Genomic DNA, 220901 nt, shown 5'->3' with positions numbered 1-220901 from the left:
AGAACCGACGTCTGCGTGTTGAGTTTCGTCATCTATCTCACCTCAGTTCTCCGCGACCCCGGTACCGTACTCGTCGGGATCTTCCTCGCTGTTGTCCTCGGCGTCGCCCGTCGCCGGCGAAGCGGATGCCGTGATGCCAGCCGCTCCGGGCAGTCCCATGCCGCCGTTGCCGGCGACGCGATCGTGCTCTCGATCGACGAGCGCGTCCGCCGAGGCCATGAGGTCCTCGCGGTCGTCCTCGTCGTACTGGTTGGAGTGGGCGATGATCTCGTCGACCTTCTGCCCCTTCGTGGCTTCTTCCTGGGCCTGGGCGACGAGATCGCCGGCGTTGTCCTCGGTGACGAAGCCCTGCTCCTCAAGGGCGACCTTCGCCTCGGCAGGCGTCATCTCTCCGAGCGTCTTGCCGTCGCCGCCGTTGTCCGGGTCGTCGTTGCTACCGCCGTCGCTGCCACCGTCACCGGCGGCGTTCTCGGCGGCGAGTTCGTACGTCTGTTCGAGTACGTTGTCGTCCATCGCCTCGAGGGACTCCTTGTCGAAGTCCGCGTTGGCGGTCAGGAACGTGATGTACTGCTCTCGGGTGTTGTCGTCCATGTCTGTCGTAGGAGAGTCGTCCACAGGGGATTCCGCCCCCATCGTTTGCGTACCAGTCTGCTGTCCACCGTCGGTGCCGGCCGTGACGTCCGCTTCTGCTGGGGCCACACCGACGAACGCCGAGTCGTAGAAGTAGCCACCGTCAGCGCTCGTGATGAGGTCCAGCATCTCGCCGTCCTCGCTCGCGTAGTGAAGCGCGACGTAGACGTCGGCATCCTCCTCGAGCGGCTCGTCCAGATCGATCGCCTGATCGGTGAGGAGTTCGCCGGCCGAGACTGCGTCGGCCTCGCCAATCGAAGAGCTAAGTCCTGGACCGATGTCCGGGTACTCGGTACCCTCGAGGTGAGCGCACGCCATCCAGTGAGCGTCTTCGAAGCCGGCTTCGGCGACGCGGATCGCTTCGCCGTCGCTGGTCTGCGGCTCGACGTGGATGAAGCCACGCCGGTCACCGCGATCGCCGATAATCCCGAACTTCCGAGCCAGTCGTTCGACCAGGCTCTCGGTGTCGTCCGCGGCACCGTCATCGTAGGCAGCGGTCAGCTGGTCGCCGAAGTCTGTGGAATGCGTGAACGACGCCAGCGCCTCGTTCGGGCCCCACTCCGCGGTGTTCGATGGACTGTCGCCCTTCGAGACCACGGAGAGGTCGAGGAACTTGATGTTCGACGCCTTGACGTCGGCCTCGGGATCATCATACGGTTCGACCTGGAATCGAGGGTGGACAGAGACTTCGTACGTCCCGCCACGAACGCCGTCGGCGATATCCCGATCATGGGTCGTCGCTTCGTAGCCGACTGCATCCGCTTCCTCGATCCAACCCGCCTTCGGGACCTTTCCGACTGTTTCCTCGGTCGGCGGCGGGTATACCGGACGGCCGTCGTCGTCTTCGGGATGGTCGGTCGTGAGCGGTTCACCGGCCTGAGACTCGGCTGCTTTCTGGAGCTCCTCCGCAGTCATCAGGACCCGCGTCCCGTCGTCCATGTGGAGGATGTCCCCAGCAGCGACCGCGATGCCGCTGAAGCGCCATGGCGGCTCGTCATCGTCGTCTTGACCTGCGGTTAGCCGAGCCGTTCGGGCCGACACCCGCAGGTCATGCGTATCGTTGTTTTTCATGGTTGCATCGGCCCAGGACCTCGCCCCTCACCGCTCGCGCGGTGGGTGTCGTACGGGGGTCATCGGGCCTGGGATCAAGCTGCTGCCTGGGTTGGTGAGAAGTGAGCGACCAGTTCCTGGGCGCCGTCGACGTCCGTCGCTGCGAGCGCCTCGTAGCGCTCACGCGACTCGTCGACGAACGCACCAGTACGGTACATCGCGACGAACTCGTGGGGGTGCGCCTCGAGCGCCGCTGCGGCGGCCTCGTTCACGATCGGGATCACCGCGCAGCGACACTGCGGATGGATCGGCGGCTGGTTCTCCGAGCCCTCGAACTCGTCGAGCGTCCAGGGGCTGCGCTGGGCGACCGAGGCACACTGATCGCAGACGCGCTGGTCGCCGGCGGTCTGGACCTGAACCTCGGGCTCGAGGCCGACCGAGTTGATGCCCTGCTGCCGGTAGCGCTCGATCGTCGACTGCGTGTGGGCGTTGATGGTCTCCGTTCGAGCGAGGACCGTCGAGCGCGTCTTTCCGATCTTGTTGACGCGGTCGGTGATCCGGCGCGCCATCTTCGTCGGGTTCTCGCCGGCCGCGATCCCGTCGGCGAGCTCGCGAGTGATCTGTCGGGAAACCTCGTTCGTGATCCCCTCGAGTTCAGCATAGTTCCGGCTGAACAGGACCTGCAGTTTCCGCTCGTGAACCGGCATCTCGACCAACTCCCGGGCCGCCTTGGAATCGGTTGGCTCGATGTCGAGGCCAGCCTGGCGAAGATTCGTGTCGGCATCCTCGAGGCCACGCTCGTACGCCCGGCGGACCCAGACGTTCTCGTCGCGATCGATGACCTCGAGGGCCTCGTTCTCCTGCGCGGTCTGGAGCCACTCCCGGAAGCGCTCGATACGCTGGTCCGGCGGGACCGTGCTGAGATCCGGCGGCTCGTCAACAGCCGTGATCTCGGCCTCGAACGCGGCAGTGAGTGACGCTTGGAGTTGGTCGGTCCGACTGTGGTCGTGGTAGTCTCGATAGTCCGCGAACGTGTCCAGAAGCTCTTGGGCTTCGTCATCCGCAAGACTATCGTCGCCGCGCAGACCGAGGATGTCGTCGGAGATGACCGACTCAGTGATTGCGGCGTTGATCCGACCGAACGCCCCGCGAAGGCGCTGGGCGTACGTCTGTCGGATCGTCTTCGTCTTGGTTGGATCCTGCTGCTGGGCATGGAGGTGGTGCCGGTCGCCGGATGGGGAAGCAGCGCTGCTCATGTCTCAGTCATCAGCCTCCGCAGGACCGAACGCGGACTCGAACTGTGCCGCGACCTCCGGATCGGCTTCGTCCAGTTCCGGGAGGTCGGCGTCCTCGAGCTCGGACGGGAGATCGCCGTCCTCGATGAACTCCAGTTGCTGCTTGGGGGTGAGGACACCAGGCGCGACCTGCAGCCACGTCTCGAGGACCTCGGCCCGCGTCTTGCGGATCTCTGCCTGGTCCGACTCGGACATCTCGGCCAGGGGCTGCCAGTCGACCTCGTAGCCTTCGCCTCGAGGCTCGGCGATCGTGCCGATGTCCTGCAGCCGGTCGATGGTTGCACGGACGATCTGCGGCTCGACGAACTCGTTGCGCCGTTCGGCGATCTTCCCGTACCACTCCTTGAGGTCCTGCGTGGTGGCCCGCTCGCCGCTCTCGTTGCCCTTCAGGACGGACTGCGGGAGCCCTGTCTGGGCGCTGACCGCCTCGATGTTCGGGTCGATGACCGGCTGCGGGTCGATGTCCTCGCCGCCGAGGCTCTTGACGTCGTCGGCGCCATGGGTCCGAAGGACGTTCTCGAGGCCGTGCTGCCAGCGCTGGAGGTGTTCGCGGAGTTGGTCACCGTCGTCCTCGAGGTTGAAGTCCTCGGAGATGTTGATGTGGATACCCCACGCAGCGGCTCGGTAGACGAGTTGGCCGGCGGCGCCGAGCGTCTTCTCGATGTCGATCAAGTTGTTGTAGACCGGCTTCTGTCGCGGGATGCCTCGAAGCTCATCGTCCAGAAGCTCGTCCGACGGGATGTGGATGACCCGCTGCCAGTGGACGTCGACCGTCTCGTCGCCGTGGTGCTGGATCACGGTCTCGTACTCGTTCTCGTCCGAGAGGTCGAGCGTGTACTCGACCGGATCTCCCCAGCGCCCAGAGCCAGGCCCGCCGACTGCGACATCTGTGACCGACGCCCTTGAGAACGGCCGGAGTCCCGTGAGTTCGGCGCCGGCCTCGACCGGACTCGAGAAGCCGTCGGGATCGTCGACGTCGTCGAACTCGAGGACGAGTACGCCGAACTTCCCGACGCCGGCGAGCTTGTCGGCCCGCTTCGCGTAGTGCCACAGTTGGTGATCGTCGACGAGCTCCTGGACGTCGCTCTCGAACTGCGTCTGGTCGACGCCCTCTGGGGGCTCGGCCCTATCGTCGATCTGCGGCGGGTTGCGCCAGGTCGTCGACGGCGGGAGGAACGTGACGGCATAGGCGTAGGGGTTCCGCAGCGCGAGGGCGAAGAAGTCCTCGACGGTCGGGTTCTTGTCCCAGCTGAAGACCTCGTAGTAGTCCTCGTCGCCGGGGATGTTCTCACCCAACGCCTGGGCGAGTGCGAACCGCATCTGAAACTCCTGCCGGGCGGAGAGCCCATCGTCTTGTGCGACCAGTTCGGCCTCCCGACCACCGCCGGCGGCGTCGTCCGTCTCGTCTGCTGTAGAAGTATCAGTCATGGATTACCACGTCCCCGACCCGCTTGGGTCGTTATCGTCGCTATGTTCGTGAGTGAAGACCGCGTAGCGGAGGGCGTCCATGATGTGGTCGTTCTCCTTCTTCGGCTTCTCCGACTCCCGGCCGTCCTTGTACTGGTAGGCGTGGAACTCGTTGATCGTCTCCTGGCAGAGATCGTGGACGCGGAGTTCGTCACGCTTCGCAGCGACGGCCTTGATCCCCTCCTCGACCGACTTGTCGGACTTCCGGGCGTCGAAGCCGTGCTCGTTCAGCGCTTCGATCGACTTCGGCTCGGCGCTGTCACAGTAGACCGGGCCCGAACCGTGATCGTCCTCCATCTGCTCGAGTTCGGCGGCGATGTCGTCGTTGCCCATCCGGCGGGACTTGCGCTCCTCGGCGACGTACCAGCGGTCGCCGTGGATCCGGATGGCGATGATCGCCGCGTGGTTCGAGAAGCCCCAGTCGACGCCGTAGATCGTCTCGTCCCAGCTGTCCGGGAGGTCCTCCGACTCGACGATGTGCTCGTCGCGGTCGAACCACGGGTAGACGAGGCCGTCGAACTGGGTGAACGCGCCCTCGACCTCCTGCTGGTAGTACGACCCGGAGTACTCGTCCTCGAGGCGCTCGATGTAGTCGTCCGGATTGTGGGGGTTGAGCCACGATGGGACACCGAAGACGCCCCGGACCCGGTCGGACTCGCGGACCTCGTAGACGTCGTCGTGGACGATCTCGGCGTCGTCCTCGTAGAAGCGATCGTAGACCCAGTTGAAGCCTCGAGGCGTCCCGGTCAGGAACGCGTTCCGGTAGTTGCCGACCCGGAGACGGCCGGAGAGGACTTCCCAGGCACGCTCGGCGACTGACGCCGGCTCGTCAATCCCGACCCACGCGAGGTTCGGGCCACGGAGACGGCGGATTTTGCGCTCGTTAGACGCCGTCTGCAGGATGATGCGCGAGCCACTGGGTGTGTGGACACCGGGCTCTTCGCCACCGGGCCCGACGTAGTCGCAGACCTCGAGGAGGCCGAACTCTCGCATCGTCGGGAGGATGGCGTTCTTGATGGTCGGCCAGTCCGGGGCGATGAGCGCGCCCAGTTCGCCGCGGTTCCAGCGCTCGGCGTTCGCCCAGGCGCGCATGATGAGTGTCGCCGTCTTGCCGGCGCCGAGTCCCGAGATGATGACGTGGTTCGAGGCGTCCGACGAGATCGCGGCGTCGCCCTCGGGCCCAGCGAGGAAGTCCTCCTGGGGAGCGAGGCCGGTGTCCGGATGGACGTACGGCCGGACCTCTCGAGAGTCCCGTTGCCGATCGAAGATCGTGTAGCTCGGCTCGGGGAACTCCTCGGCGTACGACGTCGTGGATCGAGTTGTGCTCATGCGTCCACCTCGAGCCACTCCTTGCAGCGCTGGATGTAGTGGCTGTTCCGCCCGTTCTCCTCGCGGTACTCGAGTGCCCGCTGGCAGATCTCGGGCCACTCTGCCTTCGGGACGGTCGGCGTCCCGAGGTAGGAGATGTCCTCCCGGTTGTCGTGCTCCAGGTAGCGCACGGGCATCCGGGAGACGGCGACGATCGAACAGTACTCCTCACTCGAGAGCGGGACGTCCTCACCCTGTTCGTGCTGGACGAAGATGGCGAGGTGTGCGAGCTCGTGGTAGACGGTCTGAAGTGATGCGAAGCGGTCAGTGTGGTAGGCCGTCAGCAGGTTGTAGAAAAAGGCCTGAGCGTTCGCATCTTCGTCCGGATCGATCCGGCCGATCGTGACCGTCTTGCCCGCGAGTTCGGGGTAGTCCTTGAGCGCCACCTCAGTCTTCTCTCGGATGTCCTCCCGGACGTCCTCGTCGGCACGGCCATCGAACGTCTCGAGGACTCGGTAGCTTCCGATGCCGACGACATCGTCGCCGTCGCGCTGGTACGGGATCTGGGTTGTTTCGAGGCTCATGGATCAGTCTTTCTCCGATGTGAGGTAGACTTCGACGCTGCCCGAGCCGGCGTCGTCGTCATCGTGTTCTCCCCACGACTCGGGGTAGCGGTTTTTCAGCACCGAGAGGATCGTCCGGGCGTCTCCGTTCTCGCGGGCCATCTCGAGGAGATCGTCGACGAGCTTCGCCTCGCCAGCCCCTCGCGCGCTCGCGACCCTGTCCGCGAAATCCGCGTAGATGCCTTCCTCCTGGTCGTCGGCTTTCTCGAGCCACTCGTAGAACGTCGTCTGGCCGATGCCGTTGCACCGGCAGGCTGCAGCGACCGAGTGGCCGTCCTCGAGCATCGACGCGATCGCCTCCTGGCGCTGCTTCGTGAGCTTCGGATCGCGACCGCGGTGGGTGCCCTCGCCCTCGTGGATCCCCTTCGCCGACTTCTCGCCGATCATATGGACGTCGGCGAGTTCGTCGACGCTCGCTGCGAGGACGTCGTCGACGGTCTTGAAGCCAGCCTCCTCGAGCGCCTCGGCTATCGCTGGCCCGACGCCGTCGATCTCGGTGAGGTCCTCAGTCATGAGTCAGTCCTTGCGGTCGTGGTCTCGAGGCGGCTCGTTCGCGATCGTGTACTCGAGGATCTCCGGCCCGACGAGGATCGCGCCGATGATCGTCAGCGATGTCATCGGGTCGGCGCCCTGTTGCATCGCGAGGATGCCACCGACGACGCCGATCAGCTGCGTTGTCGCCTTGATTGTCTTGTAAACGGCGAGCGTCACGTGGAATCGCCTCGAAACGGCTTCGTTGCACTCCCGGATCGATTCGCGGGTCGTTGATTTGTGTTGTCTCGTCGCCATGGCATCTATCAGTCCTCTGGACTTCCGCTCTCGTCACCGTCGGATTGCAGATCGTCGACGGCCTGGACGCCCTCGCCCATCGCGTCGTCCCAAAGGTAGTAGCCCGCGCCGACGGCGATCGCGACCGCGCCGAGTAGGATCAGCGAGTCGGGCTGTCGGCCAGTCCACTCCATCGCCAGCCACGTCCCGAAGAACGCGAGTAGGATGGCGCCGGCAATAGCGGTCTTGGCCGTCGTCTTGTAGCCTGTACTGCTACCTGAGTCGGTGTCGGGTGTCATGTGTATCAGGAAATGATGCCGTGAACGTAGGCCTCGAACAGCCAGTCCAGCGGCGTCCAGATGCTGAGGGCGTGCGAGGCCCAGTCGTCCCACATCGCGTAGACGCCGAACGCGGCCACCCAGAAGGACGGCCTCGAGGCGTACCGGCGAAAGCGGACGAGGCCGGCGGTCGTGATCACCGTCCCGACGAGCGTACCGATGGCGCCGGCGACGGCGTAGTACCGCCAGAGCATCACGAACGAAAAGAGGCCGGCAACGACGCCCAGCGAGAGCATGAGCGGCTCTCGGTCGGTGAAACGGTCCCAGGCGTACGTCGCGGCCCAGGCCGTGAGGAGCGCACCCCACGTGAAGTGGTGTGGTGCGAGCGTCGCTCCGTCTGGTTGTGTCTCGAGCATGGTCAGTCAGCGTATGGAAAAGCGCCGGGTCTCGGGTGTGTCAGCGAGAGGCCTTCCCGGCCTGATCCCGGCGCGGGTCGGGACGGCCCGTGGACGTCTGGTAGTCGCGGGTGCTTCCGTCCCGAAGCGGGCGGGAGCGAGTGGGGAGCCCTCGGTCCGACGGGGTGGGGGCGACGTCGGACGTCATCGGGGAACTTCGTTAGACGCCGGCCTCGGGGATATCCTCCGGAACGACGAGCCAGTGGTCATCGTCGGCCTTCGACTCGTCCGATGTCACCCACGGCCCGGCCCACTCGATGAGATCCTCGTCGGTACCGTTGATCGATAGCTCGCGCCACTCGAGGACCAGGCCGTTCAGCTCGTCGACCAGCTCGAGGACGTCGTCGTAGTCCTCGGGATCAATCGTATCGACCGAGCCGGCGTGGCCGTCCGGTTGGACGGTGACACTGGGCCCGCTCGAGATGAGGTGGGGGCCCTCGTACTCGGTCGACTTGCCGGCGGGGAGGTCGCCGTTGATGACGTCGTAGAGGTCGTACTCGCTATACGGGTCGATCGGTGCGTCGGGATCTTTCGGTTCCATGGGTGGATCAGTTGGTGAGTGGTTGGATCGATGCCCGCCCCGTCGTGATCGTCGTGCCGTCGGCGTCGACGACGATCTCCGAGCGCGGGTTGTTCCAGGTCGGCGTCCAGCGGACTTCGTCGACGACGCCCTCGAGGCGGCGACCGGCGAAGCGGACCTCGACGGGCAGCCCCGGTTCGATCGGGTGGACGGTCATCGTCGACCGCGGGCCTCGCGAACAGCGATCGTGGTCGCGGCCTCGAAACACTCCGTGTCGTAGCTCGAGAGATCCTCTTGAGACTTGAGGTAGCCAACGAGGTGCTTCAGGAGGTTCAGTTGGACCGGCTCGCCGACCTCCGCGAGTCGATCAGCGAGTGTTTCAGCACGAGCGAGCGCTTTTCGTCGGCTCAGCGGATCCGAGTCAGCTCGGCCGGCGATCGATCCGCAGTCCTCGCAGACCGTGCGGACGGGGTACTTCGCGATCGCCGTGTTGTCGACCTGCCGAGTGCCCTCGAGTGGGCCTTCGGGGCCGATCTCGCCCGGACCGGTCTTGTGGGCCCGGACCGACACGGCCCGAGTGGCCTTCGGCTCGAGGTCGTGTCCAGTAATCCCTGAGTACGCCCGAACGTGGCTCTCGTTGGCTTTCAGCCGTCGAAAGCAACACGAACAGATCGAGGGGTTGTTGAAGACGTAGCGCCGGAAGACACGGTCGGGTTCGTCGCGGCCCTGGACCTCGTCGATGGTGTGGGCTGTGGTGGACATGGGTGCAGGAGAAGCCGATGGCTGTCGGCCACCCCCCGATGTCGTCGTTGCCTCGATCGGGGAGCGATAGGAGACAGCCGTTGCTATCAGTTATGGTGACTGTCGGGCTTAAAAGCGAATCAAATAGTGCTACCTTTCCGATATCGTGAACGCCCGATGGGCCCCCACGACGTTGTCGTACTCCTCGCGAAGGTAGTAGATCCGTCGGCGTTGATCCGATGGGTGGTTGTAGCTACTGACGAGGCCCGCGTCCTCGAGTGTGGGGACGGCCTCGCGGATCGTCCGCCGTGTGAGTGCCGTTGCGTCGACGATATCGCGCTGGGAGAGTGGCGCGTCTTCGGCCTCGAGCGTCTTGTAGACGAGTCGGACCGCGGCCGATTCGTCGGCGATCTCCTTGGGGAGTTGCTTAGGCATCGGTTGTGTCACCTCGGTCGAAGTCGATCGCGACGACCCCGTCGGCCTCGAGGACGGTCATGTCCAGGCGGACCGCGTCCGAGCGGCAGATGAACGCGACCTCGCCGCCGACGCGATCGGTGACCGTGACCATCCGTTCGAACGGGCGGAACTCCTCGTGACCGTCGGGGACCGCGGGCCCATCAATCTCGACCCAACCCCGCGGGATCTCCCGGGCCATGTCGATCGAGATGACGAGGCAGCCGTCGCGAGGCTCGTTGCCCAGCTGCTCGAAGCGGTCGCGGGCCTCCAGGAGGGTCTCGATCGAGGCGGGACCCTCGACCGTCGCGACGTCGTCGTCCTCGAGAGCGTTCTGCCAGAGTTCGACGGTGTCCTCGAAGACACTCACGCCGTCTCACCTCGAGCTCGGCGGGAAGGCATCTCGGCATCGTCATCGACCTGGTTGGCCACCGACTTCGACAGTGCGTCCGGTGCGTGACGCTCGAGCCACTCCTCGATCGCGTCGTCCTCGAGGCCAGCGGAGAACGGCGTCTCGTCGACGTCAAGCAGCCGGCAGTCTGCGGGCGGCGCGTTCGTGATCCCGATCCCGCCGGCGCGCCGCGTCGCCGATGTCCAGGTCGACGTAACGATCTTCCGGCGGCCGGAGTCCGGCCGGTATCGGACCATGTGGAGCTCGCCGTCGACGGCGACATACCACCAGTAGGCCATCTCGGTGATGTCCCTCGCGTAGATGCGATAGACGAGATCGCCGTCAGCTTCGCGGACCGGCTCGAGCCACTCGTGGTAGGCGTCGCGAGTCTGGTACCAGGGCTTGTCGGCGTACTTCGACGTCGGCTCGGCGCCGAACGTCGCGAGCGTCGCATCGCCCCAGACCTCTCGAGGCCCGATCTCGTCTTCGTAGTCCGGGTGAACGATGTACCGTGTGTTCGCCGGCTTCGGCGGCTCGGGGTAGTGGTTGATGCTGCCCCGACGCTTGTCGTCGGTCGCCTTCTGCTCGAGGCCCTCGAAGCGATCGTGGATGTACTCGATGGCCTCGTCGCGCGACTCCACCGATCGGCCGCCTTCGCCCCACGTACCACCGTCGAACTGGATGAGACAGTAGACGTCGTTGCCGTTCATCGGCGGCCGGACACCGATCGCGTAGTGGTCGTTCTCGCCAGGGTGGATCCCGCCCGTGCTGACCTCCTTGCGGTACTTCGTTCGGCGGCTCACGCTGTTTCACCTCGAACTGCACCGCGGATCTTCCGCGAGTCCGCCTTCGAGCAGTCGTAGCAGAGGTAATTGTGCGGGTGGTCCTCGCCGCGATCGATCGCGTAGAGCTCGCGATCGACGGCCGCCGGGTCAAACGTTTCACCGCAGTAGGTGACGCCGACGAGGCTCTCGACGCAGTAGCCGTTGTGTCCGTTGTCGAGATCGACCACGTAGCCGGTCGTCACGAGTCGTCACCCCCTCCGGTTCGCGTAGAGTTCTCAGACTGTGAGATAGGCTGATCAGTGCCCGTCTGTAGTGTTCGGCCAGAATTTGACGAATCGAACGCTGACCCTCGAGGGGGAGAGTCAGAATCATCCAGTTTTGGCCGTCCATCGCAGTCGTGGTTAAGGATCTCGTGAGCCGTTTCGAACCCGGTCTCGCAGAGTTCGCAGTAATGGCTTTGCTCAGTACCGCTGCTGCAGTTACCGGAGTCAGTCATCGTTCTCACCTCGAAGTCGGAGTTTTTCGACCTGTGCGTTCGCCAGCCCGATCACATCGTCTCGCGGTTCCTCGACGCACGAGAGGTTCGATTCGATCTTCTCGCGGAGCTTCCACCGGTCGTTGATCCCAAGCCGGACGTCGCCGTTGCCGTCCTCGGCTCGGAAGAGATCGCCGTTGCGACAGGCGGCCGTGATCGCCTTGTCGAGTTCCTCGAGGCCGAAGCGGCCGTAGCCGGCGCCGTGGAGCGTGCCGATGACCGACGTCTTCTTCGCGAGCGGCGGCTGTTTGCGACCCGAGTTGTAGTCGACGGCACGGACGAGCGCTTCGTAGACCTCCTTCGAACGCTTGCGCCGCTCTGCTTCCGTCTGGGTGGTAGAGGAGCGGGCCATCTACGTCACCCGCACCTCCTTGTTCGTCTTCGGCTCGTAGGCGTCGCCTTTCCGTTTGAGCTTCTCGATCTCGTGTTTCGCCTTCTCCTGGGAGATGCCCATCTCCTCGAGTTTCTCGAAGACGTCTTCGTAGGGGACGCCACCGGCTTTGCCGGCTTGCAGCTCTCGGATGACGGCCTTGACGTTCTTGACTCGGTCGCGCTGGGGCTTCGAGGAGTTCGCCTCGACGATATCGGCGTCGAACTCGCCGTCCTCGTTCATCCCGTAGTCCTGGAGGGACTCGCCGACCAGCCGCTTCGCACGCATGATGTCCTCCTCTTCGATCCACTGCGAGAGCCGGGCCCGGGCGCTCGCCTCGGCGATCCGGTGCATGTCCTGAAGCTTTCGCAGCGTGATCGGCACCGGCGCGTCCTCGTCGTAGCCGTTGACGCCCCGCATCCGGACGTAGGCGTCCCGGAGTTTGTTCCGCATCTCCTCGGTCCGGAAGCGCGGGTCGGGGAGCTGTCGCACATAGGCGACGTACTTTCGCAGGAGGTCGTGGTCGATCACGCGATCGTCGTCATCGGTGCCGTCCGCCTCGCCGGCGCGTTTGGCTTTCGCCGCCTCTTTCGTCTCGAGGACGTGTTCGGCCTTCTCTCGGTCCGTCTCTTCATCGGGCTTGTCCTGCAGCTTGAAGATGAGCGCGAACCGGGAGAGGAGCGTCTCGCTCAGGTCGATCTGCTCGCTGTCGGCGACGTAGTCGTCCCATCGGTCGTGTTTCGGGTTCCCGCCGGCGAACACCGACGTCTCCGACGGGAGCGTCGTGTTGATCCCCGCCTTGTTGACGTCGACCTTCATGTCGGCCATCGCGCCGTGCATCGAGTCCTGGACATCTTCGCGGACCTTGTCGATCTCGTCGATGCACGCGAGGCCGTTGTTCGCCTGGACGAGTGCGCCGGCGTCGAGCGTCCACTCGCCGTCCGCCCAGTCGTCCTGCTTCGCGGTGGCGGTCATCCCGGCCTCGGTCGCGCCCTTGCCGTTCGCGAAGACCGACCGCGGCGCGATCTGTTTCGCCTCGCGGAGCAGCGTCGACTTCCCGGTTGAGGCGTCGCCGATCAGGAGCATGTGGAAGACGCCCCGGACCTCGCGGCCGTTATCGAGTTCGACGGTGGCGCCGCCGATCAGCATCAGGAAGATGCCCTCCTTGATGAGTTCGTATTTCTCCCCGGTGAGGTCGGGTGCGATACTGGCGAGGACGACCTCGAACAGAGGGCCGTACTCGCCGTTCGCGATCGCCTCTATCTCTTGCTTGTCCTCCTCGGTGATCTCGAGGTCCTCGAAGTCGGTGTCGGAGATCTCGATGTGGTGACCCTCGAGGTAGGGCTTGAACCGGGCGCTCTTCTTGCTGTTTGACCCCTCCTGCTGCAGCCGGAGGCGGCCGGTGACGCTGACGCGGTCGCCAGGTTCGGCCTGATCGCAGAGATCGTCTTCGACGGCGATGTCGATCTTAGTCCCGTCGCCACCGCCGATCACTTCCGGAGGCTCGGCGAGTCGGAGCAGTTGCGCGTCGACGAACTCCGACTGGTCGAAGTTGATGCGGAACGGCCCCTGTCGCTCGCAGCCTTGGCACTCGTGGGGTTCCTGGAAGTCGTCGCTCGTCCCGGACTGCGGGACTCGGGTGAGCGATCCACAGAGCTGGCACTCGAAGGCGGCTTCCTCGATCTTCGGGTCGACGTCGGTGGCCTTCTCGACCTGCCCTTCGACCGTGAGGAAGGGAGTCTTCTTGTGGCGCTTCGTCGGGGAGAACCACCCCGGGTAGAACGAGTCAGTCCCGTTCAGATTGTACACGCGGACGTGTGCGTTCCCGAGCGAGACGTCGATCGGGAGGTCGTACAGCCGAAGCGCCTCTTCGGCGTACCGCTGGAGCTGTTCTGGCTGGCCGAGGTAGTCGTCCGCGAGATCGGGATCGTACCGGAAGAGGTCCTCCCAGTCGACCTCGAGCGAACGTTGCTCGTTCGGGTAGTGCTGGGCAAGCGTCCGGATCTCGTCGTCGTAGTAGTCGCGGAAGAACTCCTGGAACGAATCCACGAGTTCCGCGTTTGCAGCGTCTGACTGGGCCGACATTACTCGGTCCACCTCCGTTCGACCGGTGTTGCGGAGGTGTGTAGTCTACACAACACCGAACGAGCGGTGTTGCGTCGTTCGAATGCGAGCGATGCGAGCGATGTGCGAGCGTACCGTTGACTAATCGACATTTGCTTTCTTGAATTACTTCAGGGGATTTTCTCCCAATTCAACCGTCCTTGTACTCAGAACGGTCCTGGGGGCGGGGGCCCCCTCATGAGGTGTTGTGTAACCGCAACACCTCCGCAACAGGTGTTCACCCCGACAACACCCCCTCGTGGATCCGGACGCCGGCAACCGTCTCCGGGAGTTCGGTCGGCGACTTGACGATCAGACGCGTGTTCTGTGAACTCGAGCGAGACTCTTTCTGGAACCGGCAGATGCTCTTGTCACCGACCAACTCCTCGGCCTTCTCCATGACGTCGTAGGTGTTCGTCCGGTGGATATCGACATCGGCAGCCTCGAGGACATCCTGAATGCGACCGCCGTCGTACTCTTCGCGACCAGTCGCTCCGCCAGTGACTCTCGCCGCGTGCTTCAGCACGATCGCGGCCTGCTGGTCGCGCTTCGCGGCGCTCTTCCGGGCAACCGACTGGTACAGATCGGCCGCCTGGTTCATCTTGTTGACCTGGTCGCGAAGTTCGACCACGCGCTGGCGGAGCTGCTCGTTCTCTTCCTCGAGACCCTCGACGCGATCGACGGCGCGCTGGGCGGCCTCGACAGGTCCGCACTCGGTCGGGTCGATCTCGTCACCGGCGAGGCCGTAGATGAGTTTCCGGAAGGCGACGTCGTTGGCCGCGTCCTCGTCGAGCGACTCGTCGGCGTGCCGGGCGTCGGCGTAGTCGTTGGTCACCGCTGCTCACCTCCATCGGGATCGTAGAGGATCTCGCCGGCACGCGCGATCCGGAAGTCCGGACCCGCGACGAGACCGCGGACCCGTTTCTTGAGCGTATCGTCAGCCCGAATATCGGTGTGACGACGGTACAGCTTGTGGAGTCGGGTGACCTTGACCGGCTCCCCTGGCTCGAGGTGTTCGATCACGGCCGCGTCGCGATCGTCGTAGTCGGCGGCCTCGTCGATGGAGTCCTCGTGCAACGCTTCGAGTTTCGCGACGCACTCCTCGAGGTCCTGAACTTTTGCGAGGGCGCGTTGGGCAACCTCGAGGGCGTCCTCCGGGCTGACAGCGGGCTCGTCAGACAAGGCGGATCACCTCGTAGTCTCCGACGCAGCCGGAACAGACCGTCAGCTCACCGTGCTTCGGGTGATCGATGACGTACTCGGCGTCGTCCGTGCAGCCGAGCGCTCCGCAGAACGGGCCGAACCCGTCGTCGGTATCGACGCTCATGCCCCGACACCTCCAGATCCTGATACACTGTATGCACAGTGTACCAAGAAAGGTGTACTACCGAAACGCCCGAAATCATCGATATAGGGGGCCGTACCCGGTGGAATAGTGAATTTATCTCCATCTCTATCACCCACTCTGGCCGATCTATCCCCCTATGAATTCAGATCAGGCATTCTGATAGGCCTAGAATTCAATATCATCGGTCAGTGAGAATGGTGATAGAAATTGAGATAAATAGTAGGATGGATACTCGAGCGGTCGTGACGCCGACCGTCCTAAAGCAGCAGTTGGGTGATGCGTCGCACCGGCCACGGTTCGGAGACACGACTCGAGCGGGATCGATCGGCTCGGACTTCGTTTCGCTCGCTCGAGTCACGGCCGCGGCTCGAGGACCCGTGTCACTCGGGACGATCCTGTAACGATCATCGCGAAGTCAGCACCGATCGTTCGGTCGTCTCGAGGATGGGCGAGGTGAACCCGATCGAAAGTCGCTCGTCGTCACGCGGTGGTCGTTCACTCCTTCGCCGTTTGCGGTGGTTTCGGCCCACACTGTCTCGGGCGGTTCTCACCGCGGGTCGATATCGCTCATTGCTCGACTGGTACTGACGGGACTCACTGCCGTCCCCGCAGTCGGGGACATGGCTGACGACGAGTACTCTTCCTGAAGACCTCTCATCGGTGTTGAGTTGCGCTACGACAGTCGATTTACGGCCTGAATCGTCGTTTTCCTCACCAGCTATCCCGTCCTCTATCTTCTTTCTCTCGCTCCGCTTAGAACGGTCCTGAGCCGTTTCACGTCGTTCCGGAGTCCGCCGTCGACTCTCGGTTTCTATCGCCCTCGTGGTCGAGTGCCCTTGGAGAAGGGGTCCGTCTCGGGCGGGCGGACGCTCGTGTTGTGTGGTGGGCCGGACGATGCGTGCCGCCAGGTGATAAACAATATATCGCTATATCCATTCTGGTTGCTGAAGCCGGGCATGCCAAGACTGATCCCTTGGATTGAACAGCGGGAGCTGTCTCCTCGTCGCGGCATACGGGGAACGCAGTGGAACACAAACCCTATTTGACAGTAGAAATATATTATTTGTATGCCATCACCGATTCATCCCCCGCCCGCACAACCGGGAGATACGGTTGCGATACTCGCGCCCTCGTCGATGGTCGCCAGCCAAGACTGTATCGATATTGCAGTAGAGCGTCTCCGCTCCCGATTTGACCTCGAGCCGGTTCTCTACGAAACTGCACAGCAGAACGGGGAATACCTCCGCGAGCATCCACGAGAACGAGCCGCCGACGTTATGCGCGCCTTCGAAGATCCGGACATAAGCGCGGCGATTGCCGTCTTCGGTGGAGATGACCAACTTCGGATCCTGAAACACCTCGACCCGGACATTCTCCGAGAAAATCCAACTCGGTTTTTCGGATACAGTGACAACTGCAACCTCTCGTTGTATCTGTGGAATCTAGGAATCGTCTCCTATTCGGGTGGGCAAGTGATGCCCGACCTTGCCTGTGACCCGGAACTGCATTCGTACACTGCGGAGTATCTTCGCCGTGCGTTCTTCGAGGAGCGACTGGGAGAACTCCACCCGGCATCCGAATGGAGTGACCGTTTCTATGACTTTGACACGGGCGAGCCGCGTGAGTGGTTCGACAACCATGGCTGGGAATGGTATGGCCCGAGTACGACAGTCGAAGGGCGACTATGGGGCGGCTGTTTCGAAATCATCAGTTGGCACCTTCAGACGGAACGATACGTACCGGATACGAGTGATCTAGAGGGTGCTGTTCTCGTACTGGAAACTGCCGACGATGCACCGGATGCCGAGCGGATCGGATGGACGCTCATGTGCATGGGTGAGCGCGGATTGCTCCAGCAGTTCGATGCGGTCCTAGTTGGACGGCCTGCAACGTTTGCCGCCGACGTGAATCGGGAAGAATACTGTGCGGCACAGCGAGAGGCGATACTCGAACAAATCGAACGATATAATCCGGGTATTCCGCTTGTCTTCGGTCTCGATTACGGTCACACGGACCCGTGTATTCCGCTTCCGCTTGGAGCAGACGTGACCGTTGATGCAACGAAGGAGCAGATCTCCGTTTGATTATGAGCGTGCTACCGATCGTCGTTGGACTCCGGTGACGGGTCCTCGTCGCTCGAGTCCCCGTCGTCGGCCTCCCGGAACCACTGTCCGACCGTCCGCTGGCGCTTGCGTTCCCGCAGTCGTTCCTGCAGTCGCTCCTCGAGGTCGGCCTGTAGCTCGAGGCCCCGTTGGTCGTCGATGTCGTGGGCGGTCGCGGCCCGGCCGAGCAGCGAGGCCGAACTCGCGGTGTCGGCGGTGACGCTGGCGAGGTTCCGCCGGCGCTGGAAGATCGTCGCCTGGTGGAGGACGGCCTGCACCCGGTAGTAGGGGACGACTTTCGTGGTTCGCCGCCAGAAGCCGGTCCGCGTGAGGAAGTACCGGTCGCCGACCTGGTAGCCCCGGCTAGTCCATTTCAGGTGGGCGGCGAGCGGGACGAGGACGGCGAGGGCGGCCAGCAGGTACCACCGGCCGAGGAATCCCGTGTACCGCGCCACCAGCGCCGCAATCGCGACGACGGCGGCGACGACGAGCAGGTACCGGATCGCGTACCGCTCGCGCGCACGGCGGGGCGGCGACTCGAGGTCGACCGGGCCGAACGGTTCGATCGCGCGTGCGAGTTCGTTCACCCGGTCGGCGTCGGCAAGCGGGATCGCGGACTCGGTGCCCCTGGAGTCGGACTGTCCGGGCGCGTAGCCGGCCGTCTCGACGCTGAGGGCGGCGTACCCGAACCAGCGGAACGGAACCGACTTCGAGATCGTCAGCGCCTGAACCTTCTCGAGCGGGATCGTCCCGCTGTAGCGCTGCAGGAGTCCGCGCTCGTAGTAGAGTTCGTCGTCGGCGCGGGTGAGCCGGAACCCGTAGTATCGGGTGAACGTAAGCACCGCGCTGACGACCCAGGCGGCGAGCAGGAACAGGAGGAGGCCCCACACGAGGACGAGCGGACCCGTTTCGGGGCCCGGAAGCCAGCCGATACGATCCCCGGGCAGCAGCGTCGCGGGATCGAAGCCGCTGGCAAAGGACAGCGCGATACCGCCGAGGAGGCTTGCCCCGGGGTCGATGGTGAAGACGCTCAGGATCACGAGTTCTCGCGGGCGAATCTCGAACAGGAGCGTTTCGTCGGGGCCAGCGTCGGACGCCGTAGTGTGGTCGTCCGCCTCGAGGGCGTCGTCGGCCGGTTTGCCCCCGCTCGCGCCACGCCGGAGCTGTCGCCTGAGCCGATGGGCCTCGTCCTCCGAGACGTACTCGAGGCTGACTTCGGTCTGACCGCCGCCGGCGGTCTCGATATGGACGGCGGCGATGCCGAGGACGCGACCGAGGACGTTCTGTCTGATGTCGACGTTCTGGATCCGACCGAGCGGGAGTTCGCGGTCCCGACGCGCGAGGACGCCGGAGGTGACGTCGAACGTATCGTCGGTCAGGTCGTACCGGAACCGCTGGTAGTAGGCGAACTCGTAGACGATGCCGACGACGATTCCGACCGCGACGAGACCGAACACCGACAGGAGATCGATCCCGTTCCCGCCGGGCGAGACGACGACGCCGACGACGAAAAACAGGAAGCCGGTATTGAGACTCCGTGACAGCGAACGGACGGCGACCGACGCGGGATGCAGCGATCTCATACGGCGTCTTCACCCTCGCTCTCGATCGCGAGCCCCCGAAGCGACTCCTGAAGCGATTCCGCACGGGCCGGCGTCAGCCCGGGGATCGCGACGTCCGAACTCCGGGAGCCGGCCGTGTAGACCACGACCGTCGCGAGCCCGGTCGTCCGCTCGAGCGGCGAGCGCCGGGAGTCGACGTGCTGGACCCGGACGTAGGGGACGACGGTTCTGACTCGTGTAAAGACGCCGCGCTCGATGTAGAGGTCGTCGTCCCGGAGTTCGAACCGCCAGACACCGTAGCGAAGCCAGGCGACGACGACCCGGAGGACGGCGAGGACGACGGCGATCGCGACGGCGGCCGGCACGAGGATGTCCGGCGCGCCCGCCCAGAGATCGGTCCGGGTGACCCCGATCGCGGCACCGACGACGATCCCACCGAAGATCGCGGCCCGAACCAGCGCAAGGGCCAGCCAGACGACCCGCACTCGCGGCGTGAGCCGTTCCATACCTATCCTGAGGGGACGACCCGATTAAAACATGGGAAAGCGGCGGTGAGTTTGCAACGACCGAGAGCGTCGGCGAGGGAACGACGCTGTCGCTGCCCGAAGTGCAGTTCGGCATCGCCGCGACGCGTACGTTCCCTTCCTCGAGGCCGTGGTCGGGACCAGAACTGCAACGGAGATCGTCCTCACGGGCGAGGAGATCGGGCCCGGGGAACGGGGCTCACGAGGGATAAGTATATGACTGACGTTAACATAGATTACATCGAACGATGGGAGGCGACCGTGCCGAACTCGATCCGTTTGCGCTCAGTTCGGCGGTCGACGACCGACCGGTCGATGACGTGTTCCGGCTGCTTGCGTCGCCGACCGCTCGAGCGACGATCGTCTACTGCCACCAGCAGCCATCGCCAGCGGTCGAGGAACTCGCGGACGTGATCGCCGGCGTGGCCGCCAGCGCCGACGGGACGATCGCGTCGCCGGCCGATCGCGACCGGATCAGGATCCAGTTGTACCACGAGACGCTACCGCGGCTCGAGGACATGGGCCTGCTCGCGTTCGACAGGGAGTCCGGCGACGTCACCGAGACGTCGATCCCGGAGTCGATCCTCGACTGTCTCCGGGCCGTCGAGTGATGACGATGCGGTCGCTCCGAGACGCCTTCGAGGCGGTGGATCAACGGTACAAGACCCTCGACATATACACCGACGACGAGTCGGTCGTGACGGCGCTCCGTCGAGGGTTCGAGACGCGAACCGCCGAGGTGACACATCGTCCGCTGGGGCTACTCGACGGGACCGGCTTCGTGATCGTCCGGGACGCCGAGGGCGCGTTTCGGGGCGCGCTGGGGCTCGAGGGGTTCGAGGCGATCCTCTCGCCGACGGACCATCCGCCGTGGGAGTTGGCCGACGCCGGGCCCGATCCCGCTCACTTGTTCGACTTCCTCGAGAACACGCTGTTTGCGTCCGCGACCCGCGAGCAGTTGCTCGCGACCTCCCGCGAGATCGAAGAGCGGGCGTGGCGGGTCGGTGCCGGCCGGCTGTACGCTGGCTTCCAGCGACCGGCGGCGTTGCGGGCCCAGACGGGGGTCTACGAGCGGTTCGGTGCCCGCGACTCGATCGACGTGACGGTGTTTCTGGCGGGGGAGTGGCCGACCCCGCTCGAGGGCGTCTCGGTCGTCACCGGCTCCGGGGAACTCGGCGCGTTCTGGTTCGTCGTCTTCGACGGCGGCGAGGACGGCAGGCACTGCGGTGCCCTGGTCGCCGAAGAACGAGACCCCGGCGAGTACGCCGGCTTCTGGACGTTCGAACCGTCGATCGTTCGCGAACTGATCGACTACCTCGAGACGAGCTACGACGCGTAGGGGCGAGAGGGGAGAGCAACTGCGAAGAACAAGGGTGACGTATCGGGGGCAGAGACCGTGGTCGCCCCCGCCGTCAGTAGACGAGACGTGAGTCGGTGTCAGTGGGTCGCGGCTCGGACGTCGTCGACGCGATAGAGGTCCTCCTGTAGTCCGTCGCCGTCACAGTCCTCGTTGGGGCACTCGTAGTGCCAGCCGTCCTGGGTCGCCGACCCCTCCTGGAATCGCTCCCCGCATACCTCACAGAGGAGCTGTCCGTCTTCGCACGTATCCCGGTGTAACTCGAGGGCAAGCTCGGTCTGAAACGACTGGTTGCAGTTGCGACAGGTGTGCATATTTCGTCTGACGCGAGCCTTCGCCAAAACTGCTTGGGTTCTTTTATTCCGGCGCAGACACCACTGATTCGGCGTCACTGTCCCGATTTGGGGTCGACGAGTCGGGAAGAAAGAACGGTCAGAAGTCGTGTTTACTCGGCGTCGAGTGTTCCGGTCGCTGGTAGCTCGACGCGGGGGACAGTGCGGCCGACGGCTCGCTCGGGTCACCGTCCGGCGACCGACCGCGAGGGGCAGGACTACCTTTTAGCGCGCCGCGGGGCGGCGACGGTGAGTCGATTCCCCGACAGATTTGTGTTCGGCGATGCAACACTGCAGTGATGAACTCGTTCGTCATCGGTGGGCGACTGTTCGCAGGGGTGTTGCTGATCCTGGCCAACGCCTTCTTCGTCGCCATCGAGTTTGCGCTGACTCGCGCGAGACAGTTCACGGAGGAGGAGTTCGTCGGCGATAACCCGAAACTCGAGCGGGCGTGGGCAATGACCGACGACCTCGAACTCTATCTGACCACGTGTCAGGTGGGGATTACTGCCTCGAGTATCGCGGTCGGGATCGTCGCCGAACCCGCGCTGGCGGCGATCTTCGAGCCGGTGTTCGAGAACACGGCGCTGGCCACGATCGGTAGCGGGGCGATCCTCGCCTTCCTCATCATCAACCTCGTCCACCTGACCCATGGGGAGCAGACGCCGACGTATCTCGGCGTCGAGCGCTCGCGGCTGGTCTGTCGCTACGGTGCCACGCCGTTGTACTGGTTCTACCGGATCATCTCGCCGGTCATCACGCTCGGGGACGGGATCGCGAAACTGACGCTCAAGTTCTTCGGGATCGAGATGACCGGCGCGTGGCTCGAGACCGAGGAGGACGTCATCGAGTCCCGGGCCGACCTGCGAAACCGGCTGGGCTCGATCCTGCAAGAGGGCGATCTCTCCGAGGAACGTCGCGAAGAGGTGATGAACGCGTTCCAGATCGGCGAGCAGTCGATCAGCGAGCTACTGGTCCCGCCCGAGGAGATCGTCGCGCTCTCGACCGACGCCGACCCCGAGGAGAACTTCCGGAAGATGGAGGAGCGGCCCCAGACCCGCTATCCGCTGGTCGGCGACGAACTGACCGACTTCCGCGGTATCCTCTACACGCCGATCCTCGTCAGACACCGCGAGGAACTGGCCGACGGCACCGTCGACTACGAGGAGCTGGCGGCGCCGCCGATGACGCTCTCGCCCGACGCGGACGTCAGCGACGCGGTCGACCAGTTCCAGGCCGAGAACCAGGAACTCGCCCTGGTCATCGAAGACGGCGAGGTCGTCGGCCTCGTCACCGTGACCGACCTGCTCGAGGCGGTAATGGGCGACATCGAGGACCCGCTCGACCAGGCTCAGCTCGAGCCGGTCGATCGCTGATCGATCGCGGGCGCAGTCGGGACGACGGGCCCCGCGAGTGCGCGCGTTCGCTTTTTGTCCGCCGGCGTCGAGGCGATTACCGTGTACGACGACGTTCTGGTTCCGACCGACGGGAGCGCGACGAGCGAGGCGGCGGTCGAGCAGGCCGTTTCGATCGCCGAGGGTGCGGGAGCGACGGTTCACTTCCTCCACGTCGTGGACGTGGGGACGGAGATGTCCGCCGGCGCGTCGGGGAACATCGCCCCGCAGCTCACCGAGACGCTCGAGGAAGCAGCCGAGTCGGCCCTCGACGAGGCCGCGAACCGGGCCGAAGCGGCCGGCGTGAACTACGAACGGCTCACCCGCGAGGGCGACCCCCACGAGGTGATCGAAGCGTACTGCGCCGAGCGCGACGTCGGCCTCGTCGCCATGGGGGCCAGCGGCCAATCGGGCGTGAAAGAACGGCTGCTCGGCAGTACGACCGATCGCGTCGTCCGGAGCGTCGACGCGTCGGTTCTCGTCGCACGACCCTGAGAGGGTCGAGACCACCGATCGAAAACGGGATCCGCGCCGTCTCAGTCGTCCTGTCCGAGGATACCGCGCTGGGCCATCTTCCGGGGATCGAGGACCTCGTCGGCCTCCTCCTCGTCGAGATAGCCCTTCTCGAGGACGACCTCGCGGACGGTCTTGTCCTCCTTGAGCGCGGTCTTGGCGACCTCGCTCGCCTTGTCGTAGCCGATGTGGACGTTCAGCGAGGTGGCCATCGCCATCGACTGCTCGACGCGGTCCTCGCAGTAGGCCTCGTTGGCCTCGAGCTTTCGCACGAAGCGCTCGCCGAAGACCTGGCTCGCGTTCGAGATGAGTTCGGCCGACTCGAGGAAGTTGTGTGCCAGCACGGGCTTGTAGAGGTTGAGGTCGATCTGACCCTCGGCCGCGCCGGCCGAAACTGCGGCGTCGTTGCCGACGACCTGCTTGTGGACCTGGTTGACGGCCTCGGCGACGACCGGGTTGATCTTGCCGGGCATGATCGAGGAGCCGGGCTGGTTCTCCGGCTGTTCGATCTCGCCGAGTCCGTTCCGGGGGCCCGAGGCGAGCAGGCGCAGGTCGTTGGCGATCTTGTTCAGCGAGCCCGCAACCGTCCGGAGCGCGCCGTGGGCCTCGCTCATCGCGTCGTGGGCCGCCTGGGCCTCGAAGTGGTTGTCGGCCTCGCGGAACTGGACGCCGGTCTCCTTCGTGATGTACTCGGCGGCGCGGCCGGGGAACTCCTCGTGCGTGTTGAGGCCGGTCCCGGTCGCGGTCCCGCCCAGCGCGAGTTCGCCGAGGTGGTCACGGACCTGGTCGACGCGGGCCAGCCCCTTCTCGACCTGGGTGCGGTAGCCCGAGAACTCCTGGCCGAGCGTGACCGGCGTCGCGTCCTGCAGGTGCGTGCGGCCGGTCTTGATCACGTCGTCGAACTCCTCTTCTTTCTCCTCGAGCGCTTCGCGGAGCGTGTCGAGCGCCGGAATGACGTCTTTCTCCACCGCCTCGAGGGAGGCGACGTGCATCGCGGTCGGGATGACGTCGTTGCTCGACTGGCCGTAGTTGACGTGGTCGTTGGGGTGAACGACGCGGTCGCCGATCTCCGAGCCCATGATCTCGGCGGCGCGGTTGGCGATGACCTCGTTGGCGTTCATGTTCGAGGACGTGCCCGAGCCGGTCTGGAAGACGTCGACCGGGAACTGGTCGTCGTGTTCGCCGGCGATGACCTCGTCGGCGGCCTCGATGATCGCCCCGGCGACGTCGTCGTCGACGAGTCCGAGGTCGCGGTTGGCCTGCGCGGCGGCCTTCTTGACGACGCCGAGCCCGCGGATGAACCGCCGACTGAACGTGATCCCCGAGATGGGGAAGTTCTGGATCGCGCGCTGGGTCTGTGCCCCCCAGTAGGCGTCCGCGGGCACCTGCATCTCGCCGAGGCTGTCCTCCTCGAGTCGGTAATCGTCTCCGTCTGCCATACGCGGAGCGTCGGAGCGAGTCACGTAAAATCCACCGAAAGGCCGAGATCGTCCGTCCGGGCGCGCTCGCGGAGCGCCGACTGGAGCCGTTCCCGGCCGGTGTCGTGGATCTCGCGGGCCGTCTCGAGGTCGATGTCGTAGATCGTCGGGGACCCCCACGCAAAGGTGCGCGAGCTGGCGGTGTCGACGGCCAGCGAGGCGAGCCCGAGCCGACGCTGGAAGACCGAGCGCCGGGTCGAGACCGTCTGGATCCGGTAGTAGGGGATCACGGTCGTCCGGCGCTTCCAGAACCCGCTGCGGATCACGAGGTGGTCGTCGCCGACGAAGTAGCCGAGGTTGGCGTACTTGAGGTAGGCGGCGGGCGGTACGGCGAGGAAAACGACGGCCGTGAGATACCAGCGGTCGAACGTCGAGACCCGTGCGAGGCCGAACGCGACGGCGACGATCACGGCCGCGACGATGGCGTACCGGCCGAGATACCGGCGGCGAGCCAGCGTCGGCGGACCGCGGAAGTCGGGCGACTCGGCACCGGTGAGGTTCTCGGCGAACCGGTAGACGCGGTCCCGTTTCGCCATCGGGACCGCCGACTGGCTGCCGCCGCCGCTGTCGGGGCCGTAGCCCGCCGTCTCGACCCAGAGGCCGGCGTAGCCGACCAGCCGCTGGAGCGGGTTCTCGGTGACCGTGACCGACTGGACCTTCTCCGCGGGGATCGAGCCGCTGTAGCGCTGGACCAGCCCGCGCTCGTAGACGAAGTCCTCGCCCGCGCGGCCGAGGCGGAACCCGTGGTAGTTCGCGACGGTGTAGATCACGCTCGAGACGTAGGTGAGAAGCGACCACTGGACGGCGGTGACCGCGACCAACACCAGCAGTGGGCCGACCGCCGCGCCCTCGAGCGTCTCCGGCCCGCCGAAGGGCCGAGCGGCGTCGATGACGAACGCGGGCACGAGCCCCGATCCGGAGTCGGCACCGCCGAGGAAGACGAGTATCGCGATCGGAAAGACCGCCGCGCCCCACCGGAACGAGGTCACCGCGTAGAGCAGGAGTTCCCGGGTCTCGAGGTCGAACAGCAGCGTCGGCGCGGCATCGCCTCGGGAGCGGTCCTTGCGCGTGCGCTCGGCGGTGGACGGGACCGATTCGTCGGACGCCGGCCGATCGGACTCGGGGTCGGCGGTCCTCTCTCCGGTGGCGGCCGTCAATCGGCGAATTTCCGACCGGAGCCGCTCCGCCTCGTCCTCGCTGACGAACCGGAGCGTCGCTTCGGTGTCGCCGCCGCCGGCGGTCTCGATCGAGACGACCGCGAGGCCGACCACCCGCTGGAAGAGCCCCTGTGAGATATCGACGTTCTGGATCCGCCGGTAGGGGATCTCGCGGGACCGGCGCGAGAACACCCCCGAGGAGACGTCGAACGTACTCGCGGTGACTTCGTACGTGAACCGGTAGTAGTACGCGATGCCGTAGCCGACGCCGGCGACGAGACCGATCGGGACCAACGCCAGTAGCGGTCCAATATCGATATCGAGAACGCTGGGGCCCAGCCCCACGAGCAGGACCGGGACCGAGAAGCCGGTTGCTCCGTGCTGGAGCGCCAGCATCACGGCACTGAGGGGATGTAGTCGGTTCGTCTCAGACGGCATCGTCGCCCTCGCTCTCGACGGCCAGTTCGCGGAGGGTCTCCTGCAGGCTGCGGGCCCGGTCCGGCGTCAGGCCCGGAATCCGAACGTCGGCGTTCCGAGAACCGGCAGTATAGACCACGACGCTCGAGAGGCCGAGTGCCCGCTCGATCGGGCCGAACTGGGTGTCGACGTGCTGGACGCGGACGAACGGAACGGCGGTCTCGACGAACGTGACGACGCCGCGCTCGAGGTAGAGGGCATCGTCCTGCAGTTCGAACCGCCAGACCTGATAGAGGCGGACGGCGTAGCCGACGGCGAGAACCAGTGCGACGGCGACGGCGGCCGCGATCGCGAGCGGCGGGACGGTAACTCGCCACTGATCGAGGGCGACGAGGGCGACGGCGAGGACGACCGCCGCGATCGCGCCGCGGGCGATCCAGATGAGCCTGATGCGGGGATGAAGCGTCTCCATGTCCGACTCGTGTCAACCCTGGTGGATAAAGCTACGGTTCCGACGGGGCGGAAAGACGAGCGCCGTCGGGGCCAGCGACGGACGAACGGACGGGGGCGTCGTACGGATCGCCGGCAGTCAGTTCCGGCGCGACCGCGAGCCGTCCTGCGATCGGTCCGGTAACCAGTGACAGCGGACCGGATCAGTCGTCGGCGGGGACCGTCAGGACCGGCACCGACGACGCCCGGCGGACGCGGCCGGTGACGCTGGTCGGCGAGAGGTACCGGCGGAGACCGGTCCGAGTCGGTTCGCCGATCACGACGAGATCGACGTCGTTGTGGTCGGCATAGCTGGCGATCTCCGCGGCCGGATCGCCATAGCGGAGCCGTTTCGACACCGAGACGTCGGTCCCGACGGCCGCGTCGTCGACCGCCTCGAGCGCCGTCTCGGCGCTGTCTTCCCGCCGCTCGACGATCACGTCCCAGCCGTCGACGGACGCGGTCATGCGGACGATCGACAGCGCGTCGACTCGAGCGCCGTGTCGGGCGGCTTCCGCGACCGCGACCCGCCCGACCGCAGCGGGCGTCTCACCGTCGACCGCGACGAGAACGCGATCGAATCCGGTCTCGTCGGTCGTCGCTACGTCCGTCGGGATCGATTCGTCCGTCCCGCCCAGTGCCGATGCCATACCTCACGGTATCGGCCACATAATGATATAATTGTCCAGAAAAAGCTGCATGCACGTTCGTATTTTCATTCACCGAGCCCATGTCGGCCCGTGCAGCCGTTTCACGGCGTGAAATCGGCGCCTGTCGACCGCGGTCGCTCGAGGCGGACGGGGCGCTCCCGGAAATCAGTGGGAGAAATGCAGGGGTTCGACGGACGCGAATAGACCGCGAGCGACCGATCGATCTATTCGGCCTCGAGGTCGTCGTACTCCTCGGGGGTGTACGTCGACAGCTCGAGGGCGTGGATGTCGGTGGTCATGTGATCACCCAGCGCGTCGTAGACTTCCTGGTGTTGCTGGACGAGCGGGAGCCCGTCGAAGACCGGGGAGACGACCGTCGCGGCGAGGTGGTCCTCGTCGCCTTCGTCCCGCGCGTGTGTGACCGTGGCGTCGGCGTCCTCGAGGTTCGATTCGATGACCTCCTCGACGGCTGCTGGCTTCATAGGGGAGGGTTGGTCGCTCGCGGCAAAAGCGCCGCGGTCGCGATCGGTGGCGCGACCGGTTCAGAACGGCACGTCGTCGGGCACGTCGCGTCCCGACGATCCGCCGGCCATCCCGTCGAACCCCGTGCTGACGTCGACGTAGTCGATCGCGTCGACCTCGGCCGGCAGTCGCTGCTGGATCGCCTGGGTCGTCATCGAACTGACGCCGCAGCCGCTACAGGCCCCGGTCAGGGCGATCGAGACGCGCCCCGCCTCGAGGTCGACCTCGGTGATCGCGGACTCGCCGCCGTGGGCCTCGATCTGGGGGAAGTTCCGGCGGAGGAACAGCGCCACGTCTTCGCGGACTGCGTCGGCCGGGGACTGGGCCGATTCGGACTCGCTCATGGATGAGCCAAGGGACCGGAACGGTATATACTGTCGGCCGAATCGATTCTCCCCGAGATCGGGGTCGAACGATCGCGACTCGTCCCCGGGACCGCGAGCCGTCCGAGCGACGATGACGGCGACTTTATGATCGCTCGCGACGCCGTCCCCGCTATGTCACTGGCAGCCGAGACGCGACGGGCGGTCGACCGCCGTCCGTTCCTCCGGACCGCCCTGCGGGCCGGCGTCGTCAACTACACCGCCGCGGCTCGCTCGCTTCCGATCGAGGGCGATCCCGACGCGATCGCGACGGCGCTGCGCCGGTACGCCGACGAGTTGCCCGCCCGCGAGACCGACTCCCGCGACGTTCGCGTGCGGATGGAAAGCGGCGTTGGGCGACTCGAGGACGGAGCCGACCGCGACGACGCGCTCGTGACCGTCGGCGGCGCGGCCTTCGGCCCCTGCGGCGGCGATTCGACGGCCATCGTCGCGGCGGGCGAGGTCGACGCGGCCGCCACAGGGGCCGCCCTCGAGCGGCTCGGCGTCGAGGGGATCGCGCCGGACGCCGCGGCCGTCGCCGACGGAACGATGGTCCTCGTCGTCGATCGACGCGCGGGGGCGACGGCGCTGCGGACGGTCGAAAACGCGCTCGAGAACGCCGTCGTCCGCGACGGCGACGACCCGGACTGACGGACGGGGAACGGAATTCAGTCCGCGCTGCTGTCGTAGGCGTCGCCGAAGTCCCACTCGCGGCGGAGGAGTTCTTCGACCCCGTGTTCGAGGATGACCTCGCCGAGGATCGTCGCCCTGTAGTAGGTGTAGAGGCCGTCGCTGTCCCGCTCCGAACGCGCTCGTTTCTCGACGAGCCCGACCTCGCGGAGCTTGCCGAGGTGGTAGTGGAGCGTACTGTCGTCGACGTCGATCATCGAATCCAGCTCCGTGGGCGTCAGCTCGTCCGTGTGAGAGAGTCGATAGAGGATCTCGAACCGGGTTCGGTTCCCGACCGCGGCCTGCATCTCGAGGTACTCCTCGAGGGAGAGGACGCTTCGCTCCGGGAGGAGATCGTTCGGATCGTCCGGGGCGTCGTCGGCCCGAGTGTGTTTCGTCCCCATCGTACCGATGCCTACTCGCTCTCCGTTTTTAGTCTTTGTCAAGCCAACGTTCGCTGAAAACACCCCTATTTATATACTAACCGCGAGTCGCTCGAGGTATGACTCGGGAGATCACCCGGGATTTCATCGCCGATCGGCTCGGAACCGTCGGGTACGACCGGTTTTTGCTCTATCTGATGGGGCCGTACAAATCGTTCAACCTGAACTACGTGTTGACCGACGAGGAACTGCAAGACGTGGCGGTCGAAGACCTGCCCAGCCCCTTCGAACGGTTCTTCCAGAACGAGGACGAGATCGACGAGGCGAAGGCGCTCCTGCGTCGAGTCCAGGGATCGCTCCGGGCGGATCCGGGGGTGAACGCGTTCCTCGCGGTCGACGCCGATATCGATACGGACGAGGTCGATGCGGTGACCCAGAGCATCGAGTACACGCGGTGTGCGAACGCGACCGCGTTCGTCCTGCCGTTTCTCGGCCACAATTTCGGCGTCGGCGAGGAGGCGGGGAGCATTCTCGAGGCCGTCGCGGAGACGGGAAGCGACCGGATCGTCTTCGTTCGCGAGGCGAACGTGACCAGCGAGATGATCCGATCGGCGCGGACTCGGTGGGACCTCCGCATCGAGACCTACGAGACGGAAGCGGAACTGATCGAGACGCTGCGGCGGTTCGTCGTCACGACGATGAACCGCGAGCGGTTCGGTGACCTCGAGTACCTCGATTGATTCCGAGCCGAATCGACCGTTCGGTCCCGGGTAATCGCCGCGTTCGCGGTGCATCACACCGTTTAACTGTCGTCCGGGGGAAGTGAGCCCAATGACCCTGCACGTGACGAACACGTTGACGGGCGAAAAAGAGCCGTTCGAGCCACAGGACCCGGAAAACGTCTTGCTCTACTACTGTGGCCTGACGGTCTCGGACCCGCCACATCTGGGCCACGCCCGCTCGTGGGTCCACGTCGACGTCATGCACCGCTGGCTCGAGCAACTCGGCTACGACGTGCGTCACGTCGAGAACTTCACCGACGTCAACGAGAAGATCGTCGCCCGCGTCGGCGAGGACGACCTCGGCGCGGACGAACGCGAGGTCGCCGAGAGCTACGTTCGGCGGACGATCGAGGACATGCGCTCGCTGAACCTCCTGCGCGCCGAGGTCTACCCGCGCGTCTCCGAACACGTCCCCGAGATCGTCGACCTCGTCGAGACGCTGATCGAGAAGGGCTACGCCTACGAGTCCAACGGGTCGGTCTACTTCGACGTGACGAGCTTCGAGGAGTACGGCAAGCTCTCGAACCAGGAGCTGACCGAGATCGAGTCACAGGGCGACCCGGACGAGCGCTCGGAGAAGCGCCACCCCGCGGACTTCGCGCTCTGGAAGGCCGGCGGCGTCGATCCCGACGCCGTCGCGGAACACCGCCACGAGGGCGTCGACCACGGCGGCGACCCGCCCGAGGGCCTGACCTGGGACTCCCCGTGGGGCGAGGGCCGGCCCGGCTGGCACATCGAGTGTTCGGCGATGAGCATGACCCACCTTGGCGAGACGCTGGACATCCACGTCGGCGGCCGCGATCTGGTCTTTCCCCACCACGAGAACGAGATCGCCCAGTCCGAGGCCGCGACGGAGCAGCAGTTCGCGAACTACTGGCTCCACTGCGAACTGTTCCAGATGGACGAGGAGAAGATGTCCTCGAGTCTGGGCAACTTCGTCACGGTCGCGGAGGCGATCGACCGCTGGGGGGCAAACGTCATGCGGACCTTCCTGACCGCCGGCTCCTACAACAGCCAACAGCTCTACTCCGACGAGACGATCGCCGAGGCCGAAGAGCGGTGGGAACAGCTCGAGCGGGCCTACGAGGCCGCCGCCGAGACGCTCGACTCACCCGCGGCGAGTTCGAAGGCCGAAGACCTGACGCTGCGTGAGGCGGTCGCCGACGCCCGCGAGGCCTTCAGGACCGCGATGAACGACGACTTCAACACGCGGGAAGCACAGTCGGCGCTGCTGTCGGTCGCGACGGCGATCAACCGCCACCTCGAGGCGGTCGGCGACGAGGGAGCTGACTACCGCGGGCTCCGCCGGGCCGTCGAGGCGCTCGACGAACTGGGCGGGATCCTCGGGCTCTCCTTCGACGGGTCGACGACCGGCTCGGCCGAACTCGCCGGCGACGTCGTCGAACTCGTCCTCGAGGTCCGCGAACGGGAACGCGAGGCGGGCAACTACGAGCGCGCCGACGAACTCCGCGACGAACTCGCGGCGCTGGGAATCGAGGTACAGGATTCGGACGACGGCCCGACGTATCGGCTCCCCGACGGCGAGTGAGGGCGGGCCCGGATGGATCGACCGGTTCTCGATAGTCGGTCGGTAGCACACCCCTCAAGTAGATCCCGCTCCAAGAGTGGGTAATGAGTAGTTCAGGCGAGGACTCGTTGGTCGCCGCCGGCTTCGATGCGTTGGCCGCCCGCGTCGCGATTCTCGATACGGGCGGTACGATCGTCTACACGAACGAATCCTGGGAGTCGTTCGGCGACGAACAGGGACTGGCACGGAGCGCGGGCGGCGTCGGGAGTAACTATCTCGCGGTCTGTGAGGCGAGCGACGATCCCGATGCGGTCGAAACCGCACGCGGGATCCGCGCGATCGCCGCCGGCGACAGCGAGTCGTTCCGCCTCGAGTACCCCTGCCACACGCCGGGCGAGGACGGCTGGTACCTGCTGGATGCCAGACCGTACGACCACGGCGGCGAGCGGTTCGTCCTCGTCATGCACGTGGACATCACCGAACGCAAACTCCTCGAGCGGCGGACGCAGGAACAGGCCGACCGGATGGAGTCGTTCGCCACACTGCTCTCTCACGACCTCCGGAACCCGCTGTCCGTTGCGCTGGCGCACACGGAGATGCTCGAACTGGACGACGGCGTCGACCTCGGCGACGACAGCGACGAGAACCCGTTGCGCGCCTCGCTCGAGCGTATGGAGTCGATCATTGACGAGGCGCTGCACCTCACGACGATCGACGCGGTCGAGGAGACCGAACTTCTGGCGCTCTCGCGGGCCGTCGAGACTGCCTGGACCACCGTCCGCACGGACGGCGCGAGCGTCGACGTCGTCGACGACATCGCGATCCGTGCCGATCCGTCGCTGCTGACACACCTCTTCGAGAACCTGTTTCGAAACGCTGTCGAACACGGTTCGACAAGCCCTGACTCCCGAACTCGTCAGGACGCCGTCGAACACGGGGGAGACGGCCCCCGTATCGAGGTCGGGGCCCTCGAATCGACGGCCGCCGACGGGGACCGCGACGACGAGGCGGCGAAAGCGGTCGAGGGCGGAACGCGGCCCACGGACTGGTCGGGCGAAGCGGCCGACTACGACGGGTTCTACGTGGAAGACGACGGTCCCGGAATCCCGCCCGACGAGCGGGCGGCGGTGTTCGAATCGGGGTACTCCAGCGCCGGTGGGTCGGGCTTCGGGCTGGCGATCGTCAGCGACGTCGTCGACGCCCACGGCTGGTCGATCTCGATCGCGTCGGGACGGAACGGCGGCGCTCGGTTCGAGGTTCGCGGCGTCACCGTGGTCGAGCGATAAGCACCTGCGGTCAGAAGCCGATCGCGGTCGCGATCGAGACGCCGCTGGCGAGCGCGCCGAGCAGATAGCCCCCGATCGCCCCGCCGTTCAACAGCGGGAGGCCCGCGTGGGCCCGCCCCTCGATCACCATGTACATCAGGACGAGCAAGCCGGCGATCGTCCCCAGCGACGCGCCAAGCGCCGCCAGATTCAGCGCGAGCCCCGGAACCGCGATCGCCCCGGCCTCGAGGAACGACGCCGCACTGGCGACCAGTACCGTCGGGATGACGGCGTCGCCCAGCCCGATGAAGAAGGCGTCGCGCTCGAGGACGTCATCCTCGACTGCTTCGTCGTCGGTCGTGGCTGTCCCATCGTCGTCTTCGGCCGCTTCGCCGTCGCTCCCGTCCGCGGCCGTCCCGTCGTCGCCCGCGTCCTCGTGTTCGGCGACCGGCTGGCCGCCGTCGGCGGCACTTTCGTCCTCGAGGGCGTCCTCGGCGCTGCCGGCCGCGAGATAGGAGTACGACAGCGTCGTCGGCACGACGAGGACGACCGGGATCTTGAGGTCCATCACGCCCTCGGCGAGATCGAGCATGTGTTCGGTGCCGTAGACGCTGATGGCGTCGTAGACGGCCAGCACCGAGAGTAACAATAGGGCCGGCAGGAGCCCGAAACTGATCCCGAAGAGGGCGGCGGCACCGGCTCCCATCACGATCCCCGCGCCGTCGATGACGTACCACTCGGGATACCACAGCAGGGCGGCACCGACGGCCAGCGAGGCGAGGACGGCGAGTCCGTCGGCAACGCTGGCCGGGGCGATCGGCTCGACGAGGGCGGGCACGAGTTCGGCGAAGACGTACCACGAGATCATCACGCTGACACCGACCAGTAGGAGTCTGATCAGCCCCTCGAGGTCGTACCGGAAGGCGGCGAGCATCAGCGCGGTCGCGACGAGCATGATACCGACGTAAAAGATGCTGTTGGTCGGATCCTGCGGGTTCTCGACGGCTTGTCGTCCCGACTGGTCGAACGGTTCGACCAGCGCGAGGGCACCGATCTGGACGGCGACGAACAGCAGGACCGTCGCGCCGACGGCCGCGAGGATCCGGCTCCGATCGTTCATGCGGCGGGGTTCGAACCCCGCTTATATCGGCTTTTTCACTCGAGGGCCGGGCGGTGACGAGGAGTGTCCGAGAGAAGCGACCGCTACCGCGCGTACAGCGTCGATCCGACCAGTGCGGGCAAGTGGACGCCGTCGTCAGGCGTTACCGCCAGATACGGCCGCGAGACCGGTCCGAAGACGTCGACCACGCGGCCGATCGCCTCGAGGTCGTCGTCGAGGACCGTCGTCCCGATCTCGTCGCGGTGGGCGTCGCCGTCCGTTTCGTCCGCCCGGAGGACCGCGAGGCCCTGTGCGGTGCGGACGACGCTTCCAACCCGGCGCATCTCACTCGCGCATCGCGACGACGTACGCCGCGACGGCTTGGACGAGGTCGTTCTTCGTCGAGTCGTCGGCCCCGCGGACGACGACCCGGCCCCGGTCGGCCCAGTGTTCCCGCGAGTAGGCCTTGTCCCGCTCGATCGTGGCGTCGTACCCGATCTGCTGGACGGCCTTCGCGATCTCGTCGACCGTCGGTTCCTCGACCGCCAGGTCCTCGGCCACGCGCCGTCCCTCGGCCCGTGAGAGGGCCGCATCGAGATAGGCGGGCCAGATGACGTTCTCGACCATGCGCGTTCCTGTGCGGTCCGGCGAGTAAACCCTTTTCAAAACGATACGTCAGTGCGGGGGTACGGCGAACCGAACGGGAGACAGAAAGAACCGCGGACGCTATCGTCGCCGGGCAACGAAGCCGGCGGCGGCCAACAGGGCGATCAGTGCGGCGGCAGTGCCGAACCCGGGGATAGCGCTCTCGTTATCCCCGTCGCTCTCCGATCCGCCGTCCGACTCGTTTCCGTCGTCGCGGTACTCCTCGTCGACCGCCTCGAGGTCGCCTTCGATCTCGCTGTACACGTCGGGATGGACGGTCTCGATGATCGTCTCGATCGCGTAGACGACGTTGGGACCGGGCTGGCTCATCGCGTTATCGTCGACGGCGACGATGTTGTCCTCCTGGATGGCGGTCACTCCATCGAGGTCAGCCGTCGACGGCGGCGCATCCCAGCGGTCGCTGTCGGGGTAGACGATCCACTCGGGGTTCGCATCGACGACGACCTCCGAGTTCATCTGTCCCCATTCTACCTGGCCCTCCTCGGCCGCCAGGTTGGTCAGGCCGGCCGTCGTCATCACGTCGTGCTGGAACGTCTCCGTGCCGTGGGTGTCGCCGCTCTCGCCGCCGTCGTAGTACGCGAGCGGTGCGGACTCGTTTTCGAGCGCGTTCTCGTAGATCTCGAGTCGCTCGTTCATCCACTGGAGCGTCTCCTCGGCACCGTCACACTCGCCGGTCACCTGCCCGGTCACGCGGACGTTCTCGCGAACGTCCTCGAGCGAGGTCGCTCGGTCGAGGACGACGACCGTGATCCCGGCGTCCTCGAGTTGCTCGAGGAGATCCTGATTGTAGAGAGCGACGTTCGCGGCGAGGACGACGTCGGGATTCAGGCTGATGATCTCCTCGGCGACGGGAGTCACGCCGTCGTCTTTGGTGATGTCGGTCCTGTCGCCGGCCTCGAGCGACTCGGTGTACTGGCCGACGGGCATGCCGACGACCGTGTCCTCGGCACCGATCGAGTAGGCGAGTTGTGCGTCGCCCGGATAGAGCGTGACGACCGACTCGGGTTCGTCCTCGATCGTCACGTCCTCGCCGGTCGCGTCGGTCATCGTGAGCGGATAGTCACACTGTACCTCGGCGTCTTGTACGGCTGCTCCGGTCCCAGTTCCGGCGCCGGCCACGGCGGGCCCGATCGCCGAAACTGTAAGGAGAACTGTCAGAATAACGGCTAGCTGTCGTTGCATCGGGAGTACATCTACCCCACTTCAACAAATATTTGCCTACTGCAAGCGAGGTTGAGACGAATGCAGCGACGGCACCGAACGGCAGTGTGGTCAGCAGGACTGAGCGTCCTGCTCGTGGCCGTCGTCATCGGCAGCGCCGCCCTCGGACCGGTCCGGATCGAGCCGGCGACCGTTGCGATGGCGATCCTCAACGGCGTCGCCGTCCCGTCCGGGATCGAAGTTGGGACCGCGACGCTGCCCCTGTTCGGATGGCCCGTGCCGGTTCCGGGCCTCGAGTTTTCGTCCGCGTTCTCGTTTCCCGTCGAGAAGACCCACGAGTACATCGTCGTGCAACTGCGACTGCCGCGGATCGTCCTCGCCGCGACGGTCGGGTTCGCGCTCGCCGCCGCGGGGACGGTGATGCAGGGGTTCTTCCGGAACCCGCTCGCCGATCCGTCGATCATCGGCGTCTCCTCGGGCGGTGCGGCCGGCGCGGTCGCGGCCATCGCCTTTCCCGCGCTCGTTCCGTTCGGCAGCCTCCATCTGGCCGCGTTCGTCGGCGCGCTCGCGACGGCGTTTCTCGTCTACGCGATCGCGACCGAGGGCGGACAGACGCCGGTCGCGACGCTGTTGCTCGCCGGCGTCGCCGTGCAGGCCTTTCTCGGCGCGATGATCTCGTACATGCTCATCCACAGCGGCGACGGCCTCAGGGAAGCCGTCGTCTGGTTGATGGGGAGCCTGGCAAACCGGGGCTGGAACGACGTCACGTTCGCGCTCCCGGTGTCGCTCGCCGGCGCGCTCGTGCTGGCAACGTACGCGCGGGAACTGAACGTCCTCCTGCTTGGCGAGGAGGACGCCCACCACCTCGGGGTCGAGGTCGAGCGGACCAAACTCGTCCTGCTCGCGCTCGCGAGCGTCGTCACCGCGGCGGGGGTCGCCGTCACGGGCGTCATCGGGTTCGTCGGGTTGGTCGTCCCCCACATCATGCGGCTGCTCGTCGGCCCGGACCACCGGATCCTGTTCCCGACGAGCGCGCTCGCCGGCGCGTCGTTTCTGGTCGTCACGGACACGATCGCGCGGTGGCCGGCCGGCCCGACCGAGGTCCCGGTCGGCATCGTCACGGCGGCGCTCGGTGCCCCCTTCTTCCTGTTCCTGCTCACGCGCCGGGAGGTGTACTCGGTGTGACGCCGGCCGACCGCGACTCCGGTGCCGGCCGCGACCGAGATGACGACCTCGAGCCGGCGTCGATCTCGATCACGGACTGTTCGCTGTCGTTCGGCGACCTCGCAGTCCTCGAGAACGTGTCACTGACTATCGAGCCCGGCGAGTTCGTCGGGTTCGTCGGCCCGAACGGGGCCGGCAAGACCACCCTTTTGCGGCTGATCAGCGGGGCGCTCGCGCCCGATTCGGGGTCGATCGCGATCGACGGAACCGACGTTCACGGACTCTCCTCGCGGGCCTCGAGCCGGCTCGTCTCGGTCGTGCCCCAGGACACGACGCTGTCGTTTTCCTTCCCCGTCCGCGACGTCGTCGAGATGGGGCGACACCCGCATCGCTCCCGGTTCTCGTCGGCGACGCCCGAGGACCGCGCCGCGGTCGAGCGCGCCCTCGAGCGGACCCGGACCGCCGAACTGGCCGATCGGCCGATCGACGAGGTCAGCGGCGGCCAGCGCCAGCGGGTCGTGCTGGCGCGGGCGATCGCCCAGGAGACCCCGGTGATGCTGCTGGACGAACCCACCGCGAGCCTCGACGTGAACCACCAGGTCGAGACGCTCGAGCTGGTCCGGGAGCTGGTCGAGGGCGGTCGGACGGTCGTCGCGGCGATCCACGACCTCGAGCTGGCCGCCCGCTACTGCGATCGGCTCGTGTTGCTCGCGGACGGGCGGGTCGCGGCGGACGGCCCGCCCTCGAGCGTGTTGACGCGGGAGGCGCTCGCGGACTCGTTCGACGCGAACGCGGTCGTGACGCCGAGTCCGGTGACCGGGACCGAGACGGTGACCGCGTTCGCGGCCGACCGCGAGGCGGGGCCGCTGCCGGACCGGGTCCACGTCCTAGGGACCGGCACCGCTGCGGCCGGCGTCATCGCCCGCCTCGAGGCCGCGGGCGTCGGCGTCTCGGTCGGCCCGGTCTCGAGCGGCGACGCGGCGGCGGAGACGGCCCGCTCGCTCGGCGTCGAAACCGTCGAGACCGAGCCGTTCGCCCGGCCGAGTAACGCGGAGTTAGAGAGTGTCGAGTCGCTGATTCGGGCAGCTGGGGCGACAGTTCTCGCGGATTTCGTCGTCGGGGCGGGCACCCAGTCGCTGCTCGACCCGCTCGACGAGACGGACTCGCTCGTGCTGGTGGAGACGCGGCCGTTCGCCGACCGGAACTTCGCCGGCGGCGAAGCGCGAGAGCGCTACGAACGGTATCGTGAACGCGGACTCGAGGTGCCGGGCAGTCGCGTCCTCGAGGCTGTCTCGACGGTCGGTGCGGATCGGTCGCTATCGCGATCGTCGCCCCCGGCCGACTCGCGGGAGTCCTCCGACGACTGACGGCGACGCAGACGATTGACTGCGGGCCAGTCCCGAGTGGACGGAGCTGGCGGCGCGGACTGGACGGTTTTTTACCCCTCCGCCACCGAGTGGCCGCCAATGACCGAGTACGACTACGACGAGCTCGGACTCGTCGCCGGGCTGGAGATCCACCAGCAACTCGACACGGCGACGAAGCTGTTCTGTCAGTGTCCGACCGAGCTTCGCGAGCCCGAGGCGTCGACGCGAACGTTTTCGCGCTATCTCCACCCCACCCGGAGCGAACTGGGCGAACTCGACGACGCCGCCGTCGAGGAGAGCATGGTCGACCGCGAGTTCGAGTACCTCGCCTACGACACGACCTGTCTCGTCGAGGAGGACGACGAGCCGCCCCACGAGTTGGACGAGGAAGCCCTCGAAACCGTCCTCGAGATCGCCCAGCTCATGGACATGAGCCCGGTCGACCAGGCCCACGTCATGCGCAAGATCGTCGTCGACGGCTCGAACACGACGGGCTTCCAGCGCTCGTCGCTGATCGCCACCGGCGGCGCGATCGAGACCAGTGCAGGAGCGGTCGGCATCGAAGACCTCATGCTCGAGGAGGAAAGCGCCCAGCGCGTCGAGGAGACCGACGACGGCGTCCGCTACAGTCTCGACCGGCTCGGGATCCCGCTGGTCGAGATCGGGACGAGGCCCGACATCTCGACGCCGGAGCAGGCCCTCGAGGCCGCCGAGCGGATCGGCATGCTGCTGCGTTCGACCGGGAAGGTCAAGCGCGGCCTGGGGACGATCCGCCAGGACGTCAACGTCTCCATCGAGGAGGGTGCCCGCGTCGAGATCAAGGGCGTCCAGAGCCTCGACGACATCGACGACATCGTCCGCAACGAGGTGGCCCGACAGGCCGAACTCGTCAAGATCGCGGCCGAACTGGAGGAGCGCGAGGCGTCGGTCGGCGAGGTACAGGACGTGACCGGGGTCTTCGAGGACACCGACAGCGGCGTCATCTCGGGGGCGCTGAACTCGGGCGGTGCCGTCACGGCGGTGCCGCTCTATGGCTTCGACGGGATCGTCGGCCGCGAAATCGCCCCCGACCGCCGGCTCGGGACCGAACTCTCCGATCACGCGAAGCGCCACGGCGCGGGCGGGATCTTCCACACCGACGAACTGCCGGCGTACGGCGTCACCGAGGACGAGGTCACCGACCTGCGTGCTGCCGTCGGTGCCGAACCCGAGGACGCCGTCGCCATCGTCGCCGCCGACACCGAGGTTGCGGAATCGGCGATCGAGGCCGCCGCCGAGCGTGCCGAGACCGCCCTCGAGGGCGTCCCCGAGGAGACCCGCGGCGCGAACGACGACGGGACGACCCGCTATCTGCGCCCCCTGCCCGGCGCGGCGCGGATGTACCCCGAGACGGACGTGCCGCCGGTCGAGCCCGACCCGAGCGAGGTGCCCGAACCCGAACTGTTGACCGAGAAGGTCGAGCGGTATCAGGACGAGTACGACCTCGGCGCGGGGCTGGCCGAACAGGTCGCCTACGGCGAGTACATGCCGCTGTTCGAGGACGTCGTCGGCGGCGGAATCGATCCCACGCTGGCCGCGACGACGCTCGAGTCGACGCTGACCGAAGTCCGTCGTGACGGCGCGCCCGTCGAGAACCTGACCCGCGACCACCTCGAGGGCGTTCTCCGGCTGGTCGAGGACGGCGACCTGCCGAACGAGGGCGTGCCGGATCTGCTCGCGGCACTGGCCGAGGAGCCGGACCGGACGGCCGAAGAAGCGGCCGAGGACGCCGGACTCGGCGGAGCCGAGGAGGACGAAGTCCGCGAGGCCGTCGTCGAGGTCGTCGAACGCAACGCGGGCCAAGTCGAGGAGGAGGGCATGCAGGCCTTCTCCGGACTCATGGGCGAGTGCATGGGCGCGCTCCGCGGGAAGGCCGACGGCGACCTCGTGAGCGAACTCCTGCGCGAGGAGATTCAGAAACGAGCGTAACTCGCTCGAGGCGCAGTGCTACCGACGCCGCGGTTCTCACTCATCGACGAGTTCCTCGAGCAGCGTCTCTAACTCGTAGCTCTGGAGTGCGTCCCGTTCTTCGATCGCCGAGATGACGAACGTCGAGTCGGTCCGTTCGACGCCCTCGAGTTGTTCGAACTCGGCGATCAGGCGTTCGACCATGCCGCTGTCGCTCAGGCGTGCGACGACGATGAAGTCCGTCTCTCCCATCGTGAAGTAGACGTTCGTAACCCCCTCGACGGTCAGGAGCCGATCCGCGAACGTCTCGTAGGAGCCCCGATAGTCCGCGTGAACCTCGATCAGGACGGTGACGCCCAGCCCGAGTGCCTCGAGATCGATATCGTAGCGGTCGTTCTCGATGATGCCCTCCTCTCGGAGGTTGTTGAGACGGTAGTGGATCGTCGAGATCGGAATGTCGGTCGCCTCGTGGAGCCGTTCGGGACTTCCCGTCTCGAGTTCGGCGATCGCCTTGAGGAGGCGCACGTCGCGTTCGTCCATATGGACGAGGTTCGACCCCGACCGACATGTGTTTTCCGGCTTATGTAATTGCATATTTCTCCAACTATCGGCCGATTATCGGCGTCCAACTCGAAATGAATTCATATGTGTGGTTCTTGATTCTCAAAACACCGCTCGATTGTAGAAGGGTCTAAATACGACCGTGATTTTCGAAGGAGATATGAGTACAATCGATTGGATTCCAGATGGGTGCCGTGATGCGGCACTCTTTTCGATACTCGCGCTATGCTGGGGCAGTTCGTTCGTCGCGATCGAGATCGGACTCGAGTACGTTCCGCCGCTCCTGTTCGCCGGCCTTCGGTACGCGATCGCGGGCGCGATCGTCTTCGCATACGCGGCCGTGGTGAACGATCGGGTTCGACCGGCGGGCCGTGGAGAGTGGGCGGCAGTTACCGTCGCCGGCACGTTCGTCATCGCGCTCTATCACGGCCTGTTGTATCTCGGCGAACTGTACGTGTCGGGCGCGGTCGCGGCGACGATCGTTAGCACGGCCCCGATCCTGACGGCAGGGTTCGCCGGCGTGGTACTCCCGGAGGAGCGGCTGGCACCTGCAGGGATCGCAGGCTTGATACTCGGTCTGGTGGGCGTGATCGCTGTCGTCCAGCCGTCATCGGCCGCGCTCGGAAGCGACGTGACCGTCGGCGCTGTCCTCGTGTTCGGCTCGGCCGTCGCGTTCGCGCTCGGGAGCGTCCTCGTCCGCCCGATCGACTCGGCGCTCCCGATCGAGACGCTCCAGGCGTGGGCGATGCTCATCGGGGCCGGCGTGTTGCTCGGCTGGGCGTTCCTGCGCGGGGAGTCGGTCGCAGCGATCGAACTGACGTCGGCGACGGTCCTCTCGTTTAGCTACCTGACGCTCGTCTCCGGCGTGTTCGCGTTCTTCCTCTACTTCGAACTGCTCGAGCGAACCGGCGCGACGCAGGTCATCCTGGTCAGCTACGCCGAGCCGGTAGTTGCGATGGGGGTAAGCTGGGTCGCGCTGGGATATCTCGTCGACTCGCTCACGCTCGTCGGCCTGGTGACGATCCTCGCGGGCTTCGTCATGATCAAACGCAAGGCGCTGCGGTCCGTGCTTCGCTCGGCGCTCGACGGAGCGTCTTCCACGACCCCGTGATCGGCCACGTCTCGAGGCAGGCACTAACCGGTTTGCCACCGTACGGACAGCCTCGTCGGGTCGATCGGGACTTGGCCGTATCTGCACCGTCGGAAACAGTTATTAGCACGCACGTTGCCCGACAACCTGACTGAGAACGATGCAGCGCAAAACCGACCATACGGACCGTACTGTGGTGTGTCACGTGCGCGCACCCCTGCTTCTCGAGCCGATCGACGAGCAGATCGAGACGCTACAAGCCTGCGAGGACGAGGGAGCGATCGACGACCTGCTGTTGCGGAGTTGGCCCAAGGAGGTCGCGCTCTCCGAAGAGAGCCCCCATCAGGAGGTCCTCGAGAACTACGAACGGTTCGAGCAGTGGGCCGATCGCCGCGGCGTGAGCGTCCGCCCGCCGTTTCGGGAGCGGGAAACGACCTCGCAGATCACCGGTGAGACCCGCGAGCGGCTCGTGACGCCGCTTTTGTGTCTCGAGATCTACGAGGACGACGATCTGGTCGGGGTCTTCCCTCACACCGACGAGCGGACCGAGGAGACCTACACCACCGACGAGGCGATCGCGACGCTTCGGACCGGCGCGGTGCCGACCCCGCTCGAGCCGGTCGATGCCGGAGCAGCGACCGACGCCGACGGTGCGCCGGATGGGACGATCTCGGACCCGTGTCCCGACTGCGGCGGGGAGTTGATCGACGGCCAGGGACTGTTTGCCTGTGGCGACTGCGGCTGGGTCGGGCAGGTGACCGACTCCGGGCGGTACGTCGCCCAGGTGACGGCGTCCAAGACGACGGCGGAAGGGCAGACGCCGCCGCAGTCATAGGGACCCGTAGTCACAGTGCCCCGCAGTAACAGTGCCCCGCAGTAACAGTGCCCCGCAGTAACAGTACCCTCGACTACTCCGTTTTGGTCGCGAACGCGACGGATTCGACGCCGTCTCCCCGGCGCGTTCGCAGATTTACTCCTCGACCAGATCGCCGCTGTACTCGGCGTCGACCGCGACGGCCGATCCGTCCTGTTCGAACGTCACCGAATCGGCGTCGGTTCCCAGCGCCGACTCGAGGCGGTCGCGGTCGACGCTGGCCTCGTCGGCGTAGGTGACGACGGCGCTTGCGGTCGCGTCGCCGTCGCCGAGCGAGAGCTGTTGATGTGCGCCGTTTGCCCCCTCGAACGCGCCAAAGGCGAACTCGAGGCTGTCCGAGGACACCTGTTCGTTGCCGAGGGTCGCGGGATCGAACGCCTCGGTTTCCGTGTACCGACAGAGCGCCATGCCGTCGGTCGAACTGGCACGAAGGAGCCACTCGAAGTCCTCGTCGACGGCGTGTTTCGGCTCCCGATCGCCGACGGCCGTCTCGAGGACGCGTTCGACGGCGGCGATCGGCTCGAAGCCGTCGTCGTTCGGGTTTGGCGAGGTGACCGCGAACACTTCCTCGGAGACGCCGACGGCCTCGCCGGAGTCGGGGTCGCTGTAGACCGAATACGCGTCGGTGTCGCTCTCGGCCGCGTAACCGGCCGACTCGAGGTCGGCGGCGAGCCCGTCCTGATCGTACTGGCCCTTGACGGCGTAGACGCCGTTGGCGTCGACCAGCACGCCCTCGTCGGCGGCCGTCTGATCGTTGTTCACGTAGGCCTGGCGGGAGGCGCGACTGCCGAAGTTGCCGAACAGAACTGCCATGATGACGGGGTTCCCGAGCAGGGGATCCGTCGGCTCGTTGCCTTCGGCTGCACCCTCGTCGTTGAGCAGGGTATCGAGCGTCGCGCCGTCGATCGCACCGTAGAAGTACGACGGGTCGTCGCTCTGTGGGAGAATCGAGGCGTAGGCGGGAAGGTCACCGTTCTCACCGTCGATGTCCGCGTCACCGGCCGATTCGTCGGACTCGTCTTCGGTGTCGTCGTCGGAGCCGTTACCGTCGTCGGACGATCCGGAACAACCGGCCAGCAACGCCATCCCCGTTCCAAGTAGTCCCAGCGTCGCTCGTCGGCGATAGGTAGTCATGGTCAGGTGATGGTCACTGAAACCGTATTATTGTACCGGCCGTTATCGCCGATATTTAGCAGCGTTGACAGCCCGAGCGCCACCTCAACGGTCAGTCCTCGGCCGGCCGCTCGGTCGCGCGGCGGAGGAGACCGAGCAGGGTGTTGGCCTCGCGTTCGGTCAGGTCCGCCCGACCGAACACCCGTCTGAGCATCCGCATCGTCTTGTCGCGTTTCTCGTCGGGGTGGTTGATCTCGGTCAGCAGGTCGTCCCACTGGCCGTAGAGTCGGTCGACGGTTGCCTCGGGGGCACGAACCCGTTCGACGTCCGGTAACTGCGTTGCCTCGAGCGCGAGCGACCGAAGTTCGTAGAGCGTGACGGTCGCGGCCTGCCCGAGGTTGAGGACGGGGTAGGCCGCGCTCGCGGGGATCGAACAGATCTCGTCGATCCGGGCGAGTTCCGCGTTGGTCAGCCCGACGCGCTCGCGGCCGAACACGAGTGCGGTCGGTGCTTCGACGGTCGGGAGCCGGTCGGCCAACTCCGCGGGGGTCGAGTAGGGAAACCGCGTGTGGCTGCGATCGTCCTCGTTGGTCACCGCCGTACAGCCGATTGTATGGTAGTTCTCGACGAGGTGATCGAACGTGATCTCCTCGGCCTCGGGTAGGACATCCTCTCGAGCGTGGCCCGCGTAGCCGTAGGCCTCGCCGTCGGGATCGAGTTCGGGCGGGTCGATCAACAGCAACTCCTCGAAGCCGAAGTTCTTCATCGAGCGGGCGATCGTGCCAACGTTCCCCGGCGACTGGGCGTCGACGACGGCGACGGCCGGCACCGTTCGCGCCGTCGCGTCCGCGGTAGGTGGGATATCCTCACTCATCGGTTCGGAAAGCGGACGACCGAGACGCGAAATCGTTCGATGCCTCGTCGAAGGGGGGCTGTCGTCGAGTTCGATGGTGACTCCGTTCCGAGACCGCCGGACGGGACGGATGCGACCGACGCGACGGAAGCGAGACGCGGGTTCATAGCCGGAGTAGTGGTCGGGACCGCAAAAAGGAGTCCGTTCGTGACTGGCCGCGACCGGCTGTCGTGTGGTGGCTCGAGTCAGACCAGTTGCCGTTTCAGGACAACTACTCTAGCTTAGATACACTAGTCTAGAAACACTACTAGACTAGAGACATGGTAGTCCGATAGAACGGTATCCCCATCGTCGTGTTCCGACAGTGTGTTTCCGTGACTGTGGACCCCATCGAAGTCGTGGCCTCGTCGACTGTGCCGGTACAACGGGATCGTTCCCGTCCAGTATCGCCCTGTACGGGTTGGATTGGAATTAGTGAGAGAGGGACACACCCCCCTCGCGTTTGTAACCGTGATTGCGAGTGGGGGTTCTGTTCGTGAACACACCACCATCGCGGATGAAAGGCTGTTCGATAGTTCGCCTCATACGGCCCAAATCGGGCAATACTGATCGGACCACCCCACTCGTTTCCCGTTACAAACGCGACCGGGGTGTGCCCCCTCGAGCGAATCCCGATTCGAACGTTCGACCGCTGTAGCGATGCGGTTTCGACTGCAGTCTCGGATTCGGACCACACGCAGTGACCGCGACACAGCTCTCGGAATCGGTCGGTACTGGGGGTTTCGTGATCGAACGCGCCGGTTTTACACCCGCGATGGGGGTGCCCGTCCTGTGAATCGACCGGTTTCGGCGTTAGAAGCGCGAGGGCGGCGGATCGCCGGACGGACGGCCAGGTGGTCGAAAACGGGCGCTCGAGTCGCTTACCCGACGTGTTTACATCCGCGATCGATCTCCACAGCTTTATTTCAGTCGAGTTGAAAAGGCCGGCCACTGCAATGGCCGCCAACGACGATCGAGATCCGCTCTTTCGGTACGACGACCCCGTCTTCGCCGACGAGCGTCTGCTCGAGATCACGCACCTGCCCGGGCCGGACCGGATCGTCGGTCGCGACGAACAGATGCAACGGGTTGCGGACGCCCTGAACCCGGCGATCTTTGGGAGCGAGCCCAACCACCTGTTCATCTTCGGCAAGACCGGTACCGGCAAGTCGCTCATCTCGCGGTCGGTCACCCAGCGCGTGATCACCGAGGCCGAACACGACGACGTCACCGTGAAATACGCCTTCATCGACTGCGGGGAGCAGAACACCGAGGCCTCCATCGTCAAGACGATCGCTCAGATCGTCAACGAACCCGACGCGAGCGGGGTCACCGTCCCCGACCGGGGGCTCGGGACCGGCGACTACTACAAGCGCCTCTGGCAGGCCGTCGATCACTGCACCGACGTGACGATCGTCATTCTCGACGAGATCGACATGCTCGAGGACGACGAAGTGTTGCGCAAACTCTCCCGGGCCGGCGAGAACCGCCGAATCTCGGACTCGAGTATTGGCATCATCGGCATCTCGAACAAGATCGACTTCCCGGATCACCTCTCCGAACGCGTCAAGTCCAGCCTCTCGCGGGACGAACTCGTCTTCTCGCCGTACGACGCCAACCAGCTCGTCGAGATTCTCGAGAAACGTCGCGACGCGTTCCACGACGGCGTCCTCTCGGACGACGTGATCCCGTTGACCGCCGCGCTCGCGGCACAGGAACACGGCGACGCGCGCAAGGCGATCGACATCCTCCGGAACGCCGGCCGGATCGCCAAGAAGCGAAACGACACCCGCGTGACGGCCGACCACGTCCGCGACGCCAAGGAGAAGACCGAGGCCGACCGCTTCAACGAACTCATCGAGGGCTCGCCCCAACAGGCCAAGGCGATCCTCTACTCGCTGACCCTGCTGACCGAGAACAGCCAGGAAAAGGAGTTCCCGACGAAGATCATCTACAACCAGTACAAGGAGATCGCCCGCCGGCTTGACTTCGACGTCCTCTCGGAGCGCCGGGTCCAGGAGATCCTCCAGGAGCAGAACTTCCTCAACGTGATCCAGTCCGAACGTGAGGGCCGGGGACGCGGCCGGGGCGCTCACGCGAAACACCGCCTGCTCGAGAACCCCTCGATCGTCAAGAAGGTGCTGCTGCGTGACTCGCGGCTGGCGGTCCTCGAAGAGGAGTGACAACGGGTCCCTCGATCGTCGCGACCTGTGCGGACCGTGACTACTGGTGAGCGGCGGTTTTGGGACGATTTTCGATTGTCGCCACATATCTGGTAGATGTCGGGTCGTATCTCCACTAAAAACATCTAAAACCATATGTCTGGTCAGGAATTTAGCCAGCAGTAAATACTTATGAATATTTACTGCGTCCGTTCGGATAGATGACGAATTTCGTAACCGAACTCCGATCGGCGATGCGAAACGACCCCGGAGCGACGGCTATCGATTGCGAGGATCCGATGACGTTTTCGCAACTCTGGACCGCCACGGACTCGTTTGCGGGCGGCCTCGGGGAGCGGGAGATCACGGCCGGCGATCGGGTCGCGATTCACGTCGCCGATCCGCGCTCGGTTCTCGTCGCGGCCTACGGCGCGCTCAGGGCCGGCTGCGTTCCCGTCACGCTCCCCGCGACCTACGGGAACCGAGACGTGCGACACGTCCTGAGTGACACCGAGGCGACGGCGCTCGTGACCGACTCGAGCCCGATCATGCCCCTCCTGACGGGCAGCGAATCGCTGCGCGTCGCCGTGACCGTCGACTCCGACACCCGGATGGGCGTCTCGTTCGCCGACTTCCTCGACAACGGCGGGATGAACGGCTCGAACTCGCGGACCGGCATCGATGTCGTGCGGCGAGCGGACGAGGACCCAGCGCTGATCGCCTACGTCGATCGCGACGAGCGCCCGCCCGTCGCCGCCGTCTACACGCACGCATCCCTGCACGCGGCCGCAAGCGCTCGGCCGGACGCTCCCGGCGACGGCTCCGACCCACTCGAGTCCCACCGCAGCGCGGTGCCCCTCTCGGACCCGATCGAGTTCATGTACGGCGCGAACGCGACGCTTACCGACGGCGGGCGATACCGGCCGATCACGACCGCCGATCCGACGACGCTGCGCTCGTTGCTCGTGACGACCGAGGCCGATCGGACGTTCATCACTCCGGATCAGTACCGCGACCTCCGTGCGAACGGGGGCATCGACGACCGCGGACTCCGCGTCGTCGAATCGACGCGGGCGACGTTCAGTGCGGAACACGGCGACGCCGGCGACCCCGGCGACGCGGTTCGGCTGTGTGGGCTCCCCGAAACCGGGCTGACACACGTGCGACCGCCGGCCGACGTCGCGTCCGGCTCGATCGGCGACCCCCTCTCCGGGGTCCGGGCGCGAGTCGTCGACGAGGGGGCCGGTGACGAACTCGCGGTCACCAGCGCGGCGGTCGCGGACGACTCCCGCGATCTGCCCTCGTTGACCGACAAGCGGGCGGTGACGATCGACGGCACGCGCTGGGTCAGGACAGGCGTCCCGGCGCGTTCCGAAGACGGCGTGATCCGTCGCCGAACGGAGGCCAAGCCCGTTCGTTCCGCCACGGACCGATAGTGGCTCGCCGGAACCACGATACCTTTTTGCCTCGCTTCCTCAGACCGGGTATGCACAACGTCGACGCCGCCGGCCTGGGGATCGGTGACGACCATCCGCCCCGGATCATGGGCGTATTGAACGTCAGCGAGGAGTCTCCCTACGATCCCAGCGTCTACGACGACCCCGGCGACGCGGCCCGCTACGTCGACGAGGAACTGATCGGCGAAGGGGCCGACATCGTCGACATCGGTCTCGAGTCCGCGAACAAGCGCTTCGACGTCCTCTCGGCCGAGGAGGAACTCGAGCGGCTACCGATCGCGCTCGAGACGATCGAGCGCGTCTCGGGCGACGCGGTCTTCTCCATCGAAACCCGGTACGCCGAGGTCGCCGACGAGGCGCTCTCGCAGGGGTTCGACATGGTCAACGACATCGCGGGCTTTGCCGATCCCGAGATGCCGACCGTCTGTGAGGACCACGACGTCGCGGTCGCGAAGATGGCCAGTCCGCCGGACCTCGAGCGCCCCGGCGCGGTCGAGGAGAACGACTGGGCCGAGCGGAAGTCGCCGGACTGGGCCGAACGAGCGGACTACGTCGACCAGGTGTACGAGGCGCTGAAACAGAACGGGCTGACGGACAAGACGATCGTCGATCCCGCGTTCGGCGGCTGGAGCGAGGCCCAGACGGTCGCCGACGATCAGGAGACGTTCCGGCGTCTGCGGGAGTTCCGGGCGCTCGAGCGGCCCATGCTGGTCTCGATCAACCGGAAGAACTTCCTCGGGGAGATCGCCGGCCGCGAGACCGAGGAACGACTGCCGGTGAGTCTGGCCGCGACCTCGATGGCCGTCGAGCGAGGGGCACACGTGATCCGGACCCACGACGTGGCCGAGACGCGGGACGCGGCCCTGATCGGGAAGGCGTTCACCGAGCGACGGGCCGCGACGGTCGGGGGCATCGACGTCTCGCAACTGGATGTCCACTCGACGGCCGAGTTCCGGGCCCAGCTCCGAGAGCGCGGTATCGACCCCGACTTCGCCGACGACTGGCAGGCCCAACTCCTCGAGATCGACGGGCTCGATGTCGACGCCGGGGAGCGGTTGACGGCGGTCGCGGCCGACCACGGGGCAGTCGTCCAACGCACGTCAGACGCCCGACTGCTGCTCGTCGGATCGACGACGTCGGTTTCCGGCGTTGCAACGGATCTCGCGTCCCGTGACGGCCGTTTGGGCACACTCGGCGAGAAGCTGTCAGAACTGCTGCGTTAAGAGAAAGCTTATACCGGATGCTTCAAAATGGAAGAGTGGACGCCGGGCGGCCTCCCGGGTAGGGGTACTTTGGAGGCGACCCCCGGCCCACATCACGGAATTATTGTGGCCCTACATCGACCAGCGACGGCTGTGGGTCGACCGGCAGTATCCCGAAGGTCCAAACCGGTCGCGCCGCGAGTACCCGCATGGAGTTCGACGAGTGGGAACCGGTCTACGAGGCCATTCTCGAGGACTTCGGCTACGGTCGGGCCGGCGACGAGCGTGGTCGCGACCTGCTGGAATCGCTGCTCGAGACGTCGTTCGAGCCGACGGCACTCCCGATCGGGCCGGACGCGACGGTGGCCATCGCGGGGGCCGGTCCGTCGCTAACTGACGATCGGAGCCTCGAGCGGGCGCGCGAGGCCGATGTCGTCCTCGCCGCATCGACCGCCGTCGACACGCTCGCGAGCTGCGGGATCGACGCCGACTGTATGGTGACCGACCTCGACAAGAACCCCGAGACCGTCGAGCGGCTCACCCACCAGGGGGTCCCGGTCGCGGTTCACGGCCACGGCGACAACCGCGAGGCGATCCGCGAGGTCGTGCCGAACTGCGACCACGCGTCCATCGTGCCGACGACCCAGGCCGCACCGACAGGACCGGTCCGGAACTTCGGGGGCTTTACCGACGGCGACCGAGCGGCCTTTCTCGCCGATCACCTCGGGGCCGCCGATCTGGTCTTCGTCGGCTGGGACTTCGATGATCCAGCGGTCGATGACGTGAAATCGCACAAACTCGAGTGGGCCGAGCGACTGCTCTACTGGCTCGAGGGCCGACGCGGCGATCGATTCGGCGTCCTCGACGGACGGCGGGACGACATCGAGACTGCCTCCCTCCCGATCGACTCCCGCTGACGACGCCGTCGTCGGCGCTTTCCGCGGACTCCGTAGCCGTCACTGAATCCGATACTCGACGATGTCGTCACAGCCACAGGCCGGACACGTCGCGGCCGACTCGAGCGTCGTCCCACACCGCCGACACTCCTCGATTACCGTCCGGTCGTCGCTCCGGAGCAGTACCGCCTCGAGCGTCTTTCGTACGGTCGATCCGGTCGTGGAATCGCTCCCCGCTTGTCCACCCATAGCAGTTCGGTCACTCATATCACAGTTCGTTATTGTCCGATTATCCGAACTGACACGAACGGTGATGTGACCCGGGCCGATAACCGATGGCCCACAGTGGTCTCCCGCGGCGGTAATCGGCCCCTAGACGCCCGTCTCGCGGGTCGACGGCTCCCCGTCGACGGGCCGGTAGCGACGGGGCGTCCCCTCGAGGCGATCGACCCGTCCCTGCCGCTCGAGGGTCCGCAGGTGTGCCGCCGCCTCGCCGGCCCCGAACTTGACGTGGATCCCCGCGAGATCGCCGAACAGGTCGCCGGCGAGATCCCAGGGGGTCGCAGTGCCGCGTCGTTCGAGCGCCGCGAACACCCGACGGGAGCGCTCCCGGTGGTGGGTCAGGATCTCGGCGACGCGTCCGGACTCGACGGCGGTGCCGTGGCCGGGCAGGAGTCGCTCGGACCGGTCAGCGAGTCGCTCGAGCGTCCGCCGAAACGCCGCCAGTGGGTCGTGATCGATCGCCGCGCTACCGGCCGCCGGATCGTCGCACCGGACCGGGTTGACCGCCGTCGGGCGAAGGGTCCGGGTATCGCTCCCGCCGACGTTCGGCGTGGTGGTCGGCAGGACGGCGTCGCCGACCAGGACGAATCCGTCGCCGGCGAAGGCGGTGTGCCCGAGCGTGTGCCCCGGCGTCGCGATCGCCTCGAGCCCCGCGACCCGGTCGCCGTCCGCGAGTCGCTCGACGGGCGTCTCGTCGGGCATCGCCGAGACGGCGTCGCCGTCGATGACCTCGCCGACGGCGTCGGCCGGCACGCCCCAGGCGTCCATCGTCGCGGCGTCGCGCTCGAGGCGGCGCTCGCGCGCCTCGGCGTAGTCGGCGACCAGCGGCGCGTCGCCGGCCCCCATCGCCAGCGCCGCGTCCGCGGCCGCGGCCAGCCGCGGCGCGAGGCCGGCGTGATCCGCGTGCCAGTGAGTCACGAGGACGTACTCCAGCGCCGCCGGCTCGACGCCGGTTCGCTCGAGGCCCGCTCGGAGGTCGCGCCACGCGCGGTCGGTCGGCGGTCCGGGGTCGACGACGGCCCGATCGCCAACGAGGTACGCACTGTTGGTCCCTTCCGGCGCGTCCCCGCCAACGTCGATGCGCGTGATCTCGTCGGCAGTCATTCCCGCGACTCTCGGGCGGCGGGCGTCTTAGTTCCCCGTCGTTCGCCGGCCGATACCGTCTCCGTGTAGGGTCGTGAGAGGCTTCCCTTCAGGTTCACGGTCGACGAACGCCGCGGGCCCTCGGACAACTAAAATAGTGCGTCGAGTTCCCCGCCGGTGTCCATCAGGGACGTAAACGCCTCGTCGGCCTGCGCCCGGACGTCCTCGGTCGTCTCCTGAGCCTCGATGGCGACCTGCTGGAGCTGGTCGATCCGCGGCACGTCGGTGACTCCCGACAGCAGGACGATCGTCCCGACCTCGCTCCGGTCGGGCAGGGGGTAATCGCCACCGCGGATCTCCATGCTTCCCGTCTCGTCCTCGAGCCACTGCCGGCCGCGCTCGACGCCCTTGCGGTTGAGCCGGCTCGGCGGGCCGGTGGCGACGACCAGCCCGCGGTCGGCGCTGGCGACGTCACAGGGCAGGGTCAGCCGGCCGAGCGTGGCCTTGCGGACGAGGCTCGTCAGCCGGTTGGTCGCCGCGCCCTCGTCGAATCCATCGTCGCCGGTCAGCGACGAGAGCAGTCCGTCGTCGGTCTCGACCGTCTCGCTGGCGTACCCGATAGTGGAGACGCCGCCGCCCGAGAGCGTGTTGATGATCTCCGAGGAGTCGACGACGCTTTCGGCGACGTGATCGCCCTGGTCGATCTCGCCGGCGGCGAAGAGGAGCCCGAACCGCTCGACGATCTCGCGGTTGATCCGGTCGTAGCCGCCCGCGACCGACTCGCCGGCGCTGCGCCATGCGTCGTTGTCGAAGACCAGCAGGTTGTCGACCTCGTCGACGAACGTGCGGAACGACCGGGCCGCGTTGAGCGTGTAGATCCCGCCCTCGTCGGTCCCGGGGAGGATCCCGAGCCCGTAGACGGGTTGGGTGTAGATCCGTCGGAGGTGTTTCGCGAGGACCGGTGCGCCGCCGCTCCCGGTGCCGCCGCCCATGCCAGCGACGACGAGGAAGGCGTCGATTTCGTGGACCGGAATCCGATCGATCGCGCCCTGTATCTCGTCGATGTCCGCCTCGGCGATTTCGGCACCGAGTTCGTTGTCCGCGCCGACGCCGTGGCCTTTCACCCGGGCCTGTCCGACGAGGACGCGGTTCCGTTCCGGGACGCGCTCGAGCCCTTTCAGGTCCGTCGTCGCGGAATTGACCGCGATTGCGGACTCGACGAAGCCGCCGCCGGTCCGCTCGTCGAACGCCAGGAACTCGTCGACGACCTTCCCGCCTGCCTGACCGAAGCCGATGAGTGCGAGTTTCATAGCTGTCTGTCGTGGCCGTTCCCCGGCGCGGCCGCGACCGATCACTCGGGATCGGCCGCCGCGACCGGAATGGGAACGGGTTCCACGAATCGAGCGTCGACAGCATCGGGCATTGTTATGGCCGACATATACCTGAGGAAAAGACAGTCATCGAACCGCTACCCTTCGTTAGTGAACACGTTCAGCGATCGATTACTATCATCAATTCGTGACCGTTCGGATCGCCGATCGATCTCGTGGAGAAAGGCCGCGACCACGTCGCCGCCATCCCCACGCTTTCGGTCCTCGAGCCCCGACTGCGACCGTGAACGTCTTCTGGCATCGCCGGGATCTCCGGCCCGACGACAACCGCGGACTGGCACGCGCCGCGGCCGCCGACGAGTCGGTCGTTCCGCTGTTCGTCCTCGATCCGACGGTCCTCGACCACGCCTCGCCCGTCCGGGTCGCGACGTTGCTCGAGGCCCTCGAGGATCTGCGGTCGCAGTACCGAGATCGCGGGAGCGATCTGCTCGTCGTCCGCGGCGAGGCGAGCGCGGCCGTTCCCGAGGTCGCGGCCGAGTACGACGCGACGACGGTCGTCTGGAACGAGGACTACAGCGGGCTCGCACGCGAGCGCGACCGGGCGGTCCGGGCGGCCCTCGAGGACGAGGGCATCGCCGCCGAGTCGCTCCACGACGCGATCCATCACGAACCGGGCTCGATCACGCCCAATCAGGGCGATCACTACTCGGTGTTTTCCTACTTCTGGAAGAAGTGGCGCGACCGGGACAAACGCGAGCCCGCGGTCGAACCGGATGCGGACGACCTCGCGGCCGTCTCGGGCGAGCCGATCCCGACGCTTTCGGACCTCGGATTCGACGAACCCGAGGCGACGCCGCCGACGGTGACGACGGCGGCGGCTCGAGAGCGGGTCGCCGACTTCTGTTCGGGGCCGATCTACGACTACGCGGACCGGCGCGATTACCCGGCCGAGAGCGGCACGTCGCGGCTCTCGCCGCAGCTGAAGTGGGGGACGATCGGCCCGCGGGAGCTGTACGCGGCGACCGAGCGGGCAGCCGAGCGAGCCGAGAGCGACGACGACCGCGAGAGCGTCCGCGAGTTCCAGCGCCAGCTCGCCTGGCGGGAGTTCTACGCCCACGTCCTCGCGTTCAATCCCGAAACCGTCACCGAGGATTTCAGTGGCTACGAGAACGACATCGAGTGGCACGACGATCCCGACGCGCTCGCCGCGTGGCAGGCCGGCGAGACGGGGTGTCCGATCGTCGACGCGGGGATGCGCCAACTCCAAGCCGAGGGATGGATGCACAACCGCGTGCGGATGCTCGTGGCCTCGTTTCTGACCAAGGACCTCCTGCTCGACTGGCGGGCCGGCTACGACTGGTTCCGTCGGAAGTTGGCCGACCACGACACCGCAAACGACGTCGGCGGCTGGCAGTGGGCGGCCTCGACCGGCACTGACGCCCAGCCGTACTTCCGGGTGTTCAACCCGATGAAACAGGGCCGCGAGTACGACCCCGATGCCGAGTATATCCGCGAGTACGTCCCCGAATTCGCCGACGCGAGCCCCGCGGAGATCCACGGCTGGCACGAACTGTCCGATGCGGAGCGAAAGCGAATCGCCCCCGACTACCCGGCCCCGATCGTCGACCACGCGGCCCGCCGCGAGCAGGCGATCGCGATGTTCGAGCGGGCACGCGACGACTCGTAGCCGTCGACCCAGCCGTCCGATCGCGTCCCGTCGCCGTCGGCGACCGATCAACGGCACCTGCCCCTTCTAATGACTGAGCCGATACGAAGGTATTACCTATAGGCATCAAAGTCCACGTTTGCCACCACCCTTATCCGGCGGACTCTCTTAGCGGCTAGTATGTCCTCTCCGGACGAACCGTCGACGCCGAATGGAGAGGTGCCGCCCTCTCAGGCGATCATCGAGGCGATCGCCGCGCACGAAGGCGTCGACGTCACCGAGATCGAGCCCCCGGCCTACGAGCCGCTGTTTACCGCGGTCAACCCGGAGGCGCTCGACGAACTGTTCCGAACCGCCGCGGGAACCGAAAGCAACGCGGTGGTCTCCCTCGAGTACGAGGGCTACGAGATCGTCGTTCGCGCCGATGGCGTCGAGGTCCGCGATCGGGGCCGCCGACGAGTCGGTTAGCCGGGCCATCGAGGAGTAAGTCGCCTCAGTCGGCCCAGTAGGCCTCGCCCGGCTGTGTCTCGAAGACCGCTCGATCGAGCAGTTCGATCGCCTTCTCGAGGCCCTCCCGTGAACTCGTCAGCGAGTCCTCGTGTTCGATGCTTAGGGTGCCGTCGTAGCCGACCAGCCGGAGCGCCGAGACGATATCCTTCCAGTGGGCCTCGCCGTGCCCGTAGCCGACCGACCGGAAGAGCCACGATCGGTTCGGTTCGTCGTCGTAGGCGGTCGTGTCCAGCACCCCTTTCTCGCGGGCCTGCGCGTCGTAGATCTTGGTGTCCTTGGCGTGGACGTGGTGGATCGCGTCGCGCTCGCCCAGATAGCGGATCGCGTCGGTGATGGTGATTCCCTGCCAGTAGAGGTGGGATGGATCGAAATTCGCCCCGATCCGCTCGCCGGTCTCCTCGCGGAGCCGTGCCAGCCCGTGGGGTTCGTAGATCAACATGTTCGGATGCATCTCGATCGCGACGTCGACCCCGTGATCGGCCGCGTCGTCGGCGATCTCGCCCCAGTAGTCGATCGCCCGTCCCCACTGGTACTCGAGCGCGTCGGCGTGTTCGGGTGGCCACGGCGCGGTGATCCAGTTGGGAACCTCGTCGTCGGGGCCGCCCGCGGGCAGCCCCGAGAAACAGGTGACGGCGTCGACCTCGAGCTGGGCGGCCAGCCGGATCGCCTCCCGGAGTTCGGTGTCGGCCTCGGCGGCCCGCTCGTCGTCGGGGTGGAGCGGGTTGTTGTGGGTCGCGAGCGCACTGATCTCCATGTCACACTCCTCGAGAAGGTCCCCCAACTCGGCCTGTGCGGTCTCGTCGTCGAGGTACTCGGACCGGACGAGGTGATCCTGCCCCGGGTGGCCGCCGACGCCGGGTTCGATCGCGTCGACGCCGAGGTCGTCGAGATAAGGTAGCGCACTCTCGAGTTGTTCGTCGGCCAGCGGCGGGGTGTGGACGCCGATCTGCATAGGTCAGCGACCACGGCCGCGGGGATAAAACGAGGGCAGGCAGCCGATGGCGGCCGGTCGCTCGCCGCTGGGCTGTGGGTCCTTTTCACTCGTCGATCCTGACCGTCCGTCCCTCCTCGCTCGAGCGGTAGATCCCGTCGACGAGCCGCTGGACCGTCAACGCTTCCTGAACGCTGTCGGCACACGTGCCCACCGCATCGCCGTCCCCGACTATCCGGCCGAAGAACGCCCGCTGTTCGTCCGAGTGGGTGTCGTTCTGCCGCGTTTCGATCGTCGTGTCCTCGAGGTGGTCGGGGCCGACATTGCTCGCGGAGTGGACGCTGAGATCGCCCTCGAGGAGGTCGAAGCGGGCGGCCGCGTCGGTTCCCCGGGCGACGAACTCGTGGGTGGCCGGCCGGTTGGTCGCCCACGCGACCTCGAGCGAGATGGTCCGGTTGTCCCCACAGCGGATGAACGCGCTGGCGGAGTCGTCGACGTCGAACCCGCCCGGTCCGGCGTCCTCGGCCCACATATCGAGGTAGGCGTACTCCTCGCGGGAGCCGAACACCCCGCGCGAGACGCCGGTCACCTCCTCGACTGCGGGATACTCGAGCAGGTACAGTGCGAGATCGATCGCGTGGACGCCGAGATCGATCAACGCACCGCCGCCGGCGATCTGTCGGCGGGTGAACCACGACCCCCGTCCGGGGATGCCGCGTCGCCGAACGTAGTTCGCCTCGATATGTGAGACGTCGCCGAGATCCCCCCGTTCGATGCGGTTTTTGACGATCCGGACCGTGTTCGCAAAGCGGTTGTTGAACCCGACCATGCCGACCCCGTCCGAGGCCGCCGCGGCCTCGGCGATCCGCTTGGCGCTGTCGATCGAGTGGGCCAGTGGCTTCTCGAGGAGGACGTGTAACCCGCGTTCGAACGCGTCGACGGCGTACTCCTCGTGGTACTTGTTCGGGGTCGTGATGATGACGGCGTCGACGCCGTCGTATAACGCCCGGTGGTCGTCGTAAACGTCGACGTCGTATCGCCGGGCGAACCGTGTCCGGGCCTCAGCAGCGACGTCCATGCCACCGACCAGCGGGACGCCGAGGTCGACGAGTCGCTCTGCGTGGTACTGGCCGATGTTTCCGAGGCCGACGATGCCGGTTTTGATATCAGTTCGGTCAGGTGTCATTGTCTGGGAGGCCGCTGCGAGCGTCTCGTCTCGATCTGATACACCGATAGTCGCTATATCGAATATGGGGGCTCGAAGACCTTCGATCCGTCGCCAAACGACGAGTGGGTGGAGTCGGATCGGCGGGGCCGATCAGGTGTCGGCTTCCGTCGGTGTCGTCCCCGGTTCCCGTCCCGATCGGTCCGTCAACCCGTGGAGCAAGGCGTCACCGGAGGCCGTCTCGAAGAGGTGGATCTTCGAACGGTCCAACACGACGTCGACGTCTTCGCCCGCCTCGATCTCCGTATCGGGGGTAACGCTCATCAGCAACTGATTTGGCGAGGTAGCGGGGTCCTGTTCCATCGACCCGGCCGCGGCCTCGGAGAGCAACAGGTAGACGAAGACCTCGTCGCCCATCGGCTCGAGGACGTCGGTCCGGGCCCCGATCCGATCGGTCGAGTCGGTCAGCGAGTCGGCGTACCGGGTCAAGTGGACGTCCTCCGGTCTGACACCGAGGGTAACGGCGTCGCCGACGCCGACTTCCGACAGCTGCGAGGGATCGAGGTCGACGGTGAAGTTGTTCGTCTCGAGACCGTCCTCGACGAGCGTTCCCTCGACGAAGTTCATCGAGGGTGAGCCGATGAAGCCGGCGACGAAGAGGTTCGTGGGTTCGTTGTAACAGGTAAGCGGTGCGGCGATCTGCTGGAGTCGGCCGTCGTTCAGGACGGCGATCCGGTTGGACATCGTCATCGCCTCCGCCTGATCGTGGGTGACGTAGATGACCGTCGCGTCCAGCTCCCGATGGAGCCGCTGGAGTTCAGTCCGCATGTGGACCCGCAGCTTCGCGTCGAGGTTGGCAAGCGGCTCGTCCATCAGGAACACGTCGGGGTTGCGCACGATTGCGCGGGCGATGCCGACCCGCTGTTGCTGGCCACCGGACATCTCCGAGGGCATCCGATCGAGCATCCCCTCGAGCTGGACGATATCGGCCGCTTCCTCGACGCGACGGCGGACCTCCTCGTCGTCGTATTTCCGGAGCCGGAGCCCGAAGGAGATGTTCTCGTAGACGTCCATGTGGGGGAACAGGGCGATGTTCTGGAAGACCATCGCGACCCCCCGGTCCTTCGGGGCGAGGTCGGTGACCTCGTCGTCGCCGATGTAGACCCGTCCCTCGGTGGGCTGGGTCAGCCCCGCGACCGTCTCCATCGTCGTCGACTTCCCACAGCCCGAGGGGCCGACGAAAGTGACGAACTCGCCGTCCTCGACCTCGAGGCTGATGTCGTCGACCGCCGTTTCCTCACCGTACCGTTTCGTGATGTTCTCGAGTCGTACTCGTGCCATTGTGTTACTCTTTGAGTGCGCCCGCGGTCAGTCCGCTCACGATCTTTTCCTGTGCGATGACCACGAGGATCGCGACGGGGATCACCCCGAGGATGCTCGCGGCGGCCATGAGGTGGTACAGGACCTGGTACTGGCCCTGATAGGCCAGAATGCCGTCGAGGATCGGTGCCCAGTTCTCCGGCTGGCCGTCGGTCATCAGGAACGAGAAGAAGAACTCGTTGTAGGTTGCGATGAACGTCAACACGCCCGCGGTCGCGACGCCGGGGGCCGACAGCGGGATGATGACCCGGAACAGCGCGCCGAGTCGCGTCGTCCCCTCGACCCGGGCCGCGTCCTCTAGCCCGTCGGGGATCTGTCCGTAGAAGGTCGTGAGGATGAAGATCGCCAGCGGCATGAAGATCGCCGACAGTGGCGTCACGAGGGCAAAGGGCGTGTTGTAGAGGGTCCCGTCGCCGGTGATCGGCTCGAGGAAGAAAAAGGAGGTGTTGAACAGGTCGTTCAGCGGGATGAAGAAGGCCGCCGGCGGGAAAAAGGAGATCACCAGCACTAACAGCATCAGCGGCGTTCGGCCGGGGAACTCGAGGCGGCCGAACGCGTAGCCGGCGAGGCTGGCGACGACGAGGACGACGGCCGTCGAGGCAAGCGCGATCACGAAGCTGTTGAACATGTAGACGTGGAAGGGGATGACCTGGAACACTTCGACGAACGCGCCGGGGTTGAAGCCGTTCGGCGTGAAGACGATGTTCTGGAGCTGTCCCTCCGGCGTCAGCGCGACCATGAGCAGCCAGTAGAAGGGAAACAGCGTCGTAAAGAGGAAAAAGACCGCGGCGACGTAGAACATCGCCCGGTAGACCCGGTCCGGGTTCTCGATGGAATCGGCGACCCACTGCTGAAACGGGCCCCGGTCGAGTTCCGCGTCCCGGCCGTCTTTGAGGATCGAGGCGTCGTCGGACCCGCTCGCAGGTGTGCCGCCGTCGGGGCGGCGAAGCGTCGGATCGCGTGGCGGATCGGCTCCCGACTCGTCGATGCCGCTTGGATCGGTGGTGTCTCGTGGATCGGACATCAGTACATCCCTCCTTCGGTGTCGCGAAACAGCAGCAGGTAGATGCCGATGATCAGGCCGATGACCAGCGCCGTCCCGAAGGCCACGGCGGCGGCGGTCGCGTAGATGCGCGTGCCGCCGAACATCGCCTCGACGACGAGGCAGGTCAGCGACGGCACCGTCGTACAGCCGGCCGTCGACTCGATCAGTCCGAACACCCGCATCGCGTCCATCGTTCGGAACAACATTGCGACGAGCAGAGCCGGCATCACCAGCGGGAGCGTGATGAGTTTGAACCGCTGCCATGGCGAGGCCCCGGCCACGCGCGCGACATCGTACAGGCTGCGGTCGACGCTTTGTAGCCCCGCGAGGATCAGCAGGGCCATAAAGGCCGACGACTTCCAGATGTCGGCCACGAGGATGATGATGAAGGCGTCGCGGCTGTTGGCAAGCGGCGTCGCGCTGAAGATTCCCAGGCTCTGCATGAGGTCGGAGCCGAATCCGACCGTCGGCTGAAAGAGGAGAAAGAAGATCATTCCCTGGATGACGATCGGCACCGCCCACGGGAGGATGATCGCCACGCGGACCCACCGTCGTCCCCGGAAGTCCTGATCGAGGACGTAGGCCTGTCCGAACCCGATCACCGTCTCCATGACGACGCTGATGACCGCGAACGCGAGCGTGACGAACAACGCCTGCTGGAAGAACGGGGTCCCGAGTTCGACGAAGGGAAACGACGAGGTCAGTCCCACGTCGAGGAACTGCCGGGCCAGCCGTGCGTTCCCCGTGAGGATGTCGACGTAGTTCTCGATGCCGACGAACCCGCCAAGCGGGTCCAGCCCTCGCGTCTGATCGGCGCGCAGCGACATGACGAACGTCCGGAGCATCGGGTAGAACGCGACCAGCGTCAACAGCGCGAACGCCGGCAATAACAGCAGGTACGCGTACGCCGCCTCGCTCAGTCCCTCCATCCAGTTGACGACGGCATTGCCGGTCCGCTCCCGGTCTTGGCGCCGTCCGGTGTCGCCGATCCCGTCCGTCTCTGTGTCAGTCGCCATCGGTAGCCACCTCCGCCTCGCTCTGCTCGAGTTCCTCGGCGAGATCGTTCATCGCCGCCTCGGGCGATTGCACGCCGCGATAGGCCGCGTTTACCGACTGATAGATCAGCGCGGACTGCTCGGGCCAGAGGTCGGTCGCCGGTCGCGGGATCGCGTTCTCGCTGGCCAACTGGACCACGTCGGCGTAGCGAGCGACAGGGCCGACGTCGTCCGGGTCCGCCTCCGCGACCAGATCGAGGTTCGGGGGGAGATACCCCCCGAGTTCGAACACCGCGAGCATGACCTCCTCGGTGGCGAACGCCTCGAGGACCTGCAGTGCCTCCGCCTGCCGATCCGAGAACGGGCTCACGGCGAGGTTCCAGCCGCCAAGTGCCGCCGTGGTGCCGCCGGTACCTTGGTACTCGGCGTTGGACTCCGAGACCGCGTACGGCCGGGTCATCACGCCCAAATCCTCGCCGAAGGCCTCCTCCGTGCCCGTCTGTGCGATCGCGAACGACCAGTTCCGGTTCGAGACGGCGCTCCCGTCCGCGAACGGACTGAGCGACTGCTGTTCGGTCCACTGGACGACCGCCGACGGGCAGATCTGTGCGAACTGGTCGGCACTGCTTTGCTCGCCCTCGATGAACGATCGCATCATCCGGATCGCGTCGATCACCGGCTCTTCGTCGACCGCAATCGGCCGCTCGCCGGCGGTAAACAGGTTGTCGGTGCCGCCGAAGTAGGCCCCGCCCCAGGAGGTCATCACCTCGTTAAACGTACAACAGGACAGCCCCTCGTACGCGGCCGCCTGCGTCGTGAACCCGTAGTCGAGGCCGGCCCCGTCTCGCGCGTCACGGACCGCCGACGCGAACTCCTCCCAGCGGGGCGGGTCGGTCCCCCAGCCGCTCGTATCGTAGCCGGCGTCCTCGAGCAGGTCCTGGCGGTACAGGGTAAAACCCAGATCAGGGAACAGCGGCAGCGCGTGGAGATCACCGGTCTGGGGGTCCCGCGCCGTCTCGAGGATCGCCTCGAGATAGTCGCTGTTGACCCGCTCGAGGACGTCCTCGGACAGCTCTTCGGTCAGGTTGACCGTCTGGTTTCGGAGGATAAACGGGACCGTCCAGCCGCTGTCCATCATGTGGATGTCCGGCGGGGCTCGACCCGCCTCGAGGGCCGACTGGGCGGTCTGCATCCGTGACGCGGAGTCGCTGACGACGGTCTGGATCTCGATGTTGATGTCCTCGTTCAGTCCCGCATCCCAGAGCGCTTGCTGGACCGACGGCCCGTCGCCGTCGCCCTGGATGATCCCCGCGACGCCCGAATCGGCGGTCATCACGACGGTGTTCGGGCCCGGGCCCCGACTGAGGCAGCCGGCGACCCCCACGGCTCCCGCCGTCGCGGCCGCCGTCCCGGTCAGGAACGACCGCCGTCCGGCGCTGAAGCGGTCGTCCCCGCCGGTGGTATCTCGTCCCATGCGAGGGGACGGACCACGGTCACCACCTTAATTGTTAGCTGTAAATATGATAATAAAAGCTGACTGTCCCGATAACGGTTCCGTTACGCGGACGCGGGCGTACGAGCCACGGTCGAGCCGGTTTCGGGCGGCTCGCAGGGCGGCGTCTAGTCGCCGATTTCGAGGCGACGGTCGGCAGGTGCCGGCCGAGCGTATTCGACCGTGGGCGTCGGATCCAGGGCGATCGACTCCGAACGCGAGCGGACCGGCGCCGGCCGGCCGGCGACCGCTTTCACACCGCTCAGTCGTCGAGCGTCGGCGGCTCGTCCCGGCCGATGTGGATCTCGTGGGCCTCGATGTCCTCGAGCGCGGCGACGCGACCGCCGACCGAGAGTTCCTCGCCGTCGGCCGTCTCGATCGTGAGGCTCGCGACTTCCTCGCTGATCTCGAAGGAGATATCGAGAACCCGACCGCGGACGACCCGCTGGCCGCCGACATCGACGTCCCGACCCTCGATCGTTGCGTAGAACTCCCCGCCCTCGTCGATGAGGTCCTTGACACACCGGCGGATCGAGGCGTACTTGCGGGGGTACGACCGCGCGGTGTCGTCCTCGCCGAGCGTCTCCTCGGCGGTCGTCCAGAGGACGGTTCCGAAAAAGCCCGAGACCAAAAAGCCAAGCGCCGAGCGGTTGAAGATGACGCCGTATCGGTCCTGATCGTCGCGCAGGGCGTCCTGGGTCGCGTAGACGGAGTAGTTGCCGTCGGCGACGGCGAGTACCGGTGTCGTGATCCCGCGTCGCGCGCGGGCGGTCGAGGCGACCTCACCGTAGGCGAACTCGGCGGGGTCGGGCGCTTCGCTGGCCGGTGTCACGATCAGGTCGACGCTGACGCCGGCGTCGACGGCCGCGCGCAAGTCCTCCTCGAACCGGGTCAGCAGGTCCGGCGTCAGCGACAGCGCGAGTTCGAACTCCGCGGCGTCGATGACCTCCTCGAGGTAGCGCAGGATCGTCGATCGGGACTTGACCAGGGAGACGGCCTCGGTGTCGCGGGCCGGCGCGGTGTATCGGGCCTCGAGTTCGTCGACCATCCGCTCGAGGGAGGTCTGGACGTCGTCGAAGGCCTCGCCGGGATCGAGCGCGACGACTTTCATCGGGCGGGACTCGCGCAGTTCGACGAGTCCGCGGTCGCTGAGACTGCGCACGGTATCGTAGACTCGAGGCTGGGGGATCTCCGTCCGGTCGGCGATCTCGCTGGCCGTCAGCTGGCCCTGCTCTAACACGGTGAGATAGGCGTCGATCTCGTACTCGCCGAGGTTGAACCGGTCCCCGACGCGCTCGACGGTCGAGCGAAGCTCGTCTGGTGCCATACCGGCTCCTATGCCCCCAGTGATTAAATGATTTATTATACATCGAGTAGCACGCGTTTTCGAAATCGGGTTATTTGTAAATCGGTCGCACGGAGAGAGGGTCAGAACGCTTAACCACACCGCACCTGAGCGTGTTGGTATGCGCGCGGTCCTCCAGGGGAACGAGAGTACGGCGGCCGAGAACAGCACCACGGCAGCCGAGGAGCTTCAGGCGTTCCTCCCGGATATGGTCCCGCCGCGAGCGATCGAGATCGGCCTCGCGCTCGTCGTTCTCGTCGTCGGCTGGTATCTCTCGAAGCTCGCCGTCCGGATCGCCGGGCGGACGGTCGCCCGCCGCATCGAACGGCCCAGCGTCACCCGGACGGTGCTTCGCGGCGTCAGGCTCGCCGTCTTCCTCTGGGCGGCCGGCATCGCCGCCGGAATCATCGGCGTCGGCAACACCGAGATCCTCCTGTCGGTGACCGTCATCTCGGCCGTGATCGCGATCGTCCTCGCGCCGATCGCGGGCAGCCTGATCAACGGCCTCTACGTGCTGGCGGATCGACCCTACGAGATCGGCGACATGATCGAAGTGACCGACGCCGGCCACCGCGGCTTCGTCGAGGACATCACGATCCGCTACACGAAGATCTTCACCCTGCAGAACACTTTCATCGTCATCCCCAACTCCGAGATTCACGCCCGCGACGTCGTCAACTACTCCGCCGAGGACGAGCGGACCCGCGTTTCCGTCGGCTTCGATATCACCTACGAGAGCGACCTCGAGGCGGCGCGCCGGGCCGCCGAGCGGGCCGCTCGGAACGTCGACGACGTCATCTCCGGCGGCCCCGATATCCGGATCGGCAGCGCCCGCTACGCCGCAGCGCCGTCCTGTTACGTCGACGAGTACGGCAAGCATGGCGTCTCCCTCAAACTGTTGTTCTGGATGAAACACCCCTACAAGCAACTCGTCGTCCGATCGGCGGTCCAGGACGCCATCGGCGAGCGGTTCGCGGATCTCGACGTCGAGTTCGCCTACCCGCATCGCCATCACGTCTTCGACGACACCAGCGGCGTCGCACGCGTCGGCGTCATCGACAGCGAGCGACGGGCCCCGGATGCCCCGGCCGAAGCCGGCGACAGCCCCGCGGACCCGGCCGATCGGTGACGCCTCGGGGGTCGGTTTCGGTCCGGATCCGGCTCCCGGTATCGTGGGGGTGATTTATGCCCTCCCCGATCCAAGTCGACAGTCACTCGACGATGTACGACGACATTCTCGTTCCCACCGACGGGAGCGACACGATTCCCGAGACGCTCGCACACGCACTGCCGATCGCCGCCGACAACGACGCGACGGTTCACGGTCTCTACGTCGTCGACAGTCGCGTCACCGCGGCCGCCGACGACGAGACCAGTACCGACCTCGAGCGCTCGCTCGAGACGGAGGGTGAGGAGGCCGTCGCCGCCGTCGAGGAACGCGCGACGGACGAGGGCCTCGAAACCGTCGCCGAGATCCGACAGGGGACCCCGTCGAAGACGATCCTCGAGTACGCCGAGGAGCAGGGGATCGATCTGATCGTCATCGGAACTCGGGGCAAGAGCCCCCGCGAGAAGGTGACATCGCTGGGCAGCGTCTCCGAGCGGGTCGTCGACAACGCTTCGATCCCGGTGTTCGTCGTTCGGAACGCCGGCGAGGAGTAGCCCGGACGTACAACGGTTCGTATCAGGCCCGCGCGCTCTCGACCGTGATGACCTCGCAGTCGAGGTGTGTCCGCAGATAGCTGTCGATATCCGGGTTGTCCGTAAAGCGCTGGAAGAGTCGCCGGAGTCGGCTGGCCTGTTTGGTCCCGACGACGACGACGTCGGCCTCCTCCGCACCGACCTCGTCGAGGATGCTTTCCTCGACGAGGAACCCCGTCCGGACGACGTACCGGGCGTTCTCGAGTCGCCCGAACGTACTCTCGACCGTGTTTTTCAGGTCGATCCGGCTCACTTTCTTCCCGTTCTGGTAGAGGTCGACGTGGAGGACCGTCAGCGCCGCGTCCCGGTCGCGCGCGACCTCGATCGCCCGCTCGAGCGTTCGCCGCGAGTGTTTCGACAGCGGATACCGAACGGGGACGACGACCAACGACATTAGACAACCGAAGGACACCCGGGCGGGTAAACCTTTCAGTACGGACAGTCTACACTGCGAACCTGTCCCATGGGATGGGGAGCCGTCCCCGTTCGATCCCCGCGAGCCGGTCGGGCGGAGAGACAGTCATTTAGGGTGAGCGCGGCTATGCCCGAACATGCAATCCTGGTCGACCGACGACGGCAACACCGTCTTCGTGTCCGAGACGGACGGCGACAAGGGGTCGAAGGGCCCGTTTCTCGCCGCATACGAGTCGTCCGACTTCGAACGCCGGTACGGCTGGTTCTGTACGAACTGCGAGAGCTTCGACAACGCGATGGACGCGATGGGCCGTATCAAGTGCAATCAGTGTGGGAACTTCCGCAAGCCGACCGAGTGGGACGCCGCCCACGAATAGGATCGTGTGATCCCTCGAGGCCGGATTCGGACGGGGTTCTCCTCGAGATCGCGACATCGCTGCAGAGGCCAATAGACGATTACTCGGCGAACGGCCGGCCGCCTTCGGTACGAACGAACCGAAAGAGCGGGATAGTTCCCGTTCGTTCGGAAGTAACCCCTCGTTCTTGTCACGTACTAACATTTATGGTGGATGCCGACATAGGTGGTATTGAATGGGTCCTGTTAACATGCGGCTCGTCGAGCAGGCCAGGTCGATCTTCGCAGAGCTGGGTTACACCGTCGAAGGCAACGGCCCCGAGTTCCGTGCCGAACGAGCATGGAAGGTCGTTCACGTCAACGCCGTCCTCGAGGCGGACGAACTTCCGACGTCGGCGTCGGGACAGTTCCACTGTTTCGTCGCCGAACCGGACGACGCCGACGACCTCGAGGCACGACTCGAGCGGACGAACCCGAACTACGAGTGGGCCATCATCGTCGTCGACGGAGAGGACTATCAGGTCGAACGAGCGCCACCAGGACCGCGAGTAACAGCGTAGAACAGCCGACGACCGCGGCTGCGGACTATTTTTCGAGCGCGTTACGCGTCGCAGTGACGCCTGCGCCCGGATCGACGGCCGCGCCCATCGACTCGAGGACGTCGCCAAGCGCCGTCACGACGTAGATCACGTTCTCGGGCCGTGCGGAGTGACCCATGCAGCCGATCCGGAAGATGTCGCCGGCGAGATCGCCCAGCCCGCCGGCGATCTCGAGGTCGTACTGCTCGAGCAAGGCGTCACAGACCGCGCCGTCGTCGATGCCCTCGGGAACGCGGACGGCGTTGAGGCTCGGCAGCCAGTACTCGTCGGGGGCGTTCATCTCGAGACCCATCGCCTCGACGCCGGCCTTCAGCGCGCCGGCCAGTCGCTCGTGGCGGGCCCAGCGGTTCTCGATTCCCTCCTCGGCGACCAGCCGCAGGGCCTCCCGGATCGCGTAGACGTTCGTGATCGGTGCGGTGTGGTGATACGCGCGCTCCTCCCCCCAGTAGCCCTCGAGCAGGGAGAGATCGAGATACCACGAGCGAGGATCCTCGTCGCGCGAGAGGACCTTCTCCATGGCCTCGTCCGACAGGGTCAGCGGGCTCGCGCCCGGCGGACAGGAGAGACACTTCTGGGGTCCCGAGTACGCCACGTCGATGCCCCACTCGTCGACTCGCAACTCGACCCCGCCAAGGGAGGTGACGGTGTCGGCGATGACCAGGGCGTCGTGGTCGTGGGCCGCGGCGGTCAGTTCCGGGACGTCCGGCTGGAGGACGCCCGTACTCGTCTCGGCGTGGACGAACCCGAAGACGTCGGGGTCGTGTTCGGCCAGCGCGTCCGCGACGTCGTCGGGCTCGAGCGGTTCGCCCCACGGTGCCGATACCTCGACGACCTCGCCGCCCGCGCGCTCGGCCATCGAGGCCATCCGCCCGCCGAAGTAGCCGTTGGTCGGCACGAGCATGGTGTCGCCGGGCTCGACGACGTTGCCGATCGCGGCCTCCATCGCCGCGGAGCCGGTCCCCGAGACCGGGATCGTCCACTGGTTGTCCGTCCGGAACGTGTAGCGCAACAGCTCCTGGACCTCGTCCATGATCTCGACGAAGGAGGGATCGAGGTGGCCGACCAGCGGCGTACTCATCGCCCGGAGGACCCGCGGGTTCACGTCGCTCGGGCCGGGCCCCATCAGCGTCCGGTCAGGGGGTGTGAGTTCGCCGACGGATGGCGCGCGATCCGCCTCGTTCGACGGTGTCTGAGCCATGGGCGTGTGCTCGCCGGCCACTCGCAAAGACCTACCGGCAGCGGCGAATTACAGGTCCTCGAGCGGCCGAATCGAAGCCGGTCTCGGTATCGTGGTTTCGTTCGCGAACACGGCCGTATCCCGACATCTTCGCCACCGACAATGACCCGTGGTACCGTCCGGCGTGGCTGCGAGCCGTTTAAGCCGACTCACTGCATAGGCGACATATCATGTTCGTCGGTCACGCGCTCCTCGCGTTCGCCGTCGCGGCGCTCGTCGCCGACTGGCGAGGCTGGGCCCCCCAACGAGCGCTTCTCGTCGGGGCTATCGCCGGCGCGTTCGCCGCAATTCCCGATATCGACGTCGCGTACGCGCTCGTGGGCCTGCTCGAGTGGCAGGCCGGCGACGGCGCGCTCGGCGCGTCGACGGCGTTCTGGGACGCCAGCCGCGGCGTCCACCGCTCGGTCACCCACTCGCTGGTCGTCGGCGCGGTCGCCGCACCGGCCTTCGGCCTGCTCGCCGTCCGCGGCTACGCCCCTCGCGTGCGGCTCGTCCGGGCCGTCGGGATCGCCGTCCTCGCGGCGCTCGTCGCCATCGCGCTCGTCTGGGGCGGTCCCATCGCCGCGCTCGTCACGGGGCTGTTCGCCGCCAGCGGCGGCGTCATCGCCCGGCTGATCGCGCGTCGAACGCGGGTGTCGCCGGCGACGGTCGGTCTCGCCGCGCTCTGGGGACTCTGGTCGCATCCGTGGGGCGATCTCGTAACCGGGTCGCCCCCCGACTGGTTTTTCCCCTTCGACGCCGCCGTCCTCGAGTCGCGACTCGTCCTCCATCCCGACCCGACGTTGCACCTGCTCGGTGCGTTCGCCATCGAACTCGCGACGATCTGGCTCGCGGCCGCCGTCCTCTGTCGGCTCACCGATCGCTCGGTCGTCGCCACTGTCAACCGTCGGGCCGCCGCCGGCGTCGCCTACGGTCTCGCCGCGCTCGCGGTGACGCCGCCGACGCTCGAGGTGTCTTACCACTTCGTCTTCTCGATCCTCGGCGTCGGTCTCGTCTGTGGCGTCATCAGGGAGACGCCGACTCCCGCCGCGTTCGCGAGCGTTCGGGGTCTGCCCGAACTCGAGACGCTACTCGAGGCCGGGGTGACTGCGCTGGCGGCCGTCACCGTTGCGCTCGTCGCCTACTCGTCAGTCTATCTGTTTGCTATCGCGCCGTAGCGCTGGGCCGCAGCCTTCGTTTCAGTGTGGGACAAAATATGCTTTTGTGAGAGTAGACGGTACGGACCACTGTGTCGCAGGCTTCACTCGAGGGATTGCTCGCGGACGGGCGATCGAACGCAGCGATCGCGTGGATACTGGTCGCCGCGATCGCGAGCATCGGTATCGGTGCGCTGATTACTGGCGGCGTTCTCTGGATGACGTTCGCGGCGGTTCTCGTGGCTCTCGCGATTATCCCACCCGTCGCTTTTCGATCACCGCTGGTCATGCTCCCCTGGGAGGTCCTCCTGTTGGCGGCGTTGCCGGTCCTCGGTGTCGCGTTCGGTGCCGACCGGCTAATGGGACACGTCACGTCCTACCTCTCGGTCGCGGCCATCGCGCTCGTCCTCACCGTCGAACTGCAGGCGTTTACCACAGTACGGATGACGCCCGGCTTCGCCGTCGTCTTCGTCGTGGTCGCGACGATGGCCGCCGCTGCCCTCTGGGCTCTCCTTCGGTGGAGCGCCGCCGGTGTCCTGGGCGTTCCGTTCACGGCCGACCACGACGACGTGATGTGGGAGTTCGTCTATTCGGCCATCAGCGGCCTCGGGGCCGGTCTCGTCTTCGAACTCTACTTCAGGCGGCTCGGACGTGCCGACCGGACTCGACTCGTCGACGACGTCCCGATCGGTGGAGGTGACGATGACTAGCCTCGCCGACATCGTTCCCTCTCGGAAGCGGCAACGCCAGCTCACCTACCTCATGGAGATCGGGCTGATCGGTATGCTGTTCATCGGCATCGAACGTGGTAACGGCGGCATCGTCATCAACACCGGCGTCGCCCTGCTCGTCACGCAGCTGCCGCCACTGCTCGAGCGCGACTACGAGATTCCGATGGATCCGCGGCTCACGCTGTGGATCACGACCGCCGTCTTCCTGCACGCCTTCGGTACGGTGGGGCTCCCCGGCGCGACCGCCACGCTCTACAGCCAGGTCTGGTGGTGGGACCACATGACCCACGCGCTGTCGGCGTCGCTGGTCGCTGGCGTGGGGTATGCCACCGTTCGCGCGTTCGACGAACACGCCCAGGGAGTCCACCTCCCACAGCGGTTCATTGCGGTGTTTATCCTCCTTTTCGTCATCGCGTTCGGCGTCCTCTGGGAGATCCTCGAGTTCGCGATCGCGTTGGCTGCCGAGGCGCTCGGTACCAGAGCCGTCCTCACCCAGTACGGGCTCGAGGACACGATGCTCGATTTCGTTTTCAACTCCATCGGTGCGCTCATCGTCGCGACGTGGGGCGGTGCGTACCTCTCGAACGTCACCAGCGCGATTCGAGAGCGGTTCGACTCGCGGGCCGGCTGAAGCCGCCGATCCGGCCGCCCGTTTTTCACTCGGTCCGAACCGACGCCGTGTTTTACGTCGGTACGCGCCGTAGATGACGAGGCCATGGTCTTCAAGAAGATCACGCTGATCGGTACTAGCCCCGAGAGTTTCGACGCCGCCGCGGACGACGCCATCGACCGCGCGGAGGCAACGCTGCAGAACGTCCAGTGGATCGAGGTCGACGAACTCGGCGTCGAAGTCGCCAGCGCCGACGACCGCGAGTACCAGGCCGAAGTCACCGTCGCCTTCGAACTCGAGGAGTAAGCCGGGACGGAACGCTCGACGCCTCGTGTCGCTACTCCGTCCTCGAGGCGTTCTCCGACGTGACCGGCAGCTGTCGGCCGTCGGTCATCGGAAAATCCGGTGGAACCTGGGACGCGGTGAACCGCAGTCGCTTACGTCCGGAACGATTCGCCACAGCCGCATTCGCTGACGACGTTCGGGTTGTCGACGTGGAAGCCCTCGGCCTGCAGCCCGTCCTCGTAATCGAGGACGCTGCCCTCGATGTACTTCAGGCTCGCGGGGTCGACGAACACGCGCAGGTCGTGGTGTTCGTAGATCGTATCGTCTTCGTCGGGTTCATCGTCGAACCGCATCCCGTAGGAAAGGCCCGCACAGCCGCCCTGCTGGACGAACAGCCGAAGTCCGGCCTCGGTCACGTCCAGCCCCTCGCCCTCGAGCAGCGAGAGGGCCTGCTCGGCGGCGGCTTCCGTGACTTCGATCTCCGGCTGCGTCTCCGCGGTCCCACCATCCATACTGTCCGTACTCATACCCATCCCTTTCGGCGCGACGATGTTAACTGTGACGCCGTGTCGAGCCGAACGAACTAGCTGATTCTGGTTATATCGGCGCGGATAGTTACGATCGTCGCCACCGAACCGGTTTACGACACCGCCGCCCGATCAGGCGTACAACGAGGTCCAAGAGCCACGCTAACAGCTCGCCCGCCGGAGCGAGCGATACCACGTGCCGAACTGTCGCCTGTCGTTGCGCGAGAGTTCGATGTCGTGTGCTGCGAGCAACTCGAGCATCCGCGCCACGTCGCAGTCGTACCACAGCGAGAGGAGCCGCACGTTTCGCTGTGCGTAGTCGTAGTTACGCTCGAGGACGCGCCCGTCCAGCGGGTCGACATGCGGTTCCATCTCGGTTCCTACTCGGACCTCCAGCCACGTAAAACCAGCTCAGCGTTCCGCACACTGTGACTCGGGGCGGTGTGGCGCTATTTGCCTGTGTCGTCCTCGAGTCGAGTCCGAACGCTCTCGGCGTGGGCCTCGAGCCCCTCGGCGTCGGCCAGCGTGGTGATCGTCTCGCCGAGGTCGGCCAGCCCCTCGCCGGAGAGGCGCTGGACCGTCGTCGACCGGAGGAACGTCTCGACCGAGAGCCCGCCGCTGACCCGTGCCCCACCGTTCGTCGGCAGCACGTGGTTCGTCCCGCTGGCGTAATCGCCGGCCGCCACGGGCGTGTTCGGCCCGAGGAAGACGCTGCCCGCGCTATCGATACGCTCGAGGAGTGACTCGTCGTCGGCGGCGATGATCGAGAGGTGTTCGGGCGCGTACTCCTCGGTGAAGAGGATCGCCTCGCTCATCGATCGGGCGTGTAACACGCCACTGGCGTCGTTTTCGAGTGCCGCCCGGATCACGTCTTCGCGCTCGCGCTCGCCCACGCGCTCGTCGACGGCGGCGGCGACGGCCTCGGCGGTCGTTGCGTCGTCGGTGACTGCCACGACCGAGGCGTTCGGGTCGTGTTCGGCCTGTGCGAGCAGTTCCGCGGCGACGAGGTCCGGGTCGGCCGTCTCGTCGGCGACCACGACGACTTCGCTCGGCCCCGCGAGGAAGTCGATCTCGACGTCGCCCCGAACTTCGGCCTTGGCCGCCGTCACCCACTTGTTGCCCGGCCCGACGATCTTCTGGACGCTCGTGATCGACTCGGTGCCGTAGGCCAGTCCCGCGACCGCCTGTGCGCCGCCGACGCTGTAGACCGCGTCCGCGCCCGCGGCGTGGATCGCCGCCAGCGTCACCGGATTCAGCTCGTCGGCCGGCGGCGTCACGACCGAAACGTGATCGACGCCAGCCACGACCGCCGGCACGACCCCCATGATCGCGCTCGAGGGGTAGGCCGCCGACCCGCCGGGAACGTAGACGCCGACCCGCTCGAGCGGCCGGAAACGCCGTCCCAGCTCCCGCCCGGTGTCGAACTCGCGTCGCCAGTCCTCGGGCAGCTGTGCCTCGTGGAACTCGCGGACGTTCGTGGCTGCCGTCTCGATCGCCGATCGAACCCCATCGTCGATCTCGTCGTAGGCCCGTTCGCAGTCGTCGGTGATCTCGAGGTTCCCGACTTCGACGCCGTCGAACTCGCTGGTGAACTCGCGGACGGCGACGTCGCCCTCGGTACGGACCCGGTCGACGATGTCTCGGACAGTTTCTCTGACTCCCTCGATACCGGCGTCGCGCTCGAAGAAGGCCACGCGATCGTCCGGCCCGAGGTCGGCGATGGCCTGCACGTCGATTGTCATGGCGTTGGGTTCGTGGGGCGGGCGAAAAACGGTTTCCTTCCGGACAGCCGCTCGCCGGTCGTCGCTCCTCCGGCGAACCGCATCGACGACTCGTACGACGATTTCCGGCCGCCCATCGGTCCACGGACCCGTGGTCGTCTCACGCGTCGGGGTTTTCGATCTTCCAGATGCCGACGTAATCCAGGGTCGCCCGTACGAAGAGGTAGACGAGGAGAACGAAGCCGACGACCGCGATCGGTGCCTGCAGCAGTTCGGCCGTCTCCACACTGAGGACGATCCGACTGATCCCCCGGACGAAGAAGCTCAGGACCACGAGGCCCAGCGCAATGACCGCGAGTTTGACGAATCCCGATCGATCCATGTGTCACCGTACGACCACGGGTGCTAAGTTATGTCGGTATTCGCACGCTCGCACGGGCGCGAGACCAAGGGTCGCTATATCCCCACGACGCCCCCGGTAATCTCATCTTTCTCGACCCATGGGGTCACCGCTCGAGTCGGAGCCGTCGGCCGGCCCGGTTCTCACCGTCCCGGGATTCCGGACGTGCAGGGGCCGTATAACTATTCGCCGCCCGTGCTACCGTACGGCCAATGTGGCCGTGGGAACACGCGATAATCGGTTATCTCTCGTATTCGCTGGTCTGTCACCTCGTCTTCCGGACCTCCCCCAGTGGACCCGACGCCTTCGCCGTCGTCTTCGCGTCGGTCCTGCCGGACCTGATCGACAAACCGCTCGCGTGGGAGTTCGGCGTCTTCGAGGCCGGCTATGCGATCGGTCACTCGCTGTTCTTCGCCGTCCCCCTCTCGATCCTCGTGGGAACGATCGCCCGCCGTGTCGGCCGCCCCCGGATCGCGCTCGCGTTCCCGATCGGCTACCTCCTGCATCTCCCGGGAGACATCCTGTATTCCTACGCCAGTGAGGGGGTCGTCTACGTCGAAATCGTCCTCTGGCCGATCGCAGTCGTTCCTGGGGACTCCGCTCGGCGGCGGTTCTTCGAGGCGTTCGAGCTGCTGTTCGGGCGGTACGTACAGACGTTACTCGCCGGTGACGTGTCGACGTACGTCTGGATCCAGTTCGGTCTCGCCGGGCTCGCGTTTCTCGTATGGCTCTACGACGGACTGCCCGTTCTCCGTGATTTCTGCATCGGCTGCAGACGGATCGCTCGCACGCTGGTCGGATCGAACCGGTCGACGCGCGAGTGATGTACCCATCGACGATCGATACCGCCGTCGATGACAGCCGCCGACTCGGCCGGTAGCGGGATCGACCGTCCGTCGTTCACATCCGAATCCGACCGCCCGCGTGACTGTCCAACGTAGCCCATCGTCTCCTCGAGACGACGGCCTTATATGTTCACCCGGCTTCGACAGTAATGCGAACAACGCGGCGCTCGCCGCCGCGTCTTCCGGCCGCATTCCGGCACGGAAGGAGTATACGTATCCGTCCCTCGTCGAGCGGACGATCCGCTCGCTCTCGAGGACATTCGGATTCCCGTGGCCGACGTCGAGCAGTCGGCGTCAGAGGACGATGGCCTTATATACTTCAGGCCCGTCCCGAATTACACGCGGAAGTCCCCGCCGGATGCGGTTTCCGGCGTGGCCGTGGTCCGATGCCCTTATATGTACGAGGGCGTTGGGATACGAACGCGAAAGACGATGTGATCGACGGGCCGTTCAACTCGGTCCGTCATCTCGGACGGTTCGAACCCGAAGGGGTTATATATCCCAGACGGTGTACGAATACGTCCGAAGGAAATGAGGATTCCACCCCTGCGGTCCGCCGTACAGATGGGATCTGATGTTAGCCTTGGTAGTTCGGTGACGCTCGATCGGTCAGACGACCGGCGTCAGCGAACGTGGACCCATGTGTGAGTGTGTACTAACATTCACCGCCAAACAGACCCTCCCCAACTGGGGAGATCATATAGCATTCCGGTTGATCCTGCCGGAGGTCATTGCTATTGGAGTCCGATTTAGCCATGCTAGTTGCACGAGTTTAGACTCGTAGCAGATAGCTCAGTAACACGTGGCCAAACTACCCTATGGATCCGAATAACCTCGGGAAACTGAGGCTAATTCGGAATACGATTCACCACCTGGAGTGGTGTGAATCCGAAACGCTCCGGCGCCATAGGATGTGGCTGCGGCCGATTAGGTAGACGGTGGGGTAACGGCCCACCGTGCCCATAATCGGTACGGGTTGTGAGAGCAAGAGCCCGGAGACGGTATCTGAGACAAGATACCGGGCCCTACGGGGCGCAGCAGGCGCGAAACCTTTACACTGCACGAAAGTGCGATAAGGGGACTCCAAGTGCGAGGGCATATAGTCCTCGCTTTTTGCGACCGTAAGGTGGTCGCGGAATAAGTGCTGGGCAAGACCGGTGCCAGCCGCCGCGGTAATACCGGCAGCACGAGTGATGACCGCTATTATTGGGCCTAAAGCGTCCGTAGCTGGCCATGCAAGTCCATCGGGAAATCCGCGCGCTTAACGCGCGGGCGTCCGGTGGAAACTGCATGGCTTGGGACCGGAAGACCAGAGGGGTACGTCCGGGGTAGGAGTGAAATCCCGTAATCCTGGACGGACCACCGGTGGCGAAAGCGCCTCTGGAAGACGGATCCGACGGTGAGGGACGAAAGCTCGGGTCACGAACCGGATTAGATACCCGGGTAGTCCGAGCTGTAAACGATGTCTGCTAGGTGTGGCACAGGCTACGAGCCTGTGCTGTGCCGCAGGGAAGCCGTGAAGCAGACCGCCTGGGAAGTACGTCCGCAAGGATGAAACTTAAAGGAATTGGCGGGGGAGCACTACAACCGGAGGAGCCTGCGGTTTAATTGGACTCAACGCCGGACATCTCACCAGCATCGACAATGTGCAGTGAAAGTCAGGTTGATGACCTTACTGGAGCCATTGAGAGGAGGTGCATGGCCGCCGTCAGCTCGTACCGTGAGGCGTCCTGTTAAGTCAGGCAACGAGCGAGACCCGCACTCCTAATTGCCAGCAACACCTAGCGGTGGTTGGGTACATTAGGAGGACTGCCAGTGCCAAACTGGAGGAAGGAACGGGCAACGGTAGGTCAGTATGCCCCGAATGTGCTGGGCGACACGCGGGCTACAATGGCCGAGACAGTGGGATGCAACCCCGAGAGGGGGCGCTAATCTCCGAAACTCGGTCGTAGTTCGGATTGAGGGCTGAAACTCGCCCTCATGAAGCTGGATTCGGTAGTAATCGCGCCTCAGAAGGGCGCGGTGAATACGTCCCTGCTCCTTGCACACACCGCCCGTCAAAGCACCCGAGTGGGGTCCGGATGAGGCCGACGCAACGTCGGTCGAATCTGGGCTCCGCAAGGGGGCTTAAGTCGTAACAAGGTAGCCGTAGGGGAATCTGCGGCTGGATCACCTCCACAGACCGGGACCGGGGCGCTGCCCCGGCCCACCTTAACTCGTGGCGCTTTGCGCCACGTGGTTTCACGTTCGATCGAGCCACGTCGTGGCCGATCGGGCACCTTTGAACTACCAAGGCTAACGTTTCACGCTCTGTCCGCCCTCGTGGCGGACGTGGGCCCATAGCTCAGTGGTAGAGTGCCTCCTTTGCAAGGAGGATGCCCAGGGTTCGAATCCCTGTGGGTCCATGTCTCGGAGGAAATCTCGGATCGTGCCCCTTAAGTGGGAGACGACCCGAGGATTGAATCCGAACGAACCGATGCACCACCCCGCGCAAGTGCGGGTGGGAAGGGTTAATGCAGGCCGGCCGTCTACCGGCGTGCAGATGAGACCGTGTGTACGTGTAGTCCAGGCGTCCACTGGACCCGTTCCCGGGTCACGATGTTGCGACTCTGTCGCAACGCCGATCCGATGAACGTGGCTACTGTGCCAGCTGGTGGATCGCTCGGCTTGAGAGCTGAAGAAGGACGTGCCAAGCTGCGATAAGCCCAAGGGAGCCGCACGGAGGCGAAGAACTTGGGATCTCCGAATGGGAATCCCCACCGCAATTGCTTCGCGCAATGGGGAACGTCGAGAATTGAAACATCTTAGTATCGACAGGAAAAGAAAGCAAACGCGATGTCGTTAGTAATGGCGAATAAACGCGACACAGTCCAAACCGAAGCCCTCACGGGCAATGTGGTGTTCGGACTGACGATCACTTCCCGAACGGCGACGCGAAGTCTCTTGGAATAGAGTACGAGACAGGGTGACAGTCCCGTACCGTCGACAAGTAAGGAACGAGTCAGCTCCAGAGTATCGGGGGTTGGATATCCCTCGTGAATATCGCGGGCATCGACCGCGAAGACTAAACACTCCTCAAGACCGATAGCGAACAAGTAGCGTGAGCGAACGCTGAAAAGCACCCCACGAAGGGAGGTGCAATAGGGCGTGAAATCAGTTGGCGATGGAGCGACAGGGCACACAAGGTCCCGGACAAAATGAATCAGGTGCGAACCTGTAGTAAGAAGTTTGGGAAGCCGGTGTTCTGTCGTACGTTTTGAAAAACGAACCAGGGAGTGTGCCTGTTTGACGAGTCTAACTCGATCATCGAGGAAGGCGAAGGGAAACCGACATGGCCGCAGTGCTTTGCACGAGGGCCGCCGTGTTCAAGCGCGGGGAGTCAAACGGACACGACCCGAAACCGGACGATCTAGGCGTGGGCAAGGCGAAGCGTGCCGAAAGGCACGTGGAGGCCTGTTAGAGTTGGTGTCCTACAATACCCTCTCGTGACCTACGTCTAGGGGTGAAAGGCCCATCGAGTCCGGAAACAGCTGGTTCCAACCGAAACATGTCGAAGCATGACCTCTGCCGAGATAGTTCATGGGGTAGAGCGACGGATTGGGGGACCGCACTCCGAGAGGAGTGTGCCCCCCTGTCCAACTCCGAACCTATGAACGTCGTTTGACGCAGGGAGTCCGGTGCACGGGGTAAGCCTGTGTACCGTGAGGGAGACAACCCAGAGCTGGGTTAAGGTCCCCAAGTGTAGACTAAGTGCGATCGAAGGTGGTCTCAAGCCCTAGACAGCCGGGAGGTGAGCTTAGAAGCAGCTACCCTCTAAGAAAAGCGTAACAGCTTACCGGCCGAGGTTTGAGGCGCCCAAAATGATCGGGGCTCAAGTCTACCACCGAGACCTAGCAGCACCACTCAGACTGGTGATCTCGTAGGTTGGCGTTCTGTTCGGGTGGAAGCACGGTCGAGAGATCGTGTGGACCGTTCAGTAACGAAAATCCTGGTCATAGTAGCAGCGTTAGTCGGGTTAGAACCCCGACGGCCGAACGAGTAAGGGTTCCTCAGCAATGCTGATCAGCTGAGGGTTAGCCGGTCCTAAGTCAGCCCGTAAGTCGAAGCTGACAACAGGGAAATAGGTTAATATTCCTATGCCAGTGTGTACTCAAAGCCAACGCTTTGGGGCCGCCTCTGCCGGGCTTTCGCCCGGTCGAACAGTCGAAGTTCGTGGAAGCCGTAATGGCACGAAGCGACCGAATGGCTGGATAGCGTAAGAGAGGTCAACCTAGAGCCCGTGAAAAGGCAAACACACTGTCCGTACCGAGATCCGACACAGGTACTCGTGGCGGCGAAAGCCAAGGTCTGTCGGGAGCAACCGACGTTAGGGAATTCGGCAAGTTAGTCCCGTACGTTCGCAATAAGGGATGCCTGCCCTGCAATGGGGCAGGTCGCAGTGACTCGGGCGCTCCGACTGTCTAGTAACAACATAGGTGACCGCAAATCCGCAAGGACTCGTACGGTCACTGAATCCTGCCCAGTGCAGGTATCTGAACACCCCGTACAAGGGGACGAAGGACCTGTTAACGGCGGGGGTAACTATGACCCTCTTAAGGTAGCGTAGTACCTTGCCGCTTCAGTAGCGGCTTGCATGAATGGATCAACGAGAGCGCCACTGTCCCAACGTTGGGCCCGGTGAACTGTACGTTCCAGTGCGGAGTCTGGAGACCCCCAAGGGGAAGCGAAGACCCTATAGAGCTTTACTGCAGGCTGTCACTGAGACGTGGTCGCCATTGTGCAGCATAGGTAGGAGGCATTACACAGGTACCCGCGCTAGCGGGCCACCGAGCCAGCATTGAAATACTACCCGATGGTGACTGCGACTCTCACTCCTGGCGGAGGACACTGGTAGCCGGGCAGTTTGACTGGGGCGGTACGCGCCTGAAAAGATATCGGGCGCGCCCCAAGATTTCCTCATCCGCGTCGGAGACGCGGAAAAGAGCGCAAGAGCAAACGGAAGTCTGACAGTGTCCGGCACAACGACGGACGCTGACGCGAAAGCGTGGTCTAGCGAACCAATTAGGCTGCTTGATGCGGCCAATTGCTGACAGAAAAGCTACCTTAGGGATAACAGAGTCGTCACCCGCAAGAGCACATATCGACCGGGTGGCTTGCTACCTCGATGTCGGTTCCCTCCATCCTGCCCGTGCAGAAGCGGGCAAGGGTGAGGTTGTTCGCCTATTAAAGGAGGTCGTGAGCTGGGTTTAGACCGTCGTGAGACAGGTCGGCTGCTATCTATTGGGGGTGTTACGGTATCTGACGGGAACGTTCGTATAGTACGAGAGGAACTACGAATGGGTGCCACTCGTGTACCAGCTGTCCGAAAGGGCACGTGCTGGGCAGCGACGCACCACGGGGTAAGAGCTGAACGCATCTAAGCTCGAAACCCACCTGAAAAAGAGATACCACCGAGGCCACTCGTAGAAGACGAGATCGATAGACTCGGGGTGTACGCACCAAGGCAACGAGGTGTTGAGCCCGCGAGAACTAATCGGCCAAGCCACACACTCATACACTACATCGCATTGGATCCGTGACGCGCGAACGGGTCCGGACGCAAACTGGACTACACGTACACTCGGTCTTGGACACACCACCGATATTGGCATGATCGCGGTTCGATTCCGTGAATCGGCGTTACGGCGGCCATAGCGGCGAGGTGCCTCCCGTACCCATCCCGAACACGGAAGATAAGCTCGCCTGCGTTTCGGTCAGTACTGGAGTGGGCGACCCTCTGGGAAATCTGATTCGCCGCCACCATTCATACTCACTTTCACCCCCGAGCAGCCACTGCTATCCAGTGGCCGTCGGGGGTTTCTGTATTTATCAGAAACCGAGACAGTTCCGATACTTCGATCGGTGCTATTAGAAATCGGGTAGCTACTGCACCGGACTGAGTACCGAAAATTGATTCCCGCCTATTACATGCCCGTTCTTTCCTGCAGTCGGTAGCGAAGGATCTCAGTAGTAGTGGAAATGTCGCCCGGAACACTAACGTCCAGCCTCATCCCGTGGCGGCGTGCCGCGTCGGCTGGCTAACCCTCGTGCCGGGCGGAAGGACTCGAGGAGCCCTCCAGTAACTGACTGTCGCGTGCCCGGGTTCGCCGTGCTGTCATCGCACCCGAAACGGGTTTGCTCGGACGGGGACTGAAGGCACGCACCGGACCTATGCGCGTGGCCCGTTTAACTCTTGTAGCTCAGTCCCGTCCGCGAACGGAGGGTCAACCGGGGTCGGGTGCGTCCGTGATGGTGCCCTCGTTCGCTGCCAGCCATTCGTCGTAGGTGTCGCGCTCGACGACGACGATGGAGCCGTCCATCCGGGAGTGACCGGCCCCACAGAACTCGGCACAGACGGCGTCGTAGCGGCCGGGTTCGGAGACGGTCGTGCGGGCGCGAGTGTAGTCGCCCGGGAAGGCGTCCTGTTTGACACCCAGATCGGGGACGAAAAGCGAGTGGACGACGTCGTCGCTGGTGAGCCAGAACGTGACGTCCGTGTCGGCAGGGATCACGATCTCGGATTCGGTCGTGACGTTGGCCTCTGGGTAGGTGGCCTGCCACTCCCACTGGTAGCCCCGGACGTGAACCTCTTCGTCGTCGGTGTCGGGGAGGTCCGCGAACGAGTCGAACCCGTCCTGACTTGTGTCCTCGCCCTCGAGGGCCTGCGACGGGGAGACGTAGGGGTTGACGAGGACGCTGTAGCCCGAGAGGCCGACGAACAGGAGGATGAGCGCGGTCGCGACGGTCCAGGTGATCTCGAGGGCGGGATCCTCGGTGGTCGGTTGGGGGTCGTCGTTGTCGTGGAACTTGACGGCCGCGTAGACGAGGATCAGGAGGACGAAGAGCGTGAGCGGCAGGGCGACGTAGAGCAGTTGGTACTCGAGGCCGTCGATGAGGTCACGGTTTTCGGACTGGGCGGCGACCGTGCCCATCGCGAGAAGCAGCGAGAGCGCCGCGACGACGAGCGCGACGAGCGTGCGTCGACGGTCCATTGACGGGGCTTCGACGACTGGCGGGATATACGGCCTTCGTGGTTCGGTAAACTGTCACGACCGCGTAGTGGTCGTAAGCGGTGAATACTCCCAAACGGCGTATTACGGGCGGTGACAGTCAGGGAAACGCCGGCCCATATTTATTGGAACCGATGGTGAGGCAACCGCTATGTGCGGCCGAGAGCGGGGCGCTCGAGCGATGGGGGGTGACCGGTGGCGATGAACCGTGCGCTCGCGGAGGTGTCGCTGTTCGGCCTCGTCCTCGCGGGCTGTCTGCTGACGGTCGCGCTCGCCAGCCGGTGGCGAGCGGAGACGTCGCCGGACGGCGGGTACGTCCGGGAGCAGCGGCGACGGATTTCGCTGGCCGACGCGAAGGCGGCGGCCGTTCGTTGGACGACGACGACGAATCATCGCGAGATCGGACTGCTCTACATCGCGTTCGGTACCGTCGCGGCGATCTGGGGCGGGATCGACGGGATGATGATCCGGACCCATCTGCTGACGCCCGAGGCGACTCTCTGGACGGAAGGGACGTACAACGAGCTGTTCACGATGCATGGGCTCACGATGTTGATCTTCTTCGTGACGCCGGTGTTCTTCGGGATCGGGAACTACTTCCTGCCGCTGTTGATCGGGGCAGACGACATGGCGTTTCCGCGGCTCAACGCCGTCGGGTTCTGGCTGTTGCCGCCGTCGCTGTTGCTCGCTCGGTTCGGTATCATCGCCGAGGTGACGGGGGCGCTACTCGCGGTCGTGGTCCCGGCGGATCGGTTGTCGGTCTTGTTCGCGTTCAAGGAGCCGGCGATCGGCTGGACGGTGTATCCGCCCTTGTCGCTGGCACCGAACCCGCAGACGAACTTCCTGCTGCTAGGACTGCATCTGAGCGGGATCGCAACCACGATCGGCGCGCTCAACTTCATCACGACGGTCGTCTACGAGCGCGACGAGTCGATCGGGTGGGCGAACCTCGATATCTTTTCGTGGAATATGCTCGTCACGAGTGCGATCATCATCTTCGCGTTCCCGTTGCTCGGCACCGCCCTGTTGATGCTGTTGTTCGATCGTAACTTCGGGACGACCTTCTTCGCGGTCGAGGGCGGGGGACCGATCCTCTGGCAACACCTATTCTGGTTCTGGGGTCATCCGGAGGTGTACATCATCTTCCTCCCGGCGACTGGGCTGATGAGTCTGATCTTGCCGAAGTTCGTCGGCCGCAAGCTGTTCGGGTTCAAGTTCATCGTCTACTCGACGATCGCCATCGGCGTCCTCTCCTTTGGTGTTTGGGCCCACCACATGTTCGTCACCGGCGTCGACCCTCGAGTCCGGGCGAGTTTCATGGCGACGTCGATCGCCATCGCCGTCCCCAGCGCGATCAAGGTCTTCAACTGGATTACGACGATGTGGAACGGTGACGTTCGACTGGCCGCGCCGACGATCCTCTGTGTCGGCTCGATCGGCCTGTTTATCGTCGGCGGCGTCACCGGTATCTTCCTCGCGGTGATCCCGATCGACGTGGTCTATCACGGCACCTACTACGTCGTCGGTCACTTCCATCTCATCCTCATGGGGATCATCCCGCTCATGATGTTCGCCGCCAGCTACTACTGGTATCCCCTGCTTACGGGTCGGATGTACGACCGCCGACTCGCAATCTTCCAGTCGTCGCTTTTGGTCGTCGGGTCCGCGCTCACGTTCATGACGCTGATGGCGCTCGGTTTCCTCGAGTTACCTCGCCGGTACGCAACCTATCCGGCCGAGTACTCGGGGCTGCAGGTCGTCGCGACGGTCGGTGCCTTCCTCATCGGCATCAGCGTCCTCATGTGGCTGTACAACATGCTCTGGTCGTACTTCCAGGGAACGCCGGTCGAGACGGCGGATCCCTGGGACCTGAAAGCGACCGAGCAGTTCACCCCCGAGTGGCAGTGGTTCGAGGACCGCCTCGAGCGCGAGCGCGGCGTCCCGCCCAGCGAACCCGAGGCGGTCCGGCCATCGTACGTTCCGGCACAGGGGGAGCGCCCGCTGTCGCTGTACGGCCGGATCGTCCCGGTGGCAAAGCGGGTGGCGAACGACGCCGGGACGGGCGCAGCCGGTGGGTTCGTCGGCACGATGTTGTTGACGGGTACCCTTCTCGTGGCAGTAGCCTTGGGATCGTTCGATCTCGAGGCGTTCGCGACGCTGGCGACGTTCGTCGGGCTGCCGGCGAACCTCGCGCTCGGCTACGGCCTGTTCCTCCTCGGGGGGATGACGGTCTGGCCGCTGCTCTTTCTCTCGCTGGGCGAGTACCTGCCCGGCGAGTTGACCCTGGTGACGGGGCTGTGGTACGCGACGGTCATTGCCTCGGGCTTCGCGCTTGCCTTCTACACCGGCCAGTCCGGCCTCGAGCTGGTGACCTACGTCCTGTTCGTGATCGTCGCCCACTGGGTCTACGGGCTGGGTCTGGCCGGGACGATCGCGGTCTTGGGCGGCCGCCAGCGCCGTCCGTCGACGGGGGACGACGGATGAGTGCGGACGACGAGCGGGCGGCCGACGGGACGGAGACCCCTGCCACCGACGAGACGGGGCCGCTCGAGCCCACGGCGGCCGCGGAGTCGCTGGTGTTGACCTACGCTGTGCCCTTTCTCGGTGTCGTCCTGATCGCAGTAGGACTGCCGCTGGCGATCGTCGGCGGCTACGTCGTGGTTCAGGACGGGATCGGACTCTGTGGCGAACCGACGATCTCGGCGACGTCGGTCGACGAACGCGAGGGCTCGCCCTCGACCGTCGAAGAACTGCCCGCCGCGGCGCTTTCAACGGCCGAGCAACGGGCCCTCGAGGAGGCGATCGACAGCCCGCTTCGGGAGGCGAAAGTCGACGGCGAGGTGAGAAACCGGGCGGCGCTGCTCGAGGGGGCGATCGTCGAGTACGAGGGGCAGCGCTACTACGTCCGGATCACGTCCCAAAACAGCTGTCTCGAGGTCGCGCCGCTTTTGTTCCCGATCGGGGCGATCGCGATCCTGATCGGGATCGTGAGCGTGTTGACGCCGCCGATCTATCGGAAGATGGCTGGCTTCGAGGAGCGGGTCGGCCGCGACCGGTCGGACTGAGATGACGCTCGCGTTCGGCGGCGGTCACTCGGCGGGGCGGCGCTACTGATCCGTCCGGTTCGGGTCGTCGTTTGTCATCGGATCCGGATCGGGGGCGGCGACGTCGCCGTCACCCGGCTGCTCGGCGGCATAGGAGAACTGGCCTTTCCCGTCGGGAGCCTCACCCTCCGTCCAGGGGTAGCCGGGGTCGGGCTGTTCCTCACGGCGGGTCGACATGAACGTGTAGTTGACGTCCTGATTCTCCTGTTCTTGCGGGAAGCTTGCGGGAACTGGAACCGGGTCGTCGAGGGTCTCGAGGGCCTGAAGCCACTGGTTCTGGTGCATCGTGTCCCGGGCGATGAGATAGGAGAGCATGTCCTTCATCCCGGGGTCGTCGGTGTAGTTCCAGAGCCGCGTCGCGAGGGTACGGCCGGTCGCCTCGGCCATCACGTTCGCGTAGAGGTCGCCGGCGAGGTTGCCGGAGGCGACGATGTAGTTGCCGGTAAAGGGCGCGCCGTTGCTGTCGGCCGGCATCGCCGACTCGCCCGCCGAGAGGAACTGTCGCGGGCCCTGCGCGGTCATCGACTCGGCCATGTCTGCGGTCTCTCGGACCTCCTCGCTCATGCTCTTGGCGGACCCTCTGAGGTTCTTCGTGACTGCCGTCGCGAGCATCTCGATGTGGCCGAGTTCCTCCGCGGCGGTTTCCATCAGCAGGTTCCGATACTCCTCGTGCTGTTCCGGCACCGCCCACGCCTGAAACATGTACTGGAGCGCGACGCGCATCTCGCCTTCCTGTCCGCCGATCGCTTGCTGGAGGAGCTTCGCGAAGTGGGGGTCCGGTTCTTCGACGGTGACCTCGTACTGGAGTTCCGGTTCTTGGAAGAACATCCACTGGTCCTGCCCACGACCGAGGTGATAAACCACTGTTACGACCGGTGCTGAACGTGTAACCGACTGGTAACTAATCGATACGAACCACTCGGATGGCGTGGCAGACGGATCGAAGGCGGCAATCTCGAGCCACGCCTCGTCGCCGACTCGCCGCGGGGGAGATCGCTCGAGCCTCAGTGTCGGGGGGCGACACGGCCGTGAACTCGCCGGGCCCGAGTCTCGATACGCGTTCGTCGAGACGACGCGGTCCCCCGTTACGGAACGGCGGCCGGGGTTTTTTCAACGGTGGCTGTGGTACGGTTCGCCGCGAGGTGACCCCGGTGGCTAACACCGATGAGAAACACAGAGCCGCCGCGACGTGTCCGCGTTGCGGGGAGATCGGTATCGTGCAGGTCTGGCCCGACGGAACGCTTCAACCGCTCGGCCAGTCGGACTTCTGTGAGTGTCCCTCGTCGACGCTCCGGGTCCTCGAGACCGACGCCGACGAACTCCCGTAGTACGGCAGCTCCTGCCGATCAGACCGACGCCCCGACGTAGAGGACGGCCACGAGGACGAGCCAGACGAGATCGACGAAGTGCCAGTACAGCGAGACGGTCGCGACGGAGGTGTCCCGGTCCGGCCCGTAATGACCCCGCAGCGCCCGCCAACACAGGACCGCGATGGCCCCGACGCCGAGGGCGACGTGAAAACCGTGGAGCCCGGTCAGGCCGTAGAAGGCGGTTCCGAAGACGCCGCTGGTGAGCGAAAAGCCCTCCCCGGCGACGAACTCGTAGTACTCGTAGGCCTGCCCGGCGAGGAAGACGAGCCCGAGGACCAGCGTCGTCCCGAGTAATCCGAGGAAGCGCCGACGGTTCCCCGACTCGAGGGCCGCGTGCGCGTAGTGAACAGTGACGCTGCTGGCGAGCAGGATCGCGGTGTTGACGGCGACGAGCGAGCCCACGAGCGGCGGGAGTTCCGCGGGCGGCCACGCGCCGACTCTGACGAAGGCGTAGTAGACGAACAGCGCCCCGAACGTCGAGACGTCGGTCGCCAGGAAGAGTACGGTCGTCGAGACGTACGACTCGCGGGACTCGGGGGACGCCGTCGCGTCGTGGTCGCGGGCCGGCACCAGAAACGCCTCCCGGAGCCAGCCGCCGACGCCGGACAGCAAGAGGCCCGCCCCGAGGACGGCGAGGGCGACGCCGACGAGCGGTGGCACGAGCCCGGTTTCGGTGCCGAGAACCGCGATCGCGACCCCGCCGTAGAGCCCGGCGGCTCCGGCGGCGGCGATCAGCGGCCACCGGCTTCGATGCTCGTGGTCGTCGCCGTCACCGTGTCCGCGGTGGTCGCCGTACTCCTCGGGTGCCTGCCCCTCGGGGACGTGATGGCCGGAGCCGTCGGCTCGAGGGGGCGGAGTGCGGTCGGAGCCGTCACCGGTTCCCATAGGCGCGCTTCCACGTCGACGCCGAAAAAGGGTCGCTGCGGACGCGTGGGTAGGGTCGGCGTACGGCGACGGTGCCGATCAGTAGAAGTAGTCGTCCTCGGCGAGCTGGACGTAGCCCCCGTCGCGGTACGTGAACTTCGTGCGCTTGTAGGTCGCGGCGATCTTCGCGGCGTCGAACCCGGCAGTGTACTTCCGCGCGATCAGGCCGTCGTCGGTGCCGTTGCCCTGCATGTCGTTGACGGTCGAGAACGCCCAGTCCCAGTCGTCGGGGCCGTAGTCCGCGACGATGTCGGCGAAGGCGACGTTGCGGAGGATCTCGTCGCCGATGGCGTCTTTCCAGATATCGTTGTAGTTCTCGAGCGAGTCCGTTCCGGCGAGCCGGCCGGCGATCTTGCCGGTGCGGACGGCGACGTGGTAACCGCCCTCGTGGAAAGCCGAGGTAGTGCCCATCGCGCCGCCGGCGACGGCGATGTTCGCGCCGACGGGCGAGTCGATCGGCCGCGTCGAGGAGATCGGGTAGGTCTCGGTCCCCTTGGACTTGCCACGGTCCTCGACGCGGGGGATGTCTTCCTCGATATCGTACTCGTCGCCGTACTCCTGCTCGAGTAGGCGGCTGATGTACTCGGCACCGGAGGGGATCCGGTCGTCGTCCGGCCGCAGGAGCTTGTAGGAGCCGGGATCCTCGACGTCCTCGAGCGTCATCCCGATCGGCATCGTCAGCCCGACGCGGGCGACAGTACCGTCGTTGGGGAAGACCCACGGGTAGGCGGTTTCGCCGGGCATGTATCCCCACCAGAACTTGAGTCGGTCCTCGAACTCCGCGAACAGTTCTTCCGGGAACTCCCGGTACTCCTGATAGGCGATGTGATTCGTCTCCGGCGGCGAGAGGTGGTCGGAGACGCTGCGGCCGGGCGCGGTGAACTGATCGAGGGCGTCGAGCGTGATCCGGCGCTGCGGGCCGTCGGCCAGCACGACGTACTGGGCCTCGATCTCGTCGCCGTTCGACAGCGTCAGCGTGTGGGTCGGCCCCTTCGGGCTCGAGGCCCGGAGATCCGTCTCGAGGTCCTTGACGCTGACGCCGACCCGGAGATCGGCCCCGGCGTCGGTCGCACGCTCGTGGAGCCAGTCGTCCATGCGGGCGCGATGGAAGGTGTAGCCGAACTTCGGATAGCTGGCGTCCATCCCGGTCGAGGTCAGTTCGACGGCGCTGTTCGGGCCGATGAACTCGGTGCCCTCGAGTTCCCGGTGGATGACGTTGTCGGGAATCTCGCGGTAGTCGAACTCCATGAGGTCGATCCAGTAGTCGAGCATTCCGGCGGCGTCGGTCGAGTCGGGACCCACTCCTTCCCGATCCTCTCGGGGGACCCCCTGCTCGAAGAGCACGGTTTCCGCGCCGTGGGCTGCCGCTTGCTCGGCCGCGGACGCACCGGCGGGGCCGCCGCCGACGATCGCGACGTCTACGCGTTCCATACGACGTTCGGACTCAGCGCGTCATTATAAAAACTGCGAGGCGGACTGTCCGTCGAACGGACCGGTCGCAGTTAGAAGAGGCCTCTGGCCAGGACGAGCAAGACGCCGGAACCGATGATGAACCCGAGAAAGCCCGCGAAGATGATCGCCGCCTGTCGTCCGGTGAGCGATTCGCCGTCGAGAAACTCGTCTGAAGGCATACTGTCGGCGTTCGTGGCTCGCTCGCTTAAACGTGATGGTCACGTCATTTGATGGGTGGGACGCTGCCAGCGACTCGACCCCTCGAGGGGCGGCCCCGACCACCCGCAGTGCCGCGAGACGAACGCTTTTGATCGCACTGGACGAGGATGGGGACATGAGTGAGCCCGACGCGCCGGACGTGCTGGTCCTCCGGCGTGGCACCCACGGGATGCCGGTCGAACAGTATGCCGACGCGATCCGCGAGCGGCTCCCCGACCGCAGCGTCGAACTCGCGCGGACCCCTGCCGCGGAACGCGAGGCGATCCGGTCGGCGACGTTCGCGACCGGTATGACACTCGAGCGCGATCTCCTCGAGTCGGCCGACGCGCTCGAGGTCTTCGCCTGTGCCTACGCGGGGACGGGCCATCTCCCCCTCGAGGAACTCGAAGAGCGGGCCGTCGCGGTGACCAACGCTTCGGGCGTCCACGGACCGAACATCGGCGAACACGTGCTGGGCGCGATCCTGGGGTTCGTCCGGCGGTTTCACGTCGGTCGGCGGCGACAGGATCGCCGGGAGTGGCGCCACTATCAGGCCCACGAACTGCAGGGGTCGACGGTGACGATCGTCGGTCTCGGCGCGATCGGGGAGGCGGTCGCCGAGCGGCTCGAGCCGTTCGGCGTCGAGACGATCGGGGTTCGATACACCCCCGAGAAGGGTGGGCCGACCGACGAGGTGATCGGGTTCGAGAGCGAGGCGTTCGACGACGCGCTCGCGCGGACGGACTATCTCGTCCTCGCGTGTCCGCTCACCGAAACGACGCGGGGGCTGATCGACCGCGAGGCGCTGGTTACGATCGACCCCGAGGCAGTGCTGGTCAACGTCGCCCGCGGCCCCGTCGTCGACACCGACGCGCTGGTCGCGGCGCTGCGCTCGAACCGGCTCCGCGGGGCCGCGCTGGACGTTACCGACCCCGAACCGCTGCCGGAGGACCACCCGCTGTGGACCTTCGAAAACGTACGGATTACGCCCCACAACGCGGGCCACACGCCCGAGTACTACGAGCGACTCGCGGATATCGTCGCCGAGAACGTCCGTCGGCACGCGAACGGCGACGACGCCCTCGAGAATCAGGTCCGTCCCTGAGACGCGCCGGCCGTGCCGTCCGCCGCCAGTCGATTCGACGCACCTTTTTGCCCCTTTGCGACGAACGGCGCGTATGGACAGCACAGACTGTGTGACTCGAGCGAACGCGTCCGTGTGGACGGGAGGCGGACGATGGTACTGACGTTCGACGGCCGGGTCCTCGTGCCCGTCGCCGACCCCGACGACGGCGAACGAACGGCGGCGGCGCTGGCACCGTATCTCGGCCCCGAGAGTTCGGTACTCTTCGTCAATGTCATCGAGAAGGCGGGCGGTGCGCCGGACAAGGCCTCGGTCGAACAGCGCGAGGACTACGCCGAGGAGATCTTCGAGCGTGCCCGCGGGCCGCTCGCGGATCGAGCGGCCTCGGTCGAAACGGCGATCCTCTTCGGGACGGACGTCGTCGAAACGATCTTCGACGCGGCCGAGGAGCGCGATGTCGAAGCCGTCGTCTTCGAGCCTCGCGAAGGGAACCGGTTCGTGGAGCTACTTACCGGTGACGTGGCTCGGCGACTGGTCAAACAGGCCACGATTCCGGTGGTCGCGCTCCCGCGAACGGACGACTGACGGAGCAACGTGAAACACTCACTCGAGGGCGGCGAGTTCGACGCGGCCGGTCTGGTCGACGCCGACCCGGTAGCCCGCGTACTCGAACGTGACCGACCCGACGCAGCGGTCGGCCCCCACCGTCGACTGGAAGAGCGAATCGAGCGCGGACGGGTCGATCACGTCGTACAGCGGGCCGAACTCGTCGGCGAGTTCGAGGGCGTCGAACGACGAGTCGGCCGCGATCGCGTCGATGACGGCCTCGCTCGGGGGCGTGTCCGGGTCGGCCTGGTGCGTACTGGCAGATTCGTGAAGCGTCAACCGGTCGGTGGTAGGCTCAGTTTCCATACACACGATACCGGCCGGCCGCGGGAAGCAACCACGATTGGAGGGCCAACCCTTCAAGTGGGGGCCGGTCCGCCGATCGTGTTCCGCAGGAGGTTGGCCTGCCCCCGCCGGAGGCGGGCGGACAGCGCCTGATCCGAGATGTCGAGTTTCGCGGCGACCGCGGAGAGCGTCGTCTCGCGGGGTACGTCGAAGTAGCCCTCCTCGAGGGCGACGATCAGTGCCTTCCGCTGGCGTTCGGTGATCCCGTACCGGTCCCCGGCGGCGGCCGATTCCTCGAAGATACGCTGGATCCGGAACGGAATCTCTTTCTCACGACAGACGTCCCGATATGCGAACAGCGCCTCTCGGGTCGGTACGCGGGCCCGAATGCTCGTCTCCTCGGTGACGGTGATCTCCTGATACCCGATGTCGTACTTCGCCGCCGTCGGATACGTCAGATGGGCCTGTCCCCGCTCCGACAGCGTGACGCTGTAGAGACGGCGATCGCCTGGATCCTCGAGCAGCGAGACGGCCGCGACGGTGGTGTCGTCGGCGAGCGCGGGTTCGACGCTCTCGAGGTCGTCGCCGTACATCCAGCAGACGAGTTTCGTCGACCCCGTCTCCGACTGATAGATCTCCTCGACGTCGATCCGGGAGACGGCGTCGACGGTCCGTCGGAGGATCGGCGTCCCGATTTCGAACTCGACGATGAGTACCATGGGGCCTTCGCTCGAGGTACGTCGCCGGGACTGTTATACTACGGCACTAACTGGGTTGGTGCGTGTCGACGAGAGAATCGATCGGCCACTCGGCGGACGATCGAGGGGGAACGGCGTGTGCCGTTCAGATGTAGCCGTGTTCGAGCAGCAGTTCGCCGTTGAGAACGCTCGCGCCGGCGGCACCGCGGATCGTATTGTGGGCCAGACAGTTGTACTGCAGGCCGAAGGGCGACTCCTGCAGCCCGCCCGCGGCGATGGCCATGCCGTCGCCCAGCGTGCGGTCCATCCGGGGCTGGGGTCGGTCGGGCTCCTCGAAGACGTGGATGAGCGGCTCGGGGGAGGAGCGGAGATCGAGCGACGGATACTCCCGCATGGCCTCGGCGGCCGCGTCGGCGGTCAGGTCGTCCGCGGTCTCGACCCACACGTTCTCGAGGTGGCCGTCGATGGTCGGGATGCGGTTGCAGGAGGCCGCGACCGACATGTCGTTGTGCGATAGTTCGGCCCCGTCGAACTCGCCCAGCAGTTTGCGGGACTCGGTCTCGAGTTTGTCCTCCTCGCCGCCGATGTAGGGGATGGCGTTGTCGATGATCTCCATCGAGGACACGCCGTCGTAGCCCGCGCCGGAGACCGCCTGCAGCGTCGAGACGTGAACCTTCTCGAGGCCGAAGTCGGTCAGGGCGGCGAGCGTGGGGACGAAGGTGATCGTCGAGCAGTTGGGGTTTTTGACCATTGCGCCGTCCCAGCCGCGCTCGTCGCGCTGGACCTCGAGCAAGTCGAGGTGGTCGGCGTTGACCTCCGGAATCACGAGGGGGATGTCGTCGTCCATCCGGCCGTTCGAAGAGTTCGAGGAGACGACGTAGCCGGCCTCACAGAAGCCGGGTTCGACTTCCGCACCGACGCTCGACGGGAGCGACGAGAAGATCAGGTCGACGTCGTTGGGGACCTCGTCGGGGTCGGTCGCCGTGACGGTCGTCTCGGCGACGTCCTCGGGAATGGGGCTGTCGACGCGCCACTTCGATGCCTGTCGATACGTCTTGCCGGCGCTTGCGTCGCTCGCGGTCAGGGCCGCGATCTCGAACTCCGGATGGGGGTCGAGCAATTGAATCAGTCGCTGTCCAACCGCACCGGTCGCACCGAGTACGCCTACTCGTACTGCCATTTTCCGGCACTCCGAGTCGTGTCCGCAAAACCGTTTGGGTTTTCGGTAGCGAGTGTCAATCGTCGAAGTTGCACACGTCGCCAACGCCGGCCGCCGACCGGCCGCGAGGATGGCGCTCCGAACGGATAGAAGATATTAAGAAAACGGAGCGGTACCTATCGATCGATGTACGACCGACAGGACCGACTCGAGGCGGCAGGCCAGAGGTGGTTCCGATGACGAGTTCGACCGCGAGTACCGGCGGGCTGTTCGACACGCCCTTTAGTATCGGTGCGACGGTGCTTGCGGCCGTCGCGGCGCTGGTCGGCGTCCTCTTCGCGTGGACGGGCTACTCCGCCGCGGGCACCGACGAGGCGACGGCGGCGCTCCCGCTTTTGGGCTTCGAACTGAACATTCTGACCGGCTTCGTCGGGCTGCTGTTCGCCTTCGGCATCGCCTTGGTGGCGCTTGTCGCCGCGCTCTACATGGAACCCGGCTTCGGCGAGTAACTCGGGTTTGCCGGCCCGGCCGTCGACCACCGAGCGGCCCGGTCACAACGCGCGACGACAGCGTTACGATGACTCACAGTAGCCGCGACAGCGGTCGCGGCGGAGACGCGTTGCTTCTCGGCTTGTGCGATCGATCTCGAGGTGAGAAAGCGAGTTATGCGGGGACTTCCGAGCCCTTCTTCCGGGTGACGTAGCCGGCGATCCGGTTGCGAACGCCCTTGGACTCGACGTTGGTGAGCTTTGCGACGCTTTCCTTGTTCTGTTCGAAGTCGGTCGTGAACGCCTCCGGGTACCGCTCGAGGAGGAGGGTCCCCGTCTTCTTGACGTAGGCCGGCTTGATTGCCATATCGAGTGGTTCATGGAGCGCGCCCTAAAGCCATTCGTTCTGCGGCGGCGACCGGTCGCCCACGGCCCCGCCACGACCGCGGTCGTCCGCATCGGTTCCACACCGTACCCTCACCACTGCGACTGGTCGCGAACCTGTTTGAGAGCCTCCCGCTCTCGGGGGCCGCCGGCCCGCTCGACGACCGCGGCACAGTACTCGAGGCGGTCGCGTAACTCGCCCTCGTCGTATTCGTCGACCCCGAGCCGCGAGGCGGCGACGGTCGCCTCGACGACGGCCCCGAACCCGCGGTCGATCGTCGGGACCGTCTCGCGCTCGATCGCCGACTCGACGGGGCGAAGCGTCCACTCCTCCCACTCGGTGCCGCCTTCGCTGCCCGCGTCGATCCGCTCGACGGTGACCCGCGCCCAGGCGCTGGCCGACTCGAGGATCGGGTCCTCGCGCTCGAGGATCGAGCAGGCGGCGTCGGCGAAGACGACGGGGTCGTCGACGAACTGGACGTAGGCCTCGCCTTGTCGGTGGAAGTTCCGCCGGGTGCGGGTGTTCCCCCACGTCCGCGCGGTGACGGGATCGCCCGCGTGGAGCCCGAGCGCTGCGGCGTTCCACAGCCCGTTCGGGCCGAGCGTGGTCACGACGGTTTCGGTGACGCCGGCGAGGTCGACGGGCCACGTCGCGGCGTCGCCGCTCTCTGATCCGCGCTCGCCGCTCATACCGTGATCGACCCCCGCTCGAGCGCGACGAACAGTCCCGCGGCCGTGATATCGGCCGTGGTCCCGGGGTTGATTCCCCGCTCGACCAGGTCGTCGGCGAACCGGTCGACGGTCCGGCGATCGGTCTCGAGGGCGCCGTCGGCGACCAGTGCCGCGGCCCGGTCGGTGACCTCGCGGGCGGTCGCCTCGCCGTGACGCGTCGCGACGAGGGTATCGGGTCGCCCGGCGAGCAGGGAGAGAAAGACCGCGGCGGTCCGGCCCGAAAGCGGGCCCTCGGCCGCGGCGAGTCGGTCGGCGGCCGCGAACGACCGCTCGAACCCCTCGACCCACTCGCGGGCGACGCCGTCGCCGGGAACGCTGCGTTCCATGATCTCCAGCAGCGTCAGCCCGCGTTCCTCGAGGGCCGGCACCGCGTCCGATCCGCGACGTACGTCGAGGGCGTCCATGTCCGCCGGCGGGTCGTCGACGGCGACGTCGACGCGGTCGAACGCCCGGTAGAACCCCGCCGCGTCGGCGACGGTCGTCTCGCGGACGACGGCCTCGGCGGCCGATCGATCGAGGTCGTCGCCGGCGGCCCGGACCAGCGGCACGAGCAACAGCAGGGCCCCGAACTGCGTGTTCCCGCCCTCCTGTGTGGCCATCCCCTCGACGGCTCGCTCGAAGGCGGGCCCGATCGCCGCGCCCGATGCCGCCCGCTCGAGTCCGTCCCGAGCGCCGACGGCCCCGGCGAGGAAGTGTTCGAACCGCAGGTCCGCGAGGTCGCGCTCGCGGTCGACGTTGCCCGGCTTGGGCGTCCCCGCGACCTCGAGGAGCAAGGCCAGTTCCGCGTTCTGGGCCGACGTTCGCATACGGATCGCTGTGTGCCGAGGCGGCTTAGGGGTGGGGGTTCGCGGCGACTCGAGTCGCGTCGATCGACGGGGCGAGGGCCGTTCCCTGCAACGGGTTCGCCGTCCCATCGATTTAAGCCTCGAGGCAAGCATTCATCGCGTATGGGCTACGACACCGTCGCCAAGACCGATCCGGACTCAGTCATCGACGAGGAGTGGGGCGGCATGTGGTTCCTCAAGGAGCCACTCGCCACCGAGGAGCTGGGGATCTCGATCCTCGAACTCGAGCCCGGCGGCAAGGGGATGGAACACGCCGAGGCGGAGTCGGGACAGGAGGAAGTCTACTACGTTGTCGAGGGACGGGTCGACGTCGACCTGACCGACGCGGGCGAGACCGTGCCCCTCGAGACAGACGAGGCGATCCGGCTCGACCCCGAGGAGTCGCGCCAGATCCTGAACCAGTACGACGAGCGAGCGAAGCTCGTGTTGGTCGGCGCGCCGCTGTAGTCCCCGTCAGAAACCGCCGCCGGTGAACAGGTCGAGGAATCCCTGCATGGCGAGCGCGCCCAGAGTGATCGCCAGCACCACCAGCGAGGCGTTGACGACGTTCAGCCACCGGGAGTTCCGGTACTCGCCCATGGTCTCGCGGTCGTTGACCGCCCAGAACAGCAGGGTGGCCGCGACCGGGAGGCCGAAGATGCCGTTGACCGTCGGGAACAGGATCGCCATATCGATGACCGAGAGATCGAGCACTCGACTGAATACCGGCGAGAAGACGCCGATCCCCGTTAGGGTCACGAAGACAATCGTGAATCGCCGGTCGCCCTTGTTGACTTCGTAGCCGGCGGCCTGCGGAATCATGTAGGCGGGCGTCCACATAATCGGGATGATACTGTTGAACGCGGCCACGATGACGCCGATGACGAAAAGAACCATCGCCCACACGCCGAGGACCTCGACCAGCGCCTTTCCGGGGGTGATGAACGTGTCGAGTTGCGTAAAGCCCATCGGACGCAGCAGCGCCGCGGCGGTGATCAGGATCGCGAGCGTCGTCAGCCCGCCGACGGCGTAGCCGATCGCCAGATCGGCCCGCGCGCCGGGCAGGTCGCTCTGGTCGGTCCACCCCTTCTCGTGGACGAGGATCGACTCGAGGAAGAAGTTGGGCCACAGCGCGGTCGTGCCGAGCAAGCCGGCGGCCATCGGGAGCGCGCCGAACGTTTCCGTCGTCGGGATGAACCCGAGGGCGACGGCATTCAAATCCGCGCCGCTGGGAACGGCGACGATGACGTACATGACCATCAACGAGAGCATCATGGCGATCATCAGGGTCTCGACGGTGTCGTAGTTCAGCAGTCCGACGCCGATCGCCGCCAGCGTCGCCACGACGGCGATCGGTTGCCAGCCGATCGCGCCGCCGACCAGGAACGAGAAGCCGGCCCCAACGGCCGCGACCAGTCCGATCGTCCACGCCACACAGCCGATCGACAGGAACAGTGCGATCGCCATCGCCGCGGGCCGGCCGACCTTTTCGCGGACGAACACCATCAGCGAGGTCCCGTGAATGCCCAGTCTGGCGCTCATATCCTGTGCCATGAACCCGAGCAGTGCAGCGCCGACGACGGCCCACAGCAGGGTGTAGCCGTGGATGACCCCCGCCTGACTGGCGATGAATATCGACCCGGAGCCGAAGTAGCTCGCGACCATCACGAACGCCAACCCGTACTGCTGTGCCTGCCCGGCAAGATAGTCGACTGCGGACAGGTTCCGGATACTCATTCGTGCGCCTCCGTTTTCAGGCGGTCGATTCGGCGGAGTGGCCGAACCCTGACGGACGACCAGATGCGTTCGAACGGCTGTGCGTCGGGCGGTGTCGTGATCGTGCTAGTACTGATCGGTAACTCGGTTCTGTCGCGGCCACTGTTCGACGGCGAAACGACGCCCGGCGTTCGGTTCAGCGCCCCCATAATAGTCCGGCTACAGACAACGCTCCCATCGGGGAGAGGGCAGCGCCGGATACTTCAACCCGCTTTATCCATCGGGCCTCGCAGCGACCCGTTCACCGGGACCTGCAGAGCGGGCTCACGCGGCCCCGGCGCTCGGCGGCCGCGCCGTCGCTATCGGCTCGCCTCGAGCCCCAGTCGCCGGTCCACGGCGTCGTTGACCCGCTCGAGGACGGCGGGGGTGTCGCTTGGGCGGCCGACGCTGACCGCGTCCGCGCCGTAGTCGACGTACTCGCGGACGGTCTCGTCGTCGCGGACGCCGTTGTTGGCGATGACGAACAGATCGGTGGCGTCGACCACGTCGGCGACGACGGACTCGCTGTCCATCGCATCGACGTGGACGAAAGCTGCCCCGGCGTCCTCGAGTCGGGCGGCGAGCTCCGGGAGGTCGACGGCGGGGACTTCCGCACGGACCTTCACGCCGACGGTCGCGCCGGTGTCGGCCGCCCGGTCGACGTAGGTCGCGAGGCGCTCGCCGTCTTTCAGCAGCGTCTCGCCGCAGCCGACGGCACACAGCTCGTCCTGTCGGCAGTGGGCGTTGATCTCGAGGTACGCGTCCCGATCGCGACAGCGCCGGGCGGCGTCGACGACCGGTTCGATCGTGGTGCTGCGGACGTTGAACGCCGGCCGGATCGGGACGTCCGCGAGCGCGTCGAGTTCGCCCTCGAGAAAGGCGAGCGGATCGTCGGGGAGGAACTCCGTCCGATCGCGGGCGACGAGTTCGCGCGCGGCCGCACGCGAGTCGTCGTCGAGTGCGATCCCGCCGAGGAACGCGGCCCCCGCGTACTCGGCCCCGGCCCGCGCCCAGTCGGCGTCGGCCTCGCCGCTGAGGCTGGCCAGCGCGAGCGGCGGTGTGAACGATAGCTCGTGGCTCATGCCACGCGCTCGATCGCCGCCTCGATCGCGCGGATCACGCGGGCGGCGTCCTCTCGGGAGTCGATCCCGATGTCGGTCCTGACCGCCGGAGCTTCGAAGGTGGCGTCGTCGCCCTCGTCGATCACGAAGGCGTCGGCGAAGGGATAGGCGGTCGCCAACCCCGCAGTGCTTGGCTTTGCGTTGACCGCCGCCATGAGGTCGCCGGCGGGCCCGGAGAACGCGTCGTCCCCGAGGAACGGCGAGACGGCGACGACCGTGGTCTCGGCGAGCGCCTCGGCGACGCCCGGCAACGCGAGCATCGGTCCGATACTGGTGACCGGATTCGAGGGGCCGATGACGACGGTGTCGTCGAGCGCCTCGAGGACGCCCGGTGCGGGCTCGGCCTGTGAGGAGCCCCGAAACTCGACGGTGTCGACGGTCGGCTCGCCCCGGTGGGCGACCCAGTACTCCTGAAAGTGCATCAGCCCCTCGTCCGTGTGGACGAGGCTGGCGACGGGATCGTCGCTCATCGGGAACAGGTCGATCGTGAGTCCGAACCCGTCGGCGAGTTGCCGGGTCGCCTCGCTCAGCGTGTACCCCTCGTCAAGGAGGCTGGTCCGCGTGATGTGGACGGCCCGGTCGCGATCGCCGATCGTCATGAACTCGGCGACCCCCGAAAAGCGCCGCCAGTTCGCGAGGTCGCGGCCGTCGGTCTGTTTCTCCCCGGGGAGGTACTGCGGGCCGTCGGGGAGGTCCGCGGCCGACGCGATGTCTTTCAGCGCCGAGTTCGTTCGATGCGTATCGCCCTCGATGCCCCACCACGTCTCCCGGTCGAGGATCCCACCGCCCTGAAACAACAGCGTATCGACGTCCGGCGAGACGAAGAGTCCGCCGAGTTCGATGTCGTCGCCCGTGTTGGCGACGACCGTGGTCTCCTCCGGCGAGAACGCGGCGGCAGCGCCGTCTAACAGCTTCGGCGTGCCGGTGCCCCCGGAGAGGAAGGTTACCATACCCGCAACTCTCGAGCGAGGGTACTTAATCGCTTTCGGCCGACCGCGGGCGTGGCCGGTGACGGAGTGTACGTGGTCGGATCGACGCGACTCGGCCAGTCACTCGACGACGACGGTCCCGACCATCCCGGCCTTCTCGTGAGGAACACAGACGTACTCGTGTTCGCCGGTCGTCTCAAAGGTGTGGACGTAGGACTCGCCCGACTGAACCGCGCCCTTGCCGTTCTCCCAGCCCTCGCGGGCGGCGTCCTCGCCATCGAACCCACCCGAGGCCCAGTAGTCGGCGTCGTCCGGAATCCGGTCCTCGTAGGCCGTGACGGAGTGGGGTTCGCCGGCCGCGTGTTTCCAGGCGACGGTGTCGCCCTGTGCGACGGTAAGCGTCTCCGGCTCGAACGCGACGGCCTGCATATCGACGACGTGGTCGGCGTCGTCCGGAACGCCTTCGACGACGTTCGGCCCGCCCCCGAGGTCGGTCTCCGAACCGGACCCCTCGCCGGAGTCGCCCGTTCCGTCGCCGCTCGGGGCGGCGTCGGGCGCGCCGGCGACCGCGAACTGCGCTCGCAGTGCCGCCGTCGCGAACGTCTCGGCGGCCGCCTCGACGTCCGACCCGTCCTCGAGCGCACCGATGTAGTCCTCGAGCGCCGCCTCGAAGCCCTCGTAGATATCGCGGTCAGCCTCCTCGAGGAGTTCGTGGGCCCGTGCTTCCTCGAACGCCGCGAACACGTCCGATGCGAGCGACGCGGCGGCGTCACCGAACGAGCCGCCCGCGTCCGCGACGACGGTATAGGTCGCTTCGATCGCCTGCTCGTTGAACGCCCGGGCCGCCGCGCTCACGTCCCCGCCCTCGGCGGCGGCGTTTCTGGCATCGCCGAGGGCCGCTTCGAACGATTCGTAGCGATCGTGGTCGGCCTCCTCGAGCGCCTCGTGGAAGCCGCCGGCACCGCGTTCGAAGTCCTCGAAGATCTCTTGCAGCACGGTTTCCGCACGATCCGCCGCACCGAGGACGTCCAGTGCGCCCGCGTCGAACGCCCGAGCTGCCATCGCGGCGCTCTCGACGGCGCTGACCTGTGCGGTCGTCCCCGCCGTCGTCTCGAACTCGAGCAGCGTCGCCGCGAGGCCGTCGGCGTGGTCGGCGACGGCCGCGTCGTCCTCGTTCTCGAACGCGTCGATCAGTCCGTTCAGGTGTTCGTCCTCGAACGTCTCGTAGAGGTCGTGGTCGGTCTCCTCGAGCGTCTCGTGGAAGTCGGCCTCGTTCGCTTCGAAGGTCTCGAACAGCCCGCTGGCGATTTCGGCGGCGACCTCGCTCTCGCCGAGCCGGTACCGTTCGACGGCGTCGCCGAGCCGGGCCCTGAAGAAGCTCGCCTCGAGCAGGGCGGGTTCGACGCCGGTTCCCAGCGCCTCGATCCCGGTCACGAGCCCCTCGTCGACGGCGGTGACGGCACTCTCGACGCCTTCGGGGTCGTCGTTTTCGATAGCCGTCGCGAGCGCGTCGAGTCCGTCCTCCTCGAACCGGTGGTAGGCGTCCTCGCTGGCTTCCTCGAGGGCCTCGTGTGCGCGAGCGCCCTCGAAGTGGGCGAAGGCGTTCTCGACGACTCGCCCGGCCGCGTCTCCGTGTCCGCGCTCGAAGAGCCAGACGGCGTCGTGGGCCCGTGCCCGATAGCCGGTCAGTGCGGCCGCGTGTGCGAACGCCGTCGACGGCCCGCCCAGACCCGAAAGCGCCGCGGCGTCCCAGCCACGGGCCTGATAGGTAGCGATCTGACCGGCACCCGCTGCCGACTCGGACGGTGCGAGGGCGTACGCGCCCTCGTTGGCCGCCGCGAGCGTGTCCGTCGCGCTCGAGCGGACGCCCTCGAGGTCTTCTTCTCCCGCGGCCGCCGCGACAGCCTCGAGGGCGCTCTCGAACCGCTCGTAGATCTCGCTGTCGGCCTCCTCGATCGCGTCGTGGACCGCGGCCTCCTCGAACCGCTCGAGCGCGTCGGTCGCGACCGTTTCGGCGGCGTCGAAGGCACCGGCCTCGGCGGCGACGACGGCGTCAGCCGTCGACGTACCGATCGACTGGAGGTCGAGCGCCTGTGCCGTCTCCTCGCCGACGAGCGCCGTTTGGGCCTGGCCGAGTTCGTCACTGCCGATGACGGTCTCCTCGCGTGCCCGGCCGATGTCCCCGCGATCGAGGCCCTCCGTCCGGAGTTCGCCGAGGGCTTCCTCGAACGCCTCGTAGCGGTCGTGATCCGTCTCCTCGAGGAGTTCGTGGGCGTTGTACTCGCCGCTTGCGGTCTCGAACCGTTCGAACGTGTCGCCGGCGATGGCGGCCCCGGTCCCCGACTTCCCGGCTTCGCCCGCCGCGAGCGCGTCCCACAGGCGCGCCCGCATCGCGTTCCACTCGGCGGCGACGGCCCGCTCGGCCGGCTCGACCGTCACCGACTCCTCGTCGCTGCTCGGGCCCTCGTCGTCCGTCGACCCGTCGTCCCCGTCGCCGTCGCCGGAACAACCGGCGAGACCGAGAGTTACGAGTGCAGCGCCGCTCCCCTTCAACCACGTCCGTCGTGTCTGTCGCATATTTTTAGGCTGGCCTAAAAGTATAAATGGTCTTCGATACTTTCCGGACAGAGAGGCAGAATAATAGTGCAGGCGGCGCTCTCAATTCCTCGTCCGCGATCGGGACGGCGGATCCTTCTCCGAATATTTAGGTCTACCTAAATAACCTATCGGAAGAATTGCCGGTAGCAACATGAACGTTTTCCCGAATATGTTGTGAGAATCGCGTCGTCGGGGTCATGTACGAGTCTCTCCCGCCGGCGGACTTACCTTAATTATTAATAATGCACAACCACATGTCCAAGCGAGGCGTATAGATACCGAGGGACAATGGCAGTAACAACCACTCCCGTAGACGACGGTGCAATAGACGGATTCAGCGAGGGGCTTCACGGCGAGTTGCTCCGTCCCGGGGATCCGAACTACGACGAGACTCGAGCGATCTGGAACGGCATGATCGACAGGCGGCCAGCGCTCATCCTCCGCGCGATGGGCGTATCGGACGTGATCGCGGCGGTGAACTTCGCCCGCGACCACGACGTGGTACTCGCGGTCCGCGGCGGCGGACACAACATCGCGGGGAACGCGGTCTGTGACGACGGACTAATGCTCGACCTCTCGGTGATGCGGTCGGTTCGCGTAGATCCGACAGAGCGGACGGCTCGAGTCGAGGCGGGGGCGACCCTCGCGGACGTCGATCACGAGACGCAAGCGTTCGGACTGGCGACGCCGTTTGGGATCAATTCGACGACCGGCGTCGCGGGGCTCACGCTCGGCGGCGGCTTCGGCTGGCTGACTCGCAGGTACGGAATGACGGTGGATAACCTGCGGTCCGTGGACATCGTCACTGCCGACGGCGAACTGCGTCACGCAAGCGAGACGGAAAACGCGGATCTCTTCTGGGGGATTCGGGGCGGTGGCGGCAACTTCGGCGTCGTCACCTCCTTCGAGTTCGACCTCCACGAAGTCGGTCCCGAGATTCTGTCGGGACCGATCGTCTACGCGGGCGAGGACGCACGGGACGTCATCCGGCACGTCCGGGATTTCAACGAGGACGCACCGGAGGAAGCCGCTGTCTGGATCGTCCTCCGGAAGGCACCGCCCCTGCCGTTCCTCCCCGAAGACGTCCACGGCGTCGGCGTCGTCCTCGTCGTGACGTTCTACGCCGGTGACATGGCGGAGGGAGCGGCGGTCTTGGCCCCGCTCCGGGAGTACGGCGACCCGATCGCGGACGCCGTCGGGCCACACCAGTACGCGGCCTTCCAGCAGGCGTTCGATCCGCTACTCACCGAGGGGTCCCGGAACTACTGGAAGTCACACAACTTCAGTGAACTCTCCGACGACGCCATCGATACAGCAGTCGAGTACGCAGCCGATCTCCCGTCGCCCCTGTCCGAGATCTTCTTCGCACAGCTCGGCGGCGCGATGGCCCGCGTCCCGTCGGACGCGACGGCGTACCCCCACCGGGACGCCGAGTACGCGATGAACGTCCACACGCGCTGGGAGGATCCGGCGATGGACGACGAGTGCATCGCCTGGTCGCGGGCGTTCTTCGACGCGATGGCACCGCACGCGACCGGCGGCGTCTACGCGAACTTCATCAGCGAGGCGACGGGCGAAGAGGACCTCGCTTACGGGCGGAACGGGGACCGGCTGGCCGAGGTCAAGGCCGAGTACGATCCGGAGAACCTGTTCCGGCTGAACCAGAACGTCGAACCGGCCCGGTAACCCTTTTTCGTCCGCGACCACCGCGCTTCGAGTCGCTACTCGCCGATCCAGTCCGCGAAGCTCCCCTCGAGCAGCGTCTCCGACTGGCGGGCGACGTACGTCTGCTGCATCGTCTCGATCGCCGCCTCGAGGTCGGCTCCGTCCGCGAGCGCGGTCTCGACCTGCTCGCGCTTCCAACTGGCCGGGGTCACGCCCTGTCGGACGCGTCGCCGGAGCGGGTAGAGGTACTTGGCGGCGTCTTCCTCGCTCAGCCCGCGGTTGGTCAGCCCGTCCTCGGCGTGAGCCAGCAGGTCCTCGTAGAGTGCGAGGCTATCCGACGTTTCCTTGCCGTCGTTCGTGATCCAGGTGAGATCGGCCTCGAGCCCGTCGACCATCGCGGCGTAGAAGTTTTCCCGGGCGAGCTGCCAGTCGAGTTCGACGACGGGATGCTCGAGTCGGGTGAGACTCTCCATCAGGCCGGCGAAGGCCGCGAGGAACGCGACCGAATCGCGGACCGTCGGCTGGGCGGGAATGGGGCGGAACTCGATGCGGGCGTTGGCCGCCGAGCGCGTCGGACCGCCGAAGACCGGGCGGATCCACCGCCAGTAGGTGCCGTGTTTCCGGCTGAAGTGGGGGAACTGGTCGTCGAAGCGTTCGCCGGGCTCGACCGGCATCGGGACCATGGTGTCGTCGGCGGCGATCCGATCGATCGCCTCGTCGACGGACGCGAGATCGCGCGGGAACCGGACCTTCCCCTCGCCCGTCGTCGGATCGTTGAGGACGGTCTCGAAGACGCTGATACGGTGTTCCATCCAGCCGTCCCGGAGGATCGCCTCGGGGCTCGCGTCCTCGTCGTAGAGATCGGCGGGGAAAAACGGCGAGTTGACTCCCAGCGCGAGCAGCGGGCCCGCGACTCGCAGCGCGTAGTTGAAGTAGTCGGGCAGGTCGGGGGCGTGGGGTACCTGGTAGTGGGGCTGGATCGACGTGATCAGGCTCTCGGGCATGACGGTGTCGCCCTGCAGCGAGACGTGGGGCGCTTCGATTCGCATCCCCGCGGCCTCGGCTCGGTCCGTGTTCGCCATCGCGTGATACCGGGCCGAGTCGCTCATGTTCGTCGCGACCCGGACCGCGCGTTCGGTTCCATCGTCGTCCGTCGTCGTCCGCTCGACGCTGTCGGTGAGATAGGTCGCCGCGTCTTCGCCTTCCGGCGGGAGCGTCCAGAGCGCGTCGCTGACCAATCGCATCCGCTCGGACTGGGTCACGTCGAGTGCCGTCCGCAGACGGGCCTTGACCTCCGCCTCCTGGGCCGTCAGCCCGTCGGCGTTCAGCGGCTGCGGGCTCGTCGTCATCTCGGCGTTGTGCAGCCCCAACTCCTTCTCGAAGCCGATCAACTCGAGCAGCCGGCGCGGAACCCGCCGTAGGGCGCAATCGTCGGCCTTGACCGCGTAAAACTCGTACTCGAGGCCGACGATCGCCTGCGGATTGTCGAAGACTCCCTCCTCGACGCCCTCTTTGATCACCTCGGCGTCCGCTTCGGCCGACCGGCGGAAGTCGTCGGCATCGACCGACAGGACGTCCGCGACCCGCGCGGCGAGTTCCTCCTCTGACATACCACCGAGTGCGTACCCGATCACCTTTAAAGGCGGCCATCGGGCTCCTCTCCGCTGCCGCGCGTCGGTCCGGTCCCGACGCTCCGTCCGGTCTCAGAACCGTTTTACTCCCCCCGGCGATACACACCGCCGATGGAGTTCGCCACGTTCGCCGACCGTGCCGGGACGATCGACGCCGAACCCGCCGACCTCGAGATCGTCGCCCACGTCAGGGACCTGCTCGCGGCGGCTGACGACGAGATCGAGGTCGTCGCGCGGTTCGTCCAGGGGCGGGTATTCCCCGCCTGGGACTCGACGACGCTCGATATCGGCCCGAGCGCGTGTTACGAGGCGATCGCCCGCGCAGCGGGACAAAACGTCAGCGGCGACGACGTCGAGGAGCGACTCGCCGACGTGGGCGAGATCGGCGACGTGGCGGCCAGCTACGAGTTCGGCGGTCAGCAGGGCCTCGGTGCGTTCACGGACGACGCCGGCGGCACCGATGACGATCTCACTGTCCGCGAGGTCGCCGATACTCTCACCGAACTGGCCGCCGCCGAGGGATCGGGCAGCCACGACCGGAAGGTCGACCTCCTCTTTGGCCTGTTCAACCGCGCCTCGAGCGAGGAAGCCCGATATCTCGCTCGGCTCGTCCTCTCGGAGATGCGCATCGGCGTCGGCGAGGGGACGGTCCGAGACGCCATCGCCGCGGCCTTCGAGGTCCCCGAGGACCGCGTCGAACGCGCCCTGCAGGTGTCGAACGACTACGGACGGGTCGCCCGAATCGCACGAGACGAGGGCGTCGCGGGGCTCGACGCCATGGACCTCGCGGTCGGCCGCCCCGTCCAGGCGATGCTCGCACAGGCCGGGACCGTGACCGACGCCCTCGAGGAGTGGGACGAGGCGGCGGTCGAGTGGAAATACGACGGCGCTCGTTGCATTTCTGGGTATACGCCGATTTACACTCGCGAACGAGGACAAATCGCCGTTCGTGACGTCGAAGTCGGGGACAGCGTTCTCACACACGAGGGTCGCTTCAGGGAGATCGTAGCAAAAAATAGACGAAGCATAGATAGCAAGGAGAAAGTGTTTGAGTTCTCAACGTATTTCGGTACAGAGTTTAAAATAACAGAGGGACACGAGATGTTGGTTTATGATTCAGGTGATACCGAGTGGGTTCCGATCGAAGATGTTTCCGAGAATGAGACTCTCGCCTTTCCGGTCCCTACCATCCGTCCTACTTCGACACCTCCCGACCGCCTGCAACTCAGTACCATCGATAATTACACGAAGGAGTTCGAACTATCGCCGTCTTTCTACCGGTTTCTCGGCTATTGGGTCGGCGACGGCTCTACGAACGACTACAACGGCAACAACCGAATCGGATTGATGTTTAGTAACACCGATGCGGATTTATTAGAAGAATACCGGTCGATTGTCGTCGATGCTCTCGGAATCTCTCCTGAGAACGTCCACACCTATGACCACGGTAGTGCGACAGATATATATTGGACAGACGGTCCGCTATTTAAATGGCTATGCGAAAATTTCAGAAAAAATTACCAAGATGGATGGAGAGACAAAACAGTACCTGACTGGTTTTGGAACTTGTCGGAGGACCAGTTTGATGCATTTCTCACGGGTTGGGAGGAAGCAGACGGATACGAAGACCCACAAGGGAGACGGTATATCACCACGAAGGAGCGATATCTCGCGTCCGTAATACAGCTTATCGGATTGACGTTCGGACGAATTTTCGGAATTCGACGAGTGAGAAAGAACGACAAAACGTACTATCGACTGACGATATCTCAGTCCGACCGGTATGCACGAATCGAGGACGACTTCGTTGTCGTCGATATACTCTCTAAAACGGAACTCTCTCGAAAGAACCCACGAGAGGTAGACCCGCGCCAAAAGGTATACAATCTACAGGTCGCAGAAGACGAAAGTTACTGCGTTCCGCTCACCGCGGTACACAACTGTCAACTCCATTTCGATGGTGAGTCGGTCAGCGTCTTCTCGAGAAACATGGAGGAGGTCACCGACGCCCTCCCCGAGGTCGTCGAGTTCGCCGACGAGACGCTCGAGGCCCCCGCAATCCTCGACGGCGAGGTCGTCGCCGTCGACGACGACGGCTCACCGCTGCCGTTCCAGGAAGTCCTCAAGCGGTTCCGCCGGAAACACGACGTCGCGAAGGCCCGCGAGGACGTCTCGGTGCGCCCGGTCTTTTTCGACTGCCTGCACGCCGGTGGCGAGGACCTGCTCGCGGAACCCCTGACGACCCGCCACGACCGGCTCCGGTCGGTACTCGCGGCCGCCGATTCCGACGGCGACGACGGCACCGATGGGACGGCAGACGCCGACATCGAGGGCCTCTCCCTGCTCCGACTGACCGACGATCCCGACGAGATCGAGTCGATCGACGCCGACGCCCTCGAGGCCGGCCACGAGGGGATCATGCTCAAGGATCCCGAGTCGACCTACTCGCCGGGCCGACGGGGGAAACACTGGCGCAAGCGCAAGCCGGACGTGGAGACGATCGACTGCGTCGTCACTGGTGCCGAGTGGGGCGAGGGGCGACGGGCGACCTTCCTCGGGACCTTCGAACTCGCCGTGCGCGCGGGCGACGAGTTCGAGACCGTCGGTAAGGTTGCGACCGGAATCACCGACGAGAAATTAGAAGAGCTGACCGAGTTGCTCGAGCCCCACATCGCCGCCGAGGACGGCCAGGCGGTCGACCTCGAGCCGGCGGTCGTCTTCGAGGTCGGCTACGAGGAGATCCAGTCCTCGCCCACCTACTCGTCGGGCTACGCCTTGCGGTTCCCGCGGTTCCAGGGCGTACGGTCTGACAAGGACCCCGAGGGCGCGGACTCGCTCGAGCGACTCGAGCGGCTCCGTGATCAGTGACCGCTGCCCTCGGCTCGATCGTTCGGTTCCGCCGGTCGACAGCCCTTCTACTCACCGCGATCGAGGCCGGTTCGGTACCGGTGAGTCCGGCAACCGTTCAGGGCCCCCTCCAATTCGTGTCGAACCTGAAATAATTTAACCGTATCCGTATTCTTTCGAGTATGTGTGGCGTGGAAGTCGTCCGAATCCTCCCGGCGACGCGGTCAGCCGTAACGGCGCTTTTGACTCCCGAGACCGTCGTCCGACTCGAGGGGTCGCACGAGCCCGGGCACGTCATCGAGTCGGACGGACGGACCGTCGTAACGGCCCGTCCGTCCGGTCGTCTCCTCCCTCTGCAGTATACCTTCGAGTCAACCGATACCGGATTTCACTACCGACGGGACGCCGACGGACGACCGCTCATCACCGTCGAAACGGCGGTAGAACTGACCGCCGCGAACGGCGAGACCGAGATTCGACTGCGTTCGTCGGTCGATCCGGCCATTCCCCTTCCGCTCCTCGGCTGGTACGCCGAACGGCGACGACGAAAGCGGCTCGAACGGTTCTGTGACCGTCTCACCGCTGCCCTCCGCCGCCGTTGAGTCGACCGTCCGGTTTTCGCGACGGACCGGAGCCGTCGCGGCAGCGTAGACGGTCAGTCCCGAGCCACTGACCACATGTAAGCACCCTTAAGAGCCGTGGGAAACTGGAATCGCGTATGCAACCGCGCGACCTGTCCGATCACGTCGCTTACGAGGCGGGTCGAGGCATCGAGGAGGTCGCCCGCGAACTCGACCGGGACCCCTCGGAGTTCATCAAACTCGCCTCGAACGAGAACCCCCACGGCCCCTCGCCGGCCGCCGCCGTCGCCATCCGGGAGACGGCCTCGAGCGTGAGTTCCTACCCCAAAGCCGCCCACGCCGATCTCACGACCGCCGTCGCCGGCCGCTGGAACGTCACCGACGACCAGGTCTGGCTGGCAAACGGCGGCGACGGGGCGATAGATTACCTCCACCGGACGGCGCTGGAACCGGCCGATGACGTCCTCGTTCCCACGCCCGGCTTCGCCTACTACGGGATGAGTGCCCGATTTCACCACGGCGGCGTCCGTGAGTACGCTCTCTCGAAAGCCGACGACTTCACGCAGGACGCCGACACTGTCCTCGAGGCTTACGACGGCGAGCGCGTGATCTGGGTCACGAGCCCCCACAACCCGACGGGCTCGACGATGCCCCTCGCGGAGATCGAACGCCTCGCCGACGAGACCGACGAGGAGACCCTGATCGCCGTCGACGAGGCCTACGGCGAGTTCGCCGACGGCGAAAGCGCCATCGCGCTGCTCGAGGGCTGGGACGAGTTCGAGGCCCGCGACGACATCGCGGTCCTCCGGACGTTCTCGAAGGCCTACGGGCTGGCCGGCGTTCGTCTCGGCTACGCCGTCGTGCCCGACGAGTGGGCCGACGCCTACGCCCGCGTGAACACGCCCTTCGCGGCGAGCGAACTCGCCTGTCGGGCCGGGCTCGCGGCCATCGACGACGAGGAACACGTCGTCCGGACCGTCGAAACTACCCGCGAATCTCGCGCGTACATGCGCGACAACGTCGACGCCCACGTCTGGGAGAGTCAGGGCAACTTCGTCCTCGTCGACGTCGGCGACGCTTCGGCCGTCGCCGCCGAGATGCAGGAACGCGGCGTCATCGTTCGTGACTGCTCGAGTTTCGGGCTCCCTGGCTGTGTCCGCATCACCTGCGGAACCGAGGACGAAACGGAACGGGCCGTCGCAACGCTCAACGAGGTCCTCGCCGATCTCGACGTCGAATCGTCCCCGGCGGACGAGTCGGACACGGAGGTCGCCGACACATGAAAGTCGCCGTCACTGGCACGCCCGGCACCGGGAAGACGACCGCGACGGAACTGCTCGCATCGCGGCTGGCCGACGAGGAGGCCGCTCCGAACGCGGCGACGGACACCGACGGCGAATCGGCTCCCGATCTCGAGGTGATCCATCTCAACCGCGTCCTCGAAGAAGAGGGCCTCTACACCGAGGTCGACGCCGACCGCGAGAGCAAGGTCGCCGATCTCGAGGCCCTCTCCGAGTGGCTCGCCGGCCGGGACGACGCCGTCGTCGAGTCCCACCTCGCGCATCACTTCGACGCCGACCGTGTGGTCGTCCTGCGGTGTCACCCCGAGACGCTCGAGAAGCGCCTGCTCGAGCGCGGCGAGACCGCCGCGAAGGCCGAGGAGAACGCCGAGAGCGAGGCGCTGGACGTGATCCTCTCCGAGGCGGTCGAGGAACACGGCCTCGAGTCGGTCTACGAGGTCGACACGACCGATCGCGACCCCGAAGCGGTCGCGGCAGCACTCGAGGCGGTCGTCGCGGGCGAGCGCGAGCCAAGCGCCGGCGAGGTCGACTTTATGGGGTATCTGACATGACGCTCGACAAGTTCCGGCCGTACGTCTCGCGGTTTCTCGACCCCTTCGTCAAGGGGTTCGACCGCGTCGGCATGACGCCAAACGGCGTGAGCGTCGTCGCCTTCGGGATGGCGATCCTCGCCGCGGTCGCGTTCGCACTGGGCGGGCTCGAGGACCCGGTCTGGTACGCCGTGGCGGCCGCGCTGGTCTTTCTCAATGGCTGGCTCGACATCGTCGACGGCGCGCTCGCGCGCGAACAGGAGGTCGCGTCGGCCGGCGGCGACCTGCTGGATCACGTCCTCGACCGCTACGCCGACATCGTCGTCATCGCGGGGCTGGCCGCGGGCGTCGAGGACTATCTGCTCGGCTTCGCGGCCGTGACCGGCGTCGTGATGACCTCGTATCTCGGCACGCAGGCACAGGCCGTCGGCCTCGATCGGGTCTACGGCGGACTCGTCGGTCGCGCCGATCGGCTGGCGATCATCGGGATCGTCGGCTTTCTGGCCTATCCGATCACGGGGCCGATCGTCGGCGGGTTCACGCTCGTTGGGCTCCTGTTGGTCTTCCTCGCGGTCGTCGGCCACCTGACCGCACTCCAGCGCTTCTATTACTCCTGGCAAGCCCTCGAGTGAGCGCCGCTGTGGCCCGCTTCCGCCCTTTTTGACGGGCGGGAGCGCGCCGCATGCTTTATCCCTGATCACGATATAGGAACGGACATGGTTCAGTGTGAGATGTGTGGGGCCGAGACGTCGTCCCCGAAGACGATCAAAGTCGAGGGCGCGAAGCTAGACGTGTGTTCCGACTGTACGGACTTCGGCACCGAGGTCAAACAGCCCTCGAGTTCGAGTTCGTCGACGAAGTACTCGACCGGCTCGAGTTCGTCGTCCTCGAGCGGGGGTGGCCAGTCGTCCGGCTCCACGAGTTCGTCGAGTTCGGGTGGCTCGAGCCAGCGCCGCTCGGACATGTTCGACGACATGGACGAGCTGGCGACCGACTACGACGACCGGGTTCGCAACGCCCGCGAGAGCAAGGGTCTCAGCCAGTCCGAACTCGCGAACGAACTCAACGAGAAGGCGAGCCTGATCCGCAAGATCGAACGCGGCGACACCCTCCCGAGCGACCGAGTGCAGTCCGAACTCGAGAGCTTCCTCGAGATCAACCTGAACGCCGAAGGGGCGTCCGGCGAGGACTCGGAGTGGTCCGGCGGCTCCTCGACCGGCAGTTACACGCTCGGCGACGTCGTCAAGCGCAAGGACTAACGGCGACGTCCGGTCCGCCCTCGGTTCCCGTACCGCCGACTCGCAAGCTATTTCTTTCGTGCGGGTGGGGTTGCGGATATGTTCGTCCTCGTCAACCTGAAGACGTATCCGTGTGATCCGGTCGCGGTTGCGGAAGCCGTCCGCGATGTCGACGAAACGACCGACGCACGCCTGGCGGTCGCACCCGCGGCGACCCACATCGAACGGGTCGCCGAGACCGGAGCCGAGACGTGGGCCCAGCACGTCGATCCGATCGATCACGGGAGCAACACCGGCCACGCCCTCGCGGAACACGTCGCCGACGCGGGCGCGGTCGGGACCCTGGTCAACCACTCCGAGCGGCGACTGAAACTGGCCGACATCGACGGGACGGTCCGTGCGGCCCAGCGGGCCGACCTCGAGACGATCGTCTGTGCGAACAACCCGGCCCAGATCGGTGCCGCGGCGGCGCTCGGCCCCTACGCCGTCGCCGTCGAGCCCCCCGAACTCATCGGAACGGGAACGCCGGTCAGTCAGGCCGACCCGGACGTCGTCGAGGACGCGGTCGCGGCCGCGGCCGACGTCGACCCCGACGTGTCGGTCCTCTGTGGGGCCGGCATCAGTACGGGCGACGATGTCGTCGCCGCGGGCGATCTCGGTGCCGGCGGGGTCTTGCTGGCAAGCGGCGTCGCGAAAGCCGACGACCCGAAGGCTGCCCTCGAGGATCTCGTCGCCCCGCTGTAATACGGTCTGCTGTACCGATTTGCCGGCGTGACCGCGACTCGTCCCGCGGTCGCGCCGGAAATGACTTACAGCAGTCCGTATAACGCGCCCGCCGTCCCACTTTTCTCCCTGTCGCTCGAAGGTGTGTGTATGAGTGACAACAACTCCGCGTCCGACGGCGGGACGGAGACGGCGACGCATCCGGTCTCGGTCGCGCTCGAGAACCGACTGATGAGCCACGGCTACTACGTGACGTCGTTCGAGTGGCTGGACGGCGAGGGCGAGACCACGTCCCCCGACGACGGCATCGGGATCGCCCTCGAGTACGAGGCCGTTTCCGACGCGCCCGCGGTCACGCGCGACGAGGTCGGGGCCGTCCTGCGGACGCTGCTGTCGATCGGCGAGGAGCGTTCGTGGACGCCCGGTCGTCTCGAGGTGACCTCGTTCGCGACCGACGGGGCGGTCCGGGGGCGCTGGCACGTCGAGCGCGAGTGGTTCGACCGGCTCGGGGCCGACCTCTCGCAGGTGGAGTTCTCGGGGTTGGTCCTCAGGACGGTCCGGGACCGGCCCAGCGGACGTGACACCGATTAAATACGTCCCGGAGATAGATTAATAATGGTTCGCGTCAGTCCTTGTCGTAGACGATTCCATGACCGGAGAGCAGGTGTACGTCTCCCACGCGCCCGACGATCTCGACCTCGTGCAGGACCTGTTCTCGACGGTCAAGAACTTCCCCTTCGGCGTCCACATTGCACACGAGGAAGTCGAGTCCGGCCGCTCGCGAACGCGACTCGAGGGACGACTCGCCAACAGCGACCTCGTCGTCGCGGTACTGACCGAGGCGGCGGCCGACGACGAGTGGATCAATCAGGAAATCGGCTACGCGGTGGCCAAGGGAATTCCCGTACTGCCGCTGTTCGACGAGGGGATCGACCGGCGAGGGTTCGTGGGCGACGTCGACGGCGTGACGATCGACCGCGGTGATCTCTCCGCGACGATCTTCAACCTGCTGTGTCGGCTCCGAAGCGAACTCGCACCGCTGGGCGCGCTGTCGGTTCCGAACTGGTATATCCGGTTCCCGTGTACGATCCCCGACTGCAGGGGGCCGGTCACGCTCGAACTCGAACACGATCAGTCCAAGCTCTGGAAGCTCCATGCACACGGCAAGTTCCTGACGGCCTCGTGTGCGGACTGTGGGATCACGTACTACTTCGAGCCGGCGACGATCGGCTTCATGGGTCGTGAGAACGTGCCGGCGTCTCAGTCCTCGTCCCGAAGCCGGTCGTAGGCGTCCCGAACGAGTTTGAACGCCGACTCGCTGCCGCTTTTGCGATCTGGGTGGGCGCGTTTGACCTGCTCGTGAAACGCCTCCCGCAGCCGCTCGTCGCTGACGGCCCGCTCGAGGCCCAGTACGTCGCGGGCCTCGGTCTTTCGCATGGCGACGTCGGCGACGATGCCGCGCTCCTCGGCATCGGCTTTGCAGTCCGAACACAGCCGTTCGGTCCGCTCGTCGATCGTGGTCACGCGAAACCGCTCCTCGTCGACCCACTCCCGGCACTGTGTGCATCGGGTTCGCTCGTCGGTGTCGCCGGTATCGGTCGCGTCGGCGTTCCCGTCGGTCGCCGGGCCATCTCCTTCGGCCCCAGCATCGGGACCGGGGGCCTCGGCCGCACACGACGGACAGCAGGTCAACACGGTGCCGTCCGACAGCACGACGTCCTCGAGTTCGGTCGCGAGGAACGTGCCGGTACACCCGTCACAGGCGGCCCGCCGCTGATCGAGCGACGCGCCCTTTCGGGCGGCTGCCCTGGCGTGTGGCTCACACTCCGGACAGCACGCCACCCGTTCGCCGTCCGGCATCGTCACTGTCGTGAGATCCTCGAGCGCGACCGTCCGGCCACATCCGTCGCAGCCGGCCTGTCGTTCACCGACCACTGCCATTACCCGGGCGGTTCGGGTTCGTCCCATATTAGTTCTTCTGCTGACAGTCACGGGTTCGGACGGCTCGGTTCGCCCGGAGGGAGGCCCCGACCGTCGGTCGGGGCCGGTGTGTAGGCTCCGACTACGTGGTGAAACGAGACCGGGCGGACGGCCGACCGGTCCGAACGGAACGGATAACGAAGTAGTCGGCCGGCTATGGATCGGGCGTGCGAGGGTCCCCTCGCACGGAGACGCGCTGTCCGTTGGACGGCACTCGGTGGCCGACGGCCGCCGAGTTCCTCCTCTCCTGTCAGGTATTTCGACGATCGAACCGGGACACCAATGGGCTCGCAGTCGTGAGTATCGCGTATGGACACAGCAGTTCGGACGGATACGCACGATGGCGCGGCCGACCGCGACCGCCTCGTCGCCGGAATCGTCGACGTCCTCTGTATCGTCGGGATCGTCCTCCTCGGCCGCATCAGTCACAGCGGCAATCCGATCGCCGAACCGATCGCCTCGCTCGAGACGGTGACGCCGTTCGTGGTCGGCTGGCTCGCCGTCGCGGCGCTGGCGGGGGTCTACGCGACCGAACGGGCGGGAGCGAGCCGCGAGTTCCGACTGCCGGCCGTCGCGTGGATCGCGGCGGCGAACGTCGGGCTCATGCTCCGTGGCTCGCCGCTGTTCGATGGCGGGACGACGTGGCCGTTTCCGGTCGTCATCACCGCGACCGGGCTGGCCGTGTTGCTCGGTTGGCGACTGGTCTATACCCTCTATCTATCAGCGACGAGGTAAATTGTCGACGCGCCGGTTCGCGATCGATATCGGTTCGAGAGTATAGTCATCCGAAATTCGATACGTTATTCGGGACCGCGTTTCTGACGGCCTGTCTCTCGAGAACGTAATCGATCAGAGACTGTGTCTGTCCGTCACGTCTCTCGAGCGAGCGGTGATCCGATCCTTCGCCCGTTCCGTACCTTCGATATAACTTATGCAGATTCACTCCCGATAATGCAAATCAGAAACTCATCCACCATGAGCTAATTATGGGAAACACTTATATGGCTATTCCTCATACTATAGGATAGATTATGACTGGATATTACGACATTGTTCTCGGCCTCATCCCAGTCGCACTGCTCGGTATCACCGCGGCCCTGACGTTCGTGGGGGTGTCGCTGACCGCGGCAGTGCCGCTCGGGGCAGTCGTCGCGATGGGGATCATCGGCCACGCAATGTTCGTCAATACGCCAGCTGACACCGCCGACGAGACCCGGTCGGCGCGTCCGCCGATCAACGCGGACTGATCCGTTCTTCCGCTTTCGGTTCCTTTTCCCATCTCCGCCGCGTTCGATCGTCTATGACTGAGACGCTGTTTCTGACCAGCGACGCCGTCGATGACCTCGCAACGCCGGCCGAATACGTCGACGCCGTTCGTGAGGGGTATCGACAGCGCGGCGAGGGCGCACCGGCCCACCCACGGTCGAAGTTCCTCCGTGCGGATCCCGCCGGGATGTTCACGAGCTACGCTGCCATCCTCCCGGAGACGGGCGCGATGGGGGGCTACATGTACAGCGCGGGGTTCGGTGCCGGCGACGGCTGGTTCATGACGCCGCTTTTCGACGCCGACAGCGGCGCGCCGCTGGCCCTGCTCGACGGCGCGAGCATGAACCCGTTCAAGACCGGCGCGGCCGGTGCCGTCGGCGTCGACGAACTCGCCCGCGACGACGCCGACACCCTCGCGATCATCGGGAGCGGCGCACAGGCCCGCGGCCAGCTCCATGCGACCGCCACGGTCCGTGACTTCACCGAGGTGCGGGTCTACTCGCCGACTCCCGAGAACCGCGAGGCGTTTGCCGCCGACTTCGACGACACGCTCGCGGCCGACGTCCACGCGGTCGACTCGAGTACGGCCGCCGTCGCCGATGCGGACGTCGTGATCACGGCGACGCAAGCCAGCGAGCCGGTCGTCGACGGCGACGATATCGCACCCGGGACCCACATCACCGCGATGGGCCAGTACTCGGCGGACGCACGCGAACTGGACACGGACACGATCGCGAACGCGACCTACGTTCCGGACCTCCGCGAGCGGGCGACGTTCGACGCCGGCTCGTTTATCCAGGCTCTCGAGGCGGGCGCGATCACCGAGGACCACGTCCACGCCGAACTGGGCGAGGTCGTCGCCGGCAACGCACCGGGCCGGACGAGCGACGACGAGATCACGGTCTTCGACAGCGGCGGCACCGGCATCGAGACGGTCGCCGCGGCGTATCTCCTCTACGAGCGCGCCAGCGAACGGGGACTCGGACAGACGATCGAGTTCGCCCCGGCGAGCGAGGCGCTGACGGGGAACTAGGGACTCGAGGGACGCGGGGGACTGGAGTGTGACATCCTCCCCACGCTAAAGGGCGGGGCTTCCCGAACCGCACAAGTGGCGGTTCCCGTCAATTCGGAAGGTTGGGAATCTAAGGTTTGCGACCGACGGCGCTGGCTCTGCCACGAAGCCGTTACTCCTACCGTGTTGACGGCTTGGAGGTATCTTGTTTTGTGTCGGTCGGCGCGGTCGGCTCACTTGTTTGATTTCGGCTCTCGTCGTGGCAAACACCGAGTCAACTGCCAGTTTCCCGCGCACAGTCCACAATACACCGCGTGGGACTGTGAAACTGCCGATTCACACGAAAGACAGACGATGACGGCGCTGTATCCCCGCCCTGAAAGACGGGGTTTTAGCGCCTGCAATTCAGATAAATAACTGTTTTCGAGCCGACGGGCGACTCGAGCCGGTTACTGCTCGGCCGGTCGCACTTTGAACCCGTAGCGAGTGACGCCCTCCTGCGTGTAGACCCGGCGGATCGTCGTCTCGATGCGATCACCGACTCCGAACGCGTCGGGGTCAGCGTCGGTACCCATCGCCGGGGCACTGACGGTTTCGTCGCCGCCATCGGTCTCGAGCGCGACGATCGCGGCCGCGTAGTCGCCCGACTGGGCCTGCTGTTCGGCGAACTCCGGCGGTGCGCCGCCCTGGGAGATGGTCGTAACGGCCTCGATGGTCCCCTCGCCAGCAAGTTCGATGGGGTCGTACTCGGCGAGCGCCCCGCAGTCGTCACACGCGCCCTCCGGCGGGAACGACAGCGCACCGCACTCCGAACAGCGGCCGGCCTCGAGCCGGTAGCGCTGGGGGAGCGAGCGCCGCCACGAGGGGACGCTGACGTAGGCCCCGCCGCCCGACGGCGGGCCGGTGGTCACGACGCCGCGCTGGCGCAGGTACTCGGCGTAGGAAAGCGGCTCCGCCCCCTCGAGCGCGGTGACGGCCGGCACGTCGCCGTCGGCCGAGACGACGACCGCGTCGGCCCCCGCGCCGCTGCCGTGGGAGACGCCGAGGACGGAGTCGTCGCCGTCCGCGAGCGCGGTGGCGAGCGACAGGGGCACGCTCGCCGCGCCGGTATCGCCCAGCTCGTGGACCGTCGCGGCGGCCTGGATCTCGTCGGTGCCGACGCCGGCCGCGCCGGCCGCGCGGTAGGGGAGCTTCCCGTCGGGGGCCTGGATCGCGGCCGCGTCGGGCTCGGGGTCGACCTCGAGGCCATCGACCGCCCCGCCGATCGTTTCGGTGAAGGACTGCCGGTCGTACTGGGTGATGCCCAGCCCCTGGGTCTCGTCCTCGCCGGTATCGCGGAACCGGGTACCGGGATAGGGCGCGGCGTATTCCGCGCGATCGACGATTTCGGCGGGACCCTCGCGCTCGAGGACGAACGCGGCGCTGCCGGCTCCGGCGGCGTGATCGATCCCGTCGTCGGGGTCGCCCTGCGGTGCGTCGGCGGCGACGACGAGCGCGGTCGTTGCGTCGGCCTCGAGGGCGTCCAGACCGGCCCAGAGCGCGCGGGTTCCCGCTCGAGTACTCCCGGAAAAGAGCTGACGGGTCGCCGATTCGGAGAGGGCCAGCATCGCGCCCAGTCGGGCGGTCAGGTCCTCCTCGGCCGCTGGCGGCCGCGAGGCGGCGAATGCCAGCCAGTCGATGCTCTCCGCGTCGACGTCGGCCGCCTCGAGCGCGCGGGTCGCGGCCTCGTAGCCCATGGTGAGGGCGTCCTCGTCGGCCGCGGGGACGGCCTTCTCGGTGACGCCGGCGGCGTGGAACTGCCCCCAGGCCTCCTCGAAGGCCTCGGCACTGATTCGGAATCGCGGTGCGTACGCACCGACACCGGTGATCGCGCTCATCAGGCGCTCACCTCCTGTTCCTTCTCGAAGACGTGAACGACGGCAGCACCACCGCTGCCGCCGACGTTGTGGGTCAGTCCGCGAGCGGGGTTCTCGACCTGTCGCTCGCCCGCCTTCCCGGAGAGCTGTTTGTAGGCCTCGACGACCTGTCCGGCACCCGTCGCGCCGATCGGGTGGCCCTTGGACTTGAGGCCGCCGGAGGTATTCACGGGAAGGTCGCCACCGATCTCGGTCGCCCCGGATTCGATCAGTCGGCCGGCCTCGCCGGTCTCACAGAAGCCGAGATCCTCGTAGGCCAGCAGTTCGGCGATGGCGAAGCAGTCGTGAACCTCCGCGAAGTCGAGGTCGTCGGGGTCGACATCGGCCATCTCGTAGGCCTGCTCGCCGGCCCGCTGGCTCGCCGGAATGCCGGTATAGGTGTCGCGCTGGAAGAGCCCGACGGTGTCGCTGCCGGCACCGACGCCGGCCACCCGGATCGGATCGTCCGTGTACTCGTCGACCACGTCCTCGCTGACGATCAGCGCACAGGCCGCCCCGTCCGAGGTCGGACAGCAGTGATAGAGGTTCAGCGGGTCCGCGACGACCGGCGCCGACTGGGCGTCCTCGAGCGAACACTCGAAGCCTAACTGGGCGTGGGGGTTTTTCGCGCCGTTGGCGTGGTTCTTGACGGCGACCCGCGAGAGGTGTTCGCGCGTGGTGCCGTACTGCTCCATGTGGACCGACGCCATCTGGGCGTAGACGCCCGAGAAGGTGGTTCCCGAGAGTCGCTCCCACTCGGTTTCCCCGGAGACGCCGAGCCAGTACTTCGTCGCGTCCGAACTCATGTCGGACATGATCTCGAAGCCGCCGGCGAGGACGACGTCTGCCATCCCCGACTTGACGGCCTGGACGGCCTGTCGCACCGCGAAACCGCTCGCCGCACAGGCGTTTTCGACCCGCGTCGTCGGCACCCCGTCGAGGCCGACGTGTTCGGTCACGGCCGGCCCGGAGAGGCCCAGCTGCCGGCCGCCGACGCCGAGATTGCCGATGACGGCCTCGTCGATGTCGTCCGCCTCGAGGCCCTTCGGTACGCTGTCCGTCGCCGCGTCGAACGCCGTGCGGAACAGGGACCGGTAGCTCTCCGAGGGAAAGGCTCCGTAGTCCGACTGCCCCGCGCCGACGAGGTAGGCGTCTCGCATACCGGCCCCTCGGTCGTCCGGTGTGAAATAAGTACACACTTACCTACGGTCTTCGGGACCGATCGTGGCTGGACCCCGCTACCGCTCGGTCGGCTCTCGCGACGCGTCGAGGACCGCCCGGATCAGCGTCGACTCGGCCGCACGGAGCCGCTGGGAGACCGCCGACTTCGAGATCGCCAGCTCATCGGCCAGCGTCTCGAGATCGACTCCTCGTGGCCGGTCGAAATAGCCTCGCTTGCCGGCCAGCTCGAGGGCCTCCCACTGTTTCGGCGTGAGTTCGCGGACGTCGAGCTGGAGCGACTCCGGACGACCCTGCTGGTCGGTGGTCCGGTCGTCGACGGTGCGTGCGTCGACGACGTCGTCGACGCAATCAATCAGTTGTTCGATCGATTCGTCGTCGGTGACCGTTACCGTCACGCGTATTCGATTGCTCTCGGCGTTGTCAGTCATGGGTGGACACCGTCGTCCGCGCCGGAGTGGTGGGTCAGTCGTTCAGTCACGAGTCCGCCGTCGCCCGTCTTACCCTTTGTTATCGTTCTAACCAACTGGGTCTCGATCACAGCGGCCCGCTTACGGGCCCCCGTCGTAGTTGACATCGAACCCTCGACCTGTGAAGGTATTGAATAGGAGTCCAGATTTCTCCCCGACGAGAACCGTACTGCAGGGGTACAGACCTCTTACTTCCCGCTGAGAACATTCCCAAATGTGTTCGAATATCATATGTAAGTCGACTTGACAGTGGACCGTACCGTCCCAGTGGGCGTTCGCCCGACCTCGAGCGGCGTCACTCACGCGGCACCCCTATCGCCGATCGATCGTTCGTCCGCACTGAGAGGCGACGCGGGTTTCAAACGTCTCGTCGCCGTATCTCACGTATGCCTCGCGCGGCCGACCTCGTCTCCGTCCTCGAGGCGACCGAGTCGCTGGCGATCGTCTGTCACGACAATCCCGACCCGGACTGTCTCGCCAGCGCGCTCGCCCTCGAGGCGATCGCACGCGACCACGACATCGCGCCCGTGACGATCGCCTACGGCGGTGAGATCTCCCACCAACAGAACCGCGCGTTCGTCAATCTCCTCGACATCAGCCTCCAGACGATCGAGTCGACGACGCTGTCGGAGTACGAGAGCATCGGGTACGTCGATCACAGCAGTCCGGGCGCGAACACGGAGGTGCCGGAACGTATCACACCGGACATCGTCATCGACCATCATCCCGGCGAGGCGAGCGGGGCCGACTTCGAGGACGTCCGCACCGAGTACGGCGCGACGGCGACGATCTTCGTGGAGTACCTCGGGGAACTCGAGGTCGAACTGACCGCCCGGCTCGCCTCGGCGTTGCTCTTTGCGCTCCACCGCGAGCGGCTGGACTTCGTCCGCGAGCCGACGCGCCGCGAGTACGAGGCCGCGCTAGCGGTCTATCCCGACGCGGATCTCGAGACGCTCGAGCAACTGTACGGCAGCGCCTTCTCCCCGGGGACTCTCGACGCGATCGGGCGGGCCATCGCCAGCCGGGAGCGACGCGGCTCGTCGCTGGTCGCCAGCGCCGGCAAGACCGGCGAGACGGACGCGCTGCCACAGGCCGCGGACTACCTGCTCAACCTCGAGGGAGTCGATACGGTGTTGGTCTACGGGATCGTCGGCGACGCGATCCGGCTGAGCGGCCGGTCGATCGATCCGCGGGTCCACATCGGCGAGGCGCTCGAGGAGGGGTTCGACGAACTCGGGGCGGCGGGCGGCCACCACGACATGGCCGGCGGGCGGATCGAACTCGGGCTGTTCGCGGACGAAGACGGCGACGACGACGCGCTACTCGAGTTCGTCGGCGGACGGCTCGCCCGACGGTTCTTCGACGCGTTGAACCTCGACGATTGAGACGAGCTGCCGTAGCAGCGGTTGATAGTACGATTTTCATTCGGAATCGAATGTGAACTTGCGGTAAGTACGGGGTAACGATGTAACGGTGCGGGTCACAATTTAGCCATCGTCTATTAAGACCGGTGTGCTGAATACAGAGCGTGAATTGAACGGTAGGATAGAGAACGTCGAGCGCGGGGTCAATGGAGGCGCGACGAAAACAGTCCAAGAACTGTGAGGCTCCAGAAAAGGAGTCCAAGCCCATAGAAGAGGAGACGCACCCGAACTGGCATGTCGGAGGATACCCCCGGCCAGAGTTCCATATGTCTGGTCATATTTCTTACCTCACTACTCTCATCGTGCCCAGTCCTCCCCAAAGCAGCAAATCCAGAAGTACCACCATGTCCAGTAGTACCACCACCCACCCCAATACAGAGGATGCCAAGACCAGCCAGTCCTACGATTACTGCCCCCGAATGGGTGAGACCGTACACAAGACCGACGGTTACGCCACCTATCACGCCAGTGTCCCGCACCAGTGGTTTCAACAATCGTGTCAAATTCATATCCAGTACGTGCAGACAATCAACCGGAGGTTATCAACTTTTGGTACCCTATGAGCCGACTGTTTAGTTTGCATCTGTAGTTACCGAATCACCTGATTGTGTTTCAGAATCACATCTAACTGCAGGACATGTACTCTCATCTCCTGATCACGATGTATCGATGGAACACAGACCGGCCCAATTGTACCGAAAACGACTGATAGTAGTCTTCAGTCGATGTCGATCGAGCGCGCCTCCTCGTCCGGTTCGCGCTTGGGGAGCCGCACCGTCAGCACTCCGTTGTTGACGCTTGCCTGCACCGCATCGGCGTCGACCGACGCCGGCAGGCGCACCTGCCGGCTGAACGACTGGGTCGTCCGTTCGTGTCGGATGTAGTTCGCCGCCTCGTCGTCGGTCTCCCGTTCGCGTTCGCGCCGGCCCGAGATCGCGAGGGTCCGGTCCCGGTCGGTGAGTCGCAACTCGAGGTCGGCGCTCTCGTAGCCGGGGACGTCGACGGTGGCGACGAACGCCTCGCCCTCGTCGGCGAGGTCCAGGCTCGTCTCCGCACCGCCCATCGAGAGGTCGAGCTGGCTCCGGTCGTCCACCTGCCGCTCCCACGATCGGGCCGCCGTCTCGACTTGGCGGTTCAGTCGCTCGAGGAGGTCGTCGATACCGTCGAACGGGCGGGGTCGGTCTGCCATGATTTCACCTACCGTAGGTAGGGGGCCGATAGCGAAAAAGGTCACCCTCGGCTAGTGAAACGGTCACGCAGGCTAACCTATCGACGCGGTGACTTGCGGCAGAACCGAGGGGTGGGCTGGTCGTTTTTACGCTCCCCGTCTTAGGGGAGATGCATGACCGACGCACTATTCGTCGTCAGCGAAGAAGGGTACTGGGGAGAGGAATGTGTCGAGCCGCTCGAGACGCTGTCGGACGCGGGCGTCGAGGTCACGGTCGCGACGCCGTCGGGGAGTCCGCCGGTAATCGACGAGCGATCGCTCGATCCCGACGAGGTCGGCGAGGAAACCGCCGAACACGTTCGCGAGGTCCACGAGACCGACGAGCGACTGAACGATCCGATCCCGGTCGCACAGGCCGACGCCGAGGGGTACGACGCCGTCGTCTTCCCCGGCGGGCACGGAACCGCATGGGACATCAACCAGGACAAACACGCACGGCAGCTCCTGCGGGACGCCGTCGAGGGCAACGGGAAGGCGCTCGTGGTCTGTCACGCCGTCGGCATTCTCGGGTTCGCCCGCGACAGCCACGGCGCGTTCATCGTCAACGGCCGTGACGTAACCGGCTTCCCCAACGCGTGGGAGGAGGGCATCGTCGACGAACAGGACCGCATGCCCGACGGCCGCAAGCTGCCCTACTGGACCGAGGACGAAGTGAAAGCCGCCGGCGGTAACTGGGACGCCGAACTCGATTCCGACACCAGCGTCACCGTCGACGGCGACCTCATCACCGCCCGCGGCCCCGGCTCTTCGAGCGCCGCGGCCGATACGCTGCTCGAGGAACTCGACGTCGAACTCGAGGCCTGAGCGACCCGCGATCGCCGGCCCGTACTGGACGACGAAACCGGCCACAGCGACTCTCGTTCCGTCGTTCTGCTATCCCCCTGAACTGTTTTCTACCCGTTCGTGTAGCGCCGTTCATATGCCGGCGATACGAACGCAGGGGACTCACGAAACGGTACGGGGCTGGCGACGAGGCCGTCGTCGCGCTCGAGGGTCTCGAGCGCGAGTCGCGTCGCCGGGACGGTGCTGCTCTCCCTGTCGGAGTGGGTCGCACCCGTCGTCTTGCTCGCGTGGTTCGCCATCCCGATCGCGATCGGCTACCGGCGGTTCGAGCGAGCCGATCCGAACTGATCGCCGGCCGGCGTCGCGGTCGGTCGGGGCTCGGTCGCCGCCTCCCTCGAGCCGGCGGGCGATCGGCGGCGAGAGGGGCGGACCGAGCGAGTTATGGGCGCTGACCCCCGAGGACGCCCGTGGAGCCAGCCCGATCGGAGACGACCGAACGGACCGATTCGCTACGGAGTCGCAGCTTCCGGATCACCGTCGACGACGGCCGCGACTCGTTTTTCGCACTCAGCATCGAGGACGTCTCGAGCGACGACGCGTGGCTCATGTCCGACACCGTCGTCGCCCTCGAGAACGAGCGCTGACCGCCCCCGCGACCGCCGGCTGCCGACAGTGGTCGCGATCGATAGCGACGACGGGTCACGCAGGCTGCCCAGTGGCGAATCAGTCCCTTTTTACGCGACCGCGGGGAAATATCGGCTATGAGCTTCGAGGAAGACGATCGCGTCGTGCTGCACGACGAGCACAGCGAGTTCGACGGCGAAACCGGGACCATCACCCAGACGATGGAGTCGATGTTCGGTGACGTCACCTACACCATCAGCTTCGAGGACGGCCAGGAGGCCGGCGTTCCCGAGGACGACCTCGAGGCGGCCGACGACGAAGACGCAGACGAGGAGTAACGCCGCTCGAGGGCCGGTCCCGCGAGGCGACGTCGCACCTGCTACCGCCGTGCCGGCCGAACACTACCACACTACCCATTCGAATCGTCGATGCCACAGATCCCGCTTCACTACGTCGATTTACGGACGTTCTGCTACGCCACCGAGGACGAGAAACGCGTCGAGGAAGCGCTGCGAACGTTCCTCCCCGACGGTGACGATGACGACCCCTTCGAGATCGAACGCACCGAAAGCGAGGGCCACTACGGCGACCGTATCCTCGTCCTCTCGGCCCGCGTCGAGAACGCCGACGACGTTCGGCACGTCCTCTCGCGGCTCGCCGACCTCGAGACCTTCGACGACCTGATCGCCGAACTCGACGAGCGGGTCACGGAAAACACCGAACTCTTCCTGCGACTCGACAAACAGGCCGCCTTCGCGGGCGACGTTCGCCTCGGCGACGGCATCACCTTCCGCGGGAAGGTCGAGGCCTACCCCGCCAAGAAGGAGAAGGCCGTCGAAAACGCCGAGGACGTCCTCGAGCGCCTCCGCGAGCAGGACTGAGTCGCCGTTTCGCTGACGCTGCCGCGTCCCGCTTCGTTTCGTGACGCCGGCCGAACCCGAACGTGATCGTCCGGTTACGAAGCGCTTTTGACTGGCCAGTCAGTAAGTTAGTGTAGGAATCTTCTACATGACTGACGAGACGATCGACGATCTCATGGATGCGACGTACCGGGCGCTCTGCAAGCATGGGTATGCGGAGTTGACGATGCAGGACATCGCCGCGGAGTCGGACAAAAGCAAGGGAACGATTCACTACCACTTCGACGGCAAACAGGACCTTCTCGAGTCGTTTCTGGAGTTTTTGCTGGACGACTTCGAAGAACGAACCGAGACGATCCCCGGCGAGACGCCGAGCGAGCGACTGCACGAGTTTCTCGACCAGTTGCTGACTCCCAGCGACGAGGAGTCGTCCGAGGAGTTCCGAACGGCGATCCTCGAGATCAAGGCCCAGTCGCCCTACAATGAGGCCTACCGGGAGCGACTGCGTGGGTTCGACCGTGCCACCAGGGACCGCATCGCCGGTCTCGTCACTGATGGAGTCGAGGCCGAGGAGTTCCGCTCGGACATCGATCCCGAGGCGACCGCCGACTTTCTGGTCACCCTGTTTCACGGCGCACAGACGCGGGCGGCCGCGGTGGATCGACCGCCGGAACGGACGCTGGAGTACATCCATGCGTACATCGACGACACGCTGTGTCTCGAGTCGGCCGACCGGAACGGGTCGTCGCCCGAGGTTGACACGGGGGCCGAAAGATGAGCCTGCTGGCTCGACTCGTCGGCTGGATCAAACGGCGGTTGGCTCCAGTCTCCGGGCTGTTCAAGGGTCGCGAGGAGTTCGACCTGACCGAAGGCGGGATCGCGAAGCCGCTGTTCTATCTCTCGCTGCCGATCATCGTGACGAACCTGTTGCAGACCGCCTACAACCTCATCGACACGTTCTGGTTAGGTCAGTACAGCACCGAGGCGCTGGCGGCGATCAGTTTCGCGTTCCCGATGGTCTTTCTGCTCATCTCGGTCGGGATGGGGCTCTCGGTGGCCGGGAGCGTTCTCGTCGCCCAGTACATCGGTGCTGACGAGGAGTCCGAGGCGGAGTACGCCGCCTCCCAGACCGTCGCGCTGTCCCTGCTCGCGGCGTTGCTACTCGGCGTCGTCGGCTACGTCTTCGTCGAGGAACTGCTCGGACTGCTCGGTGCCTCCGAGGCCGTGTTGCCGCTGGCGACCGACTACATGCAGGTCATCTCGCTCGGGATGCCGTTCATGTTCGGCTTCTTCGTGTTCATCGCCTTGATGCGCGGGTACGGCGACACGATCACGCCGATGCTCGTGATGTTCGGTTCGGTCCTGCTCAACGTGATCCTCGACCCGTTCATGATCTTCGGGTGGGGGCCGTTTCCCGAACTCGGGATCGAGGGTGCGGCGATCGCGACGGTCTTCTCGCGCTCGCTCGCGCTCGTGGTCGGGCTGGCGATCATGTTCAGCGGCGTCCGGGGCGTCCGGATCCGACTGGCCCAGATGCGGCCCGACCTCTCGTTCGCGAAGCGGCTCGTGAGCATCGGCTTCCCCGCTTCGATCGAGGGGATGGGCCGGGCACTGTCGATCAACCTGTTGCTGGTGATCGTCGCGTTCTTCCCGGACACGGTCGTGGCGGCCTACGGAATCGGGACTCGCGTCTTCTCGGTCATCTTCCTGCCGGCGATCGCGGTCGCCCGCGGTGTCGAGACGATGACCGGGCAGAACGTCGGCGCGGGCAAACCCGAGCGGGCGAAAGCCGCGGCGGACTTTGCCGCCCGGACGATGTTCGTCATCCTCGGGGCGATGGGTATCGTGGCGTGGTTCGCCGCGGAGCCGATCACCGACGCGTTCACCGACAACACCGAAGTCATCGAGATCGGGACGACGTTCATTCGGTACGTCGCCCCCTCCTTTGGCTTCATCGGCGTGATGCGGGCCTACAACGGCAGCTTCCGAGGGACCGGCAAGACCCTGACTGCGGCCGCGATCGTCATCGTGATCTACGCGCTCGTGCGGCTCCCGATCGCCTACGGCCTCGCGACGACCTACGACTACCGGGGGATCTGGGTCGCCTTCGCCGTCTCGAACGTCGTCGGTGCGGTGCTGGCCTACGGCTGGTACCGCCGTGGCACGTGGCGGGACGCCGACGTCACCGACGATCCGATGGCTGCCGGTTCGGGCGACGACCTCGAGGTCGGCGAGGTAGACGCGAGTACCGACGACTAGCGATGCAACCCGAGACGTAATCTCGCTCTGGCACGTCGACCGATACCGTGACTGATCCGCTCCGGTGCGTCGCTCGCGGCGAACAGCTTCCCGGCCGTCCGGGCCGCCGAACGGTGGTGTGACCGATGGTCGACGCCGTCGGTATCGACATCCTGAGTCTCCTGCTCGTCCTCTCGGTCGCGTGGGTGTTCGGCGCGGTCGCCGAGCGCTTTGGCTATCCGACGATGATGGGCGAACTGTTCGCCGGCATCGCCTTCGGCCCCGCGCTGCTCGGGCTCTTGCGCCCCTCCGAACTGCTCACGGTTCTCTCGGAGCTGGGCGTGTTCCTGTTGATGGTCTACGTCGGGATGGAGGTCGACCTGCGGGAACTGTTCGAACTCGGTCCCCAGTCGCTGTTGATCGCCTTCGGGGCATTCGTCATCCCCTTCGGACTCGGCTACGCTGCCGGCGTCTGGCTCGGCGTCTCCGTCGGCGCGGCGCTCTTTTTGGGCCTCGCGATGGCCGCCACGTCGCTGGCCACGAAATCGCGCATCCTCGCCGACCTCGAGTTGCTCGATACGCGGATCGCGAACGTGTTGCTCGGCGGGGCGCTGGCCTCGGACGTTGGCGTGTTGATCGCGTTCGCCGGCGTCGACAGCTACGTGACGGCGGGCGCGCTCGAGCCGTCCGAGATCGGCGTCATCCTGCTGCAGGCGGCGGGCTTTTTCGCGGCGACGCTGCTGATCGGCTACCGGTTTCTCCCGTACGCCTGGCGCTCCATCGAGCGCCAGCGCGAACGCTACGGGTTCGTCGACCGGACCACCGCCTTCACCTTCGCGCTGTTGGTCTCCCTACTCTTCGCCCAGCTGGCGACGCTGGCGGACCTCCACATGATAATCGGCGGCTTCATGTCTGGGATGTTCCTCCGGCAGGCCGACGTCGAGCCCGGGCTCTACGAACACATGCACACCGTCATGTACGACCTCGCGATGGGGCTGTTCGCGCCGATCTTCTTCGTCACGGTCGGCTTCCAGATCACCTTCGACGTCTTCGCCGACTCCCTCGCCGTCCTCGCCGCGCTGGTGGCCATCGCCTTCCTCGGCAAGATCGTCGGCTCGTGGCTGTTCTCGCTGCCCACCTCGCTGACCTCTCGGGAGGGACTGGTCGTCGGCTTCGGCATGAACGGCCGCGGCACCGTCGAGATCATCATCGCCGAAGTCGCCTTTCAGGCCGGCGTTATCGACCAGTCGATGTTCTCGATTCTCGTGTTCATCGCCGTCTTCACGACTGCGCTCGTCCCCGTCACCGTCACCTGGGGCGTGCGGCTGCTCGAGTCCCGCGACGAACTCGTTTACGTCGATTCGGCGACGCCGGCCGAAGACTGACCCTCGCGGGTTCCCGCGATGCTCGAGCGGGGCGTTTTTCCCGGCCGCGCGAGCAGCTAGGGGTATGCAAATCCACGTCGTGGGCGACGACCCGGTCCGCGAGGCGGTCGTCACCGCGCTCGAAGACGTCGACGTCGGCGTCCGGGAGGCAGAGGCGTCGGCGATCGGCGACGCTCGGTTCGCGGTCGTCAGCGATGTTGCCGGCGCGGCGACGTTCGAACGGGCCAACGAGGCCGCACGGGCGGGGGATACCCCCTGGATCGCCGTCGAGATCGGCGGCGTCGGTGGCTACCCGATCCCGACGGTCGACGCCGCGATTTCGGGGTTCGCCCCCGCGACCGCCTGCTTCGACTGTCTGCGCGCCCGCGTCGCGTCCCAACTCGAGGAGCGGGCCGACGGCCCGCAGGCGGATCGGAGCGCGGCTCGGCTGGCCGGGGCCGTCGCCGGCCGAGAGTGTGTGCGCGTCCTCTCGGGCGACGAGCGCTCGATTATGGGCGCGGTCCGGGAGCTGCCCTACGCCCGCCGCGAACTGCTGCCGGCCCCCGGTTGTGGGTGTGCCGACGGCCACCAGGACCGGTCCCTCGACCGCGAGGACGCGGACACGCTCGGTCTCGAGGCGGCCGTCGAGGCCGCCGAGCGGGCGATCGACGACCGGATCGGCCCGGTCGGGAGCATCGCCGAGGTGGAGTCGTTCCCGTCGCCGTACTACCTCGCGACGGTCGCGGACACGACCGCCTACAGCGACGCGAGCGCGCCGCGACAGGCCGCTGGCGTCGCCGACGATTGGAACGCCGCGTTGATGAAGGCCGTCGGCGAGGGCCTCGAGCGCTACTGCGCCGGCGTCTACCGCGAGCCGGACTTCGTCCGCGCGAGCGAGGGCGACCTCGAGAACCCGGTCCCGCCGACGGAGCTGGTCCGGCCGGACGACGGCCCCGCCTACGATCCCGCCGCCGAACACCGCTGGGTTCCCGGCGAGGACCTCGTGAGCGGCGAGCAGGTCCACCTACCGGCGGCCGCGGTCCAGTTTCCCCAGCCCGGCCCGGCGCTGGTCCCGGCGATCACGACCGGGCTGGGACTCGGCTCCTCGACGGTCGACGCGCTCGTCTCCGGACTGACCGAAGTCGTCGAGCGCGATGCGACGATGCTCGCGTGGTACTCGACGTTCGACCCGCTCGGGCTGGCCGTCGACGCCCCGGTGTTCGATCGCCTCGAGCGCCGTGCGGAGAGTCAAGGCCTGTCGGTGACGCCGCTGCTCGTGACACAGGACGTCGACGTCCCCGTGGTGGCCGTCGCCGTCCACCGGAATCCGGCGGCCCTCGGGGACGGTCCGGTCGCGCCCGACGACGACGCGTGGCCGGCGTTCGCCGTCGGCTCGGCGGCCGGCCTCGACGCCGCGGCGGCCGCGACGGCAGCCCTCGAGGAGGCGCTCCAGAACTGGATGGAACTGCGGAGCCTCGGCTCCGACGAGGCCGATTCGGCGGGCGGCGATATCGGCACCTACGCCGCCTTCCCGGAGCGAGCGCGATCGTTCGTCGACGTCGAGTCGACCGTCCCCGCCGAGAGCGTCGGCCCCGACCCCGTCCCGACCGGTCGCGACCGACTCGAGGCGTTGGTCGATCGGGTGGCCGACGCGGGGCTGACGCCCCACGCGGCGCGGCTGACGACCCGGGACGTCGAGGCGATCGGGTTCGAGGCCGCCCGGGTCGTCGTCCCCGGTGCGCAACCGCTGTTCACCGACGAGCCCTACTTCGGCGAGCGCGCCGAGACGGTTCCAACGGACCTCGGCTTCGAGCCGCGCCTCGAGCGGGCGTTTCATCCCTATCCCTGACGCGTCGCTGTTCGGCCGTTCTCTCCTCGAAAAGCGGTCCCGGGCCGCGTCAGCGAGTTATGTCGACCCGTCCGAGTCGGGAGTCGTCTCGTTCGTTTCGGTCGCGTTCGTCGAGTCCCCGTCACTCACGTTCGATTCGTTCCCGACGGGGCTGTCCGGCGGTTCGGACGGCGGTGTCGGCTCCCCGCCGGCCTCCTCACCGCGTTCGATATCCAGTATCAGGTCGTCATCGGTAATCCGAACGGTCACGAGTTCGGTCTCGGGCCTGAGCGTCGTCTCCCTGCTCGTTCGCTCGCCGTCCGCGTCCACGAACTTGGTCACTCGGAAGCTCTGCTCGATTGCATCGAGATGCGGTGCCGACACCGTCTGGTCGGGCGTGACGGTGTAGCTCTCGTCGTAGGTCTGTCGGTCGGTCCCGGACTCGTAGGCCTCGAGGACGATGTTGTAGTGACGGTCGGCCTCGCTTTTGATTTCGAGCGGGATCAGTCCCTGAAAGCTGCCCTGATAGTGTTCCCGCAAGGTATCGAGACAACCCGATAGCCCGGCGACGGCGGCCACCCCGGCGGTTCGAAGTACCGTACGGCGGTTCACGTGGCTATCTCAGGCTTGGACGACCGTATGCGTTACTCTTCGGTACCGGGTCGCCGTCGGCTCCGATCCCCCCATGCGTCAGCCATCGACACCCACTGTCTTTTTGGTCCACTATCCTAACTATCGTTCATGGAGAAAACAGCGATCGACGACGTCGAGATCGAAGTCAACCCGATGGACGTCCATTCGGTTCGCCGGCCGATTTCGGACGCGCTCGGCTTTACCGACTTCGCGATGAACTACTTCGAACTCGAGCCCGGCGAGTCGTTCTCGGGCGGAATGCACACTCACCACGATCAGGAAGAGGTCTTCTACGTCCAAGAGGGGACCGCGACCTTCGATACGGAAGCGGGCGAAGTCATCGTCGACGAGGGCGAGGTGATCCGGTTCGAGCCCGGCGACTTCCAGACCGGCTACAACGACACCGACGAGCAGGTCGTCGGATTCGCCTTCGGCGCACCCAAATCGAAACACGACTGGGACCAGCTCGAGTCGCTGGTCTACTGTCAGGAGTGCGAGGAGGAGATCGGCCACGGTCTCGAACTCACCGACGACGGCAACTTCCGTCTGACCTGTACCGAATGTGGCAACACGTTCGTTCCGCCGTAACGGAGCGACACGGCGATTTAGTACCGGCGTGAACTCGGCGGTCGACCCCGTCGATGACTCTCGTTCTCACCGATCCGGGTGCTTTCGCTCCCGAGGAAAGAGGGGAAAATTGTTCACTGGGGACTGAGAGTATCGACGTATGGCTGCACAAGAGGGTTCGACCGTCGATATCGACACGTCGCTTTTTATCACCGTCTCCGGACCGCCGGGTTGTGGAGCGACGACACTGTGTGAACAACTCGCCGACGCGATCGGCTGTCCCTACGTCTCCGGCGGCGAGGTCTTCCGGGAACTCGCCGAGGACCGCGATATGAGCCTCAACCAGCTCATCGCCAAGGCCGACGAGTCCGACGAGATCGACCGCGCACTCGACCAGCGGCTCCAGCAGATCGCCGAGAAGTGGGGCATGTCGAACAAGCCGTTCATCCTCGAGTCGCGACTTGCGGGCTGGATCGCCGGCGACCGCGCGGACCTGCGACTCTGGCTCGACGCGCCGGAAGCCGTTCGACTCGATCGAATCGACGACCGCATCGAGACCGAGGCGGAGATGCGGGTCCGCGAGGTCAGCGAGGCCGGCCGCTACGAGTCCTACTACGAGATCGACATCGACGACCGGGAGTTCTACGACCTGCACATCAACACGGCCCGCTGGAGCAAGCGTGCGGTCTTCACGATCGTTCGGTCCGCGATCGAGGAATACGATCCTGAGATCGACGAAGGGGCGTTCCGAACGCCGCCGATGAACCCCTAAGTGATTACTCGCCGTCGGGCGAGTAGTTGGGCGCTTCGTCGGTGATGACGACGTCGTGGGCGTGACTCTCGGCCTGTCCGGCCGAGGAGACCCGGACGAACTCGCTGCGCTCTTTGAATTCGGGGATCGTCTCGGCACCGACATAGCCCATCCCCGACTGCATGCCGCCCGCGAGCTGGTGGAGTTCGGACTTGAGCGTTCCCTTGTAGGGGGTTGCCGCCTCGACGCCCTCGGGGACGTACTCGTCTTCCTCTTCGGGTTCGTCCTTGAGATAGCGGTCGCCGTCGCCGGATTTCATCGCGCCGACCGATCCCATGCCGCGGTACTGCTTGTACTTCTTGCCGTTCATCGTGACCACGCGGCCGGGTGCTTCGTCGGTGCCGGCGAAGTACGAGCCCAGCATGACCGCGTCCGCGCCGGCGGCGACCGCCTTGATCGCGTCGCCGGAGTACCGGATGCCGCCGTCGGCGATGACCGGGACGTCGTGTTCGGCGGCCACGTCGGCAACCTGTGCGACGGCCGTGATCTGGGGCATGCCGGAGCCGGAGACGATACGCGTCGTACAGATCGAGCCCGGTCCGATGCCGACCTTCAGTCCGTCCGCGAAGTCGACGAGGTCCTCGGCCGCCTCGCGCGTACCGATGTTGCCGACGACCACGTCGGCGTCGACGGACTCCGTGATGTCTCGAGCGCCGTCGATGACGTTCAGGTTGTGCGCGTGCGCGGTGTCGATGAAGAGGACGTCCGCGCCGGCTTCGTCGGCCGCGACCGCGCGATCGTGTTCGAACGGGCTGACGGCGACGCCACAGCGGAGTCGGCCGTCCTCGTCGCGGACCGCTTCGCCGTACTCGCGGCGCTGAAGGATGCCCTGCATCGTCACGAGCCCCACGAGGAGGTTCTCGTCGTCGACGACCGGGACGCGCTCGATCCGGTGTTCGTACATCAGATCGAACGCCTCGCGGGCGTCGATGTCCTCGTGAGCCGTGATGACCTCGTCTGTCATCGCCTCGGTGACCGGGTCGTCCTCGTTGACCTCGAGGTGGGGCCGGATGTCCGTACTCGAGATGATGCCAAGCACCTCGCCGTTGGTGTTGACGACAGGTGCGCCGCCGACGCCCCGCCGGGCCATCCGTTCGTCGACTTCGCGGACGGACATCTCGGGATCGGCGGTGACGACGTCCTCCAGCGGGATGATGAGTTCGTCCGCGCTCTTGACGCGGCCGATCTCCTCGACCATCTGGTCGACGTTCATGTTCCGATGGAGGACGCCGAGCCCGCCGTGGCGGGCCATCGCGATCGCCATGTCGCTCTCGGTGACGGTGTCCATCGCCGCCGAGAGGATGGGAACCGAGAGTTCGACGTGTTTCGAGACGTGTGACGTGAGGTCGGCGTCGTCGGGTTCGACGCGGCTCTCCTTGGGGCGGAGAAGGACGTCGTCGAAGGTTAGCGCTTCCGGTACCTGCAGTTTCGAAGAATAGGGCTCGTGCTCGGGAACGTCGTTCGCCATGTAAGCCGTCCGTGGTCCCCGGGGAAAAACGTTGCGAGACAAACCCGGCTGTGAACGGTTGACGAGTCACTCAACGGGCGATTCGCCACGGTCCGGTCGTCGGCACCGTAGCGCCGCTCGAGCCGTTGCCCGCGTTCCGACCGGTCGCCCGTGTGTTCCGGCGTCTCGTTCCCGTGGTCCTGAGACGAACGCCCACCGCGAGCGCAGATCCGTCCGCTTTCGTCCACATCTGTGCGTCGTCGGCGGAACGATCACCGAGTCGTGGAATCGTTTCTCACACAACGTTTATTGACAATCCCCCCGTCTTGCCGTGTATGTACGCTGTGAGTGCATTCGACGCCCGGACCGCCGGTCTGACGAGTTCCGACTCCGTCACGACGATGTTCGGGAATTTTACAGCGAAACTCACAGCTCGAGGCCCTAATCCGAATCCGATCGACTGGCCCACGGACCAGTCGGTGCGGGACCGCCCGTCCTCTTACCCATCGGCCTCGGGTCATGGCCATCGACCCTGACCGATGAGTACGTCCCAACACCCAGTCGCGCTCCAGATGGAGCGTATCGTGGGGGGCGATGCCAGACTCCTGGCACTCGTGATGATGCTGCCGTTAGTCGACGGCGTCTTCCCCGCACTGATCCTGGCCGGTGCGCTCGACGAGCCACTCGGGGCCCTTCAGGTTGGATTGCTGATCTTCGGTGGCAGCGCCACCGTCGCGGTCATCCTCGCGGAGATGGAGGGGTCTCCCCGCGAGCAGGCGACGGTCGTCTTGCTAGTCGGGCTCCCACTGATCCTGCTGGCGGCGGTGCAGGCGGCGTTCGCCCCGGCGATCGCGAGCGTCATCGACATCGGCATCTTCGAGCGGTTCGCGGCGCTGGTCATCGCCACGATCGCGGCCCAGACCGCCAGCGCGACCATCGGCGAGTCCCTCCCCAACCCCGTCGTCGTCATCGGGTTAGGTCTGGTCGCGAGCGTCGACCCCTCGGGGGCGGAGTTCGCGGTGCTGACCGACCCCGCCCTCGTCGCGAACGCGACGCTGGCAGCGGGCGTCGGCGTCGGCTTCGCGCTGGCCATCGCGCTCTCGGGCCCCTACCTCCGGGAGTACATGGACATCGATCGGTTCCGCTTCGGCAGCGCCGTCGCCCTGGGCCTGCTCCCGCTGTCCCTGCTCGGGATGGCCTTCGGACAGGCCCCGCTGGCGGCCCTGGTCGTTGCCGGCCTCTTCGCCGTCGATATCCCCTTCCGCACGGGCGAGGACGAGGACTCGAGCGCCGACGGGAGCGCGGCCGCCAAGATGGACGCGCTGGCCGACGGCGGGGACGCGACGGAGTCGCCGGCCGTCGACGGCGAGTCCGCGGACGACGGGACCGATACGCCGGGCCGTGCCCCGTGGCTGTAGGGCGATTCTGAATCGAAACCACTTTAGGGATCATCACCCAACGAAGACTCGAGGGGTCGTGGCCAAGCCAGGCATGGCGGCTGACTCCAGAGGCAACGCGCCCGGGACGACACTCCAGACTGATATACTGATCGGGCACCTGATCAGTGTCCGTGTGATGACCCTCTGGAGTTCCGAGGCGCACCGGAGATATCAGTAGATCGGGGGTTCAAATCCCTCCGACCCCACTAAACTTCTTACTGCTCCAAAATTAGTAGCAGAGGGTTTCTTCCTTAATTTCCCGCCCTCCATGTGGTGCTTGTTTCAGTCGATCAGGGAATGGTGTCCGTAGTTGTCTCCTGTTTTCAGATGATGTTACTGTGTGAAAGTAATGTGTAGCCAGAAACACATCGACAGATTGATTGTCTTTTGATTTGAGATCATATAGTATGGTTGACTATTTGGATACTTTTATATTTGTGGCAGGGGCAGCTTTTCTGATAGTAGCGAGACAAGGACTGAAATCGGCAACTGATTGGACTGTGAAGCAAGGAATCGGGTGGGTTACGACCTCTGCTGTCCAAGAAGGGGTGTCCCGCGATGAGATCAAAGGAAATGAACAAGCTCTAGAGATAGAAAAACGGCTCAGAGATAAACTGGAGAGACGAGAGGAAGAAATATCTGATTACGAATGGATGCTCAGAAGCCTGAAGCACGATAATATATCAAAAAAGAGGATAATAGAAAAATATTGGCGTCCACTTCCTGCAATCATAATAACATTTTATAACGATTATGAAGGGAACAAGAAAGAGAAGAAGTTCCTGAAGTATCATATTCAAGAGAACAATGAGGCAGAGATGTTAACAGCAAACACATACGTGATTCCTCCAAAGGGATTTCCAGAACGATTCGAATCTCCAAACAAGGTAGGGCGCGACAAGATTCGTGACTGGATTGAGGAAGACATCTTAGCCAAACATGACAATGGAAAAGTGGTTATATGTCAAGCATCTGCTGTAGACTTGCGGAGAGTATATTCACATACAGATTACGAGACTCATAGTTTTAATCGAAAAACAATAGACCAGGCTCTGGACATAGACAAAATACTTGGTGAAAACAATGTCCATCGGATACTAGCAAGCGATGGTGTAAATCTGTCCCGGGCTATTGAGGACGGAGATATCGCATTCTTTCTCTCACATTATGTTTCAGATGATGAGCTAGAAATCATCCATGAGAATCAAAATGAAATCCGTGAACGGTTACAAGATCCATCTCTACGCAAGATCGCTACGAGTGGATTCGAGGATGAACTGACTGAAGTATTATCTGATTATATTGATGCTCCGCGTGAGGCGGCGTCAAAAGCAATAGAAGAAGCAAAATTATGGCAGAAAGAACTTCAAGCCCGATAAGCCGGTCACATCATAGGTTATCTAGGTATTGTTTCCGCGTGGTCGCTCGTTCTCCCATGTAGTTCTATCCTTCGAGTTGAGCATCGTATTCGTATTGATCGCTGGAGAGCGACTCCGAGATGGCAATATCGAACTCAAGCTCAAACGAACTCGAACTATCCCCAGTAACTGTAATCTCACGCCGTTCTGTGTAGGTGTCTCCGCCGGAGACATCGACTTGCCCGACTAACGTACTTGACTTTGAGGAGCTATTACTATTCGAGACTGAAACGGTGAGAACGACATTCCCAAACGAAGTAGTCTGGGCGTTGACGCTCTCGACGGACAGGCCGCCACCGATTCCACCAGTACCATCGCTACCAGAACACCCCGCTACTGTTGCCAGAACTCCCACACCTGCATTACTGATTACCGTTCTTCGGTTTAAACCCATGCGGGCCAATAATTCCACTCGTCTGTCTTGTTTTCTTCTATTATTGTGTGTCGCTGGATGTCGTGGACGCAAAGACGACTGTCGACGGAGCAAGTGAGGTAGTATAAACAGCGTCAGGCACACAGTCACGTCTTCAGAATACCTTCTCACAAGGATCACACGTCGATAGAATCCGATTCCCGAATATGCACACGAGTCGCGACACCTCGTGTGCATCTCTCGAGTCGATCCATCGTTTGAACCGTCGTTCGTCTCCGAGTGACCGATAGGTTCCGCTACTTTCGGGCCGGAAACGGGTCATTCAGTGCGTCGAACCCCAGTGGATTCTGGGGTCGTGTGTGGAACTATTCGAATGTGACCTGTATTGCCGACGCGTGTTCGTAATCAAATTCGAATATACGATTGTACCTCGAACTCTGAGCCACGACAATCTATTTATGTGCTGTGATATATGTTTACGCGCATGAGTATCGATCGTCTCCGCGATGACCTACTGATCGCTGTGGCATTAGCGGAGTTTTCGTACCGCCGTCAGGACACCGACTCCGAATTGGCGAGACAGGCGTGGGTTCTCGCGACTGAAACGCTGGACACGTACGACCTGGATTCGTATCAGAGCATCGACGCCCTGAGAGCGGTAGCCGAACTCGAGCCTGCTGGTGTCTCCGAGCCACCGATCGATGTGGAGTGACACGATGTGTCCGTTCTCGTGGCCGCTCGGAGTCGGTGAGACTGAGAGCCGCGTCGATCTCGCTTAGAATCCGTCCTGCGTGTCGTCCAACAGTTCGTATTCGCCACCGGCCGGCCCGCATCCCGAGCCGGTATGAACCGCCCGACGACTGCAGGCACTGTCGTTATCACCGACACTCGGCTACCCTCGGTTGAGAAACATGAGCGACGCATCCGAAACCGAACGCCGGACCCGCACCGACTACAACTCGCTCAACACCGACGTGATGCAGTGGGTCAGCGCCCTCGCGGCGCTGCTTGGCCTGTATCTGGTCGCGTCGCCGTTCCTGCTCGAGTCGACGGACGCGGCGGTCTGGAACGATACGCTGGTCGGGACGGCGATCTTCCTGACGGCCGGTTACAACTTCTACCGGCTGTCGAAGGACCGACTGGCCAGCGTCGGGGTCGCGTCGCTAACGGTCCTGCTGGGGCTGTGGGCACTCGTCTCGCCCTCGTTTATCGACATGGGCGGCAACGCGCTGGCGACCGGGACGGCGATCTCGGGGCTGCTCGTCGCGGCCCTCGCGGCGTACAACGCCTACGCCAACAATAAGGCCGACACGCCGGAGCGTGCGCGAACCCGGGCCTGAGACGGCTCGTCGTAACGGTTGTCGGGTGTAACCGCGCCCGTCCTGTGGGTGCCTCGGCAATGACTTCCGACAGTCCACGTGATCCGGTCGGTAACCGCCGTGGCTCCGCCGGATACCGGCGCTGCTCGAGTCCCCGTCGCGAGGAATCGCCGCTGCTCTCATATGCGTGGCTGTCAGTAGTACCGAATATGAGTACCCACCAAGCGGACGATGCGGCGGTACTGGTCGAACGAACGGCGGGACTGACCGCGGTCTTGGGGGCGTTCGTCATGGTTTCGACGGCGGTCTTTACCATCACCGACACGCTTGGTATCCACAACGTCCTCGTCGGTGCGCTCGTCGCCCTGCTGGCCTCGGTTCACGCCTACCGGACCGGCGAGCAGCGGTCGCCGAGCATCGTCCTCGCCGCGGTGCTGACGCTGCTCGGCGTCTGGATCGCGGCCGCTCCCTACGTGATCGATTCGTCACAGGCGCTTGCCGTCGGGATCAACGGACTGGCCGGCGTTTTCATCGCGATCCTGTCGCTGATCGGGATCTACGGGAGCGTCCGAACGACGAGCGCGTCGGCCGCGAGTGCGTAGCGTCGTCGCTGTCCACGGTCCGCCGTCGAGGTCAATGGGCCGACACTGATTTTTCGCCCGCTCGAGCGAGCGCCGACGCAGGCAGCCCGTTTCAGGCGACGAAGAAGACGGCGATGGCGACGAGGATGAACGCGGCCTTCAGCCCGACGTTGACGACGATCACCTTCGTTCCGAACGACGCACCCCAGATCCCGAACTGGAACGGGATCGAGCGCTTGACGGTGCCGATCGTCAGCGACACCAGGCCCCCGACCAGCAGCGTGATCACCGCCTGATCGGGCGTCAGGACGTCCCCGATCAGCGGCGCGACCGTGATCGCGCCGGTCGTCGGATCGACCAGCGAGACGAGGATCACCGGGACTGCCGCGCCCGGTAGGCCGAGCAGGCCGGCGATCGGGTCGACGGCCGCGGCCGGCTCGGTGATCCCGACCTCGGCAAGGGCTTCGAGGATCCGATCGGAGTACTCGAGCGCGAGAAAGACCAGCGAGTAGACGACGGCCAGTCGGGGCACGATCGATCGGAGCCGCTCGAGCGTACTCGTGCCGGCGGCGCGGAACTTGTCGCGGGTCGTCCGGACCTCTTCCTCGGGCGTCTCGGGGTCGAGTGCGTGGGGGTCGTACTCGTAGCCACGGAGGAGGACGGCACCGGCGAGCAGGCCAACGAGCGAGATGCCCAGCGAGATTCCCGCACGCGCGCCGACGTACATGAGCCCGACCTGGACCCCCAGGATGGGGACGAGGACCGGGCCGTAGTAGGTGAAGATGTGCTGGACGAAGCCGAAGAACGTGTTGATGACGACGGCGATCAGCGTCGCGCGGTCGTCCAACAGCCCCTCCTCGCGGAACTCCGCGAGCATGCCGTAGCCCGCGGTCACCGAGACGGTGTTCGTGAGGACGGCGGTGCCCACCTCCGGCGGGAGGTTCGCCGGCTCCGTGAGATAGCGCCCGACCCGGGCGACGACCGTGACGAGACCGTACTCCACCGCGAGGTTCGCCAGCCCGACGCCCGCGCCGATCAACAGCGTGATCGTCACCACGCGCGGGAGCGCTTCCTCGAGGAGGACCGAGACGACTGTCTGCACGGCGGCCAGTTTGGAGCCCGGGAGCAAAGGGCCGTCGGATCGCGCGACACTCTCCTGTCAACGAGCGTTTCTTTCGGATCGCTTTTCCCGCTGCCGGTCATCCGACGATCCATGAGCGACGACGACGTTCGCGTGACCGCACTGTGTGGCAGCCTCCGTGACGGAAGCCACACCCGGACCGCGCTCGAGCGGGCGCTTGCAGCCGCCGAGGGTGCCGGTGCGAGTACCGAATTGCTGGACCTCCGCGAGTACGAACTGCCGGTCTTCGATGCGGATCGGGACCGGGAAGACGCCGGTGACGCCGCGGCACTGGCCGCGCGGGTCCGGGATGCGGACACGGTCCTGTTGGGGTCACCGATGTATCACGGCTCGTACTCGTCGCCGCTGAAAACGGCGCTCGACTACTGCGGGTTCGACGAGTTCGAGGACACGACGGTCGGCCTGCTCGCGGTGTCGGGCGGTGCCTTCCCCGTGACGGCCCTCGAGCATATGCGGTCGGTCTGTCGGGCGCTGAACGCGTGGGTGATCCCCCACGAGGCGGCGATTCCGAACGCCGGCGACGCGTTCGACGGCGGCGAGTTCGTCGATCCGAAACTGGCTACGCGGGTCGAGACGCTGGGACGGCGGGCCGTCCAGTACGCGACGATCGAGCCGGATCCGGACTCCTTCGAGAGCGACCAGAACGTCGGTGCGGAGGGGAAGTGATCAGGAACCCAGGAGCCGCTGGAACCGGCGCTGGTGGGCGAGAACGGCCGCGAGGCCGAACGCCACCGCGCCGAGGTGGACGGCCTCGAGGCGGACGACGACCGTCGTGACCCCGAGCGAAATCGGCCCCGAGGAGAGGGTCCAGCCGGTAAACCAGGCGGAGGCCAGCAGCGCGGCGGCCCCGAGCGCCAACAGCAGGCCCGGGCCGACGAGCCAGCCCGTCCGGTAGCGTGCGTAGCGATCGCAGACGCGTCGCTCGAGGCGACACTGTGCGGTGAGGACCGCGGTCAGGACGACCGTCGCGACGGCGACGCCGGCCACGTCGCCGACCAGTTCGGCCACGAGCAGCCAGCAGATCCAGCCGCCGGTGAGCAGCAGCGGCGCGGCGAGTCGGTGCGGTTGCAGGAGATCGCCGAGGTCGCCGATCGTCGCGTCGACGACGACCGTCCTGAGGAGTGCGCCACAGAACAACACCCCGAGCCCCGCGAGCGCGGTCGTCGTCGTCCGCGAGCCGACGACTAACCCGAACCAGAGCCCGACTCCGAGCGTTTCCACGGCCGCGGCCGAGAGCGCGGCCGTCACCCCAACCACGCGTCGTCGCGTCGTCCGGCCGAGGACCTCCGTCCGGCGGATAACGCTCATGTCCGGTCGTCTTTCGGGGGAGCCCTTTCGTTATGGAACCCGTTCGACGCGGCGACCCGCGGGAAAGCGGCCGACGCAGTTTTATAGGTCGGGAAGGGTCGGCTTTCCCGCCCCTCGAGGGAGGCCGGATCGACGCGCGAGGATCGTACCGCCCTCGCTGGCCGTCGGGACCGTCGTCCGTCTCCCTGCCCGGTCGAGACGCGGCCGCGCGATCGATGGGTGGGTCGGCGGCGGCGTTCGCGAGCCGTCTCGCCGGGTGGGAGTCTCGGCTCGCGTTCCGAGCCGATCGTAGTCGGTCGTCCGTCGCGGCCGCGCCCGCAAGGCCGGTGGTCGGGCCGACGGTAGACGTCGGTTGTCCCCTCGCTCCGAACGGTTAGCCGGTGTCTAACGCGAGCGGATCGTGTCCGAATCGAGGGAAACGGTGGATAGAACTATGTACGGCGGTGTGGTCGTGGCGGATTATGCCCGAGACGGAGCAACAGGACAGGACGCTATCGGAACTCGTCGTCAAGGAAGCGATCACCAAGGGGATGGACTCGCCGCTGCGCGAGTCGATCCTCGAGGCCGTCGAGGAGTCGGAGGGCGGACGCTCCGGCGGGCGGCTGCCGCTTGCGGGGGCCCTGTTCGGCCTCGGTGCGGCGCTTGGCTTTCTGGCGGGGCGGAACTCACCGGAACTCGAGGAGTCGCCGATCGAGGACATCGAGGAACCCGAGATCATCGAGGACGTGATGGAGACGACGACCGGAACGAGCGAAACGGGCGAGGAAACGACCGAGACGGACGAAACCGGGGGCGGCTCCTCGGTGCTGCCGCGGCTCCTGCTTGGCGTTGGACTGCTTGCTGGGGCCGCGATCCTCCGTCGTCGACTCGCCGGCGACGAGGAGGCCGAATGGGAGCCGATCGAGGAGTTCGAACCCGCCACTGGTGGCGAGGGCGACGAACCCGAGGAAGCCGAGGCCGAGTCGGGGAACGAAGAGACCGAAGAGTAAGCCGCGAGTCGATCCCGATCCCTTTTTCGACGCCGTCCGTTTGCGCCCGCGACCGGTCCGGCAGCGTCGCCGCCGCGGCTCGCGGTCGCGGCGGTGACGAAGGAGCTAAGGGCGCGACGTGGACAGTGTGTAGCCAATGGAAACGACCCACCGCGTGTTCGTCGGCGACGCCCGCGACCTCTCCGCGGTCGACGACGCGTCCGTCGAACTCGTCGTCACGTCCCCGCCCTATCCGATGATCGAGATGTGGGACGACCTCTTTACAGATCTCGATCCGGCCGTCGGGGACGCGTTAGACGCCGGCGACGGGCGGGCGGCGTTCGAGGCGATGCACGCCCAACTCGATCGGGTCTGGGACGAACTCGAGCGGGTGTTGGTCGACGGCGGGATCGCCTGTATCAACGTGGGGGACGCGACCCGATCGGTCGACGACAGCTTCCGGGTCTACCCGAACCACGCCCGCGTCCTCTCGGCGTTCGAGGAGCGGGGGTTCGATCCGCTGCCGGACGTCCTCTGGCGCAAGCCGGCCAACAGCGCGGCCAAGTTCATGGGCAGCGGGATGATCCCGCCCAACGCCTACGTCACGCTGGAACACGAGTACGTCCTGGTCTTTCGGAAGGGCGGGGAACGCCGGTCGTTCGAGCCGGGGGCCGACCGCCGGTACGAGGCCGCCTACTTCTGGGAGGAACGCAACCGCTGGTTCTCCGACGTCTGGACGGAGGTCACCGGCGAGCTACAGGCGCTCGAGGACGACGAACTCCGGGAGCGGTCCGCGGCCTACCCCCTCGAGATCCCCTACCGGCTGATCTGTATGTATTCGGCCTACGAAGACACCGTTCTCGACCCCTTCTGGGGGACCGGAACGACGACGCTGGCGGCGATGTGTGCCGGCCGCAACTCCGTGGGGGTCGAACTCGAGTCGGCGTTCCTCGAGACCTTCGACGATCGCCTCGGGGAGGTACCGGCGCTCTCCCGGTCGGTCGGCCGGACGCGACTCGAGCGCCACCGCGAGTTCGTCGAGCGCCGCCGCGAGGCGGGCGAGTCACTCGAGTACGAGGCCGATCGCTACGAGACGCCGGTCGTGACGGCGATGGAACGGGAGATTCGGCTGTGGGAGGTTTCCGAGGTCGTGGACACCGACGACGGGTACCGCGCCGAACACGCGCCGCTCTCCCTCGAGTAGGCGAGCCGACCGGCGCGAGCGAACCGGCGCCGGAACCGACACGAGTTTTTTACGCGCTGCGCTCCCAGCAGGGGTATGACACGCGGTTTCACGGCGACCGAACCGACGCCGGTTCGCGCGCTCGTCGTCGGTTCGTCCGAGTGGGCCCGGTCGACGGCGGAGTTCGCCGACGAACGGCTGACGGTGACGGGGCCGGTCACGGGGGTCGACGACCTCGCCGACGATCGACTCGAGGCGGCCGACTGCGTCCTGACCGACGACCCGACCGTCGTCGACGAACTCGCCGGGTCGTGTCCGGTCGTCTACGCCCTCGACCCGACGGGAGACGAATCGATCGACGACGTCCGGCGAGGGGCGACCGACGTGATCGCCGCGACGACCGCCCGGAACCCGGCGCTGCTGGCTCATCGGCTCGAGCGGGCGGTCGCCACCGACGCGCGGGCAGCGACGGCGGACGGACCGCCCGTTCGTGGGCCGGAGTGGTACCGGATCATTCTCGAGTACTCCTCGGAAGTGGTACTCACGATCGAGGCCGACGGGGAGATATCCTACGCCAGCCCGGCGGTCGAAGTCGCCGGTGGCTACGATCCCACCGCCCTCCGTGGCGATCACTATCTCGATCACGTCCACGAGGACGATACGGCGGCGGTCGCGGCCGAGTTCGAGGCGGTCCGCGAGGCCGACCTGGGCACCTCCCGGTCCGTCGAGTACACGTGCCAGCACGCCGACGGCGCGTGGTACGTCCACGAGGCCGTCCTCACCAACCGGCTCGGGGACGGCGTCGTCGACGGCGTCGTCGCGTCGATCCGGGATATCACGGAGTACCACCGCATCGAGCGGGAACTGAGCGAGTCGTTCAAACGCGTCACCGACGCCTTCTACGCCCTCGATTCGGACTGGGAATTCACCTACGTCAACGATCGCGCCCTCGAGATCCTCTCTACCGACCGCTCCGAGTTGCTCGGCCGACACATCCTCGAGGTGTTCCCGGAAATGACCGGGACGGCGTTTCAGTCCGCGGCCACCGAAGCGATGGCCGAGCAGGAGTCCCGGACCGTCGAGGGCTACCTCGACGCCTACGACGCGTGGATCGAGGCGCGGATCTACCCGTCGCCGTCGGGGATGTCGGTCTACTGGCGGGACGTCACCGACCGCGTCCAGCGAAAGCGGGACCTGACCGAACGGACCGAGCGACTACAGACGTTGGTCGAGAACGCACCGATCGTCCTGTTCGTCCTCGACGAGGACGGGACGTTCACGCTCTCGGAGGGGCGCGGGCTCGCGAACCTCGGCACCGATGCCGGCGAGGTCGTCGGTGACTCCTTTTTCGACCAGCTCGGGGACTATCCGGACATCTGTGACGACGCGAGACGTGCCCTCGAGGGCGCGGACGTCCACTCCCGGCGGGAACTCTCGGACCGGGTCTTCGAGATGTGGTATCGACCGATCACCAACGGCGGCGACGTCGACCGCGTGATCGGCGTCGCAAGCGACATCACCGAACGGGTACAGTATCAAGAGGCGCTCAACGGACTCCACGAGGCGAGCAGCCATCTGTTGAGCGTCGACTCGAAGGCAGCCGCCTGCGAGTCCATCGTCGAGGTCGCGACCGACGTTCTCGACCTCGACAGCGTCGTCTACCGGTTCGACGAGCGCGCGAACGAACTCCGGCCGGCGGCCCACGCGTCGGCGTTCGAGTCGACCTTCGGTTCGCCGCCACGGATCGAGCCGGACGGGAGCATCGTTTGGGAGACGTTCGTGAACGGCGAGACGGCGATCTACGACGACACTCGAGATTCGACCGCGGTGTCCGACGAAGAAACGGCCGCACGGAGCGTCCTCTCCGTCCCGCTGGGCGAACACGGCGTGGTCGTCGCGCTGTCGACCGACCCGGCCGCCTACGACGACGAGACGGTCGAACTCGCGGAGCTGTTCGCTCGAGCCGCGGAGGCGGCGCTCGATCGGATCGGCCGGACGCGTCGGCTCCGCGACCGCGAACGCGAACTCGAGGCACAGAACCGCCACCTCGAGCGGCTTAACGACGCCAACGAGATCCGGCAGGGGATCGAGGAACTCCTGTTGAAGGCGGACTCCCGGGCCGAGATCGAACGCGGCGTCCCCCGGCGGCTGGCCGCCCTCGAGTCGTGTTCGCTGGCCTGGTTCGGGGAGCCCGACCCCGGCGGGAACCACCTGCAGGTGCGGGCCAGTGAGGGGGCCGATCGGGGGTATCTCGAGGCGGTGACGGCGACGACGGTCGACGATTCGGCGGCCGAACCCGCGGGGCGGGCGGCGCGAACGCAGGCCCCGGTCTACGTCGAGAACGTCGCCGACGCGGTCCACGACGGGGAGTGGCGACGGAAGGCGCTCTCCCGGAACTTCCAGTCGGTGTATGCGGTCCCGCTGGTCTACGACGGGTTCTGCTACGGTGTCGTCTCGATCTATGGCGAGGAGCGCGACGCCGTCGACGAGACGCTTCGCTCGATGCTGTCGGAACTCGGCGAGACGATCGCCTACGCGATCGACGCCGTCAAACGCAAGAACGCGCTGTTCGGCGACGACCGCACCGAGGTCGAACTCGCAGTCGCAGCCGACACGACGCTGTGTCAGTTGGCGGCGCGTCTCGGATCGCCCGTGAGATACGAGGGGGCGACGGCACCGGACGAGGGGCCACAGCTCGTCTTCGCAGCGATCGAAGGGCCGATCGACGATCCCGCATCGGCCGTCGACCTCGCCGCGGTCGACGGGATTAGCGAGATCACGACGATCGCCGACCACGAGGGGGAGACGCTCGTCCAGCTCCGGATGACCGATTCGTTCCTCGGCTCGATCGCCGGGACCCACGGCGCGCGGCTGCGCGAGTTCTCGGTCGACGAGTCGGGCGGTCGCGCCGTCGTCGACGTTCCCGATGCCGTCGAGATCCGTGAACTGCTTGCCGACATCACCCGCAGCGGTCCCTCGGTGTCGATGGTCGCGCGACGTGAGGCCCCGACCGACGACCCCGAGACGGTCGGCGGGGCCACGCGGACGGTCCTCCTCGAGTCCTTTACTGATCGCCAGCGAGAGGTCGTCCAGACGGCCTATCACGGCGGGTTCTTCGAGTGGCCGCGTCGAGCGACCGGCGAGGAGATCGCCGACTCGCTTGATATCTCTTCGCCCGCGTTTCACAAGCACGTTCGGTCGGCCGAGCGGAAGCTGTTCGCGGCGCTCTTCGACGGGACGACCACGGAGGAGGTTAATTGATTAACCACGTCGTGAAATCACCATTATACAGTTAACGATCAAGCTCTTTACAACGACTCGTGAATCGGGGGACGAGTTCCCATCGACCGCATTGGGGGTACGATACATGACTGAAACGAGTTCACCATCACAGTCGACCGCACACCGGGATCACTACGCCGTCCAATACGATAGACTCGACGACGAACCGCTCAGCGTTACCGTCGCGGACGCCGTCGCAACGTACAAGGGGGTCGAGGTCACGGATCTCGAGCCGCTTCACTACTCGATCAACGCCGACGCGCTCGAGCGACTGTTCGAACCGCGGACGGACGGTCTCCGATCCAACGGCTCGGTGACGTTCGAGTACAGCGACTGTCTCGTCACGGTCACGGCGGACGGCGAGATCCGGGTTGCATCGGTCTGAGGCGCTGCCGAGTCCTTCTTCTCCGGGGCGGTCGTCCGATACCGACCGCGTCCGGGCCGGGATATCCCACAACGGTAAGCGGGTGGCGGCCCAAGCCAGCGCATGGCGAGTCGAATCCTCGTGCCGACCGACGGAAGCGACGCCGCGACGGCCGCCCTCGAACACGCGCTCGATATCGCGGCCGACCGGGAACTAACGGTCCACCTGCTTACGGTCGCGGACACGAACCAACCGAGCATCACGCGCCTCGGCACCGAGGTCGTCGACGCCCTCGAGCTGGAGGGTTCGGAGATCGTCTCGGACGCCGCCGAGCGAGCCGACGAACGGGGCGTCTCGTACGTGAAGGACGTCACCCAGGGCGACCCGCGGGACGTGATCGTCGAGTACGCGACCGGCGACGAGTTCGACCGCGTGGCGATGGGGACCCATGGTCGGCGCGGGCTCGGGGAGTACGTCCTCGGGAACGTCACCGATCACGTCGTGAACCGAAGCGACGTACCGGTCTTGACCGTTCGTGCGGCCGAGGACGCGAGGGCGACCTACCCCTACGAGAACGTGCTGGTACCGACCGACGGAAGCGACCACGCGACGGCCGCGCTCGAGGAAGCCGCGTCGATCGCCGCCGACTGCGGCGCGACCGTCCACCTGCTGTCTGTCGTCGACGAACTCCCGGAGGTCCTCGATACGGGGTCGGCCGCCCTCTCCGCGGGCGTTGAGGAGAACGTCCAGGCGGTCCTCGACGAGGCCGCGGCGACCGCCCGAGAAGCCGGTGTCGACGACGTGACGACGACGATCGCGTCGGGATCGGTCGCCCGGGAGATCACGGCCGCAGCCGACTCCACGGCCGCGGATCTCATCGTGATGGGGACCCACGGCCACACCGGTCTCGATCGACACCTGCTCGGCAGTTTCACCGAGCGGGTGATGCGTACCTCGCCGGTTCCGGTTCTCACGACACGCCTCGCTGCTGATCGGGACTGACTGCCCACGAGATACTGAAACGGGCTGAAATCACCGCCCTGAATCGGTTAGAAAAGGTACTAGTGTCTCGACTCTGAACCGGAAGGCAATGGTTCCCCAGACAGTACCCGCAGTGGTGATCGAACCGTGACCGAGCGCTCGCTGCCGTCGGCCGGGGACGTCCGGTCGGGACTCGGTAGCGTCCGGGCCGCACTCTCCCGGAACCGGCTCCGAGTCGCGTTCGTCGTCCTGATTCTCGTCTCGGCGGCCGTCGTCGCAAGCGCCGCGGGTGAGGGCGTCTCGACGGCGTCGAAGGCAGACGTCCCGGACGCCCCGCCAACCGATAACCACACGGTCGTCACCGAGTCCGGTCGCGCCGGCACGATCACGGCGTACCAGCCCAACGGCGAGGTCCTCTACTACAACAACTCGCGGACGAAGTACTTCGACGCCGATCCCGTCGAGGGCGATCCGTTGACCGTCGAGTACGCCGCGACGGATACCCTCCACACCGAGGGGCCCAACTGCGGCGCTCCGCCGTGTACGCGTAACGTTATCGAGCGCGCCGACCTCGAGACCGGCGAAGTCGAGGTCCTCTACGAGCGCTACGACTACAAGGAGTACGCCGGCGAGTGGCACGACGTCGACCGCATCAACGAGAGTCACTTCGTCGTCGCGGACATGGTCGCCGACCAGGTGTTCATCGTGAACACGGAAACCGAAGTCGTCGAGTGGCTCTGGGACGCACAAAGCGACTTCCCGCTCGAGGGCGGTCACTCCTGGCCCCGCGACTGGGCCCACATCAACGACGTCGAGTATATCGAGGAGGGTCAGATGGAAGGGCGCATCATGGCCAGCCTGCGCAATCAGGACCAGGTCGTCTTCCTCGACCGCGAGGAGGGACTGCTCGAGGACTGGACGCTCGGCAGCGAGAACGAGTACGACGTCCTCCACGAGCAGCACAACCCCGACTACATCCCCGAGAGTCAGGGCGGACCGGCGGTCCTCGTGGCGGACTCCGAGAACGCCCAGATCAAGGAGTTCCAGCGCGAGGACGGCGAGTGGACCCAGACCTGGCAGTGGGAGGACGATCGGATCCAGTGGCCCCGCGATGCCGATCGACTGCCCAACGGCAACACGCTGATCTCCGACACCCACGGCAACCGCGTCATCGAGGTCAACCAGTCGGGTGAGATCGTCTGGGAAGTCGGGTCGTCGCTCCCCTACGAGGCCGAACGCCTCGAGACCGGCGACGAAAGCGCGGGTGGGGAAAGCGCCCAGTCGCTCGGCCTCGAGAACCGCACCGCGGCCGACACCGGCGGAGGCGGCGGTGACGGCGGCGGTGGCTTCGGTTTCAACCCGCTCGCCTTCCTCGGCGATCTCATCGAGTCGATCCTGCCACACCGGATCTACAACGCCCTCCTGTTCGTGAGTCCGGTCTGGATGGGGTCGACCGAGTTCGCCGCCATCGGCGTCGCCCTCTTCTCGGGGCTGGCGTGGATCGCCCTCGAGATCAGGTGGAAGCTCCGGGACGCCGGCGTCCGGTTCCGGCTGCCGTTCTACCGGACCCGAAGCGAGTAGTCGATCGGAGCCGCGACCCGTCACGCGGTCTCAGAACTCCCCTCTCGTCTATTCTCTCTCGCTGTGTCACCGCTGCTCGCGTAATCTCTCGAGCGGCGACTACAGCGCTAACAGGTGCCCGCCGAGCAGGTACAGCGCCGCGAGGATCGACTGGAAGGACAGCGACCCGACCGCCGACAGGGCGAGAAACGCTTTCGCGTCCATCTCCGAGAGGCCCGCGGGGACGGTCAGCAGTCCGCGAACGAACAGCATCGTGTTGCTCACCGGGACCGCGATCGCACCCCAGCGGTCGAACCAGCCGTCGAACCGCTCGAGGCGCGACTCGGTGAGCGGGAACCACCGCTTCTGGAGGACGTACTCCCGACCCGCCCGCCGGACGAGGAGGAACAGGAGGAGCTGGCCGACCGTCGTTCCGACGACCGCGATCGCGACGATCGTGACCGCCTTCGGGATCGTCGACCCGATCAGCGCCAGCGCGGCCGGCACGACGAGTTCGCTCGGCATGAACCGCAACAGCATCGCTCCCTCGAGAACGCAGATTCCCAACAGGACGGCGAACGCGAGTTCCGACGTCAGCATCGACTCGAGCCAGGACGGCGTCCCCTCGAGTTGCAACGGACCCATTAGCGGTCCGTATTCGACCCCGAATGTAAGTCCTGTTGGTTCGGCCGATATAGTGATACATTAGTTACGAGAGCGATGGTCAGTGAACCGAAACCTATCTGGGGGCGGCGATCCAAGGAACGGGCGATGGAACTCGGGCGGGTCCTCTTTCTCACCGGCGCGTTCGCGACCCACGCGCTGGTCGGCTCCGCGCTCGTCGGCGGGTTCACCGACGCCGATCGGCGACTCGGGATCGTCTTCGGACTCCTGCCGGACGCCGATTTCCTCTTCCCGGCGGCGGTCGGCTGGCCGTTCGTCCACCGCGGGATCACCCACACGCCGCTGTTCGCGCTGACCGTCGTCGTCGGCTGCTACGCGATCGTCCGCGAACGGGCCGTCGCGGCCGCGGTCGCGCTCGCGATCGGGTCGCATCTGGCGATCGACTCGCTCTCGCCGAAGGGCATCGAGTGGCTGTTCCCGCTGCGAACCGACTGGAGCCCCGGCCTCGCGGTCCACGGACCGGCCGCGACGCTCCTGCTCTGGACCGCCTCGATCGGCCTGCTCCTGTGGCGCGCCGACGGCCGCCCGTCGCTGCGGTGAGGTTGGGTTGCCGGCTGCCGGACTGTGCGGTCACCACACCGCGACCAGCAGCGACGCCGACAGCGCGGCCGTCCCCGCGAGCAGGAACCCGCGGTTGATACGTTCGTGCTTCGATTTGAACCACTCGAGGGTGACGTGGGCCCGCCACAGCGGCGCGAAGGGACTGATCCCCATCGGCGTCACGATGTCGCCCGCGAGGTGTGCGAGGATCCCGCAGGAGCCGACCAGAAAGCCGAACGCGAACGCGGCCGGCGTCGCGGGGACGGCGATCGCGGTTCCGACGCCGGCGACCAGCCCGACGAGAACCGCGAACCAGACGGTGTGGGTCGGCCCGCGGTGGCTGATCCGCGGCAGCGGTTGGTCGAGGTCAGGGAGGTTCGCGGCGGCGAGGGCGACGACTGCACCGACAAGCGCCAACTCGAGCGACCAGCGGCCGCTGACGACCGGAACGAACGGGGCATACAGCAAGGCGTTGAACCCGGCGTGGCCGTCACGATACATTCGGACGCCAGTCGGCGACCGACGGCTATGACGCTGTCGGAGACGGGGCAGCCGTCGACGGTCTTTCCGGTCAGCGTAGCGCTCGGACGCCGAGAGACGACACCGACAGCCCGCCGATCAGGACGGGCATCCAGTAGATCGCGCCCCGGAAGATGAGGACGGCGGCGGTGATGACCGAGGCCGGGATCCCGGTCGTGGGGACAAGCAGGGTGACGAACGCGGCCTCGATCCCGCCGAGCCCGCCCGGCAGGGGCGCGGCCCCCGCGAGGTTCGCGAGCGGGATGACGAACAGCAACACGTACGGCGGGACGGAGTAGCCGAGCGCGGCAAAGGCCGCCGTGAGCGCGGCCACCTGAAAGAGCCAGCCACACAGCGACAGGCCGACGACCGCCGCCAGCCGCCAGCGGTCCGTCGCCACGCGCTCGATGTTCTCGAAGAAGCGGTCGAGCCGGTCCGCGATGTCCGCCTCGAGCGTATCCGACTGGAACCGCTCGATACCGAGTTTCCCGAGGCGGGGCGCGATGATCCCGGGGAGGCGGTCGATGATCGTCTCGTGATATCGCCAGACCAGTCCCATCGCGACGACGATGCCGGCGATCAGGACGATCGCGGAACTGACGGCCGTCTCGAGCGTCTCGCCGAGTGCGGCGGTCGTCGCGTAGTAGCCGACGCCGACGAGGATCAGCGAGATCGATGGGACCACGTTCAGGACGTCGACGCTGGCGATGCCGACCAGCCCCGTCTCGTAGCGGGCGTCGGAGACCTTCGAGATGAGCAGGGCGGCGACCGGCTCGCCGCCGGCCTGGCCGAACGGGGTGACGTTGTTGGCGAAGACGGCACCCGAGTAAACGAGGAAGGACTTGCCCACCGGCACGTCGACGCCCAGGGCGGCGAGTACCGTCCGGAGCATCAGGCTCCAGGCGACCAGCCATCCCAGCGCGAACGCGAAGGTCGCGACGACCAGCGAAGGCTTCGCCGACAGCAGCGAATCGACGATATCACGCGCACCGACGGCGAAAAACAGGACTGCGAAGATCGCGATCGTCCCGACGGCGCCGACGAGAAACGCGCGTCGATTTCGCTCGTCCATGGCTGGTATGAATCGTCACCGAACTTGAAACGTCTGATCGACGTTCGCGACCGCTCGCTGTCGCGCGAGCTACCGTTCAATCGATTTATTGGGATGGAGGGAGGTGTCCCGGGTAATGGATACGACCTCCCAGTCGAACGTCCTCTTCGTCGTGCTGGATACGGTCCGGAAGGACCACCTCGAGCCCTACGGCTACGAGCGGTCGACGACGCCGGCACTCTCCCGGTTCGCCGAGGAAGCGACCGTCTTCGAGTCGGCGGTCGCCCCCGCCCCGTGGACCCTCCCGGTACACGCCTCGCTGTTTACCGGGCTCTACCCGAGCGAACACGGGGCCGATCAGGGAAGTCCGTACCTCGACGACGCCACGACGCTCGCGTCGTCGCTGTCGGCGGCCGGCTACGATACGGCCTGTTACTCCTCGAACGCCTGGATCACGCCCTATACGAGCCTGACCGACGGCTTCGACCGGCAGGACTCCTTCTTCGAGGTCCTGCCCGGCGACGTCCTCTCGGGGCCGCTGGCCAGCGCGTGGCAGGCCGTCAACGACAACGCCTACCTCCGCGAACTGGCGTCGTCGATCGTCCACATCGGGGCCAAGGCCCACGCCAAACTGGCAAGCGGCGAGGGGGCCGACTCGAAGACGCCGTCGGTCATCGACCGGACGAAGTCCTTCATCGACGAGAGCGACAGCGACGAGGGCTGGTTCGGCTTTATCAATCTGATGGACGCTCACCTGCCGTACTACCCGCCCGCGGAGTACCGCGAGGAGTTTGCACCGGGGGTCGACCCCAGTGAGGTCTGCCAGAACTCGAAGGAGTACAACTCCGGAGCCCGCGAGATCGACGACGCGGAGTTCGACGACATTCGCGGGCTTTACGACGCCGAGATCGCCCACATGGACGCCGAACTCGGCCGACTGTTCGACTGGCTGCGCGAGACAGACCAATGGGACGACACGACAGTCGTGGTCTGTGCCGACCACGGCGAACTCCACGGCGAACACGACCTCTACGGCCACGAGTTCGCCCTCTACGACCAGCTGATCAACGTCCCGCTGCTGGTCAAACACCCCGACCTCGAGGCCGACCGACGCGACGATCTCGTCGAGTTACTCGATTGCTACCATACGGTCCTCGACGCGGTTGGCGTCGATCCCGCAGCCACGGTCGGGACGACCGGCGACGATGCACCCGTTCCCCGCGACCCGACCCGGTCGCTGCTCTCGAGCGAGTACCGCACCTTCGAGGGCGCGAGCGAGCCCGACCCCGGCCAGCGGGCCGTCATCGAGGGCGACGCGGCGTCCGATGACGCCTCGAGCGACGACTACGCGTTCGTCGAGTACGCACAGCCGGTCATCGAACTCCACCACCTAGAGGAGAAAGCCAGCGAGGCGGGGATCGAGCTACCGGACGATCATCGCGCGTACTCGCGCCTGCGTGCGGCCCGCAGCACCGACGCCAAGTATGTCCGCGCGGATCGGATCCCCGACGAAGGGTACCGGCTCGACGAGGACCCGGCCGAGGAGTCGCCCATCGATCCCGACGACGATGCGGTCGTCGCGGCGACCGAGCGGGCGCTGGCCCGCTTCGAGGACGCGGTCGGCGGCGCGTGGGACGATCCCAGCGAGGCCGATCCCGACGAGGCCGACGCGCTGGCCGAAGCCGACGAGGAGACCCAGGAGCGACTGCGCGAACTCGGCTACCTCGAGTGACCGCTTCGGTCGCCGTCCGCAGCGGCGGACGATACGCGGACGTACAGTGACTGAAACACCGGAACTGACGGGTTACGGTGACTTTCCGGGAACCAATAAGAATACGTAGGTCGACTCGAAAGGTTGCCGCAACTAATGGAGGACCAGCACTTCCTCGAGTCCGATTGGGACTACTGTCTCGTGCTGGATGCGTGTCGGTACGACGTATTCAGCGAGGTATACGATGACTACCTCGACGGAACGCTGGAGAAACGATGGAGCGTCGGCTCGTCGACGCCGGAGTGGGCCTATCGGACCTTTCAGGACGATCACGACATCGCCTACTTCTCGGGGAACCCATTTATCAACGACTTGGGGATTCCGCTGAACGAACTCAAGTGGGGGGCCAGTTGCGACTACGAGTGGACGGCCTCCGACCACATCAGCGACATCCACGACGTCTGGAAGTCCGGCTGGGACGACGATCTCGGAACGGTGCCGCCGGACAGCCTCGCCGAGGCCTACTACGACAATCAGGACGCCGTCGAGCGGGCCGATCGAACGGTACTCCACTATATGCAGCCCCACGCGCCGTATCTCTCCCGCGGGAAGGGCCAGAAGCTCAAACAGATCCAGAAGGGCATCCGGAAACAGGAGGAAGCCGAACAGGGCGACGGCGACGCTGGCGGCGGCGCGCTCTCGTCGCTCGGGGACACGATCCGACCGAAAGTCGAGGACAAACTCGAGGGCAGCGAACTCGCCCAGAAGGCGGGACTCTGGCTCGAACTCGATCCGGCCGATCTCGTCAAGAACGGCACCCGGGAGGCGGCGCTGGAGCTGTACGAGGAGAACCTCCGTATCGCGCTGGAGTCGGTCGCCGAACTGATCCCGGAACTGGACGGCACGGTCATCGTGACCGCCGACCACGGCGAAGCGTTCGGGGAGGAAGGGGTCTGGGAACACCACATCGAGACGCACATCCCGCCGCTGATGGAGGTGCCCTGGCTCGAGGTCGAGTAGTCAGTGGGGACGATCGGCGAATCGGATCGGGAAACGAAGGGGACGACAGCCACAGGGAGTCGGGCATGAAGATCAGCCACTACTTCGAACTCGAAGACCACGTCACCGGGGGCATCAGCGAGTCCGTCGCCCACCAGCGGGCGATGCTCGACCAACTGGGGCTGCAGTACACGACCGAACCGACCCTCGAGGCCGACGTGTTTCACTGCAACCTCATGGGCCCGCGTTCGGTCTGGTACGCCCGGCGGGCCCGCTCGAAGGGGGTGCCGGTCGTCGCGAACACCCACGTCACCGCCGAGGACTTCGGCGACAGCTTTCGCTTCACGAACGCGCTCGCCAAACCGCTGAAACCGTACCTGCGGTGGGCCTACGGGCTGGCCGACGCTCTGGTCTGTCCCTCCGACTACAATCGGGAACTGATCGAGGACTACACCGACACCCCGACGACCGTCATCTCGAACGGCGTCGATCGCGGGAAACTCGAGGGATTCGAGTCCCTCGAGGCCGAGTACCGCGACCGATACGATCTCGAGTCGCCGACCGTCTTCCTGGTCGGCCACGTCATCAAGCGCAAGGGACTCGAGACGTTCGTCGAGCTGGCGCGACGGCTGCCCGACATGGACTTCGCGTGGTTCGGGCCGCTCGATCTCTCCCTGAAGGGCCGGGAGACGACGCAACTGATCGAGAACGCCCCGGACAACTGCACGTTCACCGGCTTCATCGACGACATCCGGGGGGCCTACGCGGCGGGCGATATCTTCTGTTTTCCGACCCACGAGGAAAACGAGGGGATCGCGCTGCTCGAGGCGATGGCCGCCGGCAAACCGGTGCTGGTCCGGGACATCGAGACGTTCTCGTGGCTCGAGGACGGCGCGGACTGTCTCAAGGCGTCGGGCGACGGCGTCGCGCCGTTCGTCGACGCCCTCGAGCGACTCCGGGATCCGGACCTCCGGGACCGACTCGGATCGAACGCGGCCGACCGCAGCGAGGCGTTCTCGCTCGAGGCGGTCGCGAACCAGTACCAGTCGCTGTACGCGGAGGTGGCAACATGAAGATCGGATTTTTCACGGACAGTTACTTTCCCGAGATCGACGGCGTAACGTATACGATCAAACTGTGGCGCGAGGAGTTAGAGCGGAAGGGACACGAGGTCTACGTCATTTATCCCGATGGCGACTACGACCCCGGCGAGCGCGAGGTTCCCGTCAAATCGGTGTCGAACCCGTTCTACCCCGGCTATCGGATTCCCCTCACTCGGCGGCCGTCGATGCTGCCCGATCTCGACGTCGTCCACTGTCATGGGCCGGCCCCTATCGGTCTGTTGGGTCGGTACTATGCCCGCAAACACGACCTGCCGTCGATCTATACGCACCACACCCCTCTCGAGGAGTACTTCCACCAGAACGTCAAGTTCGAGTCGGTCGCAAACGCCCTCTCGAAACTGTACGTCCCCTTCGAGAACGCCTTCCTCGAGGGATTCGACATCGTCACCGCCTCGACCGAGCGGATCGACCGGAACGTCGAACACGTCCAGCTCCCGGTCGGCATCGATATGGACTTTTTCCAGCGGACCGACGAAGACTGGTACCCCGACCGAACGGTGATCGGCTACAGCGGCCGGCTCAGTATGGAGAAAAACGTCAGCGAGATCCTCCGGGCCGCCGAGAAACTGCCCGAGTACGACTTCGTGATCGTCGGTGACGGGCCGTACAGGGCCCCCCTCGAGCGGGACGCCCCTGACAACGTCGAGGTCCGTGGATTCCTCCCGCGCGAGGACCTGCCGACCTTCTACTCCTCGATCGACGTCTTCCTGACCGCCTCGACCGCCGACACCCTCGGGCTCTCGACGCTCGAGGCCAACGCCTGTGGCACCCCCGTCGCGGCCACCGACGTGTTGCCGTTCGAGCAGACAATTGGCGCTGACAACGGCGAGCGGTTCGCCTACGGCGACCTCGAGGCGATGGTCGACGCCATCGAGACCTGTCTCGAGACCGACCGCGACACCCGTGCGGCGGTCGAACGCTACTCCGTCGAGTACACGATGGAACACTTAGAGCAGTTGTATCACAACGTGCCGCTGTCGAAAGACGAGTCGCCTGTCGACGCCGACGCGCCGTGGCGCTTCTCCGACGAAGAACGGAGCTAGCCGGGACACCCATCGCTTCGACCCGCACCCCTTTCGAGACCCGCCGAAATCGATCTCGGGCGGTCGGAGGACGTTCGGCTGATCCCAGACGGCGCGTTCGATACGACCCGGTCGTGACCGGCGATGGAACGGCCGTGATCGACACGATACTCGATCGGCTTCTCGAGGCCCACGATCGGGAAGGCCGAAGTGGCTGCCGCCGGTAGTGTCGTCCATGTTTACCGACGACCGGGACCGACCCGAGACGGGTGGTCGACCGTGACCGACGGCAGACTCTCACGCCTCCGACGCCGCCTCGACGCGGCGGTCCGGGAGCGACTCGAGGGGGTTCGCTGGTGGTACGCGCTGCGGTTCGGCGGTGCCCCGCGGTGTGCGGAATGTGGCGATGAGGCGGCCTGGATCGCCGAAACTGAGGGCGAGCCGCGCTGTTTCAAACACATCCCGAGCGAGGGGATGGCGGCCATCCGCGACGTCCGGCCGGCGGACTGTTTCACCGACTGGAGCGAGGATCACGGCGACGCCTGATCGCGGTCGTTTCGGCGGCCGATAGCGATACCGTGTCTACCCCGAGCCGTCGGATCACCGACACCGTGACGGCCACGACGAGGACGAGAACCACGGTGCCGCCGACGACGTTCGTGCCGATACCGACGTCTGGAAACTGGGATATCAGCTCGGATCCATCGTCTAGGAGCGGACAGTCGCTCGAGACACTATTTGCTAGGGGCCGGATCGCGTCGAAAAGACCGCAGAACCCGCCCGGATGGGCACAGGGGGACGGCCGCCGGGCGGAAACGGGACAAGATTGGGGTGGATGCTGATTGGATCGTCACTGTCGCGCGGGGAACGCGACGGTGAAGATGTTCGGCGAACTGATTATCAATCTCGTTCCGATTCCAAGGAACTCGGAATCGTCCCAGTGGCCACTGCAACTATCGTCCCCGCTCAGCGGTCCAAAGGCGTCGGCCATCACACTCGAGAGCAGGGACTACTCCGGACCGAACGCGTCTTGCAGCGGGATCACTCGGCTTCGACTCGTGTCTCCGTGAGAAGTATGTCCGGCTATCTGACGGCGTCGCTACTCACTCCGTTCGTAGCTGCGTTGTGAAAATGCCCGGGGAGGGCTCCGAACCCTCGATCTCCGCATGTCCCAGGTTCGAGGCTCGGCAGTCCTCTATGGGACACGGAGGCTTCCAAGGCGAAACCGCACCGAATCTCTGAACCCTATGAGTGCGGCGCTATGTCCAGCTAAGCCACCCGGGCTCAGTTACGGATAGTGCGGTCCGTTTCTTTAACCTTCTCATTCGAATCCGGCGTGCAACGTGGACCCACGGATTTATCACACGGTGTTACGAAGGGCGCGGCATGAGCGTTCCCGGCATCGTCGACGCTTCTCTCGATGGCGAGGAGATCGCGGCGCGAGTCTCTCTTGGCAGTGACGACGAACTCTTCATCACGCCGACGAGGACCATCGTCTACCGTGCCGACGGCCTCCTGAGCGACGAATCGGCCGACGAATACCCCCACGACGCCGACCGGCTGACCATCTCCGAGGGCCGGCGAAAGACCAAGTTCGCCCTCGAGTACGCCCTCGAGGGCGAGCGGGAATTCGCTGTTCCCGCGAAAAAGACCGACGACGTCCTCCACCCCGTACTGGCGGGCGTGTTAAACGGCAACGGGATCACCGATCCCGGCGAGACGGTCGTCAAGACCTACCGTTTCAGCGAACTGACGCTGATCGTCACGAGCGACCGTCTGGTCAAACACATCGGCGGCGCAGTCTGGGACGGCGACTACGAGGAGTATCGTTTCGAGGACGTGACGAACCTGACCTTCGAGGACGGCAGCGTCGCCACTCAGATCGTCCTGACGGTTGACGGCCGCCCACAGCGGATCAAGGCCCCCAACGAGGAGGCAAACGACCTCCGGGAACGGCTCCAGCGGGCGCTGTTCGACTACCACGACGTCGAGTCGCTCGAGGAGTTTAACCTGACCGTCGGTGACGACGAGGACGAGGCGGCAACCGACGAGGGATCGATGGACTTCGGCGGCGGGGTCGATCCGCTGGACGCCGATCCGCCCGAACCGGAGGACCGCGAGACGGCGGGGACCGGCGACGCCGGCGGGACCGGGTCGGCGGATCCCCTCGCCGACGGGGCGGCGGACGACGCCGCCGCGAGCGGGTCGGCGTCGACGGGGGCCGCGGCCGGCAGCGGATCGGCGGCCCAGTCGGCGACTCGCGGGGCGACCGGCGACGGGCGTGTCGACGCCGGCTCGTCGGAGCAAAGCCGTGCTGAAACCGGGTCGGTCTTCGAGTCGGCGAGCGACGCCGAGTCGGCCGCCGAGGCGACCGGGCAGACGCAGCGACCGCCGACCGAAACGGATCCCGAACTCCTCGAGCGGATCGAGTCCCTCGAGGCGGCGGTCGAACGGCAAAGCGAGATCATCGAGCGACAGGAGGAGACGATCGAGCAGTTGATCGCGGAACTCCGGCAGGGCCGTTAGTCGTCCCGGCCGGTCACTTTTCGGATACACGAGGAGCCGAAGGGGCCGAGTTCGCCCGCCTCGAGGTCGATGAAGTAGCCCGTCTTCAGCCCCGAGCCACAGCGCCGACACGAGAAGTCACCGTCTTTCGTGATGACGTCCCGCTCGAAGCGGACGTACTGACGGCTCTTGGGTCGGATGATTCCGTCCTCGCGTTCGATGATCCCGTGGAGTTCGGCCCGATCGAGGATCGTTCTGGTCACCGTCGGATCGGACGTGACCGTCTCGATCCGATCGACGGCGTCGGGCAGCGGCAACTGGTCGTGTTCGAGACGGGCCAACAGTGCGAGTCCGCGTTCGACGCGGTCGTCGTCGATCTCGACGTCCTCGAGCGGGTCCCCCTCGTTCGGCATTCGTCCGTGGTGACGGCTCGCAGCGAATAAACGTTGTTCCTCTCGGTCCCGCGGCTCTGCGCCTCCCGCGGGGGCAGTCGATCCCGTTCTCAGACCGTGGGAATCCGCCGGCCGTTGATACCGTCCGTTCCCTCCGTTCCAAGGGAAGACGGCACACGGACCGGGGGCGACCCCGGGAGTGACAGACACATGACTGGAACGAGCGTCGACGCGACCGACCAGCGGACGACCCGGAACGGTAAGCGCAACGCCGCTCCCGAGCGGGAGCGATCGGAGTGTCCGGAGTGTACCGGCCGGATCGCCGACGACGAGGAACGCGGCGAGCGAGCCTGTGTCGACTGCGGGCTCGTTCTCGATGCCGACGGGATCGATTACGGACCGGAGTGGCGACGCTTCGACGACGGCGACGACCGGCGTCGGGTCGGCGCGCCGGTCACGGCGCGCAAACACGACAAGGGCCTCAGCACGACGATCGGCTGGCAGGACGAGGACGCGTACGGGAACCGCATCTCGGGGCGGAAACGCCGCCGACTCCAGCGACTGCGGACCTGGAACGAACGGTTCACCTCGAAGAACGCCGGCGAACGGAACCTCAAACAGGCACTCGGCGAGATCGAGCGCATGGCGTCGGCGCTCGGCCTCCCGGACCCGTGTCGCGAGACGGCCGGCGTCATCTACCGCCGGGCGCTCGACGAAGAGCTGTTGCCGGGCCGGTCGATCGAGGCGATGGCGACGGCCTGTCTGTACGCGGCCGCCCGCCAGCAGGGCACCCCGCGGACGCTCGTCGCGTTCGCGTCGGTCAGCCGGGTCGAGAAACTGCCCGTCCAACGGGCCTATCGCTATCTCTCGAGCGAGCTGGGGCTCAAAATCGAGCCCGCCGACCCGATCCACTACCTCCCGCAGTACGCCTCCGAACTGGGCGTCGGCGACGAGACCGAACGCCTCGCCCGGAAGATCCTCGAGGCGGCAAAGGACCGGGACCTCCACAGCGGGCGGAGCCCGGCCGGACTGGCTGCGGCGGCGATCTACGGGGCGGGTCGGCTAACCGACGAGGGACTCACACAGGAACGGATCGGCGAGGAAACCGGTGTCAGCGGTGTCACGGTCCGGAACCGCTACCGCGAACTACTGGACGCCTACGGGGCGACCCGTGATCGATAGATGACCGGGAACGACCGCCCGGTTCTCGAGGTGCTGGCTGCAGACGGGCCGCTCGCTGTCGTCGATCTCGCCGCGGCGATCGACGCTCATCCGGTGACGGTCGATCACGTCTGTGACCGACTCTACGAGCGGGACGAGGTTCGACTGATCGGCGGCCAGCGGTACGAGATCACGGCCGCGGGTCGGCGGCGGCTCGCGGACGAGACGCCGGTCGCGACCGACCCGGACGTTCGGACGGGAACGGAAAGTCGTCCCTGACTGCTCGCGACAGCGGCCGGCGGTTGCAGTGTGTTCTCCGAGGACTCGAGCGAACGGGGAGCAGTGCCTCGAGACCGGCCGCGATCGGATCGGATCAGCCCTCGTAGCCCGCGTAGGACATGAGGTCGGCGAAGACGTCGGTGTCCATCGCGTCCCGGTAGACGATGCCGTTGACCATGCCGCCGGGGTAGGAGTCGCCGTTCATCGCGTGGTTGACCTTGTGACAGTGCATGAGGTAGATGCCGGGGTCGGCATTGGCCTCGAACTCGACGGTGTGACGTTCTGCAGGCGCGATGTTGGTGACGTCCTGTTCGTACTGAGCCGCCTCGGGGAGCTGGCCGCCGTCTTTCTCGATCAGCCGGAAGCGGTGGTTGTGCGTGTGCATCGGGTGAGACATGTAGCCCGCGTTGACCATGTGGAGGCGGACGGTGTCGCCGTGGTCGACGATGATCGGGGAGCCCTCCTCGGGGTGGAGCGTCCGCGGGAGGCTCTTGCCGTTGATCGTGAACACGTCGGGGTTGCGGTTCCGGGGACTGTAGTCGACGTCCTCGCCGGCGAACTGGCGGTTGACTCGCGAATCCCAGTCTTTCAGCGTGAAGAAGTACTCCTTGTCGGCGGGCTCGTACCCCTTCGGATCGACGCGGAAGATACCGTACATCCCCATGTCGATGTGGCGATGGGTCTGGTAGTGGCAGTGATAGAGGTGCGTTCCCGGGACGTTCGCGGGGATCGTGTAGGTGTGTTTCTCGCCGGGGTTGACCGTGATGCCCGTCGTCGTCGGGACGCCGTCGTTCTCCCAGGTCTTCTGTGCCCCGTGAAAGTGCAGCGTGTGCGGGTGATCGTTGCCCGTGTTGTCGAGGGTTACTTCGATGTCGTTGCCCTCCGTCGTCCGGAGGATCGGGCCGGGAACGCTGGGTTCGCCGTCGTCGGCCTTGAAGGCCCAGACCCGCGGCAGTTCTACCGGTCCGCCCATCGAGTCCATCGGGTGGACCGCGTGTTGGGCCGATACCGACTGCAGCGTCACGCTCCCGCCCTGCTCGTCGACCTGGACGACCTCCGGGGAACTCGTCCACGGCAGGTCGGGTTCCGACCCCGCGGACTTCGAGGACGGCTCCTCGGAGCCGGCGTCTCCCTGAGAGCCCCGGCCCACACAGCCGGCCATGCCGGTCAGTGCCGCCACGCCACCGGTTGCAGCAACGAATTCGCGTCGCGATAGCCCCAGTCCGGGTGCGCCGATTCGATCACTCATGACAGCTCGTGCTAAGAATAGCCGGCGTATAACGGGGTCAATCGGTTCTTACCGGCCGAGAAGACCCAGGAACATGTTCTCGTATGGTACTTAAATGGCGGTCCGTACCTACCCGCGGGCCACGGCCGGCCGAGAACCGGGACACGGCACGGGCCCGTCCCGCTATCGGTACGGCCCGCGACGCGCGGGACGGGTCCCGAGTTCGAGCGAGACGGACCGTTCGGTGCCGTCGCGGCGGACGGTCAGCTCGACGGTATCGCCCGGCCGCGTCTCGAGCGCGAGATAGCTCTCGAGGTCCTCTTTCGTCGCCAGTGCCGTCCCGTCGACGGCGAGAAGAACGTCACCGCCGACGGGCACGCGTCCCCGACCGGTGTACTCCGTTCCGGGACTCGGCTCGAGGACGCCGGCCGCCGGCCCGCCGCCGACGATATCGACGACGAGTAGCCCGCCGCGGTCCGCGAGGTCGTTCGCGGACGCGACGGCGGGCGTGACGTCGGTGAACGACGCGCCGAGAAACGAGTGGTCGTACGCCCCTTCTTCGACGAGGTCGGGGACGACGCGTTCGGTCAGTGCCGCGGAGATGCCGAAGCCGACGTTGTCCCCGCCGCCGGAGTTGATGACCGCGGCGACCGCGCCCTCCAGCGTCAGCAGCGGGCCGCCGCTGTTGCCCGGGTTGACCGCGGCGTCGGTCTGGATCGCATCGGGGATGCTGTAGCCGGTCGGTGCCGGGATCGACCGGTCGACGCCGCTGACGATCCCCGTCGTGATCGTTCCCTCGAGATCGAAGGGGTTGCCGATCGCGACGACCTCCCGACCGACGGCCGGCGGGTCGTCGACGAAGGGAAGCGGCGTCGCCGACGACGGCGGGTCCTCGACCGCGACGGCGGCCAGATCGCTGTGGGCGTCCGCGCCCGCGACCGACCCGGACCGCCACTGCCCGTCGGCGAATCGGACCTCGACGACACTCGCGGTTCCGACCACGTGGGCGTTCGTGACGACGTGGCTCTCGTCGAACGCGAACCCGGTCCCGCTCCCCTTCGGGGTCCGGATCTCGACGACCGAGTCGATCGCGTCCTCGTAGACGGTCCCGTACGCGTTGTCGGCTGCGGTCGCGGCCGTCGATTCGGTCGGATCCGGCGGCTCCGAATCCGCCGATCGGGCGAGACAGCCGGCGGTTCCTGCGACGACTGCACCACACGTTGCCGTGAGAAGCCGCCTGCGGGAGACGCTCGGCGTCATGGCTCCGTTCGAATATTTTGGCTCGAGCCACGTATATGTTGACCGACGGTAGAGTACGGAAACCGAACAGGACAGGTGAGCCGGTCCGAACGGGGTGTCTCAGCTGCTCACTCGACCCAGACCGTCTTCCGGTTGACGAACTCGAGCATGCCGTCGCGCGCGAGTTCGCGGCCGTAGCCCGACTCCCCGACGCCGCCGAAGGGCACCCGCGGATCGGATTTGACGAGTTGGTTGACGTAGACACAGCCCGCGTCGATCTCGCGGGCGAGCCGTCGGCCGCGCTCGCGGTCTTCCGTCCAGATGGTCGCCCCGAGGCCGAACTCGGTGTCGTTGGCTTTGGCGACGAGGGCGTCCTCGTCGTCGATCTCGTAGACCGCGGCGACCGGCCCGAACGTCTCCTCGCTGTCGGCCGGACAGCCCTCCGGAACGTCCGCGAGGATGGTCGGCGGATAGAACGCGCCCTCGCGGTCCAGCGGTTCGCCACCGGTGAGTAGCTCCGCACCGGCCGCGACGCTCGCTGCCACCTGTTCGTGGAGTTCGTCCATGAGGTCCGCCCGGGCCTGCGGGCCGATATCCGTCTCCTCGTCCGTCGGATCGCCGACGGTCAGCGACTCGACCTCGTCGACAAAGGCCTCGAGGAACTCGTCGTAGACGTCGGTGTGGACGAGGAATCGCTTGCCGGCGATGCAGGACTGACCGCCGTTCTGGTTGCGCGCCCACGCGCCGGTCTCGGCCGCGGCCTCGATATCGGCGTCGTCGAGAACGACGAACGGGTCGCTCCCGCCCAGCTCGAGGACGGACGTTTTGAGCTGGTCGCCCGCCGTCGAAGCCACGGCGCGACCGGCCGGACCGCTGCCGGTGACGGTCGCGGCTTTGACGCGGTCGTCCTCGATGACATCGTCGACAAGATCCGAGGAAATCAGCAGCGTCTGGAAGACGTCCTCGGGGTAGCCCGCCTTTCGGAACACGTCCTCGATCGCTTGCGCGCAGCCGGGGACGTTCGAGGCGTGCTTGAGCAGCCCGACGTTCCCCGACGTGAGATGGGGTGCCGCGAATCGGAACACCTGCCAGAACGGGAAGTTCCACGGCATCACCGCCAGGATCGGACCGAGCGGATCGTAGACCGTCTCGACCGACGAGCCCGGCGGGCTCGGGTGGCCGTCCGCCGAGAGGTAGGCGCTGCCGTGTTCGGCGTAGTGGTCACAGACCCAGGCACACTTCTCGACCTCGGCGACCGCCTGCGAGATCGGCTTCCCCATCTCCCGGGTCATCGTCTCGGCGTACTCGCGCTTGTTCTCGCGAAGCACGTCCCCTGCGGCCGCGAGCAGTTCCTCACGCTCGCGGATCGGTCGGTCACGCCACTCCTCGTAGGCCGCCGTCGCACGCTCGAGGGCGTCGTCGACATCGGATTCGGTATGCTCCTCGACCGTCCGCTCTCGCTCGCCGGTGGCCGGATTGATGACCTCCATACGGAACCCCATCATTACGCATTCAGTTTAACTTTTCGTAGGAAACAGGGATTCGGTTCAAATAAAATGTCTTGGGGCGTCATGGGTTCGACTGACGATCGACTCCACCACCGACAGCGCGCCGGCCGCGTCGTCGGTCGGGTCGAACCGATTCGTCCGGAGGTATAAGTCCACGACCCGTTTCGATTCGTATATGCCCGAAGTCACGTCGCTCGAGGGCCTCGACGATGCGCCCCACGCAGAAGTCTTCGACTTACAGACGCCACGAACCGTCCGTCTCGAGTTGACCGAGGATCAGCGTGTTCCCGAACACCGCCATCCGGAGTCGAACGTCGTCCTCCACCTGCTCGAGGGAGCCGTGGAACTCTCCCTCGGTGACGAGGTCTACGACCTCGAGCCGGGCGATATCGCTCGGTTCGACGGTGATCAGGACATTTCTCCGTACGCGCGCGAGGCGAGTACGGCACTGCTCGTTTTCGCCCCGAAGACCGATTAGCCCACCGTCGTCGCGACTCCTTTCGTCTGCCGGTAATCGCTCGCGAGCAACGCCTCGAGCCGTGCGACGATCGCCTCGCGGTCGCCGTCGGCCCACTCGCTTGGCTCCCTGATCGGAACGACCAGCACCCCTCGTCCGCGGATCTCGCTCGCGTGGAGCGCGCCCATCTCGAGGGGGTCGTCGTACCGACGGCGTTGGGTCGTGTACTCCCGGAGGACCCGGTCGGTCGCACGGGCACCGACCGGCAGGAGGATATGTGCGTTGATCGCGCGGAGTTCGGCGTCGAAAAACCGCTCGAGGTCGGCGTAGTCGTCGTCGGTCGGCGCTTCGTCCGCGGGCAGGCTACAGAGGTAGACGTAGCTCCAGAAACAGTTCTCGAGGACGGGGTCGTCCCGTGGGCCGCTCGCGAACCCGACCGCGCGAGCGACGTCCTGGACGGCGAGTCCGGCCGCAGTTTCGGTGAACGGGACCCCGGTCGTTTCGCCGCCATGGACGCCGGGGTAGTCGCCGATCACGTGGAAGTCGGCGTTGGCGTCGCCGTAGCCGAAGACGGCGGCCCGGTCCTCGGGATCGGAGCGATCGACCGGCGCACGCAGTCCGAACGGGTTGCTCGTCCTGTCCGTAACGTTTCGCACAGCCGTTCGGAGGCGATTCGCGATCAAAACCGCGTCGGTCGCGGCGAACGGGGCCGCCCGCCACCGGTCCCGTTCGCTACTGGGTACTCTCCGGGCCGGTATCGCCCTGTCCGCCGTTCGCGGGCGGATGGCGGTGGCTTTATGCCCCGTTGGCCGATCATGTCGCACATGTATCAGGTGGGCCACTACGGCGGTGCGCTCACGGCGTACGCACCGCTTGGCACCATCATCGCCGTGGGCGGCTACGGCGAGGTCGCGATCGTCGGCGGCCTCGTCTGTGTCGCGCTCTCGACGCTGCCGGACTACGATCACCGGCTCCCGCTGATCGACCACCGCGGACCGACCCATACGATCCCGTTCGCGCTGTTGGTCGGCATCGGCCTCGCGACGATCACCGGCGTCCTCGTCGACGCGCCCTCGGCCTTTGCCGACGTCGGATTCGTGACCTTCGCCTTCCTCGTCGGTTTCGTCTCGGTCGGCTCCCATCTGTTCGTCGACGCGCTGACGCCGATGGGCGTCCGCCCGTTCTGGCCCCTCTCGCGGCGACGGTACTCCCTCGAGGTGACGACCGCGGCGAACCCGGTCGCGAACTACGGACTGTTCGGACTGGGCCTCGGCTCGATTCTCACGGGGGCCGCAATCGTCGTGGTCGTGGGCTGATCGAACGGGAAAAGGGCGACGGCGTCCGTTCCTACCGGTCAGGGCGAGAGCGCGCCGGCGTCGTCCCCGGACGTATCCGCGGAGCGGGTAAGCACCAGTCCGGCGAGGAAGGTGACCAGCGAGACGGCCACCGCGACGAGGTACGGCACCTCGAGCGCGGGGTTGATCGCCTGCCGGCCGAAGAAGAGGACGGCGATCACGATCGGCGGTGCCGCGAGCAGCGGGACGACGGCGCGACCCGTCAGGCGGCGACGACCGACCATCGCGGCGACGATCGCCGCACCCAGCAGGACGAGCGTCACGCCGTACTGGGCCATCTGCATCGTCGGCGAGTAACTCGAGAGTTCCGAGCCGACGACGGGGCTGAGCGTGACGTGGACGGGTAGGGCGACGAGCCCCAGTACGAGCGCGGCGACGACGTGGCGGCTGGTCAGTCGGTGTGCCCACACGAGGACGGTCGCGACCAGAAACAGGGTGAAGATGGTGACGGCCGTCCAGAAGTGCAGCGAGAGGATATCCATCGTGTACGTGGTGACCGTCTCGCGACCGAGTGCGACCTGCACCGGCGTCAGGACCATCCCGAGGACGACCAGTCCGGCGACGTTTCGGTCGATATCGGGCAGTCGCCAGGCGGCGATCGCGGAGCCGATGATGGCGAAGCCGGCGAACATCGAGACGAAGCGGTGGAACCACTCGTAGAAACTCGGGAGGTTCGCTGGGAACAGGTTAAACGGTCCGGCGTCACACTGCGGCCAGTTGGCCTCGCAGGCCAGCCCGGAGCCCGTCGCCTTCGCGGCGATCCCCAGCAGGATCGTCGTCGCGACCAGCGCGAGCGTTACCGTCAGCAGGTGCGGGAAGCCGAACCGATCGATCAACGATCGAAACCTCGAGTCGGGCGTGTGATTATCGTACGACACGGTCTCTAGCGGCCGTTAGGACGGCCCCTACTTAGGTTGACCGAGTCGTCCGATTCGCTGGGAATCGGGGCGGGATACCGTTCTTGCGGCTCCCTCACGGGTCCCCGCAGACCGGCGTTCGCCGCATTCAAGACGCGGCCTCGCAAGCACCCGATATGGACAAACACGACCGGCTCGAGGCCCACCTCGAGTCCACCGGACTCGATTCGGTCTGGTTCGCTCGGCCGAACGCATTTGCATGGCTCACCGGCGGGAACAACGTCGTCGACCGCGAGGGCGACGCCGGCGTCGCCGCCGTCGGGTACGACGGCACCGCGATCACGCTCGTGGCGAACAACATCGAGGCCGATCGCATCGTCGCCGAGGAACTCCCCGACCTCGATGCCGACGCGGTGTCGGTCGTCGAGTTCCCCTGGCACGCGTCGTCGCTGGCCGCGGCGATCGCCGATCGCGTCGGCCCGGACGAACGGGCGGCCGCGGACATCGAGGTCCCGGGCCTCGAGCGCGTCGACCCGACCGCGCTGCGCCAGCCCCTGACCGAGCGCGACCGGGAGCGCTACCGCGACCTCGGCGAGGAGACGGCGGCCGCCGTCGAGTCGGTCTGCCGGGAGCTCCAGCGCAGCGATACGGAACACGAGGTCGCCTCGGCGCTGCGAGTCGCGCTGTCGGCCCGGAACATCGAGACGCCGGTGGTCCTCGTCGGCGGTGCCGAACGCGTCCAGCGCTACCGCCACTACACCCCGACCGAGGCCGAACTCGGCGACTACGTCCTCGTCTCCGTGACCGCCGAACGGGGCGGCCTCCACGCGAGCTGTACCCGAACCGTCGCGTTCGACCCGCCGGCCTGGCTCGAGGAGCGCCACAGAGCGGCCGCTCGCGTGGAGACGACGGCGCTGGCGGCGACGCAGGCGGCGGCCATCGATGGTGAGACCGACGGCAGCGGAACCACCGGCGGTACCGCAGGTGCCGTGTTCGCGGCCATACAGGACGCGTACGACGCGGTCGGCTACGAGGGCGAGTGGCGACATCACCACCAGGGCGGGGCCGCCGGCTTCGCCGGTCGGGAGTGGATCGCCACGCCCGGCCACGACGAGCCCGTCGAAGCGCCGATGGCTTACGCGTGGAACCCCACAGTACAGGGCGCGAAAAGCGAGGATACGGCGCTCGTCGCCGACGACGGGATCGACGTCCTGACGGCGACGGATCGCTGGCCAACCATGACCGCGACGGCGGTCGATCGGGATCTCGAACTCGAGCGGCCGGTCCCGCTCGTCCGCGAGGCGTAAGTCGGATCCCGGCTACTCGTCGCCGTCCGCCGGGTCGTCGGCGTCCGTCCCGATGGGTTCCGTGTCCGTCTCATCCTCGAACTCGATGACGTCGGCGTCGTCCGACTCGTCGGACTCGCGGGTCGGTGCCGCGTCGTCGATCGTGATCGTCACCGGTTCGGTCTCGTCCTCGAGATCGGGCGGCGTCCCGCGGTCGGCCTCCCGATCGACGATACGATCGAGCGTGAAGATCGTGTTCAGTTCCGCCTGGACCTGGTCGACGACGCCGCCGACGAGTTCGCTGGGCTGGATCGCGGTGTACTCGTAGGGGTTGTTGCCGGCCCCCTCGTTCTCCCGTTTCTCCCGCGTGACCCGTTCTTCCTCGTGGAGTTCCGCCAGCGCCTCGCGGACGGTGCTGGGATAGAGACCGGTCCCCTTCGCGACCTCCTCGGACGTACTCCCCGGGTTCGCGAGCAGGAACACATAGATCTTCGCGCGGGTCTCCGTGTCGAGGATCCACGAGAGCAGGTCGATCAGCCGCTGGTCGAGTTCCTCGACCGTCGGATTGCGGCGCTCTCCACCCGGCTCGACGACGTCGTGGTCCTCGAGCGGTTCGTTTCCCTCGCCGTCGACCGGACCCTCGTCAGTGTCGTCGAAACTCATGTGTTTTCTCGTACAGGTGGAGGCTTCCCGCGGAGTTAAACCTTTGTGGGGGTCGTCACTCGGTCTGCAGAAACAGCGAGTTACACAGCGCGTCCGGCCCCTCGTCCTCGAGCAGCCGGCGCTGGCGGTCAGCGCCGCTCTCGCGCTCGTAGACCCGTTTGATCCCGTCGATTCCGAGTCGTTCACACTCCCGGTCGACGAGTTCGCCCAGTTCGACGGTCCCCTCGAGGTCGCGGTCGATGAAGGCAGCGTCCTGTCCGTACCGGATCGCGCGCCACTTGTTCTCGTCGAGCAGTTCCCGCCGGTGGTCGTGACCGGTCGCGCCGTCCTCGTACTCCTCGGCCAGGGCACAGACGAGTGCGTGGGCGTACTCGACGAACGCCAGCACGACCTCGGGGTCGGCCTGGCCGTCGGGCGTCCGCAACTCGACGGTGCCGTGGGCGGTGTGGGGTCGCACGTCGTACCAGAGTTCGCCCCGATCGTTGATCGAATCGGTCTCGAGCATCCGGCGCTCGAACCGGTCGAAGGCCTCGAAGTCCTCGAAGTGGGTCGGCATGCCGGTGTTGGGAAGCGCCTCGAAGATCTTCGCGCGGGCCGACTGGAGCCCGGTGTCGAACCCGTTCCAGTACGGCGAGTTCGCGGACAGCGCGAGCATGATCGGCACGTACCACCGCAGTTCGTTCGCGATCCAGACCGCCTTGTCGGCGTCGTCGACGCCGACGTGGACGTGGACCCCCGCCGTCGTGTTCCGGTGCTGGGGATACTGGATCCGGTCGAGCTGTGCCCGATAGCGGGGTTTCTCGGCGTGTTCGAGTTCCTGCCACTTCGCCAGCGGGTGGAGGCCCGCGGCGGCGATCCGGTAGCCGTGAGCCTCGGCGTGGTCGACTAACGCCTGCCGGATCGCAAGCAGCGAGTCGCGGGCGTCGTCGGGGTCCTCGATCAGCGGCGTCTGGGTCTCGATGACGAACTTGAACAGTTCGTGATCGAGTCGGCCCTCGAGGATCTCGGGCGGGTCGTGTTCGTAGACGAGGTCGTCGGTCCCGCTGGTGGGGCGACCGTCCTCGTCGACGACGAAACACTCCTCCTCGATCCCCAACGTACCCATGCGCGTAAACGACTCTCGGGACCCGCGTTCCATCGTATCGCCTTTTCGACGCCGACAGTAAATACGGTTTGGAGTCGGAGCGTTCGGCCGGAACGTGGGCCGGTCGCCCCGCCCGCGCGATCAGGAGGCGACGCGTTCGGGCTCGGGCTCGCCGTCGGCCTCGTCCTCGCGGAGCTTGAACTTCTGGACCTTCCCGCTGGGGTTCTTGGGGAGTTCGTCGACGAAGTAGTAGGTCCGGGGGCGCTTGAAGTCGGCCAGCTGGTCGCTCTCGCGAACGAACGCGTCGAGATCGGACGCCTCGACGCCGTCGGCGACGACGTAGGCGGCGACCCGCTCCCCCCACTCGTCGTCGGGTTCGCCGACGACGGCCGCCTCCGCGACGGCGTCGTGGGCGAACAGCGCGTCCTCGACCTCGGCCGGATAGACGTTCTCGCCGCCGGAGACGATCATATCGTCCTTGCGATCGACGACGTAGAGGTAGCCGTCGTCGTCGCGGTGGCCCAGGTCGCCGGTGTAGTACCAGGTCGTGCCGTCGGCCTCGCGCAGCGACTCCGCGGTCGCCTCCGGTCGGTTCCAGTACTCGCGCATCGTGCAGGGGCTGGCGATCAGGATCTCGCCGATCTCGCCCGGCTCGACTTCGGCGTCCGGCTCCGCGTCGGGTTCGACGATCCGCAGCCGGTGGTTGAGCGCCGGGAGGCCGGCCGAGCCCTGCTTCGAGAGCTGGTCCTCCGGGGGCTGGAAGACGCCGGCGGGGCCGATCTCGGTCATCCCGTAGGCCTGGAGGTAGTCGTCACAGAGGTGTTCCCGGCAGTTCTCGAGGACCTGCTCCGGCATCGGGGCCGCGCCGTAGAGGCCGAGCCGGAGCGAGGAGACGTCGACGTCCGCTTCGGCGGCGGTCATCGACAGCGCGTTCCAGGCCGTCGGGGCCGCGAAGAGGAGCGTGACGCCGTGTTCCGCGACCGCCTCGAGGGTCGCCTCCGGATCGAACTCGTGGTGGATGACGCTGGTCGCGCCGCGGTGGGTCCGCGGGAAGAGGTTACAGTGGAGTTCGGCGCAGTGATACAGCGGCATCACCGACAGTCCCACGTCGTTGCGGGTCATCTTCCCCTCCGCGATACACAGGAGGTTGTGTTCGACCATGCTGCGGTGTTCGTGGACGACGCCTTTCGGCCGGCCCGTCGTCCCCGACGTGTAGATGAAGGCGTAGACGTCGTCTTCGGCGACGCGGACGTCGGGCTTCTCCGGAGAGCCCGACTCGAGCAGGTCGTAGAACCCGCGGGCGTAGTCGGGGGCCGCCTCGCGGTCGTCGTCGATGAACACGTACTCCGAGACGGTCTCGAGGTCTGGTTTGGCACCTTCGACGGCCTCCCGGGTGGCAGCCTCGAACAGTACCAGTTCGGCTTCGGCGTCGGTGACGATGTACTCGATCTCCCCCGCCGGCAGCCGGAAGTTCAGCGGGGTGAAGACCGCGCCGATCTTCGCGCAGGCGTAGACGGTCAGGGCCATCTCGGAGCCGTTGTACAGCACCGTCGCTACTCGATCCCCTTTCTCGATGCCGGCCTCGAGCAGGGCGTTGGCCAGCCGGTTTACCCGCTCGTCGAACTCGGCGTAGGTCCAGCGCTGGTCCTTGCGCGGATAGACGATCGCGTCCCGGTCGGGGTGGCGCTCGACCGTCCCCTCGAGCGTGTCGCCGATAGTGGGGTGTTCTGACATACCACGCTCGCGTACCACGACCGATCATATAGTAGTTAGTATGCGGCCGTTCGTCCGTTGATCGACGGATTTGTCTCGTCGGAGTCGGGTGCCGCGACAACAGGGCCGGGGTGGCCCGGGTGGGACTCGGTAACTCAGTGACTAGTTGAAGCCGCTCCCACGAACGGCTGCGTTAACACCCCACACGAACGGGCATGAGTGTACCGGCTGGGTTCGACGGTCGGTGGGAGAAAGAAACCTCGAAACCCGTCTTCGAATCGCTCTCGAGTGGCGAGAGTCCCTTACAGACCGTTACTTCGGTCGTGCGACGATCCCGAGGTGATCCGTATGATACCGCTCGAGCCGTTCCGCTTCCACGACCTCGTACCCCTCCTCCAACTCTCCCTGAACATCCTCGAACACCGCCGTTGGCTCTCGAGTCACGTCTTCACTCCGGGCTTTCACAGCCAGAAGCAGCCGTCCGTCGTCAGCCAAGAAGCGCCGATTCTCGAGCGCGACCCGCGCCTGCCCGCGCGTCGCCACGTCCTGGACGATCACGTCGACGTCGGACTCGACGACGTGGGCGTAGCTCTCGGGCTTCCGGGCGTCTTTCAGCAGCGGGAAGAGTCGATCGCGCGATTCCGCGGCCTCGAGCAGGTCCCGAGCCGGCCGCGCGGCGAACTCGACGGCGTAGGTCGGGCCGGCGAAGTCGGCCACGTGGCTCACGGTCGTCCCGCTGGCGGCCCCCAGATAGAGGACCGTCTCGCCGCCCGCGAGGCCGGTGTCCATGCCCAGCTCGAGCATCGCTCCGAGCTTGGATCGGTTCGGGTTCCACGCGCGCCACTCGCCGTCCTCAGAACTCTCCGAGTTCTGATTGGCTGCAGCAGACTCCGTCTGCTGAACGTCGGTTGGTTCGCCGTAGACCGGTTCGCCCTGTGTCGCGAGTCGCTCGGTCCCGTCGAACTCGCGGCGCTGGACCCCCGTCGGCAGCTCACTCATCGTCGACACCCCCGTCGGTCGCCGCCTCGTCTCCACTGTCTCCGTCCGCGTTTCGCGCCTGGATCGTCTCGATCCGCTCGGTCAGTTCCGCCTCGAGTTCCGGCTTCAGGTCGCCCGAGTAGTGATCGACGCGGGCGGCGATGGCGAGTTTCCCCGCGACCGCACGCGCCGCGGAGCCGCGCTCGTCGGGGTGGGTCCCCCGCACCGCGTCGTGGGTGTAGATGATCCCGTGTTTTGGCGAGGGCGCGTGGCCCCGCAGGTGGGCGAATAACGCGTCCTCCGCGCCCAACACCTGCACCGTGCCGCTGGGTTTCTTCGCGAGTTCCTCGAGGCCGCCGGCCAGCGAGATCAGCCGGGCCGCCAGCACGGGGTCGGCCAGCGCCGCAAGGTTTGGCGCGACGACCGGCGTCCGCCGTTGGACGAATTCACGGAGGTCATCGGCCTCGTCGGCCAGTCCAGCCACCCGTTCGGCCAGCGAGCGCACGGCTGGCTCACCGAGGTCGTCGCCGGCCTCGCCGCTGGCCACCTCCCGCGCGTACTCGACGCCGGTCCCGGCGTCGGGGTCGATCGTCCCGGCCCACTCGGCCAGCCGCTCGGCGAGTTCGTTGGCCGTTCGCTCGCAGTCGTCCATCGCCCGCACCGCGTGAACGAGCTGGCGGTCGTCGGCCCGCTCGCGCTCGGTCACCGCAGCCCGGGTGGCCTCGGTCGTCACCTCGCGGAGGGCGTCGTAGTACTCGTCGGTGTCGTCCGCGAACCCGTCTTCGACCGCGAGACGCGGCCAGTCGCGGGGCTCGTCGGCGCTTCCCTCGCGGACCGCGGCCGCCGTCGCGTCGGGATCGTCGCGGTCCCCGGCCGCGAACCACCCGTCCGTATCACTCATGGCGAGTCGTTCCGGGCGCGGGCGATTAAAGCCCCCGTTCGCGGTCGCGTCGATCGCCGCGGCTATGGCGACGGGCTCGAGGTCACACTCTCGGATTCGAACGACAATCAGCGGACCGTCAGACGCCGAACGTCGCGCGAAGCATGTCGCGGGTCCCGGGGCCGAGGCCGACGGCGACGACGGTGATCATGAGCAAGACGGCATAGCGCGGGCTGTCCTCGAAGACCGTCTCGTCGAAGATCCAGATGACGAAGACGGCGGCGGCGAGTTTCACCAGCAGGAACGGCCACGCGGAGCCGGTCGCCGACACCACATCGGCGGGCAACACGTCCGCAGTCGTGTTGGCGATGGCACGGTTGATCGGGTGTTTCGGGACGAGGTTGGCCGGGAGCCCGAGCGTCGTCGCCCAGTCGAGGCCGATCACGTTCGCGACCCCGTCGACCGCGTGGGCCCAGATGACCACGATCCCCATGTATCGGGTCCCGCGGTTCAGTTCCGGCGCGTATCGCTCGAGGCCGAACCAGGTGATCGCCGTCGCGACGGTCGCCCCGACGAGGACGACCAGCGGGATCAGCGGATAGAACTCCGAAAACGGCTCCGTCGCTGCCGTGTAAGCCAGATACGCGATCGTAATCGTCAGTACAGCAGTCCCGATCCCGGCCAGCGGATACTCGTAGCCCGAGACGTAGTCGTTGCGCTCGAGCCAGATCGAGGTCACGACCGCAAAGAGCGCGATGAAGAAGACGGTGAAGTAGATCAGCGGGCTGATGATGAAGCCCGACCACGGCAGCTGGATGGCCATCTCGCCGGTGTACTCGTAGGCGGCGGCGTTGGCGTCCTCGACGACACGCAGGGCGCCGCCAAAGAGCATGAACGGGAACAGGGCGAAAAAGCCCGCACGATACCGCTCGATCTCGAGCCGGCGCACGAGGAAGATGATCCCGATCAGCAACAGGACCAGCGTGGGGATGTAGCCGGCGTAGGAGACGAACGTGTAGCCGGGTTCGGCCGTCGGTCCGGCGTTGGTGGCCGCTTCGGTGCAGGGAACCTGTTCGCCGCCGGCCCAGGCGACGCAGTTCCAGCTGTGTGCGTCGGCGACGACGGGGCCCCAGAAGTACTGCCAGATGAACTCGACGTACACCCGCTGGGGGAAGATCACCGCCCCGAGGGCAACGACGACCGCAAGCGTGGCGACGGTCGCGGCCCAGACGCGCTCGGCCCCGAACCGGTCGATGAAATCGTCCATACCGGAATCCCGTAGTGGGGGGCGCTTACCGTTTCCGATTTCAGCCCGCCTGACACTCACGATTGCCCGCTGACGAGCGCCATCAGATGGACCGTCTCAGCCGTCGATCTCCCGGGCTGCCGCGAGGACGGCATCGTGAATCTCGCCGTTCGAGGCGACCAGTCCCTCGCTGTCGTGTCGCCAGCGATCCCCCGAGAGGTCGGTGACGACGCCGCCGGCCTCGCGGACCATGCCGACGCCGGCGACGGTGTCCCAGGAGTTGGCCCGCACGTTGGTCAGCGTCCCCTCGAGCGCGCCCGAGGCGACCATCGCCAGCTCGAGCTGGGCGCAGCCGTACCGACGCATGTCGTCGAACCGCCGGACGATCGCCCGGGTCGCGGCGGCGTACTCGTCGCGCCGGTCGCGGCCCCACCAGAACGTCGGGCAGACGGTGGCGGCCGCGGGATCGTCGCAGTCACTGACTGACAGCGGCTCGTCGTTGCGGGAGATGCCGTCGGGGCCGAACCGGTAGACGTCCCCGAGCGCGGGGCAGTCGAACGCGGCGGCGACCGGCTCGCCGTCGATCACGGCCGCGACGGCGGTGCCGAACGCCCGGGACCCGTCGACGTAGTTGTTCGTTCCGTCGATGGGATCGACGATCCAGGCCGGCCCCGATTCGGGAACCCGCTTCAACGCGTCCTCCTCCTCGCCGACGACGGGATCGTCCGGGAACGTCTCCCGAATCGTCTCGATGACTCGCTCTTGGGCGTCGCGATCGACTTGCGTGACGACGTCGGTTTCCCGGTCTTTCGACTCGATCTCGAGGTCGGTCCGGAACGAGTCGGCCGCGACGGCGGCTCCCGCCGCGGCCGCGCGAACCGCGACGGCTTCGCGGCGGGACGTGGCTTCGCTCATGTCCGTTCTCGGTGGCCGGGCCGGAAAAGTGGTCGTGGTATCCACAGATCGGAACCACGTTCCATCGTAGCGTTCGCGTTACTCGAGCGGACACAGCGTTTGCTGTCCGGTTCGTCGGTCGGCAGAAGTTTGCGAGGGCAAGACGCTCCGTCTTGCCGCGCACTATGGTGAGTGCGAGGGGAGGGGATCGAACCCACGAACTCCTACGAGAGCGGATCTTGAGTCCGCCGCCGTTGACCGCTTGGCTACCCTCGCACGCGTCTCCCTCTGGGGCCGCCCGGAGGTTAAATCGTCCGATTCGGATCGGCGGTGGCCCGAAAACGGATCCGTTCCGTCCCGTCACCGTCGGGGATGGCGGCGGGCCACGAGTGGCGCCTGACTCAGACGGCCCGCGTCTCGAGGTCGGCCTCGGTGTAGCGCCGGTCGCAGTTCACACACTGGTAGTCGCCCTCGATGTGGGCGTAGAGGCGTTCCCCGCAGTGCTGGCAGCGGCCGTACGGATGCTCCATACCGCGACGTAAGGGATCACATCCGAATAAAGGCGGTGCTTACACACTCGCCGTCTGAAGTGACCGACGGAGGTTTCCGGCGCTCGACCGTTCGGTCGGGTATGGACGACCACACCCGGGACCCGACGGTCGAGCCGCCCGCCGGAACCCCGACCGGATGGGATCCAGAGGCGGGTCGCTGGGACCACGCGACGCTCCGCCGGGCGACGGTCCACGGCGTCGCGTGCTACAACGCGGGCGCGTACCACGAGTCACACGACTGCTTCGAAGCGGAATGGTACAATTACGGGCGGGGTTCCACCGAGAGCGCCTTCTGTCACGGACTCGTGCAGGTCGCAGCCGGAGCCTACAAGCACTTCGATTTCGGGAACGACGACGGAATGCGGAGCCTGTTCGAGACCGCGCTGCAGTACCTCCGGGGAGTACCCAACGACTACTACGGCGTCGACCTCCTCGCCGTCCGGACGACGCTGACCAACGCCCTCGAAGACCCCGCGGTTCTCGAGGGCTGGCAAATCGAAATCGACGGGGAGGCCCCGGTCGCCACCGACGCCGACTTCGCGTACGCCGCGGGGCTCGAGGAGTAGCTGTGCCCCGCCGATCGTTTCTTGACGATCCATGTCGTCGAAACCCGAGCTAACATATATCACGGACGGTGTCGTTCACCCGGTATGTCATCCGAAACGGAACTCACGCGACTCTCCGCGACGGCTCTCGCGGCTCGCATTCGGAACGGCGACGTCACGGCGACCGAGGCGGTCGAGGCCCACCTCGAGCGGATCGACGAGCGCGACGACGAGATCAACGCCTTCGTCACGGTCTGTGCAGAGGAGGCCCGCGATGCGGCGGCGAAGGCCGACGCCGCGCTCGAGGACGGCGCGGACGTGGGTCCGCTCCACGGGGTCCCGCTCGCGCTGAAGGACTTAGGCGCGCTGAAGGCCGGCGTCCGACACACGTACGGCTCGGCGCTGTTCGCCGACCACGTCGCCGACCGGACCTCGGCGATCGTCCAGCGGCTCGAGGACGCCGGCGCGATCGTGATCGGAAAGACGAACACGCCGGAGTTAGGCCACAAGGGGACGACCGACAACGAACTGATCGGGGCGACCGCGTCGCCGATCGATCCCGACCTGAACGCCGGCGGCTCTTCGGGCGGCTCAGCGGCGGCACTGGCGGCCGGGATGGCCCCGATCGCGACGGGCAGCGACGCGGGCGGGTCGCTTCGCATTCCCGCGGCGGCCTGCGGCGTCTACGGGTTCAAACCGACGTTCGGGCTGGTACCCGACGACGGCCGGCCGAGCGCGTTCGGGCGCGAACTCCAGCACACGACGAAGGGGCCGATGACCCGGACCGTCGCCGACGCCGCCCTGTTGCTGTCGATCATGGCCGATCCCCACCCCGATGATCCCAACAGCGTCCCCGTCGAGATCGACTATCGGGGGGCCGTCGAGCGCCCGATCGACGACTACCGGATCGCCTACAGCCCCGATCTGGACGTCTTTCCCGTCGCCGACGAGGTCCAGACGGTCGTCGACGAGGCAGTCAGCGCCTTCGCGGACGCGGGCGCGACTGTCGACGAGATCGGCGTCGATCACGGCTACTCGATGGCCGAACTGAGCGAGGCCGCGATGCCGGCGTATACGACCTCCGTCCTCGAGAGTGCCACGGTCATGGAGGAGGCCCACGGCGTCGACTTTCGGGCACGATCCGACGAGGTCTCGGACAGCCTGCTTGCGATGCTCCACGTCGCCGACGATCACGGGCCCGCGGACGTCGCCCGGTCGGGGATCGTCCGCACTGGCGTGTACGACGCCGTTCAGGATGTACTGGCCGACTACGACCTGCTCGTGGCCCCGACGCTGTCGCAGGCCGACGTCTCCCTCCACGCCGATCTCGAGGCCGAGGCTTGGGAGTGGCCCATGACCTGGCCGTTCAACTGGACCGGCCACCCCGTCGCCTCGGCCCCCGCCGGGCTGACCGAGCGCGGCGGTCCCGTCGGCCTGCAACTGGTCGGTCGCCGCTTTGCCGACGACGACGTCCTCGCGGCGAGTGCGGCCCTCGAGCGCGAGCGGCCATGGGACGGGCTCTACGAATAGTCTCACCGGTCAGATCCGACGCCCTCAGATCGACTCGAACCGCTGTGCCGTCGGCAGCGCCCAGCCGTACGTGACCGCGGCCAGCCGCGTACCGACCGTGATCGCGGCGCAGGCGGCCGCGGCGGTGGTTCCCGACGCGCCGACGATCGCCACGATCCAGTAGGTCGTCCCGCCTAGCACGGCACAGCTCGCGTAGAAGTCCTCGAACAGGATGAACGGCGGGCGATCCAGCAGGACGTCGGCGATCGCGCCGCCGCCGACGGCGTTGATCGTCGCGATGACGACGACACCGAAACTCGAGACGCCGGCCCCGGACGCCACGATGGCCCCGGCCGTGGTGAACGCGGCGAGGCCGACGGCGTCCGAGACGAGCGTGACCGGATGATCGTCCGGCGACTCGAGGGCGATGCTGAGTCCGATCGCCAGGGCGATGCCGAGGAGTCCGAGGCCGATCTCCGTGGGATCGCTCAGCGCGAGCGGGACGCGGTTGACGAGGAGATCGCGCGTCGCGCCGCCGGCGAAGGCCGTGGCGAGGCCGACGACCGCGATCCCGAACAGATCGTACTCCTCGCGGATCGCCTTGCTCGCGCCGACGAGCGCGAACGCGACCAACCCGATCGCGTTCATCGCGACGAACGGGTCGGCGAGTACTGCGGTAGCGACGTCCCGTATCACGAGGGAGTCTCCGACCGGAACGGCCTTGAGCGCTACGCATCGCTCGGTCCGGCGCGCGGCGTTCCCGTTCCGATCACCAGCGGACACCCGACTCGCTCTCCGCAACCCAAACCCATTTTCGCTCGCTGGCCCACTTCCTGCACATGGGAACGAACGACGCCGAGACAGTCGCACCCGAAACGTGTCCGACAGCGAACGGCATGCCGATGCTCGGTCTGGGAACCTGGCAGAACGACGATCCCGAGCAGTGTGCCGAGAGCGTCCGTACGGCCCTCGAGACGGGCTATCGCCACATCGACACCGCCCAGGCCTACGACAACGAGGAGGCGGTCGGCGAGGGGATCGCCGCCGCCGACGTCGATCGCGAGGAGATCTTCCTCGCGACCAAGGTCTGGATCTCGAACCTCGACCACGACGACGTCCTCGAGACGGCCCGGGCGAGCCTCGACCGACTCGGCGTCGACTACGTCGATCTGCTCTACGTCCACTGGCCGGCCGGCGAGTACGACCCCGAAGGGACCCTCTCGGCGCTCTCGGAACTGTACGACGAGGGCCTGATCGAGAACGTCGGCGTGAGCAACTTCCGCCCCGAAGACCTCGAGGTAGCCGTCGACGTCTGTGACGCGCCGATCTTTGCGAACCAGGTCGAACTCCACCCGCTGCTTCCCCAGGCGGAGATCCGAGCGGCCTGCGAGAACGACGACGTCGAGGTCGTCGGCTACTCGCCGCTGGCCCGCGGGCAGGTCTTCGACCAGCCGGAGATTCAGGAGATCGCCGAGAAACACGGCGTCACCGAAGCACAGGTCAGCCTCGCCTGGGCCCGCGAGAAAGGCGTCACGGCGATCCCGAAGGCGACCGGCGAGGACCACATCGGCGATAACTGGGCCTCGCTGACGGTCGACCTCGAGCAGGAGGATATCGACGCGATCGACGCGATCGACGAGACGAGCCGCGAGGTCGACCCCGACTTCGCACCCTGGAACTGAGCGGAGCCACAGTCGCGAGTCGCGTTTTTCCGTCCGGTATCGACCTGTCGTTCGCAAAGAAAGAGAAGGAAAGTTTACGGTACGCCGGCTTTTTGGCTCGCGTATGTCTACCCGCTCACGAAGCGGTGGCGGCGGTGGGTTCGTCGGCGCGGTCAGAGCCGACGTCCAGCGGTTACACGGGGCCTGGATGGAGATCGTCTTCCCCAGGCAACGTGGCCGTGGCCACTCCGTCATGGGCAAGTGGCAACCCGAGAGCCTCCCGCAGAAGGTGGCCTATCACGGCTGGAGCGCGCTCGGGGTCGTCGGCTTGCTCCTCCTTTACCCGCTTACCGTCCTCGGCCTCGCGACCCGCTACTACGCGGCGAAACTCGACTCGACACGGACCCGGCTGGGCATCGTCGGCGTCACCGGCATCGCCCTGCTCGGCTGGGGCCTCCTGACGATCGCCTGGGGGGCGATGTCGTACATGGAACAGGTCGACATCCCCCTCGAGGCGGTGCTTGCGGTCGCGGCGGCAAGCGGCGTCGCGACGGTCGCGACCGCGCTCGCCGCGTCGGCGACGAAGGTCGGCGGCCGCGGGACGACAGTCGTCTTCGCCTACCCCTTCGCGATGACGGCGTTGTTCCTGCCGCCGGTCGTCGCCGCCCTGGTCACGCCATCGCTGCATCCGTACATCCTCGACCCCAGCTACGAGTTCGCCGCCTGGGCACTGGACAACGTGTTGGTCGTCGGCGGCCTCAACGAGTTCCTCCGGAGCAACTTCACGCTCGAGGGGGCGGCCTACGCCGGGATGTGGCTCGGGATTTCGTTCCCGCTGGGCTGGTTCTTCGGAATCGTCGTCGCGCTGGCGAACCTCGTTCGGCCGTCGCAGTAACTGCCGCTCGCTTTCGATCAACCGACGTGAACGGACTGCCGATTCCCGATACCATTAGGGGCCCCTGTCCTAACGGTCGCCCATGGAGTTCAACCAGACGACGACGGCGGCCGCGTTCCTCGCGATAATCGTGATCGGCGTCGGTGGCCTCGTCGCCGCGCCGATGATGGCGACGGAGACCGTCCTGATGATGGTCGCACCGTCGATGATCGCCTTCGGACTGATCATGCTCGCCATCGGCGTCAAACACGGCGAGTACCGCGCAACGGGTCGATAACGAACGGGTTCGACCCGGACTGCGTTCTCTCCTGAAGACCGGTGATCACGACGTTGTCACCGTCGGCACTCCTCGAGACGCTGCAACCGGAAGAAACGGGTAGTTAGCTGGCGAACGAGCGTCGGCGCCGACGGCCTACATGTAGCCGAGGTCGCGCAGGCGCTCCATCAGGTCTTCCTTGTCCTGGGCGCGGCCGGCGCGTTCGGTCGTTCCCTCGAGGTCCTGCAGCCACGCGGGGTCCTCGTCGGACTTCTCGGTACTGACTTCGCTGCCCAGCGAGCGGAAGCCGGCGAAGTACTTCGGCGAGATCGGGATGTCTTCCTGCTCGACGCCCTCGGGGAGGTCGTCGTCGGCCTCGGGGACGTAGCCCTCCTCGGGGAAGCCCTCGACCGTGTCCGGCACGACGAAGTTCCAGAAGGCGTCCCAGACGGCGGCCTCATCGAACTGCAGGATGGGCTGGATGCGGTCGTGGGGCGGGTAGATGTCGGGGTCGTGTCGCGGCGAGAAGAACGTCTCGTCGGCGCGGGCCTCCTGTTCGTCCCAGCGGACGCCGGAGATGACGCCGTCGATGTCGTACTCCTCTAAGGCGTCGTTGAGCGCGACCGTCTTCAGCAGGTGGTTGCCGACGTAGGTGTCCAGCAGGAACGGGAAGGTGTCTTCCTCGTACTCGAGGATCTCCCGGACGTGGTGCTGGTTGTGGTCGGAGAGTTCCGAAATGTCGATGTCGTCGCCGGGTTCGAGGCCGTGTTCGTCGACGTACTCGCCGACGTCCTCGTTGCGCGCGTAAATGACCTCGAGGTCCCACTCGTCGGCCCAGTGGTCGACGAAGTCGTGGATCCCGTCGAAGTGCTGGTAGTGGTCGATGAAGACCGCGGGCGGTACCTCGAGGTCGAAGCGGTCGGCGACCTCCTTGATGAAATACAGTGTCAGCGTCGAGTCCTTGCCGCCGGTCCACATCACGGCCGGGTTCTCGTAGGACTCGAGCCCCTCGCGGGTGACCTCGATGGCCTTCTCGATCTTGTCCTGAATGTGCTGGTAGTCCTCGGGGTCTTCGCCGTTGCCGTCGTCGTAATCGACGTCGACGTAGTCGGGGAAGTTCTCGGTCATCTCGTGTAATTAGATGTAATTAGGAACTGTAAATCCTTTGGGTCGGCGGAAACGCCTGTCGGGACTTCGGACCGCGAGCGGCCGACCCGACGAGCCGTGCGGCGAATATTTCCCGTCACGAAAGGTTCTTGCCATCGTTCGAGAGAGGTTCTCATATCGAGTGTTAGCATAGGTCTGTGGCCGAGGACGGCGTCGCTCGGCCGCTCGAGCCGTGATCGCGACTACCAACCGTGTCAGCACACGAATCCACGCCGATACGACGGAGCATCGAGGTCGAGTACTGGGTCGTCGACGACCGGGGCCGGCTCGTCGAACCGGGTGATCTCGTCGAGGCGTCGCCGGGTGCCGAACGGGAGTTCGTCGAGCCGTTGCTCGAGATCAAGACGACGCCCTGTGAGTCGACCGCCGAGTTGCGCGAGGAACTGTACGAGCGGCTCGAGGCCGTCCTCGAGCGAGCGGACGAACGCGGGCTGGGACTGGTCCCGCTCGCGACGCCGATCAACCACGGCGAGATTGCGGATCGGCCCAGCGACAGGACCCGCGTTCAGGAGCGGGTCATCGGCGAGGACTTCGAGTACGTCCGCCACTGCGCGGGGACGCACATCCACGTCGAGCAACAGCCGGGACGGGCGGTCGATCAGTTGAACACGTTCATCGCGCTCGATCCGGCGCTGGCGCTGGTCAACTCCGCGCCGTACTTCCGCGGCCGGAACCTGGCAACGGGCGCGCGGTCGAAGCTCTACCGCTGGATGGCCTACGACGATGTCCCTCATCAGGGACGGCTCTGGCCCTACGTCGACGACACCGAGGAGTGGACGCGCCGGCTCGAGCGGCGATACGAGGACTTCGTGACGGCCGCCGTCGACGCGGGGATCGATCGGTCCACGATCCGGGCGCAGTTCGATCCCGAAAGCGCCGTCTGGACGCCGGTCCAGATCCGGGAGTCGTTCGAAACCGTCGAGTGGCGCTCGCCCGACACCGCCCTCCCGAGTCAGGTCGTCCGACTGGCGGACCGGCTGGCCACCGTCGTCGACCGCCTCCGCGGGGCCGAGGTCCGAATCGAGGGTGACACCGGCCGGGTGACCGACGAGGAGATCGTCCTGCCGACCTTCGACGCCGTCATCGAACACGTCAACGCCGCGATCCGGGACGGGCTGGACGCGGACGCGGTGCGGTCCTATCTCGAGCGAATGGGGTTCGAGGTCGCGACCTACGAGCCGATCGCCCACGACATCGGCGGCCGCGGCCCGGTCGACCGCGAGGCGGCGCGTCGACTCCGACTCGAGTACGCCGAACGCCTCGCGAACGATGTTCGACGGGCCGGCCGCATACCCAGTGACTGACCGCTCGACGATCGAACCGCGACTCGATCGCCGCGGCCGAACGTATTACTCGATGGGCCCGTAACTGATCGGTCAGATGACCACACTCAACGACGAGACGATCATCGTCACCGGTGCGAGCAAGGGACTCGGACGCTCGATGGTACTCGCCCTCTCCGAACGGGGCGCGAACGTCGTCCTCACGGCCCGAAGCGAGGACGAACTCGAGACCGTCGCCGACGAGGCGGCCGGCGAGACGCTGGTCGTCCCAGCGGACGTCCGTGCGGCAGATGACGTCGACCGCGTCGTCGAGGCGGCCCTCGAGCGGTTCGGGCGCGTCGACACGCTCATCAACAACGCCGGCGTCTCCGGGCTCAGCTTCGGCGAGGAGCGTCGCTCGCTCGTCGAGACCGACGAGGAGGAGTGGGATACGATTATGGACGTCAACGTCAAGGGCGTCTATCTGTTCACGAAGCGGGTCCTCGAGGCGATGCTCGAGGCCGGTCAGGACTCGGGCAACGTCGTCAACGTCTCCTCGGGGCTGGGCCGGTACGCGATCCCCGACGCCGCGGCCTACATCACCTCGAAGTGGGGGCTCGAGGGCTTTACCCAGGCCGTCGCACTTGAGGTCGAGGACGAGGGGATCAACGTCAACGCGATCGACCCCGGCGGCCGCGTCAACACGCGGATCTGGGAACACCTGCCCGACGACGAGCGCGGGGAGATCCTCCAGCCCGACGTGATGGACGACGCGGCCGCCCTGCTCGCAGCGCAGGGACCGGACGGCGTCACCGGCGAGTCGATGACCGCCGAGGAGTGGGAGGACCGACTCGCCTAATAGCCGGCAGCACAGTCGTACGACACGTCCTGAATCGTTGTTTTCTGGTGGATGTAGACCGGCTCGGAAACGTCGACGAGAAGCGTGACGTCACCCGTTCCGTCGGCCGTAGTGGTCCCCGAACACGAGACCACGACATTGCGGGCCTCCCCTTCGGACAATGTTGTCGGTGCTTGGCTAACCTCGAGGGTGTCGTCGGACGCACCTCCAACGGTGTCGACTTCGACATTGAGGGTAGAGTAGTCGGTGATGTACCTGTTCTCGAGGGTGGCGACTGTCCTGGGTCTATCGTATGAAAAACAGATGAAGATACAAAGATAGTTCCGCACAGTGCGCCCACCGTACCCATCCTGTATCGAGAGATATGCCTCGTCCTCTTCGGCGACGCTCACGGAGGCGTCCCGTTCGGCGACGACCTGATCGAACGCGCCGAGTTGAACGCTGCCGAGAGCGACGCCGAGAACGATCAACAGGAGACCGAACGCGGAGACGAGTCGGTTCATGCGAGGTTATTTTCGGCTGTCCGTTCGCGCCCGTCCGTCGTTTTTCGGTCGATACAGAACGGTTATGTATCTATAGTATTAAATATTGATAGGAGCGCTCGAGAGTGACCACCGAATGAAACGACGCACGGTTCTGGTCGGGTTGGGGGCTCTCACCGCCGGTGGTGGGGTGGCCTTCGGGACCGGTGCGTTCAGCCGGACTGAAGCCGAGCGCGGTGTCACCGTGTCGACCGCAGTCGACGACGCCGCGCTGTTGCGACTCGCACCTGGCTCCGGGGACGACGGCGGGTTCGTCACGGGCGAGAGCGACGGGACGATCACCGTCGAGATCACCGAGGTCGATAACGGTACTTCCGATCCGGGACTAGGTGTAAACGACGGCTCCGTTACCGGGTTTCCCAAACTCATTAAGGCAGAGAATCAGTCGGCCCACGAGATCGAGTTGTCCACGACGGTTTCTCCGACCGGCGGCGTCGTTCTCTTTCCTGACGGCGGCTTCGACGGTCCCGAAGCGATTGATCGGCTCGACGAACCCGAAAATCACGTGCTTCTCTCGCAAGAAGAGTCGGCGGAATTGGGTCTCGCGCTCGATGCCGGGTACGGAACGAGCCAGATTCCCGGGACGGTCTCTGACGGGGACTCAGTCGACCTCGAGATCAGTGCGACCGACGCTGAGAACTAATTTGCTACGTCCGTGCGGTTAGCCGCCATAGCTACGGCTCCTGATCTTCAGCGAGGAAAGCGCATCGGTTAGCTCTCCGCTCTGTTCCGGCCGAAGCGCCTTCAGTCCGTGATGAACTTGTTGTCCCGCCAGTTGACGCCGCCTTGCCCCGAGCCGGTATCGCGGGGCCCTTCGACGACTTCGATGTCCGCGGGACGGGGTTCGCCGTCGACGATCCGGGTCGCATCGAGGTCGCCGTCGCGTTCCGAGATAGCCGTCAGCGTCCCCTTCTCGGCGGCCTCGGCGATCTCACAGAGGACGAGGAACATCTCGTATTGCAACAGCGAGTTCTGGAGGACCGTCTCGCGGTCGCCCTTGAACGCGGCGAACTCGACGAGTTCGGACTCGATCTCCTCTTCCTCTTCCTCGTCCCAGCTGAACGATTTCTGCCGCCGCTCGTCGGGGTCTTCCTCGTAGACCCGGTTTTCCGTGACGCTGGCTTTGAGCTGGGCCGTCGGCGTGTACTTGCTGACCGACTGATCCTCGGCGACGGCCTTGAGGATCAGCGTGTTGTTGCGTCGCGTGATCTCGACGTCGTCGATTCCGTCGGGATATCTCGCCTCGTCGATGTGTTCGCGAAGGTCTTCGAGGGGCAGTTCAAGGGTCGAATGCAGCCGATATACGTGTCTGGATTCCTCTGTTGACATTGTGGGAAGGTGTGTACGGCGATAGTCGTGATCTGTTACTACGAGGGCGTGACTTATATGAGCTGCTATTAAATGCGTGAGATATCAACTCGAGTATATGGGTCACGCCAGTGGGCCGGCCCTACGCGGTCTCGAGCGTCTCCGCGAGTTCGTCCCGTTCCTCGAGTTCCTCGAGGACGTCGGAGCCGCCGACGAACTCGCCGTCGACGAACGTCTGGGGGATCGTCTCCCAACCGCTGTGTTCCGACAGCGCCTGTCGGTACTCGTCGAGCGAGTCGAGGACGTCGACGGTCTCGAACTCGTCGCGGTGCTGGTCGATCAGGCCAAGCGCCTTGCGGGAGTAGCCACACTGGGGCATCAGTTCGGTCCCTTTCATGAAGAGGACGACCTCGTTTTCCTCGAGCGCCTCGGCGACCTGTTCGTCGACTTCGTCCTGATCGAGACCCTGGTTCGGTGGGAACTCCATACTCGTCCGTAGGGCGGTAAGGGGGATATGCCTTGCGTCATCGGCACTCACGCCGGTCGGTCGCGACCGCCGGCCGGACACACCGTTGGCACAGGGAACCCGGGCGATCTAGTCGGCCGACGCCGGCGTCTCGAGGACGTCGAGTTTCTCGGCGGCGTAGCCGAAGACGTCCCGGTAGCCGTTCGGGGACATCAAGACGGGATAGAACGACTCGTCGGCGACCTGCTCGTCGCCGTCGGCGGCGGCGAAGGAGTCGCCGGCCTCGACCTCGGTGAAGTTCTCGACGAACACCTCGTAGGAGTCGGCCTGCTCCTTGCTGATGACATCCGTGAGCCGATAGATCGGGAGGTCGCGTCGGACCGTATCGCCGGGCAACACGCCGACGGCGGTCAGAAACGCCCGCGTCAGCCGGTCGGCGTTTTCGGCGGCCGTCTCCGAGCCCTGGAGCCCGCACTCGACCTCGACCGTGTCGATCTCGGCGAAGAGTCGCCCCTCCGCGAAGTTGCTCGTCTCGACCATCGCCGTCACGGGCAGCTGTGGCACGATCTCCTCGGCCGTCTCGCTGACGCCGTTGACGACGGCGAACGGTTCGGCGTGGCTCTGAGTCGAGTGCATCGAGAAGGTCAGACAGCCCTCGAGTTCGTCGACCAGTTCGGTTGCGAGGCGACCCTCGTGGGTCGTCGCGTCCGGATCGCCGGGGAACGCACGGTTGAGGTCCTCGTCGATGAACCGAACCCGTCGCTCGAGTGCTTCCTCGTTGGCGACGATGAGCTTGACGGGCCGTTCGACGGTCGGGCGCTCGTCGAGCAGCCGTTCGACGGCCCGGACGCCACAGGGTTCGTCCCCGTGAACGCCCGCGACGACTGCGATCTCCGGCTCCCCCGACCCGAGCTGTGCGACTCTCATTACTAGTTAGTTCGGCTGAAGAGCCAAAGGCGATTCGGTCTCTTACCCGGACTGACATGGTGGCATGCCCCACGACCGAGGCGGGGAGACGGCTCAGTCAGCCAGCGACCTTACTGGTACATCCGCAACGGCTGGGCTTGCGAACTCTCCTCCTGTGCGATCGCCTGCATCTGCTGGGCCAACTGCTCTCGCTTCGCCCGGATCTCCTCGGCGCGATCGACCAGTTCGCTCACGTCGATCTCGAGGCCGGTGACGGGGGCGACCCCCTCCTCGAGGAGGACGCTCGCGGCCTCGGGGTCGGGGAACTGGTGGTCGCACTCGACGACGAAGCCGAGGCTGTCGTAGCCCTCGTGGGCGGCGCGGTTGATCAGCGCGCCCGTCGGTCCGGTGATGACGCCGTCCTCCGGCGGGGTCGCCACGTCGGTCTCCGCGAGCCGGTCCCCGGCGTTCCCGGTCTCGATCCCGTAGAGATCGGGTCGCTCGCCGTTCTCGCGCTCCGCGGGGAGGCCGCTGAGATACAGCGGGGTCGCCCCCTGCTCGACGATCCAGCCGGTCAGACACTCCGCGACGCTCTCGACGGCCTTGGCGCTGATCGGCGCGTCGCTTCGCAGCGCCAGCAGATCGTGTTCCTCGTCGACGTAGAGCCGGACCGGCGGTCGAGCGGTCCGATCGCCCTCGCGGTAGACGCCGATCCGCGGGAGCCCCTCGCAGTTGACGCTCGCGTAGTACTCCATCTCCAGTTGCTCGATGAGGTGGTCGGTCGCGATCTTGCCCACGAGACCAACGCCCGGAAACCCTTCGACGAGCGTTGGATCCTCGAGCGCGACCGATTCGCCGTGGACGCGGATTCCTGCCATGCTCGGACCGACGGACGTCACCGGCTTAAAATCGGGGGCAGGGTGTGCCGACACCGTCGCCGGATTCGTTCCCGTCGCCCGCGGATTTATACCGATCGCCGCCGATCGTTCGTCCGACGATGACGACGACCGATCCGGAGTCGGAGAAGACACGGCGGGACCGCGACGCGATCGTCCGTTCCGCAGTCGCGGACGCGATCTTCGACGCCGTCGGGACCTTCTCGCTGCTGGGATTCTCGCTGCTGTTTCTGGCCGTCGGCGTGCGGGGGCTCCTCGTCGACGGATCGACGGCGGTCGCGGTCGCCGCGCTCGCCGCCAGCGTCGCGGTCGCCGGGGCGGCGTTCGAACTGGTCCCGCCGTTTCGGGACTGAGACGGTCTACTGTGAGTCATTTCCGGTGCAACCGCAGAGCGGTCTCGCGGTTGCACCGGGACATCGTTCCGGCAAACCGCACGAGCCGCGTTGGGCCGTCCGCTTCGAAACCCACAAACGCCAGTCGCGCGAACCCGCAGTCGATGGAGCCACTCGAGCGGTATCGACCGATCATCGACGACTTCGAGGACTTTCTGGCGGCCTGTCAGCGGCCGCTCGGCAACGCCGTCCGCGTAAATACGATCAAGGCCTCGGTCGACCGGGCCCTCGCGACCCTCGAGGCGGAGGGACTCGCGTACGAACAGGCCGACTGGAACCCCCGGGTACTGGACCTCGAGACCGACTCGCCAGGCTCGACGTGGGCCTCGTTTCACGGCTTTACCCACGGGCAGGAGGAGGTTTCGGCGGTGCCGCCGGTCGTCCTCGATCCCGAACCCGGCGAGCGGGTCTGGGACTGCTGTGCCGCACCGGGCGGGAAGGCGACCCAGATCGCCGCACTGATGGACGACCGGGGAACGGTCGTCGCCAACGACAACAACCTCGGGCGGATCTCGGCGCTGCGTTTTAACGCCGAACGGCTGGGTGCGACCAGCCTCGCGGTGACCAACGCCGACGCCCGGAACTACTCGCTGTCCCGCTTCGACTTCGACGAGTTCGACCGAACGCTCGTCGACGCCCCCTGTTCCTGCGAGGGGACGATCCGGAAGAACCCCGACGCGCTCGACAACTGGTCGCCGGACCACATCTCCTCGGTCGCGGGCATCCAGAAGGGCATTATCCGCCGGGCGATCCAGGCCACCCGCGAGGGCGGGACGGTCGTCTACTCGACCTGTACGTTCGCCCCCGAGGAGAACGAAGCGGTCGTCCAACACGCCCTCGAGGCGGAGGACTGTCGCGTCGTCGACTTCGATCTCGGGCTGGAACACGCGCCCGGCCTGACCGAGTGGGACGGCCAGTCGTTCGACTCGAGCCTCGAGAAGGCGGCCCGGATCTACCCGCATCACAACGACACCGGCGGCTTCTTCGTCGCGAAACTGGAGGTGACCGCGTGATGAGCGACAACGACGGCCAGCGGTTCGACCGGCTGCCCGCGACCGAAGCGGAACGGGACGTCGAGGGCCGGGCCACCCGCGAGGAGGTCGTCGACTACTTCGCCGACCGGTTCGGGATTCCGTCCGAAACGTTCGACGACTACACCTTCTGGGAGAAGGGCGCGGGCAAGATATGGCTCTACGGCGGCGAGGCGTCGACGCCGCTCGAGATCGAGGCCATCGGCATGACTTGTCTCCGCACCCGCCAAGAACACTGGAAGCCCACGACCGACTTCGTCCAGCGGTTCGGCCGCGCGGCGACCGACTGCGTGATCGACGTAGAGCCCGCTGAGGCCCGCCGGTTCGCCGCGGGGGAGGATCAGGAGATCGAGCGGTGGGACGGCGACTGGGGCTATCTGATCGCCGCCCACGACGTCGGGGTCGGGCCGACGGACCAACCGGGGGGAGACGGTGAACCCGTCGACCGGGGCGAACGCGAGCCGATCGGCGTCGGCCTCTACGTCCACGGCGAACTCCGCTCGATGGTGCCGAAGGGGCGTCAACGCGACCTCGAGTCGTAGCGTCGATCGGCCCCCGACGCTGCCCGCCGGGTGACTACCGTTACGAGGGGATCGGGGGCAGCGCCGCCTCCTCGATCCAGAACGCCTCGACCGCACGGCCGATGTCGGCGAACTCGTCGGGATCGGTCGGTTTCGTCAGGTAGGCGTTCGCACACAGTTCGTAGCTCCGGACGATGTCCTCGTTCGCTTTTGAACTCGTCAGGACCAACACCGGCAGCGACGCGAGTTCCGGGTCGTCCTTGATCGTCTCGAGGACCTCGAACCCGCCGGTCCTGGGCAGGTTCAGATCGAGCAACATCAGGTCCACTTCGGGGCCGTCCTCGCTCGCCGCCCGTTCGTGAAGGAACTCGAGGGCGGCGTCGCCGTCGGCCTCCGTGTGCAAGCTGACATCGAACGACGCCGTGTTGAACGCCTCCTCGATCAACCGCACGTCGCCGGGGTTGTCTTCGACGAGGAGGAGGGAAATCGGTTCCGTGGAGGACTGAGGGGACACGTGACTGTGTCGGGGTAGTGCCTATCGGGGATTAAGCGTGACCACTAAAGACGTTGGTATCGGCCCCGGATCACGCCAGCGAGCGCCGAACGGCGGCGGCAGCACGCTCGAGTCCGTCCCGCTCGTTCGGGGCCAGGTCCCACTCGACGACCTCGCCGACGCCGCCGGCGTCGAGCCGGACGGGGACGCTCACGCTGACGCCTTCGAGCCCGTACTCGCCGGAAAGCGGGGTCGAGAGACAGACCGGTTCGTCGGTTCCGCCGTCGGCCAGTCGAGCGACGATCGTGGCGACGCCGCGGCTCGTAACCCACCGCGACGAGTCCTCTGGCCCCCGCCGCTCGATGACGTCGTAGGGAACGTCGCGGACGTACTCGAGGACGGCCTCGCGCTCGGTCGCCGAGAGATCGATCGGCTCGCCGTCGACGGTCGCCCGCGAGAACGCGGGGACCATGTGTTCGCCGTGTTCGCCGAGGACCGGACAGGAGACGGCGGCGGGCGAGGTGTCGAACCGGCGGGCAAGTTCGTCCGCGATGCGAGCCGTCTCCGACAGGGAGTAGCCGAGGAACCGCTCGCGGGGCCAGCCGCTCGCCTCCCACAGGCGGTAGGTGACCCGATCGGTCGGGTTGGCGGCCACGACCGTCGGCGTCGGGTCGGCCTCGCCGAACCACTCGCCGATGTCGGCGGCGATCTCGAGGTTTCGCTCGAGGTTCGACAGTCGACCGCCCCGTTCGAAGCTGTCGGGGTCGCGCGCGGCGCTCGCGGCGACGACGATCGCGTCGGCCGCGTCGATCGGATCGGGGCCCGGGGACGCGCTCGGATCGATCGCGGTGACGGTGCCGGGCGGGTCGTCGCCGAACGACGGACGCCCCGCCGCGGTGGCGACGTGACACTGCGCGTGGCGCAGATCGATCGCATGGCCGGTCGTGACCGCCGTCTGGGGATCCGCGAGCGTGACGGTCGTCTCCGGACGCTGTACCGCGAGCGTGTACGCGACGGTGCTGCCGATCGTCCCACCACCGCCGACGACGAGGACGTTCATGGCCGGGCTATCGGCGCGGGCACTTGTAACTTGGCCGGGACGTTGTCATCCGGCGGGAGCGCCGTCAGCGCTCGACGAGCGTCCCGCCGGCCAACCCTTCCCACTCGACGCGATACCCCAGCCGCGAGAGGACGGCGCTCGCGTCGGCGATCCCGTACTCCTCGAGGACCGCCTCGGCGTCCTCGAGGGCCATCCCCGCCTCGATCGCGTCGGCGAGCGACTCGAGGACGGCCGGCCGGACGAGCGTTCGGCCGACGCGCTCGTGGTCCGGGACGGAGACGTCCGCAAGGGCGTCCTCGCTGACACTGTGGCGGTCGGCCAGCCGCTCGAGCGCGATCGCGTCCTCGTCGGGACGGAGTTCGTCGGGCAGGGCGGCCGCGCTCTCGGCGACCAGTTGGCGTTCGTACTCCCGGAGGACGTCGGCGACGTCTTTGACCCGGACCGTTCCCGAGTAGGGGATCGCCCGGTGGTCGCGGGCCGCGATCTCCTCGCCGACGCCCAGCGACTCGTCGACGGCCACGAGCATGTCCACGTCCTCGAGGTCGGCCAGTTGCGAGAGTTTCTTCTCGACGTACTCGGGGGTCCAAAACCCCATGATCTCGAAGTAGAGCCGGAAGTCGCCGTAGGCGTAGTCGAACGCGAAGTCCGGAATCATCACCCGCGTCCCCGTCGCGAGCGGCTCGGGCTCGCGCACGAGGTCCCAGTCGAGATCCAGATTCGTGAAGCGGGCGGCGAAGTCTGCCTCGACGCCGCTGTCGAACGAGACGTCCGCGACCGGTTCGGCGTCGGGCACCCGAACGGGATCATCGTGGGAGAGCGAGAGCGTCCGCTCGGTCCCGCGGTCGTCGATCGTCGCCTCGAGCGACCACCGCTCGGCCGACACAACGGTCCGCAGCAGCCGGGCAAAGCGGGTGCCGTACCGCCGCGTCGCCCGGAAGAGCCGGGTCGGGCCGGTCACGACGACCTCCCGTTCGGCGATCCCGTCCGCGAGGTCTGTCTCCGCAACCCCGCCGCTCGGCGTCGGTTCCTCCTCGAGCCGCCGGATCTCGTACAGCAGCCGCAGGCGCTTGATCGCCGAGATCAGCGCCTTCGGATCGCTCGAGCGGACCCGGACTTCGGTCGCGTCGAACAGCGCCGTCTGAGCCAGCGAGAGGTTGTACTGGGCGAGCAGTCCGTCGGGGTCCCAACGCGGCTCGACCGCGGTCAGGACCTGTCGCTCCTCGAGGTCGGCGTAGAGGGCGGTCTCGAGGTCGTCCGCCGAGACGTCGAGCGACTCGCCCGCCCGGATCAGCGCCATCGCCCGCTCGTCCTCGGTGACGACGCCGATCGCTTCGGCGGCCTCGAAGGCCGCCCGGCGGGCTTTCTCGGGGTCGATCGCCGCGTCGGTCTCGAACGTCGCCTCGCGCTCGAGCAGCGCCGAGAGGCCGCGGACGAGTTTGAAGTCGTCGGCCTCGTTCTCCAGGGTAGTCAGCGCGTCCTCGAGGTCGCCGCGGGGTTCGCCGACGTGGCCCTGATAGGTGCCGAGGACTCTGGCCGCGAGCGGGCGTTGGTCGCGGCCGGCGAACTGCGGGTGGTAGCCGCCGCCGGCCCGCGAGACGCGCAGCAGGTCCTTCGTCAGCATTCGTCCGATGTCGGCGCGGCACCGGCAAAAGTGACCCGGACGAAGACCCGACGATAGCCCTCGCCGACGGGGCTCAGGCACTGATATTACGGCGGTTCGGTTCCACCCTCCGGTATGGACGATTCGTCGCTCCGGATCGCGTACGAGACCCACGACGGGGTTCGGGAACTGGTCGACTGCCTGGCACATGCCCTCGAGTCGCTCAGCATCGACTTCGATCGGTGGGACGAACAGTACGTCAAAGGTCCCGGCATGTACGTCGCCGTCGTCATCGGGCCGTCGGTCGCGGACTTCGCGTACCCGATGGGCGACAACACGTGGCCGACGGACCGCTGTCACGACGTTTGTCTCGATCTCGACGCCTTCTACGAGACGGCCCGAGAGGTCGCGAGGACCCGCGACGGGGCCGTCGTCGTCAGCGTCGACGGCGTCGTCCAGGAACAACTGGTCCGGTTTACCGACCTCGGTCCCGACGAACTCGAGAGCGGGAAGGCGGATCCGGACGATCCCGGCTACGAGGACTGGATGGGGTCGCGCCACATGAGCGCACTGGATACCTCCCGGCGGCCGAACGTGGTGTCGACGTTGACGCTGAGCGAGGAGACCGGCCGCGTGACACGCTTCGAGGACGGCTCGTTCGTGACGACCGAGCGGGGGGACCTCGGTGGAGAGTGGAACGTGGACGATACCCACTGAAGCGACGCGGCAAGACCACACGGGCCGGATCGCGGGACTGTGCCGCCTCGAGCGTGGGCCGACGTGGAGTGCAACGGTCGGTCGGAGTCGCTCGATTCGATCGGTGACGACCCGCTGCGGGGCCCCTTCGGCGCGTCACTCCCGCCGTCGGGCGGCGATCCGTTGCTCGCCGGTATCGGCTGTGATGACCTCGTAGAGGACCGCCCGGCCGCCGTCGTCCTTCGGGCGGAGGACCCGTCCGAGTCGCTGGACGAACTCCCGCTCGCTGCCGCTGCCGGAGAGGACGACCGCGACGTTCGCGTCGGGGACGTCGACGCCCTCGTCGAGGACGTTCGAGGTCGCGATCCGGCCGTAGGTCCCCTCCCGGAACCGCGCCAAGATCTCGCGGCGCTCGGCGGTCCCGGTCCGGTGAGTGATCGTCGGGATGAGGAACCGCTCGCTGACGTCGTACGCGAGGTCGTTGTGGGCCGTGAAGACGATGACCCGGTCGTCCCGATGGTCGTCGAGGATCCCCGCCAGGGCCTCGAGTTTGGCCTCGCTGCCGAACATGATCTCCCGTGCGCGCTGGCGCGCGAGCAGCGCCTCGCGGGCCTCGGGGTCCGACCCCGACCGCTTGACCAGTTCCTGGTAGTCCGAGCCGCTCCGCATCTCGATGTTCGAACTCGCGAGGTAGTCGGTGAACGTCTCCTGGTTTCGTTCGTATTCCTCGCGCTCCTCGGGGGTCAGCGATACCTCGAGGCGCTTGAGATCGTAGGCCGCGAGGTGGTCGCCGGCGAGGTCGTCCACGTCGACTTGGTGGACGAGCGGCCCGACGAGGGCTTCGACGACCTCGTGGGCACCGTCGGGGCGCTCGAAGGTCGCGGTCAGACCCACCCGCGCGGGGGCGGCGAGCAAGCGTGCGATCTCGCGGTACCCCTCGCCGCCGAGGTGGTGGGCCTCGTCGAAGACGACGAACCCGAACCGGTCACCCACCGAATCAGCCTTCAGATATGCCGAATCGTACGTCGAGACGGTGATCGGCTCGAGTCGTTGCTCGCCGCCGCCGAAGCGCCCGATCGGCGTGTCGAACTCCCGCTCGAGTTCCCGTTCCCACTGCTCGAGGAGGTCGATCGTCGGGACGACGACCAGCGTCGGGACCGAGAGCCGCTCGATCGCCTTCAGGGCGATGACGGTCTTGCCGCTGCCGGTCGGCAGTTCGAGGACGCCGGCAGGCGCTCGAGCGGGCGACTCCGGCCCGGGCACGTCGGCCCACCGGTCGGTCTCGAGCCACGACTCGAGCGCCCGTTCCTGGTACGGCCGGAGTTCGTAGGCTGACGCGAGGTCCCCGACGGACTCGAGATCGAGGACGCGGTCCTCGACCGCGGCGTCGGCCCGCCACAGCGCCGCCCGCAGTTCGGCGTAGCGGTAGGCAGGGACGCGCCAGCAGCCGGTTCGGGAATCGGCCTCGAGTTCGGGGACCGATTCCCGGAGCGACGACGGCGAGAGCGGTGCCGTCTTGAGGTCGTCGATCCGAACCGTCCCGTCCTCGTACCGACATTCGATCGCGGTCGGCTCGTCGTTCGGGCTCCGCGTCACGCGTCCCAGTGGGGGGTAGATACACATATACGGTCGGGTACTCGGGACGGCAAATCCGGAGGTGGGGCGGTCCGGGCGACTATAGTAGCCACTGAAACGATTTACACACTGAGCGCGACGCAGTCGTGCGATCAGGTGTGCAATGACTTTCAGTGGCTACTATAGATGGGCACAGCGATGCCGGCGGCTCCGACACGGGTACCTCAACCCTTTTATTACCGCTGTTCGTTGACAGCCATATGAGCGAAGACGAGGGCACGGAGACGTCCGCCCCGGGTGTCCCGTCCGAGGAGGAATCCGACGACGGCGAGACGGCCGCGGCGGACCCCGACGTCTCGACGGATGGGGAATCAGAGCCGGCTCCCGACGTCGAGGAGTCGGACGCGGAACCCGCGGGAACCGACGACGAGAGCGAGGCGACGACCGACGCCGACGGGGACGCTGCCGAGGGCGAGTCGGCCCCCGCGGCGGACGAGACTGACGCACCCGAAACCAGCGAGGACATCCAGCGGCTCCTCGATCGGGTCACCGAGTACGACGACGAACTCGCTCGGCAGGTCAACTCGATCGTCGAGGAGGCCCGCGACCTGAACGGGACCGTCAGCCACCAACGCGAGGAACTCGAGGACCTCGAGCAACGCGTCGAATCACAGGCCGAAACTATCGGTGAACTGCAGGACGAACTCGAGGCCCGCGACGACCGACTCGAGGAATACGAGGAGGAAGTCGAGGACTTGAAAAGCCGGCTCAAGCGCAAGCAGGCGGACTTCCAGAACTACAAGAAACGCGCCAAGAAGCGCCAACAGCAGATCAAAGACCGCGCGACGGAGGACCTCGTCGAGCGGCTCATCACCGTCCGGGACAACCTCAAACGCGCCCTCGAGGAGGACAGCGACGACGTCGAGAGTCTGCAGGAGGGCGTCGAGATGACGCTCAAGGAGTTCGACCGCATCCTCGAGGACGAGAACGTCGCCGAGATCGATCCCGAGCCCGGCACCGAGACCGATCCCCAGCGCCACGAGGTCATGATGCAGGTCGACAGCGACCAGCCCGAGGGAACCGTCGCCGACGTCTACACGCCCGGCTACGAGATGGGCGACAAGGTCATCCAGAACGCACAGGTCACGGTCTCGAACGGGGAGTTCGCCGACGACGAGGACTCGAGCGCCGATGCGGACGGCGACGTCGACGGCTCGAGCGCCGACGACGGCGAGTCCGGGACCGACGAGGAGTCGGCCGAATCCGACGACGGCGAAGAGGACGCAGAGGCGATCGAACTCGGCGGCGAAGTCGCCGACGACGAGTAGCCGTTCTCTCAGAGTATCGCTGCTCTGTCCGTCACGACGACGCAACTGACCGGTTCACAGTCGACCGCCGGTCCGACACGGCGGGCCGATCGACCGATCTCCCCGCCCGTTTTTACTGAGACCCAACTACCGCGAGCGAGCCGCTACTCCCTCGTATCGGGCTTTTATTCGGGTTTCGAGTCCGGCTAGTAACCTTTAAAACAAAGTGCGCACAATACCCCTCCACGATGGCGAGCAACAAAATTCTCGGAATCGACCTCGGCACGACGAACAGCGCGTTTGCGGTGATGGAAGGCGGCGATCCGGAGATCATCGTCAACTCCGAAGGCGAACGGACCACTCCCTCCGTCGTCGCCTTCTCCGACGACGAGCGACTCGTCGGGAAACCGGCCAAGAATCAGGCCGTCCAGAACCCCGAAAAGACGATCCAGTCGATCAAGCGCCACATCGGCGAGGAAGACTACACCGTCGAGATCGACGACGAGGAGTATACGCCCGAGGAGATCTCGGCGATGATCCTCCAGAAGATCAAACGCGACGCCGAGGACTATCTCGGCGACGAAGTCGAGAAAGCCGTCATCACGGTCCCCGCGTACTTCTCCGACCGACAGCGCCAGGCGACTAAAGACGCCGGCGAGATCGCCGGCTTCGAGGTCGAGCGCATCATCAACGAGCCGACGGCCGCCTCGATGGCCTACGGCCTCGAGGACGATCAGGACCAGACCGTCCTCGTCTACGACCTCGGCGGGGGGACCTTCGACGTCTCCATTCTCGATCTCGGCGGCGGCGTCTACGAGGTCGTCGCGACCAACGGTGACAACGACCTCGGGGGCGACGACTGGGACGAGGCCATCATCGACTGGCTCGCCGAGGAGTTCGAGGCGGAACACGGGATCGACCTCCGCGAGGACCGACAGGCCCTCCAGCGGCTCAAAGACGCCGCCGAGGAGGCCAAGATCGAACTCTCCTCGCGCAAGGAGACCGAGATCAACCTCCCGTTCATCACGGCGACCGACGACGGCCCGATCCACCTCGAGGAGTCGCTGACCCGCGCGAAGTTCGAGTCGCTGACCAGCGACCTCATCGAACGGACCGTCGAACCGACCGAGCAGGCCCTCGAAGACGCCGGCTACGAGAAAGACGAGATCGACGAGGTGCTGCTCGTCGGCGGCTCGACCCGGATGCCCCAGGTCGGGGAGAAGGTCGAGGAGCTGACCGGCAAGGAGCCCCAGAAGAACGTCAACCCCGACGAGGCCGTCTCGCTGGGCGCGGCGATCCAGGGCGGCGTGCTTGGCGGCGAGGTCGACGACATCGTCCTGTTGGACGTCACCCCGCTCTCGCTGGGGATCGAGGTCAAGGGCGGTCTCTTCGAGCGCCTCATCGAGAAGAACACGACGATTCCGACCGAGGAGTCGAAGATCTTCACCACCGCGGCGGACAACCAGACGACAGTTCAGGTCCGGGTCTTCCAGGGTGAGCGCGAACTGGCCGAGGAGAACGAGATGCTCGGCGAGTTCCACCTGACCGGCATCCCGCCGGCCCCCGCCGGAACGCCCCAGATCGAGGTCACGTTCTCCATCGACGAGAACGGCATCGTCAACGTCTCCGCGGAGGACAAGGGCAGCGGCACCACCGAGGAGATCACCATCGAGGGCGGCGCCGGCCTCTCCGACTCGGAGATCGAGAAGATGCAGCGCGAGGCCGAGAAACACGCCGAGGAAGACCAGCAAAAGCGCCAGCGCATCGAGGCCCGCAACAACGCCGAGGCCACGATCCAGCGCGCCGAGACGCTGCTCGAGGAGAACGACGAGCAGGTCGACGACGACCTGCGCGCCGACATCGAGGCCGAGATCGAGGACCTCGAGGCGACGATCGACGACGACGAGGCCGACGCCGAGGATATCGAGGCCGCGACCGAGAGCCTGAGCGAGGCACTGCAGGAGATCGGTAAACAGGTCTACCAGCAGGAAGCCGGTGCGGGCGCTGCCGGCGCTGGCGGTGCAGCCGGCGGCGCTGCAGGTGCCGGCGGTGCCGGAATGGGCGGCATGGGCGGCGGTCCGAACCCCGGCCCCGATGCAGGCGCTGCCGGCGACGAGGGCGAGGAGTTCGTCGACGCCGACTTCGAGGACGTCGACTTCGAGGAAGACGACGAGGAGTAACGAGCCTTCCTCACCTTTCGGGCGTGGTCTAACGACCCCGGGCTTGGTTCCGTGATTCCGTTGCTATCAGATCTGTTCGCCCCGTGCTGAGTGATGGATCTGTTTTGTAGTCCGGACTGTGATAATATTCTTATGTATATGCGGATTAGAATACGGTATGAATACCCGTCGGTTGCTGCTCGCTTCGATAGGCGCTCTTGGCAGCGCTCCCCTCGGTGGTTGCTCTCTTCGCACGAGCAAAGACACCAATCGGCACTACGTAGATATGCTAAACGGCAGTGACAAATCGCACACGTTCATAGTCACTGTTTCCAACGAAAGCGGCGAAGAAATCTTCGGCGAAGTATACGATCTAGAGCCGCTTACCGGCGACGAAAACCAGATAATCGAAGGTACTCCTGCAGAATTTTCTGTTGCTATCGATGATAATAAACCCGAGGTCTTCCACTGGGATCCGCAAGTGGGTACTGACCCTCATTCTGACGAGTGTTCCGAAGGAACATCTACAAGCTTAACAATCTATTACAATATGCAAGAAGGTGAAGGTCTGAAACCGAGCTACGGCTGTGAGACGGTTACTGATTAAAAATGATCCCGACTACTTCGATTCAGCGGAGTTGTTTGTGATAGTGTCGCCTCGCAGGCGGCCTCTGAATTATCGCGAGCGAACTGAGTGAGCGAGCGGGCCGACGACCGATGTGAAGGCTCGCTATGCGAGCCGAAACGGAGGGTGGAGTGCTTTTGATCAACCTTTTGCCGAGCGACCGAGCGAAAGCGAGGGAGCGCAGAGCAAAAGGTTGTGGTGGAACGGTCGTTTCAAGTGCCTCAGACGAGTATCGGTTGCACAACGAATGAGCGAGGACTTCTACGACGTACTCGGCGTGAGCCCCGACGCCTCTACCGAGGAGATCAAGCAGGCGTATCGGACGAAGGCCACCGAGTACCATCCCGACGTCAGCGACGACCCCGACGCCGAGGAGAAGTTCAAGAAGATCCAGAAGGCGAAGCAGGTCCTGACCGACGAGGAGAAGCGCGAGGCCTACGACCAGATGGGCCACGAGCGCTACGAGCAGGCCGAGAAACACGGCTTCGACGCCAGCGAGTCCGGCGGCGCGGGCGGCATGGGCGGCGGCCCGTTCGGCGGCGGCATGGGCGGTGGCGGTATGGGTGGTATGGGCGGCGGTGGCGGCGGCCTCGGCGACCTCTTCGAGCAGGTCTTCGGCGGCGGTGGCGGCGGCCGCGGTCGCCGTCGCCCCCGCAAGGGCCGCGATCTGCGAACCGAACTCGAGATCGACCTCGAAGAGGCCTACGAGGGCGCGGAAAAGCAGTTCTCGCTCGAGCGGCCCGAGGAGTGTGATGTCTGTGAGGGCGAGGGCCACCCGCCGGAGGCCGACGCCGAGACCTGTTCGGAGTGTCAGGGCCGCGGGCAGGTGACCCAGGTCCAGCAGACGCCGCTCGGCCGGGTCCAGCAGACGACGGCCTGTCCCCGCTGTGAGGGCGAGGGGACGATCTACTCCGAGACCTGCGGCGAGTGTCGCGGCGAGGGCTACGTCCGCACCGAGGCGACGCTGACCGTCGAGGTCCCGGCCGGTATTCAGGAGGGCCAGACGCTGCGGATGGAAGGCGAGGGCGCGCCCAGCCCCGAGGGCGGCCCCCGCGGCGACCTGCTGATCGACGTCTCGATCCGCGACCACGAGGAGTTCGAACGCGAGGGCGACGACCTGCGTTACCGGCTGCCGATCTCGTTCCCGCAGGCCACGTTCGGCGACACCGTCGAGGTCCCCACCCTCGAGGGCGGCGCGGAGTTCGAGATCCCGCAGGGCACCCAGAGCGGCGAGACCTTCCGCCTCGAGGGCAAGGGGATGCCCCGACTGCGCGGCCGCGGGCAGGGCGACCTCTACGTCAAGGTGCAGGTCGTCACCCCCGAGAGCCTCAACGAGGACCAGCGCGAGGCCCTCGAGGAGTTCGCGGAGGCCGGCGGCGACGAGATCGAAGTGAAGGAAGGCTTTTTCGAGAAGATCAAGCGGGCGTTCTGAACCGGCGACAGTGGTCGGGTCCTCGCCTCGACTCGGACAGTAGCGGCGCGGGGTTCTCAGTCGACGCCGAGTTCGTCGAGCAGGGGGTGTACGGACCGAACGCTCCTCCGTCGATGGCTTCGGTATGTGAACTACCCCTCTCAGTGTCGGCGAGGTCGATGCGGTTACTCGGATCCGTTGGCCACTCGCTGCGGATATCCGTTCGGCCTGATGAGTGTCGTGATAACAACCAACACGTGTTATACTCATCGCGACCGAACGACCGCGTGGAATACCATGACAGAACAACGAATCTTGCTCCTCGCGGGCGACTTCGTCGAGGATTACGAGGTTATGGTCCCGTTTCAGGCGCTCGAGATGATCGGCTACGAGGTACACGCCGTCTGCCCGGAAAAGGAGGCCGGCGACACCTGTCCGACCGCCGTCCACGACTTCGAGGGTGACCAAACCTACACCGAGAAGCCGGGACACGAGTTCGAACTGACCCACGACTTCGACGCGGTCGAGCCGTCCGAGTACGACGCGCTGGTGGTCCCGGGCGGGCGCGCGCCGGAATACCTCCGGACCTACGACGAGGTCCTCGAGATCACGCGGCACTTCTTCGAGGAAGACAAACCCGTCGCGGCGCTGTGTCACGGCCTCCAGATCCTCGCCGCGGCCGACGTCCTCGAGGGCCGAACCTGTACCGGCTATCCGGCCCTCGAGGCCGACGTCCGGGGCGCGGGCGCGGAGTGGACGGACGAGGTGACCCGCGACGGGAACCTCGTGACGGGGCAGGCCTGGCCCGACCACCCCGAGTGGCTCGCCGAGTTCCTCGCGGTCCTCGGGACCGACGTGGATCACGCCGAGCCGGCGGCCGCCGACGACTGAGACGGTTTGCTGTCCCGATGCCAGGTGGGACCGCAGGGCGGTCGCGGTCCCACCGGCAATGACTGACAGGAGACCGTATGGGAGGAGCGGACGGCGGGCCGAATCCCGCCGTATAGCGGGGACCGAAGGCGAGACGAACGACACGAGTCGGCGCTCTTTTTCCCCCGCGGTCCTCAGTCCCGACCATGAACGCTGGGACGGTCGACGACCTGCTCACCCGCGAGCTGCGGGACGACCGGATCGCCCTCGTCGACGCGACGGGGCGGGAGTACGACTACCACTGGCTGTGTACGACCGCGTGGAAGGCCGGCAACTTCCTGCGCCACTCGGGGGTTCGCGAGGGCGTCACCGTCGGTGTCGTCGGCGACGGGCCGCTGGCCCTGCTCGCTTTCTTCGGGACGACGCTGCTCGAGGGGACCACTCGTTTCGACCCGCCCACAGACCTCACGGACGAGGGCGACTTCCGAACGCTCGTCGCGCCGGTCAGCGCGCTCGAGTCCTACGACCTTCCGCAGGGCGCACAGCGGGTCGGTTACGGCGACGAGCCCGACGCGCCCGACGTCCATCACTTCGACGCGGGACTGTGGAGCGAGAACCCGTCGTTCCCGCCGCTGGCGATCGATCCCGACACGGCGATCCTGACCGACGGCGAGCGGACGGTGACGCACGAGCAGGTCCTCGAGGCCGCACACGGCGTCCTCGAGGGGACCGACCTCGAGGCCGACGACCGCGTCGTGGTCCGCGGGCCGCTGTCGGACCCCCGAACCGTCGTCGCGGGCGTGATCGCGCCGCTGCTCGCGAAGGCCGTGATCGTGCTGCCGGGCGACGCGAACGACGGTGAGATACTGGGGGACTACGCCGTCTCGAGCGATTCCGACGCGCCGGTTCCGGAGCCCGGTCGGATCGATCTCGAGTCCGTATCCGTCTCTCGGAGCCACTGAAACGGTTTCGACGCCGATCGCGACGCCAGCGTTCGATCGGGCATGCACCCGTTTCCTGTAGCACGGATGACGATTCGACGTCGGGAGTATATTACGCCGCCTCGAGTAATAAGGGTATGTCGCCATCGGAACCGGAGCAATCGGTCGAACGACCCCACGACGACGCCAGATCCCGCGAAGGGGGAACGACCGCTGTTACTGGGGACGCTGCTGCCATCGCTGTCGATGGACTTGAACTCGTCTACGCCGACGGGACTGCGGCCGTCCGCGGGATCGATATGGCCGTCCCCGAGGGGGAGTTCTTCGGCTTTCTCGGGCCGAACGGAGCGGGGAAAACGACGACGATCAAGGTGTTCGCGACGTTGTTGTCCCCGACCGGCGGAGCGGTTCGAGTCAACGGTTTCGACGTGCGTTCGGAATCCCGTGAGATCCGGGAGTCGATCGGGTACATGGCCCAAGAGACGAGTATCGATCCGGAACTCACCGCCGAGGAGAACATCCGGTTCGCCTGTGAGGCGTACGGAGTGCCGCGGGGGGAACGGTCCGAACGAGTCTCCGAACTACTCGATCTCGTCGACCTCGCCGGCGTCGCGGACAAGCGGGCCGAGGAGTTCTCGGGCGGCATGAAGAAGCGACTGGACGCCGCGACCGCGCTGGTCCACCGCCCGCCGCTGGTCTTCTTGGACGAACCGACGACGGGGCTGGATCCGAAGGCTCGCAACCGTCTGTGGGACTACTTCCGGCGCATCAACGACCTCGGAACGACCATCTTCCTGACCACACAGTACCTCGAGGAGGCGGACCAACTCTGTGACCGCCTGGCGGTCATTCTCGACGGAGAGATCGTGGCGGACGGGAGCCCTGCGGCCCTGAAACGCGAGGTCGGCGGTGAGGTCCTCGACGTGGAACTGGAGGGCGGGTCGACGGCCCGACAACAGGCGGCGACGATCGCGCGCGAGTTCGATGCGTTCGCCGACGCGTCCGTCACCGAAACGGACGACGGCATCAGCGTCACCGCGGAGACAGTGCGACAGTACGGGACCGACCTGCTCGTCGCGCTCCGGGACGCGGAGTTGACGGTGACCGGATTCAATATCCGTGCCCCGACGCTCGACGACGTGTTCCTGGCGATCACGGGTGAGGAACTCGAGACCGACGACACGGAGGCCGTACCATGAGTACGCCGAGGGCCGACGAGGACACGCCGGCATCCTCGGCGCGGCCGGACGCACGCGCCGGGAACACGTTCGTCGGAGACGTCTGGGTGAATTTCAAGCGGTGGAACCGAAAGGCCGTTCGGAACCCGTTCGTCTTGGTCGTCTCGCTCGTCCAGCCGATCATCTTCCTCGTGTTGTTCACGGAAGTGTTCGGGAACGTCGCCGGCAGCGCTGTCAATCGAGGGATTCCGGGGATCAGTTACGAGACGTATCTGGTCCCGGCGATCGCGATTCAGGTCGCCCTCGCGGCGGCCATCACCTCGGGCGTGGGACTGGTCAACGACATCGAGAACGGGATGTTCGAGAAGATTCTCGTCACGCCGATGAACCGCACGGCCGTCTTCGTCGGCAAGACCGCCGCGGAAGTGTTTCGAATCGCCGTGCAGATCGCGATCATTCTCGGACTCGGCGTCCTCCTCGGCGCGGAGATCGTCACCGGCGTCGTCGGTGCCCTCGGTATCATCGCCGTCGGCGTTCTCTTCTCGCTCTGGTTCGTCGCGTTCTCGAACGCGTTGGCGATTCTCACGCGAGATCAGGAATCGACGATCATCGGCGCGAACCTGTTGCAGTTCCCGCTGTTGTTCCTCTCGAGTGCGTTCCTTCCGCTCACGGCACTCCCCGACTGGATTCGGACGTTCGCCCGTATCAACCCCGTTACGTACGGCGTCGATGCCGCCCGTTCGCTCATGATCGACCGGGACGTGATGACGGTCATCGACGTCTCGTGGTTCGGCGGGACGCTCGACGGCGTCGTTCCCGGCGTGGCCGTGCTGCTCGGCCTCGATCTCCTGTTGGGTGGGGTCGCCGTCTACCTCCTGTCCCGTGCCTCGAGTTCCGACGTGAAATAACGATTCCCGTATACCGTGCCGGGGGCGTCTCCGGCGGGCGTTTGCGATATGGTGACCGCATCGAGCAGGCGTGCCGTCGTCCGTGTTGTACCCGCCCGGCAGTCGACGCGACTCGCTGGCCGTCAGTGGAAACTGGCAGGGCCCGCGACCGTCACAGCCGCCGGTACAGCAGTCCCTCGAGGGCGGGTCCCGAGAGGACCTCGCCTTCGCGGGAGAACCGCGAGCCGTGGCAGGGGCAGTCCCAGGTGCGCTCGGCGTCGTTCCACCGGACGAGACAGCCCATGTGCGGACAGGTCGCCGAGACGGCGTGGGTCGTGCCCTCGTCGTCGCGGTGGAGCCCGACGGGCTGGCCCGCACGTCGGACGACGCGGGCGTCGCCCCGTTGCAGGTCATCAGCGCCGTCGGCCCCGAGCGCGGCCAGCAGGGACTCGATTCGGTCGCCGACGAAGCTCCCGCCGACGGTCGCGTTCTCTTCGAGGAAGCGCTTGGCCGACGCCTTCGGGGTGAACCGCTGGGGATCGAAGACGTCGGCCCACGGGCTCGAGCCCTCGACGATCAAGTCGGCGAGGATCGTTCCCGCGGCGGTGCCGGTCGTCATTCCCCAGCCGTTGAACCCGGTGCCGACGTAGACCCGGTCCGACAGCGGATCGATCCGACCGATATAGGGGACGGAGTCGACGGGGGAATAGTCCATCGTCGACCAGCGGTACTCGACCGACTCCACCTCGAAGTGTTCGCGGGCGAAAGTCTCGCAGCGGCGGTAGCGCTCGGAGGTCGGCACGCCGTCGACGCTCGGTTTGTGGCTCTGGCCGCCCACGAGGAGGAGATCGTCCTCCTCGCCGTCCGCGGCCGAGTACGGCCGCATCGTCGCCGCCGGCGTGGCCGTGTTGTAGTACATCCCCTCGGGCGGCGTCCCGTCGATCCGGACGGCCAGCAGGTACGCGCGGTGGGGGTGCATCCGCGCGAAGTAGCCGGCCCGGTCGAGGATCGGGAAGTGGGTCGCGACGACCACGTCGTCGGCGACGACCGTCCCGTGATCGGTCTCGATACGACACGGCGACCCGGGATCGACCTCGAGCGCGCGGGTCTCCTCGAAGACGTGGCCGCCGTCGTCGCGGACCCGCTCGGCGATCGCGAGCAGGTACTTCCGTGGGTGGAACTGGGCCTGTTCGTCGAAGCGGACCGCGCCGGGCACGTCGAACGGCAGCGGGGTGTCATCGACGTACGACGCCGGCAGATCGACCCGCTGGGCGGCCTCGACCTCGTCGCGGATCTCGCCGACATCGTCGGGTGACGCGGCGTAGGTGTAGGCCGGCGTCCGGCGGAAGTCACAGTCGACGCCCAACTCTTCGACGCGGCGTTCGACCGTCTCGATCGCCGCCTCGTTCGCCGCGGCGTACTGGCGCGCCGTCTCCGCGCCGAACTGCGAAACGAGCCGGTCGTAGACCAGTCCGTGCTGGGAGGTGAGCTTCGCCGTCGTGTGCCCGGTCGTCCCCTCGACGATCCGGTCGGCCTCGAGGACGGCGACCGAGCGGCCGGCGTCTTGCAGTTCGATCGCGGCGGAAAGGCCGGTGATTCCGCCGCCGATGACGGCCGCGTCGACGGTGAGACCGTCCTCGAGGGGGCCGTAGTCGGTCGTGGGGGTCGTGGCGAGCCACAGCGACTCGGGGCGCGGGGACTCGGCCGGGGTCGGGTCCGACATCGGATGCGGGTCGGGCTATCCACACCCAGACAAAAGGGCTGGGGGGTGGACGCGGGCTCAGGACGCCGCGCCGCGGAGCCGGCTCGTCCCCAGTCCGACGGCGGCGATACCGGCGATCGCTGCGGCGGCGGCGAAGACGCCCTCGACGCCCGCGAGGGGAACGAGCGCCCCGAACAGGACCGGCGAGAGGAACTGCCCGGTGTAGCCGAAGGAGGCGATGTAGGAACTGAACTGCCCCTGTCGGTCCGGCGGGGCGAGGGCCTCGACCCAGGCGAACGTCGACGGGAAGACCAGTCCGATCCCGAGTCCGAACAGGACCACCGGCAGGGCCGCGCCCGCTGCGGTCCCGACGACCGTCGCGGTCGCGAGCCCGCCGGCCCAGAGGCCGAAGGCCGCGAGGACGAGCGTCGATCGATCGGCGTAGCCAAGCAGCCGGTCGTAGGCGATCGCCGAGACGCCGCCCGCAGCGCCGTTGGCAGCCAGATAGAGGCTGATCCGCAGCGACGAGGTCACGCCGATGCCGGAGAGCAACTGGGGGTAGTAGACGACGATCACGTACAGCAGGGCGTTCGCCCCGAAGTACAGCAGGTAGACTAGCGGAAGCGCTGGCCGGTCACGAAAGACCGCGAGGACGCCGCCGCCCCCGCGTTCCGCCCCGTCGGCCCGGCCGCTCCCGTTCGCCGCGGTATCGGTCCCGTCGCTCGAGGCCGTCATCTCGGGGACCGTCGCCGCGGCCAGCAAGCCGAGCGGCACCGCGACGAGATAAATGCCGAACGGGGCGTTCCACGCGAGGCTCCCGGCCACGCCGCCGACGAGGGGCCAGACCGCCGCGCCGGCGCTGTTCGCGCTGCTGCGATAGCCCAGCGCCCGTTCCATCGCCTGCCCCTCGTAGAGATCGTAGATGAGGACGGTCACCGACGTATACACCGCGGCGGTCCCGAGTCCGAGGACGACGCGGGAAGCCAGCAGCGGGAGGAACGCGTCGACGAACAGTCCCGCGCCGCCGCCGAGGCCGTAGACGAACAGGCCGCCAACGAGGGGACGACGCGGCCCGATCCGGTCGACGAGCGATCCCACGAGCGGGCTCGCGAGGACGATCACGCCGCCGTGAGTGGTGATGATCAGGCCGGCCGCGGACCCCGACACCCCGAGTTCGTCCCGTATCTGGGGGACGATCGGGCCGAGGATCGCCCCGGCCATGACCGTCAGCGTCGCCGCGGCCACCACGACCCAGAGCGTCCGTCGGCGCTGTGTCGACGTTGCCACTGGTCGGCTCTCCGAAGGGAACGCCCAACAGGATTGTGATCGCGGCCGGCGCTGCCGGCGGGACGGCGTCGACTCGACGGTGATCGGCTTCGGCCACGAGCCGTCCCGAACGATCCCTCGGTGTCACGACCGCGTGTTCGTGACATCGCTCGCCGCTCGACCCGTCGATTTCAAGGTCCGCCCCGTCGAACGGAGGGTCGTGCAACTCGAGTGCGCCTTCTTCGGCCCCTTCCGCGACGCGGTCGGTGAGAAGACCGTTCGCTACGAGACCGAGGCCGAGACCGTCGGCGACCTCCTGACCGACCTCGAGGCCGCGTTTCCGGGCCTCGAGGGGGAACTCGTCGCCGACGACGGGGCGGGGCTGGCCGGGGACACGGTCGTCACGAAGGACGAACGCAACGTCGTCCACCTCGAGGGGCTCGAGACGCCGCTCGAGGACGGAGCCGTGATCCGGCTGGTGCCGTCGGTGTACGGCGGCTGACGGTGCGTCGGCGGGATCGCGCGGCGAACCGGGTCAGTCGGCCGACGGCGCGGGCGGCGACTCGATCGCGTGGGTCGGGACCGTCCCGTCGTCGTTCCAGCCCCGCGCCGCGTAGTACTCGCCGATCGCTTCGTCGAGGTCGGGGATCTCGTAGGGGAGGTCGTCGTCCGTCCGGTCGAACCCCCGCCGGTTGTTGAAGTGACGTTCCAGTTCCACCGCCCGGGCACCGACCTCGAGCAAGTCCTCGTACTCGGCGTCGAACAGCGCCTCGAGTCGGTCGGGGGTGGCGTAGTCGCGCCCGAAGACGCAGACGATACCGGTGTCGAGGAACGCGGCGAGGTCCTCCCGTTCGACCAGGCGCTCGGCCTTGCCGAGCGTCCCCTGCGGGTCGAGTTCGCCGCTGTACTCCAGCGCGAGCATGCTGGCGTAGAGGTGGTCGGCGCCGCGGTTCGCGACGGCGTAGGACAGCCCCTGCCCGTGGAGGACGCGGCCGTCGTGGGCGGCGAACTCCATGCCCTTCACGGTGTAGTTCTCGACCCCCAGCTCGTCGTGGGCGCGGTCGACGCCCTCCGCGAGCAGGTCGCCGATCCCCTCGCGGCGGGCGATCTTTTCGGTGACCTCGTGGGCGAGGTCCGAATCGCCGAACGCGTCCTCGCTCTCGAGGTAGGCCGCGACCGTGACGCCCGCGGAGATGGTGTCCATCCCCAGCGTGTCACAGAGTTCGTTCGACTGCATGACGTCGACGACGTCGTCGACCCCCTGCATCGAGCCGAAGGCGTAGATCGTCTCGAACTCCGGCCCTTCGGTCTCGAGGCCGGTCTCCTCGTCGCGGGTCGGGAGCTTGCAGGCGTAGGCACAGGCCGAGCAGGCCCCTTTCTTGTACTTCTTTTCCTCGACGGCGTCGCCGCCGATGTCGGCGGCCCCCTCGAACTCGTACTCCCGAAAGTACCGCGTCGGCAGCGAGAAGTTGTCGTTGATGAACTCGGTGCCGCCCGCGGTGCCCTGACTGCGCATCCGGTCGTCTGCCGTCGCGGCCTCGCGGTGGATCTCCGACTCCGGCGGGTCCGGAATCTCGACCGGTGGCTCGGCGTCGCCCTCGAAGGTGACGCACTTGACGTTTTTCGCGCCCAGTATCGCGCCGAGGCCGCCCCGGCCGAAGGCCCGCGAGTCGAAGGTCATTACCGAGGCGAATCGCACCAGATTCTCCCCTGCCGGCCCGATCGCGATGCAGTGTTCCGGACCCAGATCATGCTGCTCGGTCATGTACTCGGACGTTTCGGGTACCGTGGCCCCCTCGAGGTCGGGCACCGGCTCGAACTCGACGCCAGAATCAGTGACGTGGACCGCGAGCAACTCGTCGCTCTGGCCGACGATCTCGAGGGTACTGATCCCGGTTCCGACGAAGTTCCGCGAGAGATAGCCGCCGGCGTTGGCCGAGACGAGGCCGTCGGTCAGCGGCGAGAGCCCGGTCATGTTCATCCGCCCGGTAAAGGACATCCGCGACTGCTGGAGCGGACCGGTCGAGACGTAGACCCGGTTTTCCGGGCCGAACGGGTCGGCGTCGAAGGGAATCCGTTCGTGGGCAAGCGCCGTCGCGGCCGCCCGCCCGCCGATCGCGTCCGCGAGCAACTCGTCGATATCCGTCCTGCGTGCGGTCCGCTCGTCCACGTCGACGGTGAGCAGCGGGCCTTCTGCGTGGAGCATGATACCCCATAGCAGGGGAACCCCCTTAGCTTTGGGTCGTCGTGACACGACGGCGTGCCCGGTTCCGATCGGACAGGTTTAGGACCCTCGAGCGGACACCGTCGAGACGAATGCAGTACGATACGGTCCTGTTTGACTTCGACGGCGTCGTGGTCGAGACGCCCTCGAGCCAGCGACTGGCCGACGCCCTCGAGCGGGTCTACGAGCGGCTTGGGCGGTCGGGCCCGGCGGCGGAGACGGTCCGCGAGTTGATGGCCGGCGACTTCGATGCGGTCGCAACGCGGTGTCGGGACCTCGGCATCGAGGCCGACACGTTCTGTGAGCGAGCGGCCCGCGAACTGGTCCGGACCCAGTGTGAGTCCGTCGAACAAGGCCTGCGCTCGGCCTACGACGACGTCGCCGCGGTCCGTTCGCTCGAGGTTCCGCTCGGGATCGTCAGCGACAACCATCCGACCGTCGTCTCGACGCTGCTCGACCGGTTCGGGTTCCGATCGCCGTTCGAGACGGTTCGGGGCTGTCCGCTGACGCCGGCCGGCCTGGCCCGGCGCAAGCCCGATCCGACGAACATCGAGGCCGCGCTCGCCGATCTCGAGGCCGAGTCGGCGCTGTACGTCGGCGATAGGGCCGTCGACGTGCGGGCGGCCGACAACGCCGGGATCGATTCGGCGCTGCTCTCGCGGTCCGGCACGGACTCGACGGACGTAGCCGTCGATCCGACCTATCACCTCTCGTCGCTCGCGGCCGTGCCCTCGATCGTCGACTGAGTCCCGGCGATCGTCCGTCGTGACGCCGGTGGCAGATTCGTGGCCGCGCTTTTTCAGCCCCGTCCGCGTAGCCAGCGTATGGAACCCGACGACACCTGGACGAGCCTCCGGCGACAGTGCGAGGCCCTCGAGCCGGGTGCGGAGCTGCTGACGCCGGTCTCCGAGCGGCCCTTCGGGATCGAGCGCACCGACGACGACCGGCTCGTCGTTCGGTTCGGCGACAGCGGCGAGACGCGGCCGCTCTGGCGCGAGCAGTTCGTCGTCTTCCTCGAGCGACTCGACGAGGGGGCGGTCCCGATCGAGGGGCTCCAGCCGGGCGTCGAGCCCTACGCCAGCGTCCTGACGCTGGCCGCGGCGTACACGGCCGACGGCGACGCGATCCGGTACGATCCCGACGCCGCCGGCGGGGAGAGCCCGTTTCTCGTCTCGGCGGCGGCCGCGCGGGACCCGCCCGAGCGCGTCCACGACGACGCGCTCCTGCTCGCCGCCGTCCTCGAGCGGATCGACGCCGACGATCCGGCCGCCCTCGACACCGAGGCGCTGACCGACCTCTACGTGCTGGCCTCCGACGCCCAGCACGGGGCCGACCGCCTGCGGCGATCGGCGCGGGAGCCGCTGCTCGAGCGGCTCGGGCCGGACCAGCGGCTGCACGGCCGCTACGGCACCGTCCGCCGGACGACGCGGGAGCGCCAGCGCCCGAAAGACGAGGCGACGATCTTCGAGGCGCTCGACGACCACGGCATTCCCCACGAGTGGGTCACCGGCATCGACCGGGACAAACTCGACGTCGTACTCGCCGTGACCGACCTCGAGGAGGACGCCGTCTACGACGTCGAGGAGGACGTCTACGTCCAGAAGGTCGGCGTCGACGAGGACGAGAAGTACACCCGCCTGCAGGGGCTGGCCGACCGGATCGACGACCTCGCTGACGCCGAGGGCGAGGAACTGCGCGCGGAACTCGACGCGATCGAGGATCGGCTCGAGGAGGCGCTGTCGGCGGGGTAGTTCCGGCGGTGACGGCGTCCCGGCGCTCGCCGGGGCGATCGGGAGTTCCGGACGACCGCGGTCCGTCCGGAACCGTTATTTTATATCAGAAACTCGTTCGGTGCATGCAACTCTCGAGGCGAACGGTCCTCGCGTTCGGCGGCGCCCTCAGTGCGGGAGCGCTATCGGGCTGTACCGGGTTCTTCTCGGAGCCGTCGCCACTCTCACTGACGCTTCTCAACTTCGATTCGACGCGACACGAGGTGACCGTCGAGGCGACGAGACGGGACGCGGAGACGTATCAGGAGGCGGTCGCGCTCCGAGAACAGTACGAACTCCCGCCGCCGACCGGGGACGACGTCTCGTCCGAACTGTCGGTCGACGACGTCCTCGAGAGCGACGGGTACGTCGTGACCGTCGCGCTGGACCGATCACCGGTGAGGGCGACGTATCAGTTCTATCCGGCGCTCGCCGACGACCCCGAACGGGACGACCGACTCTTCATCGAGGTTCGGCCCGTCCCCGACGGAGCGGGACAGTACTTCGAGTTTCAGCAGAACCACTGACCGTCGGCGAGCGACGATCGATCGGGTTGGGCCGTCCGATACCCGTTTCAATCGGCCGTCCCTACACGCGACCGACAACGATGTCCGTCGCTCGAGCGGGAAACGGGACCCGGCTCCTGATGGCACTTGTCGGCCTCGCCGTCCTGGTGTGGTACCTCGCGCTGGCCGCGGTCAGCTACTGGGTGCTGTCGGTCCTTCGGGTGACCGCGCCGGGTCCACTCGGCACGCTCGCGTTGATCGTCACTGTCGCCGTCGTCGGCGGCGTACTGAGCTACCGCTTTGGCACGTCGCAACTGCTCTCGAGCCTCGAGGCGGTCGAACTCCCCCGGTCCCACGCGCCTGGCCTCTTCCGGCGACTCGATCGCCTCGAGTCGCGGATGGACGTCGACTCGCCGACGGTCCTGCTTGCACGATTGCCGATGCCCAACGCATTCGCGCTGGGCACGGCGGGCAACGGGACGATCGTCCTCGATCGGTCGCTGTTCCGACTGCTCTCGCCCGACGAACTCGAGGCGCTGGTGGCCCACGAACTCGCCCACCTCGAGCGCTACGACGCGTTCGTCCAGACGCTGGCCTACAGCGGTTTCCGGACGCTCGCCGGGCTCGGCTTTCTCGTGTTGGCCCCGGTCCTGTTGCCGATCGCGGGGATCGCTCGGGCGGTCGCGTGGCTCCGTGGGCGGCCGGGATCGTGGCAGCGAACGGCGTTCGGTCGGCTGCTGGTGGTACTCGAGTCGGGCGCGGTGTTCGCGTTCCTGGCCGTGACGCTGCTGGTCCGGGCCCACTCGCGTCGCCAGGAGTACGCCGCCGACGATCGGGCCGCCGCGGTGACCGGCAAGCCGGTCTCGCTGGCTCGCGCACTCCGCCGAATCCAGCGGGCCGCGGAGCCCCCGCGCGGGCTGCTCGCACCGCTGTACGTTACTCCCGACGACGAGGGCGCACTGAGCCGGCTGCTGTCGACCCATCCCTCGACGGACGACCGGATCGAACGGCTGCTCGAGCGCGCTCGAGACCCCGACGAGACCGTCAGCGCGACGGCGGGGTAACGCTCACAGGTGGTCCATGCGGGCGATCACGTCGTCGACGATAGGGGGTCGTTCCGTCCAGAAGCCGTAGAACCGATTCGGGCCGCGCTCCTGGGCGAGCAAGACGAGTTTCTCCTCGTCGTCGCCGGCACCGTCATAGGCGACCCACCAGTGGCGGCGGGCCTCCGCGTCGGTGCTGGCGTGGGTCGTCAGGTCGACGTCCGGTCGCGGTCGACGGTCGGGCTCGCCGTAGACGTGAACGTCGACGTCCGACGTCGCCAGATCGCGGTACACCTCCGGCTGGTGGTCGATCTTCGACAGTTGCTGGAACCCCGCGTGGAGTTCGCCCTCGCCCCCGTTCCAGGCCCGGAACTCGACGGTCCGGGAGGCCATGATCATCCGCTGCTTGTCGTAGGACTCGAAGTAGTTGTCCCGGAGTCCCGTGACCACGGCCGGCGGGTCGGCCCGCAACCCGACCGCCATCGACTCCTCCCAGGCCCGGGCGTACCGACGGACCGCCGCGAGCGGACTCGATTCGATCCGGCGACCGTCCGCGAGCAGGTCGACTACGTCCGCCGGGCGATCCGGCGCATCGACGAACTCGAGGTCGACGTCGTGGGGTTCGAAGAACGCCTCGAGCGCGTCGTCGTTGCTTCGGTCGGACACGTTGCAGAACCGGACGGTCTTGCGGTCGGTCTCGATGCGCTCGATACAGTCGGAGAGGGAAACCGTGGAGACGTTCACTACGCATGAGTAGTCAGCTCGGCTATTCGTCGACCGGGCTACGTTGTTAGGGGTACCGCCCCCGTAATCCTGTGGACTCGTCGGTCGGCTACCGGTTGGTGGTCCACCCGCACTCGAGGCAGGTGTCCGACGTTCCGTCGGTGATCGTGGCCCCCGAACAGACCGGACAGGCACGGTGCGTCCCGCCGTCCGCGATCGCCCGCCCGCCACGCTCGTCCGCTGTGCCCCCGCCCGGGTCGTCGGGCGCGACCGCGTCCGGGAGATCGGGGTGACAGCTCGCACAGACGCGCTCGGTTCGGCGGTGTGTCATCGCCTCGGTCCGCCGTCGGTGTCGGAACCGTCGCCGTACGTCGTCACCGCAGGTATCGCATTCGGCCATCTCATGCCAATAGTTGTCATGACAAAGGATAAAGTTTCGGCTATCGCAACTATATTCCCGGAAGTCTGGTTTGAATGGGTCCTCTTGGGGCCAAAATCATCCAAACACTCGAATTATGTCTGTATAGTTGACTGAATAAACATTCGTCTGGGCTGTCGTCCGTTCGGCCCGTTCACCCCCGGGGCAATCCTGCCAACCCACAAACGCTTTTGGCCGCACGTCGCCTACGCCGAGACATGTACGTGCGGGACGCGAAAAACAGGGAAGAGGTCTGGCTGCTCGACCACATCGAGTCGATGGGGCTCGACGAAACGGCGTTCCGCTCGCGCGACTACGTCGTGGCGATCGACGAGGCGTCCGGCGAGAAGGCCGGCTTCGGCCGCATCCGCGTCCACAAGCCCGACGACGGCGACGATGTCTGCGAACTGACCAGCATCGGCGTCCTCGAGGGCTGGCGCGGACAGGGGGTCGGCGCCCACGTCGTCGAACGGCTCGCGGAGTACGCCGGCGACGAGGGGTTCGACACCGTCTACGCCCTGACCGGCGAGGGTGCCTACCTCGCCCAGTTCGGCTTCCAGCGGGTCGACGAGTCGGCGCTGCCGCCGGTCCTCCGGGAGCGACTCGAGGCCAAGCGCGAGGGGGCGGATCCGGACGCGAAGCCGCTGGCGATCGACGGTGCCGAGTTCCGGGTCCCCGATCGGCTTCGCGAGGCGTTCAAACATGCCCCCGAGGGCCGGGCCGAGGCCGACGACGACGAGTCGCCCGAGGACTTCGGCATCGATCCCGAGTCGGCGACGTACAAGTACGACACGGGTCGATGAGTCGGATGGCGACGCTTCCGTCAGCGACTCGATCCCGGTCGGCCGGCGCGCTCGTGAAACCCGTGGCGGAACGCGACCCAGCAAATTCCACAGAGAAAGACGATCGGCGGCGCAACGGCGAAGGCCCACAGCGGGTCCAGCCCCCACACCAGCAAGAGCAGGAGGTGCCCGGCCCCGATCGCCAGAAACGGCGCGACGTAGCGGGCCGCGCGGCGACGGTCGTCACCGCCGCGGGCCGGCGTCGACGCCTCAGCGGACTCCTCGAGCGACGCGTCGCCGGACATACGCGTGCCGTCGACGCCGCGAAAGATAAGTGGCCGTGGCGACACGAGTGACTCTCATGGAGACGAACCGATCCGACGAGACGGGCGACCGGACCGACGCGGGAGAGACGGCGGATCACGGTGACCCGGCCGATGACGACGACGGCGTCCGCGTCTGGCTCGTCGAGCGAACCTACGGCGACGACGAACTCAACATCGTCATCCTCGTGTACGCGACCGAAGACGGCCGGCGGTATCACCGGCGTGAGCGTGCCCTGACGAGCTTCGGCGGCCCCGCTCGCGAGACGAAGGCGAGTCTGGTCGTGCCGCCGAACTCGCTTGGTACCGTCGACGACGTGGCGACCCAGGAGCGCTACGCCGAGGAGGCTGCGCGGATGGCCGCCCGACACGACCCCGAGGATAGCGTGTGATACGGTCTCCTGTCCGTCAGTCCCGGTGGGACCGCGGGATGGTCGCGGTCCCACCGGGACGTCGGGACAGGAAACCCTCTGAGCCGTCGGCGACGCGACCGCGTCGCCGGCCGCAGATCTCGCCGTGTTCATCAACCTTCAAGCCCCGGCCGGTCCTCGGTAATCATAATGTTCGATCCCGACGAACTCGAGGAGATCCGTGCCAGCAAGGAGGAGTGGCACGAGGCGGAAGTCGAACCCGTCATCGAGCGCTTCGGCGAGCGCAAGGAAACGTTTACGACCGACACGGGGGGGCAAGAGGTCGATCGGCTCTACACGCCCGACGACGTGGGCGATCTCGACTACGAGGACGATCTCGGCAATCCGGGCGAGCCGCCGTACACGCGCGGCGTCTACTCGACCGGCTACCGCGGCCGGCTCTGGACGATGCGCCAGTACGCCGGGTTCTCGACACCGGAAGACACCAACGAGCGCTATCACTACCTGCTCGACGAGGGTCAGACGGGGCTGTCGATGGCCTTCGACCTGCCGACCCAGATGGGCTATGACTCCGACGCCGACATGGCCGCCGGCGAGGTCGGCAAGGCCGGCGTCGCGATCGACTCGCTCGAGGACATGGAGACCGTCTTCGACGGCATCCCGCTGGACGAGGTCTCGACCTCGATGACGATCAACGCGCCCGCGTCGGTGCTGTTGGCGATGTACATCGCGGTCGGCGACCAGCAGGGGGTCGATCGCTCGGAGCTGCGGGGGACGATCCAGAACGACCTCCTCAAAGAATACATCGCACGCAACACCTACATCTATCCGCCCGAGCCCTCGATGCGGATCATCACGGACATCTTCGAGTTCTGTGCCGAGGAGACGCCGAAGTTCAACACCATCTCGATCTCGGGGTATCACATCCGCGAGGCGGGTTCGACGGCCGCGCAGGAACTGGCCTTTACGCTCGGTAACGGCATCGAGTACGTCGAGACGGCGATCGAGGCCGGCCTCGACGTCGACGAGTTCGCGCCGCAGCTTTCCTTCTTCTTCAACGGCCACAACAACATCTTCGAGGAGGTCGCGAAGTTCCGCGCGGCCCGTCGGATGTGGCACGACATCATCGACGAGCGGTTCGACCCCGACGACCCCAAGTCCAAACAGCTCAAGTTCCACACCCAGACGGCCGGCTCGATGCTGACCGCCCAGCAGATCGAGAACAACGTCGTCCGCGTCGCCTATCAGGCGCTGGCGGCCGTCCTCGGCGGCACGCAGAGCCTGCACACGAACGGGAAAGACGAGGCGCTTGCGCTGCCGACCGAGGAGTCCGTCCGAACCGCGTTGCGGACCCAGCAGATCCTCGCCCACGAGTCGGGCGCGGCCGACACCATCGACCCCTTGGCGGGGAGTTACTACGTCGAGTCGCTGACCGACGAGGTCGAGGAAGAGGCATACGAGATCTTAGACGAGGTCGACGAGCGCGGCGGCATGCTCGAGGCCGTCGAGCAGCAGTGGGTCCAGCGCCAGATTCAGGACACCGCCTTCGATCGCCAGAAGGAGATCGAGGAGAAAGAGCGCGTCATCGTCGGCGTCAACGAGTTCGAGAGCGAGGACGGGGAGCCCGAGATGGACGTCCAGGAGATCACCGAGGAGGACCAACAGCGCCAGATCGACAGCCTCGAGCAGACCCGCGAACGCCGGGACGACGAGGCCGTCGACGCGGCGCTCGAGGCGCTGCGGGACGCGGCCCAAAGCGACCGGAACGTAATGCCCTACATCATCGACGCCGTCAAGGCCTACGCGACGGTCGGCGAGATCTGTAACGTCATGCGCGACGAGTTCGGCGAGTACCAGCCCGGCGCGGTCTGACGGCGCTCGAATCGTCGACTGCGACCGAACGAACCTTCGTCCCGATATCCCGTTTTCCGTGGTCGATGTCCGACTGGAGCCAGTCTCCCGGTCCATGCGGGCTCGAAACGCCACGAAAAATCACAACAGTAACACGGCCATCGACCGGAGTACAGGCCGATGCACTTCGATCACGCCGGCATCGCAACCGACGACGCACAGGGACTCGCAACGCTGTACGGCGATCTCTTCGGTCTCGAGGTCGCCCACGAGGAGGTGTTCGACGGCATGCGCGTCGTCTTCCTCGACTGTGGCGATGGCTATGTCGAACTGCTCGAGCCGATCGAGGAGGGGACGATCGCGCGCTATCTCGAGGACAACGGGGCGGGAATCCACCACCTCGCGCTCGCGACAGACGACATTGAGGGGGCTCTCGAGACGGTCCGGGACCACGACGTGACGCTGATCGACGAGGAACCCCGTCCGGGCGCGTGGGGCCATTCGGTGGCGTTTCTCCACCCCAAGGACACCGGCGGGATCCTGATCGAACTCGTCGAACACTGAGACGGACTCGTCTCCGGCGCGACCGTCGCGCGCGGTTGCACCGGACGAACAGCCCGTCTGCCCGACCGCCGGGCTACCCGGCGGCGAACTCGTTCGTGGTGATCACCCGCCGTTCGTCGCCGGTCGCGTGGACGACCGCGACCCGGCCGGGATACCGACCCTCGAGATCGATTCCGGCCTCGTAGTCGGCGGTCCCGAGGCAGTCGACGCAGGTCTCGGCCTCCTGTTCGCCGACGGCGACGGTGACCACGAGCAGGTCGCGACCGTCGTCGTAGGTTACGTCGGATAGCTCGAGGGTGTGACACGGCGTCGGGATGCGGATCGACCCCTCGACCAGCACACGCTCGTTTTCGAACTCGACGGTCGCGTCGTCGCCGTCGGTCCGGCCCGCACACTCCCGGCTATCGACCGCGAGCGATGCGTCCGCTACGTCGGGCACCGGGCAGGGGATCGACGACGACGTCGACTCCGTCTCCGTGCCGGATTCGGAGAGCGTGACGGTCGTCCGAGAGCGAACGCAATCGAACGGCCGGCGACTGATCCCGTCGGTGACCGTCGACTCGCCCGTGCCGCCGTCGCGGCTCGACGTGACCGTGATCGTATACGATCGTGGCTCGACGAACACGAGCGTCCGTTCCTCGCCGGCCCCGAGATCGAGATTGCGGTCGAGCAGCGGCTCGTCCCGTTCGTCCTCCCCGTCGCCGTCGATCGAGTCACTGCCGTCAGCGTCGTCGGCCGAAACGACCACGGCGACCGTCCGTTCGGTCTCGCCGTCGTTGCGGAGGGTGAACTCGTGTGGCGGATGGGCCTCGAGGAACGGTACCTCGTCGGGGTCCCCGACCACGATCGCGTCGGGCCCGGCGGACTCGCTGCCTCGACGATCGGTATCGTCGCTCGAGCCGTCGACGTCGGGCCGCTCCGACTGGAGCCGCTCGAACCGCGAGTCGGCACAGCCGGCCAGGCCACACGCCGCTCCGGTCGTGAGCGCGAGGAGATCACGACGTCGCATACGCGCTCCCACACCGATCGGGCATAAACACCTTTGTCACGGCTTCGTACCTGTTCTATCGACGGACTTTCAGTTCCGAAGAGAGGCAACTGTTGTGGCCGGACTGACCCCACTCGAGGGGATCGGCGTCACGCTAGCAACGGCGTCGCGGGAGTGACGGCGTCGCCACCTCGAGTCGGTGGCCGGTGAGCCGGCCGATTACCCGAAGTTCTCGATCAGCGCGTCGTCGGGATCGCCGCCCGCGGCCTCGATCGCGTCCGCGATAGCGGTGACGAAGTCGTCGAAGCCGAATGCGTAGACCTGACCGGCCTCGTAGTGTGTTGCGATCGCATCGGCCAGTTCCTCGGCCGCGCCGTCATCGATAAAGACCACGGTCGCACCCGCGTCCGACAGCGCCTCGAGCCGGTCGGTGTGGGCGGGTTCGTCGGCCTGATAGATCACGGTGGCGTCGTGACCGGCCTCGTGAGCGGCCTCGGCGACCGCGACTCCCGCACCGACTCCCGGACCCCCGGCGGCGGCGACGACGTCACCGTCGTCGTCGTAGGTGATCCGGCCGAACGG

The 220901-nt window shown here is 66.3% G+C and carries 230 protein-coding genes, 4 tRNA genes and 3 rRNA genes (2 of these 237 cut by a window edge); 118 read left to right on the top strand and 119 right to left on the bottom strand.

All coding sequences use genetic code 11. The features are described from left to right. From NP511_RS02055 to NP511_RS01950, 22 genes are all read right to left on the bottom strand, one after another. A protein-coding gene (locus NP511_RS02055; protein ID WP_049964206.1) for a hypothetical protein crosses the window boundary here: on the bottom strand, positions 1-32 show its start. It extends 460 nt beyond the left edge of the window; 32 of the gene's 492 nt are visible here — the first part of the coding sequence; the start codon lies at positions 30-32; the stop codon falls past the left edge of the window. A 10-nt stretch (positions 33-42) separates the two neighbouring features. Further along, complete coding sequence (locus tag NP511_RS02050; RefSeq protein ID WP_049964205.1) at positions 43-1701, bottom strand: hypothetical protein; 1659 nt, start codon at positions 1699-1701, stop codon at positions 43-45. Positions 1702-1775: 74 nt separating this feature from the next. Continuing rightward, the gene (locus NP511_RS02045; RefSeq protein WP_049964204.1) at positions 1776-2936 is read right to left on the bottom strand and encodes a phage head morphogenesis protein; all 1161 of its coding nucleotides are present in this window, start codon (positions 2934-2936) and stop codon (positions 1776-1778) included. Positions 2937-2939: 3 nt separating this feature from the next. Beyond that, a complete protein-coding gene (locus tag NP511_RS02040) occupies positions 2940-4403 on the bottom strand; it encodes an anti-CBASS protein Acb1 family protein (protein WP_049964203.1) in 1464 nt (487 codons plus the stop codon). A gap of 3 nt (positions 4404-4406) precedes the next feature. Next, positions 4407-5771: a PBSX family phage terminase large subunit gene (locus NP511_RS02035; protein ID WP_049964202.1), complete on the bottom strand. Its 1365-nt coding sequence runs from the start codon at positions 5769-5771 to the stop codon at positions 4407-4409. Beyond that, positions 5768-6334, bottom strand: a complete 567-nt coding sequence (locus NP511_RS02030; protein WP_049964201.1) for a hypothetical protein — start codon at positions 6332-6334, stop codon at positions 5768-5770. Before NP511_RS02030 ends, NP511_RS02035 begins: the two co-directional genes overlap by 4 nt. A 3-nt stretch (positions 6335-6337) precedes the next feature. After that, positions 6338-6886, bottom strand: a complete 549-nt coding sequence (locus NP511_RS02025) for a helix-hairpin-helix domain-containing protein (RefSeq protein WP_049964200.1) — start codon at positions 6884-6886, stop codon at positions 6338-6340. 3 nt (positions 6887-6889) lie between these two features. Continuing rightward, positions 6890-7162, bottom strand: coding sequence for a hypothetical protein (locus tag NP511_RS02020; RefSeq protein WP_006649642.1), 273 nt, complete (start codon positions 7160-7162; stop codon positions 6890-6892). 8 nt (positions 7163-7170) lie between these two features. Further along, complete coding sequence (locus NP511_RS02015) at positions 7171-7440, bottom strand: hypothetical protein (protein WP_049964199.1); 270 nt, start codon at positions 7438-7440, stop codon at positions 7171-7173. A gap of 5 nt (positions 7441-7445) precedes the next feature. Continuing rightward, positions 7446-7835, bottom strand: a complete 390-nt coding sequence (locus NP511_RS02010; RefSeq protein WP_049964198.1) for a hypothetical protein — start codon at positions 7833-7835, stop codon at positions 7446-7448. A gap of 199 nt (positions 7836-8034) precedes the next feature. Then, positions 8035-8415 (bottom strand): hypothetical protein, encoded by a 381-nt coding sequence (locus NP511_RS02005; protein WP_049964197.1) that lies wholly within the window; start codon positions 8413-8415, stop codon positions 8035-8037. Between the two features lie 7 nt (positions 8416-8422). Then, positions 8423-8611 carry a hypothetical protein gene (locus NP511_RS02000; RefSeq protein WP_006649639.1) on the bottom strand — a complete coding sequence of 63 codons (189 nt, stop codon included), beginning with the start codon at positions 8609-8611 and terminating at the stop codon, positions 8423-8425. Next, positions 8608-9156 carry a hypothetical protein gene (locus NP511_RS01995; protein WP_049964196.1) on the bottom strand — a complete coding sequence of 183 codons (549 nt, stop codon included), beginning with the start codon at positions 9154-9156 and terminating at the stop codon, positions 8608-8610. Before NP511_RS01995 ends, NP511_RS02000 begins: the two co-directional genes overlap by 4 nt. A gap of 129 nt (positions 9157-9285) precedes the next feature. Further along, positions 9286-9570 (bottom strand): MarR family winged helix-turn-helix transcriptional regulator, encoded by a 285-nt coding sequence (locus NP511_RS01990; protein ID WP_049964195.1) that lies wholly within the window; start codon positions 9568-9570, stop codon positions 9286-9288. Beyond that, complete coding sequence (locus tag NP511_RS01985; RefSeq protein ID WP_049964194.1) at positions 9563-9958, bottom strand: hypothetical protein; 396 nt, start codon at positions 9956-9958, stop codon at positions 9563-9565. The genes NP511_RS01990 and NP511_RS01985 overlap by 8 nt, the downstream gene beginning before the upstream one ends. Further along, on the bottom strand, positions 9955-10782 hold the full coding sequence (locus NP511_RS01980) for a hypothetical protein (RefSeq protein ID WP_049964193.1): 828 nt from the start codon (positions 10780-10782) through the stop codon (positions 9955-9957). Before NP511_RS01980 ends, NP511_RS01985 begins: the two co-directional genes overlap by 4 nt. Beyond that, on the bottom strand, positions 10779-11006 hold the full coding sequence (locus NP511_RS01975; protein WP_049964192.1) for a hypothetical protein: 228 nt from the start codon (positions 11004-11006) through the stop codon (positions 10779-10781). Before NP511_RS01975 ends, NP511_RS01980 begins: the two co-directional genes overlap by 4 nt. A gap of 246 nt (positions 11007-11252) precedes the next feature. Next, positions 11253-11651, bottom strand: a complete 399-nt coding sequence (locus NP511_RS01970) for a hypothetical protein (RefSeq protein ID WP_049964191.1) — start codon at positions 11649-11651, stop codon at positions 11253-11255. Further along, a complete protein-coding gene (locus NP511_RS01965) occupies positions 11652-13754 on the bottom strand; it encodes a minichromosome maintenance protein MCM (RefSeq protein WP_049964190.1) in 2103 nt (700 codons plus the stop codon). Positions 13755-14010: 256 nt separating this feature from the next. Beyond that, on the bottom strand, positions 14011-14607 hold the full coding sequence (locus tag NP511_RS01960) for a hypothetical protein (RefSeq protein WP_049964189.1): 597 nt from the start codon (positions 14605-14607) through the stop codon (positions 14011-14013). Then, entirely contained in the window at positions 14604-14954 is a 351-nt protein-coding gene (locus tag NP511_RS01955; protein WP_006649631.1) for a hypothetical protein, read from the bottom strand. The genes NP511_RS01960 and NP511_RS01955 overlap by 4 nt, the downstream gene beginning before the upstream one ends. Next, positions 14947-15099: a hypothetical protein gene (locus NP511_RS01950; RefSeq protein WP_162834883.1), complete on the bottom strand. Its 153-nt coding sequence runs from the start codon at positions 15097-15099 to the stop codon at positions 14947-14949. Before NP511_RS01950 ends, NP511_RS01955 begins: the two co-directional genes overlap by 8 nt. Positions 15100-16187: 1088 nt before the next feature. Between NP511_RS01950 and NP511_RS01945 the strand changes: the two genes are divergently transcribed. Next, entirely contained in the window at positions 16188-17204 is a 1017-nt protein-coding gene (locus NP511_RS01945; RefSeq protein ID WP_049964188.1) for a S66 family peptidase, read from the top strand. A gap of 11 nt (positions 17205-17215) precedes the next feature. On the opposite strand, the gene NP511_RS01940 is transcribed toward NP511_RS01945, so the two are convergent. Beyond that, positions 17216-18805, bottom strand: coding sequence for a PH domain-containing protein (locus NP511_RS01940; RefSeq protein ID WP_049964187.1), 1590 nt, complete (start codon positions 18803-18805; stop codon positions 17216-17218). After that, positions 18802-19290, bottom strand: a complete 489-nt coding sequence (locus NP511_RS01935) for a PH domain-containing protein (protein WP_049964186.1) — start codon at positions 19288-19290, stop codon at positions 18802-18804. The genes NP511_RS01940 and NP511_RS01935 overlap by 4 nt, the downstream gene beginning before the upstream one ends. A gap of 266 nt (positions 19291-19556) precedes the next feature. On the opposite strand from NP511_RS01935, the gene NP511_RS01930 reads away from it, so the two are divergent. Both NP511_RS01930 and NP511_RS01925 read left to right on the top strand, forming a co-directional pair. Beyond that, a complete protein-coding gene (locus NP511_RS01930) occupies positions 19557-19919 on the top strand; it encodes a DUF7344 domain-containing protein (protein WP_006180876.1) in 363 nt (120 codons plus the stop codon). After that, positions 19919-20647 (top strand): DICT sensory domain-containing protein, encoded by a 729-nt coding sequence (locus NP511_RS01925; RefSeq protein ID WP_049964185.1) that lies wholly within the window; start codon positions 19919-19921, stop codon positions 20645-20647. The genes NP511_RS01930 and NP511_RS01925 overlap by 1 nt, the downstream gene beginning before the upstream one ends. A 98-nt stretch (positions 20648-20745) precedes the next feature. Here the strand turns inward: NP511_RS01925 and NP511_RS01920 are convergent, their stop codons facing one another. Next, complete coding sequence (locus NP511_RS01920) at positions 20746-20979, bottom strand: HVO_2901 family zinc finger protein (RefSeq protein WP_006180878.1); 234 nt, start codon at positions 20977-20979, stop codon at positions 20746-20748. A 317-nt stretch (positions 20980-21296) separates the two neighbouring features. On the opposite strand from NP511_RS01920, the gene NP511_RS01915 reads away from it, so the two are divergent. Together NP511_RS01915 and NP511_RS01910 are read left to right on the top strand one after the other, a co-directional pair. Then, entirely contained in the window at positions 21297-22373 is a 1077-nt protein-coding gene (locus NP511_RS01915) for a CNNM domain-containing protein (protein WP_049964184.1), read from the top strand. A gap of 81 nt (positions 22374-22454) precedes the next feature. Further along, a complete protein-coding gene (locus NP511_RS01910) occupies positions 22455-22886 on the top strand; it encodes a universal stress protein (protein ID WP_049964551.1) in 432 nt (143 codons plus the stop codon). Between the two features lie 41 nt (positions 22887-22927). Here the strand turns inward: NP511_RS01910 and NP511_RS01905 are convergent, their stop codons facing one another. From NP511_RS01905 to NP511_RS01880, 6 genes are all read right to left on the bottom strand, one after another. Further along, on the bottom strand, positions 22928-24343 hold the full coding sequence (locus NP511_RS01905; RefSeq protein ID WP_049964183.1) for a class II fumarate hydratase: 1416 nt from the start codon (positions 24341-24343) through the stop codon (positions 22928-22930). Positions 24344-24363: 20 nt separating this feature from the next. Next, entirely contained in the window at positions 24364-25935 is a 1572-nt protein-coding gene (locus tag NP511_RS01900; RefSeq protein ID WP_049964182.1) for a PH domain-containing protein, read from the bottom strand. A 31-nt stretch (positions 25936-25966) separates the two neighbouring features. Next, positions 25967-26428: a PH domain-containing protein gene (locus NP511_RS01895; RefSeq protein ID WP_006648707.1), complete on the bottom strand. Its 462-nt coding sequence runs from the start codon at positions 26426-26428 to the stop codon at positions 25967-25969. 181 nt (positions 26429-26609) lie between these two features. Beyond that, the gene (locus NP511_RS01890) at positions 26610-27095 is read right to left on the bottom strand and encodes a universal stress protein (protein ID WP_049964181.1); all 486 of its coding nucleotides are present in this window, start codon (positions 27093-27095) and stop codon (positions 26610-26612) included. Positions 27096-27319: 224 nt separating this feature from the next. Next, positions 27320-27577 (bottom strand): BolA family protein, encoded by a 258-nt coding sequence (locus NP511_RS01885; RefSeq protein ID WP_049964180.1) that lies wholly within the window; start codon positions 27575-27577, stop codon positions 27320-27322. Between the two features lie 60 nt (positions 27578-27637). Then, the gene (locus NP511_RS01880; protein WP_049964179.1) at positions 27638-27961 is read right to left on the bottom strand and encodes a NifU family protein; all 324 of its coding nucleotides are present in this window, start codon (positions 27959-27961) and stop codon (positions 27638-27640) included. A gap of 153 nt (positions 27962-28114) precedes the next feature. Between NP511_RS01880 and NP511_RS01875 the strand changes: the two genes are divergently transcribed. Continuing rightward, positions 28115-28630, top strand: coding sequence for a DUF7523 family protein (locus NP511_RS01875; protein WP_233274289.1), 516 nt, complete (start codon positions 28115-28117; stop codon positions 28628-28630). A gap of 17 nt (positions 28631-28647) precedes the next feature. Here NP511_RS01875 and NP511_RS01870 read toward each other — a convergent pair whose 3' ends face one another. Further along, the gene (locus NP511_RS01870; RefSeq protein ID WP_049964177.1) at positions 28648-29052 is read right to left on the bottom strand and encodes a winged helix-turn-helix domain-containing protein; all 405 of its coding nucleotides are present in this window, start codon (positions 29050-29052) and stop codon (positions 28648-28650) included. A gap of 98 nt (positions 29053-29150) precedes the next feature. On the opposite strand from NP511_RS01870, the gene NP511_RS01865 reads away from it, so the two are divergent. From NP511_RS01865 to NP511_RS01855, 3 genes are all read left to right on the top strand, one after another. Continuing rightward, on the top strand, positions 29151-29771 hold the full coding sequence (locus NP511_RS01865) for a DUF7509 family protein (protein WP_049964176.1): 621 nt from the start codon (positions 29151-29153) through the stop codon (positions 29769-29771). 91 nt (positions 29772-29862) lie between these two features. Continuing rightward, on the top strand, positions 29863-31362 hold the full coding sequence (cysS, locus tag NP511_RS01860) for a cysteine--tRNA ligase (RefSeq protein WP_049964175.1): 1500 nt from the start codon (positions 29863-29865) through the stop codon (positions 31360-31362). 83 nt (positions 31363-31445) lie between these two features. Then, complete coding sequence (locus NP511_RS01855) at positions 31446-32627, top strand: sensor histidine kinase (RefSeq protein WP_049964174.1); 1182 nt, start codon at positions 31446-31448, stop codon at positions 32625-32627. A 10-nt stretch (positions 32628-32637) separates the two neighbouring features. Here NP511_RS01855 and NP511_RS01850 read toward each other — a convergent pair whose 3' ends face one another. From NP511_RS01850 to NP511_RS01835, 4 genes are all read right to left on the bottom strand, one after another. After that, positions 32638-33726 (bottom strand): presenilin family intramembrane aspartyl protease PSH, encoded by a 1089-nt coding sequence (locus tag NP511_RS01850; protein ID WP_049964173.1) that lies wholly within the window; start codon positions 33724-33726, stop codon positions 32638-32640. A gap of 83 nt (positions 33727-33809) precedes the next feature. Then, the gene (locus NP511_RS01845) at positions 33810-34049 is read right to left on the bottom strand and encodes an H/ACA ribonucleoprotein complex subunit GAR1 (RefSeq protein WP_006180892.1); all 240 of its coding nucleotides are present in this window, start codon (positions 34047-34049) and stop codon (positions 33810-33812) included. Position 34050: 1 nt separating this feature from the next. Next, positions 34051-34332 (bottom strand): signal recognition particle subunit SRP19, encoded by a 282-nt coding sequence (srp19, locus tag NP511_RS01840; protein ID WP_006180893.1) that lies wholly within the window; start codon positions 34330-34332, stop codon positions 34051-34053. A 99-nt stretch (positions 34333-34431) separates the two neighbouring features. Beyond that, positions 34432-35553 (bottom strand): PGF-CTERM-anchored ABC transporter substrate-binding protein, encoded by a 1122-nt coding sequence (locus NP511_RS01835; RefSeq protein ID WP_049964172.1) that lies wholly within the window; start codon positions 35551-35553, stop codon positions 34432-34434. A 60-nt stretch (positions 35554-35613) separates the two neighbouring features. Here NP511_RS01835 and btuC point away from each other — a divergent pair, with 60 nt between their 5' ends. From btuC to gatE, 3 genes are all read left to right on the top strand, one after another. Further along, complete coding sequence (btuC, locus tag NP511_RS01830; RefSeq protein ID WP_049964171.1) at positions 35614-36717, top strand: vitamin B12 ABC transporter permease BtuC; 1104 nt, start codon at positions 35614-35616, stop codon at positions 36715-36717. Further along, on the top strand, positions 36714-38063 hold the full coding sequence (locus NP511_RS01825; protein ID WP_049964170.1) for a heme ABC transporter ATP-binding protein: 1350 nt from the start codon (positions 36714-36716) through the stop codon (positions 38061-38063). Before btuC ends, NP511_RS01825 begins: the two co-directional genes overlap by 4 nt. Positions 38064-38162: 99 nt before the next feature. Then, positions 38163-40031, top strand: a complete 1869-nt coding sequence (gene gatE / locus NP511_RS01820) for a Glu-tRNA(Gln) amidotransferase subunit GatE (RefSeq protein WP_049964169.1) — start codon at positions 38163-38165, stop codon at positions 40029-40031. Between the two features lie 36 nt (positions 40032-40067). Here the strand turns inward: gatE and NP511_RS01815 are convergent, their stop codons facing one another. Then, a complete protein-coding gene (locus tag NP511_RS01815) occupies positions 40068-40550 on the bottom strand; it encodes an Lrp/AsnC family transcriptional regulator (protein ID WP_006180898.1) in 483 nt (160 codons plus the stop codon). A gap of 181 nt (positions 40551-40731) precedes the next feature. On the opposite strand from NP511_RS01815, the gene NP511_RS01810 reads away from it, so the two are divergent. Both NP511_RS01810 and NP511_RS01805 read left to right on the top strand, forming a co-directional pair. Then, complete coding sequence (locus tag NP511_RS01810) at positions 40732-41682, top strand: DMT family transporter (protein WP_049964168.1); 951 nt, start codon at positions 40732-40734, stop codon at positions 41680-41682. Between the two features lie 139 nt (positions 41683-41821). Continuing rightward, a complete protein-coding gene (locus NP511_RS01805) occupies positions 41822-42496 on the top strand; it encodes an HTH domain-containing protein (RefSeq protein ID WP_211249076.1) in 675 nt (224 codons plus the stop codon). A gap of 135 nt (positions 42497-42631) precedes the next feature. On the opposite strand, the gene NP511_RS01800 is transcribed toward NP511_RS01805, so the two are convergent. Next, positions 42632-43669, bottom strand: coding sequence for a hypothetical protein (locus NP511_RS01800; RefSeq protein WP_049964167.1), 1038 nt, complete (start codon positions 43667-43669; stop codon positions 42632-42634). A gap of 91 nt (positions 43670-43760) precedes the next feature. Next, a complete protein-coding gene (locus NP511_RS01795; protein WP_006648690.1) occupies positions 43761-44522 on the bottom strand; it encodes an RNA methyltransferase in 762 nt (253 codons plus the stop codon). A gap of 974 nt (positions 44523-45496) precedes the next feature. Between NP511_RS01795 and NP511_RS01790 the strand changes: the two genes are divergently transcribed. From NP511_RS01790 to NP511_RS01775, 4 genes are all read left to right on the top strand, one after another. Beyond that, positions 45497-46723, top strand: a complete 1227-nt coding sequence (locus NP511_RS01790; RefSeq protein WP_006180903.1) for a Cdc6/Cdc18 family protein — start codon at positions 45497-45499, stop codon at positions 46721-46723. A 200-nt stretch (positions 46724-46923) separates the two neighbouring features. Further along, positions 46924-48138: an AMP-binding protein gene (locus NP511_RS01785; RefSeq protein WP_049964166.1), complete on the top strand. Its 1215-nt coding sequence runs from the start codon at positions 46924-46926 to the stop codon at positions 48136-48138. Positions 48139-48188: 50 nt separating this feature from the next. Then, positions 48189-49382 (top strand): dihydropteroate synthase, encoded by a 1194-nt coding sequence (folP, locus tag NP511_RS01780; RefSeq protein WP_049964165.1) that lies wholly within the window; start codon positions 48189-48191, stop codon positions 49380-49382. A 188-nt stretch (positions 49383-49570) separates the two neighbouring features. Next, on the top strand, positions 49571-50278 hold the full coding sequence (locus NP511_RS01775) for a 6-hydroxymethylpterin diphosphokinase MptE-like protein (protein ID WP_049964164.1): 708 nt from the start codon (positions 49571-49573) through the stop codon (positions 50276-50278). 39 nt (positions 50279-50317) lie between these two features. Here NP511_RS01775 and NP511_RS01770 read toward each other — a convergent pair whose 3' ends face one another. The 3 genes from NP511_RS01770 to NP511_RS01760 form a co-directional block, all read right to left on the bottom strand. After that, on the bottom strand, positions 50318-50506 hold the full coding sequence (locus NP511_RS01770) for a hypothetical protein (RefSeq protein WP_006648686.1): 189 nt from the start codon (positions 50504-50506) through the stop codon (positions 50318-50320). A 123-nt stretch (positions 50507-50629) separates the two neighbouring features. Further along, positions 50630-51643, bottom strand: coding sequence for an MBL fold metallo-hydrolase (locus NP511_RS01765; RefSeq protein ID WP_049964163.1), 1014 nt, complete (start codon positions 51641-51643; stop codon positions 50630-50632). Positions 51644-51771: 128 nt separating this feature from the next. After that, positions 51772-52932, bottom strand: coding sequence for a tubulin/FtsZ family protein (locus tag NP511_RS01760; RefSeq protein WP_006648684.1), 1161 nt, complete (start codon positions 52930-52932; stop codon positions 51772-51774). Between the two features lie 304 nt (positions 52933-53236). Here NP511_RS01760 and NP511_RS01755 point away from each other — a divergent pair, with 304 nt between their 5' ends. Both NP511_RS01755 and NP511_RS01750 read left to right on the top strand, forming a co-directional pair. After that, a complete protein-coding gene (locus tag NP511_RS01755; RefSeq protein ID WP_049964162.1) occupies positions 53237-54640 on the top strand; it encodes a cryptochrome/photolyase family protein in 1404 nt (467 codons plus the stop codon). A gap of 159 nt (positions 54641-54799) precedes the next feature. Further along, positions 54800-55087, top strand: coding sequence for a HalOD1 output domain-containing protein (locus NP511_RS01750; RefSeq protein ID WP_049964161.1), 288 nt, complete (start codon positions 54800-54802; stop codon positions 55085-55087). 25 nt (positions 55088-55112) lie between these two features. On the opposite strand, the gene NP511_RS01745 is transcribed toward NP511_RS01750, so the two are convergent. From NP511_RS01745 to trmB, 7 genes are all read right to left on the bottom strand, one after another. Next, complete coding sequence (locus NP511_RS01745) at positions 55113-56081, bottom strand: sugar phosphate isomerase/epimerase family protein (protein WP_049964160.1); 969 nt, start codon at positions 56079-56081, stop codon at positions 55113-55115. Positions 56082-56166: 85 nt separating this feature from the next. Then, on the bottom strand, positions 56167-57246 hold the full coding sequence (locus NP511_RS01740) for a Gfo/Idh/MocA family protein (protein WP_049964159.1): 1080 nt from the start codon (positions 57244-57246) through the stop codon (positions 56167-56169). Between the two features lie 132 nt (positions 57247-57378). Beyond that, the gene (locus NP511_RS01735; RefSeq protein WP_049964158.1) at positions 57379-58566 is read right to left on the bottom strand and encodes an ABC transporter ATP-binding protein; all 1188 of its coding nucleotides are present in this window, start codon (positions 58564-58566) and stop codon (positions 57379-57381) included. Positions 58567-58570: 4 nt separating this feature from the next. Continuing rightward, positions 58571-59629, bottom strand: a complete 1059-nt coding sequence (locus NP511_RS01730; protein WP_006648677.1) for a carbohydrate ABC transporter permease — start codon at positions 59627-59629, stop codon at positions 58571-58573. Further along, positions 59629-60666, bottom strand: a complete 1038-nt coding sequence (locus tag NP511_RS01725) for a carbohydrate ABC transporter permease (RefSeq protein WP_049964157.1) — start codon at positions 60664-60666, stop codon at positions 59629-59631. Before NP511_RS01725 ends, NP511_RS01730 begins: the two co-directional genes overlap by 1 nt. Continuing rightward, on the bottom strand, positions 60656-62119 hold the full coding sequence (locus NP511_RS01720; protein ID WP_049964156.1) for an extracellular solute-binding protein: 1464 nt from the start codon (positions 62117-62119) through the stop codon (positions 60656-60658). The genes NP511_RS01725 and NP511_RS01720 overlap by 11 nt, the downstream gene beginning before the upstream one ends. Positions 62120-62399: 280 nt before the next feature. Beyond that, the gene (gene trmB / locus NP511_RS01715; RefSeq protein WP_006648674.1) at positions 62400-63464 is read right to left on the bottom strand and encodes an HTH-type sugar sensing transcriptional regulator TrmB; all 1065 of its coding nucleotides are present in this window, start codon (positions 63462-63464) and stop codon (positions 62400-62402) included. 139 nt (positions 63465-63603) lie between these two features. Between trmB and NP511_RS01710 the strand changes: the two genes are divergently transcribed. Both NP511_RS01710 and NP511_RS01705 read left to right on the top strand, forming a co-directional pair. Then, complete coding sequence (locus tag NP511_RS01710) at positions 63604-64611, top strand: mechanosensitive ion channel family protein (protein ID WP_049964155.1); 1008 nt, start codon at positions 63604-63606, stop codon at positions 64609-64611. Positions 64612-64703: 92 nt separating this feature from the next. After that, a complete protein-coding gene (locus NP511_RS01705; RefSeq protein ID WP_049964549.1) occupies positions 64704-65144 on the top strand; it encodes a universal stress protein in 441 nt (146 codons plus the stop codon). A 22-nt stretch (positions 65145-65166) separates the two neighbouring features. Here the strand turns inward: NP511_RS01705 and NP511_RS01700 are convergent, their stop codons facing one another. Further along, positions 65167-65577 carry a universal stress protein gene (locus NP511_RS01700; protein WP_006180920.1) on the bottom strand — a complete coding sequence of 137 codons (411 nt, stop codon included), beginning with the start codon at positions 65575-65577 and terminating at the stop codon, positions 65167-65169. 157 nt (positions 65578-65734) lie between these two features. On the opposite strand from NP511_RS01700, the gene NP511_RS01695 reads away from it, so the two are divergent. Then, on the top strand, positions 65735-65974 hold the full coding sequence (locus NP511_RS01695) for a DUF5816 domain-containing protein (RefSeq protein WP_006180921.1): 240 nt from the start codon (positions 65735-65737) through the stop codon (positions 65972-65974). 229 nt (positions 65975-66203) lie between these two features. Continuing rightward, positions 66204-66512 (top strand): DUF7116 family protein, encoded by a 309-nt coding sequence (locus tag NP511_RS01690; protein ID WP_006180922.1) that lies wholly within the window; start codon positions 66204-66206, stop codon positions 66510-66512. Between the two features lie 25 nt (positions 66513-66537). Here the strand turns inward: NP511_RS01690 and NP511_RS01685 are convergent, their stop codons facing one another. Continuing rightward, positions 66538-67749 carry a pyridoxal-phosphate-dependent aminotransferase family protein gene (locus NP511_RS01685; protein WP_049964154.1) on the bottom strand — a complete coding sequence of 404 codons (1212 nt, stop codon included), beginning with the start codon at positions 67747-67749 and terminating at the stop codon, positions 66538-66540. 209 nt (positions 67750-67958) lie between these two features. On the opposite strand from NP511_RS01685, the gene NP511_RS01680 reads away from it, so the two are divergent. The 4 genes from NP511_RS01680 to NP511_RS01665 all read left to right on the top strand — a co-directional run bounded on the left by NP511_RS01680 (position 67959) and on the right by NP511_RS01665 (position 70571). Further along, complete coding sequence (locus NP511_RS01680; protein ID WP_049964153.1) at positions 67959-68945, top strand: metal-dependent hydrolase; 987 nt, start codon at positions 67959-67961, stop codon at positions 68943-68945. 71 nt (positions 68946-69016) lie between these two features. Beyond that, entirely contained in the window at positions 69017-69634 is a 618-nt protein-coding gene (locus NP511_RS01675) for a hypothetical protein (RefSeq protein ID WP_006648669.1), read from the top strand. Beyond that, positions 69627-70286 carry a DUF2238 domain-containing protein gene (locus tag NP511_RS01670; RefSeq protein ID WP_006648668.1) on the top strand — a complete coding sequence of 220 codons (660 nt, stop codon included), beginning with the start codon at positions 69627-69629 and terminating at the stop codon, positions 70284-70286. Before NP511_RS01675 ends, NP511_RS01670 begins: the two co-directional genes overlap by 8 nt. Positions 70287-70370: 84 nt before the next feature. Continuing rightward, the gene (locus NP511_RS01665) at positions 70371-70571 is read left to right on the top strand and encodes a dodecin (protein ID WP_006180927.1); all 201 of its coding nucleotides are present in this window, start codon (positions 70371-70373) and stop codon (positions 70569-70571) included. Positions 70572-70702: 131 nt separating this feature from the next. On the opposite strand, the gene NP511_RS01660 is transcribed toward NP511_RS01665, so the two are convergent. From NP511_RS01660 to NP511_RS01645, 4 genes are all read right to left on the bottom strand, one after another. Further along, complete coding sequence (locus tag NP511_RS01660; protein ID WP_006648667.1) at positions 70703-71077, bottom strand: HesB/IscA family protein; 375 nt, start codon at positions 71075-71077, stop codon at positions 70703-70705. 162 nt (positions 71078-71239) lie between these two features. Further along, on the bottom strand, positions 71240-71449 hold the full coding sequence (locus NP511_RS01655) for a hypothetical protein (RefSeq protein ID WP_006180929.1): 210 nt from the start codon (positions 71447-71449) through the stop codon (positions 71240-71242). Between the two features lie 77 nt (positions 71450-71526). Then, a complete protein-coding gene (hisD, locus tag NP511_RS01650; protein ID WP_049964152.1) occupies positions 71527-72819 on the bottom strand; it encodes a histidinol dehydrogenase in 1293 nt (430 codons plus the stop codon). A gap of 139 nt (positions 72820-72958) precedes the next feature. Further along, positions 72959-73180 carry a hypothetical protein gene (locus NP511_RS01645; RefSeq protein WP_006648665.1) on the bottom strand — a complete coding sequence of 74 codons (222 nt, stop codon included), beginning with the start codon at positions 73178-73180 and terminating at the stop codon, positions 72959-72961. A gap of 230 nt (positions 73181-73410) precedes the next feature. On the opposite strand from NP511_RS01645, the gene NP511_RS01640 reads away from it, so the two are divergent. The 5 genes from NP511_RS01640 (at position 73411) to rrf (ending at position 79845) form a co-directional block, all read left to right on the top strand. After that, complete coding sequence (locus NP511_RS01640; RefSeq protein ID WP_049964151.1) at positions 73411-74022, top strand: metal-dependent hydrolase; 612 nt, start codon at positions 73411-73413, stop codon at positions 74020-74022. A gap of 726 nt (positions 74023-74748) precedes the next feature. Further along, a 16S ribosomal RNA gene (locus NP511_RS01635) occupies positions 74749-76221 on the top strand. Between the two features lie 155 nt (positions 76222-76376). Then, positions 76377-76448 (top strand) — tRNA-Ala (locus NP511_RS01630). 224 nt (positions 76449-76672) lie between these two features. Beyond that, positions 76673-79594: ribosomal RNA gene (locus tag NP511_RS01625) — 23S ribosomal RNA — on the top strand. Positions 79595-79723: 129 nt separating this feature from the next. Further along, positions 79724-79845: ribosomal RNA gene (gene rrf / locus NP511_RS01620) — 5S ribosomal RNA — on the top strand. Together the 16S, 23S and 5S rRNA genes with 1 tRNA gene alongside form the textbook arrangement of a ribosomal RNA operon. Before the next feature lie 461 nt (positions 79846-80306). On the opposite strand, the gene coxB is transcribed toward rrf, so the two are convergent. After that, positions 80307-81074 carry a cytochrome c oxidase subunit II gene (gene coxB / locus NP511_RS01615; protein ID WP_049966876.1) on the bottom strand — a complete coding sequence of 256 codons (768 nt, stop codon included), beginning with the start codon at positions 81072-81074 and terminating at the stop codon, positions 80307-80309. Positions 81075-81293: 219 nt separating this feature from the next. Between coxB and NP511_RS01610 the strand changes: the two genes are divergently transcribed. Together NP511_RS01610 and NP511_RS01605 are read left to right on the top strand one after the other, a co-directional pair. After that, positions 81294-83576, top strand: coding sequence for a DUF6789 family protein (locus NP511_RS01610; protein WP_049966875.1), 2283 nt, complete (start codon positions 81294-81296; stop codon positions 83574-83576). Further along, a complete protein-coding gene (locus tag NP511_RS01605; RefSeq protein ID WP_049966874.1) occupies positions 83573-84157 on the top strand; it encodes a DUF7979 domain-containing protein in 585 nt (194 codons plus the stop codon). Before NP511_RS01610 ends, NP511_RS01605 begins: the two co-directional genes overlap by 4 nt. Before the next feature lie 42 nt (positions 84158-84199). Here NP511_RS01605 and NP511_RS01600 read toward each other — a convergent pair whose 3' ends face one another. Further along, positions 84200-85024, bottom strand: a complete 825-nt coding sequence (locus tag NP511_RS01600; protein ID WP_049966873.1) for a manganese catalase family protein — start codon at positions 85022-85024, stop codon at positions 84200-84202. Positions 85025-85347: 323 nt separating this feature from the next. On the opposite strand from NP511_RS01600, the gene NP511_RS01595 reads away from it, so the two are divergent. Further along, the gene (locus tag NP511_RS01595) at positions 85348-85524 is read left to right on the top strand and encodes a hypothetical protein (RefSeq protein WP_162834905.1); all 177 of its coding nucleotides are present in this window, start codon (positions 85348-85350) and stop codon (positions 85522-85524) included. A gap of 18 nt (positions 85525-85542) precedes the next feature. On the opposite strand, the gene NP511_RS01590 is transcribed toward NP511_RS01595, so the two are convergent. The 3 genes from NP511_RS01590 to NP511_RS01580 all read right to left on the bottom strand — a co-directional run bounded on the left by NP511_RS01590 (position 85543) and on the right by NP511_RS01580 (position 88121). Next, the gene (locus NP511_RS01590) at positions 85543-86451 is read right to left on the bottom strand and encodes a cytochrome c oxidase subunit 3 (protein ID WP_049966872.1); all 909 of its coding nucleotides are present in this window, start codon (positions 86449-86451) and stop codon (positions 85543-85545) included. 78 nt (positions 86452-86529) lie between these two features. Beyond that, positions 86530-87921, bottom strand: coding sequence for an NAD(P)/FAD-dependent oxidoreductase (locus NP511_RS01585; protein ID WP_049966871.1), 1392 nt, complete (start codon positions 87919-87921; stop codon positions 86530-86532). 71 nt (positions 87922-87992) lie between these two features. Then, complete coding sequence (locus tag NP511_RS01580) at positions 87993-88121, bottom strand: hypothetical protein (protein WP_006180473.1); 129 nt, start codon at positions 88119-88121, stop codon at positions 87993-87995. A 155-nt stretch (positions 88122-88276) separates the two neighbouring features. On the opposite strand from NP511_RS01580, the gene NP511_RS01575 reads away from it, so the two are divergent. Both NP511_RS01575 and NP511_RS01570 read left to right on the top strand, forming a co-directional pair. Beyond that, a complete protein-coding gene (locus NP511_RS01575; RefSeq protein ID WP_084158328.1) occupies positions 88277-89245 on the top strand; it encodes a D-2-hydroxyacid dehydrogenase in 969 nt (322 codons plus the stop codon). Positions 89246-89377: 132 nt separating this feature from the next. Beyond that, positions 89378-89809: a universal stress protein gene (locus tag NP511_RS01570; RefSeq protein ID WP_006651272.1), complete on the top strand. Its 432-nt coding sequence runs from the start codon at positions 89378-89380 to the stop codon at positions 89807-89809. A gap of 18 nt (positions 89810-89827) precedes the next feature. Here NP511_RS01570 and NP511_RS01565 read toward each other — a convergent pair whose 3' ends face one another. From NP511_RS01565 to asd, 3 genes are all read right to left on the bottom strand, one after another. Next, complete coding sequence (locus NP511_RS01565; RefSeq protein ID WP_049966869.1) at positions 89828-90136, bottom strand: HalOD1 output domain-containing protein; 309 nt, start codon at positions 90134-90136, stop codon at positions 89828-89830. Positions 90137-90189: 53 nt separating this feature from the next. Then, positions 90190-90834: a helix-turn-helix domain-containing protein gene (locus tag NP511_RS01560; RefSeq protein ID WP_006651270.1), complete on the bottom strand. Its 645-nt coding sequence runs from the start codon at positions 90832-90834 to the stop codon at positions 90190-90192. 124 nt (positions 90835-90958) lie between these two features. Beyond that, positions 90959-91993, bottom strand: a complete 1035-nt coding sequence (asd, locus tag NP511_RS01555) for an aspartate-semialdehyde dehydrogenase (RefSeq protein ID WP_006651269.1) — start codon at positions 91991-91993, stop codon at positions 90959-90961. Positions 91994-92199: 206 nt separating this feature from the next. Between asd and NP511_RS01550 the strand changes: the two genes are divergently transcribed. Continuing rightward, positions 92200-92481 carry a hypothetical protein gene (locus tag NP511_RS01550; protein WP_006651268.1) on the top strand — a complete coding sequence of 94 codons (282 nt, stop codon included), beginning with the start codon at positions 92200-92202 and terminating at the stop codon, positions 92479-92481. 154 nt (positions 92482-92635) lie between these two features. On the opposite strand, the gene NP511_RS01545 is transcribed toward NP511_RS01550, so the two are convergent. The 3 genes from NP511_RS01545 to NP511_RS01535 form a co-directional block, all read right to left on the bottom strand. Further along, positions 92636-92827: a 30S ribosomal protein S17e gene (locus NP511_RS01545; protein ID WP_006651267.1), complete on the bottom strand. Its 192-nt coding sequence runs from the start codon at positions 92825-92827 to the stop codon at positions 92636-92638. 110 nt (positions 92828-92937) lie between these two features. After that, positions 92938-93534, bottom strand: a complete 597-nt coding sequence (locus NP511_RS01540) for a DUF447 domain-containing protein (protein WP_049966868.1) — start codon at positions 93532-93534, stop codon at positions 92938-92940. Next, positions 93531-94382 (bottom strand): triphosphoribosyl-dephospho-CoA synthase, encoded by an 852-nt coding sequence (locus tag NP511_RS01535; protein WP_049966867.1) that lies wholly within the window; start codon positions 94380-94382, stop codon positions 93531-93533. Before NP511_RS01535 ends, NP511_RS01540 begins: the two co-directional genes overlap by 4 nt. Before the next feature lie 141 nt (positions 94383-94523). Between NP511_RS01535 and NP511_RS01530 the strand changes: the two genes are divergently transcribed. After that, entirely contained in the window at positions 94524-94868 is a 345-nt protein-coding gene (locus NP511_RS01530; protein WP_049966866.1) for a cupin domain-containing protein, read from the top strand. Between the two features lie 6 nt (positions 94869-94874). Here the strand turns inward: NP511_RS01530 and NP511_RS01525 are convergent, their stop codons facing one another. The 4 genes from NP511_RS01525 to NP511_RS01510 all read right to left on the bottom strand — a co-directional run bounded on the left by NP511_RS01525 (position 94875) and on the right by NP511_RS01510 (position 100782). Then, positions 94875-96137, bottom strand: a complete 1263-nt coding sequence (locus NP511_RS01525; RefSeq protein ID WP_049966865.1) for an NRAMP family divalent metal transporter — start codon at positions 96135-96137, stop codon at positions 94875-94877. Between the two features lie 338 nt (positions 96138-96475). Further along, positions 96476-97237, bottom strand: coding sequence for a tRNA-dihydrouridine synthase (locus tag NP511_RS01520; protein WP_049966863.1), 762 nt, complete (start codon positions 97235-97237; stop codon positions 96476-96478). Beyond that, positions 97234-98226, bottom strand: coding sequence for a 2-phospho-L-lactate transferase (gene cofD, locus NP511_RS01515; protein WP_049966862.1), 993 nt, complete (start codon positions 98224-98226; stop codon positions 97234-97236). Before cofD ends, NP511_RS01520 begins: the two co-directional genes overlap by 4 nt. A 99-nt stretch (positions 98227-98325) precedes the next feature. After that, positions 98326-100782, bottom strand: a complete 2457-nt coding sequence (locus tag NP511_RS01510; RefSeq protein WP_049966861.1) for a DUF5059 domain-containing protein — start codon at positions 100780-100782, stop codon at positions 98326-98328. A 309-nt stretch (positions 100783-101091) separates the two neighbouring features. On the opposite strand from NP511_RS01510, the gene NP511_RS01505 reads away from it, so the two are divergent. Continuing rightward, the gene (locus NP511_RS01505) at positions 101092-102489 is read left to right on the top strand and encodes an FAD-binding oxidoreductase (protein WP_049966860.1); all 1398 of its coding nucleotides are present in this window, start codon (positions 101092-101094) and stop codon (positions 102487-102489) included. Between the two features lie 35 nt (positions 102490-102524). On the opposite strand, the gene NP511_RS01500 is transcribed toward NP511_RS01505, so the two are convergent. Continuing rightward, entirely contained in the window at positions 102525-104078 is a 1554-nt protein-coding gene (locus tag NP511_RS01500) for a glutamate-cysteine ligase family protein (protein ID WP_049966859.1), read from the bottom strand. Positions 104079-104210: 132 nt separating this feature from the next. Here NP511_RS01500 and NP511_RS01495 point away from each other — a divergent pair, with 132 nt between their 5' ends. The 9 genes from NP511_RS01495 (at position 104211) to NP511_RS01455 (ending at position 112607) form a co-directional block, all read left to right on the top strand. Continuing rightward, positions 104211-106967 (top strand): ATP-dependent DNA ligase, encoded by a 2757-nt coding sequence (locus NP511_RS01495; protein WP_084158327.1) that lies wholly within the window; start codon positions 104211-104213, stop codon positions 106965-106967. 161 nt (positions 106968-107128) lie between these two features. Beyond that, positions 107129-107548 carry a hypothetical protein gene (locus tag NP511_RS01490; protein ID WP_049966858.1) on the top strand — a complete coding sequence of 140 codons (420 nt, stop codon included), beginning with the start codon at positions 107129-107131 and terminating at the stop codon, positions 107546-107548. Positions 107549-107664: 116 nt separating this feature from the next. Next, positions 107665-108810 carry a histidinol-phosphate transaminase gene (gene hisC, locus NP511_RS01485; protein ID WP_049966857.1) on the top strand — a complete coding sequence of 382 codons (1146 nt, stop codon included), beginning with the start codon at positions 107665-107667 and terminating at the stop codon, positions 108808-108810. Then, positions 108807-109379, top strand: a complete 573-nt coding sequence (locus NP511_RS01480; protein ID WP_049966856.1) for an adenylate kinase family protein — start codon at positions 108807-108809, stop codon at positions 109377-109379. The genes hisC and NP511_RS01480 overlap by 4 nt, the downstream gene beginning before the upstream one ends. Next, complete coding sequence (locus NP511_RS01475; RefSeq protein WP_006180493.1) at positions 109376-109990, top strand: CDP-alcohol phosphatidyltransferase family protein; 615 nt, start codon at positions 109376-109378, stop codon at positions 109988-109990. The genes NP511_RS01480 and NP511_RS01475 overlap by 4 nt, the downstream gene beginning before the upstream one ends. A gap of 84 nt (positions 109991-110074) precedes the next feature. Continuing rightward, the gene (locus tag NP511_RS01470) at positions 110075-110617 is read left to right on the top strand and encodes a multiprotein bridging factor aMBF1 (protein WP_015299030.1); all 543 of its coding nucleotides are present in this window, start codon (positions 110075-110077) and stop codon (positions 110615-110617) included. A gap of 78 nt (positions 110618-110695) precedes the next feature. Further along, positions 110696-111340 (top strand): triose-phosphate isomerase, encoded by a 645-nt coding sequence (tpiA, locus tag NP511_RS01465; RefSeq protein ID WP_049966855.1) that lies wholly within the window; start codon positions 110696-110698, stop codon positions 111338-111340. A gap of 129 nt (positions 111341-111469) precedes the next feature. After that, positions 111470-111910: a DUF8159 domain-containing protein gene (locus tag NP511_RS01460; RefSeq protein WP_049966854.1), complete on the top strand. Its 441-nt coding sequence runs from the start codon at positions 111470-111472 to the stop codon at positions 111908-111910. A 58-nt stretch (positions 111911-111968) separates the two neighbouring features. Then, positions 111969-112607 carry a toll/interleukin-1 receptor domain-containing protein gene (locus NP511_RS01455; protein WP_006651252.1) on the top strand — a complete coding sequence of 213 codons (639 nt, stop codon included), beginning with the start codon at positions 111969-111971 and terminating at the stop codon, positions 112605-112607. Here the strand turns inward: NP511_RS01455 and NP511_RS01450 are convergent. Beyond that, a complete protein-coding gene (locus tag NP511_RS01450; protein WP_049966853.1) occupies positions 112580-113260 on the bottom strand; it encodes a J domain-containing protein in 681 nt (226 codons plus the stop codon). The genes NP511_RS01455 and NP511_RS01450 overlap by 28 nt on opposite strands. A gap of 348 nt (positions 113261-113608) precedes the next feature. On the opposite strand from NP511_RS01450, the gene NP511_RS01445 reads away from it, so the two are divergent. From NP511_RS01445 to NP511_RS01435, 3 genes are all read left to right on the top strand, one after another. Further along, positions 113609-114034, top strand: a complete 426-nt coding sequence (locus NP511_RS01445) for a DUF3054 domain-containing protein (protein ID WP_006651250.1) — start codon at positions 113609-113611, stop codon at positions 114032-114034. Positions 114035-114330: 296 nt separating this feature from the next. Continuing rightward, positions 114331-114546: a DUF8015 family protein gene (locus NP511_RS01440; protein ID WP_049966852.1), complete on the top strand. Its 216-nt coding sequence runs from the start codon at positions 114331-114333 to the stop codon at positions 114544-114546. A 53-nt stretch (positions 114547-114599) separates the two neighbouring features. Continuing rightward, positions 114600-115598: an ornithine cyclodeaminase family protein gene (locus tag NP511_RS01435; protein WP_049966851.1), complete on the top strand. Its 999-nt coding sequence runs from the start codon at positions 114600-114602 to the stop codon at positions 115596-115598. Positions 115599-116026: 428 nt separating this feature from the next. Here the strand turns inward: NP511_RS01435 and NP511_RS01430 are convergent, their stop codons facing one another. From NP511_RS01430 to NP511_RS01420, 3 genes are all read right to left on the bottom strand, one after another. Next, positions 116027-117454 (bottom strand): zinc ribbon domain-containing protein, encoded by a 1428-nt coding sequence (locus NP511_RS01430; protein WP_049966850.1) that lies wholly within the window; start codon positions 117452-117454, stop codon positions 116027-116029. Further along, on the bottom strand, positions 117454-118632 hold the full coding sequence (locus NP511_RS01425; protein ID WP_049966849.1) for a thiolase domain-containing protein: 1179 nt from the start codon (positions 118630-118632) through the stop codon (positions 117454-117456). Before NP511_RS01425 ends, NP511_RS01430 begins: the two co-directional genes overlap by 1 nt. 78 nt (positions 118633-118710) lie before the next feature. Further along, positions 118711-119082 carry a helix-turn-helix domain-containing protein gene (locus NP511_RS01420; RefSeq protein WP_006180505.1) on the bottom strand — a complete coding sequence of 124 codons (372 nt, stop codon included), beginning with the start codon at positions 119080-119082 and terminating at the stop codon, positions 118711-118713. Positions 119083-119507: 425 nt separating this feature from the next. Here NP511_RS01420 and NP511_RS01415 point away from each other — a divergent pair, with 425 nt between their 5' ends. Continuing rightward, on the top strand, positions 119508-120506 hold the full coding sequence (locus NP511_RS01415; protein WP_049966848.1) for a DHH family phosphoesterase: 999 nt from the start codon (positions 119508-119510) through the stop codon (positions 120504-120506). 182 nt (positions 120507-120688) lie between these two features. Here NP511_RS01415 and NP511_RS22930 read toward each other — a convergent pair whose 3' ends face one another. Both NP511_RS22930 and NP511_RS01410 read right to left on the bottom strand, forming a co-directional pair. Next, positions 120689-121054: a DUF8070 family membrane protein gene (locus NP511_RS22930; RefSeq protein ID WP_084158326.1), complete on the bottom strand. Its 366-nt coding sequence runs from the start codon at positions 121052-121054 to the stop codon at positions 120689-120691. 209 nt (positions 121055-121263) lie between these two features. Next, on the bottom strand, positions 121264-121734 hold the full coding sequence (locus tag NP511_RS01410) for an Hsp20/alpha crystallin family protein (RefSeq protein ID WP_049966847.1): 471 nt from the start codon (positions 121732-121734) through the stop codon (positions 121264-121266). A gap of 153 nt (positions 121735-121887) precedes the next feature. Here NP511_RS01410 and NP511_RS01405 point away from each other — a divergent pair, with 153 nt between their 5' ends. From NP511_RS01405 to NP511_RS01370, 8 genes are all read left to right on the top strand, one after another. Then, positions 121888-122577 carry a type 1 glutamine amidotransferase domain-containing protein gene (locus tag NP511_RS01405; protein WP_006651240.1) on the top strand — a complete coding sequence of 230 codons (690 nt, stop codon included), beginning with the start codon at positions 121888-121890 and terminating at the stop codon, positions 122575-122577. A 446-nt stretch (positions 122578-123023) separates the two neighbouring features. Continuing rightward, entirely contained in the window at positions 123024-123200 is a 177-nt protein-coding gene (locus NP511_RS01400; protein WP_006651239.1) for a hypothetical protein, read from the top strand. Positions 123201-123317: 117 nt separating this feature from the next. After that, positions 123318-123518 (top strand): hypothetical protein, encoded by a 201-nt coding sequence (locus NP511_RS01395; RefSeq protein WP_006651238.1) that lies wholly within the window; start codon positions 123318-123320, stop codon positions 123516-123518. 90 nt (positions 123519-123608) lie between these two features. Beyond that, the gene (locus tag NP511_RS01390) at positions 123609-124061 is read left to right on the top strand and encodes an RNA-binding protein (RefSeq protein WP_006651237.1); all 453 of its coding nucleotides are present in this window, start codon (positions 123609-123611) and stop codon (positions 124059-124061) included. Positions 124062-124188: 127 nt separating this feature from the next. Then, entirely contained in the window at positions 124189-124818 is a 630-nt protein-coding gene (locus NP511_RS01385; protein ID WP_084158325.1) for a TetR/AcrR family transcriptional regulator, read from the top strand. After that, entirely contained in the window at positions 124815-126299 is a 1485-nt protein-coding gene (locus NP511_RS01380; protein WP_049966844.1) for an MATE family efflux transporter, read from the top strand. The genes NP511_RS01385 and NP511_RS01380 overlap by 4 nt, the downstream gene beginning before the upstream one ends. A gap of 125 nt (positions 126300-126424) precedes the next feature. Next, positions 126425-127663: a cation:proton antiporter gene (locus NP511_RS01375; protein ID WP_049966843.1), complete on the top strand. Its 1239-nt coding sequence runs from the start codon at positions 126425-126427 to the stop codon at positions 127661-127663. A 64-nt stretch (positions 127664-127727) separates the two neighbouring features. Further along, on the top strand, positions 127728-129491 hold the full coding sequence (locus NP511_RS01370; RefSeq protein WP_049966842.1) for a YcaO-like family protein: 1764 nt from the start codon (positions 127728-127730) through the stop codon (positions 129489-129491). 57 nt (positions 129492-129548) lie between these two features. Here NP511_RS01370 and NP511_RS01365 read toward each other — a convergent pair whose 3' ends face one another. Next, positions 129549-130082, bottom strand: coding sequence for a hypothetical protein (locus tag NP511_RS01365; RefSeq protein ID WP_371827953.1), 534 nt, complete (start codon positions 130080-130082; stop codon positions 129549-129551). A 129-nt stretch (positions 130083-130211) separates the two neighbouring features. Here NP511_RS01365 and NP511_RS01360 point away from each other — a divergent pair, with 129 nt between their 5' ends. Beyond that, entirely contained in the window at positions 130212-130691 is a 480-nt protein-coding gene (locus tag NP511_RS01360; RefSeq protein ID WP_006651231.1) for a cupin domain-containing protein, read from the top strand. 139 nt (positions 130692-130830) lie between these two features. After that, entirely contained in the window at positions 130831-131442 is a 612-nt protein-coding gene (gene cmk / locus NP511_RS01355) for a (d)CMP kinase (protein WP_006651230.1), read from the top strand. A gap of 4 nt (positions 131443-131446) precedes the next feature. On the opposite strand, the gene guaB is transcribed toward cmk, so the two are convergent. Continuing rightward, entirely contained in the window at positions 131447-132949 is a 1503-nt protein-coding gene (guaB, locus tag NP511_RS01350; protein WP_049966840.1) for an IMP dehydrogenase, read from the bottom strand. A 518-nt stretch (positions 132950-133467) separates the two neighbouring features. Here guaB and NP511_RS01345 point away from each other — a divergent pair. The 6 genes from NP511_RS01345 to NP511_RS01320 all read left to right on the top strand — a co-directional run bounded on the left by NP511_RS01345 (position 133468) and on the right by NP511_RS01320 (position 138079). Beyond that, positions 133468-134346, top strand: a complete 879-nt coding sequence (locus NP511_RS01345) for a DUF5794 domain-containing protein (protein ID WP_049966838.1) — start codon at positions 133468-133470, stop codon at positions 134344-134346. Between the two features lie 52 nt (positions 134347-134398). Continuing rightward, positions 134399-134573, top strand: a tRNA-Trp gene (locus NP511_RS01340). A 201-nt stretch (positions 134574-134774) separates the two neighbouring features. Then, entirely contained in the window at positions 134775-135746 is a 972-nt protein-coding gene (locus NP511_RS01335; protein WP_136396923.1) for a hypothetical protein, read from the top strand. An 896-nt stretch (positions 135747-136642) separates the two neighbouring features. Continuing rightward, complete coding sequence (locus NP511_RS01330; RefSeq protein WP_233274373.1) at positions 136643-136870, top strand: hypothetical protein; 228 nt, start codon at positions 136643-136645, stop codon at positions 136868-136870. Between the two features lie 199 nt (positions 136871-137069). Then, complete coding sequence (locus NP511_RS01325) at positions 137070-137498, top strand: SPW repeat domain-containing protein (protein WP_049966836.1); 429 nt, start codon at positions 137070-137072, stop codon at positions 137496-137498. Between the two features lie 188 nt (positions 137499-137686). Next, positions 137687-138079 carry an SPW repeat domain-containing protein gene (locus tag NP511_RS01320; protein WP_049966835.1) on the top strand — a complete coding sequence of 131 codons (393 nt, stop codon included), beginning with the start codon at positions 137687-137689 and terminating at the stop codon, positions 138077-138079. A 91-nt stretch (positions 138080-138170) separates the two neighbouring features. Here NP511_RS01320 and NP511_RS01315 read toward each other — a convergent pair whose 3' ends face one another. Then, on the bottom strand, positions 138171-139160 hold the full coding sequence (locus NP511_RS01315; protein WP_049906057.1) for a nucleoside recognition protein: 990 nt from the start codon (positions 139158-139160) through the stop codon (positions 138171-138173). Between the two features lie 111 nt (positions 139161-139271). On the opposite strand from NP511_RS01315, the gene NP511_RS01310 reads away from it, so the two are divergent. Then, complete coding sequence (locus NP511_RS01310; RefSeq protein WP_049966834.1) at positions 139272-139865, top strand: NADPH-dependent FMN reductase; 594 nt, start codon at positions 139272-139274, stop codon at positions 139863-139865. Here the strand turns inward: NP511_RS01310 and NP511_RS01305 are convergent, their stop codons facing one another. After that, positions 139866-140507: a hypothetical protein gene (locus NP511_RS01305; protein ID WP_049966833.1), complete on the bottom strand. Its 642-nt coding sequence runs from the start codon at positions 140505-140507 to the stop codon at positions 139866-139868. 461 nt (positions 140508-140968) lie between these two features. On the opposite strand from NP511_RS01305, the gene NP511_RS01300 reads away from it, so the two are divergent. The 6 genes from NP511_RS01300 (at position 140969) to NP511_RS01275 (ending at position 148866) form a co-directional block, all read left to right on the top strand. Beyond that, positions 140969-141496: a hypothetical protein gene (locus NP511_RS01300; RefSeq protein ID WP_049966832.1), complete on the top strand. Its 528-nt coding sequence runs from the start codon at positions 140969-140971 to the stop codon at positions 141494-141496. A gap of 136 nt (positions 141497-141632) precedes the next feature. Further along, complete coding sequence (locus tag NP511_RS01295; RefSeq protein ID WP_049966831.1) at positions 141633-142679, top strand: DNA-methyltransferase; 1047 nt, start codon at positions 141633-141635, stop codon at positions 142677-142679. A 75-nt stretch (positions 142680-142754) separates the two neighbouring features. Continuing rightward, on the top strand, positions 142755-145919 hold the full coding sequence (locus tag NP511_RS01290; RefSeq protein WP_049966830.1) for a PAS domain S-box protein: 3165 nt from the start codon (positions 142755-142757) through the stop codon (positions 145917-145919). A 106-nt stretch (positions 145920-146025) separates the two neighbouring features. Then, a complete protein-coding gene (gene ddfA / locus NP511_RS01285) occupies positions 146026-146325 on the top strand; it encodes a DdfA family disk-determining factor (protein ID WP_006651211.1) in 300 nt (99 codons plus the stop codon). Positions 146326-146427: 102 nt separating this feature from the next. Next, positions 146428-147306: a universal stress protein gene (locus tag NP511_RS01280; RefSeq protein ID WP_049966829.1), complete on the top strand. Its 879-nt coding sequence runs from the start codon at positions 146428-146430 to the stop codon at positions 147304-147306. Positions 147307-147432: 126 nt separating this feature from the next. After that, complete coding sequence (locus NP511_RS01275) at positions 147433-148866, top strand: aryl-sulfate sulfotransferase (protein ID WP_049966828.1); 1434 nt, start codon at positions 147433-147435, stop codon at positions 148864-148866. Positions 148867-148965: 99 nt separating this feature from the next. Here NP511_RS01275 and NP511_RS01270 read toward each other — a convergent pair whose 3' ends face one another. Next, positions 148966-149490 carry a DedA family protein gene (locus NP511_RS01270; RefSeq protein WP_049966827.1) on the bottom strand — a complete coding sequence of 175 codons (525 nt, stop codon included), beginning with the start codon at positions 149488-149490 and terminating at the stop codon, positions 148966-148968. A gap of 126 nt (positions 149491-149616) precedes the next feature. On the opposite strand from NP511_RS01270, the gene NP511_RS01265 reads away from it, so the two are divergent. Further along, positions 149617-150069: a metal-dependent hydrolase gene (locus NP511_RS01265; protein WP_049966826.1), complete on the top strand. Its 453-nt coding sequence runs from the start codon at positions 149617-149619 to the stop codon at positions 150067-150069. 30 nt (positions 150070-150099) lie between these two features. On the opposite strand, the gene NP511_RS01260 is transcribed toward NP511_RS01265, so the two are convergent. Together NP511_RS01260 and NP511_RS01255 are read right to left on the bottom strand one after the other, a co-directional pair. Further along, positions 150100-150570 (bottom strand): metal-dependent hydrolase, encoded by a 471-nt coding sequence (locus NP511_RS01260; protein WP_049966825.1) that lies wholly within the window; start codon positions 150568-150570, stop codon positions 150100-150102. Between the two features lie 70 nt (positions 150571-150640). Further along, on the bottom strand, positions 150641-151660 hold the full coding sequence (locus tag NP511_RS01255) for a lysylphosphatidylglycerol synthase transmembrane domain-containing protein (protein WP_049966824.1): 1020 nt from the start codon (positions 151658-151660) through the stop codon (positions 150641-150643). A 115-nt stretch (positions 151661-151775) separates the two neighbouring features. On the opposite strand from NP511_RS01255, the gene NP511_RS01250 reads away from it, so the two are divergent. The 5 genes from NP511_RS01250 (at position 151776) to NP511_RS01230 (ending at position 157041) form a co-directional block, all read left to right on the top strand. Continuing rightward, positions 151776-153371 (top strand): sulfatase, encoded by a 1596-nt coding sequence (locus NP511_RS01250; protein WP_049966823.1) that lies wholly within the window; start codon positions 151776-151778, stop codon positions 153369-153371. A 135-nt stretch (positions 153372-153506) separates the two neighbouring features. Then, entirely contained in the window at positions 153507-154370 is an 864-nt protein-coding gene (locus NP511_RS01245) for a hypothetical protein (RefSeq protein ID WP_049966822.1), read from the top strand. Between the two features lie 65 nt (positions 154371-154435). Further along, on the top strand, positions 154436-155422 hold the full coding sequence (locus NP511_RS01240) for a glycosyltransferase family 4 protein (RefSeq protein ID WP_049966821.1): 987 nt from the start codon (positions 154436-154438) through the stop codon (positions 155420-155422). Continuing rightward, entirely contained in the window at positions 155419-156516 is a 1098-nt protein-coding gene (locus NP511_RS01235; RefSeq protein WP_006651201.1) for a glycosyltransferase, read from the top strand. The genes NP511_RS01240 and NP511_RS01235 overlap by 4 nt, the downstream gene beginning before the upstream one ends. Before the next feature lie 258 nt (positions 156517-156774). Beyond that, positions 156775-157041: a hypothetical protein gene (locus NP511_RS01230; protein ID WP_006651200.1), complete on the top strand. Its 267-nt coding sequence runs from the start codon at positions 156775-156777 to the stop codon at positions 157039-157041. Positions 157042-157627: 586 nt separating this feature from the next. Here NP511_RS01230 and NP511_RS01225 read toward each other — a convergent pair. Continuing rightward, positions 157628-157779, bottom strand: a tRNA-Met gene (locus NP511_RS01225). A gap of 102 nt (positions 157780-157881) precedes the next feature. On the opposite strand from NP511_RS01225, the gene NP511_RS01220 reads away from it, so the two are divergent. Continuing rightward, a complete protein-coding gene (locus NP511_RS01220) occupies positions 157882-159021 on the top strand; it encodes a DUF7115 domain-containing protein (protein WP_049966820.1) in 1140 nt (379 codons plus the stop codon). Here the strand turns inward: NP511_RS01220 and NP511_RS01215 are convergent. Further along, positions 159018-159413 carry a DUF5830 family protein gene (locus tag NP511_RS01215; protein WP_049966819.1) on the bottom strand — a complete coding sequence of 132 codons (396 nt, stop codon included), beginning with the start codon at positions 159411-159413 and terminating at the stop codon, positions 159018-159020. The two genes, NP511_RS01220 and NP511_RS01215, sit on opposite strands and share 4 nt — an antisense overlap. A 189-nt stretch (positions 159414-159602) precedes the next feature. Here NP511_RS01215 and NP511_RS01210 point away from each other — a divergent pair, with 189 nt between their 5' ends. Together NP511_RS01210 and NP511_RS01205 are read left to right on the top strand one after the other, a co-directional pair. Further along, on the top strand, positions 159603-160574 hold the full coding sequence (locus tag NP511_RS01210; RefSeq protein WP_049966818.1) for a transcription initiation factor IIB: 972 nt from the start codon (positions 159603-159605) through the stop codon (positions 160572-160574). After that, positions 160575-160832 carry a hypothetical protein gene (locus tag NP511_RS01205; RefSeq protein WP_049966817.1) on the top strand — a complete coding sequence of 86 codons (258 nt, stop codon included), beginning with the start codon at positions 160575-160577 and terminating at the stop codon, positions 160830-160832. It abuts the gene before it with no gap. Positions 160833-160926: 94 nt separating this feature from the next. Here the strand turns inward: NP511_RS01205 and NP511_RS01200 are convergent, their stop codons facing one another. From NP511_RS01200 to NP511_RS01190, 3 genes are all read right to left on the bottom strand, one after another. Continuing rightward, a complete protein-coding gene (locus NP511_RS01200) occupies positions 160927-162081 on the bottom strand; it encodes a multicopper oxidase domain-containing protein (protein ID WP_049966816.1) in 1155 nt (384 codons plus the stop codon). Positions 162082-162243: 162 nt separating this feature from the next. Further along, the gene (locus NP511_RS01195; RefSeq protein ID WP_049966815.1) at positions 162244-163320 is read right to left on the bottom strand and encodes a S1C family serine protease; all 1077 of its coding nucleotides are present in this window, start codon (positions 163318-163320) and stop codon (positions 162244-162246) included. A 107-nt stretch (positions 163321-163427) separates the two neighbouring features. Further along, entirely contained in the window at positions 163428-164789 is a 1362-nt protein-coding gene (locus NP511_RS01190) for an NAD-dependent succinate-semialdehyde dehydrogenase (protein WP_049966814.1), read from the bottom strand. A 193-nt stretch (positions 164790-164982) separates the two neighbouring features. On the opposite strand from NP511_RS01190, the gene NP511_RS01185 reads away from it, so the two are divergent. Next, positions 164983-165285 carry a cupin domain-containing protein gene (locus NP511_RS01185; RefSeq protein WP_049966813.1) on the top strand — a complete coding sequence of 101 codons (303 nt, stop codon included), beginning with the start codon at positions 164983-164985 and terminating at the stop codon, positions 165283-165285. Here NP511_RS01185 and NP511_RS01180 read toward each other — a convergent pair. Next, the gene (locus tag NP511_RS01180; RefSeq protein WP_049906049.1) at positions 165282-165920 is read right to left on the bottom strand and encodes a uracil-DNA glycosylase family protein; all 639 of its coding nucleotides are present in this window, start codon (positions 165918-165920) and stop codon (positions 165282-165284) included. The two genes, NP511_RS01185 and NP511_RS01180, sit on opposite strands and share 4 nt — an antisense overlap. Positions 165921-166088: 168 nt before the next feature. Between NP511_RS01180 and NP511_RS01175 the strand changes: the two genes are divergently transcribed. Then, complete coding sequence (locus tag NP511_RS01175; protein ID WP_049966812.1) at positions 166089-166580, top strand: metal-dependent hydrolase; 492 nt, start codon at positions 166089-166091, stop codon at positions 166578-166580. Between the two features lie 38 nt (positions 166581-166618). Here NP511_RS01175 and NP511_RS01170 read toward each other — a convergent pair whose 3' ends face one another. Beyond that, positions 166619-167497 (bottom strand): COX15/CtaA family protein, encoded by an 879-nt coding sequence (locus NP511_RS01170; protein WP_049966811.1) that lies wholly within the window; start codon positions 167495-167497, stop codon positions 166619-166621. A gap of 155 nt (positions 167498-167652) precedes the next feature. Here NP511_RS01170 and NP511_RS01165 point away from each other — a divergent pair, with 155 nt between their 5' ends. Further along, positions 167653-168783 (top strand): M24 family metallopeptidase, encoded by a 1131-nt coding sequence (locus NP511_RS01165; protein ID WP_049966810.1) that lies wholly within the window; start codon positions 167653-167655, stop codon positions 168781-168783. A gap of 12 nt (positions 168784-168795) precedes the next feature. Here NP511_RS01165 and NP511_RS01160 read toward each other — a convergent pair whose 3' ends face one another. The 9 genes from NP511_RS01160 to NP511_RS01120 all read right to left on the bottom strand — a co-directional run bounded on the left by NP511_RS01160 (position 168796) and on the right by NP511_RS01120 (position 176750). Next, positions 168796-169425 carry a helix-turn-helix domain-containing protein gene (locus NP511_RS01160; protein WP_049966809.1) on the bottom strand — a complete coding sequence of 210 codons (630 nt, stop codon included), beginning with the start codon at positions 169423-169425 and terminating at the stop codon, positions 168796-168798. Positions 169426-169480: 55 nt separating this feature from the next. Further along, on the bottom strand, positions 169481-170563 hold the full coding sequence (locus NP511_RS01155) for a glutamate--cysteine ligase (protein WP_049966808.1): 1083 nt from the start codon (positions 170561-170563) through the stop codon (positions 169481-169483). An 87-nt stretch (positions 170564-170650) separates the two neighbouring features. After that, a complete protein-coding gene (locus tag NP511_RS01150) occupies positions 170651-172243 on the bottom strand; it encodes a fatty acid--CoA ligase (RefSeq protein WP_049966807.1) in 1593 nt (530 codons plus the stop codon). 291 nt (positions 172244-172534) lie between these two features. Next, positions 172535-173221 (bottom strand): fibrillarin-like rRNA/tRNA 2'-O-methyltransferase, encoded by a 687-nt coding sequence (locus NP511_RS01145; RefSeq protein WP_049966806.1) that lies wholly within the window; start codon positions 173219-173221, stop codon positions 172535-172537. Beyond that, complete coding sequence (locus NP511_RS01140) at positions 173214-174101, bottom strand: NOP5/NOP56 family protein (protein WP_049966805.1); 888 nt, start codon at positions 174099-174101, stop codon at positions 173214-173216. The genes NP511_RS01145 and NP511_RS01140 overlap by 8 nt, the downstream gene beginning before the upstream one ends. Positions 174102-174219: 118 nt before the next feature. Continuing rightward, on the bottom strand, positions 174220-175347 hold the full coding sequence (locus tag NP511_RS01135) for a DUF63 family protein (protein WP_049966804.1): 1128 nt from the start codon (positions 175345-175347) through the stop codon (positions 174220-174222). Between the two features lie 96 nt (positions 175348-175443). Then, a complete protein-coding gene (locus tag NP511_RS01130) occupies positions 175444-176241 on the bottom strand; it encodes an inositol monophosphatase family protein (RefSeq protein WP_049966803.1) in 798 nt (265 codons plus the stop codon). 172 nt (positions 176242-176413) lie between these two features. Next, positions 176414-176496: transfer RNA gene (locus tag NP511_RS01125), tRNA-Leu, on the bottom strand. Between the two features lie 125 nt (positions 176497-176621). Continuing rightward, complete coding sequence (locus NP511_RS01120; protein ID WP_006180568.1) at positions 176622-176750, bottom strand: hypothetical protein; 129 nt, start codon at positions 176748-176750, stop codon at positions 176622-176624. A gap of 101 nt (positions 176751-176851) precedes the next feature. Here NP511_RS01120 and NP511_RS01115 point away from each other — a divergent pair, with 101 nt between their 5' ends. Further along, positions 176852-177337, top strand: a complete 486-nt coding sequence (locus NP511_RS01115) for a DUF309 domain-containing protein (RefSeq protein WP_049966802.1) — start codon at positions 176852-176854, stop codon at positions 177335-177337. Positions 177338-177421: 84 nt separating this feature from the next. Next, positions 177422-178846: an amidase gene (locus tag NP511_RS01110; RefSeq protein WP_049966801.1), complete on the top strand. Its 1425-nt coding sequence runs from the start codon at positions 177422-177424 to the stop codon at positions 178844-178846. 24 nt (positions 178847-178870) lie between these two features. Here the strand turns inward: NP511_RS01110 and NP511_RS01105 are convergent, their stop codons facing one another. Further along, the gene (locus tag NP511_RS01105) at positions 178871-179473 is read right to left on the bottom strand and encodes a trimeric intracellular cation channel family protein (RefSeq protein WP_371827954.1); all 603 of its coding nucleotides are present in this window, start codon (positions 179471-179473) and stop codon (positions 178871-178873) included. A gap of 191 nt (positions 179474-179664) precedes the next feature. Between NP511_RS01105 and NP511_RS01100 the strand changes: the two genes are divergently transcribed. The 3 genes from NP511_RS01100 to NP511_RS01090 all read left to right on the top strand — a co-directional run bounded on the left by NP511_RS01100 (position 179665) and on the right by NP511_RS01090 (position 181658). Then, a complete protein-coding gene (locus NP511_RS01100; protein WP_049966800.1) occupies positions 179665-180507 on the top strand; it encodes an aldo/keto reductase in 843 nt (280 codons plus the stop codon). A 103-nt stretch (positions 180508-180610) separates the two neighbouring features. Then, positions 180611-181381, top strand: coding sequence for a hypothetical protein (locus tag NP511_RS01095; protein ID WP_049905981.1), 771 nt, complete (start codon positions 180611-180613; stop codon positions 181379-181381). Positions 181382-181463: 82 nt separating this feature from the next. Next, the gene (locus NP511_RS01090) at positions 181464-181658 is read left to right on the top strand and encodes a DUF7333 family protein (RefSeq protein ID WP_006180574.1); all 195 of its coding nucleotides are present in this window, start codon (positions 181464-181466) and stop codon (positions 181656-181658) included. A 135-nt stretch (positions 181659-181793) separates the two neighbouring features. Here the strand turns inward: NP511_RS01090 and NP511_RS01085 are convergent, their stop codons facing one another. Beyond that, on the bottom strand, positions 181794-182765 hold the full coding sequence (locus NP511_RS01085; protein ID WP_049966799.1) for a phosphoadenosine phosphosulfate reductase family protein: 972 nt from the start codon (positions 182763-182765) through the stop codon (positions 181794-181796). Between the two features lie 230 nt (positions 182766-182995). Here NP511_RS01085 and NP511_RS01080 point away from each other — a divergent pair, with 230 nt between their 5' ends. Beyond that, the gene (locus NP511_RS01080) at positions 182996-184108 is read left to right on the top strand and encodes a glutamate-cysteine ligase family protein (protein WP_049966798.1); all 1113 of its coding nucleotides are present in this window, start codon (positions 182996-182998) and stop codon (positions 184106-184108) included. A gap of 76 nt (positions 184109-184184) precedes the next feature. Beyond that, a complete protein-coding gene (locus tag NP511_RS01075) occupies positions 184185-184925 on the top strand; it encodes an SDR family NAD(P)-dependent oxidoreductase (RefSeq protein ID WP_049966797.1) in 741 nt (246 codons plus the stop codon). Here the strand turns inward: NP511_RS01075 and NP511_RS01070 are convergent. Next, a complete protein-coding gene (locus tag NP511_RS01070; RefSeq protein ID WP_049966796.1) occupies positions 184922-185428 on the bottom strand; it encodes a hypothetical protein in 507 nt (168 codons plus the stop codon). The two genes, NP511_RS01075 and NP511_RS01070, sit on opposite strands and share 4 nt — an antisense overlap. 115 nt (positions 185429-185543) lie before the next feature. Between NP511_RS01070 and NP511_RS01065 the strand changes: the two genes are divergently transcribed. Beyond that, positions 185544-186110 carry a hypothetical protein gene (locus NP511_RS01065; protein ID WP_049966795.1) on the top strand — a complete coding sequence of 189 codons (567 nt, stop codon included), beginning with the start codon at positions 185544-185546 and terminating at the stop codon, positions 186108-186110. 101 nt (positions 186111-186211) lie between these two features. Here NP511_RS01065 and NP511_RS01060 read toward each other — a convergent pair whose 3' ends face one another. From NP511_RS01060 to NP511_RS01045, 4 genes are all read right to left on the bottom strand, one after another. Then, positions 186212-186796, bottom strand: a complete 585-nt coding sequence (locus tag NP511_RS01060; RefSeq protein ID WP_006180580.1) for a DUF7110 family protein — start codon at positions 186794-186796, stop codon at positions 186212-186214. A 121-nt stretch (positions 186797-186917) separates the two neighbouring features. Beyond that, positions 186918-187262 (bottom strand): glutaredoxin family protein, encoded by a 345-nt coding sequence (locus tag NP511_RS01055; RefSeq protein ID WP_006180581.1) that lies wholly within the window; start codon positions 187260-187262, stop codon positions 186918-186920. A 108-nt stretch (positions 187263-187370) separates the two neighbouring features. Continuing rightward, positions 187371-188168 carry a M14 family metallopeptidase gene (locus NP511_RS01050; RefSeq protein ID WP_006180583.1) on the bottom strand — a complete coding sequence of 266 codons (798 nt, stop codon included), beginning with the start codon at positions 188166-188168 and terminating at the stop codon, positions 187371-187373. A 110-nt stretch (positions 188169-188278) separates the two neighbouring features. Beyond that, a complete protein-coding gene (locus NP511_RS01045; RefSeq protein WP_049966794.1) occupies positions 188279-189025 on the bottom strand; it encodes a proteasome assembly chaperone family protein in 747 nt (248 codons plus the stop codon). 119 nt (positions 189026-189144) lie between these two features. On the opposite strand from NP511_RS01045, the gene NP511_RS01040 reads away from it, so the two are divergent. The 3 genes from NP511_RS01040 (at position 189145) to NP511_RS01030 (ending at position 191008) form a co-directional block, all read left to right on the top strand. Then, positions 189145-189396: a hypothetical protein gene (locus tag NP511_RS01040; RefSeq protein WP_211249121.1), complete on the top strand. Its 252-nt coding sequence runs from the start codon at positions 189145-189147 to the stop codon at positions 189394-189396. A gap of 143 nt (positions 189397-189539) precedes the next feature. Further along, positions 189540-190448, top strand: a complete 909-nt coding sequence (locus NP511_RS01035; protein ID WP_049966793.1) for an RsmB/NOP family class I SAM-dependent RNA methyltransferase — start codon at positions 189540-189542, stop codon at positions 190446-190448. Next, the gene (locus NP511_RS01030) at positions 190448-191008 is read left to right on the top strand and encodes a DUF7122 family protein (protein ID WP_049966792.1); all 561 of its coding nucleotides are present in this window, start codon (positions 190448-190450) and stop codon (positions 191006-191008) included. The genes NP511_RS01035 and NP511_RS01030 overlap by 1 nt, the downstream gene beginning before the upstream one ends. Positions 191009-191048: 40 nt before the next feature. Here NP511_RS01030 and NP511_RS01025 read toward each other — a convergent pair whose 3' ends face one another. The 3 genes from NP511_RS01025 to NP511_RS01015 form a co-directional block, all read right to left on the bottom strand. Further along, positions 191049-191501, bottom strand: a complete 453-nt coding sequence (locus tag NP511_RS01025) for a response regulator (protein ID WP_049966791.1) — start codon at positions 191499-191501, stop codon at positions 191049-191051. A gap of 70 nt (positions 191502-191571) precedes the next feature. After that, positions 191572-192540 carry a malate dehydrogenase gene (locus NP511_RS01020; RefSeq protein WP_049966790.1) on the bottom strand — a complete coding sequence of 323 codons (969 nt, stop codon included), beginning with the start codon at positions 192538-192540 and terminating at the stop codon, positions 191572-191574. A gap of 64 nt (positions 192541-192604) precedes the next feature. Beyond that, on the bottom strand, positions 192605-194161 hold the full coding sequence (locus tag NP511_RS01015; protein ID WP_049966789.1) for a DUF790 family protein: 1557 nt from the start codon (positions 194159-194161) through the stop codon (positions 192605-192607). Positions 194162-194275: 114 nt separating this feature from the next. Here NP511_RS01015 and NP511_RS01010 point away from each other — a divergent pair, with 114 nt between their 5' ends. Continuing rightward, on the top strand, positions 194276-194857 hold the full coding sequence (locus NP511_RS01010) for a hypothetical protein (protein ID WP_049966788.1): 582 nt from the start codon (positions 194276-194278) through the stop codon (positions 194855-194857). 135 nt (positions 194858-194992) lie between these two features. On the opposite strand, the gene NP511_RS01005 is transcribed toward NP511_RS01010, so the two are convergent. Then, positions 194993-196459, bottom strand: coding sequence for a DEAD/DEAH box helicase (locus tag NP511_RS01005; RefSeq protein WP_049966787.1), 1467 nt, complete (start codon positions 196457-196459; stop codon positions 194993-194995). Between the two features lie 212 nt (positions 196460-196671). Between NP511_RS01005 and NP511_RS01000 the strand changes: the two genes are divergently transcribed. The 8 genes from NP511_RS01000 (at position 196672) to NP511_RS00965 (ending at position 205810) form a co-directional block, all read left to right on the top strand. After that, positions 196672-197739, top strand: a complete 1068-nt coding sequence (locus NP511_RS01000) for a nucleotide exchange factor GrpE (RefSeq protein WP_049966786.1) — start codon at positions 196672-196674, stop codon at positions 197737-197739. Between the two features lie 227 nt (positions 197740-197966). After that, positions 197967-199898: a molecular chaperone DnaK gene (dnaK, locus tag NP511_RS00995; RefSeq protein WP_049966785.1), complete on the top strand. Its 1932-nt coding sequence runs from the start codon at positions 197967-197969 to the stop codon at positions 199896-199898. A 157-nt stretch (positions 199899-200055) separates the two neighbouring features. After that, positions 200056-200484, top strand: a complete 429-nt coding sequence (locus NP511_RS00990; protein ID WP_136396922.1) for a hypothetical protein — start codon at positions 200056-200058, stop codon at positions 200482-200484. Positions 200485-200749: 265 nt separating this feature from the next. Beyond that, the gene (dnaJ, locus tag NP511_RS00985) at positions 200750-201934 is read left to right on the top strand and encodes a molecular chaperone DnaJ (protein ID WP_049966784.1); all 1185 of its coding nucleotides are present in this window, start codon (positions 200750-200752) and stop codon (positions 201932-201934) included. Between the two features lie 276 nt (positions 201935-202210). After that, the gene (locus NP511_RS00980; protein ID WP_049966783.1) at positions 202211-202804 is read left to right on the top strand and encodes a DJ-1/PfpI family protein; all 594 of its coding nucleotides are present in this window, start codon (positions 202211-202213) and stop codon (positions 202802-202804) included. A 185-nt stretch (positions 202805-202989) separates the two neighbouring features. Then, positions 202990-203745: a hypothetical protein gene (locus NP511_RS00975; RefSeq protein WP_049966782.1), complete on the top strand. Its 756-nt coding sequence runs from the start codon at positions 202990-202992 to the stop codon at positions 203743-203745. Positions 203746-203861: 116 nt separating this feature from the next. Continuing rightward, on the top strand, positions 203862-204923 hold the full coding sequence (locus NP511_RS00970) for an ABC transporter ATP-binding protein (protein ID WP_049966781.1): 1062 nt from the start codon (positions 203862-203864) through the stop codon (positions 204921-204923). Continuing rightward, positions 204920-205810 carry an ABC transporter permease gene (locus NP511_RS00965; RefSeq protein WP_049966780.1) on the top strand — a complete coding sequence of 297 codons (891 nt, stop codon included), beginning with the start codon at positions 204920-204922 and terminating at the stop codon, positions 205808-205810. The genes NP511_RS00970 and NP511_RS00965 overlap by 4 nt, the downstream gene beginning before the upstream one ends. A 151-nt stretch (positions 205811-205961) precedes the next feature. On the opposite strand, the gene NP511_RS00960 is transcribed toward NP511_RS00965, so the two are convergent. Continuing rightward, positions 205962-207512 (bottom strand): FAD-dependent oxidoreductase, encoded by a 1551-nt coding sequence (locus NP511_RS00960; RefSeq protein ID WP_049966779.1) that lies wholly within the window; start codon positions 207510-207512, stop codon positions 205962-205964. A gap of 57 nt (positions 207513-207569) precedes the next feature. Continuing rightward, positions 207570-208778 (bottom strand): MFS transporter, encoded by a 1209-nt coding sequence (locus NP511_RS00955; protein WP_049966778.1) that lies wholly within the window; start codon positions 208776-208778, stop codon positions 207570-207572. On the opposite strand from NP511_RS00955, the gene NP511_RS00950 reads away from it, so the two are divergent. Continuing rightward, the gene (locus NP511_RS00950) at positions 208711-209259 is read left to right on the top strand and encodes a ubiquitin-like small modifier protein 1 (protein ID WP_233274371.1); all 549 of its coding nucleotides are present in this window, start codon (positions 208711-208713) and stop codon (positions 209257-209259) included. The two genes, NP511_RS00955 and NP511_RS00950, sit on opposite strands and share 68 nt — an antisense overlap. A gap of 33 nt (positions 209260-209292) precedes the next feature. Here NP511_RS00950 and NP511_RS00945 read toward each other — a convergent pair whose 3' ends face one another. After that, positions 209293-210963 carry an aldehyde ferredoxin oxidoreductase family protein gene (locus NP511_RS00945; RefSeq protein WP_049966777.1) on the bottom strand — a complete coding sequence of 557 codons (1671 nt, stop codon included), beginning with the start codon at positions 210961-210963 and terminating at the stop codon, positions 209293-209295. Positions 210964-211073: 110 nt separating this feature from the next. On the opposite strand from NP511_RS00945, the gene NP511_RS00940 reads away from it, so the two are divergent. The 4 genes from NP511_RS00940 to NP511_RS00925 all read left to right on the top strand — a co-directional run bounded on the left by NP511_RS00940 (position 211074) and on the right by NP511_RS00925 (position 214320). Then, on the top strand, positions 211074-211727 hold the full coding sequence (locus NP511_RS00940; RefSeq protein ID WP_049966776.1) for an HAD family hydrolase: 654 nt from the start codon (positions 211074-211076) through the stop codon (positions 211725-211727). 78 nt (positions 211728-211805) lie between these two features. Beyond that, positions 211806-212732, top strand: a complete 927-nt coding sequence (locus tag NP511_RS00935; RefSeq protein ID WP_049966775.1) for a DUF7983 family protein — start codon at positions 211806-211808, stop codon at positions 212730-212732. 104 nt (positions 212733-212836) lie between these two features. Next, positions 212837-213277, top strand: coding sequence for a hypothetical protein (locus NP511_RS00930; protein ID WP_006650828.1), 441 nt, complete (start codon positions 212837-212839; stop codon positions 213275-213277). 80 nt (positions 213278-213357) lie between these two features. Then, positions 213358-214320, top strand: a complete 963-nt coding sequence (locus NP511_RS00925; protein WP_049966774.1) for a M48 family metallopeptidase — start codon at positions 213358-213360, stop codon at positions 214318-214320. A 3-nt stretch (positions 214321-214323) separates the two neighbouring features. On the opposite strand, the gene NP511_RS00920 is transcribed toward NP511_RS00925, so the two are convergent. Both NP511_RS00920 and NP511_RS00915 read right to left on the bottom strand, forming a co-directional pair. Further along, positions 214324-215043, bottom strand: coding sequence for a DICT sensory domain-containing protein (locus tag NP511_RS00920; protein WP_049966773.1), 720 nt, complete (start codon positions 215041-215043; stop codon positions 214324-214326). An 88-nt stretch (positions 215044-215131) separates the two neighbouring features. After that, positions 215132-215422 (bottom strand): hypothetical protein, encoded by a 291-nt coding sequence (locus NP511_RS00915; RefSeq protein ID WP_049966772.1) that lies wholly within the window; start codon positions 215420-215422, stop codon positions 215132-215134. 236 nt (positions 215423-215658) lie between these two features. On the opposite strand from NP511_RS00915, the gene NP511_RS00910 reads away from it, so the two are divergent. Next, positions 215659-216243 carry a GNAT family N-acetyltransferase gene (locus NP511_RS00910; protein ID WP_049966771.1) on the top strand — a complete coding sequence of 195 codons (585 nt, stop codon included), beginning with the start codon at positions 215659-215661 and terminating at the stop codon, positions 216241-216243. Positions 216244-216263: 20 nt separating this feature from the next. Here NP511_RS00910 and NP511_RS00905 read toward each other — a convergent pair whose 3' ends face one another. Next, positions 216264-216527: a DUF8142 family protein gene (locus NP511_RS00905; protein WP_049966770.1), complete on the bottom strand. Its 264-nt coding sequence runs from the start codon at positions 216525-216527 to the stop codon at positions 216264-216266. Between the two features lie 56 nt (positions 216528-216583). Here NP511_RS00905 and NP511_RS00900 point away from each other — a divergent pair, with 56 nt between their 5' ends. The 3 genes from NP511_RS00900 (at position 216584) to mce (ending at position 219331) form a co-directional block, all read left to right on the top strand. Continuing rightward, a complete protein-coding gene (locus NP511_RS00900) occupies positions 216584-216937 on the top strand; it encodes a DUF7967 family protein (RefSeq protein ID WP_006650821.1) in 354 nt (117 codons plus the stop codon). 168 nt (positions 216938-217105) lie between these two features. After that, positions 217106-218788, top strand: a complete 1683-nt coding sequence (locus NP511_RS00895; RefSeq protein WP_136396921.1) for an acyl-CoA mutase large subunit family protein — start codon at positions 217106-217108, stop codon at positions 218786-218788. A gap of 159 nt (positions 218789-218947) precedes the next feature. Next, the gene (gene mce / locus NP511_RS00890; RefSeq protein ID WP_006650819.1) at positions 218948-219331 is read left to right on the top strand and encodes a methylmalonyl-CoA epimerase; all 384 of its coding nucleotides are present in this window, start codon (positions 218948-218950) and stop codon (positions 219329-219331) included. Positions 219332-219404: 73 nt separating this feature from the next. Here mce and NP511_RS00885 read toward each other — a convergent pair whose 3' ends face one another. Next, positions 219405-220340 (bottom strand): hypothetical protein, encoded by a 936-nt coding sequence (locus NP511_RS00885; protein WP_049966768.1) that lies wholly within the window; start codon positions 220338-220340, stop codon positions 219405-219407. 198 nt (positions 220341-220538) lie between these two features. After that, positions 220539-220901 carry the 3' portion of an FAD-binding oxidoreductase gene (locus tag NP511_RS00880; protein WP_049966767.1) on the bottom strand. The gene runs 276 nt beyond the window's last position, so 363 of the gene's 639 nt are visible here — the last part of the coding sequence; its start codon lies off the right edge, out of view; the stop codon is at positions 220539-220541.

The sequence above is a fragment of the Natrinema thermotolerans genome (assembly GCF_031165565.1).
Lineage (GTDB): Archaea > Halobacteriota > Halobacteria > Halobacteriales > Natrialbaceae > Natrinema > Natrinema thermotolerans.
The sequence above is the reverse complement of the archived record's forward strand: the minus strand, read 5'-3'. Positions and strand labels throughout refer to the sequence as shown.

Coding starts and splice junctions, on each gene's coding strand:
- NP511_RS02050 (WP_049964205.1), bottom strand. CDS start 1,701: ATGAAAAACAACGATACGCATGACCTGCGGGTGTCGGCCCGAACGGCT.
- NP511_RS02045 (WP_049964204.1), bottom strand. CDS start 2,936: ATGAGCAGCGCTGCTTCCCCATCCGGCGACCGGCACCACCTCCATGCC.
- NP511_RS02040 (WP_049964203.1), bottom strand. CDS start 4,403: ATGACTGATACTTCTACAGCAGACGAGACGGACGACGCCGCCGGCGGT.
- NP511_RS02035 (WP_049964202.1), bottom strand. CDS start 5,771: ATGAGCACAACTCGATCCACGACGTCGTACGCCGAGGAGTTCCCCGAG.
- NP511_RS02030 (WP_049964201.1), bottom strand. CDS start 6,334: ATGAGCCTCGAAACAACCCAGATCCCGTACCAGCGCGACGGCGACGAT.
- NP511_RS02025 (WP_049964200.1), bottom strand. CDS start 6,886: ATGACTGAGGACCTCACCGAGATCGACGGCGTCGGGCCAGCGATAGCC.
- NP511_RS02020 (WP_006649642.1), bottom strand. CDS start 7,162: ATGGCGACGAGACAACACAAATCAACGACCCGCGAATCGATCCGGGAG.
- NP511_RS02015 (WP_049964199.1), bottom strand. CDS start 7,440: ATGACACCCGACACCGACTCAGGTAGCAGTACAGGCTACAAGACGACG.
- NP511_RS02010 (WP_049964198.1), bottom strand. CDS start 7,835: ATGCTCGAGACACAACCAGACGGAGCGACGCTCGCACCACACCACTTC.
- NP511_RS02005 (WP_049964197.1), bottom strand. CDS start 8,415: ATGGAACCGAAAGATCCCGACGCACCGATCGACCCGTATAGCGAGTAC.
- NP511_RS02000 (WP_006649639.1), bottom strand. CDS start 8,611: ATGACCGTCCACCCGATCGAACCGGGGCTGCCCGTCGAGGTCCGCTTC.
- NP511_RS01995 (WP_049964196.1), bottom strand. CDS start 9,156: ATGTCCACCACAGCCCACACCATCGACGAGGTCCAGGGCCGCGACGAA.
- NP511_RS01990 (WP_049964195.1), bottom strand. CDS start 9,570: ATGCCTAAGCAACTCCCCAAGGAGATCGCCGACGAATCGGCCGCGGTC.
- NP511_RS01970 (WP_049964191.1), bottom strand. CDS start 11,651: ATGGCCCGCTCCTCTACCACCCAGACGGAAGCAGAGCGGCGCAAGCGT.
- NP511_RS01965 (WP_049964190.1), bottom strand. CDS start 13,754: ATGTCGGCCCAGTCAGACGCTGCAAACGCGGAACTCGTGGATTCGTTC.
- NP511_RS01950 (WP_162834883.1), bottom strand. CDS start 15,099: ATGAGCGTCGATACCGACGACGGGTTCGGCCCGTTCTGCGGAGCGCTC.
- NP511_RS01945 (WP_049964188.1), top strand. CDS start 16,188: ATGCCATCACCGATTCATCCCCCGCCCGCACAACCGGGAGATACGGTT.
- NP511_RS01940 (WP_049964187.1), bottom strand. CDS start 18,805: ATGAGATCGCTGCATCCCGCGTCGGTCGCCGTCCGTTCGCTGTCACGG.
- NP511_RS01935 (WP_049964186.1), bottom strand. CDS start 19,290: ATGGAACGGCTCACGCCGCGAGTGCGGGTCGTCTGGCTGGCCCTTGCG.
- NP511_RS01930 (WP_006180876.1), top strand. CDS start 19,557: ATGGGAGGCGACCGTGCCGAACTCGATCCGTTTGCGCTCAGTTCGGCG.
- NP511_RS01925 (WP_049964185.1), top strand. CDS start 19,919: ATGACGATGCGGTCGCTCCGAGACGCCTTCGAGGCGGTGGATCAACGG.
- NP511_RS01920 (WP_006180878.1), bottom strand. CDS start 20,979: ATGCACACCTGTCGCAACTGCAACCAGTCGTTTCAGACCGAGCTTGCC.
- NP511_RS01915 (WP_049964184.1), top strand. CDS start 21,297: ATGAACTCGTTCGTCATCGGTGGGCGACTGTTCGCAGGGGTGTTGCTG.
- NP511_RS01905 (WP_049964183.1), bottom strand. CDS start 24,343: ATGGCAGACGGAGACGATTACCGACTCGAGGAGGACAGCCTCGGCGAG.
- NP511_RS01900 (WP_049964182.1), bottom strand. CDS start 25,935: ATGCTGGCGCTCCAGCACGGAGCAACCGGCTTCTCGGTCCCGGTCCTG.
- NP511_RS01895 (WP_006648707.1), bottom strand. CDS start 26,428: ATGGAGACGCTTCATCCCCGCATCAGGCTCATCTGGATCGCCCGCGGC.
- NP511_RS01890 (WP_049964181.1), bottom strand. CDS start 27,095: ATGGCATCGGCACTGGGCGGGACGGACGAATCGATCCCGACGGACGTA.
- NP511_RS01885 (WP_049964180.1), bottom strand. CDS start 27,577: ATGAAGCCAGCAGCCGTCGAGGAGGTCATCGAATCGAACCTCGAGGAC.
- NP511_RS01880 (WP_049964179.1), bottom strand. CDS start 27,961: ATGAGCGAGTCCGAATCGGCCCAGTCCCCGGCCGACGCAGTCCGCGAA.
- NP511_RS01875 (WP_233274289.1), top strand. CDS start 28,115: ATGTCACTGGCAGCCGAGACGCGACGGGCGGTCGACCGCCGTCCGTTC.
- NP511_RS01870 (WP_049964177.1), bottom strand. CDS start 29,052: ATGGGGACGAAACACACTCGGGCCGACGACGCCCCGGACGATCCGAAC.
- NP511_RS01865 (WP_049964176.1), top strand. CDS start 29,151: ATGACTCGGGAGATCACCCGGGATTTCATCGCCGATCGGCTCGGAACC.
- cysS (WP_049964175.1), top strand. CDS start 29,863: ATGACCCTGCACGTGACGAACACGTTGACGGGCGAAAAAGAGCCGTTC.
- NP511_RS01855 (WP_049964174.1), top strand. CDS start 31,446: ATGAGTAGTTCAGGCGAGGACTCGTTGGTCGCCGCCGGCTTCGATGCG.
- NP511_RS01850 (WP_049964173.1), bottom strand. CDS start 33,726: ATGAACGATCGGAGCCGGATCCTCGCGGCCGTCGGCGCGACGGTCCTG.
- NP511_RS01845 (WP_006180892.1), bottom strand. CDS start 34,049: ATGCGCCGGGTTGGAAGCGTCGTCCGCACCGCACAGGGCCTCGCGGTC.
- srp19 (WP_006180893.1), bottom strand. CDS start 34,332: ATGGTCGAGAACGTCATCTGGCCCGCCTATCTCGATGCGGCCCTCTCA.
- NP511_RS01835 (WP_049964172.1), bottom strand. CDS start 35,553: ATGCAACGACAGCTAGCCGTTATTCTGACAGTTCTCCTTACAGTTTCG.
- btuC (WP_049964171.1), top strand. CDS start 35,614: ATGCAGCGACGGCACCGAACGGCAGTGTGGTCAGCAGGACTGAGCGTC.
- gatE (WP_049964169.1), top strand. CDS start 38,163: ATGACCGAGTACGACTACGACGAGCTCGGACTCGTCGCCGGGCTGGAG.
- NP511_RS01815 (WP_006180898.1), bottom strand. CDS start 40,550: ATGGACGAACGCGACGTGCGCCTCCTCAAGGCGATCGCCGAACTCGAG.
- NP511_RS01810 (WP_049964168.1), top strand. CDS start 40,732: ATGAGTACAATCGATTGGATTCCAGATGGGTGCCGTGATGCGGCACTC.
- NP511_RS01805 (WP_211249076.1), top strand. CDS start 41,822: ATGCAGCGCAAAACCGACCATACGGACCGTACTGTGGTGTGTCACGTG.
- NP511_RS01800 (WP_049964167.1), bottom strand. CDS start 43,669: ATGACTACCTATCGCCGACGAGCGACGCTGGGACTACTTGGAACGGGG.
- NP511_RS01795 (WP_006648690.1), bottom strand. CDS start 44,522: ATGAGTGAGGATATCCCACCTACCGCGGACGCGACGGCGCGAACGGTG.
- NP511_RS01790 (WP_006180903.1), top strand. CDS start 45,497: ATGGCCGCCAACGACGATCGAGATCCGCTCTTTCGGTACGACGACCCC.
- NP511_RS01785 (WP_049964166.1), top strand. CDS start 46,924: ATGACGAATTTCGTAACCGAACTCCGATCGGCGATGCGAAACGACCCC.
- folP (WP_049964165.1), top strand. CDS start 48,189: ATGCACAACGTCGACGCCGCCGGCCTGGGGATCGGTGACGACCATCCG.
- NP511_RS01775 (WP_049964164.1), top strand. CDS start 49,571: ATGGAGTTCGACGAGTGGGAACCGGTCTACGAGGCCATTCTCGAGGAC.
- NP511_RS01770 (WP_006648686.1), bottom strand. CDS start 50,506: ATGGGTGGACAAGCGGGGAGCGATTCCACGACCGGATCGACCGTACGA.
- NP511_RS01765 (WP_049964163.1), bottom strand. CDS start 51,643: ATGACTGCCGACGAGATCACGCGCATCGACGTTGGCGGGGACGCGCCG.
- NP511_RS01760 (WP_006648684.1), bottom strand. CDS start 52,932: ATGAAACTCGCACTCATCGGCTTCGGTCAGGCAGGCGGGAAGGTCGTC.
- NP511_RS01750 (WP_049964161.1), top strand. CDS start 54,800: ATGTCCTCTCCGGACGAACCGTCGACGCCGAATGGAGAGGTGCCGCCC.
- NP511_RS01745 (WP_049964160.1), bottom strand. CDS start 56,081: ATGCAGATCGGCGTCCACACCCCGCCGCTGGCCGACGAACAACTCGAG.
- NP511_RS01740 (WP_049964159.1), bottom strand. CDS start 57,246: ATGACACCTGACCGAACTGATATCAAAACCGGCATCGTCGGCCTCGGA.
- NP511_RS01735 (WP_049964158.1), bottom strand. CDS start 58,566: ATGGCACGAGTACGACTCGAGAACATCACGAAACGGTACGGTGAGGAA.
- NP511_RS01730 (WP_006648677.1), bottom strand. CDS start 59,629: ATGTCCGATCCACGAGACACCACCGATCCAAGCGGCATCGACGAGTCG.
- NP511_RS01725 (WP_049964157.1), bottom strand. CDS start 60,666: ATGGCGACTGACACAGAGACGGACGGGATCGGCGACACCGGACGGCGC.
- NP511_RS01720 (WP_049964156.1), bottom strand. CDS start 62,119: ATGGGACGAGATACCACCGGCGGGGACGACCGCTTCAGCGCCGGACGG.
- trmB (WP_006648674.1), bottom strand. CDS start 63,464: ATGGCACCAGACGAGCTTCGCTCGACCGTCGAGCGCGTCGGGGACCGG.
- NP511_RS01710 (WP_049964155.1), top strand. CDS start 63,604: ATGCGCGCGGTCCTCCAGGGGAACGAGAGTACGGCGGCCGAGAACAGC.
- NP511_RS01705 (WP_049964549.1), top strand. CDS start 64,704: ATGTACGACGACATTCTCGTTCCCACCGACGGGAGCGACACGATTCCC.
- NP511_RS01700 (WP_006180920.1), bottom strand. CDS start 65,577: ATGTCGTTGGTCGTCGTCCCCGTTCGGTATCCGCTGTCGAAACACTCG.
- NP511_RS01695 (WP_006180921.1), top strand. CDS start 65,735: ATGCAATCCTGGTCGACCGACGACGGCAACACCGTCTTCGTGTCCGAG.
- NP511_RS01690 (WP_006180922.1), top strand. CDS start 66,204: ATGCGGCTCGTCGAGCAGGCCAGGTCGATCTTCGCAGAGCTGGGTTAC.
- NP511_RS01685 (WP_049964154.1), bottom strand. CDS start 67,749: ATGGCTCAGACACCGTCGAACGAGGCGGATCGCGCGCCATCCGTCGGC.
- NP511_RS01680 (WP_049964153.1), top strand. CDS start 67,959: ATGTTCGTCGGTCACGCGCTCCTCGCGTTCGCCGTCGCGGCGCTCGTC.
- NP511_RS01670 (WP_006648668.1), top strand. CDS start 69,627: ATGACTAGCCTCGCCGACATCGTTCCCTCTCGGAAGCGGCAACGCCAG.
- NP511_RS01665 (WP_006180927.1), top strand. CDS start 70,371: ATGGTCTTCAAGAAGATCACGCTGATCGGTACTAGCCCCGAGAGTTTC.
- NP511_RS01660 (WP_006648667.1), bottom strand. CDS start 71,077: ATGAGTACGGACAGTATGGATGGTGGGACCGCGGAGACGCAGCCGGAG.
- NP511_RS01655 (WP_006180929.1), bottom strand. CDS start 71,449: ATGGAACCGCATGTCGACCCGCTGGACGGGCGCGTCCTCGAGCGTAAC.
- hisD (WP_049964152.1), bottom strand. CDS start 72,819: ATGACAATCGACGTGCAGGCCATCGCCGACCTCGGGCCGGACGATCGC.
- NP511_RS01645 (WP_006648665.1), bottom strand. CDS start 73,180: ATGGATCGATCGGGATTCGTCAAACTCGCGGTCATTGCGCTGGGCCTC.
- NP511_RS01640 (WP_049964151.1), top strand. CDS start 73,411: ATGTGGCCGTGGGAACACGCGATAATCGGTTATCTCTCGTATTCGCTG.
- coxB (WP_049966876.1), bottom strand. CDS start 81,074: ATGGACCGTCGACGCACGCTCGTCGCGCTCGTCGTCGCGGCGCTCTCG.
- NP511_RS01610 (WP_049966875.1), top strand. CDS start 81,294: ATGAACCGTGCGCTCGCGGAGGTGTCGCTGTTCGGCCTCGTCCTCGCG.
- NP511_RS01605 (WP_049966874.1), top strand. CDS start 83,573: ATGAGTGCGGACGACGAGCGGGCGGCCGACGGGACGGAGACCCCTGCC.
- NP511_RS01600 (WP_049966873.1), bottom strand. CDS start 85,024: ATGTTCTTCCAAGAACCGGAACTCCAGTACGAGGTCACCGTCGAAGAA.
- NP511_RS01590 (WP_049966872.1), bottom strand. CDS start 86,451: ATGGGAACCGGTGACGGCTCCGACCGCACTCCGCCCCCTCGAGCCGAC.
- NP511_RS01585 (WP_049966871.1), bottom strand. CDS start 87,921: ATGGAACGCGTAGACGTCGCGATCGTCGGCGGCGGCCCCGCCGGTGCG.
- NP511_RS01580 (WP_006180473.1), bottom strand. CDS start 88,121: ATGCCTTCAGACGAGTTTCTCGACGGCGAATCGCTCACCGGACGACAG.
- NP511_RS01575 (WP_084158328.1), top strand. CDS start 88,277: ATGAGTGAGCCCGACGCGCCGGACGTGCTGGTCCTCCGGCGTGGCACC.
- NP511_RS01570 (WP_006651272.1), top strand. CDS start 89,378: ATGGTACTGACGTTCGACGGCCGGGTCCTCGTGCCCGTCGCCGACCCC.
- NP511_RS01565 (WP_049966869.1), bottom strand. CDS start 90,136: ATGGAAACTGAGCCTACCACCGACCGGTTGACGCTTCACGAATCTGCC.
- NP511_RS01560 (WP_006651270.1), bottom strand. CDS start 90,834: ATGGTACTCATCGTCGAGTTCGAAATCGGGACGCCGATCCTCCGACGG.
- asd (WP_006651269.1), bottom strand. CDS start 91,993: ATGGCAGTACGAGTAGGCGTACTCGGTGCGACCGGTGCGGTTGGACAG.
- NP511_RS01545 (WP_006651267.1), bottom strand. CDS start 92,827: ATGGCAATCAAGCCGGCCTACGTCAAGAAGACGGGGACCCTCCTCCTC.
- NP511_RS01540 (WP_049966868.1), bottom strand. CDS start 93,534: ATGAGCGGCGAGCGCGGATCAGAGAGCGGCGACGCCGCGACGTGGCCC.
- NP511_RS01535 (WP_049966867.1), bottom strand. CDS start 94,382: ATGCGAACGTCGGCCCAGAACGCGGAACTGGCCTTGCTCCTCGAGGTC.
- NP511_RS01530 (WP_049966866.1), top strand. CDS start 94,524: ATGGGCTACGACACCGTCGCCAAGACCGATCCGGACTCAGTCATCGAC.
- NP511_RS01525 (WP_049966865.1), bottom strand. CDS start 96,137: ATGAGTATCCGGAACCTGTCCGCAGTCGACTATCTTGCCGGGCAGGCA.
- NP511_RS01520 (WP_049966863.1), bottom strand. CDS start 97,237: ATGAGCCACGAGCTATCGTTCACACCGCCGCTCGCGCTGGCCAGCCTC.
- cofD (WP_049966862.1), bottom strand. CDS start 98,226: ATGGTAACCTTCCTCTCCGGGGGCACCGGCACGCCGAAGCTGTTAGAC.
- NP511_RS01510 (WP_049966861.1), bottom strand. CDS start 100,782: ATGCGACAGACACGACGGACGTGGTTGAAGGGGAGCGGCGCTGCACTC.
- NP511_RS01505 (WP_049966860.1), top strand. CDS start 101,092: ATGGCAGTAACAACCACTCCCGTAGACGACGGTGCAATAGACGGATTC.
- NP511_RS01500 (WP_049966859.1), bottom strand. CDS start 104,078: ATGTCAGAGGAGGAACTCGCCGCGCGGGTCGCGGACGTCCTGTCGGTC.
- NP511_RS01495 (WP_084158327.1), top strand. CDS start 104,211: ATGGAGTTCGCCACGTTCGCCGACCGTGCCGGGACGATCGACGCCGAA.
- NP511_RS01490 (WP_049966858.1), top strand. CDS start 107,129: ATGTGTGGCGTGGAAGTCGTCCGAATCCTCCCGGCGACGCGGTCAGCC.
- hisC (WP_049966857.1), top strand. CDS start 107,665: ATGCAACCGCGCGACCTGTCCGATCACGTCGCTTACGAGGCGGGTCGA.
- NP511_RS01480 (WP_049966856.1), top strand. CDS start 108,807: ATGAAAGTCGCCGTCACTGGCACGCCCGGCACCGGGAAGACGACCGCG.
- NP511_RS01475 (WP_006180493.1), top strand. CDS start 109,376: ATGACGCTCGACAAGTTCCGGCCGTACGTCTCGCGGTTTCTCGACCCC.
- NP511_RS01470 (WP_015299030.1), top strand. CDS start 110,075: ATGGTTCAGTGTGAGATGTGTGGGGCCGAGACGTCGTCCCCGAAGACG.
- tpiA (WP_049966855.1), top strand. CDS start 110,696: ATGTTCGTCCTCGTCAACCTGAAGACGTATCCGTGTGATCCGGTCGCG.
- NP511_RS01460 (WP_049966854.1), top strand. CDS start 111,470: ATGAGTGACAACAACTCCGCGTCCGACGGCGGGACGGAGACGGCGACG.
- NP511_RS01455 (WP_006651252.1), top strand. CDS start 111,969: ATGACCGGAGAGCAGGTGTACGTCTCCCACGCGCCCGACGATCTCGAC.
- NP511_RS01450 (WP_049966853.1), bottom strand. CDS start 113,260: ATGGCAGTGGTCGGTGAACGACAGGCCGGCTGCGACGGATGTGGCCGG.
- NP511_RS01445 (WP_006651250.1), top strand. CDS start 113,609: ATGGACACAGCAGTTCGGACGGATACGCACGATGGCGCGGCCGACCGC.
- NP511_RS01440 (WP_049966852.1), top strand. CDS start 114,331: ATGACTGGATATTACGACATTGTTCTCGGCCTCATCCCAGTCGCACTG.
- NP511_RS01435 (WP_049966851.1), top strand. CDS start 114,600: ATGACTGAGACGCTGTTTCTGACCAGCGACGCCGTCGATGACCTCGCA.
- NP511_RS01430 (WP_049966850.1), bottom strand. CDS start 117,454: ATGAGCGCGATCACCGGTGTCGGTGCGTACGCACCGCGATTCCGAATC.
- NP511_RS01425 (WP_049966849.1), bottom strand. CDS start 118,632: ATGCGAGACGCCTACCTCGTCGGCGCGGGGCAGTCGGACTACGGAGCC.
- NP511_RS01420 (WP_006180505.1), bottom strand. CDS start 119,082: ATGACTGACAACGCCGAGAGCAATCGAATACGCGTGACGGTAACGGTC.
- NP511_RS01415 (WP_049966848.1), top strand. CDS start 119,508: ATGCCTCGCGCGGCCGACCTCGTCTCCGTCCTCGAGGCGACCGAGTCG.
- NP511_RS22930 (WP_084158326.1), bottom strand. CDS start 121,054: ATGAATTTGACACGATTGTTGAAACCACTGGTGCGGGACACTGGCGTG.
- NP511_RS01410 (WP_049966847.1), bottom strand. CDS start 121,734: ATGGCAGACCGACCCCGCCCGTTCGACGGTATCGACGACCTCCTCGAG.
- NP511_RS01405 (WP_006651240.1), top strand. CDS start 121,888: ATGACCGACGCACTATTCGTCGTCAGCGAAGAAGGGTACTGGGGAGAG.
- NP511_RS01395 (WP_006651238.1), top strand. CDS start 123,318: ATGAGCTTCGAGGAAGACGATCGCGTCGTGCTGCACGACGAGCACAGC.
- NP511_RS01390 (WP_006651237.1), top strand. CDS start 123,609: ATGCCACAGATCCCGCTTCACTACGTCGATTTACGGACGTTCTGCTAC.
- NP511_RS01385 (WP_084158325.1), top strand. CDS start 124,189: ATGACTGACGAGACGATCGACGATCTCATGGATGCGACGTACCGGGCG.
- NP511_RS01380 (WP_049966844.1), top strand. CDS start 124,815: ATGAGCCTGCTGGCTCGACTCGTCGGCTGGATCAAACGGCGGTTGGCT.
- NP511_RS01375 (WP_049966843.1), top strand. CDS start 126,425: ATGGTCGACGCCGTCGGTATCGACATCCTGAGTCTCCTGCTCGTCCTC.
- NP511_RS01370 (WP_049966842.1), top strand. CDS start 127,728: ATGCAAATCCACGTCGTGGGCGACGACCCGGTCCGCGAGGCGGTCGTC.
- NP511_RS01360 (WP_006651231.1), top strand. CDS start 130,212: ATGGAGAAAACAGCGATCGACGACGTCGAGATCGAAGTCAACCCGATG.
- cmk (WP_006651230.1), top strand. CDS start 130,831: ATGGCTGCACAAGAGGGTTCGACCGTCGATATCGACACGTCGCTTTTT.
- guaB (WP_049966840.1), bottom strand. CDS start 132,949: ATGGCGAACGACGTTCCCGAGCACGAGCCCTATTCTTCGAAACTGCAG.
- NP511_RS01345 (WP_049966838.1), top strand. CDS start 133,468: ATGAGTACGTCCCAACACCCAGTCGCGCTCCAGATGGAGCGTATCGTG.
- NP511_RS01335 (WP_136396923.1), top strand. CDS start 134,775: ATGGTTGACTATTTGGATACTTTTATATTTGTGGCAGGGGCAGCTTTT.
- NP511_RS01330 (WP_233274373.1), top strand. CDS start 136,643: ATGAGTATCGATCGTCTCCGCGATGACCTACTGATCGCTGTGGCATTA.
- NP511_RS01325 (WP_049966836.1), top strand. CDS start 137,070: ATGAGCGACGCATCCGAAACCGAACGCCGGACCCGCACCGACTACAAC.
- NP511_RS01320 (WP_049966835.1), top strand. CDS start 137,687: ATGAGTACCCACCAAGCGGACGATGCGGCGGTACTGGTCGAACGAACG.
- NP511_RS01310 (WP_049966834.1), top strand. CDS start 139,272: ATGAGCGACGACGACGTTCGCGTGACCGCACTGTGTGGCAGCCTCCGT.
- NP511_RS01305 (WP_049966833.1), bottom strand. CDS start 140,507: ATGAGCGTTATCCGCCGGACGGAGGTCCTCGGCCGGACGACGCGACGA.
- NP511_RS01300 (WP_049966832.1), top strand. CDS start 140,969: ATGCCCGAGACGGAGCAACAGGACAGGACGCTATCGGAACTCGTCGTC.
- NP511_RS01295 (WP_049966831.1), top strand. CDS start 141,633: ATGGAAACGACCCACCGCGTGTTCGTCGGCGACGCCCGCGACCTCTCC.
- NP511_RS01290 (WP_049966830.1), top strand. CDS start 142,755: ATGACACGCGGTTTCACGGCGACCGAACCGACGCCGGTTCGCGCGCTC.
- ddfA (WP_006651211.1), top strand. CDS start 146,026: ATGACTGAAACGAGTTCACCATCACAGTCGACCGCACACCGGGATCAC.
- NP511_RS01280 (WP_049966829.1), top strand. CDS start 146,428: ATGGCGAGTCGAATCCTCGTGCCGACCGACGGAAGCGACGCCGCGACG.
- NP511_RS01270 (WP_049966827.1), bottom strand. CDS start 149,490: ATGGGTCCGTTGCAACTCGAGGGGACGCCGTCCTGGCTCGAGTCGATG.
- NP511_RS01265 (WP_049966826.1), top strand. CDS start 149,617: ATGGAACTCGGGCGGGTCCTCTTTCTCACCGGCGCGTTCGCGACCCAC.
- NP511_RS01260 (WP_049966825.1), bottom strand. CDS start 150,570: ATGTATCGTGACGGCCACGCCGGGTTCAACGCCTTGCTGTATGCCCCG.
- NP511_RS01255 (WP_049966824.1), bottom strand. CDS start 151,660: ATGGACGAGCGAAATCGACGCGCGTTTCTCGTCGGCGCCGTCGGGACG.
- NP511_RS01250 (WP_049966823.1), top strand. CDS start 151,776: ATGGATACGACCTCCCAGTCGAACGTCCTCTTCGTCGTGCTGGATACG.
- NP511_RS01245 (WP_049966822.1), top strand. CDS start 153,507: ATGGAGGACCAGCACTTCCTCGAGTCCGATTGGGACTACTGTCTCGTG.
- NP511_RS01240 (WP_049966821.1), top strand. CDS start 154,436: ATGAAGATCAGCCACTACTTCGAACTCGAAGACCACGTCACCGGGGGC.
- NP511_RS01235 (WP_006651201.1), top strand. CDS start 155,419: ATGAAGATCGGATTTTTCACGGACAGTTACTTTCCCGAGATCGACGGC.
- NP511_RS01220 (WP_049966820.1), top strand. CDS start 157,882: ATGAGCGTTCCCGGCATCGTCGACGCTTCTCTCGATGGCGAGGAGATC.
- NP511_RS01215 (WP_049966819.1), bottom strand. CDS start 159,413: ATGCCGAACGAGGGGGACCCGCTCGAGGACGTCGAGATCGACGACGAC.
- NP511_RS01210 (WP_049966818.1), top strand. CDS start 159,603: ATGACTGGAACGAGCGTCGACGCGACCGACCAGCGGACGACCCGGAAC.
- NP511_RS01205 (WP_049966817.1), top strand. CDS start 160,575: ATGACCGGGAACGACCGCCCGGTTCTCGAGGTGCTGGCTGCAGACGGG.
- NP511_RS01200 (WP_049966816.1), bottom strand. CDS start 162,081: ATGAGTGATCGAATCGGCGCACCCGGACTGGGGCTATCGCGACGCGAA.
- NP511_RS01195 (WP_049966815.1), bottom strand. CDS start 163,320: ATGACGCCGAGCGTCTCCCGCAGGCGGCTTCTCACGGCAACGTGTGGT.
- NP511_RS01190 (WP_049966814.1), bottom strand. CDS start 164,789: ATGGAGGTCATCAATCCGGCCACCGGCGAGCGAGAGCGGACGGTCGAG.
- NP511_RS01185 (WP_049966813.1), top strand. CDS start 164,983: ATGCCCGAAGTCACGTCGCTCGAGGGCCTCGACGATGCGCCCCACGCA.
- NP511_RS01175 (WP_049966812.1), top strand. CDS start 166,089: ATGTATCAGGTGGGCCACTACGGCGGTGCGCTCACGGCGTACGCACCG.
- NP511_RS01165 (WP_049966810.1), top strand. CDS start 167,653: ATGGACAAACACGACCGGCTCGAGGCCCACCTCGAGTCCACCGGACTC.
- NP511_RS01160 (WP_049966809.1), bottom strand. CDS start 169,425: ATGAGTTTCGACGACACTGACGAGGGTCCGGTCGACGGCGAGGGAAAC.
- NP511_RS01155 (WP_049966808.1), bottom strand. CDS start 170,563: ATGGAACGCGGGTCCCGAGAGTCGTTTACGCGCATGGGTACGTTGGGG.
- NP511_RS01150 (WP_049966807.1), bottom strand. CDS start 172,243: ATGTCAGAACACCCCACTATCGGCGACACGCTCGAGGGGACGGTCGAG.
- NP511_RS01145 (WP_049966806.1), bottom strand. CDS start 173,221: ATGAGTGAGCTGCCGACGGGGGTCCAGCGCCGCGAGTTCGACGGGACC.
- NP511_RS01140 (WP_049966805.1), bottom strand. CDS start 174,101: ATGAGTGATACGGACGGGTGGTTCGCGGCCGGGGACCGCGACGATCCC.
- NP511_RS01135 (WP_049966804.1), bottom strand. CDS start 175,347: ATGGACGATTTCATCGACCGGTTCGGGGCCGAGCGCGTCTGGGCCGCG.
- NP511_RS01130 (WP_049966803.1), bottom strand. CDS start 176,241: ATGAGCGAAGCCACGTCCCGCCGCGAAGCCGTCGCGGTTCGCGCGGCC.
- NP511_RS01120 (WP_006180568.1), bottom strand. CDS start 176,750: ATGGAGCATCCGTACGGCCGCTGCCAGCACTGCGGGGAACGCCTCTAC.
- NP511_RS01115 (WP_049966802.1), top strand. CDS start 176,852: ATGGACGACCACACCCGGGACCCGACGGTCGAGCCGCCCGCCGGAACC.
- NP511_RS01110 (WP_049966801.1), top strand. CDS start 177,422: ATGTCATCCGAAACGGAACTCACGCGACTCTCCGCGACGGCTCTCGCG.
- NP511_RS01105 (WP_371827954.1), bottom strand. CDS start 179,473: ATGAACGCGATCGGGTTGGTCGCGTTCGCGCTCGTCGGCGCGAGCAAG.
- NP511_RS01100 (WP_049966800.1), top strand. CDS start 179,665: ATGGGAACGAACGACGCCGAGACAGTCGCACCCGAAACGTGTCCGACA.
- NP511_RS01095 (WP_049905981.1), top strand. CDS start 180,611: ATGTCTACCCGCTCACGAAGCGGTGGCGGCGGTGGGTTCGTCGGCGCG.
- NP511_RS01090 (WP_006180574.1), top strand. CDS start 181,464: ATGGAGTTCAACCAGACGACGACGGCGGCCGCGTTCCTCGCGATAATC.
- NP511_RS01085 (WP_049966799.1), bottom strand. CDS start 182,765: ATGACCGAGAACTTCCCCGACTACGTCGACGTCGATTACGACGACGGC.
- NP511_RS01075 (WP_049966797.1), top strand. CDS start 184,185: ATGACCACACTCAACGACGAGACGATCATCGTCACCGGTGCGAGCAAG.
- NP511_RS01070 (WP_049966796.1), bottom strand. CDS start 185,428: ATGAACCGACTCGTCTCCGCGTTCGGTCTCCTGTTGATCGTTCTCGGC.
- NP511_RS01065 (WP_049966795.1), top strand. CDS start 185,544: ATGAAACGACGCACGGTTCTGGTCGGGTTGGGGGCTCTCACCGCCGGT.
- NP511_RS01060 (WP_006180580.1), bottom strand. CDS start 186,796: ATGTCAACAGAGGAATCCAGACACGTATATCGGCTGCATTCGACCCTT.
- NP511_RS01055 (WP_006180581.1), bottom strand. CDS start 187,262: ATGGAGTTCCCACCGAACCAGGGTCTCGATCAGGACGAAGTCGACGAA.
- NP511_RS01050 (WP_006180583.1), bottom strand. CDS start 188,168: ATGAGAGTCGCACAGCTCGGGTCGGGGGAGCCGGAGATCGCAGTCGTC.
- NP511_RS01045 (WP_049966794.1), bottom strand. CDS start 189,025: ATGGCAGGAATCCGCGTCCACGGCGAATCGGTCGCGCTCGAGGATCCA.
- NP511_RS01040 (WP_211249121.1), top strand. CDS start 189,145: ATGACGACGACCGATCCGGAGTCGGAGAAGACACGGCGGGACCGCGAC.
- NP511_RS01035 (WP_049966793.1), top strand. CDS start 189,540: ATGGAGCCACTCGAGCGGTATCGACCGATCATCGACGACTTCGAGGAC.
- NP511_RS01030 (WP_049966792.1), top strand. CDS start 190,448: ATGAGCGACAACGACGGCCAGCGGTTCGACCGGCTGCCCGCGACCGAA.
- NP511_RS01020 (WP_049966790.1), bottom strand. CDS start 192,540: ATGAACGTCCTCGTCGTCGGCGGTGGTGGGACGATCGGCAGCACCGTC.
- NP511_RS01015 (WP_049966789.1), bottom strand. CDS start 194,161: ATGCTGACGAAGGACCTGCTGCGCGTCTCGCGGGCCGGCGGCGGCTAC.
- NP511_RS01010 (WP_049966788.1), top strand. CDS start 194,276: ATGGACGATTCGTCGCTCCGGATCGCGTACGAGACCCACGACGGGGTT.
- NP511_RS01005 (WP_049966787.1), bottom strand. CDS start 196,459: ATGTGTATCTACCCCCCACTGGGACGCGTGACGCGGAGCCCGAACGAC.
- NP511_RS01000 (WP_049966786.1), top strand. CDS start 196,672: ATGAGCGAAGACGAGGGCACGGAGACGTCCGCCCCGGGTGTCCCGTCC.
- dnaK (WP_049966785.1), top strand. CDS start 197,967: ATGGCGAGCAACAAAATTCTCGGAATCGACCTCGGCACGACGAACAGC.
- NP511_RS00990 (WP_136396922.1), top strand. CDS start 200,056: ATGAATACCCGTCGGTTGCTGCTCGCTTCGATAGGCGCTCTTGGCAGC.
- dnaJ (WP_049966784.1), top strand. CDS start 200,750: ATGAGCGAGGACTTCTACGACGTACTCGGCGTGAGCCCCGACGCCTCT.
- NP511_RS00980 (WP_049966783.1), top strand. CDS start 202,211: ATGACAGAACAACGAATCTTGCTCCTCGCGGGCGACTTCGTCGAGGAT.
- NP511_RS00975 (WP_049966782.1), top strand. CDS start 202,990: ATGAACGCTGGGACGGTCGACGACCTGCTCACCCGCGAGCTGCGGGAC.
- NP511_RS00970 (WP_049966781.1), top strand. CDS start 203,862: ATGTCGCCATCGGAACCGGAGCAATCGGTCGAACGACCCCACGACGAC.
- NP511_RS00965 (WP_049966780.1), top strand. CDS start 204,920: ATGAGTACGCCGAGGGCCGACGAGGACACGCCGGCATCCTCGGCGCGG.
- NP511_RS00960 (WP_049966779.1), bottom strand. CDS start 207,512: ATGTCGGACCCGACCCCGGCCGAGTCCCCGCGCCCCGAGTCGCTGTGG.
- NP511_RS00950 (WP_233274371.1), top strand. CDS start 208,711: ATGACCGTCAGCGTCGCCGCGGCCACCACGACCCAGAGCGTCCGTCGG.
- NP511_RS00945 (WP_049966777.1), bottom strand. CDS start 210,963: ATGCTCCACGCAGAAGGCCCGCTGCTCACCGTCGACGTGGACGAGCGG.
- NP511_RS00940 (WP_049966776.1), top strand. CDS start 211,074: ATGCAGTACGATACGGTCCTGTTTGACTTCGACGGCGTCGTGGTCGAG.
- NP511_RS00935 (WP_049966775.1), top strand. CDS start 211,806: ATGGAACCCGACGACACCTGGACGAGCCTCCGGCGACAGTGCGAGGCC.
- NP511_RS00930 (WP_006650828.1), top strand. CDS start 212,837: ATGCAACTCTCGAGGCGAACGGTCCTCGCGTTCGGCGGCGCCCTCAGT.
- NP511_RS00925 (WP_049966774.1), top strand. CDS start 213,358: ATGTCCGTCGCTCGAGCGGGAAACGGGACCCGGCTCCTGATGGCACTT.
- NP511_RS00915 (WP_049966772.1), bottom strand. CDS start 215,422: ATGGCCGAATGCGATACCTGCGGTGACGACGTACGGCGACGGTTCCGA.
- NP511_RS00910 (WP_049966771.1), top strand. CDS start 215,659: ATGTACGTGCGGGACGCGAAAAACAGGGAAGAGGTCTGGCTGCTCGAC.
- NP511_RS00905 (WP_049966770.1), bottom strand. CDS start 216,527: ATGTCCGGCGACGCGTCGCTCGAGGAGTCCGCTGAGGCGTCGACGCCG.
- NP511_RS00900 (WP_006650821.1), top strand. CDS start 216,584: ATGGAGACGAACCGATCCGACGAGACGGGCGACCGGACCGACGCGGGA.
- NP511_RS00895 (WP_136396921.1), top strand. CDS start 217,106: ATGTTCGATCCCGACGAACTCGAGGAGATCCGTGCCAGCAAGGAGGAG.
- mce (WP_006650819.1), top strand. CDS start 218,948: ATGCACTTCGATCACGCCGGCATCGCAACCGACGACGCACAGGGACTC.
- NP511_RS00885 (WP_049966768.1), bottom strand. CDS start 220,340: ATGCGACGTCGTGATCTCCTCGCGCTCACGACCGGAGCGGCGTGTGGC.